At 66.1% G+C, this 167,956-nt stretch carries 141 protein-coding genes, 4 tRNA genes, 2 pseudogenes and 2 riboswitches; of the genes and pseudogenes, 74 read left to right on the plus strand and 73 right to left on the minus strand.

Annotated features, from left to right (window positions below; translation table 11 throughout):
- Nucleotides 1-1,035: 1,035 nt before the first annotated feature.
- Nucleotides 1,036-4,572, minus strand: coding sequence for an Ig-like domain-containing protein (locus tag ACFW3F_RS05380; protein WP_388055069.1), 3,537 nt, complete (start codon nt 4,570-4,572; stop codon nt 1,036-1,038).
- 351 nt (nt 4,573-4,923) lie between these two features.
- On the opposite strand from ACFW3F_RS05380, the gene ACFW3F_RS05385 reads away from it, so the two are divergent.
- Entirely contained in the window at nt 4,924-5,454 is a 531-nt protein-coding gene (locus ACFW3F_RS05385) for a hypothetical protein (RefSeq protein WP_388055071.1), read from the plus strand.
- A gap of 177 nt (nt 5,455-5,631) precedes the next feature.
- On the opposite strand, the gene ACFW3F_RS05390 is transcribed toward ACFW3F_RS05385, so the two are convergent.
- The gene (locus ACFW3F_RS05390) at nt 5,632-6,387 is read right to left on the minus strand and encodes a DUF4839 domain-containing protein (protein WP_388055073.1); all 756 of its coding nucleotides are present in this window, start codon (nt 6,385-6,387) and stop codon (nt 5,632-5,634) included.
- Nucleotides 6,388-7,163: 776 nt separating this feature from the next.
- Here ACFW3F_RS05390 and ACFW3F_RS05395 point away from each other — a divergent pair.
- Nucleotides 7,164-8,567 (plus strand): lipase family protein, encoded by a 1,404-nt coding sequence (locus tag ACFW3F_RS05395; RefSeq protein ID WP_388055075.1) that lies wholly within the window; start codon nt 7,164-7,166, stop codon nt 8,565-8,567.
- A gap of 68 nt (nt 8,568-8,635) precedes the next feature.
- On the opposite strand, the gene ACFW3F_RS05400 is transcribed toward ACFW3F_RS05395, so the two are convergent.
- From ACFW3F_RS05400 to ACFW3F_RS05420, 5 genes are all read right to left on the minus strand, one after another.
- Nucleotides 8,636-9,499 carry an SGNH/GDSL hydrolase family protein gene (locus tag ACFW3F_RS05400; RefSeq protein WP_388055077.1) on the minus strand — a complete coding sequence of 288 codons (864 nt, stop codon included), beginning with the start codon at nt 9,497-9,499 and terminating at the stop codon, nt 8,636-8,638.
- Nucleotides 9,500-9,548: 49 nt separating this feature from the next.
- Entirely contained in the window at nt 9,549-11,183 is a 1,635-nt protein-coding gene (locus ACFW3F_RS05405) for a VWA domain-containing protein (RefSeq protein WP_388055079.1), read from the minus strand.
- A 195-nt stretch (nt 11,184-11,378) separates the two neighbouring features.
- The gene (locus tag ACFW3F_RS05410; protein ID WP_388055081.1) at nt 11,379-11,981 is read right to left on the minus strand and encodes a PadR family transcriptional regulator; all 603 of its coding nucleotides are present in this window, start codon (nt 11,979-11,981) and stop codon (nt 11,379-11,381) included.
- A gap of 30 nt (nt 11,982-12,011) precedes the next feature.
- Nucleotides 12,012-13,469 carry a hypothetical protein gene (locus tag ACFW3F_RS05415; protein WP_388055083.1) on the minus strand — a complete coding sequence of 486 codons (1,458 nt, stop codon included), beginning with the start codon at nt 13,467-13,469 and terminating at the stop codon, nt 12,012-12,014.
- A 482-nt stretch (nt 13,470-13,951) separates the two neighbouring features.
- Nucleotides 13,952-14,027, minus strand: a tRNA-Lys gene (locus tag ACFW3F_RS05420).
- A gap of 181 nt (nt 14,028-14,208) precedes the next feature.
- Here ACFW3F_RS05420 and ACFW3F_RS05425 point away from each other — a divergent pair.
- The 3 genes from ACFW3F_RS05425 (at nt 14,209) to ACFW3F_RS05435 (ending at nt 14,515) form a co-directional block, all read left to right on the plus strand.
- Nucleotides 14,209-14,281 (plus strand) — tRNA-Glu (locus tag ACFW3F_RS05425).
- A gap of 47 nt (nt 14,282-14,328) precedes the next feature.
- Nucleotides 14,329-14,405 (plus strand) — tRNA-Asp (locus tag ACFW3F_RS05430).
- Between the two features lie 33 nt (nt 14,406-14,438).
- A tRNA-Phe gene (locus ACFW3F_RS05435) sits at nt 14,439-14,515 on the plus strand.
- A 594-nt stretch (nt 14,516-15,109) separates the two neighbouring features.
- Here the strand turns inward: ACFW3F_RS05435 and ACFW3F_RS05440 are convergent.
- Nucleotides 15,110-16,594, minus strand: coding sequence for a PE-PPE domain-containing protein (locus ACFW3F_RS05440; RefSeq protein WP_388055085.1), 1,485 nt, complete (start codon nt 16,592-16,594; stop codon nt 15,110-15,112).
- Between the two features lie 183 nt (nt 16,595-16,777).
- On the minus strand, nt 16,778-18,451 hold the full coding sequence (locus tag ACFW3F_RS05445) for a DUF222 domain-containing protein (RefSeq protein ID WP_388055322.1): 1,674 nt from the start codon (nt 18,449-18,451) through the stop codon (nt 16,778-16,780).
- A gap of 584 nt (nt 18,452-19,035) precedes the next feature.
- Between ACFW3F_RS05445 and ACFW3F_RS05450 the strand changes: the two genes are divergently transcribed.
- Nucleotides 19,036-19,734: an enoyl-CoA hydratase/isomerase family protein gene (locus ACFW3F_RS05450; RefSeq protein ID WP_388055087.1), complete on the plus strand. Its 699-nt coding sequence runs from the start codon at nt 19,036-19,038 to the stop codon at nt 19,732-19,734.
- A 369-nt stretch (nt 19,735-20,103) separates the two neighbouring features.
- On the opposite strand, the gene ACFW3F_RS05455 is transcribed toward ACFW3F_RS05450, so the two are convergent.
- Both ACFW3F_RS05455 and ACFW3F_RS05460 read right to left on the minus strand, forming a co-directional pair.
- Nucleotides 20,104-21,042 (minus strand): alpha/beta hydrolase, encoded by a 939-nt coding sequence (locus tag ACFW3F_RS05455; RefSeq protein ID WP_388055089.1) that lies wholly within the window; start codon nt 21,040-21,042, stop codon nt 20,104-20,106.
- Nucleotides 21,043-21,105: 63 nt separating this feature from the next.
- Nucleotides 21,106-22,257 (minus strand): acyl-CoA dehydrogenase family protein, encoded by a 1,152-nt coding sequence (locus ACFW3F_RS05460; RefSeq protein WP_388055091.1) that lies wholly within the window; start codon nt 22,255-22,257, stop codon nt 21,106-21,108.
- 35 nt (nt 22,258-22,292) lie between these two features.
- Between ACFW3F_RS05460 and ACFW3F_RS05465 the strand changes: the two genes are divergently transcribed.
- The 4 genes from ACFW3F_RS05465 (at nt 22,293) to ACFW3F_RS05480 (ending at nt 27,550) form a co-directional block, all read left to right on the plus strand.
- Nucleotides 22,293-23,582, plus strand: coding sequence for an acyl-CoA dehydrogenase family protein (locus ACFW3F_RS05465; RefSeq protein WP_388055093.1), 1,290 nt, complete (start codon nt 22,293-22,295; stop codon nt 23,580-23,582).
- On the plus strand, nt 23,579-24,778 hold the full coding sequence (locus ACFW3F_RS05470; protein WP_388055095.1) for an acyl-CoA dehydrogenase family protein: 1,200 nt from the start codon (nt 23,579-23,581) through the stop codon (nt 24,776-24,778). Before ACFW3F_RS05465 ends, ACFW3F_RS05470 begins: the two co-directional genes overlap by 4 nt.
- A complete protein-coding gene (locus tag ACFW3F_RS05475) occupies nt 24,775-25,599 on the plus strand; it encodes an enoyl-CoA hydratase/isomerase family protein (protein WP_388055097.1) in 825 nt (274 codons plus the stop codon). The genes ACFW3F_RS05470 and ACFW3F_RS05475 overlap by 4 nt, the downstream gene beginning before the upstream one ends.
- 421 nt (nt 25,600-26,020) lie before the next feature.
- A complete protein-coding gene (locus ACFW3F_RS05480; protein ID WP_388055099.1) occupies nt 26,021-27,550 on the plus strand; it encodes a carotenoid oxygenase family protein in 1,530 nt (509 codons plus the stop codon).
- Between the two features lie 69 nt (nt 27,551-27,619).
- Here ACFW3F_RS05480 and ACFW3F_RS05485 read toward each other — a convergent pair whose 3' ends face one another.
- The gene (locus ACFW3F_RS05485) at nt 27,620-28,231 is read right to left on the minus strand and encodes a TetR/AcrR family transcriptional regulator (RefSeq protein ID WP_388055101.1); all 612 of its coding nucleotides are present in this window, start codon (nt 28,229-28,231) and stop codon (nt 27,620-27,622) included.
- 243 nt (nt 28,232-28,474) lie between these two features.
- Here ACFW3F_RS05485 and ACFW3F_RS05490 point away from each other — a divergent pair, with 243 nt between their 5' ends.
- From ACFW3F_RS05490 to ACFW3F_RS05515, 6 genes are all read left to right on the plus strand, one after another.
- Nucleotides 28,475-29,236 (plus strand): SDR family NAD(P)-dependent oxidoreductase, encoded by a 762-nt coding sequence (locus ACFW3F_RS05490; RefSeq protein WP_388055103.1) that lies wholly within the window; start codon nt 28,475-28,477, stop codon nt 29,234-29,236.
- Nucleotides 29,229-30,383 (plus strand): acyl-CoA dehydrogenase family protein, encoded by a 1,155-nt coding sequence (locus ACFW3F_RS05495; protein WP_388055105.1) that lies wholly within the window; start codon nt 29,229-29,231, stop codon nt 30,381-30,383. The genes ACFW3F_RS05490 and ACFW3F_RS05495 overlap by 8 nt, the downstream gene beginning before the upstream one ends.
- 673 nt (nt 30,384-31,056) lie before the next feature.
- Nucleotides 31,057-31,923: an enoyl-CoA hydratase/isomerase family protein gene (locus ACFW3F_RS05500; RefSeq protein ID WP_388055107.1), complete on the plus strand. Its 867-nt coding sequence runs from the start codon at nt 31,057-31,059 to the stop codon at nt 31,921-31,923.
- Nucleotides 31,924-31,960: 37 nt separating this feature from the next.
- A complete protein-coding gene (locus ACFW3F_RS05505) occupies nt 31,961-33,553 on the plus strand; it encodes an AMP-binding protein (RefSeq protein WP_388055109.1) in 1,593 nt (530 codons plus the stop codon).
- Nucleotides 33,554-33,768: 215 nt separating this feature from the next.
- On the plus strand, nt 33,769-34,317 hold the full coding sequence (locus tag ACFW3F_RS05510) for a PaaI family thioesterase (RefSeq protein WP_388055111.1): 549 nt from the start codon (nt 33,769-33,771) through the stop codon (nt 34,315-34,317).
- A 365-nt stretch (nt 34,318-34,682) separates the two neighbouring features.
- Entirely contained in the window at nt 34,683-35,891 is a 1,209-nt protein-coding gene (locus ACFW3F_RS05515) for an acetyl-CoA C-acetyltransferase (protein WP_388055324.1), read from the plus strand.
- A gap of 39 nt (nt 35,892-35,930) precedes the next feature.
- On the opposite strand, the gene ACFW3F_RS05520 is transcribed toward ACFW3F_RS05515, so the two are convergent.
- From ACFW3F_RS05520 to ACFW3F_RS05545, 6 genes are all read right to left on the minus strand, one after another.
- A complete protein-coding gene (locus tag ACFW3F_RS05520) occupies nt 35,931-36,710 on the minus strand; it encodes an SDR family NAD(P)-dependent oxidoreductase (protein WP_388055113.1) in 780 nt (259 codons plus the stop codon).
- A 208-nt stretch (nt 36,711-36,918) separates the two neighbouring features.
- Entirely contained in the window at nt 36,919-37,929 is a 1,011-nt protein-coding gene (moaA, locus tag ACFW3F_RS05525; protein ID WP_388055115.1) for a GTP 3',8-cyclase MoaA, read from the minus strand.
- Nucleotides 37,930-37,931: 2 nt separating this feature from the next.
- Nucleotides 37,932-38,174, minus strand: a complete 243-nt coding sequence (locus ACFW3F_RS05530) for a MoaD/ThiS family protein (protein ID WP_388055117.1) — start codon at nt 38,172-38,174, stop codon at nt 37,932-37,934.
- On the minus strand, nt 38,171-38,698 hold the full coding sequence (locus ACFW3F_RS05535; protein WP_388055119.1) for a molybdenum cofactor biosynthesis protein MoaE: 528 nt from the start codon (nt 38,696-38,698) through the stop codon (nt 38,171-38,173). The genes ACFW3F_RS05530 and ACFW3F_RS05535 overlap by 4 nt, the downstream gene beginning before the upstream one ends.
- 86 nt (nt 38,699-38,784) lie before the next feature.
- Nucleotides 38,785-39,831, minus strand: coding sequence for an amidohydrolase family protein (locus ACFW3F_RS05540; protein WP_388055121.1), 1,047 nt, complete (start codon nt 39,829-39,831; stop codon nt 38,785-38,787).
- 527 nt (nt 39,832-40,358) lie between these two features.
- Nucleotides 40,359-40,805, minus strand: coding sequence for a nuclear transport factor 2 family protein (locus tag ACFW3F_RS05545; RefSeq protein ID WP_388055123.1), 447 nt, complete (start codon nt 40,803-40,805; stop codon nt 40,359-40,361).
- Nucleotides 40,806-41,036: 231 nt separating this feature from the next.
- Here ACFW3F_RS05545 and ACFW3F_RS05550 point away from each other — a divergent pair, with 231 nt between their 5' ends.
- The 10 genes from ACFW3F_RS05550 to fdxA all read left to right on the plus strand — a co-directional run bounded on the left by ACFW3F_RS05550 (nt 41,037) and on the right by fdxA (nt 56,788).
- Nucleotides 41,037-42,119 carry a CaiB/BaiF CoA transferase family protein gene (locus tag ACFW3F_RS05550; RefSeq protein ID WP_388055326.1) on the plus strand — a complete coding sequence of 361 codons (1,083 nt, stop codon included), beginning with the start codon at nt 41,037-41,039 and terminating at the stop codon, nt 42,117-42,119.
- A gap of 934 nt (nt 42,120-43,053) precedes the next feature.
- The gene (locus ACFW3F_RS05555; protein ID WP_388055125.1) at nt 43,054-44,235 is read left to right on the plus strand and encodes an ABC transporter substrate-binding protein; all 1,182 of its coding nucleotides are present in this window, start codon (nt 43,054-43,056) and stop codon (nt 44,233-44,235) included.
- Between the two features lie 85 nt (nt 44,236-44,320).
- Nucleotides 44,321-46,993 carry an ATP-binding cassette domain-containing protein gene (locus ACFW3F_RS05560; RefSeq protein WP_388055127.1) on the plus strand — a complete coding sequence of 891 codons (2,673 nt, stop codon included), beginning with the start codon at nt 44,321-44,323 and terminating at the stop codon, nt 46,991-46,993.
- A gap of 47 nt (nt 46,994-47,040) precedes the next feature.
- Nucleotides 47,041-47,796 (plus strand): ABC transporter ATP-binding protein, encoded by a 756-nt coding sequence (locus tag ACFW3F_RS05565; RefSeq protein ID WP_388055129.1) that lies wholly within the window; start codon nt 47,041-47,043, stop codon nt 47,794-47,796.
- An 86-nt stretch (nt 47,797-47,882) separates the two neighbouring features.
- Nucleotides 47,883-49,448 (plus strand): AMP-binding protein, encoded by a 1,566-nt coding sequence (locus ACFW3F_RS05570; RefSeq protein WP_388055131.1) that lies wholly within the window; start codon nt 47,883-47,885, stop codon nt 49,446-49,448.
- A 221-nt stretch (nt 49,449-49,669) separates the two neighbouring features.
- Nucleotides 49,670-51,886 carry a molybdopterin-dependent oxidoreductase gene (locus ACFW3F_RS05575; RefSeq protein ID WP_388055133.1) on the plus strand — a complete coding sequence of 739 codons (2,217 nt, stop codon included), beginning with the start codon at nt 49,670-49,672 and terminating at the stop codon, nt 51,884-51,886.
- A 69-nt stretch (nt 51,887-51,955) separates the two neighbouring features.
- Nucleotides 51,956-53,545, plus strand: coding sequence for an AMP-binding protein (locus tag ACFW3F_RS05580; protein ID WP_388055135.1), 1,590 nt, complete (start codon nt 51,956-51,958; stop codon nt 53,543-53,545).
- A gap of 200 nt (nt 53,546-53,745) precedes the next feature.
- Nucleotides 53,746-54,996 (plus strand): gephyrin-like molybdotransferase Glp, encoded by a 1,251-nt coding sequence (glp, locus tag ACFW3F_RS05585; protein WP_388055137.1) that lies wholly within the window; start codon nt 53,746-53,748, stop codon nt 54,994-54,996.
- Between the two features lie 92 nt (nt 54,997-55,088).
- The gene (locus ACFW3F_RS05590; protein WP_388055139.1) at nt 55,089-56,432 is read left to right on the plus strand and encodes an FAD-dependent oxidoreductase; all 1,344 of its coding nucleotides are present in this window, start codon (nt 55,089-55,091) and stop codon (nt 56,430-56,432) included.
- A gap of 32 nt (nt 56,433-56,464) precedes the next feature.
- Complete coding sequence (gene fdxA / locus ACFW3F_RS05595; RefSeq protein ID WP_388055141.1) at nt 56,465-56,788, plus strand: ferredoxin; 324 nt, start codon at nt 56,465-56,467, stop codon at nt 56,786-56,788.
- Between the two features lie 320 nt (nt 56,789-57,108).
- Here fdxA and ACFW3F_RS05600 read toward each other — a convergent pair whose 3' ends face one another.
- The 4 genes from ACFW3F_RS05600 to ACFW3F_RS05615 form a co-directional block, all read right to left on the minus strand.
- The gene (locus ACFW3F_RS05600; protein WP_388055143.1) at nt 57,109-58,257 is read right to left on the minus strand and encodes a thiolase family protein; all 1,149 of its coding nucleotides are present in this window, start codon (nt 58,255-58,257) and stop codon (nt 57,109-57,111) included.
- A 314-nt stretch (nt 58,258-58,571) separates the two neighbouring features.
- Complete coding sequence (locus ACFW3F_RS05605; RefSeq protein WP_388055145.1) at nt 58,572-59,336, minus strand: SDR family NAD(P)-dependent oxidoreductase; 765 nt, start codon at nt 59,334-59,336, stop codon at nt 58,572-58,574.
- 56 nt (nt 59,337-59,392) lie between these two features.
- Nucleotides 59,393-60,148 (minus strand): 3-oxoacyl-ACP reductase FabG, encoded by a 756-nt coding sequence (gene fabG / locus ACFW3F_RS05610; protein ID WP_388055147.1) that lies wholly within the window; start codon nt 60,146-60,148, stop codon nt 59,393-59,395.
- A gap of 262 nt (nt 60,149-60,410) precedes the next feature.
- On the minus strand, nt 60,411-61,559 hold the full coding sequence (locus ACFW3F_RS05615; RefSeq protein WP_388055149.1) for an acyl-CoA dehydrogenase family protein: 1,149 nt from the start codon (nt 61,557-61,559) through the stop codon (nt 60,411-60,413).
- A gap of 774 nt (nt 61,560-62,333) precedes the next feature.
- Here ACFW3F_RS05615 and ACFW3F_RS05620 point away from each other — a divergent pair.
- The 4 genes from ACFW3F_RS05620 to ACFW3F_RS05635 all read left to right on the plus strand — a co-directional run bounded on the left by ACFW3F_RS05620 (nt 62,334) and on the right by ACFW3F_RS05635 (nt 66,156).
- Nucleotides 62,334-63,200: an enoyl-CoA hydratase-related protein gene (locus ACFW3F_RS05620; protein WP_388055151.1), complete on the plus strand. Its 867-nt coding sequence runs from the start codon at nt 62,334-62,336 to the stop codon at nt 63,198-63,200.
- A 108-nt stretch (nt 63,201-63,308) separates the two neighbouring features.
- Nucleotides 63,309-63,761, plus strand: a complete 453-nt coding sequence (locus ACFW3F_RS05625; RefSeq protein ID WP_388055328.1) for a MaoC family dehydratase — start codon at nt 63,309-63,311, stop codon at nt 63,759-63,761.
- A 752-nt stretch (nt 63,762-64,513) separates the two neighbouring features.
- The gene (locus tag ACFW3F_RS05630; RefSeq protein ID WP_388055330.1) at nt 64,514-65,557 is read left to right on the plus strand and encodes a hypothetical protein; all 1,044 of its coding nucleotides are present in this window, start codon (nt 64,514-64,516) and stop codon (nt 65,555-65,557) included.
- Entirely contained in the window at nt 65,554-66,156 is a 603-nt protein-coding gene (locus ACFW3F_RS05635) for an NUDIX hydrolase (RefSeq protein ID WP_388055153.1), read from the plus strand. Before ACFW3F_RS05630 ends, ACFW3F_RS05635 begins: the two co-directional genes overlap by 4 nt.
- Before the next feature lie 4 nt (nt 66,157-66,160).
- Here ACFW3F_RS05635 and ACFW3F_RS05640 read toward each other — a convergent pair whose 3' ends face one another.
- Nucleotides 66,161-69,328, minus strand: coding sequence for a BTAD domain-containing putative transcriptional regulator (locus ACFW3F_RS05640; RefSeq protein WP_388055155.1), 3,168 nt, complete (start codon nt 69,326-69,328; stop codon nt 66,161-66,163).
- Nucleotides 69,329-69,399: 71 nt separating this feature from the next.
- Here ACFW3F_RS05640 and ACFW3F_RS05645 point away from each other — a divergent pair, with 71 nt between their 5' ends.
- The 5 genes from ACFW3F_RS05645 (at nt 69,400) to ACFW3F_RS05665 (ending at nt 74,054) form a co-directional block, all read left to right on the plus strand.
- On the plus strand, nt 69,400-70,095 hold the full coding sequence (locus tag ACFW3F_RS05645; protein WP_388055157.1) for a hypothetical protein: 696 nt from the start codon (nt 69,400-69,402) through the stop codon (nt 70,093-70,095).
- Between the two features lie 124 nt (nt 70,096-70,219).
- Nucleotides 70,220-70,771, plus strand: coding sequence for a YceI family protein (locus tag ACFW3F_RS05650; protein ID WP_388055159.1), 552 nt, complete (start codon nt 70,220-70,222; stop codon nt 70,769-70,771).
- 128 nt (nt 70,772-70,899) lie between these two features.
- Nucleotides 70,900-72,615, plus strand: a complete 1,716-nt coding sequence (locus tag ACFW3F_RS05655; protein ID WP_388055161.1) for an adenylate/guanylate cyclase domain-containing protein — start codon at nt 70,900-70,902, stop codon at nt 72,613-72,615.
- Nucleotides 72,616-72,735: 120 nt separating this feature from the next.
- Nucleotides 72,736-73,626: an oxidoreductase gene (locus ACFW3F_RS05660; RefSeq protein ID WP_388055163.1), complete on the plus strand. Its 891-nt coding sequence runs from the start codon at nt 72,736-72,738 to the stop codon at nt 73,624-73,626.
- Between the two features lie 92 nt (nt 73,627-73,718).
- Complete coding sequence (locus ACFW3F_RS05665) at nt 73,719-74,054, plus strand: hypothetical protein (protein ID WP_388055165.1); 336 nt, start codon at nt 73,719-73,721, stop codon at nt 74,052-74,054.
- 5 nt (nt 74,055-74,059) lie between these two features.
- Here the strand turns inward: ACFW3F_RS05665 and ACFW3F_RS05670 are convergent, their stop codons facing one another.
- The 6 genes from ACFW3F_RS05670 to ACFW3F_RS05695 all read right to left on the minus strand — a co-directional run bounded on the left by ACFW3F_RS05670 (nt 74,060) and on the right by ACFW3F_RS05695 (nt 79,875).
- On the minus strand, nt 74,060-74,578 hold the full coding sequence (locus ACFW3F_RS05670) for a hypothetical protein (RefSeq protein ID WP_004020260.1): 519 nt from the start codon (nt 74,576-74,578) through the stop codon (nt 74,060-74,062).
- 237 nt (nt 74,579-74,815) lie between these two features.
- Nucleotides 74,816-75,445, minus strand: a complete 630-nt coding sequence (locus tag ACFW3F_RS05675; protein ID WP_388055167.1) for an alpha-ketoglutarate-dependent dioxygenase AlkB — start codon at nt 75,443-75,445, stop codon at nt 74,816-74,818.
- A 54-nt stretch (nt 75,446-75,499) separates the two neighbouring features.
- A complete protein-coding gene (locus ACFW3F_RS05680; RefSeq protein WP_388055169.1) occupies nt 75,500-75,790 on the minus strand; it encodes a GIY-YIG nuclease family protein in 291 nt (96 codons plus the stop codon).
- 200 nt (nt 75,791-75,990) lie between these two features.
- Nucleotides 75,991-77,715 (minus strand): GMC family oxidoreductase N-terminal domain-containing protein, encoded by a 1,725-nt coding sequence (locus ACFW3F_RS05685; protein ID WP_388055171.1) that lies wholly within the window; start codon nt 77,713-77,715, stop codon nt 75,991-75,993.
- Nucleotides 77,712-79,301, minus strand: a complete 1,590-nt coding sequence (locus ACFW3F_RS05690) for a flavin-containing monooxygenase (RefSeq protein ID WP_388055173.1) — start codon at nt 79,299-79,301, stop codon at nt 77,712-77,714. Before ACFW3F_RS05690 ends, ACFW3F_RS05685 begins: the two co-directional genes overlap by 4 nt.
- Entirely contained in the window at nt 79,282-79,875 is a 594-nt protein-coding gene (locus tag ACFW3F_RS05695) for a TetR/AcrR family transcriptional regulator (protein WP_388055175.1), read from the minus strand. The genes ACFW3F_RS05690 and ACFW3F_RS05695 overlap by 20 nt, the downstream gene beginning before the upstream one ends.
- A gap of 66 nt (nt 79,876-79,941) precedes the next feature.
- A riboswitch (cobalamin riboswitch) is annotated at nt 79,942-80,078 on the plus strand.
- Nucleotides 80,079-80,088: 10 nt separating this feature from the next.
- Here ACFW3F_RS05695 and ACFW3F_RS05700 point away from each other — a divergent pair.
- Genes ACFW3F_RS05700 through ACFW3F_RS05715 form a run of 4 tightly spaced genes read left to right on the plus strand, consistent with a single transcriptional unit; the run spans nt 80,089 to nt 85,898 of the window.
- Nucleotides 80,089-81,699: an ABC transporter substrate-binding protein gene (locus ACFW3F_RS05700; RefSeq protein WP_388055177.1), complete on the plus strand. Its 1,611-nt coding sequence runs from the start codon at nt 80,089-80,091 to the stop codon at nt 81,697-81,699.
- A gap of 7 nt (nt 81,700-81,706) precedes the next feature.
- A complete protein-coding gene (locus tag ACFW3F_RS05705; RefSeq protein ID WP_388055179.1) occupies nt 81,707-82,681 on the plus strand; it encodes an ABC transporter permease in 975 nt (324 codons plus the stop codon).
- Nucleotides 82,678-84,960 carry an ATP-binding cassette domain-containing protein gene (locus ACFW3F_RS05710; RefSeq protein WP_388055181.1) on the plus strand — a complete coding sequence of 761 codons (2,283 nt, stop codon included), beginning with the start codon at nt 82,678-82,680 and terminating at the stop codon, nt 84,958-84,960. Before ACFW3F_RS05705 ends, ACFW3F_RS05710 begins: the two co-directional genes overlap by 4 nt.
- Complete coding sequence (locus ACFW3F_RS05715; RefSeq protein WP_388055183.1) at nt 84,915-85,898, plus strand: LLM class F420-dependent oxidoreductase; 984 nt, start codon at nt 84,915-84,917, stop codon at nt 85,896-85,898. The genes ACFW3F_RS05710 and ACFW3F_RS05715 overlap by 46 nt, the downstream gene beginning before the upstream one ends.
- Before the next feature lie 184 nt (nt 85,899-86,082).
- On the opposite strand, the gene ACFW3F_RS05720 is transcribed toward ACFW3F_RS05715, so the two are convergent.
- The gene (locus ACFW3F_RS05720) at nt 86,083-87,249 is read right to left on the minus strand and encodes a pyridoxal phosphate-dependent aminotransferase (RefSeq protein ID WP_388055185.1); all 1,167 of its coding nucleotides are present in this window, start codon (nt 87,247-87,249) and stop codon (nt 86,083-86,085) included.
- A 94-nt stretch (nt 87,250-87,343) separates the two neighbouring features.
- On the opposite strand from ACFW3F_RS05720, the gene ACFW3F_RS05725 reads away from it, so the two are divergent.
- Together ACFW3F_RS05725 and ACFW3F_RS05730 are read left to right on the plus strand one after the other, a co-directional pair.
- A complete protein-coding gene (locus tag ACFW3F_RS05725) occupies nt 87,344-87,895 on the plus strand; it encodes a pyridine nucleotide-disulfide oxidoreductase (RefSeq protein ID WP_388055187.1) in 552 nt (183 codons plus the stop codon).
- A gap of 14 nt (nt 87,896-87,909) precedes the next feature.
- Nucleotides 87,910-89,583 (plus strand): protein kinase, encoded by a 1,674-nt coding sequence (locus ACFW3F_RS05730; protein WP_388055189.1) that lies wholly within the window; start codon nt 87,910-87,912, stop codon nt 89,581-89,583.
- A 172-nt stretch (nt 89,584-89,755) separates the two neighbouring features.
- On the opposite strand, the gene ACFW3F_RS05735 is transcribed toward ACFW3F_RS05730, so the two are convergent.
- The 4 genes from ACFW3F_RS05735 to allB all read right to left on the minus strand — a co-directional run bounded on the left by ACFW3F_RS05735 (nt 89,756) and on the right by allB (nt 96,260).
- Nucleotides 89,756-91,426 (minus strand): DNA repair helicase XPB, encoded by a 1,671-nt coding sequence (locus ACFW3F_RS05735; RefSeq protein ID WP_388055191.1) that lies wholly within the window; start codon nt 91,424-91,426, stop codon nt 89,756-89,758.
- A 75-nt stretch (nt 91,427-91,501) separates the two neighbouring features.
- Nucleotides 91,502-92,431, minus strand: a complete 930-nt coding sequence (locus tag ACFW3F_RS05740; protein ID WP_388055193.1) for an oxygenase MpaB family protein — start codon at nt 92,429-92,431, stop codon at nt 91,502-91,504.
- A gap of 55 nt (nt 92,432-92,486) precedes the next feature.
- Nucleotides 92,487-94,835, minus strand: a complete 2,349-nt coding sequence (locus ACFW3F_RS05745) for a helicase-associated domain-containing protein (protein ID WP_388055195.1) — start codon at nt 94,833-94,835, stop codon at nt 92,487-92,489.
- Nucleotides 94,836-94,886: 51 nt separating this feature from the next.
- Complete coding sequence (gene allB / locus ACFW3F_RS05750) at nt 94,887-96,260, minus strand: allantoinase AllB (RefSeq protein WP_388055197.1); 1,374 nt, start codon at nt 96,258-96,260, stop codon at nt 94,887-94,889.
- A gap of 243 nt (nt 96,261-96,503) precedes the next feature.
- Here allB and ACFW3F_RS05755 point away from each other — a divergent pair, with 243 nt between their 5' ends.
- The 3 genes from ACFW3F_RS05755 to ACFW3F_RS05765 all read left to right on the plus strand — a co-directional run bounded on the left by ACFW3F_RS05755 (nt 96,504) and on the right by ACFW3F_RS05765 (nt 99,417).
- Nucleotides 96,504-98,015, plus strand: a complete 1,512-nt coding sequence (locus tag ACFW3F_RS05755; protein ID WP_388055199.1) for an NCS1 family nucleobase:cation symporter-1 — start codon at nt 96,504-96,506, stop codon at nt 98,013-98,015.
- 18 nt (nt 98,016-98,033) lie between these two features.
- Nucleotides 98,034-98,756, plus strand: coding sequence for an aspartate/glutamate racemase family protein (locus ACFW3F_RS05760; protein ID WP_388055201.1), 723 nt, complete (start codon nt 98,034-98,036; stop codon nt 98,754-98,756).
- An 85-nt stretch (nt 98,757-98,841) separates the two neighbouring features.
- Nucleotides 98,842-99,417 (plus strand): class I SAM-dependent methyltransferase, encoded by a 576-nt coding sequence (locus tag ACFW3F_RS05765; protein ID WP_388055203.1) that lies wholly within the window; start codon nt 98,842-98,844, stop codon nt 99,415-99,417.
- A 62-nt stretch (nt 99,418-99,479) separates the two neighbouring features.
- Here ACFW3F_RS05765 and ACFW3F_RS05770 read toward each other — a convergent pair whose 3' ends face one another.
- Complete coding sequence (locus tag ACFW3F_RS05770; protein ID WP_388055205.1) at nt 99,480-100,079, minus strand: TIGR03086 family metal-binding protein; 600 nt, start codon at nt 100,077-100,079, stop codon at nt 99,480-99,482.
- 96 nt (nt 100,080-100,175) lie between these two features.
- Between ACFW3F_RS05770 and ACFW3F_RS05775 the strand changes: the two genes are divergently transcribed.
- Nucleotides 100,176-100,940 carry an alpha/beta fold hydrolase gene (locus ACFW3F_RS05775; protein ID WP_388055207.1) on the plus strand — a complete coding sequence of 255 codons (765 nt, stop codon included), beginning with the start codon at nt 100,176-100,178 and terminating at the stop codon, nt 100,938-100,940.
- A 6-nt stretch (nt 100,941-100,946) separates the two neighbouring features.
- Here the strand turns inward: ACFW3F_RS05775 and ACFW3F_RS05780 are convergent, their stop codons facing one another.
- A complete protein-coding gene (locus ACFW3F_RS05780; RefSeq protein WP_388055209.1) occupies nt 100,947-101,279 on the minus strand; it encodes an STAS domain-containing protein in 333 nt (110 codons plus the stop codon).
- A 269-nt stretch (nt 101,280-101,548) separates the two neighbouring features.
- Here ACFW3F_RS05780 and ACFW3F_RS05785 point away from each other — a divergent pair, with 269 nt between their 5' ends.
- Nucleotides 101,549-101,761 (plus strand): DUF1697 domain-containing protein, encoded by a 213-nt coding sequence (locus ACFW3F_RS05785; RefSeq protein ID WP_388055211.1) that lies wholly within the window; start codon nt 101,549-101,551, stop codon nt 101,759-101,761.
- Nucleotides 101,755-101,919, plus strand: coding sequence for a hypothetical protein (locus tag ACFW3F_RS05790; RefSeq protein WP_388055213.1), 165 nt, complete (start codon nt 101,755-101,757; stop codon nt 101,917-101,919). The genes ACFW3F_RS05785 and ACFW3F_RS05790 overlap by 7 nt, the downstream gene beginning before the upstream one ends.
- Here the strand turns inward: ACFW3F_RS05790 and ACFW3F_RS05795 are convergent.
- Nucleotides 101,888-102,325, minus strand: coding sequence for a hypothetical protein (locus ACFW3F_RS05795; RefSeq protein WP_388055215.1), 438 nt, complete (start codon nt 102,323-102,325; stop codon nt 101,888-101,890). The two genes, ACFW3F_RS05790 and ACFW3F_RS05795, sit on opposite strands and share 32 nt — an antisense overlap.
- Before the next feature lie 100 nt (nt 102,326-102,425).
- On the opposite strand from ACFW3F_RS05795, the gene ACFW3F_RS05800 reads away from it, so the two are divergent.
- Both ACFW3F_RS05800 and ACFW3F_RS05805 read left to right on the plus strand, forming a co-directional pair.
- Nucleotides 102,426-102,824: a winged helix-turn-helix transcriptional regulator gene (locus ACFW3F_RS05800; protein WP_388055217.1), complete on the plus strand. Its 399-nt coding sequence runs from the start codon at nt 102,426-102,428 to the stop codon at nt 102,822-102,824.
- 143 nt (nt 102,825-102,967) lie between these two features.
- On the plus strand, nt 102,968-104,374 hold the full coding sequence (locus ACFW3F_RS05805) for an HNH endonuclease (RefSeq protein ID WP_388055219.1): 1,407 nt from the start codon (nt 102,968-102,970) through the stop codon (nt 104,372-104,374).
- On the opposite strand, the gene ACFW3F_RS05810 is transcribed toward ACFW3F_RS05805, so the two are convergent.
- The 8 genes and pseudogenes from ACFW3F_RS05810 to ACFW3F_RS05845 form a co-directional block, all read right to left on the minus strand.
- Nucleotides 104,375-105,298 carry an alpha/beta hydrolase gene (locus ACFW3F_RS05810; RefSeq protein WP_388055221.1) on the minus strand — a complete coding sequence of 308 codons (924 nt, stop codon included), beginning with the start codon at nt 105,296-105,298 and terminating at the stop codon, nt 104,375-104,377.
- Nucleotides 105,299-105,360: 62 nt separating this feature from the next.
- A complete protein-coding gene (locus ACFW3F_RS05815; protein ID WP_388055223.1) occupies nt 105,361-106,011 on the minus strand; it encodes an LGFP repeat-containing protein in 651 nt (216 codons plus the stop codon).
- A 74-nt stretch (nt 106,012-106,085) separates the two neighbouring features.
- Nucleotides 106,086-107,024 (minus strand): annotated as a pseudogene (locus ACFW3F_RS05820) (TAXI family TRAP transporter solute-binding subunit).
- Nucleotides 107,025-107,033: 9 nt separating this feature from the next.
- The gene (locus ACFW3F_RS05825; protein WP_388055225.1) at nt 107,034-108,425 is read right to left on the minus strand and encodes an MFS transporter; all 1,392 of its coding nucleotides are present in this window, start codon (nt 108,423-108,425) and stop codon (nt 107,034-107,036) included.
- A 117-nt stretch (nt 108,426-108,542) separates the two neighbouring features.
- Complete coding sequence (locus ACFW3F_RS05830; protein ID WP_388055227.1) at nt 108,543-109,976, minus strand: sensor histidine kinase; 1,434 nt, start codon at nt 109,974-109,976, stop codon at nt 108,543-108,545.
- 3 nt (nt 109,977-109,979) lie between these two features.
- Nucleotides 109,980-110,642, minus strand: coding sequence for a response regulator transcription factor (locus tag ACFW3F_RS05835; RefSeq protein WP_388055229.1), 663 nt, complete (start codon nt 110,640-110,642; stop codon nt 109,980-109,982).
- A 36-nt stretch (nt 110,643-110,678) separates the two neighbouring features.
- Nucleotides 110,679-111,494, minus strand: a complete 816-nt coding sequence (locus ACFW3F_RS05840; RefSeq protein ID WP_388055231.1) for a bifunctional allantoicase/(S)-ureidoglycine aminohydrolase — start codon at nt 111,492-111,494, stop codon at nt 110,679-110,681.
- Complete coding sequence (locus ACFW3F_RS05845; protein ID WP_388055233.1) at nt 111,491-112,765, minus strand: DUF6986 family protein; 1,275 nt, start codon at nt 112,763-112,765, stop codon at nt 111,491-111,493. The genes ACFW3F_RS05840 and ACFW3F_RS05845 overlap by 4 nt, the downstream gene beginning before the upstream one ends.
- 157 nt (nt 112,766-112,922) lie before the next feature.
- On the opposite strand from ACFW3F_RS05845, the gene ACFW3F_RS05850 reads away from it, so the two are divergent.
- A complete protein-coding gene (locus ACFW3F_RS05850; protein WP_004020210.1) occupies nt 112,923-113,684 on the plus strand; it encodes an IclR family transcriptional regulator in 762 nt (253 codons plus the stop codon).
- A gap of 3 nt (nt 113,685-113,687) precedes the next feature.
- Here ACFW3F_RS05850 and ACFW3F_RS05855 read toward each other — a convergent pair whose 3' ends face one another.
- Nucleotides 113,688-116,030: a protein kinase gene (locus tag ACFW3F_RS05855; protein ID WP_388055235.1), complete on the minus strand. Its 2,343-nt coding sequence runs from the start codon at nt 116,028-116,030 to the stop codon at nt 113,688-113,690.
- Nucleotides 116,031-116,155: 125 nt separating this feature from the next.
- Nucleotides 116,156-118,267 carry a protein kinase gene (locus tag ACFW3F_RS05860; RefSeq protein WP_388055237.1) on the minus strand — a complete coding sequence of 704 codons (2,112 nt, stop codon included), beginning with the start codon at nt 118,265-118,267 and terminating at the stop codon, nt 116,156-116,158.
- A gap of 101 nt (nt 118,268-118,368) precedes the next feature.
- Between ACFW3F_RS05860 and ACFW3F_RS05865 the strand changes: the two genes are divergently transcribed.
- From ACFW3F_RS05865 to ACFW3F_RS05880, 4 genes are read left to right on the plus strand one after another with little or no spacing between them, the layout of a single operon-like run.
- Nucleotides 118,369-118,641 carry a hypothetical protein gene (locus ACFW3F_RS05865; protein ID WP_388055239.1) on the plus strand — a complete coding sequence of 91 codons (273 nt, stop codon included), beginning with the start codon at nt 118,369-118,371 and terminating at the stop codon, nt 118,639-118,641.
- Nucleotides 118,642-118,646: 5 nt separating this feature from the next.
- Entirely contained in the window at nt 118,647-119,189 is a 543-nt protein-coding gene (gene moaC / locus ACFW3F_RS05870; RefSeq protein WP_388055241.1) for a cyclic pyranopterin monophosphate synthase MoaC, read from the plus strand.
- The gene (locus ACFW3F_RS05875) at nt 119,182-119,673 is read left to right on the plus strand and encodes a molybdenum cofactor biosynthesis protein B (RefSeq protein WP_388055243.1); all 492 of its coding nucleotides are present in this window, start codon (nt 119,182-119,184) and stop codon (nt 119,671-119,673) included. The genes moaC and ACFW3F_RS05875 overlap by 8 nt, the downstream gene beginning before the upstream one ends.
- Nucleotides 119,670-120,116, plus strand: a complete 447-nt coding sequence (locus tag ACFW3F_RS05880) for a molybdenum cofactor biosynthesis protein MoaE (RefSeq protein ID WP_388055245.1) — start codon at nt 119,670-119,672, stop codon at nt 120,114-120,116. Before ACFW3F_RS05875 ends, ACFW3F_RS05880 begins: the two co-directional genes overlap by 4 nt.
- Here ACFW3F_RS05880 and ACFW3F_RS05885 read toward each other — a convergent pair.
- The 6 genes from ACFW3F_RS05885 to ACFW3F_RS05910 form a co-directional block, all read right to left on the minus strand.
- Nucleotides 120,103-121,116 (minus strand): FUSC family protein, encoded by a 1,014-nt coding sequence (locus tag ACFW3F_RS05885; RefSeq protein ID WP_388055247.1) that lies wholly within the window; start codon nt 121,114-121,116, stop codon nt 120,103-120,105. The two genes, ACFW3F_RS05880 and ACFW3F_RS05885, sit on opposite strands and share 14 nt — an antisense overlap.
- A 168-nt stretch (nt 121,117-121,284) precedes the next feature.
- Nucleotides 121,285-121,905: a transglycosylase family protein gene (locus ACFW3F_RS05890; RefSeq protein WP_388055249.1), complete on the minus strand. Its 621-nt coding sequence runs from the start codon at nt 121,903-121,905 to the stop codon at nt 121,285-121,287.
- A 6-nt stretch (nt 121,906-121,911) separates the two neighbouring features.
- Nucleotides 121,912-122,129: riboswitch (cyclic di-AMP (ydaO/yuaA leader) on the minus strand.
- 225 nt (nt 122,130-122,354) lie between these two features.
- The gene (locus ACFW3F_RS05895) at nt 122,355-122,603 is read right to left on the minus strand and encodes a MoaD/ThiS family protein (protein ID WP_388055251.1); all 249 of its coding nucleotides are present in this window, start codon (nt 122,601-122,603) and stop codon (nt 122,355-122,357) included.
- Nucleotides 122,604-122,614: 11 nt separating this feature from the next.
- Nucleotides 122,615-123,703 (minus strand): GTP 3',8-cyclase MoaA, encoded by a 1,089-nt coding sequence (gene moaA, locus ACFW3F_RS05900; RefSeq protein ID WP_388055253.1) that lies wholly within the window; start codon nt 123,701-123,703, stop codon nt 122,615-122,617.
- A gap of 13 nt (nt 123,704-123,716) precedes the next feature.
- Nucleotides 123,717-124,262: a flavin reductase family protein gene (locus ACFW3F_RS05905; RefSeq protein ID WP_388055255.1), complete on the minus strand. Its 546-nt coding sequence runs from the start codon at nt 124,260-124,262 to the stop codon at nt 123,717-123,719.
- 5 nt (nt 124,263-124,267) lie between these two features.
- Nucleotides 124,268-124,477, minus strand: coding sequence for a hypothetical protein (locus tag ACFW3F_RS05910; protein WP_388055257.1), 210 nt, complete (start codon nt 124,475-124,477; stop codon nt 124,268-124,270).
- Between the two features lie 229 nt (nt 124,478-124,706).
- On the opposite strand from ACFW3F_RS05910, the gene ACFW3F_RS05915 reads away from it, so the two are divergent.
- Entirely contained in the window at nt 124,707-125,120 is a 414-nt protein-coding gene (locus tag ACFW3F_RS05915; RefSeq protein ID WP_004020198.1) for a cold-shock protein, read from the plus strand.
- 4 nt (nt 125,121-125,124) lie between these two features.
- Here ACFW3F_RS05915 and ACFW3F_RS05920 read toward each other — a convergent pair whose 3' ends face one another.
- Entirely contained in the window at nt 125,125-125,637 is a 513-nt protein-coding gene (locus ACFW3F_RS05920) for a DUF2771 family protein (protein ID WP_388055258.1), read from the minus strand.
- A complete protein-coding gene (locus tag ACFW3F_RS05925; RefSeq protein ID WP_388055260.1) occupies nt 125,634-127,631 on the minus strand; it encodes an MFS transporter in 1,998 nt (665 codons plus the stop codon). Before ACFW3F_RS05925 ends, ACFW3F_RS05920 begins: the two co-directional genes overlap by 4 nt.
- An 87-nt stretch (nt 127,632-127,718) precedes the next feature.
- On the opposite strand from ACFW3F_RS05925, the gene ACFW3F_RS05930 reads away from it, so the two are divergent.
- Nucleotides 127,719-128,525: a DUF3027 domain-containing protein gene (locus ACFW3F_RS05930; protein ID WP_388055262.1), complete on the plus strand. Its 807-nt coding sequence runs from the start codon at nt 127,719-127,721 to the stop codon at nt 128,523-128,525.
- 17 nt (nt 128,526-128,542) lie between these two features.
- Nucleotides 128,543-131,329 carry a sacsin N-terminal ATP-binding-like domain-containing protein gene (locus ACFW3F_RS05935; RefSeq protein WP_388055264.1) on the plus strand — a complete coding sequence of 929 codons (2,787 nt, stop codon included), beginning with the start codon at nt 128,543-128,545 and terminating at the stop codon, nt 131,327-131,329.
- Here the strand turns inward: ACFW3F_RS05935 and ACFW3F_RS05940 are convergent.
- Nucleotides 131,298-131,882, minus strand: a complete 585-nt coding sequence (locus ACFW3F_RS05940; RefSeq protein ID WP_388055266.1) for a TetR/AcrR family transcriptional regulator — start codon at nt 131,880-131,882, stop codon at nt 131,298-131,300. The genes ACFW3F_RS05935 and ACFW3F_RS05940 overlap by 32 nt on opposite strands.
- Nucleotides 131,883-131,986: 104 nt before the next feature.
- Here ACFW3F_RS05940 and ACFW3F_RS05945 point away from each other — a divergent pair, with 104 nt between their 5' ends.
- Nucleotides 131,987-133,126 carry an acyl-CoA dehydrogenase family protein gene (locus ACFW3F_RS05945; RefSeq protein WP_388055268.1) on the plus strand — a complete coding sequence of 380 codons (1,140 nt, stop codon included), beginning with the start codon at nt 131,987-131,989 and terminating at the stop codon, nt 133,124-133,126.
- On the opposite strand, the gene ACFW3F_RS05950 is transcribed toward ACFW3F_RS05945, so the two are convergent.
- Nucleotides 133,090-133,869, minus strand: a complete 780-nt coding sequence (locus ACFW3F_RS05950; RefSeq protein WP_388055270.1) for a hemerythrin domain-containing protein — start codon at nt 133,867-133,869, stop codon at nt 133,090-133,092. The two genes, ACFW3F_RS05945 and ACFW3F_RS05950, sit on opposite strands and share 37 nt — an antisense overlap.
- 175 nt (nt 133,870-134,044) lie before the next feature.
- Here ACFW3F_RS05950 and ACFW3F_RS05955 point away from each other — a divergent pair, with 175 nt between their 5' ends.
- Nucleotides 134,045-134,626, plus strand: a complete 582-nt coding sequence (locus ACFW3F_RS05955) for a phosphatase PAP2 family protein (RefSeq protein ID WP_388055272.1) — start codon at nt 134,045-134,047, stop codon at nt 134,624-134,626.
- 119 nt (nt 134,627-134,745) lie between these two features.
- On the opposite strand, the pseudogene ACFW3F_RS05960 reads toward ACFW3F_RS05955, so the two are convergent.
- Nucleotides 134,746-135,539: pseudogene (locus ACFW3F_RS05960) on the minus strand (HNH endonuclease); the annotation flags it as partial.
- 286 nt (nt 135,540-135,825) lie between these two features.
- Between ACFW3F_RS05960 and ACFW3F_RS05965 the strand changes: the two are divergent.
- The 4 genes from ACFW3F_RS05965 to ACFW3F_RS05980 all read left to right on the plus strand — a co-directional run bounded on the left by ACFW3F_RS05965 (nt 135,826) and on the right by ACFW3F_RS05980 (nt 142,355).
- On the plus strand, nt 135,826-138,378 hold the full coding sequence (locus tag ACFW3F_RS05965) for a PQQ-binding-like beta-propeller repeat protein (RefSeq protein WP_388055274.1): 2,553 nt from the start codon (nt 135,826-135,828) through the stop codon (nt 138,376-138,378).
- Between the two features lie 83 nt (nt 138,379-138,461).
- Nucleotides 138,462-139,712, plus strand: a complete 1,251-nt coding sequence (locus ACFW3F_RS05970) for an acyl-CoA dehydrogenase family protein (protein ID WP_388055332.1) — start codon at nt 138,462-138,464, stop codon at nt 139,710-139,712.
- A gap of 13 nt (nt 139,713-139,725) precedes the next feature.
- Nucleotides 139,726-140,796, plus strand: a complete 1,071-nt coding sequence (locus tag ACFW3F_RS05975; RefSeq protein ID WP_388055276.1) for a phosphotransferase family protein — start codon at nt 139,726-139,728, stop codon at nt 140,794-140,796.
- Between the two features lie 23 nt (nt 140,797-140,819).
- Nucleotides 140,820-142,355, plus strand: a complete 1,536-nt coding sequence (locus ACFW3F_RS05980; RefSeq protein ID WP_388055277.1) for an APC family permease — start codon at nt 140,820-140,822, stop codon at nt 142,353-142,355.
- Here ACFW3F_RS05980 and ACFW3F_RS05985 read toward each other — a convergent pair.
- Nucleotides 142,352-142,600, minus strand: a complete 249-nt coding sequence (locus tag ACFW3F_RS05985) for a DUF2530 domain-containing protein (protein ID WP_388055279.1) — start codon at nt 142,598-142,600, stop codon at nt 142,352-142,354. The genes ACFW3F_RS05980 and ACFW3F_RS05985 overlap by 4 nt on opposite strands.
- A 24-nt stretch (nt 142,601-142,624) precedes the next feature.
- Here ACFW3F_RS05985 and ACFW3F_RS05990 point away from each other — a divergent pair, with 24 nt between their 5' ends.
- The gene (locus ACFW3F_RS05990; protein WP_388055281.1) at nt 142,625-144,193 is read left to right on the plus strand and encodes an NCS2 family permease; all 1,569 of its coding nucleotides are present in this window, start codon (nt 142,625-142,627) and stop codon (nt 144,191-144,193) included.
- A gap of 108 nt (nt 144,194-144,301) precedes the next feature.
- Nucleotides 144,302-144,766 carry a MarR family winged helix-turn-helix transcriptional regulator gene (locus tag ACFW3F_RS05995; RefSeq protein WP_388055283.1) on the plus strand — a complete coding sequence of 155 codons (465 nt, stop codon included), beginning with the start codon at nt 144,302-144,304 and terminating at the stop codon, nt 144,764-144,766.
- Nucleotides 144,767-144,935: 169 nt separating this feature from the next.
- Here the strand turns inward: ACFW3F_RS05995 and ACFW3F_RS06000 are convergent, their stop codons facing one another.
- The gene (locus ACFW3F_RS06000) at nt 144,936-146,159 is read right to left on the minus strand and encodes a GNAT family N-acetyltransferase (RefSeq protein WP_388055334.1); all 1,224 of its coding nucleotides are present in this window, start codon (nt 146,157-146,159) and stop codon (nt 144,936-144,938) included.
- Nucleotides 146,160-146,239: 80 nt separating this feature from the next.
- Here ACFW3F_RS06000 and ACFW3F_RS06005 point away from each other — a divergent pair, with 80 nt between their 5' ends.
- Both ACFW3F_RS06005 and ACFW3F_RS06010 read left to right on the plus strand, forming a co-directional pair.
- On the plus strand, nt 146,240-147,094 hold the full coding sequence (locus tag ACFW3F_RS06005; protein ID WP_388055285.1) for a TrmH family RNA methyltransferase: 855 nt from the start codon (nt 146,240-146,242) through the stop codon (nt 147,092-147,094).
- Complete coding sequence (locus tag ACFW3F_RS06010; RefSeq protein WP_388055287.1) at nt 147,091-147,393, plus strand: DUF2537 domain-containing protein; 303 nt, start codon at nt 147,091-147,093, stop codon at nt 147,391-147,393. The genes ACFW3F_RS06005 and ACFW3F_RS06010 overlap by 4 nt, the downstream gene beginning before the upstream one ends.
- A gap of 18 nt (nt 147,394-147,411) precedes the next feature.
- Here ACFW3F_RS06010 and ACFW3F_RS06015 read toward each other — a convergent pair whose 3' ends face one another.
- From ACFW3F_RS06015 to ACFW3F_RS06040, 6 genes are all read right to left on the minus strand, one after another.
- Nucleotides 147,412-148,179 (minus strand): DUF6928 family protein, encoded by a 768-nt coding sequence (locus ACFW3F_RS06015; protein WP_388055289.1) that lies wholly within the window; start codon nt 148,177-148,179, stop codon nt 147,412-147,414.
- Nucleotides 148,180-149,145, minus strand: coding sequence for a septation protein SepH (gene sepH / locus ACFW3F_RS06020; RefSeq protein ID WP_388055291.1), 966 nt, complete (start codon nt 149,143-149,145; stop codon nt 148,180-148,182).
- A 232-nt stretch (nt 149,146-149,377) separates the two neighbouring features.
- Nucleotides 149,378-150,523 (minus strand): phosphoserine transaminase, encoded by a 1,146-nt coding sequence (serC, locus tag ACFW3F_RS06025; protein WP_388055293.1) that lies wholly within the window; start codon nt 150,521-150,523, stop codon nt 149,378-149,380.
- 1,516 nt (nt 150,524-152,039) lie between these two features.
- Nucleotides 152,040-154,424, minus strand: a complete 2,385-nt coding sequence (locus tag ACFW3F_RS06030; protein WP_388055295.1) for a hypothetical protein — start codon at nt 154,422-154,424, stop codon at nt 152,040-152,042.
- The gene (locus ACFW3F_RS06035) at nt 154,421-154,744 is read right to left on the minus strand and encodes an invasin (protein WP_388055297.1); all 324 of its coding nucleotides are present in this window, start codon (nt 154,742-154,744) and stop codon (nt 154,421-154,423) included. Before ACFW3F_RS06035 ends, ACFW3F_RS06030 begins: the two co-directional genes overlap by 4 nt.
- Nucleotides 154,745-154,865: 121 nt before the next feature.
- Nucleotides 154,866-155,993 carry a citrate synthase 2 gene (locus tag ACFW3F_RS06040; RefSeq protein WP_388055299.1) on the minus strand — a complete coding sequence of 376 codons (1,128 nt, stop codon included), beginning with the start codon at nt 155,991-155,993 and terminating at the stop codon, nt 154,866-154,868.
- A 167-nt stretch (nt 155,994-156,160) separates the two neighbouring features.
- Between ACFW3F_RS06040 and pdxH the strand changes: the two genes are divergently transcribed.
- Complete coding sequence (gene pdxH / locus ACFW3F_RS06045) at nt 156,161-156,856, plus strand: pyridoxamine 5'-phosphate oxidase (protein WP_388055336.1); 696 nt, start codon at nt 156,161-156,163, stop codon at nt 156,854-156,856.
- 24 nt (nt 156,857-156,880) lie between these two features.
- On the opposite strand, the gene ACFW3F_RS06050 is transcribed toward pdxH, so the two are convergent.
- Nucleotides 156,881-157,339 carry a hypothetical protein gene (locus ACFW3F_RS06050; RefSeq protein ID WP_388055301.1) on the minus strand — a complete coding sequence of 153 codons (459 nt, stop codon included), beginning with the start codon at nt 157,337-157,339 and terminating at the stop codon, nt 156,881-156,883.
- Nucleotides 157,340-157,498: 159 nt separating this feature from the next.
- Between ACFW3F_RS06050 and ACFW3F_RS06055 the strand changes: the two genes are divergently transcribed.
- Nucleotides 157,499-158,767 (plus strand): MFS transporter, encoded by a 1,269-nt coding sequence (locus ACFW3F_RS06055; RefSeq protein ID WP_388055303.1) that lies wholly within the window; start codon nt 157,499-157,501, stop codon nt 158,765-158,767.
- Between the two features lie 44 nt (nt 158,768-158,811).
- Nucleotides 158,812-159,885 carry an isopenicillin N synthase family dioxygenase gene (locus ACFW3F_RS06060; RefSeq protein WP_388055305.1) on the plus strand — a complete coding sequence of 358 codons (1,074 nt, stop codon included), beginning with the start codon at nt 158,812-158,814 and terminating at the stop codon, nt 159,883-159,885.
- Between the two features lie 18 nt (nt 159,886-159,903).
- Here the strand turns inward: ACFW3F_RS06060 and ACFW3F_RS06065 are convergent, their stop codons facing one another.
- The 6 genes from ACFW3F_RS06065 to ACFW3F_RS06090 form a co-directional block, all read right to left on the minus strand.
- On the minus strand, nt 159,904-160,923 hold the full coding sequence (locus ACFW3F_RS06065) for an oxygenase MpaB family protein (protein ID WP_388055307.1): 1,020 nt from the start codon (nt 160,921-160,923) through the stop codon (nt 159,904-159,906).
- Between the two features lie 44 nt (nt 160,924-160,967).
- Nucleotides 160,968-161,237: a DUF4235 domain-containing protein gene (locus tag ACFW3F_RS06070; RefSeq protein WP_388055309.1), complete on the minus strand. Its 270-nt coding sequence runs from the start codon at nt 161,235-161,237 to the stop codon at nt 160,968-160,970.
- A gap of 59 nt (nt 161,238-161,296) precedes the next feature.
- Nucleotides 161,297-161,554, minus strand: a complete 258-nt coding sequence (locus ACFW3F_RS06075) for a DUF3618 domain-containing protein (protein WP_388055311.1) — start codon at nt 161,552-161,554, stop codon at nt 161,297-161,299.
- Entirely contained in the window at nt 161,555-161,950 is a 396-nt protein-coding gene (locus ACFW3F_RS06080) for a phage holin family protein (protein WP_388055313.1), read from the minus strand. It lies immediately after the preceding gene.
- A gap of 125 nt (nt 161,951-162,075) precedes the next feature.
- Nucleotides 162,076-162,948: a biotin-dependent carboxyltransferase family protein gene (locus ACFW3F_RS06085; protein ID WP_388055314.1), complete on the minus strand. Its 873-nt coding sequence runs from the start codon at nt 162,946-162,948 to the stop codon at nt 162,076-162,078.
- Complete coding sequence (locus ACFW3F_RS06090) at nt 162,945-163,610, minus strand: allophanate hydrolase subunit 1 (RefSeq protein WP_388055316.1); 666 nt, start codon at nt 163,608-163,610, stop codon at nt 162,945-162,947. The genes ACFW3F_RS06085 and ACFW3F_RS06090 overlap by 4 nt, the downstream gene beginning before the upstream one ends.
- Nucleotides 163,611-163,751: 141 nt before the next feature.
- On the opposite strand from ACFW3F_RS06090, the gene ACFW3F_RS06095 reads away from it, so the two are divergent.
- From ACFW3F_RS06095 to ACFW3F_RS06110, 4 genes are all read left to right on the plus strand, one after another.
- Nucleotides 163,752-164,702 carry a carbohydrate kinase gene (locus ACFW3F_RS06095; RefSeq protein ID WP_388055318.1) on the plus strand — a complete coding sequence of 317 codons (951 nt, stop codon included), beginning with the start codon at nt 163,752-163,754 and terminating at the stop codon, nt 164,700-164,702.
- 61 nt (nt 164,703-164,763) lie between these two features.
- Entirely contained in the window at nt 164,764-166,086 is a 1,323-nt protein-coding gene (locus tag ACFW3F_RS06100; RefSeq protein WP_388055320.1) for a citrate synthase, read from the plus strand.
- 57 nt (nt 166,087-166,143) lie between these two features.
- On the plus strand, nt 166,144-166,512 hold the full coding sequence (locus ACFW3F_RS06105; protein WP_086535246.1) for an FKBP-type peptidyl-prolyl cis-trans isomerase: 369 nt from the start codon (nt 166,144-166,146) through the stop codon (nt 166,510-166,512).
- Nucleotides 166,513-166,526: 14 nt separating this feature from the next.
- Nucleotides 166,527-167,831, plus strand: coding sequence for a cryptochrome/photolyase family protein (locus ACFW3F_RS06110; protein ID WP_388055337.1), 1,305 nt, complete (start codon nt 166,527-166,529; stop codon nt 167,829-167,831).
- Nucleotides 167,832-167,956: the final 125 nt, after the last annotated feature.

The raw sequence follows: 167,956 nt of genomic DNA on the forward strand, positions 1-167,956 counted from the left end.
GTACCCCAGGCTTGCGGAAAACTGCAGCGCAGCACCGTCAATTCGAGCGATTGGTATAAATATTGAGAATGCGAGTATTGACATGCAAATTGCGATCATTAAGAAGTTGAGAGGCCGCGCGCTGATTCCGGGCCTTGAGGACACGACGAGATGTCCGATGAGATGTTCGGACGAAGGCGCCTTGCGGGTAACTGGTTCGCCCGTAGGGCCTATCGCGCTAAACCTTGTGTTGGTTAACTGATGTAGCGCCCGCTCCAGGTCGGTGATGTATACGCCGAGTGTTGTCATTCGGACGACGGTAAGCAACACCACTATAGCGACGAGAAATCCTAGCATCGGCATAAACGCATACACGAAATTCCAGTCCGACGGAATGCAGGTCGCTGTCGGTCCCCGGAGTGCGTTTGATGCCCCGTCTACCGTAGTGCTCGAGTTTCCTGTCCAAGATCCATTGGATGTCCATGTGCCAGTGCTTCGGTGTGACAGCTGTAGCTGCTGATTCCCTGGCTGGCACGGCAAAGGGAGGTTAATCAGTGCTGCTACCAAGAGCCCTGAGCCGAGTACCGCCGATGTAAGCGCGGCTGTCAGGCTTGAAGATTGCTTTTGCGCGGCTACGGACAATTCAGCTTGAATAACGTTAAGGTCGCGCTCAAGACCTTTATCCGCGGTCACAGATCCTCACTTTGAAGTCGTCGGAGATTTTATCCTAGTCAGCTAGGGGGCGTGGAGCCGCGCGATTCATCGCAATGCTTGTAGCAGGTTGCGAAAAGTAGGGCGATGACGATCACCGTACGGCGTGTTCCTGTGCTCCGGTCCGTAGGTTCTAGCCTCGAGATTATCTTGCGGCCACGGTGTCTGGTTGAGGGGCTCGGACGTGGTGGTCTGAGGACGCGAGGCCGGACCGAGGCCGTCATCGGCACGCCGAGGCGTCGGTGGGCTTTCGTCAGGCGTGGTCCGAGGCTTCTACCGACTAGGGCCGGCGCAGTTGTCGGGCGTCGAGAGGCCATCGGTCGATGGTTGTCCTGCACCAACGTGCTACAGCGGCCACCAATCATCAGCTTTCGCGGGCTGCTCGAGCACCCCTTCGAACGCATCGCGGAAGTCGTCGTTCAGGCTGATTTCGGCACCTATCGACAGTCCGAGGCCGAGCGCGGTACCGACGACAGCGCCGATGTTCAGACCGACCAGTGCTGCGGCGGGACCCCCGACGACGCCCAACAAGACAGCGCCCGTCGCCGCGAACACCGCCGGAGTTGCGGCGCTGAGCAATTCGATCTGCGCGTGCAGCTCCTCGTTCGGTGTATCGGCATCAGTGAGCTGTGCGGTAGCGATTCCGAGGCTCAGGAGTGTCCCGATTGGACCGATCGACTTGAAGACATACTTCGAGTGCTTGAGGATCGGGGCGTCGTTGGACACTGTCTCGAGTTTGCCGAGCTGGTCGCTCAGCTTGTCGGCGAAATCCTCGAAATCGTCGTAGGCGAGCATCGTTGCCCAGACTTCACCCAGGTTGCGAACGAAATCCAGTGACCCGAGGAGCTCGAGCAAGAAGTTGTCCGCGTCCCCGATGGAGACCGGCTCGTCGTCGGCGTCGTAACCAGGGAGCTCGTACTCGCCGTCACCTGGAATCCACTGTCCGGGCTCACCCCAATCGGGCCCCTCAGGTTCGGGTTCGGGGGCGTTGAGGGCGTCTTCATAGTCTTGCAGCATCTGTCGGTAGTCGCCGAAATGCTCAGCCACCGAGGAGTCTTCGAGTTCATCGACAAAAGCGAGGGACTGCTCATAGTCGTAGTGGTAGTTGACCACCAGCCGCCCATGTCGTTCGAGAGGGGAGTCAGGATAGGAGATGCTGTACGCGGTGAACACCAGGATCTCGCCGCGTCCATCATCCACCCAGATCACGTCAGTGGTGTCCATGACGCGAACCACTGTCTCCGTTGTATGAGTTCCGCCGTGTCCGTCGTCGCCGATGACGGTGATCGTGTCGGCGTAGTAGTCGTACTCCACGTCGGGGTTCGGCGTGTAGTAGAGGACGCCGTCCACGATTGTGACCGTGCCGCCGAGCTGGGAGGTCGCGGAGACGATGGTGACCGTGTCGCCGTCCCTGTCGGTCACGTCCACGGCATAACGTCCGGTTCCCGATTCGACCGTGCCGGATGGAGCGTAGAGGTGCACGACCGGCGGCTGGTTGTAGTACGGCACATGTACGTTGATCGTCTCGGTGACCGTTCCGCCGTGGCCGTCGCTGAAGGTGACAGTGAACTGATCGTCGTAGGCGCTCTCGTGCGCGCGGACCAGGTCGGGCAGGTACACGACCGTGTAGGTGCCCGGGACCGGCACGGGTGAGCCGTGTATCGGTCCCGCTTCGAACACTTGCTCTACCCGGAGTTCGCCGTAGGTGGGGCGATCGAAGTCGCTGATTCCAATGGTGTCGCCGTCTGGGTCGGTCACCACCAGAAGCCATTCGCCCCGACCGATGTCGTCGAGGCGGCCGGTGACCGACTCGATGACGGGCAGCTCGTTGATGTTGTCGAAGCCGTAGGAGACGAATCCCGGCGCCAATCCGGTACCGCCATGCCCGTCGGAGATCTGAATCAGGAACTGATCGTCGACGAAGCCTTCGTGCAGGTCGTTGGGATCGGTCGGCGTGTAGGTGAAGGTGCCGTCGCCGTTGTCGACCAGCGTGCCGCGGGTCGGTGGCGTGTGGACACTGAATGTGAGTGCGTCGCCGTCGAAGTCGAATCCGCTGACCGTGTAGACGCGCTCGCGTTGGTCGGCCGGCTTCGGCAGCGCGACCACTTCGCCTGTCGGTGCATGGTTTTCCGGCAGGGGAGCATCTCGGAGCGGGATTGCCGGGTAGCCGTCGTATGGTGGGGTGCCGATGATGGTCCCGCCTACCGGAGACGACATCACTCCGCCGAGCAGCACCGGCTTCCCGTCGGCGCCGCGTTCGGCTTGGACCGAGACGACTGCGAGTCCGCCGGGGACGGTGCCGTACACCTTGGACTCGCCCGGTGCCAGGACGTCGAATCCGAGCAGTTGCCCACCCGGCGTACTCTGCGTGACCGCGATCGTGCCGGTGCCGTCATTGTGGACACGGATGTGGTCGTCATCGACGACGGAGTAGTTGACACCTGCGGTCTCGGGGTTGCCGTAGGACAGCTCGAAGTCGCTGCCGCCCGTCGCCAGATCGTCGCTGGGATCCAGGAAACGATCACCGGGGTCGAGGTCATCGACATCAAGGGGAGTGGTTCCCTGCAGCGGAAGCCATCGGCTCTGGTCGGGGTAACCCTCTGTCGCCGGTGCCACCAAGACCTGGCCGCCCGCGGTCATCACCTGTGCGATGATCACGCCCCGGCCGTCCTGTCGCTCCGCCTGGACCCAGTACGCATTGAAGCCCAACGGGTTGGTGGCGGTCTCGTCAATGGTGTGGCTCTGCCCGGGCCGGATCACGGCCAAACCCTGCTCGGACCACACCCCGTGGTACGGGCTGATGACCGCGATGTCGACGTCGCTGTCGTTGTGGATCGTGACCGATCCGTCCTCGCCGACGCTGTAACTCGTCCCCGGCGGAGGTGTGGCATCGACGTCCTCGGCCCACCCGCCGGCCCAATCTGAGTCGGAGGGGTCCAGGAAGCGGTTGTCAGGATCGACCTCGTCGGTACTGGACAGCGCGACCAGGGACCGGTCGAAGAACCGCTGGACTGTCGAGCTACTCAGACTCAGGATGCCGGCCTCGTCGTCCCACGCGTGTTTGGCCAGCGAACCTTCCGTGATGACTCGCGCCGGCAGGAAGCCGCTTTCGCCCGGTCCCAGCAGCGCCGCATAGTCCTGCCCATTGCCACGTCCGCGGCGGCTCAGGACCCCCAGCATCATGGCGCTCTGGTTGAAGAGGATGAGCCCCTCGGTGCCCGTCCCGTGCGTGAGTTGATAGAAGATCGACCCCTCGTCGTCGACTTCGACGATCGGTGCAGCCGCAGTGATGACCGGGTCGGACGCTGCGGTTGCCTCGCCGGCGTCGACTGTAATCTCGAACGCCGGCGGGGTGGTGTGGTCGACAAGCGGGTCGCGTAGGGGTGCGTGCGTGTCGGTGTCGACCGGTTCGGCGGAGATGTTGTCCGAAGGGGCTTCGTCGGTGGTGTCTTCGGCGGTGTCATCCGATGCAGCATCGTGATGCGGAGCGTTCGAGAACCACGGTGAACCAGTCGAGTCGGCAGGTTCGTCCGGAGCCGGTGACTCGGCGGGTGCAAACTCCGGCGTCACAGGCGTGTCGCTAGGAGACTCGGGCTCGGCTTCCGCACCCGCAGGGGTGGTGTCGTCGTCGGTGGCTGTGACGTCCGTGGAAGGGTCGACGCCATCAGGGCTTGACTCGTAGTCGCTGGTGCCGCTGTCCTCCGTGTCGACCGCTTCAGTCGAGACCTCGCCGATCGTCGAAGAGTCGGACGGTGTTGCGCTCGCCTCGTCGTCGGCGGCCGCGACCGCGACGGGACCGGCGACGAACAGCGCGGCGGCGATGCCCGACGACGCGACCACGCGACGTGTCAGGGTGAACCTCTTGATCGATGATGTGGACATGCAGTGGCTCTCCCCAGTCGTGGCCCGATGCAGGCGAGTCGGACACAACGAATCTATTTGGCGCACAACCAACATGCCAGTCACAAGCTGTCACCTGTTCAGGGGAACTTCCGGGCGCAGGCCGTCGGGAACATGCTTGGGTGGGAGACCGCGCCTGTGCAGCTCGCATTCTTGCCGATCTCGTGGGGCGCGCATTCGTACTAACAGATGAAAATAGTCAGAATTTCGGCCGCGGTATTGCTATGTATTCGCCGTGCTGCTCAAATGGGCGAGCATTCTGATTCGCTAATCTACTGGGAGACAGAGCCATTGAGAAATGAACGTCGAGTGCCGCGTCGAACGCAAGTCACCATGATCGCCGCAGCCGTCGGCGCATCAGCGATCTGCCTTGCCGCTGGGCCTGCCAGCGGGTGGGTCAATCATCCGGGGAGTTCAGCAAGTCAGGCGACGCTCAACAGCGCCGGAGCTGTGAGTGTGACCGTCAGCAACCCTACGCCGTACCCCGTTCGGTGCAGCATCAACTTCTATACCGCTGAAGCAGAGCCGGAACTCCGGGCAGCGACGGCGAGGATCAACCAGGTCGCGCCAGCCGTTCTCGCCGGCGGCGACGTCGATGCTCTGATCGAATACTCATCCGCGATTACCGCTTTGTCCCCACGGCAAGGGGCGTTTGTCGCCGGGAGAAATGACGGCCGCGTCGACGCCGTGGGTAGCCAAGTGTTCAACTTCCGGGTCGACGCCCCCGTCGCAGATAGATACGTCGGCTCAGTCCACTGCGACAATTACGCGGACGCCGCGACCAAGGACCTGGATGCGGCTGTCGTAGTCGCCACAAAGAGTGGCGGCACCGGTGGAGGTGGCAGCTGGAGCAGCCTCGGCTGAGCCTCCGTAACGCTCAATGGTTCGGGTGGCACGATCGGTGAGCTGCGTGGGATTGGCGAGCGGCTCCGTCTCTCGCCTGGAGTTCCAACGAGCCGTGGGCCATTGTCGTCGGTCAGCCGAAGCCGATCTGACCGCCTGCGTCGAACCAGTCCTTGCGATGCTGGTCATGTCGCGGAGCTAGCGGGCGGCGGTGGTAACCGGTTCGAGGAGGAACAGGCACGACCGCTCCTCATAGCGGTCAATCTCCGCGGTAAGGGTCAGGTTTGTTCCTACTCCGATCCTGTCCGGCACGGAGCCGACCCAGTGAAGGTCGTACGTGGTGTTCTCATCTCGGAACTGGAAAGCGGGCCCACGAGAGGACCCATCACCGTAGTCGCCCGCGTTGATGAGGATGTCGTATCGGGTTTTTGAGTCCCCGTGTCGAGCCATCTCGCCGACGCTGCCGCGAAACTTAATCGTTTGACCACTGTGCGCCTTAGCGAACGCTGCGATGGCGGGTGAGCAGTAGTTGGTCGATGCGAGGACGGCCGCGAACTCGGGGCTGTTCGTCGACGTGAGCACGACGTCATCGGTGTTCGACGACTGGGCCGGTGCCCTATCCGTCGCTTCAGGGGAAGGTGGCCGGCTTGGTGTTGCTGGCATTTCCCCTAAGGGATTCGTGGATTCTGCTGGCGCAGTGTCCTTCTCGCTCACGATCCCAACGGCGATACTGATCGCCAGCACGAGCACCGACACGGCACCGCCGGTCATCCACAGGAGCCGCCGAAACTTGGGTCGGGGGCGTCGGAAGGTGATTTCCGCCTGTACCTTTCCAGGCGACTGAGACACAAACTCCCAACCATCGGCTTCCCACTTCTTGATAGTCCGCGACTCCATGCCCCGGACCGCACGGACCGTCTTCGTCTCGTACGTGACTTCGCCGTCCGACGTCATACCCGCAACCCCTCAACTTCTGCCGGAAAGGCTACCGGCCGCGCTGAGCTTACCCACGGACACCGGGTCCTCGATGTGCTGGTCGTGCCATGACCTACTGCCGGCGGTGCTCGTCGCGCATCGGCGACTGAGCGACTCGCAGATCTCAGGGGCTTCGTCCCGGACAGGCAGGCTGGAAACAGGCCATCCTCGGTTGGCTGGCACTACCGATGGCCAGGCGAGATGTCTACCGCCGAAGAACTCGGATTTGGCCGCACAATCCGTGCAGCCCGGCACCGCCACCGCCATAGGAACCTCATCGGTTCGTGACCGAACACGTTCGCGATTTCCCACACTTTCGTGACTGGTCACGAAACACATTGGCGTGCAGCGTAAGTCGTCGATCCTCTAGCGTTGAGACGCGTAGCTGGTGAGCCGCTGTGCTGCCGCTTCGTCCTCAGAGGTAGCGCAGGGGGTCGACCGTTGGGTCGTCGTCGACGGTATCGATGCTCGAGTCGGCCAGGAGGTCAGTGATTGCCGCGGCGCTGGCGCCGGTGGCGGCGAAAGTTCGGTCAAACGTATGTGTCGACGCACCACGCACGATTGGCTGGCCGCGCGAACGCTGGGATCGGCCAGAACGGTCCGAACGGTGGTCCGGCGTCGGACAGTCAACAGGGCCGTTGCCGACCGTTAACGCCAACCCTTTACCATGACGGGGGTTCGATTTCGATGCGAGAAGTGGCTGACCAGCGGGGTGTTCCGGCCCGGGATCGCTTGTGTGACAAGGAGTGTCGACGATGCCGGCATGGTGGAACCTGCGGGGCTGGGCGCTGCGCGCAGCGATTTCTGCAGTGATTGCGACGGGGATGACGATCGGTGCGATCGGAGGAACTGCGGAGGTGTCGGCCGAGCCGCCGAATCTCGGTCCGGCGCCTTCCGCGGTTCCCGAGGCCATCGACGCCGCTGTGCCGGCACCGCCGGTGAAGAGGTTGCATCGCATACCTGCGCGCTCGGTGACCCCCGGCGCCTCCCACGAGCTGCAGGAACTTCGCGAGGCGGTCATGCCCTCGCCGAGCGGCGACCGGTTCTTCGATCAATGGCCGGCCGACCTCGCACGCCGTGCTGCCGGAGATGTGATCGCCACTCGCGATGTCATGCGCACGGCGCAGTTGCTGATGACGGTTCCGCTGCGGTCGGCTCGTCAGATCAAGTTCCGGAGCGTCGACGCCGGCGATCAGCCGATCTTCGGTACCGCGACCCTCCTCGTCCCCGCCAAGGCATGGAAGGGACCGCGGTCGCGTTCGGTGCTGGTTCACAATTCGCCGATCGTCGCGCTCGGGACGAAGTGCACGCCCGGCTACACGCTTGCTCACGGCTATCACGCCGACACCAACACCACCGACCTCATCCCGCCGTTCGCGCAGTTGGCCTTGGACCGCGGCTACGCGGTGATCATGCCCGACCACACCGGACCCCGGATGGCGTACGCCGAACCGTACGTCGCAGCGCACGTGATCATGGACTCGCTGCGGGCGGCAGGGCGGCTCGACCCCGACAACTTCGCCACCGGACCGATTGCCATGCACGGATACTCCGGTGGCGCGATTGCCACGAATGCCGCGGCGAAGCTTGCCGATTCCTACGCCCCGGAGCACGCCGGGCGGATCGTCGGCGCGGCGTATGGCGGCGTACCGGCCGACTACCGCTCCCTGGCCGGGGCCATGAACGCCAACCTCGGTTCCGGGGTGTTCCACGCCGCCATGCTCGGTGTCGCACGGGAACGTCCCGAAGTCCTCGCGATGGCGAACGACGCGGCACGCTGGTTGGCCACGTCTCCGATGCGGGACTTGTGTACCAGTGGGATGGGTGCCCTGGGTGTGTCGCACATACCCACCCAGGTTCTGTCGGCCGATCCCGATCCTTACCGTTCACCCGTCGCCGAGCGTCTTTTCGCGATCACCTCGATGAAAGATCACCAGGCGACGATGCCGCTGCGGATCTACCACGGAACCTACGAGTGGTGGATCCCGGCGAGCCAGGCTCGCGCCCTGTTCGCCGAGCAGTGCGCGCTCGGGGCATCAGCGTCGTACCGCGAGTACCCGGCCGAACACATGACCGGGATCTTCGCCGGCCTGCCCGACACGTTGACGTGGCTCGACGACCGTCTGCGCGGGAAACCCGCGCGGAGTGAGTGCCGCTGACAGGACGACCTGGGGTGGCTTCGACTCGGCGCCTCGCTCCGCTGGGGCCGGCGCAACCACGGGTCGGGTCAGAGCGCCGCGACGACCAGGTCTGCGATGGCCTTGCTGCCGAGCGGGGTGGGGTGGCGTACCTGGGTTGCCGACCGCGAGATGTTTCCCTCGAACCATCGAGCTGAACCTGCGCATGCGTCATGTCCGGCGGCAGGTCCGGCCACGTCGACGAAAACAACCGAGTGTGCTCGAGCGGAGTCTCGGAGCACTGCGTTGAAGCGCTCGAAGAACCGTAGGACGAATGCAGCGTCTGCGGTGCTGATGTTCGCCTGACCTGGGCAGCCGGTTTGACCGTAGTAGCCGCCGTGTCCGACGAGAACGACGCGTGCGTTGGGAGCGCGTTGTCCGATCCGGGTCAGCGTGGCGTCGATCTTGGGTGCGAGTGAGGCCAGACCGGAGTTGATTCGTCTTGTCACCGAGGCGTTGGCGCGGCAACGTGCGTCGGGGCCAAACGTCTTGGTGAAACAGGACGGCACCAGCGACCACCACTGCAGATCGATACCGCCGATCGACAGAGTGACCAGCCGCGTCGACCGCGACAGCGCGTGTGTTTGAACGAGGCGCGGACCGTACAGCGTCAGCTGTGGTGTCGTCGTGACATTTGCGGTGGTGGCGTTGACGCAGGCGACAGACCTCATGATGAGTCCGAGTCGCGAGGCCACGTGTACCGGGTAGCCGTTGGGTGTGCGCCCGCAACCGTCTGGGCGCAGGCTGGAACCGTTCGTTGGCGCGGCAGCGCGCGAGTCGCCCAACGTGACGTACGCGGGACCACCCGGGGACGCCGTCGCCGGCACCGCCAGGAGGGTGCTGAGCAGACAGACGAGGGTTGCGAGAGTCGCGGCTCGGACGCGGGACATCAGGGAGCTGTGGCCGTCGATCATGTTGGTATTCCGGTTCTTCTGTGGGCTGGTCTGGGAGTGGCGCAGTACCTCAGGCCCGGCAAAAGGCCTTAAGGTTCTGCTGCGAGGTGAAGGCGGAGATACTCACCGATCCGTTGCCCGCGAGCTCCGCCAGGTATGTGCCCTCGTACTGAACGGCTTCGTCCGGGTACCTCGTGGCGAGGTCGCCAAGTTCGGCAACAGCTTCGAGGCCACCTGCAGGACCACGGGAGTTGATCAGAGTCCTGGTTCGGTACAGGTCCGAGACTTTCTGCCATGCATCGCAGACGTCCTGCTTCGTCGGGGCCGTGTTCTCCGTCGAAGCGCCTCTGGGTTCCTCGACCGTGACCTGTGCGCCGTCGGGTCGGGTGCACCGGATGACCGGCTCGCCCGCCTCGGTTTCCGCGGCGCCGAGGATGTTGCATCCCCACGAATCGAGTTGCGCGCCGCGATCACCGCGTTGGGTGCGGGGATCGTCGACGTAGCGTTCGACGAGACCGAGGGCGCTCTGGCAATCAACACCCCTGGCGACGACCCGAAGCTTTGGGAAATCGGCTGTGGGCCCGCAGGTGTCGGCCTCGTCCTGTGAAGCCGGTTTCGGCAGGCACGTGCACAGGGTGAGAGTCTTGACGGTACCGCTGGCGACATCGCCGTCGTAGGAAACCTTGAGCGCGATACCGCGGGGTTCATCTGCTGCGAAATATGCAGTGGACATGGCCTTGTCGTCACGAACCGGCTTGCCGAACAGTTCGACGACGCGACTCATCGGAGTGCCGACCGTCACCCCGTCGACTGTCGTGACCGCCGATCCGAGCGGGCGGATCTCGACCAGTACGCCCTCGGCGAATACCCACTCGCAGTCGTGCCAGCGCACGACCACGCGGTCGCCGTCCACCGTTCCCGTGGACAGTTCCGGGAAGCCTGGCGTCGTGGCTCTGATCTCATCGGCCCGAGACCCCAGGTTCACCCCGGCCAGTCCGGTGTTGGTCAGCTTCGTCGACGCCGAGTCGGCGTCACGGGCGGCGGCGATCCGTGCGGCGAGCTGTTGCGAGTTGTCTGCCGTGATGTACACACCGCCGCCCTCGCGGGCGATGCATTCCAGCTGGGTGTTTGTCGCACGGAAGCCGATGGTGCTGATCGTGACGTCGGGGTAGCGAGCGCGCAGCTGCTGGGCCGTGTCGCAGGGATCGGGCGCACAGTTTGCCTCTCCATCGGAGACCAGAACGACGGACCCTTCGCTGCCCGCCAGCAGCTCGACACCTTGGGTGAGAGCCTTCGACAGCGGGGTCCATCCCTGGGCCTCGACACCGGCGATGGCCTCGGTCGCCGACCCCTTGTCTATGGGTGCCAGATCCATGATCGTCGTGACGTCCTGGCAGCCGGCCGCCTGGCGCGTCGTCTTCGCGTTGAGCGAGTTTCCGTAGGCTATGAGTCCGAACGGTGTGCCGTCGGGGAGGCCCGTCGCAAAATCCGTCACGGCGGCGCGTGCAGCGTCGATGCGGGGGCCGGGAGCGTCGGCAGTCAGCATCGACTCTGATCCGTCGAGCACGACGACCACCGGGGAAGAATCGGCAGACGCGGTCGTGCTCTCCGACGGGGAGCTCGGGCTGCCGTCGCCCGACGTGCTACATGCGGCCACAAGGAGACAGAGGATGGCCAGAGAGCCCAGCCGGGCGGATAGCGTCACCAGCGGATAGTAGGTAGCCGACGACCTCGCCGGAACCTTCACCGGCCGAGTTCACCCGATCGGGTGACACTCGGTTCTGTTGTGCCGCAGAGGATCATGTCCGTGCAGAATCACAAACTCGTTTCGTCATGGGTTTATTACGTACCGGGGCCTTGATGGTCACCCCCCGCGAAACGGGTCGCTTCGACCCGGTGCTTATTCGTCGACCTGTGCGACGGTGCGTCGACCCTCGGCGGTGAGGGCGAAGTACTTGCGGCGCCGATCTGAGCCCGGACCTGGCTGCGAAGGTGCCACAAGACCCTCATTGAAGAGGTCGCCCAAGGCACGCGATATCTCGTCAAGGCGAACGTCAGTGCCGTTGTCGGCGATCCGCTTCTTCAACTCTGAAGGTGAGAGAGTTTCATCGACGGCGACGTTGCTCAGAACGAGTGCCCTGATCTGGCCGCGACGAGTAAGGCCCCCCGAGATGAACGCGGTTCCGAGCTGTTCCAGCCGAACGGTCATGAGCTCGTTGATCGCCCACAAGGCCCCGGCGAGGTATGCCTGTCGTTCTTTTCCGAGCAGAGCTTTCTCCGGGGTATTGATGGCGTGATCGCCGACCTCGAGCTGCTCTCGCGCTCCCGCGACAGCGGCCTGGGCCAGCCGAATGTCGGCCTCCGCTCCAGCGGCGACAAGCCGCCCGAGGTCGTAGACCAAGCCGATCGCAGGCCGCAGGTCAGGTTCCTTGCTTTGGTCTCGAGTGCGTTCTGCGAGGTCGTTCAGAAGCGACACGAGTGAAGCAGCGGCGACTGACGGCATTGACACAACCTAGCACGGGCGCAACTATTGTCAATCATTGTCTTCGGTTCGGCGGACGAGTCGCTCATCGAAGGAGAAGGTCCACAAGCCCGGCTCTCGCCCGGGCGTGCTGTTGTTCTCCGACACGGCCCAGTAGCGATCTGGCTGTTCGGCGTACGGACCGGCGAAAACGGCTTCTGCCCTGCTGACTGCCGTCGCCTGCGATGCGTCGACCGGTGACTGGTCGTCAGCCCAGTGCGCAGGGCCGTTGGCGATAACGACGAAAGCTTGGCTTCGGCGACACAGTGAGGCGGCAGTGTCGGTCAGCGAGGCTGTTTTAGGGCTCATGGCGGGAACCAGGAGGAGATTCACTCCGATCGCCGCCAGCTGACTCAAAACTGCGTCGTCCATCCCGTCACGGCAGATCAACACACACAGCGTCCACCGTTCACTGGCGAAGACGCGAACCTCGGTGCCAGACCGTACTTGTTCGATTGCATCGCCGATGTATGCGGGATGCAGCTTGCGAGGCGTGGACACAGAGTGATCCCGGGCGAAATCGGGAGTATGCACTACGAGTCTGCCCTCGTTGGTCATGAACCCTTCGTCGTCAGGGCCGCTTCCGAGACCAGTGCACACCACTGTGGGCCGCGGCTCCCGCGGCTCCCGCGGCTCACGGGCGAGAAGAGCGGTGTGGACCGCCTCGGTGAGCGTGTACTCCGGCATGACAAGAATATCGGCACCACGTCCCGCTGCGCGCGAGCTCAATCGTGCGATTCGGTCAGCCTGGGCTGCAACATCTTTCGGGCCAAAGTTTGCGAAAGTGCGACGCGGAAGATCCTCGAACGCGATATCGAACTCGGTGAGGTCACTGTTGGGTTGACCAACCCCCACTGTCAATCGGCCTGATGCCCCCACGGGGCTCAGCCGATTCCAGCTGTCGAAATCGATGACGTAGGTGTATGGTGCCGCGCCGGCAATCCGTAGGCGCCGCGTTTGTGCCAGATCACGGTCGGGAAGACTGGCCGGCTTTGTGTTGGCGGCATGTGGTCCCAACCAGCGTCGGGGGTCATGCCGGCATACCGGGTATGGTTCGCCCGGCGACAGGACCACCTCACCACGTGCTCGAAACCAGTGGAGGTACGTATCGCCGGCAAACTCGTCAAGACACTCGGCCATCCCACGCGCGACCGCGAGCGCGTGCATGCGAGGCGTATTCGAGCTCTTTTGGCCGACCGCGTGTCTACCGAACTCACACAGAGCTTTTCGAGATGCGCGAGACATGAAGGACAATGGACGGACGTCACCCGAGTCCTGTGTGGCCAGCACTCGCAACGTGGGATCGGCGGCAAACATTGCGGCGAGGGCTCCCGCGTGGATCGAAGCGATTGTGTCGAAGGGTTCGCCCGGATCGAGGTTCGCCCACGTATCGGAGCCCGCCGTGTTCTCGCTGCAGTACTTCAACAGTTCGACGGCGACGTTGAGCCACGTCGCGTCGAGGTCGGGCATTGCGAGGATGCGAACGATCGTTGCATCAAACGAATCTGTGTCGTTCGGTGACATTCGTGCGGCCTCCGAATCGGAACCTGGCTGGAACGCTCCGCAATGCCATATCCGGCCATGTTTCCCGGCAGCGAGCTCTGCACAGTGTAGTCAGGTTCGGCGGGTCGGTGTCGCAATTCTGTTGCGCGGCTGTGTTCGTCCGAGCTTCTGGTGTTGCTTGCCAAGTTGCCCCGCCGAAAAGTCACTACAAGAGCCTGGGTGGTCTCAGGGGTCGACTCGATGACGGGCGCAGTGCCGCCCACCCGGTCTGCCGATTGGCCCGAGAAGATTCGTAGAAACCGGAGGAAGGTCCCGCGCTCAAGAGCTGATGCGGGCCGGTTCCACGACGACACTGTTTGACTCCGATGAACGCCTGGCTCGATCACCCGCCGTGTCGTCCGCGATGAGAGCGCGGGGAGTATGCAGCGACCCGCAGCGAACAATCGCGATGGTGCCCCCACCAGGGCTCGAACCTGGGACCTGCGGATTAAAAGTCCGTAGCTCTACCAACTGAGCTATAGGGGCAGGACCCCGGCGAGCGGGGCGTCGATGAGTTTACAACGTGACAGAGCGGGCGGAACGCGCCCCTCGGTGTGCGTGTCGCCGGATGCCTCAGCGGAGCGCATTAATGCCCTTGATCAGGCGATTTGTGGTTTGCGCGAAACCTGTCATAAGCTATGCGAGCTCCCAACGGAGAACACGACCGGCCCCCTTCGTCTAGCGGCCTAGGACGCCGCCCTTTCAAGGCGGTAGCGCGGGTTCGAATCCCGTAGGGGGTACGCCTGCGCGGAACTCGGCAACGGGATCCGTGCAGATAATTTAACAAGGCCCTGTGGCGCAGTTGGTTAGCGCGCCGCCCTGTCACGGCGGAGGTCGCGGGTTCGAGTCCCGTCAGGGTCGCCAAAGGTTTCGGTTCATCGATAACCGGTGCCTTCCGGCCAGGTAGCTCAGTTGGTACGAGCGTCCGCCTGAAAAGCGGAAGGTCGTCGGTTCGATCCCGACTCTGGCCACCACAATGATCCCCAGCAGTTTTCACTGCTGGGGATTCGTTGTTTCAGCCATCAGCCATCAGTCATGTGTCTCACATCAGGTCCGCTGCCAGGTTGTGGCCCAGATCGCAACGGCTACAACGGATTCACCCGATCGTACGACGCGTCCTCGGCTGCACAAACATGGTGTCGCAGGCATGATGGTTCGGTGAACGCGATACCGGGGGGTACGCCGCGTCGACCCTCACACAGTGAACTTCCGGAACAACTCGACAACGGTTCGTCACCGCGGGCCGGCAGCGCCAGTCCGCCTACGTACAGGTACGAGTACAAGGACCCGTATGCGCCTATGTCCACCGCCAAGCAGGTGGCCCTCGGGTGCGCGATCTCGTTGCTGCTCATCGCTTTTGCTGTCGCGGCATTTCTCATCGGACAGGGGTGAGTCCGGCGGGTAAAGCGGCGCGTCCTGGTTGAACCCGGCGGGGGCCGAGAGGGTGAAACTCGGCCCACGCCGGGACTCGTCGCCAGCTCTACCGTGGGGCGGGGGAGCCGAGGCGACCGCAATGTGGTTTTCTCTGGGGACGTTGAATACGTTGTCGTGGGGCTGGGTTTCAGCCGTCAGGCTGCTGCACCGGCCTCTCCGTCGCTCGAGTCGGACGAGGTGTCGTTATCGGCATCGGTGTCTGACATGTCTGAGGCGTCCTCACCAGGTGTGGATGTGTCGGAATCAATGCTTGTGTCTGCTGGTGCGGAGTCGGCCGGCTCGGACTCCGCGGAGTGTCGTCCGCTGCCGGTGAGGCGGTGCCGCCCGCCCTCAGACGGGGTCGATGCGGGATTCGGATCCGAGTCTGCGTTCTCGGGCGCGCGATGGCGTCCTCCGGATGAGGTCCCCACGACGGGGGTGGGGGCGTCGGGGCTCGCGGTCTCGGCTGGCGCGAGCGGCCCGGTCAGCGGTTCGTCGACATCCGCTGCATCAGCGAGACGGGCAATCCCCGATGCGTCGTCGTCGGACGACGAAGACTCGACCGGCACCGCCGCGTTCGACACGGTCGGCGTCACCAGCGGGTAGAAGGCGTTGTTGACGCGGTCCCACCGCTCGATGTCGGCGTTGCTGGGGTCGATGCCGATGGCGTCGTTGAGAATCATGGCGACCAACGTGAGCGGGCGGTGTTTAGGCTGATAGACGACATAGGTCGTGTTGCCGTCTCGGCTTCGCATCGTCGTCGGTGCGGCCGTGTAGTCGATCAGGTTGCCGTAGTTCTCTTCGCCGAGACCGGAGTGGATCGCGATGAAGCCGGCCGCGTTGACGAGCAGCGAACTCAACGGGCGGCTGTTCCTCCACTGAAAGTTGGCAACCGGATCGCCGACCACGATGACGGACACGACCGGGAGGTCCTCGCCTGTGGCGCCGGGATCGCGGGCGCCGTTGCTCTCGGCGCCGAACAGTTCGAAAACCGTGCGGACGACGGGGTTGTCGTCGGCCCAGGCCTTGAGGCCCCACGGGCTGCGGGGGTCGGAGATGAGCAGAATCAGGGAATTGCCGGCGTCGATTGTTCCCCCGGCGACAGCCTGCTCCGCCGCATCTCCGAGTGCGTCAGCGCCCTGGGAGTAGCCGGTGTAGACGATGTACGGCTGACCCGCGGTCTGCTGCGCGAACGCGCTCATGACTCGGAGGATGTTGTCGACAGCGACATCTCGAGAGGCGTCGTAAGTGGGGGCGAGGAACGGCAAGACCGCACCGGACCGGCCAGAGATCAACGGGCCGAGCGCTTCCGGATAGTTGATCACCAAGGTCTGACGACCCGCGCGAAGTCCTCGGATCCGCGGATACATGGTGCCGTCGTCGGTACCCGGGGTCACGATCACGATCGTGTCGCCGTTGACGTGAGGGAAGGTCGTTGAGAGCCAGTCCGGCCCGAGTCCGTCGTCGGGTTCGGCGGGGCGGAACACGCCGGCGTCGTTCAGCTGGTCGATGGTGTGACTGGTCTGGGCCGACAGAACTGGTGCAGCTCCGGCAGGAGGCAGCGCCATCGGTACGACCATTCCCAGGCACAGCGCGCAACCGACCGTGGAGGCACGAAGTGTCCGCCGAATACCACTCATCTCATTCCCCGCCCCAGCTAGCGCCGCCCTGATCAGCGGTCATCGGCATGCTTGATGTGATCTCAACGATCACGAATCTCGGTCAATTGTCTGTGGCCACGGGGCGACAGAACAACTTACCGACGGGTTTTCACCTGATCGGGGGAAAGCTGGGGCTAGTGCAGCGCCGCTGCCCACCGATCGTCAGAAGGGTGGCGGGTCCAGCCGGTCGGCGTTCTGTTCGGCCTCGCGCTGCTTCTTGTTGCGGGCGCGTTCGGCTCGCCGGCGGGCCAGTTTGGCGTCGAGTCGGCTGCGGGTGCGTTCGGGGTTGTCGCCCGGGGTGATGGCGTGGGGTGTGGGTGGTGCTTGGGCGGCTTGTTCGAAACGGATGCGCCGCAGGTTGGGGAAGGTGTCTTCCAGCGTTTCGGCGTCGCCGGGCAGGGTGACGCCCTCGGGGGTGAGGTATTCGGTGACCAGCCGACCATCGGAGTCGCGGTACTGCGCATCAACCCAGTCACCGTGGGTCTTCAGCAGGTGCCCGCCGCGGCATTTCGCGTTGAGGTTCTCACTCGACGTCGCCCCACCCTGGGTGGGGTTGGTGTGGTCGTACTCGGTGACGTGGTCGAGATCGCAGGCGAACGCCGAACGGGTACAACCGGGTTCGGTGCAGTACCCATCCCGCACCCGCACGAAAGCGGCACACGCGGTGGTGGGCCGATACCCGTTACCGGGATGGGTGGCCGGGTACACCACTGCCGCCGATGCGGTGGTGTCGCCGGACTCAACGTCAGCGTGCGTTGTGGCGGACAAGTTTCCGGCGTCGGCACGGGAGTCCTCGGCTGGTGCAGGGCGCTGGGAGGTCCGTCGTTCAGCCTCATTGTTGCTGGTGGCCACGTAGGTCGGTGCGGTGCGGGCCGGGGTGACCGGGGTGAGCGTGGCATCCGGGCGGGCGGCGAGATTACGCACATGCTCATCGGAGATGATGCCGTGCTCATCGAGGAACCCGACCCCGGGTGCTCCGGCGAGGGTCGCGGCGTCGGTGACCACATGGATCACGACCTCGGCGCGCACCGCGTCGCAAACGCTCTGCAGATCCGGGACGACCGCGGTGCATTCCTCAGGGCTGTCGCACTGGCAGTCGAAGCTGCTGCGGGTGAGCAGGGCGAACATCGCATCGGAGCGGCGTTGACCCCGCGTTCGCCCATCACGCTGACAGACAGCATCGGCGAGGACACCGACCGCTGTCGCCGCGATCCGCACATTCTCCGCAGACATGACCGCAATCAACTCTGCGGTGCCGTCGGGCAGCGTGTGGGTCCACACCCCACGCTGATCCACAGCGTCGCGGCGGCGTTGCCGCACCGCATCCGGATCATGCCGGAACACCAACCGGTCGACCATGTCCCGCAACCGGGCCCGATCCCACACACCCTTACGGCGGCGCAACGTCGCGGCGATCTCGGCATCCAGGACAGGGGTGATCGGGTCATCGGCGGGGATCAACTCGGTGCGGGAGATGATCACCCGGATCTGCCACTGCGCCACGATCCCGTCACGCAGGGCGTCAGCAACCTCGGGCAGCCGGTCCCGCAAGGCGATCGCCTCATCGATCAAGATCTCGGCGTGCCGGCGTGACACCCCGGCCTGGCGGGCGATACGGGCAGCACAGTCGGCGTGACCGTCCATCACAAACCCGGAGGCGTTGGTGGTGACCAGACGGTCGGCCATCACCGCGATCGTCTGATACTGATGCCACACCAGATACGAGGTACCGCGCCGGGTCGCGTCCAACCCGGCCATCAACAACACCATGTCGGTCTCACCCACCAGGGCAGGATCGACCCCGGCAACGAACTCGTCCGGCAGATCGGTCCACACCCTCACCCCACACCCCCCGACAGGTGACACGACCCGCCCCACCGCGGCGGAATCTGTTACCAACCAAGGTAAACCCCGCCACCGACAAACTCGGATGACCGTTCACAACGGACTCCGATGCGTTCCCAGAGACGGAGTAAGGCGGCGCGATCGACTCATCCACCCGGCTGCGGGAATGCGCGGCCCACTGGAGTCGCTGTGGCCGAAGCGAACACACGACAGACAGTGCCGGCCCAGATGTCCGCGGCATCCGACGCGCGTGATGGACATATGTTGTCAAGGCTGCTGCGTACCGGCCGTGAAAGGTGTGGCTTCGGCAGCACTCAGTGAGCACGCTTCCGTTGCTGCTGGCCCAGTTGTCCTGAATTTTGAATATTGCTTCGATTATGCTTGAGTGGTGTCTGGATGGCACCGCCCTTCGTGCCCTGTCGAATCGCACCGGTTATGGTCCGGACGGCAGCTCACGCGGCCAAATACTCACCCAGGAGGCCCCAGTGTCTGACGTCGTCACCGAACGTGATGGGCGAGTACTCATCGCCACCCTGAATCGATCAGCGCACCGCGGTTCGATCGGAGGCCACCTGATGGCGGAACTCCTCGAAGCGTCACGAACCGTCCAACAGGATGACTCCCTTGGAGCTCTGGTTGTCGCCGCCAATGGGCCCGTGTGGTCTTCGGGCGGCGACCCCAACGCCCTGCAGAGCGGGTTCGGGCCCGGTGCAGACGCCAGTTACCTCGTACACCGGGAGAAGATTGGTGGTGAGAACGGCCTGGGTGACCTGTCGGACCAAGCTATCGAGTTCGACGCTCTAGGAATCGGTGCCTGGCTGACGGCCTATTTGCAGTGCGAGAAGCCCCTCATCGCGGCGATCGACGGAGTTGCGGTCGGCGGGGGCTTCGCCCTCGCTCTGGCTCATGACGTGCGCGTGATCAGTGACCGCGCTCGATTCATGCCCGCATTCAATGGCCTCGGTGTCGGGCCTGAGCTGGGAGCCAGCTGGACTCTCGCACGCCTTGTCAATCCGAGCCGGGCTGCTTCGATAATCATGACGAACACGTGGGTCGACGCGGATGAGGCGCTCGCGTCTGGCCTGGCCAACCTGACTGTGACGTCGGCCGACCTACTGGCCACCGCCGTCGACTACGGGGCGAGGATCAGTGCGCGCCCTCTTCCGCAGGTCCTCGCGGCTGTCCGTGCGCTTCGTGAGGCTGCCGGTACGACGCTTGAACAACGGCTTGCCCTCGAGTGGGACGCTCGGCGAGCATCGGCCGGACCGGCCTGAAACTGCGCCGCGGTTGAGTTGAACGTCGTTTGGGCAGCGCCAGCTCTGCGGTCTGCCGGTCACAGTACGGCTGCACGGTCGCCCATGGCGGGTCGGCGAGTCCTGCGCCCACTCAAAGCCGGCGCGATCTAAGGCCTTGGTTGCGGTGGCGCTCGTGTGCTGCTCACTGTCGGTGATGACGGGCCAGTCCACTTACTGCGAGCCCTTAGGGCCTGCTGCTTTTCTTGTTGGGTTGGACGACACTCGAGCACACGACCGCCTTTGCCATGACTTCTCCGATGGCCAAAGTCGATATGGCCAAAGTCGATATGGCCCAAGGGATATGGCCCAAGGGATATGGCCCAAGGGATATGGCCTAGTGGATATTGCTCAGTCCATCCTGTCGAGGAACTGGACTACGTGGGAAGCGAAGACGCCGTTGTCGTCGCCTGCGATCATGTGTCCGGCATCTGCGGACTGCACCTCGGCATGGGGAATGAGAGCTTGCATCTCCTCCACGCCGGCATCGCTGACCACGTCTGAATGTCGACCACGGACCAGAAGAGTGGGAATGGTGATGGCGGCAGCAGCTCGGTTCAGGCGTTCGGTATGGGCAGGGCTCAGGCCCTCGTCCGACTGGCTGAGGACCTGAGGATCCCAATGCCAGTACCATCGATCGTCGGCGCGTAGCCGAACGTTCTTCTTGAGTCCATCGAGCGATGCGGGTCGGGGGCGGTGGGGGTTGTAGGCGTGAACAGCGTCCGAAACCTCACGCAGTGTTGAGAACCCCTCGAGATTGGCTTCCATGAATGCGCGGATCCGGGCGGCGCCGGCTTCTTCCATCCGGGGTGTGATGTCGACCAGGACGAGCGCGCGAGCGAAGCTGGTGTCCTCACCCACCGCGAGCATGGCAACGATGCCGCCCATCGACGCGCCAATCACGACCGGTCTGCCAGGCAGTAGTTCGCTTGCGATCCGCAGGTCGTCGACCATCGTGTCGAATCGATAGTCTCCGGTTTCCACCCAGCCGCTGTCGCCGTGTCCGCGCGCGTCGTAGGCCAAGACATGCCAGCCTGCCTGCGCGAACGACTCGCCGGCGGTGCGCCACGCATGGCGGGTCTGTCCGCCTCCGTGGAGCATCACGATAGATCCGCGCGGCGCCATGCCGGGGTGCGGTAGCCACGTATCTCCGACGAGGGTGACACCGTCACTCGCGTCAAACTTCACGATTTCGCGCAATGCTTTCTCCTTCCGCGGGTTCGCGCCCTGCTCGCCGGCGCAATCCTGCGGCCCCAATTCGGAAAGGGGGAGCGCGCCCGCCTCATCCAAACCTTAACCCAGATTCGAACAGCGCCCCGACGGGAGTCGGGCGACCGGACTCGGCTCGCACGATCACAGGTTCAGTGATTTCGCGATGATCGTCTTCATGATCTCGCTGGTTCCGCCGTAGATACGCGTGACACGAGCATCGGCGTACATGCGGGCAATGGGGTACTCGGCCATGTACCCGTATCCCCCGAACAGTTGCAAGCACTGGTCGACGACCCGACCCTGCAGCTCCGCGCAGAAGAGCTTGAGTTTGGCCGCGTCGACCGCCGTCAGCTCGCCACGATGGTGTGCCTCCAGGGCGCTGTCGATGAATGCCTGGCCGGCGGCGACGTCGGTGGCACACGAGGCGAGGACGAACTTGGTGTTCTGGAACGCGCTCAGGCTTCGGCCGAACGCCTTGCGCTCGCGTACGTGCTCGGCCGTGAGGTCGATGGCGGTACGGGCCGCCGTCAACGAGCTCAACGCGATCGAGAGGCGCTCCTGCGGGAGATTGTGTGACAGGTAGCCGAACGCCTGCCCCTCCTCTCCGAGGAGGCAGTCGAGGGGCACGCGGACATTGTCGAAGAACAGTTCGGCGGTGTCCTGCGACTTGAGACCGAGCTTCTCGAAGTTGGGCCCCACAGTGAGGCCCGAGATGCCCGCGTCAACGACGAAAAGGCTTAGCCCGCCCCGTCGATTGTCGGCTGTTGCGGGTGATGTCCTGGCGACGACGATGAAGGAATCGGCGTTCAGTGCGCCCGTGATGAAGGTCTTGCTGCCCCGCAGGACATAAACGTCATCCTCGCGCGTGGCCGACGTGCTGATCCCGGCCAGGTCCGAACCGGCGCCGGGCTCGGTCATGGCGATGGCCAGCATCATCTCGCCGGCTGCGACCTTCGGCAGCCAGCGACTCTTCTGCTCGTCGTTGCAGTATTCGAGGAGGTAGGGCGTGGCGATGTCCATGTGAACACGCAGGGCGCCCATGCTGACGCCGAGCCCGACCGACGTCTCGGTCAGGATCGCGCTGTACTTGTAGCTGCTCTGCCCGCCACCCCCGTACTGCTCGTCGATCGCCATGCCCAGGATTCCGAGTTCGGCCATCTGTCGATAGACGTGCTTTGGGATGCGGCCCTCCTTCTCCCACCCGTCGAAGTGGGGGACCACCTCGCGAGTCAGGAACGAGGCCACCATCTCGCGAAAATCCTCATGGTCCTCGTTGAACACTGTGCGACGCATTTTTCCTCCAACGGTTGCTGATCTCGGGGCGTGACGTGGATCCCCCTGCTCATGTAGTATCAAATTCGAATAAGATTTCAAAAGTTGCTCGAGTGTTCATGGAGCAGAGTCGAAGGGAGAACATTGTGGACTTCACCCTCAGTGCTGAGCAGTTGAAGCTGCAGGAGCGTGCGGCAGAAGCGGGTCGAGCTCTTCGGGGCCGGTCGGCCGAATGGGACCGATCGAACAAGGTGCCGTACCCCGAGGTGGTCGAGCACGTCAGGGAGCACGGGCTTCTCGCTCTGACGATGCCTACTGAGTACGGGGGCCAGGGCCTGACGGCAATGGACTACCTGATCACTGTCGAGGCGATGTTCAGGAACTCGCAGTTCTGGGCGATCGGGGAGCCTCTCTTCGCCACTGCAGGACCGGGTCCGAGCATGGTCATGATGGCTGAGTCGCAGGCAACCCGCGACAAGTTCCTGCCTGACCTGGTCGCCGGGACGAAACAATGCGCGATCGCGCTGACGGAGCCGGACTATGGCTCGGATCTGACCTCGCTCATCACGACTGCGGAGCGCAGCGGCGACGGGTACGTCCTCAACGGCAAGAAGACCTATGTGACCGGGGCGACGGTCAATCAGCTGTATGCGGTGTTCGTCCGTTTCGACGACATCCCCGGTCACCGGGGCATCGGCGCCATCATCATCGAGGAAGACATGCCCGGTGTGACGATCGAGGCCGGACCGGAGTTCATGGGCTGCCGGGGGATCCCGCACGGTGACCTGACTCTGTCGAATGTCCATGTTCCGGCGGAGAACCTCATCCGTGGCCCTGGCAGCTTCGGAGACCTGATGACGGCCTTCAACATGGAGCGCCTGCACAACTGCGCGTTCAATCTCGGGATGGCCGGCGCCGCATACGACGAGGCAGAGAAGTTTGTGCGCGAGAGGATCGCCTTCGGGCGTCCCGTGGCGGAGTTCCAGTCCGTTTATCACGCGCTGGTCGACATGTGGACAGACCTCGAAGCACTTCGCCTGATGGCACGCAACGCCGCGGCATCAGCGATCGACGGAAACTACCCGAAGGCACTCGAGACCACGGCGGCCAAGCTCTACGGCGCTCGGGTGGCCTCGCAAATCACCCTGAAGGCGCTCGAGCTGCACGGCGGGTACGGGGCAACGACCGACTACGCGATCGAGCGCATCCATCGAGATGTCGTGGCCACGATCGTGGCCGGTGGCACGCCGCCGGTCTTGCGGAACGCCATTGCCGCCTACATCCTTCCAGGGGTCAACGTCTCGCAGCGTTCCGGCCGCGACTCCAAGAAGGCTGCGACCGTATGAGCAGAGCGATCTACGAGGAGGTACACGAGCAGTACCGGGACTCCGTCAAGACCTTCATCAAGCGGGAGATCACTCCGCATTACGGCCGTTGGGAGGCGGAGGGGGGAATCGACATGTCCGCGTTCGCCGCGGCGATCGATGCCGGCATCTACGGACTCGAGATCCCGGAGAAGTTCGGCGGACCGGGCGAGACCGATGTGCGTTATCGGATGGTGGTCAACGAGGAGATGGCACTCGCGCGAGCGACAACCTTCTCGATCAGCGTGGCGAACCAGGACGACATGGTGCTGGTCTACCTACTGGATCTGGCCACGCCAGACCAGCTCGACCGGTGGATGCCGCGGCTCGCGGCCGGTGAGATGGTCGGTGCCGTTGCGATGACGGAGCCGGGCGCCGGCAGTGATCTTCGGGGTATCGCGACGATGGCTCGTCGCGATGGTGACGGTTGGGTGCTCTCGGGCCGCAAGACGTTCATCACCAACGGGACGATTGCCGGAATCGTCATCGTGGCGGCCCGCACCGAGAGGGACGACGGGTCGTTGGGCTTCAGCCTGTTCGTGGTCGAGGACGGCATGCCCGGGTTCGAACGGGGGCGGCCGTTGCAGAAGGTCGGTCTGCATTCGCAGGACACCGGAGAGCTGTTCTTCGACGAGGTCCGCCTTCCCCAAGAGAACATGCTGGGTGAGCTGGGCAGCGGACTTTCCCAGCTGAAGAAGCACCTGCCGCGCGAACGGCTCAGCACGACGCTCGGTGCCGTCGCGGACGCCCGTGCCATCTATGAGCTCACCGCGGCGTACTGCTTCGAGCGCAAGGCATTTGGTCAGGCGATCGGGGAGTTCCAGAACACCCGTTTCGCTCTGGCAGAGATGGCGACCGAGCTCGACATCGCGGAGGCATATCTCGACGCTCTTGCCCTGCGCCACAACGCGGGAACCCTGACGGCCACAGATGCAGCCAAGGGCAAGTGGTGGACGACGGAACTGCAGAAGAAGATCGTCGACCGCTGCCTGCAGCTGCACGGCGGTTACGGCTACATGATCGAGTATCCCGTCGCCCGTGCGTTTGTCGACTCACGCGTCCAGACGATTTACGGCGGTACGACCGAGATCATGAAGGAGATCGTCGGCCGCGACATCGCCGCGTCGTTCAACTCGGCCACGGTTGAGAAACGCGTTGGTGGACAGTCCTCCTCATGACCTCGACGACCTCCGGCCCTCTGCTGGTCGACCGTAAGGACGGCATCTGTCGGATCACCTTCAATCGTCCCGAGATCCTCAACGCTCAGAACCCAGAGATGCTGGAGCTGCTCGATGCAACGCTCGACGAGGTTGCGCGCGACAGATCCGTTCGCGTGGTCGTGCTCGCCGGTGCGGGCAGGAGCTTCTGCTCAGGTCACGACCTCCGGCAGATGCATGACAACCACGCCTACCGGACGAACGCGGAGTCAGTGGAGGGCCGCTTCCGACAGGAGATGCGGCTGTTCGTAGAGCCGGTTCGCAAGTTCCGCGAGCTGGCTGTGCCCACGGTCTGTCGGGTTCAGGGGCACTGCTTGGCGGCCGGCCTGATGTTTGCCGGAGCTGCGGACTTCGTGGTGGCCGACACGACGGCATCGTTCGGTTCGCCGATCGTGACGGCTATCGCGGTCAACGATGCCGAGGTCGCCAGCTTCGCCCTGCGTGTGGGCGAGATGTGGGCCAAGCGGGTCTTCTGGATGGACGAGCGACTCGCGGGGCAGGACGCAGTCGATGCCGGTCTCGTGACGTGGCTGGTCGACCCGAAGGAGCTGGATCCGATCGTGGACTCGGTCGCTGCGAAGCTCGCGGCTGGTCCTCCCGAGACGATCGCACTGTCCAAGCGGACGTTGCAGTTCATGGCCGACCAGCGAGGCGAGGCCGCGGTCAACCGCTTTCACTTCATGGCGCACCAGCTCAGCCACTGGACGAACGAGTCTCAGCGGGTTCTCGACGAGCGCATGGCCCGCCTCGCGGCCGGCAAGTCGCCCGTAAGCGACCGCTGACCCGGACGGATGCAAGGTCAGCATCGGGCATTCCACTCGAGCGCGAGGTGCCGCTGGGGGATCCCGGTCGGGGCCGACGGCAGGGAGGAACCGAGCACTCCGATCACGATTCGATAATCGTGTGCCAAAGCGAGGAAAGCCTCCGCGGACAACGGCCCCGTCGATGGCGGCGATGAGGCGTTTGACGCTGTCTGCACAGCTGGGGTCGAGGCGCGAGCCCGTCGTCGGTGTGAGGTCGACTTGTCGATTATCGGTGTCGCTCAACAGATCTCCTTCAAGTGACGGCCGATCGATCGCAGCGCACGCACGCGCATATGAACAGTCCGTGTGTTCGGCACCACCAACAGATCAGGGACTTCATGTTGACATCGGATGGTGTCAGAGAGAAGATATTCGAAACCAGATTAAAAACTAGGGAGTGATGAGAGTGCAGCAACGCGGAGTGTTCTGGCCTATGGCCTTCGAGGCGACGGTCCCGGAATGTCGAATCATCGAAGGTGCCATCCCGAAGGACATCTACGGCGGCCTGTATCACAACGGGCCGACGGTGCGGCGGCCCCAGCGTCAGGGTGTCGAGAGCGTGTTCACGACTGACGGCATGGTCCAGGGTCTAGTTCTGGAGAACGGGAAGGCGTCCTTCCGCAATCGTTGGGTGCGGACTCCGAAGTTCCTCGCCGAGGAGGCGGCCGGCGAGTCCCTCATCGAGTGGGAAGATCTCGCGATCAGCCAGGACTGGCGCGCCATGGGTCTGGGCGACATCATTCGTAACGAGCAGACCCGGTACCTCTCTCACAACACCGCCTTGGTGAACGTCTTCCCTTTCCAGGGCAGCATCTTCGCCTGCGGTGAGCAGGCCGGATCGCCGCTGAGGATGGATCCGATCACTCTGGAGACCTACGGATTTCCGACGTGGGGCAAAGAGCTCTCGCGCGGCATCCACGAACCGGTCGACGAGTACGACGGCAACATGGCGCCGCACCCCAAATTCGACCCCGATACGGGCATGCTCTACGCATGGGGATACAGCGACGTTCGGCCCTTTGTGACGTTGCACTGGATCAAGCCGGACGGCACGGTGCAGTCGCGTCCGATCAATGATGCGCCCTATAACACGGTGGCTCATGATGCTTGGCTGTCGGAGAACTACTTCATTCTGCCGTTCCAGCCCTTCACCATCTCCAGCGAGAAGGCCAACAAGGGTCTCGGAGGCTATGGATGGGAAGCCGAGAAGCCGATTCAGCTCGCGCTGATCAACCGCTTCGACATCAACTCGGAGATCATCTGGATCACGGCCGATCTGCCACCGCAGTACATGATGCACATGCTGTCGGCCAACGAGGTAGGCGACAAGATCCTGCTCGATGCGCCGTTGTTCGGGCGACCGCCGTTCCAGACGGACGAGATGTCGAAGCCCGGGGATCCGTTCATCCCGTTCTTCCAGCTGGCCCCGAGCAAGTTGGGCCGATGGACGATCGATTTGACGCGCAAAACGTTCACGAGCGAGGTGCTCGACGACGTGATGTGCGAGTTGCCCAAGATCGACGAGCGATTCTTCGGGCGTCCATACGACTGGGGTGTGATCGTCGGCGGCTCGCCGAGCGACAGCCGCCCGGGTGCGATGCGTATGGACACGCTGATCCGTCGAAACATGCGAACCGGCGAGGACAAGCGGGTCAAGTTGACGCAGGATCGGCACGAGTCGCCGTTCGAGCCGGCCTTCATCCCTCGAACGGTCGACGCGCCAGAGGGTGATGGGTACATCATCGTTCCCGTCTCGAAGTTCAAGGAGCACGTCGGGGAGTTCCAGATGTTCGACACAGACGACATCAGCGCCGGGCCCATCTGCCGGATCGAGCTCCCGTTCCACATGGGCTGGACACCGCATGGGCACTGGATGGACTTCCGAAGCGTCCCGTCGCCGCACATGCTCTCTGTCGAGCTGGACACCTGACGAGCCGACCACACGATTCGCGGAGGACCGGGAACCCCAGGCCACGGCCTGTGGATCCCGGTCCTCTTTCTACGTGACCGCCGTGCTGGTCGGTTCTTCCGGATCCTTCAGGAATCCACCGACGAGCATTCGCTTGGCGTTCGCCACCAACGTGGCGACCGACTCGCCGCGAGGCTGCCACCATTCGATCGACCAGTTGAGCGATCCGAGGATTAGCATGCGGGCGAGGCGCTCGTCAACCCCCGGCCGAAGCTGTCCAGCCTTCCGGAGATCGGAGAACAGCTGCCGCCACAGAACCGCGTACTTCTGCTGTTCGGCCAACTGCCTGTCACGCAGATCGATCGGCATCTGGGCGGCGTTGCGAATCGCCGCCATCGTGTAGTCGGACTCCTCGAGAATGAAACGCAGATGCTGTTCAACCGCGATGTTGAGGCGCTCGGTCGGCGACTTGTCGCTCGCCTCCTCGAGCGCCGCTCGCACGTGGGCAAGCAGACGCGCCATGCCCAACCAGATGACCTCTTCGATCAGGTCTTCGCGTGAGTCGAAGTAATAGTAGATCGCGGGTGCCTGGCACTCGGCGCGATCGGCGACGTCAGTCAGGCGGGTCCCGGAGAATCCTTTGCGGCACAGGATGTACGCAGTGGCGTCGAGGATGCGAGCCTTGGTCTTGGCCGACTTCAAAGTCGCACTTGCTGCACGGGCGGCCGTATTCGGCTCTGTACGAGGCACGCACATATCTTACCGACCGTCACGACGATATTCGGAACAGCCTGCGTGTTGACGAGCGTGCTCTTCCACTCCTAGACTAAACCTAGTATAGATTAAATTTGTTCTGATCGCGCACGGTGCGTCGATCTTGGTGGCCGGTGGCACCAGGCTTCGCAGGTCCTGCCCGCCGAAGAATGTCCAACAGGAGTGAAACGTATGGATGACCCGACCAGCTGGACCGTTGTCGGCGGGGGATCAGGTGGCCTGGGGCGCGCCATTGCGCGCAGCCTGGCCGACGACGGTCACGACATCGTCGTCGCTTACCGCGGGAATCAAGCGGGGGCGGAGGAGACGGCTGCGCAGGTCAGGTCGCATGGCCGTCAGGCAGTTGTCGAGCAGGTCGATCTCGCGGATCCCGATGAGGCCCGAGCCTTCGCCAGTCGCGTCGGCGACGCAGGTGAAGTGAGAGGCGTCGTCTACGCCGCCGGTCCCGTGATTCCGATGTCTTTCATAGCCAAGACGGAACTCGAGACGTTTGCGCGAGTGATCGACAACGACCTCAAGAGCTGCTTCAACCTGATCCAGCCGCTTCTGCCGAAGCTGCGGGCGACATCGGGAGTTGTCACAGCGATTGTCACACCGGTGATCCAGCGCTTCAGCAAGATGGACCTGATGTCATCCGCGCCGAAGGCCGGAGTGCAAGCACTTGTGCGCGGCATCGCCGCCGAAGAAGGGCGTTTCGGAGTCCGCGCGAACGCCGTCGGCGTTGGCGTCATCGAAGGTGAAGGAATGTTTGACAAGCTCGTCGCGTCCGGGGTCTTCACCGAAGAAGGTCTGGCGCTGGCGAAATCGGAAACCACTCTCGGTCGATTCGGTGATGTCACCGACGTCGCCGAGGCGGTGCGCTTCCTGATGTCATCCCGCGCGGGCTGGATCACCGGCCAGACGCTCAATGTAGATGGGGGTTTCAGTGTCTGAGAATGCACCGACGAACGACGCCGTGGCAGCCGTACGCCAGGCGACGCAGAGTTTGACCGCGAAGTACAACAGGAAGTACTGGACGGACTGCATCAAGGAGGCTCGATCCCCATCGGAGTACCTCCGGGCGCTGGGCGACAGCGGACTGCTGGGACTTGGCGTCGCCGAGGACCTGGGCGGTTCCGGCGGTGGCCTGCGTGAGCAGGTGGCTTTGATCGAGGAGATCGGTCGGGCAGGTATCCCTGCCTACTCGTTCCTTGTCGCCAACTTCGTCCGGCACACCCTGATCCACCACGGCTCCGCCGAACAGATCGCGGCGCACGTGCCGAGGACGATGACGGGCGAGACGTACACGGCGTTCGCGCTGACGGAACCCGACTCCGGGACCAACTCGTTCGGGCTCAAGACGGAGGCGATCCGCGATGGTGACGAGTGGGTGATCAACGGTCACAAGTGCTTCATCTCCTCGTTCGGCGAATCGTCGCAGGCGATGGTCGTCGCACGTACGTCGCCTCCGGAGGCCGCCCGCGCAGAGCTGTCCCTGTTCATGGTCGAGCTGCCCGCTGAGGGCATCACGTTCGCGCGACAGCCGATCACCGCAGGCGCCCCGGAGTATCAGTACAACGTGTTCTTGGACGATGTGCGGCTACCGCTCTCGGCGGTGGTCGGCGAGCCGGGGAAGGGCACGTCCTATCTGTTCAAGGCTCTGAACTCCGAGCGTATCCTCGGGGCCGCGATGGCTATCGGGCTCGGTAACTTCGCACTTCACAAGGGCGTCGATTACGCCAACGCCCGGGCACCCTTCGGCAAACCGTTGGGGGCCTACCAGGCCGTCGCGCACCCGCTCGCTCGCGCGAAGGTCCAACTTGACGCTGCCCAGGCACTGTTGGAAAGCGCTCTCGGGCAGATCGAGCGCGGCGAGGCCGGCGACTACGTCGCCAGCGCGTGCAAGCTGATTGCATCAGAGAGTGCGAATCTGGCTCTGGATGCCACGATCCAGGTCCACGGTGGCTGGGCGTTCGACCACGAGCTGGACATCATGGGTTTGACTGAGATCTTCCGGTTGCTCAGGGTCGCGCCGATCAACAATGAGTCGGTTCTCAATCTGGTCGCCACCGCCGCGCTGGGTCTCCCGCGCAGCCACTAGTTGTGACGACCAGGCACGTTGGTCGACATCATGTGTCGACACCGTGTGATGTCGTAGATGAGTGAAGCATCCGGCGTGGAGTGGAGCTGTGTCCAAAGTCCGCTCCACGCTCCGGAGGCCTTCGTGTCGCCCGCTACCTGACCCTGCTCGGATCCTCCGTGCGCGCCTCGGCCGGCGCGCACGCGCTCTTGCTCCGGTGTTGGAGCCGTTGTCGCACCCATCTGGACGCACCACACATCCCGATCGCCGTCTACCTCTAGTACACCCGGCACAGCGATGTCCCGTCACACGAAAGTGCCTGGACGGCAGAGCAACTCATCGCCGATGTGTCCGAATGCCACGGCACCTCACAACCCAGCGCGCACGCCGACCGACGCCCGTCAAAGGCCTCTGGTCTTGTGTCGTAGCTGCTCGCCTGCCAGTTCGCGAGCGATACCACCGGCTCTCAACACCTCGCTGATGCAGCCTAGGAAACAGTCGCGTTTCGCACCTGAGAGGCCGCGCGACGCAACATCTCCGAGCGCATGATCGCGTGTCAGAAGTGGACGGCTGATCCGTCGATTTGGTGGTTGCGTGCTACCGGTTCCTCCGACTAGGGTCAAAGTCTAACATAAAGTAAAAACAACACCGGAGCTCCGATCGAGTCGGAGGTGCGGGTGACGGAAGGTTGGCAATGTCGGAGGAACTACGCGTATCGGTGGACGGCCACGTCGCCCTTCTCACGGTCGACCGTCCGGCAGCTAACAACTCGTTGGGTGGCTCGCTGCTGAAGGAGCTTCTGCAGGTGTCGGCAGAGCTGGAGCGTGACGACAACGTCCGCGTGATCGTCACGGCCGCGAACGTCTCGGACGGGGCGACGGCGTGGAGCCCCGGTGTGGATTTTGCCCAGCTGGACGGCAAGCTCGGGCCCGGCGCGGTTGCCGATGCCATGTTTTACGAGGGGGTCATGCAGGGCGATCACGCTTCGCTCAACGTGTCGGTGCAGGGGCGCCGGTTCGACCCCTTGGGTCCCGGCCGATGGATCCTGCGAATGCTTGAGAACTTTCAGAAGCCGACCATCGCAGCTATCAATGGCGCGGTGGCCGGCGGGGGCGTGGGCTGGGCCGGGCTGCACACGTACCGCATCGCAGGAGAGTCGGTCAAATTCAAGGCCGCGTTCGGCACTCTCGGCTTCGGCCCAGACATGGGCGCCAGCTACTTCATCACCAAGCTCATGGGGCAGGCAGCCGCGACAGAGTTCCTCCTACGCGACAAGGCAATGACGGCGGCCGACGCGCTTCGTACCGGTTTCGTCAACCAGGTCGTGCCGGACGATGAGGTCATCGAGCGCTCTTTGGCCGTGGCGCAGGAGCTCGCCCAACTTCCGCCCCTCGGACTGCGGGCCACAGTGCGTTCCTTGCGCGGGGCCGAGACCAACTCGTTGTACGACCAGCTCGCACTCGAGTGGGACAACCAGCGGATCACCTTCGCCTCCGAGGACTCGGTGGCAGCCTTCGAGGCATTCAAGACCCGCACCAAGGCAACGTATTTCGGCCGCTGATCGGACGATCGCGGCTGACGAGACAAAGGACTCACATATGCGTACTGTCAACGACCTCGATGCCATCGTCCTGAGGACGATGCTCGAGCGCAGAGCGGAATCTGATCCTGATGAGTCGTTCCTGACGTTCGCGGACGGACGGTCGTGGACGCGTCGCGATGCGTTGACGGCGGCGTATCGGGCGGCGAACGTCATGCGTGACGCGGGCGTGCGACAGGGGGACCGGGTCTCCATCTTCTTGACGAACGGCCCGGGTTACCTCAAGGCCTGGTGGGGCGCGGTCACCCTGGGCGCGGTGATCGTGCCGCTCAACACCGGTTACAAGGGAACGCTACTCGCGCAGCAGGTCAATAGGACCAAGCCGGTAGCGATGATCACAGATTCTGATCTCGGCGCGCGGCTCGACCCCGACCTGATCGAGGTCGACTATCTGACGCTCGACGTTGCCGCACTCGATGGCGGAGAAGACACCCCACCACCCCTCGAGCGACCGTTGTTCTACGGCGACAACGAGTTGCTCGTGCTGACCTCAGGCACGACCGGTCCGTCGAAGCTCGTCGCCACCTCGTATCTACACAACTACTTGGGAGGTGAGCACTTTGTCGTCCAGAAGGGGCGCGGTGCAGAAGACGTCCTCCTGATCGACCTGCCGCTCTACCACAGCGCAGCTGTCTACATCATCACCGCGGCGCTCAGTAACGGTGCCAAGATCGTGGTGCGTGAATACCCTGCGATGACCAGCTACTGGGAGGTCGCCCGCGACACCGGAGCGACGATGGTTGTCCAGGTCAGCTCGATGATGTCGTTCCTCGAGTCGCAGGCGCCGCGCGCGGCCGACAAGGAGCACAACATCCGGGCAGTTCTCGTGGCGCCTCTGCCGAACGACCCGAAACGGTTCATGGAGCGATTCGCGATCCCCGAGATGTACACGGTGTACGGGTCGACCGAGACGTCCGGCGCGTTGGTCAGTCAGCTGGGCGACGCCTTCACGCCAGGATATTGCGGGCGTGTTCGTGACGGGTTCGAGGTGGCCGTGGTTGACGCGAACGACGTGCCAGTGCCGACCGGGGAGCCAGGAGAGTTGGTCGTGCGGACCGATCTCCCATGGGCGGTGATGTCCGAGTACGAAGGGAATCCGGAAGCCACCGCGAAGGCTTGGCGCAACGGATGGTTCCACACCGGCGACATGATGCGGAGCGACGAGGACGGCCGGTATTTCTTCGTCGATCGAATCAAGGACGCGCTGCGCCGTCGGGGCGAGAACATCTCCTCATTCGAGGTCGAGCAGCACGTGCAGTCCCATCCATCGGTGGCCGAGGTGGCGTGCGTCCCGTTCCGGGCGGAGGGCCAGACCGAGGACGAGATCAAGGTGTGGGTCGTCGTCGCCGAGGGTGAGACGTTCGACGCGGATGCTCTGTTCCACCACTCCTTCGAGCACCTGCCGTACTTCATGGTGCCGCGATACTTCGAGGCAATCGACAGCTTCCCGAGGACGCCGAACATGAAGATCCGCAAAGTCGAGTTGCGCGAGTCCGGCAACTCGAGCGCAACGTGGGATGCAGAGGCAGCTGGCTATCGGTGGGGTCGCAAGGGCCTCGACGTTCAGCTCCGAGTTGACGAGTTGGCATGATCGGGGAGGCGTCAACGGAGGTGCAAGACGAGGGAAGCCTTCGGGCCGACCACCTGGACCTCGACGGGATCGAGCCCGTACGGACGATCGCGTGGGCACCATTGTTGGGCAAAGTGTTGACCGGCGATCGGCCGGCCTCCGCCGAGCTACTCGGTCGGCGGCGCGCGGTTCGCGACCTGGGCCGCGCGATTCGTGGTCTCGGGCACGCATCTGTCATGACGGAGGTTCCGACGGCGGTGCTCGCCCGTGCGACAGAGATGGTGACCGAGGTCGCGTCGATCCTGCGCAAAGAGCAACGGGCGGCCAAAACGGTCGCGACGGTCGACGACCCGTTCAACGGCGTGCGGATGTTCTCGCCGATGTCGGGTGAAGGGAGCCCGTTCATCCCGCCGCTGACATTCGCGGACGTCGACGGCATGTCCTCAGCCACCTGCATACTCGGAGAAGCATTCGCCGGACCACCGAATCACACGCACGGCGGTGTGTCGGCGATGCTGATGGACCAGGCGCTGGGCCACGTCGTCGCTGCCTCGGGCCAGCCAGGTCTGACCCGCAAGCTGGTCGTCCAGTACCTGCGTCCGACGCCTTCCGACGTGGAACTCGTGGTGTGTGGTCGGGTGGTCGCGAGTGGCGACTGCGACGTCCTCGCCCAGGCCTGGATCTCCACGGCCAGTGAGCCGGATACGCGACTGGTGAAGGCTGAAGGGCACTTCCGCCTCCTGCGGGCGGAACAAGCGGCCACCTTCGTCGACGCGATCAGATAGTTCACGCGTCTCGCATGTGGATCCCTGAGCGGCCGCGGACCCAGTCAGATGCAGATCGGCGTAGTTGAGCCCTCCGGGTGTACTGGCCGGCGAGAAGTAGCCGACTGAGCGCGCGACGGGGTCGCGGTGGGTGGCTATGGGGCGACGAGTCCGCCGCACAACTCATCACGTCGACGATCCTGGCGCCAGTCGAAACGGCTCACATGGACTGCTGCGCCTCACGATGGATCTCTCAGCCGGTTTTCGATAGGCCGACGGTGGGTGTAACGAGTATTTCCGATCTCCACGTCAGGGGTGGGTGCCGGCGACATCACGTCAGTTGGCCGATATCGACTCGTGAACCAACAACAGCCCAGGAGGCAATCGTGAGACGTGTGGCCATCGTTAATCCGCTGCGAACCGGCGTAGGCACCTTCGGGGGTTCGCTACGTGACGTCCGTGCTGAACAGCTCGCCAGCACAGTGATCAAGGCGCTGGTCGCTCGGACGGGCATCGATCCCGGAAGGATAGAGGACGTGTCGTTCGCGCAGTCCTATGCGAACTCCGAGGCGCCGTGCATCGGTCGGTGGGCAGCGCTTGACGCCGGTCTTCCGGTGGAGGTGCCAGGCTTTCAGATCGACCGTCGCTGTGGTGGGGGTCTGCAGGCGGTCATCACAGCGGCGATGACGGTGCAGACGGGCGCTGCAGACGTCGTGATCGCGGGCGGCGTTGAGTCGATGAGCAACATCGAGCATTACACGACCACAGCCCGATGGGGTTCTCGATCGGGCAACCAGACGTTGTACGACAGACTTGATCGAGGTCGTGAGCGCTCGCAACCTGTGTGGCGGTTCGGTGAGATCAGCGGAATGATCGAGACGGCGGAGAATCTGGCGCGTGAGTACGGCATCGGCCGGGAGGAGTCCGACGCATATGCTGCGCGGAGCCACCAACGTGCTGCGGCTGCATGGAGTGCGGGTGCCTTTGCCGACGAGATCGTCACCATTGAGGTTCCGCAGCGCAAAGGTGAGCCACTGGCCTTCAGCAAGGATGAGGGCGTGCGGCCGGAGACCACGACGGAGACGTTGGGCAGGCTTCGTGTCCTGATGCCCGACGGGACGGTGACGGCGGGCAACGCCGCTCAGCAGAACGACGCGGCTGCGGCCTGCCTCGTGGTGGCGGAGGATCGCCTCGACGAGCTGGGCCTCGAGCCGCTGGCCTGGTTCGAGGGCTGGTCAGCCGTCGGGTGCGAGCCGGCAAAGATGGGCATCGGCCCGGTCGCCGCCGCGAAGAAGCTGCTGGATCGGGCGGGCTTGGGTCTCGACGATGTAGATCTGATCGAGATCAACGAAGCGTTCGCGGTACAAGTGCTGTCGGTACTGGCGGGGTGGGGCACGAGCCTCGCAGAGGTTGACGACCGACTGAACGTCAACGGCTCGGGAATCTCACTCGGACATCCCATCGGCGCGACGGGGGGTCGAATCCTCGCGACGATGCTTCACGAGCTGAAGCGCAGGCAAGGGACTTATGCCATGGAAACGATGTGCATCGGCGGAGGACAGGGGCTCGCTGCACTCTTCAAGGGTGTCGACTGAAGACTCCAGCCGCGAACCCTTGAAGGTGCGCGCTGCCTGTCAGCCGGCAGAGATGCCACCGTTCACGCTGATGACCTGGCCCGTGATCTTGGCCGCTCCGGGGCCCGACAGGAAGACGACGAGTTCGGCCACTTCCTCGGCGTTCGGGACCCCGAGCGCGGCCTTTTGGGCAATCTTGTCGAAAATCTTGGTGGCGAAGGACATTTGACCGATCCGAGCCGCGGTTCCGGTGTCGAGAACCAGTGACGGAGTGAGTACGTTGACGCGTACGCCGTACCGCTTCGCTTCGAGTGCAGCGGTGCGAGAGAACATGGTGATGGCAGCCATGCCGGCCCCCACTGCGGCCTCGCCAGGTGTCGGGACCTTGGCAGCGTCCGAAGCGATGTTGACGATCGAGCCGCCGCTCTCGCGCATGACGCTGATCGCTGCGGCGGTGATCAGCAATGGGGGTGCGGCCAGCGCCACCATCAGGTCCAGCAGGTCCTTGCCGGGCTGCTGATCGATCGGCGCGGCCGTCCCGACGGGGGCGACCGCGTTGATCACGATGTCAAGGCCTCCCATCGTGCCGGCGCAGCCATCCACGATCTGCGAGGCCTGCTCGGGGTGGCCGGCGTCTCCCGCCAGGAACTCGACGTCGGCGCCTTCAGCTGAGACCACCTGCTGAGCTCGTGCGCCGCGGTCCGCATTGCGGCCCACCAAGGTGATCTGGGAAACCCCTGCACGCGCGAGGCCGACGGCTGCCGCGAGACCGATTCCGGACGTACCGCCCACCACGAGCGCGTTCTTACCGTGCAGTGCGGGCTTGGGACTGTTGACCATGACTTGACCTGTTCTTCTTGGTGTAGGGCGAGCGGAATGCGGGTGGCCGGAAGGCTGGATCGCCGACATAATCTTAACCCAGATTAGAATCTATAGGTAGTTGGGCGGACCCGATTCTGAATGCGGTGGAGATACAACAGTCGACCTCACCGGCGGGCAGGCAAGAGGTCGATCCGGCGCACCATGTCGAGCGTGTGAGCCTGAGCGATCAGCCCCCGATGGCGGACATGGGTCGAGTGGGTTGTAGGAATCCAGGGTCGTCAATGCCGTGACCGGGAAGTTTTGTGAACATAGCCGAAGCCCACCGCTGCGCGATTTCTTCATCCGTTGCACCACCACGTAGGGCGGCCCGCAGATCAGATTCTTCGCGGGCGAAGAGGCAGTTGCGGATCTGGCCGTCGGCGGTGAGGCGCACTCGGTTGCAATCTGAACAGAATGGTCTGGTCACCGAACCGATTATGCCCACGATGTGCGGCCCACCATCGATTGTGAATTGTTCGGCCGGAGCAGAACCACGATCATCGCGCGGGGTGAGCTCGAAATGCTGACTGAGCAATTCGAGGGTCTCATCGGCTGTGATCATGGCTGAACGATCCCAACGATGCTGGGCGTCAAGCGGCATTTGCTCGATAAAACGCATCTGCAAGTCATTTTCCATTGCCCAACGAACCAGCTCGGGAGCTTCAGAGAGATTGTGTTGACGCAGAAGGACTGCATTGATCTTCACCGGGTCCAGCCCGGCCGCCTTGGCTGCGTCGATTCCGGCGAGCACATCGTGGAGTCGATCGCGTCGAGTGATCGCAGCGTAGGTGGCAGCGTCGAGCGTGTCGAGGCTGACATTGATGCGATCCAAGCCGGCCTCCGCCAAAGCCTTGGCTGTGTGCCGCAGTCCCAGACCGTTCGTGGTCAGTGAGATTTCGATCTTGCTCGAAATAGCCTTGGTTCCAGCGACAATTCCCGGAAGGCCCTTGCGCAGGAGTGGTTCCCCGCCGGTGAATCGCATTGAAGTGACGCCAAGCTGTTCGGCGGCGATACGAAGGAGGTGGATGAGTTCGGTGTCGCTGAGAACTTCATCGTTCGGCATCCATTCCAGCCCTTCGGCCGGCATGCAGTATTGGCAGCGAAGGTTACAACGGTCGGTTAGTGAGACCCGAAGATCGGTGGCGACTCGGCCATGACGATCGACGAGCGGGTAGGGTGCTGCCGTTGTGCTCATCATGTTCAACCGCCTGCGATGGGTGGAAGCAGAGCGACCTCGTCGCCGTGAGATAGCCGAACTTCTTGATTGGTCGGGGCTTGTTCGCCATTGACCCAGATCGCCGAGCAGGCCGAGATTTCCTGAAAGTCAGGACCGAATCGAGCTCGCGCCTGATCGAGTAGATTCGACAGAGTGACGGCGTCTAGTTCGACCGTTCCGGCACCAGCAGCTGAGCGCGCCTGACCGAAGAGCAGCAACGTGATCATGACGTCACGGGATGCGGCATGAGTCCAGAATTCTCGGCGAACCAAGCGGAGGCGGCTTCTGCGGTGGCGAGAATCGTGGATCCGTTGTCGGGCCAGGCACGGGCAACCCCAGCGAACTCGGTCTTCCAGATCGGGGCGCATTTCTTGAGTACGTCGATGCTGAAGGTCATTGCCGCGATGGCTTCGCGGCGGTGCGACGCCGAAACGCTGCACACTACGGCCGATTCGCCGACGGGGACGCGGCCGATGCGGTGAACGATGGCGATGCGGCCGACGTCGGGCCAGGTCGAGAACGCGATGTCGGCTACCTCGTTGAGCCTGCGTTCGGCGTACTCGGAGTAGGTCTCATAGTCGATATGAGTGACGCCTTCGCGGCCTTCGGAATGGTCGCGGATGATGCCGACGAACGTGGAAACTGCGCCACAGGATGGGGTTGCCACCCAGGCGGCCACCTCGTCAACGGCCAACGGAGCTTCTTGAATTCCAATCCAACGATCCTCAACGGAATCAGCAGCGTCCCTCATAGATCTCCATCGTAAGTACTCATATGTTTCCTTGAGTATGTTTCCTTGAGGCTCTGGCCTCGGAGGTGTGGCCGACGAAGGTTGATCTATCTGTCGAGCTGATAGACCGCGGTGGCGTTTCCTCGAAACAGAGCATCGCGTTCTGCGGCTGAATGATTCACAGTCAGCTTCTTGAAGCTGTTCCAGATCGCGGTCATGCTGCCGCCCGGTCGGTCCACGGGATAATTGCTTTCGAACATGCACCGTTCGACACCGAATATATCGATGGTCTCCCGAACGTAAGCCCCCCACCGGTCGACCAGCTCGTCTGAGGACATCGAGTGCCCAGGCGCGTTCATCGAGTTGGTCAAATCGGTCACCATGTCCATCCCGACGCCGCCGATCTTGGTAACGACATTGGGGTGGCGAGCGACGGCCCGCAGACCGTCCCTCCAGACGGCGATGCCCTCGTCCGGTTGTCCCAGTCGGGAACCGAAGCGCAGCGGAACGCCCATGTGATTGAGGACGATGGTGGTGTTCTCGCTGGCGTTCGCCAGATAGGCAAGATCGGGCAGTTGTTCATCGACAACAAAGACATCAAGACACAGACCCGCGTCGCCCACCCTGTTTGCGGCGTCGACCACACCCGAGTTGCGTAGCATGCCTCTGCGGTCCTCGACGGGCGGATGTCCGAAGAGCGGGAATTCGGCGAAGAAGGTCGACGTACGGATCCCCCTCAGGCGCCCTTGAGCTGCCTCCTTATGCGCCTCGAGAACCTCGGTAATGGCATTGCCCAGCCGCAGATCGGCGTTACTGATCATCCCCGCTCCGAAATGGACGCTCGCGTTGGTGTTGGCGAGAGCCGCAGCGGTGAACGCTTCGACCTCGCCCGTCGAGCGCAGTTCAAGCGGACCGTCTGTGCGGTAGTCCGTGCCGCATTCCACGACCACCGACTTCGTGATGTTGTGCCCGCTCGCCTCCACATCAGCTAGGTAGGTCGGCACCCAGTAGTCCGGGAGTCCTTGTTCGCCGTCGGCGCCGTCATCATCCGGACCCAGGGTGACGTCGGCGTCGAACTTCCGCCACACATGATGATGGCAGTCGACAATGGGAAGCTCCGGTTCAAGGGCAGCTTCGGTGCTGTGGTCGGACAAGTCCGCTTCCTCTCTGGGGACGACGGCACGCGAGCATCGGTCAGCCATATGGCTCGCGTGAGTCTGAGGGTGTGAATGCAGGGCGACAGCTGCCGGCCGATGCGCTGCCTGCGTCGTGTAATGTAACTCACATTAGATAAAGTGGTCAAGAGCGCGGCACCCAGAGAGCTGCGGCGGGGCGCAAGCAAATCGGGGGCTTCGCTGCACTTCATCCGCTACGCACACCCTCTGGATCACATCGTGACACGGGCGGTGGTTCGGGATCAGAAACAATCGAACATGAATTCAGGCGAGGAGAATAGCGCCGCAGATCCAAAAGTCCTTGCCGGGCTTAGCCGGCGACTGGGGGTTGGCGGGCGAACGTCAGCCCATCACGACGAGCGGGAACGACGTATCGCTCGGGGCAAACCCGGCGACATGGGTGTGAGATACACCGGGCTGCTCGTCGCCCTTGCGCTCAGCGGCCGCCGCGCCGGAGGAGTTCCGGGCGCGGCGACCGGCTGAACGCATCTACCGTGATCGGGCTGTCAAAGCTCCAGTGTCGGAATCGACTTCGGAACCTCGTCGATACCGGACTGCCTCAGAATGCTCGTGAGGTCATAGTAATCAGCGTTGTGAACTATGAGGCCGTCCTTGATGAGGCCGATGGAGACACCCCGGACTGCATAGGGAGTGCCAGTGGCCCGCAGGAAGGCCCAATCGCGGTCCAGGCGGTTTCGCTCGGTCCACTCGACGAAGTACTCACCAGTGGGCGTGAGGTGCAGCGAATGCACTTCGGACGAATGGTCATCGTTTGATGCAACTTCGAAATATCGGTTCCAGGCTCGGCGGAGGTAGGTCTTGTTGGTGGCCCGGAAACCCATTGCATGGTCGATGTAGACGACGTCGTCGGTCATGTACTCCAAAGACGCGTCGACGTCACCATGCTGGTAGGCGTGGAAATAGCCTCTGAGCTGGTCTTCGTTGCTGCTCACATCAAACCTTTCGTCGGATCGCCGATGCCTTGCTGGTTGCTCGTTCGTAGGTGCGAATGCTGCATGTGCGGCTCCTTCATGGTCATGTGGGCAACGTCGAGATCGCGGCCCGGCATGGTGTGACACAGGATCGTGCTACGTTGAATATATCTAACCAGGAATAAGAAATCCGGGAGTAGCGCGGTGGACAATGTGAATGAGCGAGCGGCGCGAGTCGGGCCGCTACGCGATGTGAAGGTCGTGGAGATCGGTGGCATCGGACCGGGGCCGTTTGCAACGATGACCCTGGCCGACATGGGCGCCGACGTCATCCGCATCGACCGACGCGACGGGCAGAGTGCGTTTCCCGGCGATCCCCGCGACGACCTGCTCAACCGAGGCAAGCGGTCCATCGAGCTGGATCTCAAGTCGCCGGACGATGTCGAGACTGCGCTTCGACTCATCGACGGGGCGGACGTGGTAGTCGAGGGGTTCCGGCCCGGCGTCGTTGAACGGCTGGGCCTCGGGCCCGAGACGTGCCTGGAGCGCAACCCGCGGCTCGTATACGGGCGCATGACAGGTTGGGGTCAGGACGGGCCGTGGGCCCAGCACGTCGGTCACGACATCAACTACATCGCTGTCACCGGTGCGCTCGACGCCATCGGTCGTGCTGGTGAAGCTCCCACGATTCCGCTGAACCTGGTGGGAGACTACGGCGGAGGAGGCATGTACCTCGTGACCGGTGTCCTCGCTGCCCTGCTGGAGGTTGCAGCAAGTGGAGTCGGACAGGTGGTTGACGCGGCGATAGCGGACGGGGCCGCACACCTGCTCACTGGTACTCACGCGATGATGGCCGCGGGGTCCTGGGTTCCAGAACGCGGTGAGAATGTCCTGGATGGCGCCGCGCCGCATTACAACGTCTACGCGACCGCGGATGGCAAGTACATGGCCGTGGGTGCGATCGAGCCGCAGTTCTATCGGGATCTGCTCGGTCGGCTAGAGCTGGATGTTGATCCGAAACTGCAGAACACCCGCGAGGAATGGCCGGCGCTCCGCGATCGCATCAGTGCGATCTTCGCGTCTCGAACACTCAAAGAGTGGGAGGACGTTTTCGACGGCTCGATGGCCTGCACGTCCTCGGTGCGGAGCCTGCTCGACGCCGAGCATCATCCGCAACTGGCCGCTCGCGGGACGCTGGTCAAACGGGACGGCCGCCTCCAGGCAGCCCCGGCCCCCAGATTTTCCCGGACGCCGACGGAGCTCAGTTCTCCGCCCCCGGCACCCGGACAGCATTCCGACGAAATCCTGGCTGAACTCCTAGACCAGGCTGAGTAGTCCTGGAGTCGGCCAACCGCCGGAACCGTCCGATCGCCCGTTGGTCGCTGTGCGTTGATGCGTCCCGGTGCCTCGTTGTACACCCTCGTTGATTCCCACGATCGTTCCTGCTGGTCGCCAGACACCTACATGAGGGGCCGTCCCGCCTCTCACATAGCCGAGGAGCTGGGGTTCGCCGCCACCGACTTCGAGTTGAGGCTTTCTCGTGGCCCCGGAGTGCTGCACCGGCCGAGCCACGTCATGTGAATTCTCGAGGCGATCCGGTCCCGCGTAGTCGGCGCGCCCCCAGCGGATGCGAAGAGCGCAGGAGCTTCGCGAGCACCCGTCCGCGCCGTGTCCTGCGCCGATGACGCTCTGACCGTGTCAACCTCGGCCTGTGGTCGCCCCGACCCGAACTCGCACGAGGGCGGCCGGAGCCAGTGGCTTCTAACCCACGTTAGGGTGACTGAGTTTGTCTCGCCCCGCGATGGCTCCAGAGACAACGTGATCAGGAGGGTCCGGCTCACGACTGTCACCCCTCGAGTCGGGCCTTCTTCGTCATCGACATCATTCGGGCCCATGGACCCCACACGGGTCAGTAGCCACGTCGAGCGCATCAGTCGCGAGATCCGGATAGCCCTCCACGGCAACAGATTCCTGCACCCGGACATCAGCCGGGGCCTTCTCGGCTGCTCTCGGATGACGAGACCGCCGGCCGCCGATGCCTCGTGTCTGACGTGCTCGGGCGTCGCCAGGTGTCGCGTCAAACGCGTCGGCGACGCGACCGGCGAGGTCTGGCCCGGGTGTTGACGCTCAATCGAATCCTTGTTAGATTTCGTCCGCGCCCGGAGGCGTGAGTTCGATCACATCTATTCGCGAGACGCTTGTCGAGCGACGAGGAGCACTGGTGGCTATTTTCAGTAGAGGTTCAAGAGTTCTCGCAGCAGTCCCGCTCGTGGCTCTTGCGTTGGGCGGCCTCACCGGGTGCGGCGGTGGTGATGGCGGGAGTGAGGGGTCCTCCTCCGGCGAAATTCTTCTCGGCACGATTCAGCCGCTCACGAGTGCGGTGTACAGCAACACGCGGCAGCGAGACGGCGTTGAGGCCGCGGTCGAGGCGATCAACGCCAAGGGTGGAGTCAACGGTCAGAAGCTGAAGCTCAAGACCTGCGATTCCGCCTTCGATGCCAACAAGGAACTCTCCTGCACCCGCGAACTGCTGGATGATGGCGTCGCTGCCATCGTCGCCCCCCTCTTGATGGTCGACCAGACGGGTCGGGCACACGCCTTGGCCGAGAAGGCCGGCGTGGCGATGATCGGTGGCCGCGGCATCGTCGCGGCCGACTTGCAGAGCAGCAACTCGTTTCCGTCGACCTCCGGTCAGGTTGGCTGGTCGTACGGAACGATCGCTGCGCTCGTGAATGCGGGATCGTCGAAGATCTCGATCCTTGTGGACGACAATCCTTCATCGCAGTATGCAGCCTCCGTGCTGCAGGAAGCGGTGGCTGCGGCCAGCCTGAAGACGGTGAACGTGGTGATTGTCGACCCGGCGGCCGACCCTACCTATGCGGCATCGGCCGCCAAGGCGACGGCTGGTGCTGATGGTCTCGCCATGGCCATCACGACCAACAACTATCCGAAGGCGCTGCAGGCTGTTCGGCGAACCGGCTACACCGGCTCGATCGCCCACCTGTCATCGACGCTGTCCCCGGAGAACCTCAAGGCATCCGGCAAGGATGTGGAAGGCGTGTTGCTGTCGTCGCACTTCGGCGCCGTGGATGACACCGAGGATCCCGAGACCGCGCGCTTCGTGGACGAATTGAAGAAGTCCAAGCCGGAGGCCGTTCCCGACGAGACCATTGTCGCTGGATGGGCCGCCGTCCAGCTGTTCGCCAAGGCAATGGCCGATGTCGAGGACATTGATGCGGAGAAGGTGCTCGACACGTTCACCAACCTCTCGACGCCTATCTACATGGGCGGAGTCATGCCCCCGTATGTGGTCCAGGGCAACACCTCGCCGCTCCCGGACTTCCCTCAGATGTTCAATCACGACATCAAGGCGTTGACCGTCAAAGACGGCACGATCACGTCCACAGGCGATTTCTTCGATCCGTTCGAGACGCTTTCCGGCCAGAAATAGATCGTGGTGTGGCGCTCGGCTCGCCGAGCGCTCTCCATGTGCTGCAACCGTCAGCCAGAACGACTTCTAGTAGGAGCAAGACCTGATGGAGATCCTTCGATTCACGATTTTCGGAATCGCCAGCGGAGGGCTGATCGCCCTTTTGTCGCAGGGCCTGGTCCTCGTGTACCGCGGGTCGGGGCTGCTGAACTTCGCGCAAGGGGCGATCGCACTCGCGGGTGGATTCGCCTACTATGAGGTGGCCGTAAGAGCCGAGCTTCCCAAGTACTTGGGTCTTGTTGTGGCCGTGGCTTTTTGCTCGCTTCTGAGTTTCTCGATCCACTACGGGATCATGCGGCCCATGCGGCACGCCTCAGCTCTCCAGCGTGTCATTGCCACATTGGGCGTGCTCATCGTCATTCAGAGCTTCGCTTATGTTCGCTACGGGTTCGACCCGCTCCGGGTGCCGTCGTTGTTTCCCACGCGCTCGGTGACCTTCTTCTCCGACGAGCTCGTGCTGAGTCTCGACCGGCTCATCATCATCGTCTTATGCCTCGTCGTGAGTGCTGCGTTGTACTTCGGTTATCGGAACTCGAGCTTCGGCCGGGTCACGACAGCAGTCGCGGAGAATCAATTGGCGGCGTCGAGCTTCGGTCACTCTCCCGACAAAGTGGCAGCGATCAATTGGGCTCTGAGCGGCGCGCTCGCGGGGCTGGTCGGCGTGTTGATCTCGCCTCTCATCTTCCTTGAACCGACTGCGCTGGTTCTTCTGATCATTCCTGCGATGTCCGCCGCCCTGATCGGACGCTTTGTCTCCTTCCCCGTCACGTTCGCTGCCGCGATCGCCCTCGGAATCGCGCAGTCCCTCATCCAGCGATACGTCGGCCAGCCGGGCTGGACGACGGCGGCGCCCTTCCTGGTCGTCGTCGCAGTCCTCGTGATCAGCGGTCGAGCACTACCGTTGCGGAGTTTTGTACTGGATCGTCCGCCGGCCGTAGGGTCGGGCCGGGTTCGTCCGCTGGTGGTCATCCCCTTGGTGGTGCTCGTGGGTTGGGTCGTCTTCACGATGAGTGCCGACTGGGCCACGGCGGCGATTCACACATTGGCGTTGGCGATCGTCTGCCTGTCCGTCGTCGTCATCACCGGCTTCACCGGGCAGCTCTCGTTGGCTCAGGCTTCGCTGGCAGGTGTGGGAGCGCTGATTGCGGCACGCCTGACGATTCATGGGGTCCCGTTCATCCTCGCCGTTCCGGGGGCGGCGATCGTCACGGCACTTGTCGGGCTCGTCATCAGCATTCCGGCACTGAGAATTCGGGGAATCACGCTGGCCGTCGTGACGCTTGGCCTCGGCGGCGTCATCACCGATCTACTGCTCCGCAACCAAGACCTTGCCGGGGGATTGGAAGGGCTATCGGTCCCGGTCCCCTCGCTCTTCGGGCTCGATATCGATCCCTTCTTCTATCCAGCGCGTTACGCGACAGTCGTTTTCGGAGTGCTTGTACTGGTGGCCCTGGCTGTGGTCAATCTCCGTCGCGGCCGCACCGGCCGACGGTTGCTGGCTGTGCGCTCGAACGAGCGCGCTGCCGCCTCGCTGGGGGTCAACGTCCCCGCAGTGAAGTCGTATGCCTTTGCGCTCAGCGCGGCCATCGCCTCGGTCGGTGGGACATTGCTCGCTTTCGGTCAGACGTCGGTCAACATGGTCGGGTTCACGTTGTTCCTCAGCATCAGCATCGTGGGCGTGGTCGTCGTGGGCGGTGTCGGCAACGTCCCCGGCGCCCTCCTGGGTTCACTGATGTTGTCCGGCGGGATCGTCGGAATGCTCTTCGAATCGTGGCCCAGCGTCAACACCTACCTGCCGTTGATCGGCGGCGTCATCCTGCTCGCCACCCTCATCGTGGCTCCTGACGGCCTGTTCGAGCTCAACCGCCAGTCGTTGACACACGTTCCGTGGAGGAAGCTTCTCCACCTGTCGCCCGCCAAGCCTCCGAAGAGGCAGGCGCCTCCAGATCCTGATCCGGTCCGTGTACCTGCACGAGCGCTCACCGTGGAAAATCTCTCCATTTCGTTCGGAGGTGTGCAGGCGGTGCGCAATGTGTCGCTGGACATCCGCCCGGGCGAGATCCACGGCCTCATCGGACCGAACGGTGCCGGCAAGACCACGCTGATCGACGGGATCACCGGCCTCGTCAGATCGACCTCGGACTCCGTACGGATCGGTGATGTCGAGGTGTCACGCATGTCGGCAAGGCGACGGAACCGCGAGGGAATCGCGCGGTCGTTCCAGAGCCTCGAGCTGTTCGTCGGTCTCACCATCAGGGAGAACTTGGCAGTCGCCTGCGAACGACCAAGCATATTGCGCTACCTAGGGGATCTGGTGCTGCCCGGCGACATTCGCCTCAGCCCCGCTGCGTGGGAAGCCGTGCGCCGCTTCCAGCTCATCGATCTCATCGACGAGCATCCCGAGAGCACGTCATTCGGACACCGCAAGGCGGTGGCGATTGCGCGATCGGTGGCAGGAACGCCGTCAGTTCTGTTGCTGGACGAACCAGCCGCCGGGCTGGGCGATGTCGAAGCGCAGGAGCTCGCCGAGCTCATCACCGTTCTCGCCAGGGAGTGGGGCATCGGAGTCCTGCTTGTCGAGCACAACGTCGACCTCGTCCTCCGGCTCTGCGATCGAGTGACCGTCCTTCAATCGGGCGCCGTGATCATGTCAGGGACTCCTGAAGAAGTTCGACGCGACCCCGCCGTCATCGATGCCTATCTGGGGGCACCGGCGTGACGCCCCCATCTGCTAGCGGCATCATCCCAACCCAAGGAGAACTTCGTATGACCGCACACGGCCTCGCACCGGAGACGAAGTCTTCCGCCGTCAGGACCGGGCCGTCTGGATCCCAGGAGGTCCTTCGGCTCGAGGGCCTGACGTCGGGCTACGGCGACCTCGCTGCCGTTCGAGACGTGTCGCTCGTGGTGAACGCCGGCGAAATGGTAGCGCTCTTCGGACCGAACGGCGCCGGCAAGTCCACGACGCTGCTGGCCAGTGTCGGCGAGCTCCCGCACATGGGCGGCAAGGTCTATTACAACGGGCAAACGACCTCGAAACCTCTACACAAGCTCGCCCGTGAGGGCATCGCGTTCGTACCCGAGCAACAGTCGGTGATCTCGGACCTCACGACCAAACAGAACCTCGAGCTCGGACGTGGAGGAGTCGCGCCGGCAGTCGAGGCGTTCCCGGAACTGGTGCCTCTGCTCAACCGCACGGGTGGTCTGCTGTCGGGTGGGGAGAAACAGATGGTCGCGCTCGCTCGTGCGTTCGCATCGAAGCCCTCGCTCATTCTCATCGACGAGCTCTCGCTCGGATTGGCTCCGCTCATCGTCGACAGGCTCCTCACTGCTTTACGCGACGCGACAACGTCGCGCGGCCTCGCGGTGCTCCTCGTCGAGCAGCAAGCGCGGCGCGCGCTCGAATACACCGACCGTTGGTACCTGTTGCGAAGCGGAACGGTGGTCAGCGAGGGGCAGTCGCGCGATGGGAGCGAGGCTCTCGAAGAGGCGTACCTGCACAGCGGCGACGCATCTACCTGACGTGCTCGTCCGGTGCGGGCGCCCACGCGTAAAGGGTTGGCGCACCAGGCCATTCCTGAAGTTCACACTCAACACGAAGGACGGTTATGCCCAGCAATATCGATGATGTGGTGGTCAGGGATCTTCTCCAGCGGAACGCTCGTGAAAGCCCTGACGAAGTATTCGTGATGTTCGAGGACGGGTCGGAGTGGACGCGCCAGGACGGCCTGGAGATCGCCTACGGCGCTGCTCAGGCATTCGCCGCCGCCGGAGTTCAGCAGGGGAGCAGAGTGGCCATCTTCCTGCCGAACGGCCCGGACTTTCTGAGGGCCTGGTGGGGCGCGGCGATGTTGGGAGCGACCGTCGTGCCTGTGAACCTGTCGTACCGCGGCTCAATCCTGGAACATCTGCTGGGCCTGAGTGCCCCGCAGCTGATCGTTGCGCGGGAGGAGTTCGATGACCAGATCGCAAGCTCGCCCCTCGGTGCCGGCACGGCGAAGCTCCGTCCTGAAGCACTCGAAGCAAGGGCGACCACGGCGCCTGAGTTGTCGCGTGAGATCGAACTGTGGGACCCTCACCTGCTTCTGCTCACCTCCGGTACGACCGGTCCGTCGAAACTGGCCGAGATCTCCTACCGGGCAAGTTTTGTCGGTGGTGCCTACTTCACCGAGACCTGGGGGGCCACCAGCGCGGATATCGTGCTGCTCGATCTCCCGCTGTTCCATGGAGCTGCGCTCTACCAGGCCACAGCTGGGCTCGCGACGCGGGTTCGATTCGCGATCAGATCGGCGCCCAACCTCAACGAGTACTGGGAGGTGGCTCGAGATGCCGGCGCCACGATGGGGTTCGTCGTGAGCTCGATGGTCCCCTACTTGTATTCACGCCCCCCGCGGCCAGCCGACACCCAGCACTCCTTGCGCGCGCTGATCACCTCACCCCTGCCCGCCGACGTCGCCGGGTTCCAGAAGCGGTTCAACATCCCGGAAATCGTCACCGCATGTGGATCAACCGAGGTGGGTGGATGGTTTCTCCGGACGCCCGGGCAGCCACTTGTTTCAGGTTACTGCGGGCGAGTCCGTGAGGGCTTCGAGGTGAGGCTCGTCGATGAGTGGGATCGTGAAGTGAGTCAAGGAGAGGTCGGTGAAGCCATTGTGCGCGCCGAGCATCCGTGGATGATGATGTCCGGGTACGTGAACAATCCGGCGGCCCAGGCATCGGCCAATCGCAATGGCTGGTTCCACACCGGTGACCTGTTCCGGTGTGACGAGGTCGGGAACTACTTCTTCATCGATCGCAGCAAAGACGCGCTCCGCCGACGCGGAGAGAACGTGAGCTCGTTCGAGGTAGAGACCGAGGTGCTTTCCTTCCCCGGTGTGGCGGAGGCCGCGTGCGTCGGTTTCCAGGAACCCGGCCTGGCTGACGATGAGGTCAAGGTCTGGTTGGTAGCCGAGGAGGGGCACACGGTCGACCTCGACGCTCTGTTTCTCCACTGTGTCGAGCGCATGGCGCACTTCATGGTGCCGACGTACCTCGAGTTGACCGACGCTCTCCCGAAGACCCCATCGCTGCGTGTCAAGAAGTATGAGCTCCGCAATCGTGGCAACAGCAGCCGCACGTGGAGCCGGGAGAAGGCCGGGTTCAAGCTCGGCCGCAGCGGTCTGGTCCGCGTCTGACGTCGATGGACGGCGTCCCCGTCCATCCGCCGCACAGAGGCTGATCATCAGCACCAGCCAATACGGCCACCGACCATCAGACAGGCACAGGCATATCGGAAGAAAGGTCGAGGCTGGGGCTTGCTTTCCCAGAAGCCGAGCACATATTCTATTTATGATTAATTTTTATATCGCGAGATCATCTGGCGGTGCCGCTATCGGTGAAAGGAGCTGAGGGTCGCGTGGAAGAAATTTCGTCGTTCTGCCGGACATGTGCGCACGGATGTGCCGTCAAGGTGCAAGTCGAGAGCGGAAAAGTGGTTGGCATCAAGGGGGACCCTGATGACCCTCTCTATGCCGGCTACTCATGCATCAAGGGGCGCGAGCACTGGACTGCGTACGATCACCCCGATCGGCTACTCCACTCGCTCAAGAAGCTCGAGGATGGAAGCTTCGCGCGAATCTCGACCGAAACCGCTTTGGATGAAGTCGCGGAGCGGCTGCGGGACATATTGGATCGGCACGAGCCAGAAGCTGTTGCGATGTTCTGGGGACAGGTGTTCGGTGTCGAGAGTGCCGTGAACCTGTCGATGTATGAGGCTTTCATGAAGGCCATCGAGTCACCCATGGCCTTCTCCTCCATCACGATCGATTCCCCAGGCAAGGCTGTAGCCAAGGGATTTCACGGCATGTGGGGCGCACCCGGGTTCGGACGCCACGAGCCGGACCTGGCCGTTCTGGTTGGCACCAACCCGCTTGTGAGTCACTACGGTGCGATCGGACATCCTCGGCACACCCTGAAGCACCTCTCCGCCCGCGGAGGGAAGCTGATCGTGCTCGACCCTCGGCGCACAGACACGGCGAAGCGGGCAACCATTCATCTCCAGCTGAAATCGGGGACGGATGCGCTCGTGCTCGGCGCTCTTTGTCACATCATTCTCGACGAAGGTCTGGAGGATTCGGACTTCCTCGCTGCGAACGTTGCAGGTGTCGATGTGCTGCGTGAGGCGGTGTCAGAGCTCACCCCAGAGAGAGTTGCCGGACTTGCCGGTGTCGAGGCGGAAGACCTCATCGCAGCCGCGCGGTTGGTCAGTAGTTCACGTCGCGCCTACGCGGCGGTAGGCACGGGGCCGAACATGGGTGGCCGTGGGACGTTGGTCGAGTACCTGGCTCTCTGTCTGACGACGATCTGCGGGCACTGGATGCGAGCCGGAGAGCAAATCAACAACTCGTTCACGCTGACACCGAAAAGGGTGCAGAGGACGCGAGCGCAAGCCATACCGCCATTCCGTCCCTACGATGTCGGTCATAGGATGCGTGTCCGCGGTCTGACTGAATCGCTGGCCGGCATGCCGACCGGAGCTCTGGCGGACGAGATTTTGTTGCCCGGAAAGGGCCAGATCCGCGGGCTGATCAGCCTCGGCGGCAACCCGGCGAGCAGCGTTCCTGATCAGATGAAGATGGTTGAGGCGCTTCGTTCACTCGAGCTTCTGGTCCACACCGACATCCAGATGACGCCGACGGCCCAGCTGGCCGATTACGTGATCGCGGCCAAACTCCCATACGAGATCTCGTCATCGAGCATCTTGGGCGACGCGCACGCCATGTTTGCCAACGGTTTCGGATACCAGAAGTCGTACGCGTCCTACGCGCCGGCCGTGGTAGAGCCTCCCGAAGGCTCTGATGTCCTGGCTGGTTGGCAAGTGCTCTATGGTCTTGCGCGTCGGCTCGGCGTGGGGTTGATGATCGCTCCCGGTCTGGGCGAACTGGTCTCCGGCGGCGAGAATGTTCCTCTCGACATGGAAAGAGAGCCCACAGAAGAAGAGCTCCTGGACATCGTCAACGGCGGAGGGCGTATCCCCTTCGACGTGGTCAAGAGCGTGGAGGGCGGGCGCCTGTACCCCGACACCGAAGTCTTCGTGAAGGAGAAGGCAGACGGTTGGGAGGGCCGGCTCAACGTGGGTGCGCCGGAGATGATGGCTGATCTGGCCGCAAATCTGACGGCGGTCTGCGCAATCGGCTCCGACTACCCGGACCCATATCCGTACCGACTCCTCAGTCGGCGGGTGATGCACGTGGTCAACACGCCGAGTTTTGTTATCCCGTCAGGAAGAAAGCCGTATAACCCGGCCTCGATGAATCCTGCTGACCTCGAAGACCTTGGTCTCGAATCGGGCGATCTCGCAATTCTGGAGTCGCCGAGATCGTCGATAGTGGCAGTGGTGGAAGCCGACGCGAGTCTGCGGCGAGGAATGATCTCGATGAGTCACGCCTTCGGCGGTTTGCCAGGTCTGGACGATGAGAACGTACGCGAGCATGGGTCCAACCCTGGGCGACTCATTGCAGATGACAAGGACTTCGACCGCTACACCGGGCAACCGCGCATGAGCGACATCCCCGTACGAGTGGTGCGAATGATCCCTCTTGAGCCCGCGGCTGACGGTTTGGCCTCCTCTTAGGAAAAATCAAGATGTGCGACAAGCTTTCGACCAACTACACCGTCGGAATGGACCGAGAGGCAAGAAACGATGACAGCATTGGACGACCCTGACTCGATCGTAGTTCGAACCATGCTCGAAAAGGGCGCGCAAACGAAGCCGGACGAGGAGTTCGTCTTCTTCGCCGATGAAGCTGCGTGGACGCGTCGCTATGCCGTGGAAGCTGCGTACGGGGCAGCGAATGTTTTGAGGCAGATCGGGGTACGGCAGGGCGACCGCGTGTCCATCTTCCTTCCCAATGGGTCGGATTTTCTTCGCGCATGGTGGGGCGCGGTTACCTTGGGTGCGGTGGTGGTGCCGATCAACACAGGCTTCAAGGGCAAACTTCTCGCCAACCAGATCGACCTCACCAGTCCTTCGGTCTTGATCACCGACGACAGTCTCGGCGCTCGGATCGACGATGCTGGGGTCACCGTCGACTACACGCAAGTGCACGTCCGGGTGCTCGGTACGGGCGCTGACGTGCACACGCCACCGCCGCTTGATCGCCCGATTTCTCACGCGGACACAGAGTTTCTCATTCTGACGTCCGGCACAACCGGTCCGTCGAAGCTGGTGCCCCAGAGTTACATGCATTGTTTTCTGGGGGGCGAGCCGTTCGTCGCCAAGCGAAACCGTGGATACGCCGACTGCTTCCTGGTCGATACGCCGATGTACCACAGCACGGCGATGTACATGTCCAGCGGTGCGCTCCACAGCGGGGCACGGATCGCTGTTCGGGAGTATCCCGCGATGTCGACCTACTGGGAAGTGGCGCGCGACACCGGAGCGACTCTGAGTGTGCTGATGAGCACGATGGTGAGTTTTCTCGAGGCACAGGATCCGCGACCGGCGGAAAAGGAACACAATCTTCAGTCGGTCTGTGCCGGCCCGGTGCCGAAAGACGCGAAGAGATTCATGGATAGGTTCAACATTCCTGAGATCGTGACCGGGTTCGGGATGAGCGAGTTCCCCGCCGCGACGGTGAGCGATCCGCGCGACGATCTGACGCCGGGCTACCTGGGACGCGTGCGAGAGGGATTCGAGATCAGGGTCGTGGACGAGCATGATAACGACGTGCCCGTGGGCCAAGCCGGCGAGATGGTTGTTCGCACAGACAGGTCTGGGGCGATGATGTTGGCCTATGAGAAGAACCCGGAGGCAACCGAGCGTGCCTGGCGCAATGGCTGGTTCCATTCGGGTGACATGGTTCGGGTGGATGAGGACGGACGATACTTCTACGTCGATCGCATCAAGGACGCCCTGCGGCGTCGCGGCGAGAACATCTCGTCTGCAGAGGTCGAAGAGCAGGTGAGGTCACATCCCGCCGTGAGCGAGGCAGTGTGCGTCCCGCACCGCGCCGACGGGCAGATCGAGGATGAGGTGAAGGTGTGGGTCGTCCTCCACCAGGGCGAGTCGTTCGATCCTGAGTCTCTGTTCCATCACTGCGTGGAGAGATTGCCGTACTTCATGGTTCCGCGATTCTTCGAGCAAATCGGTGAGCTACCGAGGACGGGCACTGGCAAGATCAGAAAAATGGAGTTGCGTCTGCCTGGCAACGGTGCAGCCACCTGGGATTCAGAGGAAGTGGGCTACCGGCTCACCCGGAAGGGCCTCGTAACCAGGGATTCGATCTCCTGAAGAGCTGAGTCAGCAGCAGCCAGACCTTGCCAGGTTTAGAATCTAGATTATATTTGAATGGCGGGGCTGCGCTTTGCCGACCAGATGGCCGATAGGGATGAGCCCGCTGAGAGGGAGGGGAAAATCATTGGAATTTCCCGCTGCTCCCATGCCGTGGCCGCGCTTGGGGGACCGAGAATGCGTTCGATGGGGCCCGGCAGATGACTGAACCACAGCGAGACGTGAATCCGACGCCTGTCGGCGAGTCGATATCCATCGATACTGCCCTTGCGTGTATCAAGGAGTACCCGCGGGCCGAAGGGTGTGAGATCCTGCGGCTTGCAGACTGTCTCGGTCGGGTGCTGGCCGATGATCTCGTAGCGTCCCAGCCGGTGCCGGCTCATCCGAGCTCAGCGATGGATGGCTTCGCTTTCCGTCATCGCGATGCAGTGGCGCAGCCTCGCCTGCCGCTCCAAGGGCACGTCGCCGCCGGACATCCTCTCGATGAACCGCTGCGCGACGGGCATGCAGTTCGAATCCTGACCGGTGGTGTCATTCCGGTCGGCGCCGACACTGTTGCAAAGCAAGAGGACTGCCAGATCGACGGCGATGGAGTCGTTCTCCCCGCACATCTCGCAGTCGGCGCCAACTGTCGGCAGATCGGCGATGACATCCGCCGGGGCGTTACGGTCGTGGGCGCCGGCACCCGTCTTCGGCCACAGGATATCGGCGTCGCGGCATCGATGGGACTAACCGCGTTGACAGTTCACCGCCGGCTGCGAGTCGGGGTGGTGGCGACTGGTGACGAGCTGAGGTCGGAGGGAGAGACCCTCCCCACCGGGTGTGTACGAAATTCCAACTCGCCCATGCTCACGGCTCTGTCCAGCTCTCTCGGAGCCGAGGTGACCGACTACGGCGTCGTCGTCGACAATCGCAGCGAGATTCGCTCCGTCCTCCTGCGAGCTGCCGGCGAGAACGACGTAGTTCTGTCGACCGGAGGTGTTTCCGTCGGCGACGAGGACCATGTCCGGCACGTGGTGAAGGAACTCGGTGAGCTGACATTCTGGAAGCTGCCGATCAAGCCCGGTCGTCCACTGGCCGTGGGACGGGTGGGTCACACACCGTTCGTGGGTTTGCCAGGGAACCCGGTGTCGGCGCTTGTTGCCTTCTGGTTGATCGGGCGTCCCATGCTCTTGCACCTCGGAGGAGCCACCCGGCTGGACACAGTCAGGTACTCGGTGATCGCAGATTTCGAGCACCGTCACTCGCGGGGCCGTCGCGAATTCCTCTGCGGCCATCTCCACGCCGACGGATCAGCCGAACTGCAATCGACGGTTCCCCGACCAGTCGGGTCCGGAATGCTCTCTGCCGTCGCATCTTCCGATGGCTTGATCGAGATCCTCGAGGATGACGGAGACGTCAGCAGGGGCGATCGAGTTCGGTTTCTTCCCTACACCAGCCTGTTGAACTGAGAGGTCACACCCATGCCCGACGCACCGAGCTCACACGTCGACCCGATGGGTGTGGCCACGCCGCGACCGGCTCATCTGAGGAACGGCGCGTCATGAGGGCGGTCGCAGTGGTGGGCGCCGGGCCGGCGGGGCTGTTCGCCTCTGATGCGCTCACCAAACGGGGTGTGCGGGTAGATGTCTTCGAACGGCTTCCATGTCCATATGGCTTGCTGCGCTACGGAGTCGCACCAGATCATCTCAAGATCAAGTCCGCAGTAGCGACGTTCCGCAAGATTCTGGCGCGCGAAGAGGCCCGCTTCTTCGGCAACGTCGAAATCGGTCGGGACATCACGCTCGAGGAGCTTCATCGTCATTACGACGCGGTGGTCGTCGCTGTGGGCACGGCGCAACATCGCTGGATGGGCATTCCTGGTGAGAAGTTGGCGGGAAGCTTTGCGGCGGGCCGTTTTGTGAGCTGGTACAACGGTCACCCGGATCTTGAGCCGGACGCTTTCGAGCTGTCCGCGCGTTCGGCAGTGGTGATCGGGATGGGCAATGTCGCGCTGGACGTTTCGAGGGTCCTCGCGAAGAACCCGGCGGAACTCCGCCACACCGACATGCCGCAGCACGTGCTCGATGTGCTGGCGAGGAGCCAGATTTCCGACATCCACTTGATTGGCCGCCGCGGCCCTGCGCAAGCCAAGTTCTCCTCGGTCGAGCTCAAGGAGCTAGGGGAGCTGGCCGACGCAGACGTGATCCTGGATCCCAGCGAACTGGATGTCGACGAGCCCACGCGCGCCTTGATTTCCGCTCAGCCCGGCCTGCAACGAAATTTCGACATCTTGCAGGAGTGGGCCGAGAGGAAACCCCAGGGGCGTCCTCGGCGCATCCATATGCACTTTCGGCTCAATCCTGGCGAAATCCTCGGCACCCACCGCGTCGAAGGGATTCGTCTGGAACGCATGGTGGTCGGCCCTGACGGGCGCGCCGCGGCCGCCGGGGATATGGTCCACATTCCCGCTCAGATCGTCTTCCGATCTGTCGGATACCTCGGAACACCTCTAGCAGGTCTGCCCTTCGACCCGTCGCGGGGGACCATCCCCAACACGGGCGGTCGCGTCGAATCAGATTCTGCGGGTAGAACTTACGTTGCAGGGTGGATCAAGCGAGGGCCGACGGGAATCATCGGTACCAACAAGTCCGATGCCAACGAAACCATCCAGACGTTGCTCGGAGATGCGGCCGACCGCACGTTCGACACCACATCGAGCGAACGCGACATCGTTGACCTTCTTCGAAAGAACTCTCGACGATACGTCACCGCTGACGACTGGCTCGCTGTGGATTCTGCTGAGGTCGCACTAGGTCAGTCCATGGGGCGCGCCCGCACCAAGCTGCACAGAGCCGAGGACATGCTTCGCGTGATCGGTGGCGAACACCGCGCACGACACGCCTGAATTGCCCAACCCTGAATGAGAGTGAGACCGAGATGACCTACGTCGTGACGAATGCCTGCGTGGATGTGAAAGACAAGTCGTGCATCGAGGAGTGCCCGGTTGATTGCATCTATGAGGGAGACCGGATGATGTACATACATCCGGACGAGTGCATCGATTGCGGGGCATGCGCGCCCGTGTGCCCGCAGGATGCCATCTTCTTCGATGCTGAGCTCGCTCCTGAGAGCGTGCAGTACATCGGCGTGAATGCGCAGTTCTTCGACACTTTGGGATCGCCTCAAGGTGCCGAGGATGTTGGACCGATCGCGTTCGATCACCCCACCGTGGCAGCTCTTCCCGCGCGGACGGCCGACTAGTCGCAGAGTTTCGTCCCGGGCCTATGGGTATGTAGGAGAGCCGAAGTGCGCGCTGCAGGCGCCCGCTGAGGGTGCGCAGCGGAGCACGACGACGCTCTCGTCGGACGTTGCCGACGCCTCTGCCCACATGGCGCGACCGACCCCATTTGCGCCGCCATCGAGTGTTCCTTCGAAGCACCGCGAACCGGGTCTGACAGCCCACCAGCAGTCCAAGCATCGGGTCGTCTTTCAGCCGCATGGCACCGCCCGGCGTCTGATCAGACGCCGGGCGGTGCGAACGAACTGTGAGTGGCCTCAGCCAGAGCCGGGCCGCGGAACTCTCAGAGCGCCTCGATGATTGTCGCGTTCGCCATGCCGCCGCCCTCGCACATCGTTTGCAGGCCGTACCGCAGGCCATTGTCGTGCAGGTGGTGCACCAGGGTAGTCATGAGCCGGCCACCTGAGGCGCCAAGTGGGTGTCCGAGCGCGATGGCGCCACCGAGAGGGTTGAGCTTGGCAGGATCGGCCCCTGTCTCTGCGAGCCAGGCCATCGACACACTGGCGAACGCTTCGTTGACCTCGAAGGCATCGATGTCATGGATGCTGAGTCCGGATTTCCGGAGAACCTTCTGCGTCACCGGGATCGGGCCCGTGAGCATGGTGACCGGGTCGACGCCGGCGAGGGCGAAGGAGTGCAGCCTTGCCAGCGGTGTCCACCCGTTCTGTGCCGCCACCTCGGATGTCGTGATGAGCAGTGCAGACGCGCCATCGGAGATCTGGGATGAGTTCGCCGCCGTGATCACGCCGTCGTCACTGAAGGCGGGCTTCAAGCCGCCGAGCTTGTCCAACGAGCCGCCCCGTCGGATACCTTCGTCGGTCGTGATGCGGTTGCCGTCGGTCTCGATCGGGTGAATCTGGCCCTCGAATGCCCCTCCGTCGACAGCCGCAGCAGCCTTCGAGTGAGAGTCGAGCGCGTGTTGATCGAGGGCTTCTCGGCTCAGGTTCCACTTCCTGGCGATGCTTTCCGCGCTGACGCCCTGATTGAAGCGGACGTTGTCGTAGCGCGCGCGGGTGAGCTCGCCGTAAGGCTTGCCCGGGCCGTTGCTCGACGGTGACCCCATCGGGACCCGTGACATCGACTCGACTCCGCCCGCAATGGCGATGTCGTACTGGCCCGAGACCACACCCGCAGCGGCGAAGTGGACTGCCTGCTGCGACGATCCGCACTGACGGTCCACGGTCGTGGCGGGAACCTCCTCGGGCCAACCAGCGCCCAGGACGGCGAAGCGACCGATGTTTCCGGCCTGCTCGCCGGTCTGCGATACGCAGCCCCAGATGACGTCATCGACCAGTGCCGGGTCGAGGTTGTTGCGTTCGCCGAGGCCGCGGAGAAGTTGTGCGGAGAGGTCGGCGGGATGAATCCCGGACAGACCTCCGTTTCGCTTGCCGACAGGTGTTCTCAGCGCGTCAACGATGACGGCGTCTCTCATGGTGGGTCCTTCGTTAGAGGGTTGGGGGTGGGTTTTGGGGATGAACGGTCATATGCCGGTCCACCCGGGTCTGCGTTTCTCTGCGAACGCGGTCACTGCTTCTCGTGCGTCACCAGTGGCTGACAAAGGACGGCTGATTTGGTGCTGCGGCTTGCCCGTCATCCACCAGCAGGCTCACCAGGTGCACCGCGTGTGCTTCCTCCGCAGGCAACTTGCGTTCTGTGAGTGCACGTTCCGTGTCTCGGGCCTGTCCATCGTGACGACCATGAACCTGTCGCGGACGTCAACGTCAACGCAACCGTTTACCTGCGAGGTCATCGCGGTGCCATGCGGATCGCTCCGTCGAGCCTGATCGTCTCGCCGTTGAGCATCGCATTTTCCACGATGTGCTGGGTCAGCGCCGCGTACTCAGCCGGGTCACCGAGCCGCGAGGGGTTGGGAACACTCTTGCCGAGGGAGTCCCGAACTGCGTCGGGAAGTCCGGCCAGCATCGGGGTGTCGAACAACCCGGGGGCGATGGTACAGACTCGGATCAACTTCGAAGCGAGGTCTCGGGCTGCTACGAGGGTCATCCCGTGGACCCCGGCCTTGGACGCGGAGTAGGGGAGCTGACCGATTTGACCCTCGAAGGCTGCAACCGAGGAGGTGAGCACGATGACGCCGCGCTCTCCATCAATCGGCTCCTGCTGACCCATGTGGACCGCAGCCAGTCGGAGGACGTTGAAGCTGCCGACGAGGTTGGTCTCGAGGACGGCTCGGAAGTGGTCTATCGACCCCGGCGAGCCGTCCTTCTCGATGATCCGGAGGGGCCCGCCCCTGCCGGCGCAGTGGACGACCGCACGTAACGGCGTTCGTTCGCCGGCAGCCTCGACGGCGGATCGGACCTGTTCGGTGTTTGTGATGTCGGCAGGTACGAAGCGCGCTGACGGCCCGATCGCGTCAGCGACAGCTGCACCATCGGACTTCGGCAGATCCGCGATCGTGACCAGTGCTCCTTGCGCCGCGAGTCGTTCAGCGGTCGCGCGTCCGAGACCTGAGCTGCCACCAGTGACCAAGACGCCGAGCTGCGGAATGTGCATGTGTCTCCTAATGAGTTGTTGAGGGTGGGCGAGGCGCCGGCGCTGGGCGACCGCCGTCACATCATTCGGCCGCCGGCGACTTCGATGACCCCGCCGGTCATGTAGCTCGAGAGGTCGGAGGCGAGGAAGAGCACCGCCCCGGCCACTTCGGTCGGGGTCCCCGCGCGTTCCAAGGGGATGCTCGCCTCCATGCGTTCGAAGACCTCCGGCGGCATCGCGCGAGTCATGTCCGTGAGGATCAGGCCAGGCTGTACAGCATTCACGCGAACGTTGCTGCGGGCGAGCTCCTTCGCCGCGGCCTTCGTGAGTCCGACAATGCCGGCCTTCGCTGCCGAGTAGTTCGTCTGGCCGAGGTTTCCGACCTTGCCCGATATCGAGGAGATGTTGACGATCGATCCAGCCTTACGTTCGCGCATCACCGCCGAGGCGGCTCGCACACCAAGCCAGGTGCCGGTGAGGTGGACGTCGACCACCAGGCGGAAGTCCTCGAGCGTCATCTTGCGCAGAGACGCGTCGCGGGTGATGCCGGCGTTGTTGACCCAGATGTCCAATGTGTCGAACTCACGCTGCGCCTTGTCTACGACAGCGTCTACCGCAGACTCATCAGTCACATCGCACTCGATGGGGACGGCCTGGATGCCGTCGGCTCGAAGCAGGGTTGCTGTCTCCTCGGCCTTCTGGCCGTTCATGTCTGCGAGGACGACCCGAGCGCCGTGCGAACCCAGAAGCCGGGCGATTTCAAGGCCGATGCCCTGAGCCGAACCGGTGATGACCGCGGTGCGATCACTGAGGGAGGTGGTCAATTCAGGCATCGAGGCTCTCAGCTTTCAGTAGTGGATGTCGGTTGGTCGATGGTGATCCGGCGCACTCACAGCAGCCGGCGGCCGAGCAACACTGCGAGGATCTCGACGTGCGGGCACGTCACCAGGGGCCGTCCGGCGCAGCGGATCGAACCCCAATCTATTCTAATCTCAATAAAAATAATAGGCGGTGGTCAATGGTTCTGCTCACTGCCCAGTCGTCCGTTGTGACTCGTCGGGATGCAGTGACGCGGCCCTTGGTTGCCTGTCGAATTCAGGCTCGACGCCCTGCTGCCAGCTGCTTGGCGATCACCACGCGCTGGACTTCGCTCGTTCCCTCGTAGATTCGGTACAGGCGGGCATCGCGGTAGAACCGCTCTGCCGGCACGCTGTGCATGTAGCCCATGCCCCCGTGCACCTGTACGGCACGGTCGGCCACCCGACCGACCATTTCGCTGCAGAACAGCTTCGCGCAGGACGGAGCCAAGCGGCGGTCGGTGCCGTCGTCGTATCGTGCGGCCGCCTCGATGACCATGGACCGGCCCGCGAAGAGCTCGGTCTGGCTTTCGGCCAGCATCGCCTGCACCTGCTGGAACTCGGCAATAATCGTGCCGCCCTGACGAGTGACAGATGCGTGGTTGAGGGTCTCGTCGAGCAGGCGTTCGGCCATCCCGACGCACAGGGCGGCGACGTGGAGGCGCCCCTTGGCCAAGGACGTCATGGCGGCTTTCAGGCCTTGGCCCTCCTGCTCTCCCACCAGGCGGTCGGCCGGCACGACCACGTCGTCGAAGAACACCTCCGACGTCGTCGAGCCGCGTTGCCCCATTTTCTTGTCCTTCGGCCCGACCGTCACGCCGGGCGTGGCTGTGTCGACGACGAATACCGAGATTCCGCCGTTCGAGTCGTCGTGCGGTGCAACTCGGGCGAACACCATGAGCAGGTCCGAGCGGTCCGCGTTGGTGATGTAACGCTTTTGGCCATTGATGACATAGCCCTCATCGACTCGTCGAGCCGACGTCTTCAGGCCGCTGGGGTCCGACCCAGCCTCCGCCTCGGTGAGCGCGAAAGACGCCACACTCTCGCCACTTGCGAGACCCGGGAGAAACTCGGCGCGCTGTGCTTCCGTGCCGAAATTGACCAGGATCTGTCCAGCGATGCCGTTGTTGGTGCCGAACATCGAGCGGAAGGCGGGCGCGGTGTAGCCGAACTCGAATGCGAGTCGGACGTCCTCGGACGCTGTGACGCCGAGCCCTCCGTACTGCTCTGGGAGCGCATAACCGAACAAACCCATCTCAGCGGCCTGCGACTTGAGACGAGGGGGGATGTCGTCGATGTCCTCGATCTCGTCTTCGGCCGGCACCACCTCATGGCGAACGAAGGTCCTCACAGCGTCGAGGATGTCGATGAAGTCCTGGTGATCCATGAAAGAGTCCTGCCCGGCCGATCGACCTGGCGTGTACCCGGCACTTCCGGGCGTCAGCACCGCGTGCAGGATCAGCCTAGTCTCGGTGGTTCGTGAATAATCAAATTGCGGTTCGAAAGTATCACGTCTGCGTGTACCGTTCGCCCGGCTGCTTCTCCCATGCCGCGCCGGATGAGGCTCCGGCCCGTCTCGAGAACCTCCCAATACGGTCCGCGCCGGGTGTTGAGCCGCTCGGGTCGAGTTGAGTGCGCCGACGATGGACATTCCCGCCGCCCGTGCCTCATTGACAAGGCCTGCTCAGAATCGTCCGTGGGGCCGAGTCTCGCTGTGATGGCGGCGCGGGATGCAGGTGGGCATCTGGGTGGCGTCCCGGACGGCAGTCATCGGGTAGTCGGACGCGTGGATGACCCCCTTGAACTGGATTCTCACTGCGGCGTAAAGCGATTCAACGGTGAAATGGGGCAGGCGATGCTCGCGACGACAGTCCTGGCCTTGGTGGAACCTCGTTCATGGCAATCCAGATGGCTTCAGCGATGAGTCCATCTCGCGTCGCCATCTCACTCATATGAGTCTCTGCGAATCAACTGCGGTCGAGAACATTGGCGGACGAATCGGGCAGGCGCTTGCGTTTGCGAATCCACTCCGCTCCGCAGACTTCGTCGCGTGGTGCGCTCGGGGTGGCGATGATGGCGAGCCATGGTGGCACTGGACAAGGCGCGCGGGTCGGATATGCTGTGTCTCAGTTTTTAACGGCAAATCAGAAAGAAGGTCGACATGGTCGCGGATCACCTGCTGTACGACGTCGAGGACGGCGTCGCGACCATCACCCTCAATCGGCCCGAGCAGTTCAACGCCGTGACGACTGAGATGATCGCGGATCTCGTCCGGCTTTTCGACCGGACAGACGAGGACGACGATGTGCGAGCCGTCATCGTGACCGGGAGTGGCCGCGCCTTCTGCGCCGGGGCTGACCTCGCAGGCGGCGAGGGGGCGTTCGACTTCGCCGGCGGCGAAACGCAGGGCTCCGAGGAGTACCTGCACCGCGACTCGGGTGGAATGTTCACCCTTCGCGTCCTCCGCTCGGTCAAGCCGGTGATCGCAGCGATCAATGGTCATGCCGTCGGGTTCGGAGCGTCAATGACACTCCCCATGGACTTTCGCGTTGTCGCAGATGATGCGAAGCTCGGGTTCGTTTTCGGGTCGCGAGGAATCGTGACGGACGGTGCAGCGAGCTGGTTTCTGCCCAAGATTGTTGGCCTGCCGCGTGCGCTGGATTGGTGTTTGACAGGTCGCGTCTTCGGGCCCAACGAGGCTCTCGAGGCCGGATTGGTCCGCAGCCTGCACCCCGCCGACCAAGTACTGGAGGCGGCCCGAGGCATCGCCCGCAGTATCGCCGAAGGAGTGGCCCCCATGTCGGCGGTGTTCATGCGCCAACTGCTCTGGCAGAACGCTGGTGCGGAGACGCCCATGTCGGCGCACCGTGTCGAGTCGAAGGCGCTCTCCGTGACCGGGCGCGGAACGGACGCGCGTGAGGGCGTGCGGGCCTTCATCGAGAAGCGGCCACCGCAGTGGTCGCAACGCTTCACCCAGGACGCTCCGTCCTGGTTCCCGTGGGTTGATGAAGAGCGGTTCGAGCAGTAGCTCCTCGAATCGAAGAGAGTCGCCCAGCGGGGCGGCTGTGGCGAGGCCGCCGCCGGGAGCAGAGCGAGCGCGATAGACGGAATGACGAAAGTGGAATGGAGAGGGATGATGAGGGTCTTCGAAGGGTTGGGTGAGCTCGGAGCCGCTGGAGGGACCGATCTCGGGGCGACAGCGTGGGTGACGGTCGAGCAGGATCGAATCGACGGCTTTGCCGACGTGACGGGCGATCGGCAGTGGATCCACGTCGACACGGAGCGCGCAGCGGACGGCCCCTTCGGATCCACGATCGCGCACGGGTTCCTCACGCTTTCCCTGCTGCCGGTGTTTCTGGGCTCGCTGTACCGCGTCGATGGGATACGGATGGCAGTCAATGTCGGGCTCAACAAGGTGCGTTTCCTTCAGCCGGTGCCGGTGGGCTCCCGCCTGCGGGGCGTTGCGTCCATCTCCAGCACAGTGGTGTTGGACGGTGCAGTGCAGGTGGTCTTCAACACGACCATCGAGATCGAGGGTTCGGAGAAGCCCGCTGCCGTGGCAGAGTCGATCATTCGGTACCTCAACTGAGGACACCTAGAGAGCAGCGCGCGATCCTGGCCCGACCGACATTTCGAGATGATCGGGTGGCCCCGACACGTTGATTTTTTCGACCAATCTTGCGCCTCGCGTGCTCGCCCCGGCCCGGGCGACTTTCAGCGTGCCGCTCGGCGGCGGCAGAGAGGCTCCCCAGGGTGATTGTTCATTGGGTGGTTCACTGCCATCTCACGAAAGGATTGGGCGCGATGAAATCATCTGAAGAACTCATCGATTTCGCATTGCGATGGCAGCCATATGGGGGTGGTGACGATGAGATATTCATAACTTTCGGCATCATGCCGTCGGCGTTCTATCTGCGTGTCATCGAGATTCTTCGCACTCAACCGGAGTTAGCCGGTAGTGACCTACCGCAGCTCGAAGACTTGTGTCGCCGGAAGGTGAGAGGGGCCAAGCGATTCGGGATTTGAGCTATCCTCGTACGCCCTCTGAAAGCTACTGCGAACGTCGCTACGCGACACGCATTTGATCTCATCTGGTTCCGACGAAGTCCTTGTACAGCCTCCGCACGGGGAAAAGGTTCCGCAATCGCCCTGGACGCCGCGGACATCGGAGGGCGCCTGCCCACTCGACGAAACAGGACGCCCAGTCAACGAGAAAGAACGCACAGTCGACGGAGCCGGGTTGCCTCGACCGATCAGCGGGATCGTGCCGCTTTGACTCGATTCAGTCTGCGCGACTGACGGACCGTCCATACTCGGTCAATGAGAACTCGCACGACCACGGTGGTCGTCCGCAGCGTGTACGGCACTGCCGCCGTCGAGTGGTTCCTGATCATCGCGATCGCGACGATCATCGTCACTCGGTTGTACCTGCAGCTCACCGGGTATCCGCAGATCGGTGGCGGAACGCTGCACATCGCGCACGCGCTGTGGGGCGGGGCACTGATGATGTTGGCGCTCATCACCGGATGGCTGTTCCTCGGGGCGACCCCGCGGATCGTCGCCATCGTGTTGGGCGGTGTGGGTTTCGGCCTGTTCCTCGACGAGGTCGGCAAATTCGTCACCCGCACCAACGACTACTTCTATGGCCCATCGGCGGAGATCATGTACGTGCTCGTCGTGATGATCCTGCTGATCAGCCGCGTCGTCCGAGATGTGAAGCGGCCCACCGGTGCCGAAGCGCTCGCCAATGCGGCCGTCATCGCGGCCGACGGTGTCGCGCACGGGCTTCCGGATCGACGCCGACGCCAGGCCGAGGAGTTCCTGGTGGTCGCCGCAGACAAGGGCCTCGACGCCGAGACGATAGGTCACATCCGGGCGCTTCTCGAGTCGAGCGAGGGCACCCCGGACCGGTTGATGCGGCTCCGGGACCGCGCGGTGGCATTGATCCCCGACTTCTTCCGAAGCCCTCGGTGGATCCCGATCGTCGGCTGGGGGCTGGTCGTGGCATCCGCGCTCACCATCGTCGTCGGCGTCCTGAGCTTCTACTTCACCGGCGACCGCGCCGAGGAACTCGACATCTACATCGAGCTCACGGGCAGTGCACCCGCCACGTGGATTCTGCTGGTCAGCGGCATCGTGACCCTGGGCCTGGCGTTCCCGGCGATGGTCGCGCGCCGACGCGGTGTCGAGCCGAGCGGGCCGCTGCGAGGCCTGCGCATAGCGGCGCTGGTGTTCATGCTGTCGAACGCTCTCGTCGACTTCGCGCTCGAAGGGTTCGGCGCCCTGTTCAACCTCGCGCTCGGGCTGTTCGCACTCAGCATCGTGAGCTATCACCTCACGCAGGCGGTCACGTTCGACGACGGACATGATCAACTGAGGGTGTGACTCATCTCGATCGGACTGTGGCCGCTGCGCGTGTGGAAGGCTTCGACCGTCGCACCGCAGACATCCCGGACGCCCGGGCCGCCTCGGTCGTCCTCGCGGTGGCCGAGAAAGACGGACGTCAGGGGATCTGGCTCTGTAAACGACCCCCGACTATGCGCCGCCACGCCGCCCAGTTCGCACTGCCGGGCGGTCGGCTCGACCCGGGCGAGGACCATGTCACCGCCGGCCTGCGGGAACTCGACGAGGAGCTCGGCATCCAACTGCCCACGAGTTCGGTGCTCGGGGCGCTCGACGACTATCCGACGCGATCGGGTTTCGTCATCACCCCGATCGTCTGCTGGGCCGAGGAGTACCAGGAACCGACGCCCAACCCCGACGAGGTGGCGCTGCTGTTCTTCGTGACCTTCGAGGAGCTGCTCGTCGAACCGCGGTTCCTCACGATCCCGCAGTCGGATCTGCCGGTCATCCAGCTGCCCATCGTCGGGTCCCTCGTCCACGCACCCACGGCCGCGGTGATCTATCAGTTCGCCGAGGTGGTCCTGCGAGATCGGCCGACGCGGGTCGACGGCTTCGAGCAGCCGGTGTTCGCCTGGAAGTGAGGGGTCAGCCGGCGGCGAGCCGCTGCTCGGCTCGACGCAGATAGGGGCGGGCCCCGGTGTCGCGAGCCACTCGGACGGCATCGAGGAGATCGGCGGTGCCATCCATCCCGACGACCTGCCGGGCGGTTCCCCGATAGAGGGTCGCCGGTCCCAGGCACACGAGCCCGGGCCACTGCACCACCAGGCCGGATGACCAGTCGGCGGTGAACGGCTCGACTCGTCTACAGATCTCACCCGCCGCGTCGCGGCGACCGGGATCGCGGGAGATCGCGTACAGCGTCTCGATGAGCAGCGGAACACGCGCGACCACTCGCGAACCCGTCCATCGGTCGGCGTCCGCGGTGAGCTCGGTCGCGAGATCGAGGGCACGGTCGAGGTCGCCGCTCTCCGCGGCGCCGAGCGCGATCACCAGGGCGAAGTCCTCGTCGACCTCTTCCACCAGTGCGTCGAAGGGCGGCAGGGCCGAAGCGAGGTCACCCCGATGCCACGCTGCGATCGAGGCACTGGTCGCCATCGACGATTCGGCGAGAAGTCGTGCACGGTCGGACAGTTCGCCGACCGTCGCCGCGAACCGCTCGGTCAGGGTGGTGCTGGTTTCATGATCGCCGCGCAGCAGCGCGATCATCACCTGCCACCACAACTGCATCGTCTCCGCATCCGTGCCGCCGTCGCGTCCGGCGAGCCGGGTGAACTCGGTGGACACGCGTCGAGCCAGACGGAGGTCCCCTGCTTCCAGCGCGCACACACGCTGCAGATGAAGTGCGGTGAAACGCTTCTGCGCGTCACCCGCCGACAGTTCGTACAGTTCTCGCGCGATCTTGCGTCGATCTGCGAGACGGTCGGGGACCCACCGGAGGAGAAAGTCGGCGAGCGCGATCTCGAAATCCGCGGCGCCGCCGTCGTGGACGACCCGCGCGGCCCCGAGGTGATCGTCACCGCCCGGTAACCCGAGGACCGTCAACCGTGCCGCCTCCGACGCGTGCAGGCGGGCAAGCACTTCCGGAGTCAACACATCGCCGTGGGTCAGTGCCTCTCGAGCCAGCGCCGCGTCGTCGGTCTGCACGACGCCGTATCCGGACCAGTAACCAGCGACCCCTCGGGGTGTCGACAGCAGTGCGGTCTCGGCAAGCGCGGGCCAGTCCCGCGCCGCCCGGCTCACCGCGGCCGCCGATTCGAAAGATATCGCCGCCGAATCGAAGTCGCCCATGCGCAGCGCGGAGCCACCCGCGATCCGGTGCAGCGCGACGGTCGACGACGAGTCCAACCCCTGGAGGCCGAGTCCTCGTCGTGCCAGATCGAGCGCACGATGGTCAGCCGACGCCGCGAGTGCGCGGGCGGCGGCTCTCGAGCACGCATGGGCGGCGGCGGCCGTCGACTTCTCGTCGACCGCGCACTCGACACGGTGCACCGCCACCGACTCGAGGTCATCGGGACGCGCCGCCTCGAAGGCGGCCGCGAGCCGGGCGTGCGCCTCGATCCTCAGGGGGCTGGTGACGCTCGCAAGCTCGCTCCTCAGGGGGTGGAGAGGGTCGGCCAGCAGGCCGCTGCGACGTGCCTCGTCGATCGCGCCCCGGCCGAGAGCGTAGGCAACCTCGGTGAACACCTCGTCGGGCAGTTCGCCGCCTGCGACGGCCAGGGTGACGACGAGGGCACGGGCATCGGCCGAGAGGTCGTCGAACCGTGCCGAGTACATCGCCCGGGCCGGATGGTCCCGATCCCACGCATCACCTGTCATCGCGGCGGCGCACAACTGTTGCGCCACTGCGGGATTGCCGAGCGACGCAGCGACCAGCGCGTCAGCATCGACGCGTGCGATCCCGCCGACGTCGTCGAGGCGCCGATCGATCAGGGCACGGATGTCGTCGGTGCCGAGTTCGGTGAGACGCAGTTCGGCGACCGGACAGTGCCGGTCCAGTGTCGACCGAAGAATGCGAACCGGCTCGGCATCGGTATCGCGACAGGTGACCAGGACCGTCATCGGCGCCTGCCCGATACCTGCCAGTACCCGTCCTAATACGCGCACGGAGTCGGCGTCGAGCCACTGGGCGTCGTCGAGGAGCAACACCGATCGTCCGTGCTCGGCGACGTCGGACCAGATCCGGGCGGTGAGGTCGGCGACGATCCGCGTCGTCGGAACGGAAACGGGGGATTCGCCGAACAGTTCCTCCAGTCCGCCGAACGTCGGTCCGGGCGGACCGGGGCGGCCGATGAATCGTCGGACCCTCGCACCGTGTCGGTCGACGAGGTGTTCGACAAGCGCTGTCTTCCCGATTCCCGACGGCCCGGCTATGACGACACCGGCGGGGTGGCTCGCACTCGCTCGCCACACCTGTTCGAGGACAACGCGTTCGGGCATCCGCCCGATGAGTTCTCGTGCGGGACGCGGCGGCGATGCGACGGCGGGAGGCGCGACAGCGGGGGAGGGGTCGAGCAACTGACCTTCCAGCGCGATGGTGTCGGGATGTGGATCGAGACCCAGGTCGTCGCGAAGCCCCTGACGGAGCAGCCGCAGTACGTCCAGAGCGTCGACAGTGCGTCCGTCGTCGTGCAGCGCGCGGGCGAGAGTTCGTGCGGCACCCTCTCGGTACGGATGCCGCCGACACAGCGGTGTCAGCAACGCGACCGAACGACGCTGCTCGCCGACTGTGCGCAATGCCTCGGCGGCGGTCTCGGTCAGTTCGGCCCGCATCTCCTCGAGGCGAACGAGTTCAGGAGCGATGTCGGCAATGTCGGCGATCTCCGGCAACGGGTCGCCGCGCCAGAGATCCAGTGCGCGGCACAGCACCTCCGCGCCGGCACGGGGATCGGTCCGGACGAGCTGCAGGCCCTCCTGGCCGAGCTTGTCCAACAGATCGAGGTCGGTGGCCGGCCCGTCGCAGTGCAGCACATACCCCGCCGGCGTGGTGTCGATGCGCACCATTCCGGCCGGACTGAGCGACCGACGAAGACGAGACACGTACCCGTGCAGTGTGCTCACCGCCGACGCCGGCGGACGACCGCGCCACAGGAGTTCCGTCACGCGCTCGGGGGAGCATGCCGTGCGTTCCGCGGTGAGGATGGCCAGCAACTCGGCGTGTTTGCGGGCCGTCATCGTGATCGGCGACCCGTCGGCAGCAGTCACCGACAGCGGACCCAGGACCCGGATCGCCAGATGTGGATCGAAAGCCAACACACGCGCCGTTCGTCGGGCCGCACCAGTCGCGCACAAGGCTAACACCAGCGGCGGGCGTCAGCGTTGCGGTCATGACAATCACCGCACACACCCAAGACCAGAACAACAACGCTGCCGATGTCGATGCGCCCGGGCCGTTCCGCAGCCCGAGTTGGCACGTCCTGCGTCGACTCAGCGGCAGCGCGCTGACGCTCGGCGGGCTCGCCTGCATCGCCGGCGGCACCCTGCATCCCATCGTCGACGGCGAAGCCCACTCGGTCGAGGCGCTGCAGGGGGCGGGTGCGCCGTGGGCGCAGATCCTGCTCGCCATCGGCACGACGCTGCTTCTGCTCGGCCTGCCCGGGATGTATGCCTGGCTGGCGCCACGAATCGGGATCGCCGGACTGATCGGACTCGTCGCCTACGCGATCGGCAATCTCGTGACCGCAACCGGCCACCTCACGGTCGAGCTGTTCGTCGCATACCCGTTCGCGCACGACCCGGAGCGCGCCGCACTCATCGCCACCGACGACTCCATGCTCGGTACCCCGGCCTTCGAGCTCCTCAACACGGTCGGCGGGCTCGTGATGCTGGCCGGGATGGGGATCTTCGGCGCCAGCCTCATCCGCAACCGGGCAGTTCCGCTCTGGATCGGTGTCCTCACCGTCGTCGGCATGGTGGGCTTCATGCTGCCGATCCCCGCGGTCGCCGGCATCTCGGGTTTCATCTACGAGGCGCCGCGCGGCATCGCCATCGCCGCGATCGGAATCCTGATGATTCGTCGGTGATGTAGATCACAGTAGGCGCCGGGATGAAATCGGACCGTGGTCCGGTTAGTGTCTGGTGATGGGTCACGAAGGCCCACGGCCACCATTCGAGACCCGAACCGAAATCCTCTGGAAGGACCACGACATGACCTCCGCAACCACCGTCAAGGCACCCATCCCCGCCGGCACCTGGACCATCGACGCCGTGCACTCGGCAGTCAACTTCTCCGTCAAGCACCTCATGGTCAGCAAGGTTCGCGGCAGCTTCGACACGTTCTCGGGCACCATCACCGTCGACGAGAACGGCACCCCGGCAGTGCAGGCCGAGATCGACGTCACCTCGATCAACACCCGCAACGAGCAGCGCGACGGTCACATCAAGTCCGCCGACTTCTTCGATGCCGAGAAGTTCCCGAAGGCCACCTTCGTGTCCACCGGCGTCCGCCAGAACGGCGACGACTACCTGCTCGACGGTGACTTCAGCCTCAAGGGTGTCACCAAGCCCGTCACGCTCGAGCTCGAGTTCGAGGGCACCAACCCCGGCATGGGCCAGGGCGCCGTCGCCGGCTTCGAGGCGAAGGTCGTCATCAACCGCAAGGACTTCGGCATCGACATCGAGATGCCGCTCGAGGGCGGTGGCGTCGTCGTCGGCGACAAGATCACGATCACGCTCGAAATCGAGGCCCTGCAGGCCTGATCCGCACGATCTCCGAATGGACCGGCACCGGTATGGTGCCGGTCCATCGTCGTCTCGGCGGCTCAACCAGCGTCTGTTCGACCCTCCCTTCGGTAGGCTGCGGAGAACTCCGTCAGCAGGAGAGGCCGATGGAACGACCACGCCGGACCCGTCGTGGTGCGCCGTGGACACGTCTGCGCCGACGCACCGCGGGTTTGCTGTGGGGCGTGTCGACGGTCCCGAGTCCGCGCGGATGGGCCCGGATCGGCCCGCCCATGCGCAGCAAGATCGCCATTCACGCCACTCTCACCGCGATGACGGCAGTCATCGCCAGCAATGCGGTGATCGGCGCCGAGACGTTCCTGCTCGTCCAACTCGCCTTCAACGGCGGCCAACTCACCTTCGACGAGACGCTGGGCGCGCCGAATTTCCCGGTGGTCGTCGGCGCGATCGTGGTCGGCATCCTCACGAATCTGCTGTTGGGGATGCTCGCCGTCCGGCCTCAACTGCGTTGGTTCATCAGCTGCCGACCCGCCGATCATGCCCGGCGGCGCGCAGTGCAGCGCATCCCGATCGTCCAGCTCGGCGTCACGGTCGTCTCCTGGAGCGCGGCCGTGCTGTTCTACGTCCTCATCGCCGAGGAGCTGACGACCGCGACCGTCGCAGGCGTCGCCGTGGCGTTCGCGCTCGCCGGGATGTCGAGTGCTTGTCTCACATATCTGTTCGCCGAGCGCGCCGCGCGGCCCCTGGCGGTCGTCGTCCTCGAGGACTTCCCCACGAACAACGTCATGAACGGTGTGCGCGTGCGGATGCTGGCCGTGTGGGCGGTGAGTTCGGCGGTACCGATGGTCGGTCTGCTGACCGTCAATGCCGGCCGGTGGACCGGTTGGCTGCCCGACGTCCACGGTGCCGTCGACTGGACGACGGTGCTCCTGACCCTTGTCGGGCTTGCCTCCGGAGCCCGGGTCATCGCGCTTGTGGGACAGGCGATCACCGATCCGCTGACCGAGATGCGTCGCGCGGTGCACCGCGTCGACCACGGCGACTACAAGGCACGCGTGCCCGTCTACGACTCGTCGGAACTCGGTGTGCTGCAACACGGTTTCAACCAGATGGTCGAGGGCCTCGCCGAACGTGACCGCATGCGTGAGATCTTCGCGCGACACGTCGGCGATACGGTGGCCGACCTCGCGATCTCCGACGGGATCGGCATGCACGGCACCAACACCCGCGTCGGTGTCCTCTTCGTCGACATCGTCGGCTCGACCGCACTGGCGCAGCAACGCAGTCCCGACGACACCGCCGCACTGCTCAACGCCTTCTTCAGCATCGTCGCCGACGTGGTCGATCAGCACGCCGGTTTTGTGAACAAGTTCGAGGGCGACGCCGCGCTGGCCGTATTCGGCGCACCCGTCGAGATCGACGACCCGGCCGGCGCCGCGCTCGGCGCTGCCCGCGACCTCGCCGACCGCCTTGCCAGCAGCCTCGACATACGCTGGGGGATCGGTGTTTCCTACGGTGAGGCGTTCGCCGGCAACATCGGCGCCGAACGGCGCTACGAGTACACCGTCATCGGCGACCCGGTCAACGAGTGTGCACGGCTGTCCGACATGGCCAAGACCGGGCGCATCCCGGCCCTTGCCAGCGGTGCGGCCATCGAGGCGGCCGGAGACGAAGCCGAGGAATGGAAGCTCCTCGGCACCCGGATCATGCGCGGCAGGTCCGAGCCGACCGCCTTCCATGCGCCGATCCAACTCGTCGAGCGGCTCGGGACGTCGAACAACCTGATCGCGGAGTTGCTGCGGCCCGCCCGCCGCATCGTCGGCGCAAATCCGTTGCGACTGACCACATTCTTCGGTGGATGACGGCGTTCCTGCCCCATCGGGAAGAGATGGATCGTTGACGCCGTCCCAGTGCGTCAATAGCGTGGGCCGCACGGTCCCGGCGACACTGCCGGGCGAGACGACGCATCCCAGGGGGTCGCGATGAGCGGTTGGACTACAGCAGACATGACGGACCAGACAGGCCGGACGTTCGTGGTGACCGGTGCCAACAGCGGTCTGGGGTACCAGACCGCCAAGGCGCTCACGCGCGCCGGCGCAGACGTGGTGCTCGCCTGTCGGAACACGGCGAAAGCCGATGCCGTGGCGTCGGAGCTGGGGCCCAAGGCGACGGTCGCCAAGCTGGATCTCGCCGATCTCGAATCGGTGCGCGCCTTCGCCGCCGGAATCACCGGCGCCGATGTCCTGATCAACAACGCAGGCCTGATGGCGGTGCCGTTCCAACGCACCACCGACGGTTTCGAGATGCAGATCGGCACCAACCATCTCGGGCACTTCGCCCTCACGGCGCTACTGCTGCCGAAGATCAGCGAACGGGTCGTGACCGTGTCGTCGACAGTGCATCAGATCGGCGACATCCAGCTCGACGACCTGAACTGGGAACAGCGCCGCTACCGTCGCTGGCGCGCCTACGGCGACTCCAAGATGGCCAACCTCATGTTCGGCAAGGAACTCGCCGCACGACTGGATGCGGCCGGGTCGTCGAAGAAGTCGCTCATCGCCCATCCCGGTTACGCCTCAACAGAATTGCAGGGTAGAAGCGAGAACTTCACCGACTTCTTCGCGAAGCTGGGCAACAAGCTGCCGATCGCCCAGCCCGCCGCCGACGGCGCCCTGCCGCAGCTCTATGCCGCGACCGTGCCGGATGTGGAGTCCGGAACCTTCTTCGGGCCGACGCAGCTCTTCGGCATGCGGGGTGCACCCGGACGCAGCAGCTACAAGAAGGCCGCCGACGACGCACAGTTCCGGGCGGCGCTGTGGGAGGAATCCGAGCGGCTCACCGGGGAGAAGTTCGACGTCGCAGGCGTCGGCTGACGGTCGGAGTCACCGCGTCGCTCGGTCCCATGATCGGACGAATCACGTTCGAGACAGAGAACTTCGGACGCTGCATGCCCTAGATTTTCGGCATGACTCTCTCGAAACGTTCGTTGCGAATCGTCCTCGCCGGGGCGGCATGTGTAGCCGGCGCGTCTCTCTCCACGATCTCGGCCCCGGCGGCGTCGGCTGAACCCACCGGCTGCGTCGCGGGGGCGGCATTCGTGGTTGCCGCGTCGTACTGCAGTGGCGGCACGGGCGAGCATCGAGTGCACGCCTCATGCCTGGACTCGACCTTGGTCGCAACATTCACCAACGCCCGCGGGCCCTGGCGCGCGCCCGGACAGCTGTCGGTCGTGACGATCGGCGCGCCGACGAATGCCGGTAGTTGCGTACTCCCGGTCTACGCCCTTCCTGAAAAGCGCTGACGCGACTACTGGACGCTGAACGCGATGCTGTTCGACGCGCCCGAGATGGTGTCCGTGACGCGGATGGTGAAGTCGCCTGCGCCCTTGAAGAAGTAGGACTTCACCGCGGTGCAGTCCTGGGTCTTGAACAGTGAGGCCTGCTTGGGGACCTTGGGTCCGGACAGGCGGACCTCCATGCGGCACTCGTTGCCGTCGACGATCGGCCCGGCGTCGATGATCGAGTTCCAGCGCACGCCGAGTCGCGAGTTCTTCGGGTAGGTGTTGGGCACGATCGCCTGGGTCTTGTCGGGCGTGTAGACCCACACATTGATCGACTTGATGCCGTTCGGCGCGCCGGGACGACCGAGCTTGCCGTAATGCGTCACCTTGTCGCCGCCTGACGAACCGAGCGCGGCGCTGCCGGAGTCGAGGCTGCCGCTCGCGCTTCCGAACAGTGTGTCGAGCGGGCTCGCGGTCGCCGGCGCGACCGGCAGGGCCAGGGCGGCGGTGGCGAGCAGGGCGGCGGCGATACGGGTGCGCTTCATGACTTCTCTCGGTCCTCGCGGTTTATAACGAAATGATTAAAGCACGAGGAGCCCCACCGCTGGTTGAGCCGGCACCACCCCCGCTGGTTGAGCCGGCACCACCCCCGCTGGTTGGGCCGTACCACCCCGCTGGTGGGGCCGCACCACCCCCGCTGGTTGGGCCGTACCACCCCGCTGGTTGAGCCGGCACCGAGCGTAGCGAGGAGCCGTGTCGAAGCCACCTGGTGACTGCCCAGATCACCACACCCCGGGTGGCCTCAGCTGAATGCTGATTCGCGCGCCGACGCCACGCGCCTTGGGCACCGCGTGTTCCCAGGTGCGCTGGCAGCTCCCGCCCATGACGAGGAGGTCACCTGACGACAGGGTGAACTTGAGCGACCGCCCGCCACCGCGCGGTCGGAGCATCAGAGGCCGAGGCGCCCCGAGCGAGATGATGGCGACCATCGTGTCATGTGTCGACGCCCGGCCGATTCGGTCACCGTGCCAGGCGACCGAATCATCTCCGTTGCGATAAAGGCTGATCCCGGCTGTCGCGAACCCCTCCGGCAGTTCATCGCGGTAGTGCTCGGTCAGTGCCGCACGTGCCTCGGTGACGATCGGATCGGGGAATCGTTGATCGGCCTGATATATCGAGACGAGTCGCGGTACCTCGACGATCCGTTCGTACATACGACGACGCTCGGCGCGCCAAGGGACTGATTCGTGGAGCCGGTCGAAGAGTACGTCGGCCCCGCCGATCCAACCCGGACACAGATCGACCCACGCCCCCTCTGTCAGTGGACGACGCGTGACCGAGTCCGACAGATCTCCGAGTATCGGCTCCGCAACCTGCTCGGAGAACAAGGAGCCCTGGGTGCCGAGAGACATAGCTGCAGAGTACACCTGAGTAGCACGTGTGTTCGAGTGGTTGAGTGGTTGAGGCTACTGTTGTTGCGGGTCCGAACGCGACAGTTCGGGAAGTAGGTCGAACTTTCCCTTCACGAGTGCGATGCGTTTGGCGCGAGACCAACCGTGTAGTCGGCGTTCGGCCGCGTAGGCCTCGCCGACATGCGGAAACTCCTGCTGGTACACGAGGCGAACCGGTCGTCGAGGACGCGTGTAGCGGGACCCGTTCCCCGACTGATGCTGGTCGAGCCGATGCTCGACGTTGCGGGTGCTGCCGACGTACAGCGTGCCGTCCGAGCATTCGAGGATGTAGAGGTATCCGGGCATGGCGCGACTGTCGCCGATTCCGTCGTTGAGTGGACCGCGGTGTCCACAGGCGACAACCTCACACGCATCACTGCACAGGCGGGTCCGACAGGTCGGGTTCGCCGGCGAGTCCCAAGTGGCTTCGACTCGGCTCCTCGCTGCGCTCGGTGCCGGCTCAACCAGCGGGGGTTGGGTGCCGGCTCAACCAGCGGGGGGTCGTCTCAACCAGCGCGAGTGGCGTTGGAGACCGGCGTGATCGGGAGCCGCAGCGCGCCGGGGGCGTGAGCGGGGACCGTCGGACGGACCGGCTCCACCGGCTCGACCGGGCGGTACGACGCACCGAGCTCGGGACGCGGGTCGGCCTGACCGGCATTCGGCCACATCGCGAGTGCGCGTTCGGCCTGCGCGGTGATGGTCAGCGACGGATTGACGCCGAGATTGGCCGAGACGGTCGCACCGTCGACGATGTGCAGGCCCGGATGGTTGAACACGCGGTGATACGGATCCACCACGCCATCCTGAGCCGACCGGCCGATCGAGCAGCCACCCAGGAAGTGTGCGGTCATCGGGATGTTCAGCAGGTCGACGACGGAGCCGCCTGCATCGCCGTCGATCTCGCGTGCGACGGCGCGCACGGCCTCGTGTCCCTCCGGGATCCAGGTCGGCGGGGGATCGCCCTCGCCCTGCTTGCTGCGCAGCATCGGACCGAAGCGGCCCCGGCGGGAGAACAATTCGAGCGAGTTGTCGGCGGTCTGCATGACCAATGCGATGATCGTGCGCTCCGACCAACGGCGTACCGACAGGCCGCGCAGCGTGATCACCGGATGTCGAACCATCTCGATCAGCGCCTGCAGCAGGCGTGGCAGTGGACCGCCGCCGTCGACGAGGATGGCCTGCAAGAGGCCGATCAAGTTGCTGCCCTTGCCATATCGCACCGGTTCGATGTGGGTGTGCGCGTTGGGGTGGAACGACGACGTGATCGCCACGCCTTCGGTGTAGTCGATGTCGAGATCGCGGGCAGTGGCGGCCAGAACCGCCTCGGAGTTGGTGCGGACCACCTTGCCCAGGCGCGACGACAGCCCGGGCAGGTGGCCGCCCTGCTGCATGTCCAGCAGCAGCTTGTTGGTGCCGTACGTGCCGGCGGCGAACACGACGTGATCCGCGGTGACGGTGCTGCGCCCGCGGCGCGACCAGCGACGACCGGACCGGTGTGAGCCGACGACGTACCCGCCCTCCGGTCGCGGGCGGACGGAGTCCACCGTGGTCATCGGAATGACCTCGGCGCCCGCCTGTTCGGCCAGGTAGAGGTAGTTCTTGACGAGCGTGTTCTTCGCGCCCACCGGGCAGCCGGTCATACACGCGCCGCAGTCGGTGCAACCGGTGCGCGCGGGTCCCGCACCACCGAAGAAGGGGTCGTCGACGGTCTTGCCCGCCTCGCCGAAGAACACGCCGACGGGGGTGTGGACGAAGGTGCCCCCGGCGCCCATCTCCTCGGCGACCTTGCGGAACACCCGGTCGGCCGGCGTCACCTTCGGATATGTGGTCACGCCCAGCATGCGCGAGGCCTGGTCGTAATACGGGTCGAGCTCGGATGCCCAATCGGTGATCGATCCCCAGTGCGGGTCGTCGAAAAAGGCCGGGAGCGGGCGGTACAGCGTGTTCGCGTAGTTGAGCGAACCACCACCGACTCCGGCACCGGCCATGACGAGGACGTCACGGAGCAGATGCATGCGCTGTACGCCGAAGAGGCCGAGCGCGGGCGCCCAGACGTAGTCCTTGAGGCGCCAGCTCGTCTTGGGTAGATCGCTGTCGGCGAAACGCCGTCCGGATTCGATGACCGCGACGCGGTAGCCCTTCTCGGTGAGTCGCAGGGCCGCGACCGAACCGCCGAAACCGGAGCCGATGACGACGGCATCGTAGTGTTCGGGGACAGGGTTGGAACTCACGGTGCGACGGTCCTCTCGGTGTCGGATTCGGTGTCGGATTCAGTTGCGCTGGAAGTGGTGTCGGATCGGTCGAGGGGTGCGGCCGCGACGGGGATCGCGTCGTCGAAACGGTGGTCGGTGGGGTCGAACGACGACATCATCCGGCGGAAGTCGCTTGTGAACTTCGGCCACATGACCGAGTTGCGCCCGGTGGAATCGAGATACCAGCTCGAGCATCCGCCGGAATTCCACACGGTCCGTTCCAGTTCGGGGTCCAGGTCCGCGTTGTAGCTCTCCTGCGCGGACTCGGTGACCTCGAAGGCCGAATGACCGTTGCGCGACAGCTCGGAGATGGCCTTGCTCATGTAGTAGGCCTGGGGCTCCAGCATGAGCACGATCGAACTGTGCCCGAGGTTGGTGTTGGGCCCGTACAGGAAGAACAGGTTCGGGAAGCCGTGCACCTCGACCCCGCGGTAGGCGCGCGGCGACCCCGCCCATGCCTGCGCGAGGGTTCGGCCGTCGCGGCCGGTGATGGCGTGTGCGATGGGAGGCTGTGTCGGCGTGAAACCGGTCGCGAAGACAACCGTGTCGAGTTCGTGTTCCCGACCCGCGTCGTCGACGGCGCCGCGCGCGGTGAGGCGGGTGATGGCCCCGGTGACGGTGGCGTTTTCCCGTTGCAACGCCGGGAACCACTTGTTGGTCAACAGCATTCGCTTGCACCCGATGGTGTAGTCGGGGGTGAGCCGGCGACGCAGCGCGCGGTCACGCACCTGGATCCGCAGCTGTGCCAGCGCGATGGTCTTGGCGATCGGGAGCAGCTTGGGATTGCGGGCCATCATGAGGACGTAGGCCTCGCGATAGGTCCACACCATCCGCCGCACGAGTCGGTGGACACCGGGCACGCGGCGATAGAGCGCGCGTTCGAGCGTGCCGATGTTGCGGTCCATACGCGGTACGACCCAGGCGGGTGTGCGCTGGAAGACCGTGAGATGTCCGACCTCGTCGACGATCTCGGGCACGATCTGAATCGCCGACGCGCCGGTGCCGACGATCGCGACACGGCGACCGCGGAGATCGTGCGAGTGATCCCACTGGGCGGAATGGAACACGGTGCCGGTGAACTCGTCGGCACCGGCGACCGGCGGCAGCCCCGGCTCCGACAGTGCGCCCGGTGCTGCGACCAGATAGCGGCAGCGGATCTCGCCATTCGTCGTGGCCACGACCCATTGCTGCGTCGTACCGTCCCAGCGCGCCGAGGTCAGGGCGCAGTTGTACCGGATCTGGTCGGCGAAATCGGCTGCGACCGAACGTAGATAGTGGTGGATCTCGTGGCGCCGACCGTAGGTGTTGGACCAGTCCGGGTTGGGCGCGAACGACAGGGAGTACAGCGACGTCGGAACGTCGCAGGCCGCACCCGGGTAGTCGTTCTCACGCCAGACGCCGCCGGCGCCGTCCGCGCGTTCGATGGCGAGGGTCTGCAGCTGTGGATGGTCGGTACGCAGCCGATGGAGTGCGGCGAGTCCGCCGAAGCCGACGCCGACGACGAGGACATCGACGCGCTGCGGCAACGTGCTTGGACGCAGGGGATCAGGACTGAGTTCGGTCATGGGTCAGCAGTTCCTTCCAGACGGGCAGGAGATGGTCGAGTAGAGCGCGGTCGGCGTCTGGCGATCGCAGGATGCGCGAGACCGCGAGACCGCGGGCGAGTTCGATGGAGAGCTCGAGTTCGGCAGTGGTGTATCGGTCGCCGAACAACTCGGCGCAACCCACGGCGAGCGCGTCGGACACCTGCTGTTCGAGCGGGATGATCGCGGTCCGCAGGCCGACATCGCACCGGGCGGCGACCCACAATTCGAGTGCGGCGTCGAACAGCGGGCCGCTGAACGCCTCGATGAGGATCTCCAATCCCTCGTCACCGGTGCGCGGACGGGACAGGATCTCGGCGAGACGACGCTCGACGAGGTGCCCAACCGCCGCAACCACCAGGGACTCCCGGGTGGGGAAGTGGTGCAGGAGCGCGCCCCGCGAGATGCCCGCGCGGCGGTTCACCTCCTGCGTCGTGGTGGCTGCGTAACCGACGTCGACGAGGGCATCGACCGCGGCGTCGAGAATGAGCGCACGCGTGGTCGCGGTGCGTTCGGCCTGCGTGCGTCGGCGCGGGGCTCGGGTGGGCTCGGTCACATCGGCGACGATAGCACAAACAGTCCGGACTGCTTGTAAGTTTTCGTATAAGTCGCCGACCTGGCAGGCAAGTGCGATGTCGTGATTGTCCACTCCGTACGATGTCCGAGACGCAAGGGAACCCGGTGAGAATCCGGGGCTGTCCCGCAACTGTGACCCGACCTCGATCGGGAAGCCAGATCGCTTGCGTCTTCGCGACCCACGAGGATGGACATGAAAAATTCAAGATCGACAGCTGCGCACGCAGCTCCCGTATTCACCCGGCGCGGGCTGCTGCGCGGAGCCGGCGGGATCGCCGGCCTGGCCGGACTCGGTGCGGTGGGGCTTCTCACCGGTTGTGCCGACCGGCCGAGCCCGGCAGGCGCCCCGAGCGGGGGCACCCCGGTCCCGGGCGGCACGCTCCGCGTGGTCTTCGCGGGGACCTCGGCGACCGCCGATGTGCTCGACCCGCACGTCGTCGGCCACTCGGCCGGCGGAGCGCTCTCCAAAGCGGTGTGGGATCACCTCGTCGACTACAACAACGATCTCACCCTCGACTATCGGCTCGCCGAGTCCCTGGAACCGAACGCTGACGGCTCCCAGTGGCGGATGGGGTTGCGCCGCGGCGTCGAATTCAGTGACGGTTCACCGTTCACGTCCCGCGACGTGATGTGGAGTCTCGAGCGCATGCTCGACGAGGAGAAACCGTCGGCCGGCGACCTGGACATCATCGACTTCTCCCGCACCCGCCCCGACGGTGACCACGCCGTCGTGGTGTCGATGAAAGAGCCTGTCGCGGACTTCGGTTCGGTCCTCGCCGGCTGGTACGTCTACGTGATCAAGTACGGTACAACCGAATTCACGCCGTCCTCGCTTCCGGTGGGGACCGGCCCGTTCGTCCTGCAGTCGTGGTCGCCGGGTGACCGGTCGGTGCTGACCCGTAACGACAAGCACTGGGATCGGCGGCCGCACCTCGAGGGGCTGGAGATCCTCCAGGTCGCCGAAGCCGACGCCAGGTTCAACGCGTTCGGCTCGCAGGAGGCCGACGTCGTCTACGAACTGTCCCCGGCGCAGGGCAACATCTTGCGATCGCAGTCCGACGTCTACCTCGTCACGCCGCCGGTGGGCACGATGAGCTCGTTCACGATGCGCACCGACCTCGCGCCGTTCGACGATCCGCGAGTGCGGGAGGCGCTCAAACTGGCGGTGGACCGGCAGGCGATGGTCGACAAGGTGTACTACGGTTTCGCCGAGGTCGGCAACGACCTGTACGGCAAGGGTGCGCCGTTCTACGCCGACATGCCGCAACGGTCGTACGACCCGGAACGGGCTCGACGCCTGCTTCGGGAGGCGGGCAAGGAGAACCTCGTCGTCACCCTGCACACCGCGGACGTCAGTCCCGGCCAGTTGGAGTCGGCGACCCTGTTCGCCGAGCAGGCCAAGGCCGCCGGGATCACCGTGAACCTGGCCGTCGAGCCGGGCGACACCTACTTCTCCCAGGTCGTCGGGTCCAAGCCGCTGACCCAATCCGGTTGGTGGAACTACAGTCTCGACTACTTCTACGGGCAGACTCTCACCTCGGATGCGCCGGCCAACGCGACCGGATGGCGCCGTCCCCAGTGGGACGCGACCTTCGCCCAGGCTCGCGCCGAGATGGATCCGGCTCGTCGCGGGGAGCTGTACCAGGAACTGCAGGACGAACTCTGGAACGACAGCGGCTACCTCGTCCACAGTTTCGCCTTGCAACCGACGGGCGTTCGCAACACCGTGCAAGGCATCACCGACGGGGTCCCCGGCACCGGACAGTGGGCCTCCTTCACGGGCACCTGGCTCCAGCAGCGCTAGGCGAGCCGTGTTGCGGTATGTCGCGGGCCGACTCGCCGGGGCGCTGGCCGTGCTTGTCGTGGTGGCGGTGTCGATCTTCGTGCTGTTCGAACTGCTGCCGGGTGATGCGGCCACGACCCGGATGTCGAGAGGTGCCGCGGGCCAGGCGGATCCGGCGCAGGTGGCCGCGCTGCGGGCCGAGTTGGGACTGGACCGTCCGGCGTTCGTGCGGTTCGTCGAGTGGGCGGGTGGCTTCCTCTCCGGCGACCTGGGGGTCTCGCAGCTCTCAGGCCGCCCGGTCGCCGAGATCCTGGACGGGCGCCTGGCGAATTCGGCCGTGCTCGCTGTCGTCACCGTCGTCGTCCTCGTGCCGGTGGCGTTGGCGATCGGCGTGGCCGCCGGCGCGCGGCCGGGTTCGCGATGGGACAGGTTGCTCAGTACCGCGGCGCTCGCGGCGGAATCCGTTCCGGCGTTCGTGGTCGGGGTCGTACTCATCGCCTGGGTGGCGATCGGGATGGGTGTGCTGCCCGCGGTCTCGCTCGTACCGGCAGGCACCTCGGCGCTCGACCGTCCGGAAGTGCTGGTACTGCCGGTGATGTGCCTGCTCATCGGGCTCGCGCCGCATCCCGTGCGACTCGTCCGTGCGCAGATGGCGGAAACGATGCGCACGCCGTACATCTCGGCGGCACGCGCGAACGGGGTCGGCGAGTTCCGTCTCGTCGTGCGCCATGCGGCACCCAACGCGATCTCGGCGTCGGTCCAACCGCTGGCCGGAGCTGTCGTCGGGCTCGTCGGCGGCATCGCGGTCATCGAGATCGTGTTCGCGTATCCGGGTGTGGCGCATGAACTCCTGCGGGCCATCTCCGGACGCGATCTGATCTTCGTGCAGTCGGTGGCCGTGCTGCTGGCCGCGTACGGACTCCTCGTCTACCTTCTCGCCGACCTCGTGGCGCTCGGATCGTCGCCGGCTGCGCGTGCCGTCATCGGACGGAGGCGTTCATGACTGACCGATCCCGCCGGCTCGTCGGCCCCGCGGTGGTGTTGGCCGTCCTCGTGATCGTCATCGTGCTCGGGCCCTTCGTCGCACCGTTCTCGCCGACCGCGACCGCATCGGTGCCGTTCGAGCTACCGTCGTCGACTCATTGGCTCGGTACCGATTTCGTCGGACGCGACGTGATGTCGCGGATTCTGCACGGCGGCTACCGGCTGGTGCTGATGACCGCGGTCGCGCTGTCGGTGTCGTACCTGCTCGGCGTGTTGCTCGGTGTCACCGCGGGGATCTCGCGGGGGCTCGACGGTTGGGTGATGCGCCCGGTGGATGCCATCACCGTCCTGCCCTGGTTTCTCCTGCTCGTCGTCATCGCGACGACGATGGGGAAGGGGCCGGTCGCGGTGTGCCTCACCGTGGGAGTAGCCACGATCCCGTGGGTGGCGAAGGTCGTGCGGACGGCGACGATCGAACTGATGGACGCGGGGTTCGTGGAGGCCGCGATCTCCCGGGGCGAGACCCTGCGGTGGATCGCGATCGCCCAGGTGCTGCCGAATCTGCGACCGGTGTTGCTGGCCGACGCCGGAATTCGGGTCTCGGGAACCATCGCGCTGGTCACCGCCGGCAGCTTCCTCGGCCTCGGAGTGACTCAGCCGCAACCGGACTGGGCGTTGATGGTCACCGAGAACAAGGGTGGCATGGCGCTGACCCCCTGGCCGGTCGTCCTGCCTGCCGCCTGCATCGCAGCGCTGGTGGTGTCGGTGAACCTGCTCGTCGACCGGATGGTCGAGCCGGCGCCGGGTGGTCCGCGGAAGCGTTCCCGGCGGCCGGCACGCGGCGCGCCGGATCATTCGGATGCCACAGTCGGCAACCCGATCTCGGTCTCAGGTCTCACGGTGGCGGCGCCGGACGGGACGACGCTCGTCGAGATCGATGCCCTCGAGGTCAGGCGGGGGGAGACCCTGGCCCTCGTCGGACCCTCCGGTGCCGGGAAGACCACAACGGCTTTGGCGCTCGTCGGCGCGCTGCCGCCTGGTCTCGTCGTCACCGGGGGCGTCGGCGTGAACGCATCGCCCGGCAGCGGCCGGCGGCTCGGATACGTACCGCAGGACCCCGGGACCTCGCTCAACCCGTCCATGCGGATCGGTTCCGCGCTGCGAGAGGTTCGACGCGCCCATCGGCTTCCTCGTGACCGGAGCACCGAGATCCTGCTCGCCGAACTGGGATTGCCGACGGACCGAGAGTTCCTCCGTCGGTATCCGGCTCAGCTGTCCGGGGGTCAGCAGCAACGAGTTCTCCTCGCGATCGCCCTGCTCGGCTCGCCCGGAGTGCTCGTACTCGACGAACCGACGTCCGGTTTGGACGCGACCACCGCCGACGACCTCGTCGGAGTACTGGACCGCGTCCGCACCGGGCGCACCGTCGTCATCATCACCCATGACCTGCAACGCATCTCGCGTGTCGTGGATCGGGTGGTGATCCTCGACCGCGGGCGGATCACCGGCGAGCGCCCGGTGAGTGAGCTGCCCGCGCCACCCGACCCGACGCGGACGTCGGCGCCCCGGTTGGTCGACGCGGGTCCGCGCGTGACGGTGCGCGACCTCAGCGCGGCTCATGGTCGCGACACCGCCCTCCGCGACGTCTCATTCGACATCGGCCGGGGAGAATGTGTGGCGGTCGTCGGGCGTTCCGGTGCGGGGAAGTCGACCCTGGCGCGGTGTCTGGCGGGCTTGCACCCTCCGACCGGAGGTGAAGTGGTACTCGACGGCACGCGCCTGGCATCGACCGCCCGTCGTCGCCGCCTCGATCATCGGCGTTCGATCAGCATGGTGTACCAGAATCCTCGACGGAGCCTCGACCCTCGGCGGACGGTGGGTCAAGAGCTGCGCCGGGTCCTGCTGGTACTACGAGGTCTCGACGGCGACGCCGCGGACCGCGAGATGGCATCTCTGCTGGCGGCGGTCCACCTGGGCCCGGAGATGCTCGATCGCCGTCCCGGCGAACTGTCCGGCGGTCAGATCCAGCGGGTGGCGATCGCACGGGCACTCGCGGGTGACCCGGACGTGCTGATCTGCGACGAGGTCACCTCGTCGCTGGACGCGGCCTCCACCGACGCCGTCCTGACGATCCTCGAGGAGTTGCGTGCCGCCGAAACGTCGGTGTTGCTGATCTCGCACGACGCGCGGACCGTACGCCGGATGGCAGATCGAGTCCTGACGATGGTCGACGGCCGCGTAAGTTGGACGGCATGCGATTCGGACTCTTCATTCCGCAGGGCTGGCGTCTCGATCTAGTGGGTGTGGAACCCGCGGACCAGTGGGGGGTGATGTCGTCGGTCGCCGACCGCGCCGAATCGGGTGGCTGGGACTCGGTCTGGGTCTACGACCACTTCCACACCGTCCCACTGCCTACCGATGAGGCGACTCACGAGGCGTGGACTCTCGTGGCTGCGCTCGCAGCCACCACCAGCCGGGTCGAGATCGGGCAGATGTGCACCGCGATGAGTTATCGCAACCCGATGTACCTGGCCAAGGTGGCCGCCACCGCAGACCTCATCTCCGGTGGTCGCGTGCAGATGGGCATCGGCGGGGGTTGGTACGAACATGAGTGGCGCGCATACGGTTACGGGTTCCCGTCGGCGGGGGAGCGACTGGGGCGGCTCGACGAGGGCGTGCAGATCATGAAGCAGGCCTGGGAGACCGGACGGGCGACCCTCGACGGCAAGTACTACACCGTCGACGACGCCATCTGCGCCCCGCAGCCCACCGCCGGACGGTTGCCGCTGTGGATCGCCGGCGGTGGGGAGAAGAAGACCCTGCGGATCGCGGCGAAGTACGCCGACTACACCAACTTCGACGGCACGCTGGACGGCTTTGCGCACAAATCGACAGTGCTGCAGCAACATTGTGCCGACCTCGGACGCGACTTCGAGTCGATCACCCGGTCGGCCAATTACAACGTCATGCTCGGGGAGACCGAGGCCGACGTGGAGCGCAAGCTCGCCGACCTCGAAGCACGGTTGAGCACAACCGTCGGCCCCGAGGCCGCCGCAGGCAGCCTCGGAGCATTCCGGGGCATGCCCGCCGTCGGTACTCCGGAACAGGTCGCGGAGAACCTGCGCGGCCTCGCCGACGCCGGTCTGGCATACGGGATCTGCTACTTCCCGAACATCGCCGTCGACCGCGAAGACCTCGAACTGTTCGAGGAGCGGGTGATCCCGGCGTTGCGCTGAGCAGGGCTGCCCCACCCGCTCGCCGAGTCTGTCGAGGTCACCAAGTGGTTTCGACTCGGCTCCTCGCTTCGGTCGGTGCCGGCTCAACCAGCGGGGGGAGGCCTGTTTCAACCAGCGGGGGATGCCTGGCTCAACCAGCGGGTGGTTCAGCGGGGGAGGCCTGGCTCAACCGGCCGGGCATGAGTCACAGCCTGCGGAGTCGCTCGGCGGCCTCGGCGATCACCTCGTCGCGCTTGGCGAAAGCGAAGCGCAGCAGGTGGTGCCAGGGTTCGCGCTCGTCGGTGAACACACTCACCGGCACCGCGGCGACACCGATGCGTTCGGGTAGGGACCGGCAGAATTCGACACCGTCGTCGACCCCGAGCGGCCGCGGGTCGGCGCAGACGAAATATGTTGCTTCGCTTCGGTGTACAGCGAAACCCGCATCGGTCAGGGCGGTCGAGATCAGGTCGCGCTTGGCCTGCAGCGCTGCTGCCGACTCGCGGACCCAGGTCATCTCGTGATCCAGGGCGTGCGCGACCGCGGGCTGGAACGGTCCGGAGCCGACATAGGACATGTACTGCTTCGCCGTGCGGGCTGCGGCGATGAGATCGGGCGGTCCGCTGACCCAGCCGACCTTCCAGCCGGTGCAGTTGAAGGTCTTCGCGGCACTCGAGATCCGTAGCGTCCGTTCCCGCATGCCCTGCAGCGTCGCGAGCGGGGTGTGGGTCCGTCCGTCGAAGACGAGGTGTTCATAGACCTCGTCGGTGACGGCGACGACGTCGTGCTCGACGCACAGCCGCGCGATCTCGGCGAGATCGCCGGGCGAGAGGACCGTTCCCGTCGGATTGTGCGGACTGTTCACCACCACCATCGACGTCTTCGGACCGAAGGCGGCTGCGAGCCGGTCGCGATCCAGGCGGAAGCCGTCTCCGTCGGGGATCAGCGGCACGACGCGCCGCACACCACCCGCCATCGCGACGGTGGCCGCGTAGGCGTCGTAGTAGGGCTCGATCATGATGACCTCGTCACCCGGTTCCACCAGGCCGACGACGGCACCCGCGATCGCCTCGGTCGCACCGACCGTGATCAGCACCTCGCGGTCCGGGTCGTAGTCCAGTCCGTAGAGGTCGCGCTGTTGCCGTGCAACCGCGTGCCGCAACTCCGGCACTCCGATGCCCGGTGGGTACTGGTTGCGGCCGTCGGTGATGGCTCTGCGAGCCGCATCGAGCATCGACGCGGGCCCGTCGGTGTCGGGGAAGCCCTGTCCGAGGTTCACCGCATCGTGTTCGACGGCCAGCGCCGACATCTCGGCGAAGATCGTCGTGACGAACGGACGAAGGCGGGTGGTTGTCCTGTCCTCGAATGACATGGATCCCACAGTGGCACAGGTGCACTCTGCGAGGACACCCGACCTGTCGGTGAATGGCGGGTTCACCGACCCCGTCCCGGCGTACGATCCGTGCATGAAAGACCCAGCAAAGGTGAAGAAGCCCGCCGGACGGGTTCGTGTGTCGGCAGCGATCATGGGGTGCGCTGCGCTGTTTGTCGTGACGGCCTGCTCGTCGGTGGAACGCGTCACCAACAATGTCTCCGAGCCCTCCGACGTCGCGATCGGGGAGTGTGTCGAGGTGCGCGAAGCCGACGGCAGCTCCACTGTGGAGGCGACGAAGACCGACTGCGACGGGGAGGGGATGACGTTCGTCGCCACACAGGTGATCTCCGGTGAATGCGGCGAGTTCGAGAACTATCTGACGTTCCCGGAGACCCCCGACAAGCTGTGTCTCATGCCGAACTTCGCCGACGGGCAGTGCTACCAGATCCCGCAGTCGGCGGGCGGATCGCTCGTCGACTTCGCGAAGATCGACTGCGCGGGCAGCGCGGAATCCGGATCGGCGATCTATCGCGTCGACGCCAGCGGCGACGGCTCGCTCGAATGCAACGAGGAACAACTCAAGGCCACCTATGACGAACCGGAAGCGCGCGCGTTCTGCATGACGTCGGTAGGCGACGCCTGACGCGAGGAGGAGCGATGCCCCGCAACCCCGGCGAGCACTTCGCCGGCTACACCATCATCCGACTCGTCGGTCGAGGCGGTATGGGTGAGATCTATCTTGCGAGGCACCCACACCTGCCGCGGAACGAAGCGCTGAAGGTTCTGCCCGCCGATCTCAGTCGCGACCCGATGTACCGGCAGCGCTTCGTCAAGGAGGCCGAGCACGCCTCGAGCGTCGTCCATCCGTCGATCGTGACGATCTTCAACTCCGGCGAATACGACGGTCACCTGTGGATCGCGATGGAGTACATCGACGGCATCGATGCACTGAAGCTGCTCCGTCAGAACCCGCGCGGCCTCGACACCGCGACGGTCATCGCCATCGTGCGTGCGGTCGGTGCTGCGCTGGACCGGGCGCACGCGACGGGGCTCCTGCATCGGGACGTCAAACCGGCCAACATCCTGCTCCAGGGCGTGGGCGGTCCCGAGCCGCGAGTGTTGCTCGCGGACTTCGGGATCGCCAAGTCCGAACAGGACGTCAGTCACCTCACCTCGACCAACGTCTTCCTCGGCACCGTGGCGTACGCCGCACCCGAGCAGCTGCTCGGCGATCCGGTCGGTCCGCGCGCCGACCAGTACGCGCTCGCGGCCACCGTCTTCGAACTCCTCACCGGTCGGCCGCCGTTCCAGGGCGCCGGCACCGCGTCGATCATCGCCCACCACCTGCAGTCGATGCCGCCGCGCCCATCGACCCTCCGACCGGGTATCTCGGCCGCCGTCGATCCGGTGTTCGGTCGCGCACTCGCGAAGGAGCCCGACCGCCGGTACGGTTCGTGCCGCGAGTTCGCGGCCGACCTCGAACGTGCGCTGAGCGCCCCGCAGTTCTCCAAGGAGCCGACGGTGCGCGCCCCGTCACCCGTGCCGCAGCCCGTGTCACCTCCGGTTCCGGCGCCGCCGCCGAATCATCCGCTTGGGCCGCAACCGTATTCGCCGTACCAGTCGCATCCCGGTACGCATCCCGGTGGGTATCCCTCGCAGGGTGGCTTCACGCCGCCACCGCCGAAGAGCCGGTCCGGTCTCCTGATCGCGCTGGGCTCGCTCGCCGTGATCCTCGTTCTCGCGATTGCCGCCGGCGTCGTGTACGTCGCGACGCAGGTGTCGAGCGCACCGACCGCGGGCGGTGACTCGACATCGAGATCCACCGCGGCCGCCGGCCCGGAGACCACCACCTCCGGCGCCGGGACCTCCGTGCCACGTACCACCGACAGCACGACGTCGGCGGTGAACGGGCCGGGAGACGTGCAGGTCGGCGAATGTATCGGCATTGCCACCGAATCCGGCTCGTCGACGAGTGTGAACGCGTCGAAGGTCGACTGTGACTCGGCCGGTCTCAACTTCTACACCGCGTCGAAGATCGCTTCCGCGACGTCGTGTGCGAGCCCGCAGAATTCGACGCTCACCTTCCCGGGCAGCACCGACAAGCTTTGTCTCACACCGAATTTCTACGAGAACCTGTGCTACCTCGTGCCACTCTCGGGTGGTTCGCTCGCGGACTACCGCGAAGCCCCGTGCGCGAGTTCCGCGACGGCGCAGACCGTCCTTGCTCGCGTCACGACGCGGTCGGACGCGTCGGTGAGCTGCTCCGGCGACGAGACGAAGTGGTTCTTCTACGAACCGGAGTCGATCGGGTACTGCCTCGTCGAGACCTGAGCTGACCCTTCGTGGCTCGTCGCTTACGCTCCTCGCACCTCAGGGAGCGGTGGGGCGTCGCTTACGCTCCTCGCACCTCAGGGAGCGGTGGGGCGTCGCTATCGCTCCTCGCACCTCAGGGAGCGGTGGGGCGTCGCTTACGCTCCTCGCACCTCAGGGAGCGGTGGGGCGCTCAGTCCGCGGAGGTGGCGTCACCGATCGTCGGGCCGAGGAGGTCGTCGGCGTCGGTGATGCGGTAGGCGTAACCCTGCTCGGCGAGGAACCGCTGGCGGTGCGCCGCGTAGTCGGCGTCGAGGGTGTCGCGGGACACCACCGAGTAGAAGTGTGCTTGTCCGCCATCGCGTTTCGGGCGCAGCAGCCGCCCGAGTCGCTGTGCCTCTTCCTGGCGTGAGCCGAAGGTCCCCGACACCTGTACCGCGACCGAGGCCTCGGGGAGGTCGATGGAGAAGTTGGCCACCTTCGACACCACGAGGGTCTGCAGTTCGCCCGTACGGAACCGGTCGAAGAGCACCTCGCGCTCCTTGTTCTTGGTGGAGCCCTGGATCACCGGGCAGTCGAGTTCACGCCCGAGTTCCTCGAGCTGATCGATGTAGGCGCCGATGACCAGGGTCTGCTGGCCGCGGTGCTTGTCGAGGATCGCCTTGACCACGTTGACCTTGGTGTGTGCCGTCGAGCAGAGCTTGTACTTCTCCTCGGGTTCGGCGACGGCGTACTGCAGACGTTCCTCATCGGTCAGCGTCACGCGGACCTCGATGCAGTCGGCCGGAGCGATCCAGCCCTGCGCCTCGATGTCTTTCCACGGGGCGTCGTACCGCTTGGGTCCGATGAGGCTGAAGACGTCACCCTCGCGACCGTCCTCGCGGACCAGGGTCGCGGTGAGGCCGAGTCGACGACGCGACTGCAGGTCGGCGGTCATCCGGAAGACGGGCGCGGGGAGTAGGTGGACCTCGTCGTAGATGATCAGGCCCCAGTCGCGGGAATCGAACAGGTCGAGATTGCGGTACTCGCCCTTCGACTTGCGGGTCATCACCTGATACGTCGCGATGGTGACGGGACGGATCTCCTTGCGCTCACCCGAGTACTCGCCGATCTCCTCCTCGGTGAGAGAGGTGCGCGCGATGAGTTCACGTTTCCACTGGCGCCCGGCGACCGTGTTGGTGACCAGGATCAGCGTCGTCGCGCCGGCCTTGGCCATCGCCGCCGCGCCGACCATCGTCTTGCCGGCACCACAGGGGAGGACCACCACGCCCGAGCCACCGGCCCAGAACGAGTCGGCCGCCATCTCCTGGTAGTCACGCAGCTGCCAGTCGTCCTGGGCGAGCTCGATGGCGTGGGCCTCGCCGTCGACGTACCCGGCGAGATCCTCGGCGGGCCAGCCGACCTTCAGCAGCACCTGCTTGAGCCGGCCGCGCTCGGACGGATGCACGATGACCGTGTCGTCGTCGATACGCGCGCCCAGCATCGGCGCGATCTTCTTGTTGCGCATCACCTCGATCAGGACCGCCTGGTCGAGGCTGACGAGGGTCAGCCCGTGTGCCGGATGCTTGACCAGCTGCAGTCGACCGAACCGGCCCATGGTGTCGACGACGTCCATCAGCAGCGGCTGGGGGACCGCGTAGCGCGAGAACGTCACGAGCGCGTCGACGACCTGTTCGGCGTCGTGACCTGCGGCTCGGGCGTTCCACAGCGCGAGCGGGGTGACCCGGTAGGTGTGGACGTGCTCGGGGGCACGTTCGAGTTCGGCGAAGGGTGCGATCGCCGCGCGCGCCGCCGCGGCGTCGGGGTGATCCACCTCGAGCAGCAGCGTCTTGTCGGATTGCACGATCAGGGGTCCGTCGGTCACCCGATCCATTGTCCAGAAAGCCCCGACGGTTGTCAGCGTCGGGCCTGCTCTGTGACGCGCGAGACCCTGCGAGAGTCAGAAGACGGGGATGCCGAGCTTGCGGCGAAGACGCAGATCGAGCAGGTTCAGCCGGAAGATGCCCCGCAGGACCGGGGCGACGACCGGGTCGACGAGACGGAACCCGGCGAGCGCGCGCTGGTACCGACGCTCGTCGCGTTCGGTCCAGCGCCAATTCATCAGCTCGCGGAACTCCGGCGGCAGCCCGGCCTTGATCGCGTACGCAAGCGACGGTCCGAGCGTGACGTGCGCGAGAGTTCCGAGCGGGCCCACCCGGTACTCGAGGAAAGACAGGTCGGCGAGGCTGCGGAGCTCGTCGCGGACCGGGTCGTCGATGCGCAGCGCGGCCAGTTCGGCGTTCCAGTAGACGAGCAGATCGTCGTAGGTCGACGGCCATTTGTCCCGGGGCACGTTGAGCGCGGTACCCAGCGGGTGCGCTTCGGTGAGCACCATCTGCTTCTCCCCGGCGCTCAAGGGGCCGTAGAGCAGTTCGTACTGGTCGATGAAGTATTTGAGCAGGCACACCGCGACCCACAGCTGCAGACGCGAGTCGTTCGCGCTGTAGCGGACGGGACTCGTCGCGGTCGAGTACACCTGGTCGTGGACGTGACCGACGGCCTCGTGGACGTAGGCCTTGTCGTCGTCGGTGCCCATCAGCGCGACGGCGAGGAACGTCCCGGTGGTCCGCCCGCGTTTGATGGGGCGCTTGATCGCGTTGCCTGACGGCACCCGGCTCTCGTGGACGCCGTAACCGACCTTCGGGTTCGCCAGCTGCATGATCACGTTGGCGACCGAGAGGGACGGCCCGATGGCGGTCACGAGATCAACCGGCCGCTTCACCCGGCGGCGGCGCGGCGCCGGTTTCATCCGCGTGACGAGGTCGTGCTGATAGGTGTCAACGGGCCCACCGGATTGCCCTCGTACAGGGAGTTCGCGCGCCGCGGTCATACTCGAGCGTACCAAGGATGAGACGTCCATCACAGGATGTCTCTACCGCGGGGATTCAGGCGTCGAGGAGCTCGACGCTGGTGAGCCGATGCAGCGAGAAGCGCTGCTCGTCGTCGCTGCCCTCCTCGACGGCGACGAGTTGGCCCGCGCCGAGGATCTTCGGCGTCACCACGTGCCGGCTCGCCGAACCCTGTGCGTTGACATATCCGACGCGCAGCCTGCGGTTGGCGCGGAGGGCGAGCTGGATGAGCGCGGTCGCGGATTCGCCCCCACCGGTCGCCCGGACCGGGGTCGTCGTGGCGGTGCCGCGAACCGGTGTCGCCGCGGCTGCCCGGTCGGTGGAGCGGATGCGGGTGACCACCGATCGCAGTTGCGCCTCCGACGGCGCGTTGCGGCGCGGCTGGCTCTGCCGCCGGGCCCGCGACACCGTGACCCGGCTGCCCCGGTCGCGCAGATCGACCAGGGCCCCCGACGAATCCTCGCCCGCCGGAGCGAATCCCGCGGCCCGCAGCCGATCGATGACGTCGCGGACCTCCGACGGTGACACCGCGACCGTGGGGGCCAGCGCGCGGAGCGCGAGCGGTTCGGCGGCCGCACTGCGCAGCACCGCGGCCAGCACCGTCGGGTCCTCGCACCGGATGAACGCCGACGCCACACCCACCCGCAACTGGCCGTGCTTCCGTGCCACGTCTTCGATGAGGTACGTGAGTGATTGCGGCACCGGGGTTCTCGAGTGTGTCGTGAACATCGAGAGCAACTCGTTGCTGCTGCGGCCCGCATCGAGTGCCCGACGCACGCTCTCCGGCGAGACCCGATAGACCGACGCCGCGCCGCCCGACTCGAGATCGGCGACGAGCTCCACCTGTTCGGCGAGTTCCGATGTCATCGGGCCGGGGACGGTCAGCGTCAGATCGGCTTGCGTCAGGAAGTGGTCCACCGGTTCGGGCAGGGCCTTGCGCATCGCGGCGAGCACGGCGGCGTCGACGTCCGCGGGGTCGGAGTCAGGTGATTCCTCGACGGTGTACGCGCGACCGACGGTGGTCAACGCGTCGTGCGCGACGAGCCCCAACTCTCTTGCCTCACGGAGTGTTTCGGTGACGACGCGGCGACTGAAACGGCGGATCTGGCGGGGGCGGTGCCAATGGAGGTTGGCGAGGACAGTGTCGGCAGGCACGCCCACCGCGGCGCCGGCGTCGGCGAGCGTGGACAGGATCAGCTGACGTTGCACCGGGGCGTACGCGTCGTGCAGGTCGGCGGCCAGGGTGGCCAGTGCGTTGCCGTCCCGATCGGGTTCGCCGACCTGCCAAGCGCGGCGCGGCATGTGCATCCACGCATCGGCCAGTGCGAGCCACTGGCGCTCCCGCGGTTGGTGCAGCCACGTGTCGGCGGTGGACGTGGGGGCGAAGAACTGCTCGCCGGAGTCGTTGGGCGGCGCGGGTTCCGGGAAACCGGCGTCGATGAGCCGCAGGTAGGCGGCGAGCTCGATCAGGAACGCGACCCGTTGCGTCTCGAGACCGGTCAGCTTCGCCAGACGACGGAGCTCGCGCACGCCGAGCGCGCCGGAACGGAGCACGGCCGCCGGTGTCGCCCCGAGTACCGTGATCAGCTGGGTGAGGTGCCGGATCAGCTCGAGCGCCTCGCCGCCGGCAGCAGCGTCGACCGCCTTGGCGCCGAAACGTGGTTTGGCGCGCGGGTCGTGCAGCGGAGGCGGCGTGAGAACGTCTGTGTGCCAGTGTGGTTCGTCTCGAAGCGCGGCGCCCACCATCGGTGGGAGTTCGACGGTCAGATTGTCGATGCGGGCGAGCAAACCCGACGAGATCAGTTGCGCGACGGGGGAAGACGGATCGGCGTCGGGATCCGCATCGCGACTTCGGCCGAGGGCGGGGCCGCGCGCCAGGGTCTGCAGCAGCCCGAGGGAACGTTCGTCGAGATCGGCGATCATCGCGGCGATCTCCTCGCCCGAACGGCCGACAAGCGGTCCGGTGAGGTGCTTGGCCTTCCACGGCATCGCGGCATCGACGTGCTCACCCGTGCACAGCGAGGCATCCTCACCCCACAGGATGGCGCGGCGCCTGAGGAGATCGATGCGGGTACGGACGGCCTCGGCGTCGGCTCGTCCGGACAAGGCCTTGACGATCGTCGCGACCGACGGGCGCCTGGTCTTCTTCGGACTGCGGGCGTGGCGGGCGACGACCTCCTCGAGCACCGCTACCGCGAGGACGTCGAGATCGTCGCCCGCCAGGGACAGCGACGCCGCTGACAGCGCACGCTGCGCCAGCACGCGGGTACCCGACGGTGTCGGTGAGGCGAGATCGGGGCGCTCGAGGAGGAGCTCGGTCAGCGCATCGTCGGAACGCGCGGCCAACTCATCGGCCAGGCCGGTGTGCTGGTCATCCGAACTCATTCGATCGAGCTTACCGGGGCCTTCGACGGGGCTCAGGCGGCAGGAGGAGGGTCAGACGTCGCCGCGGCGAAGCATCCGGCCGCGGGCGGTCTCGAAGTCCACCTTCTGACCGCGAACCCAGGTCCCCTTGACCACGCCGGCGAGCGCGCGACCGTCGTACGGACTCACCGGGTTCTTGTGGTGCAGGCGGTTGACGTCGACGATCTGCGCGGACTCCGGCTCGAAGATCGCGAAATCGGCATCGCAACCGAGGGCGATGCGGCCCTTGGTCGGCAGGCCGGCGAGGTCGGCGGGTTTCGACGCCATCCACTCGATGACCTGCGGCAGGTCGATGCCGCGCTTCTTGGCCTCCGACCAGATGAGGGACAGACCCAGCTGCAGCGAGGCGACGCCACCCCAGGCGACCCCGAAGTCGCCGTTCTCGGGGTCCTTGAGGTCGACGGTGGAGGGGGAGTGATCGGAGACGATGCAGTCGATCGTGCCGGCCAGCAATCCCTCCCACAGCAGTTCACGGTTACCGGCCTCGCGGATGGGCGGACAGCACTTGAAGGCCGTCGCGCCGTTCGGTACCTCCTCGGCCAGCAGGGTGAGGTAGTGCGGACACGTCTCGACCGTGATCTTCACGCCGTCGCGCTTCGCGCTGGCCAGCATCGGCAGTGCATCCGATGACGAGAGGTGCAGTACGTGGGCGCGGACGCCGGTCCAGCGTGCCCGCTCGATGACCTCGGCGATCGCCAGGTTCTCGGCGCCGCGCGGGCGCGACGCGAGGAAGCGGGTGTACTCGTCCCCTTCGGGCGACGGGGCCTTGTCGATGGCGCGGGAGTCCTCGGCGTGGACGATCATCAGCGAGTCGAACTCGGCGAGCTTGGCCATGTCGGCTTCCATCTCGTCGGCCGTGAGGTGGGGGAACTCATCGACCCCGGAGTGCAGCAGGAAGCACTTGAAGCCGAACACGCCCGCATCGTGCAACCCGCGCAGGTCGTCCTCGTTGCCCGGGATGGCGCCGCCCCAGAAACCGACGTCGATGTGGGTCTTGCCCTGCGCTGCAGCACGCTTCTCGGCCAGAGCGTCGACGTTGACGGTCGGCGGGATCGAGTTGAGCGGCATGTCGATCAGGGTGGTGACGCCGCCTGCTGCGGCCGCGCGGGTGGCCGAGTCGAAGCCCTCCCACTCGGTGCGGCCGGGCTCGTTGACGTGGACGTGGGTGTCCACCAGCCCGGGGATCATCACCTGATCGTCGGCGAGTTCGATGACCTCGGTTCCGACCAGGCCACTGCCGAGCGGTTCGATGGCGACCACCCGGCCGTCCCGGATACCGATCTCACGCGCCACGATGCCGGCCGTGGTCAGCGTCTGTTCACCCCGGACGACCAGGTCGAACGGTGTGTCCGAGGAGGGGGCCGGGGCATCGGGTGCTGCGGTCATGGGGCGGGACTCCTTGCTTCGCCGTGTCCTGGGTCGATCCAGAGACTAACCCAGGTTATTCCTCATCATGGAATGTTGCGCTGTCATTTCGGAACTCAACTCGCGAGTAGGGCGGTGCCATGCTATTGACAACGGCCCGGATCGTGAGGCTAACTATCACGAACGCGGAAACTTGATTCCACATCACGGAACTTTCGCGAGTGTAGGAGCGCGGTCCTCGACCGTCCGATCGAAAGTGCAGAGATGAGCACTGAGCAGCACACGATCCCCGTCGGTGAGAGCGACTCCGGTGTCACCGGAACCGTCCCGGCCGGGCTGAGCCCGAAGCTGTACAACAACGACCTGGCCCCGACACGTCGCGTCGGGCGACGCTGGAACACGTACAACATCTTCACGTTGTGGGCCAACGACGTCCACAGCCTGGGCAACTACGCCTTCGCGATCGGCCTCTTCGCCCTCGGGCTCGGCGGATGGCAGATCCTCACCGCCCTCGTGCTGGGTGGGGTGTTCCTCTTCCTGCTGCTGAACCTCTCCGGCTTCATGGGAGAGAAGACAGGTGTGCCGTTCCCCGTCATGAGCCGGATCTCGTTCGGCATCCGCGGTGCGCAGATCCCCGCCCTCATCCGTGGTGGTGTGGCCATCGCGTGGTTCGGCATCCAGACCTATCTCGCCTCTGTCGTGCTCCGGATCATGCTCATCGCTCTGTTCCCGGGCGCCGCAGATCTGGACACCAACCGCTTCCTCGGGCTCTCGACCCTGGGCTGGATCTCGTTCGTGTCGCTGTGGGTGATCCAGGTGATCATCGTCAGCTACGGCATGGAGATGATCCGCCGCTACGAGGCCTTCGCCGGTCCGGTCATCCTGATCACGATGGTGGCGCTGGCCATCTGGATGCTCAGCAACGCCGACTGGACCATCGCGTGGTCGACTCCCGACTCGCTGACCGGCGTGGACATGTGGCTCCAGATCATCGGCGGCGCCAGCCTGTGGGTCGCGATCTACGGCACCTTCGTCCTCAACTTCTGCGACTTCACGCGTAACGCGGAATCGCGAAAAGCCATCGTGCGCGGCAACTTCTGGGGCATCCCGCTCAACATGCTGCTGTTCGGCGGCATCGTCATCGTCCTCGCAGGTGCCCAGTTCCGGATCAACGGCACGGTCATCGAGTCGCCGGCGGACATCGTGCAGACCGTCCCCAACACCTTCCTGCTGGTGCTGGCCTGCCTGGCGCTTCTGATCCTCACCGTCGCGGTGAACCTCATGGCCAACTTCGTCGCGCCGATCTACGCGCTCTCCAACCTGTTCCCGCGCCATCTCGACTTCCGGCGCGCAGCGCTCGTCGCCGCGGTCATCGGACTGGTCATCCTGCCGTGGAACCTCTACAACTCACCCGCGGTGATCAACTACTTCCTCGGCGGACTCGGCGCGCTCCTCGGACCGCTGTTCGGGATCGTGATGGCCGACTACTGGCTCGTCCGCCGCTCGCGTATCGACGTGCCGGCGCTGTTCACCGAAGCGCCGGACGGCGCTTATCACTACCGGAACGGCGTGAACATGCGGGCGATCGCCGCCTTGGTCCCGACCGCCGCGATCGCCCTGGTGATGGCCTTCGTCCCGGCCTTCGAGGTGATCTCGGAGTTCTCGTGGTTCATCGGTGCCGGACTCGGAGCGATCGTCTACCTCGCGGTCGCCGACCGCCGGGGACCGTTCGCCGAGGTGTCGGGCGAGTCGATCTCCGTCGCCAGCACCCACTGATCCAGAAGGAAAAGCATCGTGCGCATCCTCGTCGCCAACGTCAACACGACCGTGTCGATGACCGAGGCCATCGCCGACTCGGCGCGCTCGGTCGCCTCACCGGGGACCGAGATCGTGGGTGTCACACCTCGTTTCGGCGCCGACTCGTGCGAAGGGAACTTCGAGTCCTACCTCGCCGCCATCGCCGTGATGGACGCGGTTCTCGCCTATCCCGAGCCGTATGACGCCGTGATCCAGGCCGGTTACGGCGAACACGGCCGGGAGGGACTGCAGGAACTCCTCGAGGTCCCCGTCGTCGACATCACCGAAGCTGCGGCGTCGACGGCGATGTATCTGGGACACCGGTACTCGGTGGTGACGACGTTGGACCGAACGGTCCCGCTCATCGAGGATCGACTCAAGCTCGCCGGCCTCGACCAGCGTTGCGCGTCGGTCCGGGCGTCGGGACTCGGTGTACTGGAACTGGAGTCGGACCCGCAGCGGGCGGTCAAGGCGATCGTGGAACAGTCCACCCGTGCCGTGGCCGACGACCACGCCGAGGTGATCTGCCTGGGCTGCGGCGGGATGGCCGAGCTCGAGGAGCAGGTCCGCGAGGCGACCGGGGTCCCGATCGTCGACGGCGTCCGCGCGGCGGTCACGATCGCCGAAGGTCTTGTCCGGATGGGACTCTCGACGTCAAAGGTCCGGACCTACGCTCCGCCGCGGGAGAAGAAGATCACCGGCTGGCCGTTTCGGGTGTGACCGATGCGTTCTGGTGCTCGGACACCAGAGTTGTCGACCCAGAATGCGTCGTGGTTGTGACTGTACTGTGGGTACCCTGATCTTCATGGCCATGAATGTGCTGCACCGCTGGTGTTGTCGTTCGCATGCCTGGTCGATCGTCAGCGGACGCGTGCTGCTTCCCTGGGCACTCGATGGCGCAGACCTAGGAGGCTCGGTGCTCGAGATCGGCCCGGGTTACGGCGCCAACACCTCGTTTCTCGCATCGCGCGCGGAGGCGGTGACCGCCGTCGAGATCGACCCGGGATACGTCGAGCATCTGCGGCAACGCCACGCCGCCGACCAGCGGGTTCGGATCATCGAGGGTGATGCCACCGATACCGGACTGGCAGCGGGTGACTACTCCTCCGTGGTCTCGATGGCGATGCTTCACCACGTCCCGACGGAGGGTTTGCAAGACGCCTTGTTCGCAGAGGCGCGTCGGCTCCTGTCGCCGGGCGGGGTATTCGTCGGCGGGGATGGCACTCCGACACCGCCATTCGCTCTGGTGCACGTCGGGGATACCTACAATCCCGTTCGGCCGGCGACACTACCCGGTCGTCTCGAACACGCGGGGTTCGTCGATGTACGAGTGGACACGACGCCGGGAGCACTTCGGTTCAGCGCCCGGGCGCCGCGCTAGGAGTCCTGAGAGCGAGAAGGAAAGTCGCCTGGGGCGCTGGTTGATACGCCCACACCCCGGCGTCACATACCTTGCGGCCACCGCGGGTCGCGGCCGGCCAGTCCCGCGAGTCGATCGACGAGAGGTGCGTCGTCGGGCACCTCGACGACCGGTCCGAACATGCCGTCGCGTTCCTCCTGCGGTTGGGGCGGATGGTGGAAGTCGAAGACGACCTGCAGGATCTCGTCGGGGATGTCGAAGGTGATGTCCGCGGCACGCGCGACATCCCAGCCGTGAAGGACCAGTTCCGACAGCGCCACCATCCCCATGACCTCGGCGGGCAACTCGACGCCGCCTGCCTGGGTCATACCGTCCCAGGCGGCTGGGTCGTTCCACGAGTCCGAGAGGTCGCGCACGTGACGGCGCAGCTCGTCTCGCCACGCCGGTGACAGTCGGCTCTGGGTCGGGTCCGGCGGCGTCGAGGTCAATGGGCCGAAGTCCTTGCGTGCCGCGGCCGCGAACGCCTGGGACAGCCCGTCGACATGGGCCAGCAACGCGGCGACGTTCATGTCGGGACACGGGGTCGGGCGGTCCAGTTCCGTATCGGTGATCGCGGCAGTGAAAGTGAGCATGTGATCGGCGGCCTCGGACATCAAACTCGCCGGGGTGGTGTCGGTGGGCATGCGAATCCTCTCGTCGTCTCTGAGCACTCACCGGGACTGACTTGCTCGACGCCCGTTTCTCATCGGTCGTGCACTACCTCCCCGTACTGTGGTCACGTGGCATCTCCGATACGCGAGTACACGACCATCAGTCATCCGGAACCGAACACCCGTGTGTGGCATGAGATCCAGGGTGAGGGACAACCGGTCGTACTGCTACACGGCGCTCTCTCCGGTGCGTCGTCGTGGGGCGGTCAGGTGCCGGCGCTCGTGGATGCTGGATGGAAGGTGTTCTCTCCGGAGCGTCACGGCCATGGTCACAGTCCAGACGTGACCGACGAGTTCCATTACGCGGATATGGCCGAGGAAACGATCGCCTATCTCGACGAGGTGGTCGGTGGTCCCGCCGAGATCGTCGGGTGGAGTGACGGCGCGGTGGTGGGTGTGCTGGTCGCGCTGCGCCGTCCTGATCTGGTCCGTCATCTGGTACTGATCGGGCAGTACTACAACAGTTCGGGGCGTGCCGCCGGCGGCATGCTCGATGCGCTCGACACCGCCGACGACGAGCTGATGGGCTTCTTCGCTGAGGATTACGCCTCCGAATCCCCGGACGGGGCAGAGCATTTCCCGGTCATCTTCGCCAAGACGATGGCCATGATCAACACCGAGCCCGAGATCGATCTCGGCGACCTGTCGGCGATCACCGCACCGACACTGGTCATGCAGGGCGATCAGGACGAGGTGACACTCGATCACAGTCGCGACGTCGTCGGGGCCATCGACGGCGCGCGGCTGGCGGTCATCCCGGGGACACACCTCATCCCCATCGAGGCGCCGCAGGCCGTGAACGCGGTGATCGTTCAATTTCTCAGCGCGGAGTGAGCCTACTCAAGCCTGGGGCATGGCGGTGAAGGCGTCCGCGAGTGTGGGGTAGAGGCCGAGTGTGCGATCGAAACCCGTCAGTTGCAGTGGTCGCGTGATCGCGGGATGCTCGGCAACCACTCCGAACCGGCCGGCCGGTGTGATGGCCGCGTGTGCGGCGAGGAGCGTAGCGATGCCGGTGGACGCGAGGAAGTCGGTGCTGGTGAGGTCGATGATCAGGCCGCGGGGCTGCTCGCTCACCGCCTCCAGAACCGCTGCGCCCAGTCGCGGAACGGCGAGTAGATCGATGCTGCCGTGCACGGTCAAAATGATGAGGTGATCGCGCTGTGTCGAGATCACTGCCAGGGCGCGACCTGCTGGGGACGCGTCATGGTCTTCTACGACTGTCGGTTCGAAGCTGACTGCCTGCATAGAGTGCTGCCTTCCTGCCCGCTCGAGTTCGCCACCCGTGAGATGGCGCCGCATCGAGATACGCCCGCGGCGTCGGCAGTTGGCTGCGCCGGTGCCTTGCTGTGTCTCTCGGTATGACGTTCGGCGCGGTAGACGACACCGATGGCTGAGCCGTCCGCGCATTGCCTCTGGAGGAGATCGGCGGCTAGTTTCACACGGTGCGTTCCCACGTCGCGTTGCTCGGCGGAGTAAACCTGGGTGCTCGCAACAGGATCGCGATGTCGGACCTACGTGGAATCGCCGGGTCGATGGGACTGACCGACGTGGTCACCTACATCACCGCGACGACGTCGGACCTGACACCGCAGCGATCGTCGGCGATGCCGAACGGCGGGCGCGAGCGAAGGGTAGCGAGGACTCGGGTGTGGTGATCGGGCGGCGGGTGTACCTGCACACACCGAACGGACTCGGTCGCAGCGTGTTGGCTGCGGAACTCAACCGCCGGCCGGTCCCGACGACACCCGAGAGCGTCAGCACCATGCGCAACTGGGCCACCGTCACCAAGGTGCTGGACCTGCTCGGCGGCTGACCGGTCTAGTCGAGCCCTCACCGACGGCGAAGGCGTACGCGGCCACCGACACCGCGCTGATGAGCAGCAGGTACCACCCCGCGGCGTGGTGGAAGGCCAACAGGTAGAGCGCAGTCAGCGTCGCGGCGCAGATGGCGGCGGCCAGCACTGCCGGCAGCCATCGGCCATCCCGCAAGAGGAGTATCGCTGCCTGACATTGCATGCCGATATGAGAGACGGTCATGAGCGCCCCGGCGCACACCATCGCACAGACCCCTGGCACGGTGTCGGCGCTGTGCAGGGCTGCTGTCGCGATCGTTGCGAGAATTGCGATCGCGCCCAGCCCCACTCCCACTGTCGCGGAGGTGATGCGCGCGAAGTCCTGATCCGCGGAGTCGTTGTCGCGTTCTGTGATCGTACTGTCCATGACCACTTGTCTAATGCAATGTGCGCCGTCGCAGTAGTATGCACAATATCGTCCATATGGACGAGAATGTCCACAGTCAGACGGAGACGGGAGCCCGCCGATGGAGAGCAACGACGAGTTCGGTCTGCGAGACCCGGTGCGACGCGCCTACGAGGTGTGCCCGGTGGAGGTGAGCGTCGCCGTACTCGGTGGCTCCTGGAAGATGACCATCGTCAAGAACCTCCTCGAGGGCCCGATGCGATATGGCGCGCTGGGACGCGCGGTCGGCCCGGTGACGCCGCGAGTGCTGACCCGCCAGCTTCGTGAATTGGAGAGTGACGGCATCGTGCAGCGCACAGCCTTTCCCGAAGTCCCACCCAGGGTCGAGTACTCGCTCACCGAACAGGGGCAGGCTCTGAGTCCGTTCGTGTCGGCACTGAATCAGTGGGGGAAGAACTACGCTGCCGAAGTCATCGAACCGAGAGTCGCTCAGCATGGAAGCGAGGCGCCGACCCCTTAGTGTTCCGCGGAACACTCGTGACCTCGGGGTAAGGCCCGAAGAAATGTCGGTGCCGGGCGATACATTTCTTCTGTTCCTTTCCTTCGGTTCAGGGGGTTGCGTTGGGGGTCAGTGCTTTTCGTAGCGGTGGGGATGTGTCGTTGATGTTCGACGATGTGGATCCGGTGTCGTTGTCTGATGAGGTGCTCGAGGCGCGGGTGTTGGGGTACGCCGCGCAGATCACGGCGCTGACAGCGGCTTTCCTCGACTTGGTGGGGGAATTGGACGAGCGGGAGTCGTGGCGGGGGCCGGGGATTCACTCGCTGGCGCACTGGTTGTCGTGGAAGGCCGGCATCGCACCGCGAACCGCGCATGAGCATGTGCGGGTCGCCAAGGCGATCCGAGAACTGCCGGTGATCCGCACGGCCTTTGGCGAAGGAAGGTTGTCGTATTCGAAGGTTCGGGCGTTGACGCGGGTGGCGACGCCGGAGCGTGAGCAGGAGTTGGTGAATTTGGCGTCGTCGTGCACGGCGAGTCAGTTGGATCGGGCGGTGCGGGCGATGGGCCAGATCGACCGTGACCGTGGCGTCGAGGAGGACAGCCGGCCGCCGGTGGAGTCGACGGGCCGGTGGACGTGGAACGCCGATGGGTCGTTGTCGGTGTCGTTGCGGTTGACTCCGCTCGATGGGGCGCGGTTTCTGGCTGGGTCGGTGCGCGCGGAGTATGAACGCACCCGGACCTGCGACGATCCGGATCTGCCTACCGTGGACAGTGTTCCGCGGAACACCGAACCGGGTTCGGTCGCATCGGATTCGGAACTGGTTTCGGAGGTGGTGCCGTCGCGGCGTCGGGATCTGTGGCGGCAGGTGCCGTCGAATGTGGCGCCGGCGGTGGTGGCGATGGCCGACATGGTGCATGACGGGATCGCGATGCCCGATCTCGCACCCGGGGCGGAGATCCTTGTTCATGCCGGTGAGGGGGTGGAGTCCGCTCATCTCGATGACGGTCCCGGGTTGTCGGAGGTCGAGGTGGCTGAAGCCTGGTGCGGGGCGTCGAGGCGGGAGGTGGTGAGCCGCAGGGTGCCCGGTCAACCGGGGAAGCTGGCGTTGTTGGGTCTGGGGCGTCGCAAGCGGTCACCGAACAAGGCGTTGGTGCGGGCGTTGTTGGTGCGGGATCGGTGTTGTCAGATGCCGGGGTGTGGCCGGACGCGGCATCTGCATGCCCATCACGTGCAGTTCTGGTCGACGGGTGGGCGCACGGATCCGGACAATCTGATCTTGTTGTGCGGTTCGTGTCACCGGGCGTTGCATCGGGGCGAGTTTGCGATCACCGCGCATGGGTTGCAGCGGTTCACGTTTCATCGGCCTGACGGTGCCGAGATCGAGGTGGCGCCGCCGACCGCGGTACCCGGCGGGTGGAAGCCTGACGGCCGGATCAGCGTGGAGGCGACGGTTCCGGTCGGAGGCGGCCGGATGGATCTGGGGTACACCACCGAGGTGCTTTACGCGGTATGGGAATGGAAGGAACGCAACGCAACTCGATCGGAGCCAGCCGTCCGCGCGGCCGCCTAGCTATTCGTCGCGCAGCTCGTCGATGTCGGCTCGGGCGATCTCGTTGAGCCGATCGAGGATTCGGGTGTAGGCGGGCGACTTGCGATGGACGAGTGATGTGTGCGTTTCGCCGTCGAACAAGTGCAGGTCGGTCGAGCCGCCGGCGGCGTCGAGGGCCCGCGTGTAGCGGCGGGAGTTGTTCGGATCGACATCGTTGTCGGCCAATCCGTGGAACAGGGTGACCGGTAGCGCGGGGTCGAGATTGCGGATGGGGTCGACAGAGTCGTAGCGATCCGGGACCTGTTGCGGTGTGCCGCCGAGGATGTGGGTGATCACGCGGTTGTTGCCGTGGTCGACGGCGTAGTGCATGTCCAGCGGCCCGGAGATGGACACCACCCGGGATGGGACGAAGGCCGGACGCGAACCCACCTCGTCATCGGTGAGGCGATGGCGCGTGCCGCCCCACACGGCCAACTGTGCACCGGCGCTGTGACCGATCACCAACTCGTCGTCGATGCGCAACTGGGGGTAGGTATCGGCAATCGCGGGCACGTGGTCGAGTGCGCGGGCCACGTCGTGGAAAGTGGTTGGCCATCCTCCGCCGGTGCCGAGACGTCGGTACTCCACGTTGTAGACAGCCAACCCCCGGTCGGCGAGGTCCCTGGCCATCTCGTCGAATTGTTCTGCGCCCGCCCGACTTTCCCAACCGCCGCCGTGGATGATCGTCACCAGCGGCAGCGAATCGTCGGCGCGTGCCCCAGTGGGTAGGTACAGGTTGGCCCAGTTCTCGGCGGGGTCGGCATCGTCGGAGTCGAGATACTCGACCCGGACGACATCGATCGATTCGTTCCCGCCGGGACAGGGGGAGCGGTTGCCGGACCGGTCGCCGCCGATGGTGTGCCGCCCGTCGGTGGCGACGACGACTGCTCGGGTTGTGTCGAGCATCCGCCGCAGGCGAGCACGACCACCATCCCGACAGCGACCGTGAGAACCCGGCGTCTCATCGACTACTCCAGACCGGAGGGGACGGTCTTGCCGTTGACCGTCACGGTCACCTCGCCTGTCCTCGTGTTCTCCGCGATCTCACCGTGTTCGAAGGTCACCACCTCGAGGTCGCCGTCGACGGTCACGTCGCTGGTGGGAACTCCCAGCGGTCCGGCCGAGCCGTTGGTGCCGAGAAGTAACGGCGTGCCGTCCGGTGCTCGTTCTGTGTTCCATGCATCCCGGATCTTGCCGGAGGTGATGATGTACCCGGGCGTTGCGGAGTCGCTGTTCTTCGCGATGATCACGCCCCCGCGGAACTGTTGGTACACAACGCCACTCTCGCGGGTCCCCGCGTTGCGATCCCCGGTGAGCGGCTTGCCCAGGGCGGCCCGTTGTGCGTCGGTCGCCGAGGCGTACTTGATCGCGATCGGGCCGGTGAGTGTGACCTCCACATCGTCCTCGCCCATGACCGTTGTTTCGGTGGGAGCCGCATTGTCCGCGACAGGAACGGGGGCCGTCGTGTCGCCGGGTTCTGCGGTCGTCGTTGACGACCAGGTCGGCGATGCTCCCAGGGACGAGTCGTCGGCGTCTGACGTGCCGCAACCGGCAGCGATCAGCGTGACCACGAACAATCCGGCAACGAACTCGGCGCGGCGGGAAGCCACCAGTTTCATGTAATCCTCTCGACCCTCGACTCGTCGGCCAAGGTGTATCACGGACCACGTCCCGTCGCTGCGTACCCGCAGGCTTACCCGTGCCGACGGCGGTATTCGCGTGCGGCACCCGGATGCAGGGGGATGGGGCCGGTGAGGATCTAGGACTGCGCGTCGAGGAACTGGCTGCCGATCGCCTGCGACGGCACGAGGTGTGCGGACTCGTCGAGGAGCAGATCGACGACGGCCGCCGCGGTCGCGTCGGGGACGTCCCGGCGGGCGAGCAGCAGATTCGCGACGCCGACGGTGGTGACCGCCGGATGTCGGCCGTAGATGTCGGCCGGGATGCGCACGGGCTCATACGCCGGGCCGTACTGCCGTCGTAAGGCCGACACGACACCGCCGAGATCGAGAAGGGCGATCGGCACCCGCGGGTCGGTGAACGCCGGGGTCGGCAGACCACCTGCCCACATGACGGCATCGACCGCTCCCGCGGCGAGCGCCGCGCCGGCGTCCCGCATCGTCTGGCGAACCGGTCGGATGTCGCGGGCGGGTGCGAGGCCGGCGGCGGCGAGCACCCGCTCGGAGAGTCCCGCGGCGCCGGATCCCGGTGCGCCGACACTCACCACCCGTCCGCGCAGATCGGCGATTGTCGCGATGCCGGAGCCGGCGCGGACCGCCACCTGGAAGTAGTTCTCGTACACGCACCCGAGCGCGGTCAGCTGAGGATTCGCACGCTCGGTGGCCGTGTCGCTGAGGCTGAGGGCGAGCTCCGCGGAACCGTTCGCCAGGGCATCGAGGTTCTCGGCCGAACCGCCCGACTGACGAGGGCGGATCGGCGGCGCGCCCACCCGGTCGGCCGCCGCGGCGAGGAGACCGGCAAATTCCCAGAAGAATCCGCCGGACTCTCCGGCCGCCAGGTGGACCGGTGCGCCTCGCTCGGTTCCGCACGCGGACAGCAGAAGCAACGCTCCCACGCCGCAGCCCCCGCGGAGCACGGTCCGCCGGTCGACCGACCCGCGCGCGTACGACATGGTGTCACCTTAGGCCCGCTGGGCATCGGCCCCTGCGTCGACGAAGGCCCGCCCCTGCTCGCGATCGAGTGGCGTCTCCGCCTTGTTGCGCAGGACGAAGATGTAGACCAGCAGCGACACCGCGATCACGACGGTGACGTAGGCGATGAACCACGGGACATGACCGCCGTTCTTCGCGGCCTGATAGATCAGCGGCGCGGTGCCACCGAACGCGGAGTTCGCGAGGGCGTAACCGAGACCGACTCCCAGGGCCCGGACATGTGAGGGGAACAGTTCCGCCTTCACGATCGCGTTGATGGAGGTGTAACCGGTGAGGATCACATAACCGATACCGAGCAGGGTCAACGACGCAGCGACCGAAGTGGTCTGGGGCAGGTAGGTGATCAGGAAGTAGGTGTACAGGACACCGCCGACACCGAAGAAGATGAGGACCGGTTTGCGTCCGACCTTGTCGCTGATCATTCCGCCGATCGGTTGCAGCGCCATCAGGAACACCAGGCCGATGAGATTGATCCAGGTACCGGTGCGGCCGTGGTCCTCGTAGGCCGTCTTGACGATGGCCGGCGCGTTGACGCTGTAGGTGTAGAAGGCGATGGTGCCACCGATGGTGACCAGGAAGCAGACCAGCAGGGGACGCCAGTTGTTCAGCAGGAGTTCGCGAATCGATCCGGACTCGGAGTCGGCGCCGCTGCGCACGGCTTCCAGCTGCTCCGGGGTCAGCGACTCGTCCATGCTGCGGCGCAGCCAGAAGACGACGACCGCGGCCACACCACCGATGAGGAACGCGATGCGCCAGCCGAAGTCGGAGATCTGATCCTTGTCGAGGAAGCCCTGCATCACGAGCAGGGTGAGCTGTGCCAACACGTGTCCGCCGATCAGCGTGACGTATTGGAACGACGAGAAGAAGCCGCGACGCTCGCGAGTGGCGGCCTCGGACATGTAGGTGGCCGATGCGCCGTACTCGCCACCGGTGGCGAAACCCTGCACCAGACGGCAGAGCACCAGGATGACCGCTGCCCACACGCCGATCGACTCCCGACCCGGTGTCAGCGCGATCGCCAGCGAACATGCGGCCATCAACGACACACTGAAGGTCAGTGCCGCACGTCGGCCCCGACGGTCGGCGTAGCGCCCGAAGAACCAGGAGCCGACCGGCCGCATCAGGAAGGTGACGGCGAAGATGGCGTACACGTAGACGGTCGAGTTCTTGTCGGCAGGGTCGAAGAACTGACTCTCGAAGTACGTCGCGAACACCGTGTAGACGTAGACGTCGTACCACTCCACGAGGTTGCCCGAGGACCCGCGCAGGGTGTTGAGCACGGCGCGACGGGTCGCTGCGGGCGAGGAGCTCGTCGGTGCGCTCCGCGCGTCCGCGGGGTGCCGGGTGGGCGAGTCGGTCATCGGTGTCCTCCAGGTCGTCGAACGTGCACCCGACCCGGGGCCGGCGTCGGATGCCCCTAACACTGTGAACGCAGTCACAGGCCCAACGGAAGCCGATCGCGGTTTCCTAACACTCCCTTAGGACTGATCGCCCGCCACGGCGTCCGCCGCCGGGATCCAGAGGTCCACCCGCAGGCCCGCAGGTCGTCCGGCGCTCACCGTCAGCTCGCCCCCGGCCCCCTCGACGAGGGCCGCAGCGATGGACAGTCCGAGCCCGGAGCCCGGTCCACTGCCGGCCGAGGCGCGGAAGAACCGTTCCGTGACGCGGGGCAATTCGTCATCCGTCACACCGCGGCCGGTGTCGGCGACCCACATCCGGAGACGCGTTCCCTCGGAGCGGCAGCCCACTTCGACGGACGCGCCCGGCCCGGCGTGGTTGACCGCGTTGCTCAGCAGGATGTCCATCACCCGGATGAGGTCGTCCTCGTCGAGCGCGGCGATCGTCGAGGACGGTCGCCGCGATGGCAGTGCGATCGACGCCGACAGTCCGGCATCCGCGAGCGCACCCGCCCAGAAGTCGTGGCGCTCGGTCATCACCGCGGCGACATCGCAGACTCCGGTGACCGAGCCTGCCGCTCGCGACTCGGCGGTGGCCAGGACGAGCAGGTCCTCGACGATGCGGTCCAGCCGGTCTATCTCCACGAGCGTCTTCTGATGCGAGGCGAGCGATCTGCCGGTCAGGCCGAGACCGAGAGTGTCGAGACGAAACCGGACCGCGGCGAGCGGATTACGCAGGGCGTGGGCGGTGTCGGCGACCAGACGGCGCTGGGCCGCGGTGGCGTTCTCTACGTCGTCGGCCATCTCGTCGAAGATCCGGGCCAGCTCACGGACCTCCGGCGGGCCGCTGCGCCGGTGATCGCGGAGTCCGTTCTGCCTCCGTTCGTTCGTGCCCGGAACGCGGTCGATGATCGATGCGCGCAGCGAGCGCACCCGGGTGGTCAACGCGGTGAGCGGACGAACCGTCCACCGCGACAGGGCTACCGCGATCAGCGACCCCACCACGAGCATCGCGATGGCCCCACCGGCGATCACCGCCCAGGTCTCGGCGACGTCGCGTCTGGCCGCCGATGTCGACGCCTCGATGACCACCGCGCCGTCGACCTGGGTGCCGGTACCGATCGGCATGGCCACCAGCACCAATGTGGGCGACCAGGGCGTCAGTCCCGACGCGATCCGGGTGCGCTGGTTGCGCAGCGCCTCGGACACGGCCTCGGCGACTTCTGGTGACTGCGCGGTGAGGCCGGCCGAGGCCCGCGTCGTACCGGCTCGATCGACCACCACGACACCTTCGCCGTAGAGGTCGCGATAGCGCTCGACGGCCTGCTGCAGCTCGGTGCCCCGCATCTCCGGTTCCCGGTCGGCGAGGTCGGCGAAGTAGACCGCGGACGCGGTCCGGCTCTCGGTGAAACGTTGCAGCCGTTCGCGACTCACCGTCGTGGCGAGGGGGACCGCCAGCCCCAGGACCACGATCGCCGAGTAGGCGACGAGCACGAGCAGCACGCGCCGCCACATCGCTCAGGAGCCCCAGCGGTAGCCGTACCCGCGGATCGTCTCGATCACGCCGGGCCTGCCGAGCTTCGCCCGGAGCGCGGTCATGTGTACGTCGAGGCTCCGGGAGATCGCGACGTAGGCGTCGCCCCAGATCGCGTCCATCAATTGTTCGCGGCTCACTGCCTCACCACGGCGTGTGACGAGGTGCGCGAGGAGTTCGAACTCCTTGGGAGTCAGTGCCACGTCGGCACCGGCCACGGTGACCAGCCGCGCATCGAGGTCCACCACGATGTCGCCGGTCGTGACCCGTCGCCGGGCGGCCGGTGACTCGTCGACGGCGCGCCGGCGGGCGGCCACCTCCAGGCGCGCCATCAGCTCGCCCAGCCGCGCCGGCTTGACCACATAGTCGTCGGCGCCCCCGCGAAGTGCCCGCACCACCGACCGCTCGTCGTGCCGCGCGGTGAGCACCACCACCGGCATCTGGCTGACGGCCCGCAACCGGCGCAACACGGTCAGACCGTCCTCGTCGGGGAGCCCCAGGTCCAGCAGTACCAGGTCGAAATCTCGGTGACCGAGTAGGAGATCGGCACCGCGGCGCATCCGACGGGGTTCGTGGCCGACCTCGCTCAGGGCGTCGACGAGCGCATCACCGACCCCGTCGTCGTCCTCCACCACCGCGATACGCATCGGGTCCACGGTACGACAGCGGCGGGAAGGGGCCTGTCAGAGCACGATCTGCCGGTTGACGTCCTTGTAGAGCAGGTACCGGAAGTTCGACGGTCCGCCCGCGTAGCAGGCCTGGGGGCAGAAGGCGCGCAGGGACATGTAGTCGCCCTCCTGGACCTCCACCCAGTCTTCGTTGAGCCGATAGACGGCCTTGCCTTCCAGGACGTACAGGCCGTGCTCCATCACGTGGGTCTCGGCGAACGGGATCGACGCGCCCGGCTCGAAGGTCACGATGTTGACGTGCATGTCATAGGCGAGGTCCTGTGGGTCGAGCATTCGCGTTGTGCGCCAAGCGCCGTCGGTGTCGGGCATCGGGGTGGGCTCGATGTCACGTTCGTTGCCGAACTTCGGGGCCGGCTGGTGACCCGCGATCGGCTCGTAGCGTTTGCGGATCCAATGGAACGACACGGGGGCGTCACCGCGGTTGTGCGCCGACCAGGACGTGCCCGCGGGCAGATACCCGAACCCGCCGTCGGTGAGCGTGTGCTCGTCGCCGTCGACGGTCACGGTGAGCACGCCCGCGGTGACGAACAAGAAGCCCTCGACCTCCGACTGCGGTTCCGGCGCTTGCGATCCGCCGCCCGGGGCGACTTCCACGATCGTCTGGGCGAAGGTCTGCGCGCCACCGGGTACCGGACGGTTCAGTACCCACGCGCGGGTGTCGGTCCACTCCGGGAAGACCGACGTGACGATGTCGCGGAACACGCCACGGGGGATCACCGTGTACGCCTCGGTGACGACCGCGCGATCGGTGAGCAGATCGGTCTGCGGCGGGAGTCCTCCCGCGGGTGTGTAATACGGCGTCGTGTTCATCGGGCTGTCCTCTGTGAGTGGGGGAATGCGAGTTCGCGCACCTTCGCGATGGGCAGGTCGGTAGCGGTCTCGACCTCGTCGACGGTCAGCGCGCCGCACAGTTCGCCGCGTCGGATGAAACCGGCGAGCGCACGTGCCGTCGCAGGCTCGTCGAGCACCGACGACTCGATGCGGTGCGCGTAGTTCCGCAAACGTGCTGCGGCCGAGTCGAATCCGTCACGGTAGAAGGCGTACGTCGCCAAGAAGCGGGTGACGAGTTGAGCGGGATGCAGATCCCAGCCCTGGTAGAAGCCGCGCTCGAGGTGACGGCGGACGAGTCTCGCGTGCAAGGCCCAACCGGCGTGGACGGCCTCAGCGTCCCCGACCGGGAGGATGTTCGTCGATCCGTCCGACAGTCGCACTCCGGTGCCGGCCGCCGCGAGCTGCATCACGGCCTTCGCGTGGTCGGCGGCGGGATGCTCCATCGACTGATAGGCGGCGGCGATGCCGAGGGACGCCGAGTAGTCGTAGGTCCCGTAGTGCAGTGCGGTCACCCGGCCGTCGCCGGCATGGATCATCGACGCGACCGCCGCAGTGCCGTCGGCGCTCATCACCGCCTGTGGGGTTTCCACCTGGATCTCGAAGCCGATGCGTCCCTGCGGAAGTCCGTGAATGCGCTCGAGTTCGCGGGCGACGGCGACCATCGCGACCACCTGGTCGGTCGAGGTGACCTTCGGCAGCGTCAGCGTCAGCCCCGCCGGCAGATCTCCGGTGTCGGCGAGACCGGCGACGAACAGGTCGAGGGTGCGCAGGCCGCGTGCCCGCACGTCGGCCTCGAAGCACTTGAAGCGGATGCCGAGAAACGGCGGTGACGTGTCGCCGGCCGTACGGATCGCGGCGACGGCAGCCGCGACGGCCGCGTCCTCCTCGTCGTCGGAGCGGACGCCGTAACCGTCTTCGAAGTCTATGCGCAGATCCTCGATGGGCTCGGTGCGCAGTTTGCCCTCCACCAGGTCCGCGAGTGCGGTTGCTGTCGAGTCGGTGTGGGCGACGGTCGAGCGGGCGATCGCGGCGAGGCCGCCGTGGTCGGCAGCTGCATCCAGGGCAGCGCGTCCCCACTCCTGCGGCAGGTTCGCCGAGTACCGGTCGGCGGGGACGTAGACCGTGTGGACCGGCTGGCGACTCCCGTCGTCGCCCGGATACCGATCGGACAGGACCGCATCCGCCGGTGCCAGGGCGGCCTCGAGTTCGGCGAGGAAAGTCGCGTCGAGGCGACCGGGTTGCACGCTCACGAGGCGCCCCTTTCGTTCGGCCGGCTGTGGAAAAACAATTCCGCAGAGCGGAGTTTACTGCAGGGAGGGTGATCGCCACCAGCCCCGTGTGCCGACGGCGGCCGATTGTGGTTTCACATCATGGAACGTAGCGTGATGCCGGACTGTGGAGGTGGCGATGGCGGGGAACTCGGGCGGTGTGCAGTCCGTCGAGCGCGCGTTCGAGTTGCTCGAACTCATCGGACGCGCCGGCGGTGAATGCTCGCTGAGTCATCTGTCGGCGGAATCACCGCTGCCGCCCCCGACCATCCATCGACTGCTCCGGACGCTCGTGGGAATCGGATACGTCCGGCAGCTCCCGAACCGGTCATACGCCCTGGGTCCTCGGCTCATCCGGCTCGGCGAGGTGGCCAACCGGCAACTCGGTGCCGTGGCCGCGCCCGTCCTGGCCTCGCTGGTCGGCGAGCTCAGCGAGACCGCGAGTCTCGCAGTACTCGACGGCGACATGGTCATCTACGTGGCGCAGGTCCCGTCGCCGCACAGCATGCGCACCAACAACGAGGTCGGGCGCCGGGTGACCATGCACAACACCGCGGTGGGCAAGGCGGTCCTCGCCGAACTCGACGATGCGCGCATCCTCAAGCACGTCACGCAGGCCGGCCTGACCGCCGCCACCGAGTGGAGTGTCACGTCGTTGTCCGGCGTGTTCGCCGCCGTCGAGCAGGTGCGCGCGGACGGTGTCGCCACCGACGAACAGGAACACGAGGTCGGGGTCTGCGGCATGGCGGTCGCGGTGCCCGGCGCCCCCACACCCATGGCGGTCGGCATCTCGGGACCGGTGGCCCGATTCGACGACGACCTCCGTGCCCGGGCGATCGGCGCCCTCCGCACCGCCGCCGGGACCGTGTCCGAAGCGCTGATCGGGTCCAGGGAGACGTAGGGACTAGATGGTGAGCTTCGTCGGCGTCGTGCGGTTCGCGCCGTCGCCGCTGGAACCGTCGCCGATCTGACCGTCGTTGTTGAATCCCCAGCAGTACACCGATGCCGCCGACATCGCGCACGACGTCCCGTTGCCGGTCGAGATCGACGTGACGTCGGTCAGGGTCGAGACCTCGCGGGGGATCTTCACCGATCCGCCGGAGGAGCCGAGCTGGCTGCGATCGTCGTCTCCCCAGCAGAAGGCCCGGTCGTCGGACACCGCGCAGGTGGTGCCCCAGTCGGTGGAGATGGCGGAGACGCCGCTCAGATTGCTGACCTGGACCGGTGCCTGCCGGGTCTCACCGGTTCCGTCGCCGATCTGACCGTAGGCGTTGGAACCCCAGCACCAGGCGTCGCCGCCGGCGACCGCGCAGGTCGTCTGGAAGTAGGTGCTGGTGTTGGTGTTCGGGTCGTCGTCATCGGCCGCCTCGTGATAGCCGCCGATGGCGATGTCGGTGACGTCGGTCAGCGAGCCGACCTTGACCGGTGCCGAGCGTGCCGTGGTGCTGCCGTCGCCGATCTGCCCGTTGTCGTTGGCCCCCCAGCAGAATGCCGAACCGTCCGACACCGCACAGGTGGTGCCGTAGGCGGTGGCGATGTCGGTGACGACGCCGAGTCCGGGAACCTTGACCGGGGCCGACACCGGGTCGGTGCCGCCGCCGGTGCCGAGCTGGCCGTACTCGTTGTTGCCCCAGCAGTAGGCGTCGGTGCCGGCGACAGCGCAGGTGGTGCCCCACCCGGTGGAAATCGCCTTGACGTCGGAGATGGTGCCGACCTTCGTCGCGGCGTCCACCGTCGAACCGCTGGTACCGTTGCCGACTTCGCCATAATGATTGTTGCCCCAACAGAATGCGTCGCCGGCGGCGATGGCGCAGGCCGTCGAGACATAGGCGTTCTCGCCGGTGAGGTAGCCGCCGGTGGTGACCGTGGTGGCGTTGGAGACACCGGTCACCGCGACCGGGCGGGTGTGCGACGTCGTGGTGCCGTCGCCGAGCTGCCCGGAGTCGTTGTCCCCCCAGCAGTGCACGCTCCCGTTGACCACGGCGCAGCTGCTCCCGAAGTTGGTGCTCACCACGGGCTGCGCGACGGTGGCCTTCTCCGGGTCGTCGACGGTGCTGCCGATGACGGCCAGTCCCACGACCGCCGCAACGACGAGCAGCAGCACGGCGCCGAGGACACCGGCGACGATCAGGCCGGTCCGCTTCTTCTTCGCCGGCGGAGTCGGTGGCATGCCCGGGTATCCGGGTTGGGGGTGACCCGGCTGGGCGTGCGGGCCCGAGAGATGGGGTGCCGACGAGTACAGCGGTTGCGGGCCCGACGGTCCGGTCATCGTCGGCTGGGGAGGAGGCGTGTACTGGCCGTGGGACGGGCCGAACTGCTGCTGGGGTCCCGACGGGTGCCCGGCCGACGGGCCCCCGGCGCCGCCGCCCACCAGCGTGGGTGGGGGCACCGAACCGGCGATCATCGTGTTGCCCTGCGCGGCAGGCGAATCGAGAGCAGCCTTCAGTGCGGCCGCAAAGCTGCGGCAGTCGGGGTACCGGGCCGCGGGGTTCTTCGACAACGCGCGCTGGAACACCGGGTCGAGATGGGCGAGGTCGCCGCGGAGCTGGCCGATGTGGGGGACCGGGCGCTGGATGTGACCCAGCATCACCGACGGCTCGGACTGGCCGACGAACGGCGGCTGACCCGCGAGCATCGCGTAGGCCGTGCAGGCCAGCGAGTACTGGTCGGACCGGGCCGTGGCGTCGGCGCCCTCCAGGGTCTCCGGAGCGGAGAAGGCGACCGTGCCGATGAACGAGTGGGTTCCGGTCAGGTTGGCCGAGCCGGCGAGTTTGGCGATGCCGAAGTCGAGCACCAGCGCGCGCTCGACGGCGTTCGTCGCCGGATCGCGCGTGACGAGGATGTTGGCGGGCTTGATGTCCCGGTGCACCACGTGGTGGCGGTGCGCGTAGTCGAGGGCATCGGCCACCTGCGAGACGACAGTCGACACCTCCGCCGGCGCCAGACGTTCCTCGGTGAGGTCCTTGCCCTCGACGTAGCTCATCGAGAACCACGGCGAGCCGTCGGAGATCCCGTACTGATGGATCGTGATGATGCTCCGATGGTCGAGCTTGGCGGTGGTGCGTGCCTCATTGGTGAAGCGTTGGTTGAACCCGGGCTGGGCACTGACCGCCGTCGAGATGACCTTCAGGGCCTCGCGCCGCTCCAACTGCAGGTTCTCGACGAGGTACACCTCGCCCATACCGCCCGCGCCGAGCTGAGAGACCACGCGATAACCGGCGATGTGGGTGCCGGGACTCAACGGCACGGCGTCACCTCTTCCTGAGCTTGGCGACTGAACGGCCCAAATGGCCGCTCTCGCAGACGTATGCAGGGACGATACCGAAACCGGAGGGGTCTGGGGCACCCTTCAACCGGATGACGGGGCTGTCGCTAGAACGTGACCTGCGTGGGGGTCGGACGGTCGTCGGTGCCGCCGACGCCGAGCTGGCCGGTGGCGTTGAAACCCCAGCACCAGAGGTACGACGACGCGAGCGCGCACGAGGTCCGTTCGCCGGTGGACACCGCACCGACATCGGACAATTCGCTCACCCGGGTGGGCGTCGGCCGGTCGGTCAGGGTGCCGTCGCCGACCGACCCCCAGGCGTTGGCGCCCCAGCAGTGGGCGACCCCGTCGGCGAGTGCGCACGTCGTGTTGGAGGTGCCGGTGCTGACGGTCTCGACGTCGACGAGACCCGAGACCGGGGTCGCCGTGCCCCGATTCTCGGTGGTGCCGTCGCCGAGTTGCCCGAATGCGTTGTTGCCCCAGCAATATGCGCTCGCCCCGGCGACTGCACAGGCGGTAGCGGCACCGGCCGAGACCGTGGTCGCCCCGTCCAGATCGGCGACCCGGGTCGGGCGCGCGCGGTTCGTGGTCGTGCCGTCGCCGACCTGCCCGTTGTCGTTGAGCCCCCAGCAGTAGGCGTCGCCGGCCGCGACGGCGCAGGTGAAGTTCACGCCGACGCTGATCGCCGTCACGTCGTCGAGTCCGGCGACGCGAACGGGTCGGTACTGGTTGGCGGTGGAGCCGTCGCCGACCTGGTCGAAGTCGTTGGTGCCCCAGCAGTACGCAGCGCCCGCCGCGATCGCGCAGGTCGCCCAGTTCGCGGTGGAGATGGCGGTGACGTCGGCGAGGTCGGCGACCCGGGTCGGCGTCAGGCGCGCGTCGGTGGTGCCGTCGCCGATCTGCCCGTAGTCGTTGTTGCCCCAGCAGTAGGCGAGGCCCTCGGCGACCGCGCAGCTGTTGGGGCCGCCGGTGCTGATCGCGGTGACACCACTGAGGTCGACGACCTGCGTAGGCGTCTCGCGCGTGTCGGTCGTGCCGTCGCCGAGCTGACCGGCGGCGTTGTCGCCCCAGCAATAGGCGGTCCCGTCGCGGATCGAACAGGTGGCACCAAGACCGGCGCTGAGCTGGGCTTGCGAACCCGCGGCCATCTGCGGCGTCGACGCCGGTCCGGCGTTTCCGTCGTCGCTGCCGCCGAGGGTGACGACCCCGATGGCGACCACGCCCGCGAGGATCGCGACCGCGAGGACCGCGGCGAGCGCGAGCGGCCATCGGCGCCTGCGCACCGGAGGGTTCGGCGGCGGAGGGTTCGCTCTTGGAGGGTTCGGCGGCGAGATGACCTGCGTCGGCGGAGTAACCTGCGTCGCTGCGATGGTGGCGCGCGGTCGGTCGACGGTGCCGACCCGTTCGAGGGCGGCGTGCAGGTCCGCGGCGAATGCCCGGCACGTCGGATAGCGATCGAGCGGACCCCGCGCGAGCGCACGGTCGAAGACGGGGTCGAGTGCGGCGAGCCCGGGGCGATGGGTGCTGATCGGGGCAGGACGCGTCGTGAGTTTCGCGACGATGTGGCGGGTCTGCGTGTCGGCGTCGAACGGGGTTGTGCCGGAAAGCAATTCGTACGCCGTGCAGGCCAGGGCATACTGATCCGAGGCGGGGCCCGCCGGTTTGCCGTCGAGGATCTCCGGCGCGGCATAGACGAGGGTCCCCACGAACGACGACGGGGCGGTCAGAGTGGTGGCGGTGGTGAGCTTCGCGATTCCGAAGTCGAGCACGACGACGCGGTCGAGGGCGTCGTCCATGGCTCGCCGCGTCACCATGATGTTGCCGGGCTTGATGTCGCGGTGGATCACGCCGTGGCCGTGGGCGTAGTCGAGCGCATCAGCGACCCGGGTGACGACACCCACCACCTCATCCGGACGAAGCGAGGCGCTGCGGAGGTCGCGCCCGTCGAGGTAGGTCATCGTGAACCAGGGGTCGCCGTCGGTGACGCCGTAGTGGTAGATCGTGACGATCGCGGGATGGTCCAGGGCCGCAGCGGTCTGCGCCTCTCGGCTGAACCGACGCGCGAACTCCTCGTCGACGGTCTCGGCGATCGAGATCACCTTGAGGGCCTCGCGCCGACGCAGTTGCGGATTCTCGACCAGATAGACAGTGCCCATCCCGCCACTGCCCAACCGCGTGATCACCCGGTAGCCGGCGACCTGGTCTGGCTGGGTAGCCATGGGCGCCTCCTGGTGGCGGGACCTGTGTTGCGACGACGATAGCGCCGGCACGCCCGTCCTGCCCTGGACACGGCACTTGTTCATTCGGACGACATGGCACAATGCTCGACGTGGCAAACAAATCTGGCGCTGAAACATCCACCCCCGGCGAAGCGGGTGCCGGCACCGGCAAGGTCGTCGAATCCGCCAAGGGCAAGAAGCACTACGTCGACAACGGCTGGCCGCAGGACGACAACGGCGACGCCGCCGAGCACGCCGTCTCCGAGCTCGCTACGCACATCTCCGGAGCCCTGTCGCCCTTCGGTGAGACCGAGTTCCCGCTTCCGGCCGACGACCTGCCCTTCGTGCAGTCGAAGACCGTCGTCAACCGCTGACGTCGATGCCGCCCACCGCGACTGACGATGGTGGGCCGGACTCCCGCGGGACCGGCGGCTCCCGGCTGAGCCACCTCGACGCCTCCGGGTCGGCCCACATGGTCGACGTCGGTGCCAAACCGACGACGAAGCGTCGCGCCGTCGCCGCGGGCACGTTCCACACCACCGCCGAGGTGATCGGCCTCCTCAGTGAGTCGAGGCTGCCCAAGGGCGATGTGCTCGCCACGGCGCGCATCGCCGGGATCATGGCGGCCAAGCGCACCGACGAACTGATCCCGCTGTGTCATCAGCTGGCGTTGTCCTCGGTGGAGGTCGACTTCGTGATCGGTGCCGAGACGATCGAGGTCACCGCGACCGTGGCCACCTCCGGTCAGACGGGCGTCGAGATGGAGGCGCTGACCGCGGTCGCCGTTGCCGGGCTGACTCTGCACGACATGGTCAAGGCCGTGGACCGGCGGGCGCAGATGGACGGCATCCGCCTGCTCGCCAAGACCGGCGGCAAGTCGGGCGACTGGTACCGCGACCGGTCTGACCCCGCCGATGACTGACCGACATCCCCCTCGTGTCGCGCGCGTCGTCGTCGCATCGAATCGCGCCAGCAGCGGTGTCTACGCCGACCGATCCGGCCCGATCATCGAGACCTGGCTGACCGAGCAGGGTTTCCTCGTCGACGAGTGCGACGTCGTCGCCGACGGCCCCCCGGTCGGTGATGCCGTCCGCGCCGCCATCTACGCCGGGGTCGATCTCGTGGTCACCACGGGCGGAACGGGTTTGAGTCCCACCGATCGGACTCCGGAGCAGACGCGTCCACTGCTCGACTTCGAGATCCCGGGCCTTGCCGACGCGATCCGGTCGGCCGGGCTGCCGAAGGTCCCCACCGCGGTCCTCTCCCGCGGGCTCGCCGGGGTGGCCGGGACGACGCTCGTCGTGAACCTGCCCGGTTCGACCGGCGGGGTCCGCGACGGACTGGGCGTGCTCGCGGGCGTCGTCCATCACGCACTCGACCAGATCCGCGGAGGCGATCACCGATGAGCGCAGATGCCGGCACCCGCGTGGTGCACACCGCGGTCGTCGACGCGCCGATCACGTTGGCCCGACACGAGGCGATGGTCGCCGACGCCGCAGACGGCAAGGCCGGCGCGGTGGTCGGATTCGTCGGTGCCGTCCGGGACCACGACGGTGGCCGCACCGTGACCGCCCTGCACTATTCGGGGCATCCGACGGCGCCGGCCGTGCTGACCGAGGTCGTCGAGCGGGTCTCCGCGGTCGACGGCGTGCGCGCAGTAGCCGTGTCCCACCGGATCGGCGACCTCGCGATCGGCGACATCGCCTTCGTGGTCGCCGTTGCCGCCGACCATCGTCGAGCAGCCTTCGAGACGTGCTCGCGCCTCGTCGACGAGGTCAAGGCTCGGCTGCCGGTCTGGAAACACCAGTTCTTCGACGACGGCACCGATGAGTGGGTCAACTCCGCCTAGGAGTCGCGTGTGGAGGCCGCCGCTGGCCGGGACGACCACGGAACCATCGCGCGGCCGCGGGTAGTGCGATCCCGATGATCAGCGCGACGAGCAACCCGAGCAGGGTTTCGCCGACCCGTTCGAAGAACCGGGACGTCGCTTGTGCCGGATCGGCGTAGCTCAGCAAGACGATGACGAAGAAGGTCGTGAAGAGCGGGAGGATGTAGAGCCGGCTACCGTGTGTGGCCGCCGCTGATGCGATCAAAATGGTGAAGACTCCCGCATAAATCGGTGCGGGCGGGTCGAGGTGGACGATCCCGCCTGCTGCCGCCGCTCCGATGAGCACCGATCCGAAGCGGCCTGCAGTGCGCGCCACCTGCACGTGGGGATCGGGTCGCATGACCATGAGTGCGGCCGCACAGGCCCAACCCACATGGTCGAGATCGAGCGCGAAACCGACAATCGCGGTCACCGCGGCGACCGCCGCCAGCAGGTATCCATAAGTCAGCGATGTCGGAACAGCCTGTGCGGGCTGCGGTCCGCTGACGCCGTCGGGCACGGCCAGCGACAGCAGCCACACGAGGACCGAGCCGGCGAAGAACAGGGTTGTGAGCGTCACCGCCGTAGAAGTATCGGGGTAACTGAGTCCGACTCCGACCATCGGGATCACGAGGGTGGACAGCAGCGCACCGATCCGCGTGTTCGCACCTCGGATCCACAGCGCCACCGCGGCGATGCAGAATGCCGCGATCCCGATGACGGCGGCTGCCGGGGTGGAGGAGACCGCGGAACCGAGGGCCATGGGGATGCCGAGCAGGAAACCGGAGGTCAGGAGGGCGATTCGGCGTCGGCGCGGCGCGGCGATGCCGAGAGCTGCGGCAGGGAGCAATCCGACTGCGAGAGCTGCGCCTTTCTGCACGTCGTACAGGGTGACAGCTGCGGCAGGTAGTGCGGCGACGAAGACGATGGCGGCCGGCCACCACTGCCAGTTGACGGCGGGTGGCGCGGTGGTCTCAGGCACTGGCACTGGCTGAGGCGGTTTCGGGCATGCGGTCCTGCATCACGACGTCGGGGACTCCGGTGGCAGCTTGTCGTCGAATGGGCCCCGACAATTGGAAAAGGGCCCCGCACGGATGAATCATCGTGCGGGGCCCTTCGTCTGTGTCCCGGATCAGGCGTTAGGCAGCGATCAGGGGTTGGGCAGCAGGTGCTTGTTGTCGTTGAACAGCTTGATCTGGTCCTGGTTCAGCGACACACCGCTGTCCTTGGCCGCCTGCCAGAGGTTCTTGACCTCGGGGCTGACGCCGGCCTCGGTGAGGGCGTCGGTGACCTGCTTGGCGACGTCCTCGGTCGTCTTGGCCAGGTCAACGCTGCCGTTACCGCCGGGGAGGACCGGGGCGATCTCACGCGGGGTGTCGGTCGGCGCGCTGCGCGGGGTCGAACCCGAGAGGCCGGTGCCGCAGGTGGGCCATGCGCCCTTGCCCTGCGAACCGAGCACACGCTCGGCGACGACGATCTGCTCCTCGCGGGAGGCCTGATCGGCGGTCGGGGCGAACTCGCCGCCACCGTGGCCGGACCAGGTGCTCGGCGCGAACTGGAGGCCGCCGTGGTAGCCGTTGCCGGTCGCGATGGCCCAGTTGCCACCGGATTCGCACTGCGCGACCTGGTTCCATTCGGCGTCGGTGGCCGCATTGGCGGTGCCGGTGCCCAGGAGGGCTGCTCCGCCGCCGAGGACTGCGCCGGTGAGGGCGACCTTTGTGATGGTCTTGGCGGCCGTGCTGGTCGTCTGCTTGCGATGACGTCCGGACATGTATGTGTTTCCTCTCTCCACGCGCCTACGAAGTCAGCTGTCGGGTTCGAGCGAGAGGTGCTCGGTCTCGGGTCGTCGTGGTGGTTGCCGCGACTTCCGGGACTTAACCCCGAGGACACCTGGTGTGGTGCCCGGTCTCAGGGGATGAGGTTTGGGTCCCCCGTCCTCGTTCCTAGATTGCTTGTCGTTCCCACCGGCGGAACGAGGCTCGGCGCGGCCGGTGGGACGTTATGTCTTGGTTGCTGTGTCGTGACCTCCGAGGAGGACGTCTCGAACAGTACGTCGTTCGTTGGACTGAATCACCTGCTTGCGCGCAAGCGATTTTCGGCCCGGATCCGGGTCTCTCGACCCACTTCGGCCGTCATCGCAGTTCAACGGGTTAGTGGCCGTCCCGTGCCCATCCTGTTACCCCGCCGTTATGTGACAAAGGTCACAAGCACTTTGTGGCGTCAGCCACCGGCGAACGGGGGGAGGACGTCGAGTGTCGTGCACGTACCGAGCGGGCGCGCCCGGTCGGAGAACGCGATCTCGTCACGCAAGTAGGAACAGCGTTCGAGAACCGTCGCGAGGGAAGGGTTTCCGGCGGCGAGGGTGTGCTCGAGGACGCCGAGGGTGGTCGACGGGTCGATCTCGACGACCCGCTCCTCGGCGCCGGCCGCGGCACGCGCGGCAGCGAAGAAACGAACGGTGAGCTGCATCGGACGCGAGCCTAGCCGCCGATCGCCGACATCGGTCGGTCCGGCTGGCGGAAGCCCGCGACGTTCACCTCGTGGCCGGCTGCCTTGGCCCAGGTGTTCGCGCGCCACAACCGGGCGATCGCGGCGTCGACGTCGGAGTCCGGCAGCGTGCGCAGGGCGGCCCGCACATCTGTCTCCGACGTCGCGAACAAGCAGTTGCGCAACGACCCGTCCGCGGTGAGCCGGGTGCGGTCGCAGTCCCCGCAGAACGGGCGGGTGACCGACGCGATGACTCCCACCCGCGCGGGACCGGTCGGCCCCTCGTGACCGTCCACGAGCCACGTGGCGGCCGGTGCGCTACCGCGCGGCGCCGGATCGGGCAGCAGCGTGAATCGCTCACGCAACGTCGCGAGGATCTCGTCGGCGGTCACCATCCGCGTGCGCTGCCACGCGTGATCGGCGTCGAGGGGCATCTGCTCGATGATCCGCAACTCGTAACCGTGCTCGAGGCAGTGGGCGAGGAGGTCGGGGACGCCGGGGAGATCGGCGCGCTCGGGCACGACCGCGTTGACCTTCACGGGGTCGAGGCCCGCGCGTCGTGCTGCCGCGAGGCCGTCGAGGACGTCGTGCAGCCGGTCGCGGCGGGTGATCTCGGCGAAGCGTGCCGGATCGATGGTGTCCAGCGAGACGTTGATGCGGTCCAGGCCGGCTTCGACCAGGCCCTCGACCCGCCTGGGCAAGCCGAGTCCGTTCGTTGTCATCGCGATCTCGGGGGCCTGCGGGAGGCCGGCCACGGCCGCGATGATGTCCTCCAGGTCGCGCCGCAGCAGTGGCTCCCCGCCGGTGAATCGGATGCGCTCGATACCCAGATCGCGGACCGCCACGGTGAGCACCCGGATCAGTTCGTCGGTGGAGAGCACCTGGTCGGTGGGCATCCAGTCGAGACCCTCGGCGGGCATGCAATACGAGCAGCGAAGATTGCAGCGGTCGGTGACAGAGACCCGGAGATCCTTCGCGACGCGGCCGAACGTGTCACGCAGCGGACCATCGGACGGCGCGTCGGAAGCCGCCGCGTTCCGCGGGGAATGCGGCAGAGGCAGTCCGAGACCGACCGTGTTCATGCTGCGGGGAGACTCACTTCCGGTTGGGGTCCTTGCGCGCCTCGAGGGCACGGAAGGTGCTGGCGTGGAAGACCAGGGGCTCCACGTCCGGTTCGGCGCGCAGGGTCTCGATCTCCAGGAGGACGACGGTGTGGTCGCCGGCCTGGATCTCGTTGTGGATCGTGCACGACAGGTGCGCGGCGGCGTCGGGTACGAAGACCGCCCCGCGATCGGTGCTCAACGGCGTGATCCCGTCGAAGCGGCGTTCCGACGGCCCCGCGAGCTGCTTGCAGAGGTCGATCTGGTCGCCGGCGAAGACGCTGACGCCGATCGCCGGTGCGGTGCGGATGCGCGGCCAGGTCGTCGAGGTGTTCTGGACGCAGACCGAGACGAGTGGTGGATCGAGCGAGACGGTGGTGAACGAGCTCGCCGCCATTCCGATCAGGGTGGTCGAATCCCCGTCGGACTGTTCGCAACACACGGCCACGACTCCGGACGGGAAGCAGCTGTAGGCATCCCGCAGTGCCCTCCCGTCTGAGGCGGGGGCGAGGTCGGGGGTGGTGTCGATGGTTGTGGTCACGGTCCTCACCTGGCTCGGCGTCCGGCACGGAGTGCGTACACCAGGCCCAGGACGAATCCCAGCGGTGCGCACATGGTCAGCAGGTAGACAGCGGTCGGCGCGGTGGCGCCGTCGGTCACCAACGGTGTCAGGAACAACGCCACGACCGCCAGAATTCCGATGACGAACACAATCCCGGCCGCCTGCAGCAATCGCGGGGACGACGTCTTCTGCATGGCCACCACGGTAGTCCAACGCCGTTCGGTGCGACGCCGCGCGATGTGCGCCCGCCGGGTAATGGTGTGACCCGGGATGGGGCGTTGGTTACGATGGACGCAGCAGGCGCCTTGCATCCGTCTGGGCTCGCACGGAATTCCGCCGTACGAACCGCCGAGATGGGTGACGGCGTCTTTTGTCGTGACGGGTCGATTTTCGACAGTTCTAGTACAGATGAGGGTGAGCACAGTGCCGACCGGCAAGGTGAAGTGGTACGACGCGGACAAGGGCTTCGGCTTCCTCTCCCAGGAGAGTGGCGAGGACGTCTACGTCCGTTCGGCAGCATTGCCCGACGGAGTCGAGGCTCTCAAGCCCGGCCAGCGCGTCGAGTTCGGCATGGCCGCAGGCCGACGCGGCCCGCAGGCGTTGAGCGTGAAAGTGCTCGAACCCGCACCCAGCGTGTCCAAGAACGTGCGCGAAGCCGCCCGCAAGGACGTCAAACGGCACACGCCTGACGAGCTGCACGGCATGGTCGCCGACCTCATCACCCTGCTCGAAGGCAAGGTCCAGCCGGACCTGCGCAAGGGGCGATACCCCGACCGCAAGACCGCGCAGCGGATCTCCGAAGTCGTGCGCGCCGTCGCGCGGGAGCTCGATTCCTGAGGCCCTACTCGGTGGGCGCCGTCTGAACCGCCAGCTCGCCGCGCGGCAGGATGTCGTCGGCGGGGGTGAGCCGCGCTGACGCCGCGATGACGGTGAAGCCGATCAGCACCCGGTCCGGCGCCGATCGGAGCGTCACCGTGAAGGTGTTCTCTGCTGCCTGCTGCTGCTCGTCTTCGACGAGCCCGCGCGGGGTCTCGTAGACGGCCGCGAGGTTCCACGGACCCTGCGCGATCTCGCTCGAGACCGTCAGCATGATCGTCGAACCCACCGGCACCGGGACCGAGGCGGTCTCGCGCGGCGCGGTGATCTCGGGATCGCACGCGGTCAGCATCAGATCGCACCACCAGCGCGGCTCGACTGTGTGCAACTCGTCGCCGACCGCGACGTGCAGGTAGGGCTGGTCGTCGTGGGTGGCGTTGCGGGTCAGCAGGAAGACCGACGTTCCCACCACCGCCACGAACAGCACGACGACGATCGCGATGATCGACAGAGCCTTCTTCTCACCACTGCTGATCACTGACGACGTTGTCCTGTCTGGTTGTGCGGCGGGTGGTCGCCGGGGCGGTACGGGCGCTCGCCCCGATTCTCGAAGGGGGCGGTCGACGGTGCCCTGGTGGGCATGCGCGCGGTCGAGGGCCGCTGGGCGTGCGGCTTCGTGTCGGCGTCGGCCGGACCGGTCCGACCCGCCGACCGGGCATCCGCTGCGCGGAAGGCGACGGTCGGTGCGGCGTGGTCGGGGCGTCGGCCGCCGAGACCGGGGACCAGCGACTTGCCGCGGGTGGTCATCACGGTCTGCAGCAGCCCGAGGCCGAGCAGCACGGCCACGACCGTGAACCCGATCCACAGGGTCGGTGGCAGCAGCACCCCGAGAGAGGCGCCGAACACCCACGACAACTGCAGCACCGTCTCCGACCGGCCGAACGCCGAGGCGCGCGACTCGTCGGGGAGATCGTCCTGGATCGAGGAGTCGAGGCACACCTTGCCGATCGCGCTGGTGCCCGAGGCGACCAGGGCGGCGACGGCGGCCGCGGCGATGTTGCCGAAGATGGCGGCCAGGACCGCGACGACGAAGCAGGCCGCGGTCGCACCGACGACGATGCTCGGCGGGTTCTTCAGTTCCAGGCGGGTGCCGACGCCGTTGCCGATCAGGTTGCCCACACCGGCGGCAGCGCCGACCGCGCCGAGTAGCAGGAGCTGGGTCCAGTCCGATGCATCCCCCTGCTGCGCTTTGGTATAGAACGCCACGAACAATGTCAGGAAGCCGGTCAGGATGCGGATCGTGCCGTTGCCCCACAGACCCGCGACGACCTTGCGTCCGAGTGGCTGGCGCATCTTGGCCGCGATCATCTTCGCGCCGTCCCGGGCGCTGGTCGGCTGATCGGAATCGGCGGGGGCCGAGCGCGCGGGTTCGCCGTGGTAAGTGAGTGTCGTCGGGATCTCACCCTCGGTGGACTCGACCCACGACGGGATGCGCATACACAGGTAGGCGCCCGCGGCCGCGACGACGGCCAGCCACACCATGGCGCCCGGCAGATGCAGCGGGAGCGCCTGGCCGAGCAGGAACTCGATGGCCGCGGCGACCGCGCCACCCACGATGGTGCCGCCGATGAGGCCGAAGGTGGTCAGACGGGAGTTCACCCGCGGCAGGTCGATGGTCGGCGGCACCACGCGGGGCGTGACGGCCGACTTGAGGACGCCGAAAGACTTGGACAGCACCAGCAGACCGAGCGCACAGGGATAGAGCACCCACGGGTCGTATTCCAGCTGTTGGGTCACGTCGTTCCACTGAACATTGGCCATGATGAGCAGGGCCAGGACGACGCGCAGACCGAAAGTCGTGGCCATGGCGATCCGGCGACCGCGCTGCAGGCGGTCGAGGAGGGGGCCGATCAGGGGAGCGATCAGCGCGAAAGGCGCGATCGTCAGGGCCAGGTACAGCGCCACGTTGGTCTTCGACTCGCCCGTCGCGGCGGCGAAGAACAATGTGTTGGCGAGCGCGACGGCCATCGCGGCGTCGGCGGCGAAGTTGGCGATCACCGGCAGCGTCAGCGCGGTGAGGCCCGACTGGTCGGCGCCATCGGCGGTGGCCGCCCGATGGATCTTGCCGATTCCCTTGCCGGTCAGCTCGCGACTGCGCATCGCGGCGACCCGCATCACCGTCAGCTTCTTCGGCGTTCGGCCTCCACTGTTCTGGGGGCCGTGATCGGCCGGCATCGCGCGGGTCTGGTCGTCGGCCGACGGCTGACCGCGATCGTCGAGCGGCGGGAGATGCGGGTTGTGGGTCGGCGGGGGGAGATAGGCATTGCGGCCGGGACCCGGGCCGGCAGGCGGCTCCCCCCATCCCGGTGCCGGCCGGCGGGTACGCATCTGTCGCGTCTCGTCGACGGGGTAGTTCGTCGAACCGGGGTGCTGCGCGGCCCGTCGCGCGCGACCGTCGGGTGGCGGCTGCTGGTTCGCGGGACCCCTGGGGGCCCCGCGCCCCTCGTCGTGTCGGGAACTCCGTGGGATCACGCAGACGATTGTTCCTCATCTCCGGCTGTGGTCGCTTGAAGCGGGTCGGTTGTGTGGCACACGTCGGCGATATTGCACACTGGAGCGGTGACTCAAGTTGGTGACGGCGAACGGCACGGTGACGGCGAACGGCTTCTGGCAGCCGTCGACTACGCACGCGCCGCGCTGCTCGACGAGGGCCAGCGTCCCGGTGCGCATCGGCGCAGTGTCGCCGAGGGCGAATGGGCGGCCGCGCACTACTTCGACGCCGAGCTCGCGGGCTACCGGGGCTGGCAGTGGTGCGTCGTGCTCGCAGGTTCTCCGGGCAGTGACGAGATCACGCTCAGCGAGGTCGTGCTGCTGCCCGGCGACGGATCGTTGCTCGCGCCCCCCTGGGTGCCGTGGGCCGAGCGCGTCGCGTCCGGTGACCTCACGCCGGGCGACCTGCTCGCCGCCGAACCCGACGATCCGCGTCTGGTGCCGAACCAGATCGACACCGGTGACGAGTTCCGCTTCGAGTCCGACTCCGCCGAACCCGACGACATCGGTCAGGTCGCAGGCGAACTGGGACTCGGCCGCAAGCGGCTCCTGAGCCCGGAAGGCCGCGCCGACGCTGCGCAGCGCTGGTACGACGGCGATTTCGGTCCCGGTTCGGAGATGGCCCAGGCCGCGCCGTACGCATGCTGCACATGCGGCTTCTACGTGCCTCTCGCGGGTGCTCTGCGCGCCGGATTCGGCGCCTGTACCAACGAACTGGCTGCCGACGGCCGCGTGGTGTCCGCCGAGTACGGCTGCGGTGCGCACTCGGACGTGCAGGGTCCCAAGGGTGGCGGTTCGCCCGCGTATGACGCCTACGACGACGGCGCGATCGAGGTGGTCGCGATCTCCCGGGACGCGGAACCGGCCCGGACCTGATCCGGCGCACCCCGACCGTGAGCGACGATCCCTTCGGCACCGCGGTCCTGCGGTCGTCGATGCTGGATGCGTGGGCATCCTCGCCCACCCGACTCGCCGAGGACGCGGCCGCCGAGTCGGATCTGGTGACCGTCGGATACCGGGATCGGCTGTTGACCGAACTGGCCGCGAATGCCGCCGACGCGGCGTCGGCGGCCGGCATCGACGGGCGGCTCGCGGTCTGGACGGACGGCCCGGAGCTGCATGTCGCGAACACCGGCGCCCCGCTGACTGACGCGGGCGTGCGTTCCCTTGCCGCACTGCGGGTGTCGGCGAAGACATCGGGCGACCCGGGTGACCGGCAGATCGGACGGTTCGGCGTGGGCTTCACCGCGACCGCGACGGTCGCCGATCGCATCGAGATACGTTCGCGCACCGGATCGGTGATCTTCGATCGGGCCGACACGCTGGCCGCCGTACGCGCGGCCGGCATCACGCGGGCAACCGATGCCGACGTGCCGGTGCTCCGGCTGGTGTGGCCGACGGACCGGACCCCGGCAACCGGTTTCGACACCGAGGTGGTGCTGCACCTCCGCGAGGAACCGGGTCCGCTTCTCGACACGATGCTGGTCCAGGCGCCGGATCTGGTCGTCGAACTGACCGCGTTGCAACGGATCACGGTCGGCGATGTCGAGGTGTCGGCCGAACGCTCGGCCGGGCCGGACGTCGACGACGATGCCGCCCGGTCGGTGGTGACCACGGTGTCGGTCAGCGGGGGGCACGCGTCGGCCGACGTGCCGTCGACGCGCCGATGGCTCGAGGTCGTACGCGGCGGCACGCGCTGGCTCGTCGACGCCGACGGTGAGCCCACGCCGGACGGAGATGTCCTGCGTGCACCGACTCCCACCGACATCGAACTCAGTCTGCCGTGCCGGTGCATCACCGATCTCGCACTCACCCCGGACCGGCGACATCTCCACCCACGCGCCGAGATCGGCAATGCGGCAGCGGGTTACGTCGATCTCGTCCGACTCGTCGAACCGGTCCGCAGGGTGCAGCTGGTGCCGGAGCTGCATCTGGCGCGAAATCCCGATGACGCGCGCCTGATCGAGGCGGTCCGGCGCGAACTCCGCGACGCCGCGTGGCTTCCGGCGGCGGACGGCGCCGACCTGGTGCCGCCGCGCGCGGTGATGCTCGTCGGGTTGACCGATCAGCTCGCGGAGACGCTCGGTGAGCTCTTCGGCGACCTGATCCACCCGGATCTGTCGCTGACACAGCATCTCCCGGCGCTGGGCCGGCTGGGTGTGTCCGAGCTCGGGCTCGCGGAGCTGGCCGAACGGCTCGTCGGCGTCGAACGCGAACCGTCATGGTGGCACGACCTGTACGACGCACTCGCCCCGCTGGTGTCGACCGGGCGCGAGGTCGAGGAACTGGGTGCCCTGCCCATCCCGCGGTCGGACGGGCGTATGGCGATCGGGGTCCGCGGACTCTTCGTCAGCGACCGGATCTCGACGCCCATGCGGTGGATTCCCACCGTGCATCCCGAGGCCCGGCACGAACTGCTCACGCGACTCGGCATCGCGGACCTGACGGTGGCCGAGGCGGTGGGGGACCCGGCGTTGCGCGGTCTCGTCGAGGATGCCGACTTCGATGCGGCCGACTCCGGCGACGACGGACTCGCCGCCGAGGTGTGCGCGGTCCTGCGAGCTGATCCGGACGCGCCGGTGCCGTCGTGGCTGTCGGCTCTCGCCCTGCCCGATGCCGACGGTGCGCCGCGGCCGGCGGACGAACTCCTGCTGCCCGGCAGCCCGCTGCTCGAGGTCCTGGTCGACGACCACCCGTTCGGCGTCGTCGCCGCCGAGGTGGTCGCCGAGTGCGGCGCCGAGCAATTGCGCAGGATCGGCGTCGGGTGGGGTTTCGTCACCGTCGACGACGACCTGCCCGTCGCTCCCGAGCACGACCTGCCCGACGAGGAGGACTGGTGGGAGACCCTCGCCGACGCTCCCGAGAAGCTCAGCGCTGTGCGCGATCTCGATCTGATCGACGAGGAGCGCTGGCCACAGGCGCTAACGATGATGGCCACCGATGAACGGATCAGGCCCTTGCTCGCCGACCGGACCGGTTACACCGCCTGGTGGTTACGACGCCACGCGGAGATCGACGGTCTGCTGCTGGGGGAGTATCGATCGCCGTCGGATGACGTCCTCGAGAACATCATCGACCCACTCGACCACCCGCACGCCGACGAACTCACCGGCGCTCTCGCGCGGCTGGAACCCGACTCCGCCGACGACGCGACGCTGTTGTTGACCCGACTTGCAGACCGTGGGCGTGTGATCAGTTCGGGCGCAGCAGTTTCGGTTCATGAAGCCATCGTTGCCGCGTGCCGGCGCGGTGTCGTCGACCCACACGACGTCGAGGTGCCGGAGCGGGTGCGCACCGTCGCCGGAGTCGTCGACGATCGTGCGGTGGTCGTCGACCGGCCGTGGTTCCTGCAGGCGCTCGCCGACGACGAAGCCGTTCTCGCCGGGCCGACGGTGACCTCGGCCGACGCCGAGACCCTCGCGACCCTGCTCGACCTGCCGCTCGCGACCGAGGAGTACTCGGCAACGGTGTCCACGCGCGGTGACGCGGTGAGCTGGGCACATCCCGACGTCGTGCGCTTCGGCGCCCTTCGTGGTGTCGAGGTACCGCGCGCGGAGGTTCGGCTACACGATGAACTGTGGATCGCGCTGCGCGGCAATGGTGTCGAACGTGAGGTCCGGGTCGAGTGGTGGGTCGATGCAGCGGGAGTCACGCACCTCGAGCGTCGATCCCGGCGGTGAGGATCGACGCGAGCTGGCGGTAGGCGGCCGCGTCGTCGAGTCCGGTGGCCGCCCACACCTCGCGCCGCTGTATCCGGCTCATCATCGAGGACGCGAGGTCGGCGGCGAACGCGGCGTCGACGTTGCGGAACTCGCCGGCCGATACCCCGTCGGCTATCAGTGCCTGGACCCGTGACGACGCCGCCGCGGTGTTGCGTTCGTAGAGCGCGCGAGCGGGTTCGAATGCGTCGAGATCACGCATGAACGCCTCGGATGCCGGTGCGAGTGCCTCGCCGACCGCGACCAGGTAGGCGATGACCCTTTCCCGCGGGCTCGGCGACGCCGCGACCTGCGACTCCACCTGCTCGGTCGCGGTACGGAAGAAGTGGGTCACGGTGGCGGTGACCAGTTGCTCTTTGCTGGCGGCGAGGGTGTAGAGCGTCGACTTCGAACATCGGAGTTCGGCGGCGATGGAACCGATCGACAGGTGGGCGAAGCCCTCGCGCAGGATCAGTTCGAGCAGGGCGTCGAACAGCGCAGCTCGACGTCGGGTCGCGAAGCCCTGAGTCGGCATCCCGGCCTCCTTTCGCTCGTTCCGGCCCGTCGCTGTACGGGACGCTCCCTGAATAGTACTGTGTGAAGGACTTGAGTACTATTTTCGTTACCTGGAGGTCTGGAATGCCGGTCGATCGTCTGCTCCCCAACGACGAGGCGCGCGACCTGATCGCGCTCGTCCGCGACATCGCCGACAAGCGCATGGCGCCCATCGTCGACCAGCACGAGAAGGACCGTCAGTATCCCGATGGGCTGTTCGCCGAACTGGGTGAAGCGGGCCTTCTCGGCCTGCCGTATCCGACGGAGTGGGACGGTGGAGGCCAGCCGTACGAGGTCTACCTCCAGGTGCTCGAGGAACTCGGCGCACGCTGGGCCGCGGTCGCCGTCGCGGTGAGCGTCCACGGCCTCGCCTGCCATCCGCTGTTCAACTTCGGTACCGACGAGCAGAAGCAGCAGTGGCTGCCGGACCTGTTGAACGGCAAGTTGATCGGTGCCTACAGCCTGAGCGAACCCCAGGCCGGGTCTGACGCCGCGGCGCTCGCATGTCGCGCGGTGCCCACCGACGGCGGCTATTCGATGACCGGTTCGAAGGCATGGATCACGCACGGCGGTATCGCCGATGTGTACAACGTCTTCGCCCGCACGGGTGAGGGTTCCAAGGGCGTGTCCTGCTTCTTCGTCGCGCGGGACACCGACGGGCTCACCTTCGGCAAACCCGAGGACAAGATGGGTCTGCATGCGGTCCCGACGACGGGCGCCTCCTACGACGGCGCGCTCATCGAGGAGGGTCGCCGGCTGGGGTCGGAGGGGCAGGGACTGCAGATCGCCTTCTCCGCTCTCGATTCGGGGCGTCTGGGCATCGCGGCGGTGGCCACCGGCCTGGCGCAGGCCGCACTCGACGCCGCTGTCGACTACGCGCAGGAACGAGCCGCGTTCGGTCGCAAGATCATCGATCACCAGGGCCTGTCCTTCGTGCTGGCCGACATGGCCGCCGCGGTCGATTCGGCCCGCGCGACGTACCTCGACGCCGCTCGCCGTCGTGACGCCGGCATCGACTACACGCGGGCCGCCGCGACCGCCAAGCTCATCGCCACCGACGCCGCGATGAAGGTCACGACCGACGCGGTGCAGGTGTTCGGTGGGTACGGTTACACCCGCGACTTCCCGGTCGAGCGATACATGCGCGAGGCCAAGATCACCCAGATCTTCGAGGGCACCAACCAGATTCAGCGACTGGTCATCGGACGTTCGCTGGCGCGGTGAGCGCCGGGAGGTCGATGGTCAGCGCGGGTTGTATAGTAGAACGCCCGGCCGTCGAGCCGACGGAACCTCGGTCCGCCGAGTCTGATCATCAATCGTAGAGGCGCGGGGAGACGCGCGTACACCGCGTCACGGTCGGGTCCCTGCAGGCCCTTCGCCATCAGGGGGCATGTCCGCAGGGTCTCGGCCAGGCCGGCCCGTTTGGCCATCTTCTCCTCGAAGGCGTTCCAATCCTGCAGTGTCATCCGGCGCTGCACGATCGCGATCGCGTCGGTCTCCTCGTGGGCGAGATGCCGGCCGAGGACCTCCTCGGCGCGTCGCAACGCGTCCGCGAGTGCGGTACGCGTCGCGGCGTCGGCGTGGTCGGTCATTCGAGCGAAACCGGCCGCACACTCCTCGAGTAGCGGATCGATCTCGTCGTGCTCGGCCTCCATGGCCTCGAGAACCGCTTGTTCGGTGCTGTCGCACCGCTCGAGGAGCAGCGGCCACAGTTCGAGGTCCTCGCCGGTGTGATGATGGTGCAGCGCATGCCCGAACATCGTCCATCGTTGGGCGAGCGCACGCCACGTCCCTGCGTCGTCGATGGGGGTGACCGGCACGGAGGCGGCGAAGTCGGCGAGATCGCGCCGGAAGCCGTGGTGCAGGACGTACATCATGAACGGGTCGATCGGTCCGTCCGGGGCGGCGGCCTGGCCGGGGAGCATGAGTTGGATCGGGTGAGCGGTGCGGGCGGGGTGGGTGGTCATCGTCGGTGTCCTCGATGTCTCAGGTGTCGGGGGTCGGGCTGGATCGATGACAACTGTCGGCGGTGACGCTTGTGACGTACTTGAGGGCGGCTTGGGTCACGCGCGATTCGGGCCTGTGTTCCGTGGCGCGTGTCCGTCGAACGGACGATTGATGGCCCCCGGATAGGGTGGCGGAATGTTCATCTCTCCGACGACGATCGACGAGAACATTCTGAACTGGGTCGTCGAGAACCGCTCGGAGCCGTGGATCTCCATCGCCGAGGTGTTGACGGTCCTCGGCAACACCGTGACGATGGTGGCGCTGACCTGTGCGGTCGTCATCGCGCTCGCCGTCACCCGGCATCGGGTGGACGCTGTCTTCGTCGGCGTCGGAGTGCTTTTCGGCTATGCGCTCATGCAAGCGCTCAAGTACTCGTTCGCGCGGGATCGGCCGCCTGTCGAAGACCGCCTGCTCAACATCGACACCTTCTCCTACCCCTCCGGGCACGCGATGATGACGATGGTCGTGTTCGGGCTGTTCGCCGTCGCGGCGTATCGCTGCTCGCCCTGGGTCCGGGCGCATCGCTGGATCCTGGTGATCGCTCCCGTGCTGTCGATCCTCGTGGGCCTCACCCGGATACAACTCGCGGTGCACTGGGCGACCGACGTGGTCTCGGGATGGTTGTTCGGCGCGATCTGGGTCTTGTTCTGTACCTGGATACTTCACCGATACGACGCACGGCGTGGTGCCGACGGCTTCGCCGCGGTTCGACACTAGGTCACGCTCCGCGGTACCTACTGCGGAACATGAGTCGGCGGCACTACGGAGTTGTCAAAGATCAGATGCGATCCCGAGGGGCATCGGGTGCGGAAGGTGCTGCGCGAAGTGTGTTGTGGTCAGGCGGCGTTGTCGAGTCGCATGGTGCGTCGGTTGTAGGCCGGTAGGGGTCGGCGCCGTGGGTCGATGGTGGCGGGCGGGACGAGCCAGGGGTGTCGGTCGAAACCCATCACGACCTCCCACCCGTGATGGTGCACCTGGGTATGTGACGGCGGTGCTCCGCATTTGATGCAACACCTGTCGCGGACGATCGCCGCTGTGCGCAGATGCGCCGGGAAGAGTCGGTGGGTGTGCCCCATCTGTAGTGGTACGCCTTCGCCGTCGAGGACGATCTCGGTGAAGGTCGCGTCGCACGATAGTTGTTGCGCGGTTGCCTGGCTGACCGATCCGGTCCACGGCAGGCTTGCTGGGTCGGTGCCGGTGGCGGGGATGGTCAGCAGGAGTTGCGTGCGTGGGCAGGAGCGTTCGTCGAGCATGGTCAGGAACTTCTCGCCGACGGTTTGGGTGAGGTCGGCGCGGACCTCGACGCGTCCGTCGTCGGTGGCCTCGGCGAGGGTGTTGGCGATGGTGCGGGCGTGGGCGAGTAGTTGCGTCGGCGTGGCGCCGGACAGTGCTTGGCAGCGGAGTTCGATCTCGTGCGCGCATGTCCTACTCGGAAAGTGCTTCGGAACACCGTTTCTCGATGTGGTTCATTCCTCGGATGATGGCGTCGACGACTTCCGCGGACAGGCGTCCGTCCGGCGGCATGCCGGGCCAGTGCGGGCAGCGCGGGTAGATTGTCGACGCTTCGCATGACGCGGAGGGCCGCTGCGGGGGCGTGGCCCATCTCGATCAGCATGTTCTTGGTAGCGGAGATCCGCGAAAATGTCGACTGTGCAGGAGATTTCGTCGACTGTGCGTCGACTTCTGTTGACTGTGCATTCGTCGTCGACAGTCGTGAACTCCAGCCACACCCGTTGCAGATTTCGCTCGAGAAGGGGGGTGGGTCTGCGTCGTGACATTCCAGCGAATCGGCGGAAGGTTGCCGGCGAAGGGGTCGCGGCCACGACGAGAATCCTCCAGGTGGGGGACAGCCGGGGGTTGCGTATCTGGGCTTAACTGGACGGATGTCGAATCCGGGCCCACCCGAGGATGATCCGATGATGCCCGGGTCGCCCGATGAATCGCCGACGACGATCGAACCTGCGCGCCCGACGGTGGTCCCCGGGGTGTCGCTCGACAAGAACCCGGCGCCGGATCCCTTTGCAGCCACACAGGCGGGCCCCACACCTCACCGCCCGCCGCCGCTCCAGCAGCCACCGAGCGGCTACCCGCCGCCTGGTTACCCGCCGCCCGGGTATCCCCAGACCGGGTACCCGGCGGCCGGGTATCCGCAGCCCGGTTATCCCCAGTTTGGATTTCCACCGCCCCAGCGTCGGTCCAATCGGGTCGCGTACCTCGTCACGGGCATCGCGCTGGTCTGTGTGCTCGCGCTGGTGGTCGGGGGAGTCGTGTGGTGGAAGTCGTCGGCGTCGGGCGGCGGGTCCGCCGCCGAGCCGGACCTCGTCGCAGGCCAACTCACCGGCTCGTACCCGACCGTGCCGAGTCCCGCCTGGAGCATTGGTGTTGGTGAGTTGGGCGGCACGGGGTACGTGTCCGGGCTGCCGCTCGAAGCGACATACATGACGCAGGGTGCGGTACATGACAGCCGGACGCTGGTGACGCTCGTGAATGCCGGTGCATCAGCGGACGGTCCGGCACTACGACTGGTCGGTGTCGACGCCGAGTCCGGTCAGAAGTGGTCGTTCGTCGAACCGGTGTCGGGGTGCTCGGATTCCATCGTGGACAGCACCTTCGCCTGCCTCGGCAGAGGCGTCGTGTACTTCATCGACACCCGGACCGGACGAGAAATCGGACGGGCCCCGGCTCCGCCGCAGGCCTTCGGGATCGCGTTCAACGGGGAGGCGGCGTTCGTCCGCGATTTCAGTGGTGCCGAGCAGCGCCAGGTCGTGATTCACAAAGTGACACCACGTGGCACGGAGTGGCAGCGCACGGTCGATTTGCCGGAGGCCTTGCCGAGCGGCGACGCCTCGCAGTTCATCGCCACCGACGACCTCGTCGCGACTGCCGACGGTGTGGTCGCCGTCATCTCGTCCGACGATGGACGGGAGCTCTTCACCAGCCCAGGACGGACCGGAATGGTGCCACGCCCGGACGGATCGGTGTTCGTGGTGACGGGCAGCGTTTCCAACGGCACCCCGACGAACGGTCCTGTCGTGCAGGTCCGGCCAGACGGCACGACCAGCGATTTCGCCGGCATGAGCGTTGAATCGGCGGCTGTCACGACTCCAGCGCAGAGTGGGCGTGTGGTCATCGACGGTACGTACACCGACGTGGCGGACGGCACCCGGATCTGGACGTCGACGGATATTCCTGCTCAGACCCGGCCGACCGTCGTCCTGGCCGACGACCGCGAGGTCGTGTGGACGACGCACGACGCCGTCACGGCTGTCGACGTCACCTCGGGTCGGATTCTGTGGACGAATCCGACCGGGTCGGTCTACGGTTCGACCGGCCACGCTGTCACCGACGGCGAGCGACTCGTCACCCCGACGACCGACGGCGGTGTGACGGCCCTCGATCTCGTCGGCGGCACGCCGGTGTGGTCGCTGCCGGCGAATGCGATCGGCAACGTCCCGGCTGCGGGCGCCACCGAGCCGCGTCCGGCGCTCACATTCGCAGTCGGCGAACGCCTGATCACCATGACCGCCACCACGATCACCGGGTTCGCGCCCACCGGTCCGTCGGCCATCGTCCCGGGAACGACCCGCGGTGGCTACACCGCGGATGATGGCGGCGACGGCGGGACCGAGTACGTCACGCCGTGCGGGGCGCCGCCGGTCTTCACGCCGCAGTCGTTCCGGACGTCTGCGGGCGGGCTGGGCGTCACCATGAAGGTGACCGCGAAGTGCCCCGGTGGCGACGTGCTGTACGGGCCGCAGACCCGGATCACCATCACCGACGGCAACGGGATCGTCGCGTCGGGCAACTTCGACTTCCAGCGCTCACCGGTCGCGGTGCCGTCGCTCGACGGCGCGGGCCAGGCACTGACGATGGAACTCACCTATCCGCCCGGGAGCTTCTTCCGGCTGCCGGACACTCTCGGTGCGCAGGGGAGTGCCACGCCGGATGACGCCGGCCGGTACGTCGTCGACTGCGACAAGGGTCCGACCTCCGGTTCCGCGCCGAAGCTCGCGGCACCGCAAACGGGGACCACGGCGTCGTCGACCGCCACCGGTCCCTCGTTCCCGGCCGGTGCCGACGTGACCGCGAGCAGCGTCAGCGCCCTGCGACTGCAGGCCGACGCAGACCGTGCGTTCATCCTGGCGAATCTCGACAACCGGTGGGTCGCGCAGCTCAGCTCCAAGCAACCGGGCCTCGTCGCCGAGGGACGCACCTGGACCGATCAGGCGATCCTCGACGAGTTTCTGGCACTCCGGCTGCGGTTCAACGACGTTCGGCTTCTCTGGAGTGACGAGTGGCCGGTGTTCTCCTACCGCGGCTGGTGGGTGACGGTTGCCGCGGCGACCTTCCCGGGTCCGGCGGAGGCCAACAACTGGTGTCGCGCTCAGGGATTCGGTCCCGACAACTGCTTCGCGAAACTGGTGAGCACGACGGCCGGTCCGGAGCGGACCACCCTGTACTGGAAGTGATGCGTCGGGAGGTGGTCGGGGGCGAGCGCGCCGGTTTGCACGGAACGATGACGAGTAATCGGTTCATCGCGATACGGTCGGGTATGGATTTCTCCCCGTCAGCGCGGTCGGCCGAACTCACCGAACGCGTGCGCAACTTCGTGACCACCGAGATCGAGCCGGTCGAGCCCGAGATCCATCGGGACATCAAGGCCCGCCGCGAGGGGGACGGCGATCCGTGGACGCCGTCGCCGATCATCGCCGACCTGCAGAACAAGGCCCGTTCGCAGGGGCTGTGGAACCTCTTCCTGCCGGCTGAGCACGCCGGTCGCTATGCCGCGGACTTCGGCACCGACGGTGGAGCCGGACTGTCCAACGCCGATTACGCGCCGATCGCAGAGGCGATGGGTTCGTCGGGGCTGGCGCCGGTCATCTTCAACTGCAACGCACCCGACACCGGCAACATGGAGGTGCTGCTGCGCTACGGCACCGAGGAGCAGCGCAAGCAGTGGCTCGAGCCGCTGCTGACCGCCGAGATCCGCAGTGCCTTCTGCATGACCGAACCCGCCGTCGCGTCGTCGGACGCCACCAACATGGCCGCGACAGCCGTGCTCGACGGGGACGACGTCGTCATCAACGGGACCAAGTGGTTCTCCACCGGCGTGGGCCATCCCGACTGCAAGGTCCTCATCTTCATGGGTGTCACCGATGCCGAGGCCGACCGGAAGTCGCGCCACACCATGGTGCTGATCCCGATCGACGCTCCCGGTGTCACCGTCGACCGCATGCTCACGACCATGGGCTACTTCGACGAACCGTTCGGCCACGGCGAGGTCAGCTTCGACAATGTGCGCGTCCCGGCGTCGAACATCCTGCTCGGGCCCGGCCGGGCATTCGAGATCGCGCAGGGAAGGCTCGGCCCGGGGCGGGTGCACCACTGCATGCGCGCGATCGGGCTGGCCGAGAAATCGCTGGAACTCGGAGTGCGTCGCGCACTCTCGCGGGAGGCCTTCGGCAAGCAACTCGCCCGCCTCGGCGGCAACAGTGAGCGGATCGCCGACGCCCGTATCGCGATCAACCGGTCACGGCTCCTCGTCCACCATGCCGCCTGGCTGCTGGACCAGGGCATGTCCCGGGAGGCGGTCTCGGCGGTCAGCGAGATCAAGGTCGAGGTGCCCAACATGGCCCTCGGCGTCATCGACCTCGCGATCCAGCTGCACGGCGGCGCCGGGATGACTGATGACTTCCCGCTGGCGCAGGCCTGGGTGGGCGCACGATCGCTCCGTCTGGCTGACGGCCCGGATGAGGTGCACCGCAACGTCGTTGCGCGCATCGAGTTCGGTCAGTACCGCTGATCGGGGGACGAGAATGACCGACGAAGTCGCGGGTGCCGGCGAGGTCCGCACCGAAGATGCATTCGACGTCGAGGCGATGGCAAAGTGGCTCGAGGCGAATGCCTCGGACCCGGCCGGTCTCGACGCCATCCCGGAGGTCCGCCAATTCGGTGGCGGCGCATCGAATCTCACGTTCCTGCTGCGTTATCCGACCAGGGATCTGATCCTGCGCCGGGCGCCGCGGGGAACCAAGGCGCGAGGCGCGCACGACATGGCACGCGAATACCGGATTCAGTCCGAACTCGCGACCGCGATCCGCTACATCGCGCCCATGATCGCGTTCTGCGACGACGAATCCGTCCTCGGCGCAGACTTCTATGTGATGGGTCGCATCGACGGCGTCATCCCGCGCACCGAATGGCCCGCCGACGTCCCGCTCGACGCCGAGCAGGCGCGCCGGCTCTGCCTGAACTTCATCGACACCCTGGTCGAGGTCCACTCGGTCGATCCGAGCAACACCGGACTGGCCGACCTCGGCAAGGGGCGGGGCTACGTACGCCGCCAGGTCGAGGGATGGACCGCACGTTTCCGCAACGCACACACCGACGATGTCCCCGACTTCGAGTCCACGATGGTCTGGCTGGCCGAGAACCAGCCCGAGGATGTCGCGAACTGCGTCATCCACAACGACTTCAAGCTCGACAACGTCGTCCTCGCCCACGACGATCCCACCCGCGTCATCGGCATCCTGGACTGGGAGATGGCAACCCTGGGTGACCCGCTCATGGACGTCGCGGGGTCGATGGCCTACTGGATCCAGGCCGACGACCCGGACGCCATGCAACTCATGCGGCGCGTCCCGACGCACCTGCCCGGCATGCTCAGTCGCGCCGAGTTCGTCGAGAAGTACTGCGAGCGGATGGGATTCGACATGACTCCCGAACAGTGGCGCTGGTACGAGGTGTTCGGACTCTTTCGGGCAGGTGCCATCGCCCAGCAGATCTACTACCGCTACTACCACGGTCAGACCACCAACAAGGCCTTCGAACGCCTCGGGTATGCGGTCGGGATCATCGCGCAACGGCTGGACGACCTGCTCGTGTAACCGCTCGACGAAAGGGCCTGCCCATGGCCGAGGACGTTGTCACCCCGTCGAGCGCCGGCAGTGACTCTCCCCCCGACGAAATCCGCACCGGCGGTTATCGTCCGGAGTTACGGCGAACACTCGGGGGCTTCGCGGTGTTCGCGATCTCCTTCGCGTTCATCTCGGTCGCGGTGGGGATCTTCGCCACCTACGACACCGTGCTCACCACGGCGGGGCCGGTCGGGATCTGGCTGTGGATCGTCGCGGCGATCGGGCAGACCCTGGTCGCCCTGGTCGTCGCCCAGTTCGCCGCCCGGATCGCGCTCAGCGGATCGTCGTATCAGTGGGCGTCGAGGCTGGCGAACCCGAAGGTCGGCTGGCTATTCGGCTGGCTGAGCTTCTGGTATCTGGCCATCGCCGTTGTCGCCATGGACAATGCGCTGGCCAGCCAGGCGCTCATGCCGTTGGCGGGGATGGCCGAGGACGAGACGGTCGCCCGTGTGCTCACCCTCGTCGTACTCGTCCTCCAAGCCGTGCTGGTGATCGCCTCGACCCGGTTGCTCGGCATCTTCACGTCCGGAGCCGTCGCGGTCGAGTTGGCGATCGTGGCGATCCTGGTGGTCGCGCTCGCGGCCGTGATGGTGTTCACCGGTAGCGGTCACCTCGACAATCTGGGGTCCGCAGGGGTCGCGGCCGGTGCGCCGGACTACTGGGCCATCGGCGGCGGCGTGATGGCCGCGATGGTCATGGGACTCACCACCCTGGTGGGTTTCGATTCCGCGGCGAACCTCGCCGAGGAGGCCAGGGACCCGTTCCGCAGCGTGCCGAGGGCGATCGTCGGTTCGGTGGTCGCCGCCGCGGTGGTCGGCCTGGTGTTCCTCATCGTGCTGACCACCGCGATCGAGGATGTTCCGGCGGTGACCGCGGACGGTTCGCCGGTCGCCGCTGTCATCCGCGAACAGCTCGGACCGGTCGCCGAGCGAGTCCTGCTGGCCTGCATCACTTTCGCGATGTTCGGTGCGGGCATGGTGGTGATGGCCGCCTGCGCCCGCCAGGTGTTCGCCATGGCCCGTGATCGGCGCTTTCCGGCACATCGGCTCATGCGGAGGGTCAATCCCCGCACCCAGACCCCGGTTCCGGCGACCCTGCTGATCCTCGCGGTCGGAGTGGTGTTGATGGTCGCGCTGCCCGGCGCTGCGCTGATCGAGTTGATCATCGCCTCGACGATCCTGCCCGCCCTGATCTACGGCGGCATCGTCGTGCTCTACCTGGTTGTCCGTAAGCGCCTGGAGCGCAAGACCGGAGGTTTCAGTCTCGGCCGGTTCGAACTACCCGTCGCGGTCGCCGCACTGATCTGGGTGGGGTTCGCATTGTTCGTGCTCGTCACGCCCGACGACGCCGAGGTGCCGACCCTCATCGTGCTGGGTCTGATCGCGGCCGGTGGCCTCTACTTCGTGACCATGATGTTCGGGCCCGGGCGCGTCCTGGAGCACGAACCCGGCGTCGACGAGTTCGCCGAACCGAGCGGGGCCGAACCGAACAGGTCCGAACCGAACAGGTCCGAACCGGGCAGGGACTAGTCGAGTCCCTCCTGGGCGCCCCGGTCACCGCGTCGGACACCGGCGCGCTGAACGAGGACGATCGTCGTCCCGAGCAGCCCGACCGCCAGGCCCACCAGGCAGATCTGCAAGGTGCGGTCGCCGCCGAGATCGGTGACGGCGACGACGATGGTCGCCACCACCCAGGCGACCATCCCGACCACGATCACCGGTTCCGGCGCTCGCAGCGCGCGGGGTAGTTCGGGGATCTCAGGTGTCGTGGACATGGACAACAGGGTAGCTTTCGGGAGGTGCCACACGATGAGCCCCGCGAGTCCCGCGATCTGAGGCCCTCCGACACTCCGAGTGATGCTGACACGTCGAGCACCTCGCACACCCAACCCGACTTCCCCGCGACCACACCGGGACCGGACTCCGCCGTTCCCCATGGTCCGCTCGACCGGTTCTTCAAGATCTCCCAACGCGGTTCGACGATCAACCGCGAGTTCCGCGGTGGCCTGGTCACGTTCTTCACGATGGCCTACATCGTGGTGCTCAACCCGATCATCATCGGCGGGATCCCGGGCGGCGACAAGAACACCGACGTCCTGGGCAACGTCCTCCCGCTGGCGCAGGTCGCCGCGGTCACCGCACTCGTCGCGGGTGTGATGTCGATCCTGTTCGGCCTCGTCGCCAACTACCCGTTCGCGATCGCCGCGGGCCTCGGTATCAACAGTCTGCTGGCGGTGTCCATCGCACCTCAGGTCACCTGGCCCGAGGCGATGGGTCTGGTGGTCGTCGACGGCATCATCATCGTGCTGCTCGCCGTGACCGGATTCCGCACCGCGGTGTTCAACGCGGTCCCAGCCGAACTGAAGGCCGCGATCGCGGCCGGCATCGGTCTGTTCATCGCCTTCATCGGTTTCGTCGACGCCGGATTCGTCAAGCGCATCCCCGATGCCGCAGGTACCACCGTCCCGGTGCAGTTGGGCAGCGACAACTCGATCTCGACGATCCCCACCCTCGTCTTCGCTGTCGGGGTGCTGCTGATGGGTGTCCTGGTGGTGCGCCGGGTCCCCGGCGGTCTGCTGATCGGAATCGCCGTCACGACCGTGCTGTCGATCGTGTTGGAGCAGATCTTCGACTACGGGTCGAGCGTCGACAATCCCTCGGGCTGGGGCTTGAGCGTGCCCGACATCCCCAACGCCCTCGGCGGTCTGCCCGACCTCAGTCTGGTCGGCGACGTCGACCTGTTCGGCGCATTCACGCGTATCGGTGTGCTGGCGGCCTCGGTGCTGGTGTTCGCGCTGGTGCTCTCCAACTTCTTCGACGCGATGGGCACGATGACCGGTCTCGGCAAGGAAGCCGGACTGGCCGACGAGAAGGGCAATTTGCCCGGGATCGGGCGCGCGCTGGTGGTCGAGGGAACCGGCGCCATCGCCGGTGGTGCCGCCTCGGCGTCGTCGAACACCGTGTTCGTCGAGTCCGCGTCGGGTATCGCCGAAGGTGCGCGCACCGGCCTCGCCAATGTCGTGACCGGTGTGCTGTTCCTGGTGGCGATGTTCCTGACACCGCTCTACGAGGTGATCCCGCTCGAGGCGGTCGCTCCCGCGCTGGTGGTTGTCGGCGCGCTGATGATCGGCCAGCTCACGACCGTCGACTTCAAGCGGCTCGACTACGCGCTGCCGGCCTTCCTGACCGTGGTCACGATGCCTTTCACCTACTCGATCGCCAACGGGATCGGCATCGGCTTCATCAGCTGGGTCGTGATGGCGACCGCTGCGGGCAAGGCACGCACCGTGCACCCGCTGCTCTGGTTCGTCGCCGCGGTCTTCGTCGCCTACTTCGCGCGCGGACCCATCTCGGACCTCATCGGCTGACGGACCACCCGCGGCGGTCGTCCGGGTTTGTCCGTTTCGTGTCGTCCACCCGATGCAATTTCGTCGCGGACGGGTGGTGACGCCGTCTCACTGGCCTACCCTTTGTGAATGCATTCACCATATGGTGACGGAAGTCTGTCCGGCGACCTGTCCCTAGCCGTGGTGCGCCTCGCGCGCCGACTTCGGGGTCGGCGTGAGAACAAGCTGGTCTCGCTCACTCAACTGTCCGCCCTCAACACACTCCACCACGAAGGCCCGATGACGCCGGGCGCGCTCGCAGCGGCCGAACGGGTCCGGCCGCCGTCGATGACCCGGGTCATCGCCTCGCTGTCCGATCTGGGAATGATCAAGCGAGAGCCTCATCCGACCGACGGCCGTCAGGCCATCGTGACGTTGTCGCCCGAAGGCGTCGACGTCGTGATCGACGAACTCGCCGCCCGCAAGGCGTGGTTGAGCGACCGACTCGCGGAACTGTCCGTCGACGAGCGGCAGATCCTGGGCGAGGCCGTACAGATCGTCAACAAGATCCTCGGACAGGCCGACACCGACCTCCCACGCTCACGCGCGATCTGATCCCGCCCCACGGCTCCCTGAGGAGTCCCGGAGCTTGCGGAGGGACGTCTCCCCGCTCCCTGAGGAGTCCCGGAGCTTGCGGAGGGACGTCTCGAAGGGTCTGCCACACACCTCACCAGGACCCTTCGTGACGCTCGCAAGCTCGCTCCTCAGGGGGCGGGGGTGAGGGTCAGAAGAACGTTCCGGAGAACGGTGCCCGGTCGGTCATGAACGCGTGGTCGAGGGCGCGCAGCGTCGTCGGGGAGTCGACGTGTAGGCGTCCCGCCGCCGCGAAGGCCGACGGTCGGATCCCGCCCAGGTAGATGCTCGACAGCACCGAGATGTCCAACCGGACAGTGGGCGTCGCACCCGACTTCGCGGGCGCGACGATCGCCCCGCCCTCGCGCACCGAGATGTCGAAAACGCCTCCGTGCCCGCGGAATTCGTCGGTCACCTCGATCACGGCATCCAGATCTGCGGCGTAGTGGCGGGCGCCGAGTGCGGCCGGGACGTCGAGGATGCGCAGCCACATCGTGTCGGCGGTGCCGGTCACCGACACCGACCGCGGATTGACGAGCTTCTGCGGGAGCGGGTCGTCGGCCGGGATGGTCGCGGTGATCGAGGGGATCAGGTCGAGGTTGATCAGGACGCGCCACAGGTCGGTGTGGGCGTCGTCGGTGACCGCGAAGACCTCGTTGACCTCGCCGCGCACCGCGCCGGTCTCGTCCTTGTAGATGCGATAGCTCGCGTAGCCGTCGGCGTGCAGCAGATAGTGCAATCCGCTCGCCGACAGCGGTCGCTCCGACGCGCGGTCGGCCAGGATGGGATTCCACCAGGCTGGTGTGCGGGTGAGCGCGCCCGGGGTGGTGAGCGTCCAGCGTGCATGCAGGTCGGGGATCGCGGCAGCCACCGCATCGGCGTCGGCGTAGCGGACGGTCGCGTCGTCGGGCTGGGCGGCCCGCATCGACGCTCCCGGGGTCAGCGACACCGAGGTCGCGAAACAGGCCGGGCCGAAGCCGAAGCGCTCGTAGATGGTGCCCTCACTGGCGGTGAGGATCCCGAAGGTGTACTTCTCCGACTCCCACTGCTCGACGAGTTCGGTCAGCATCCGGCGGAGGATTCCGCGGCGCCGGTGGGTCGAGGCGACCGAGACCCACGACAAGCCGGCCGCATCGGATACGCCGCCACCGGGCAGCGACATCGACATCCGGTAGAACATCGCCACCCCGACCAGGGGCAGGGCGTCCAATCCGGTGTCGCGCACGAGTACGACGTCGTCGTCGGCGACCTTGCCGCGCAGATCGGCGACCTCGTCGTCGGGCAACGGATTGCGCATGGCGAATGCGCGGGCGTCGGTGGTGATGATGTCGGTCCAGTCCGCGTCGGTCGCGCGTGCGAGGGACAGACGTGACATCGGAGTCGAGTCGCTGGTCACGGCTTCCACAGTTTCACACCCGTGCGCTGCCGGTTTCCTCCGGGTGGCAGACTGTTGCGGTGCCCGGGCTCGCAGTGAACGTGATCGACATCGACGACCCGCACGACCCACGCGTCGACGACTTTCGTGACCTCAACTCCGTCGACCGCCGGCCCGACCTCCCGGTTCTGCCCGGCGGACGCCCCGGCCGCGGTCTCGTCATCGCCGAAGGTGTTCTCGTCGCCCAGCGGATGATCGCGTCGCGGTTCCAGACCCACGCATTCCTCGGTGTCGCCAAACGCCTCGACGAACTCGACGCCGATCTCCGGGAGCCATCACTGACCGGTGTGCCGTTCTTCCGTGCCACCGCCGAGGTGATGGCCGAGATCGTCGGCTTCCACCTCAACCGCGGTGTGCTCGCGGTGTCACGCCGACCGGCCGCTCTCGCGGTGCCCGAGATCCTCGAGAGCGCACGGACCGTCGCGATCCTCGAAGGCGTCAACGACCACGAGAACATCGGCTCGATCTTTCGCAACGCCGCCGGGCTGGGTGTCGATGCGGTGCTCTTCGGCCAAGGATGTGCCGACCCGCTGTATCGCCGCTGCGTGCGCGTGTCGATGGGTCACGCGCTGCTCGTACCGTTCGCGCGGTTCGACGATTGGCCCCGCGGCCTGGACCTGCTGCGCGAGCGTGATTTCCAGCTGGTCTCACTGACCCCCGACCCCGACGCCGTGACACTGGCCGAAGCGGTCACCGCCGAGAAGGTCGGCTTCCTCGTCGGCGCCGAGGGTCCCGGACTCACGGCTTCGGCGATGGCGGCCACCGATGTGAAGGCTCGCATCCCGATGAGCCGGGGCACCGACTCGCTGAACGTGGCCACCGCTGCGGCCGTTGCCTTCTACGAGCGCGCACGGTCGGGCACGATGGGAGCGTGACCGTCGAGCGCGAAGGTGTCGAACCGACGCCGTGGGCCCTGGGAATGATCGTCGGTGTCGCCTGCGCCTTGTTCGCAGCGTTCGTGCTGGTCGGGGTGTACCTGCTCATCGGCGAGATACTGCGGTTCCTCGGTATCGCCGCGGTGCTGGTCGTCGCAGGCGGACTCGGCTGGACCCTGTGGGAGTTCCGGACCCGGCCCGTGTGGCGATGGGTCGTGTGGGGGCTGTTGCTCGGCTTCCTCGCCGGCGTCGCGTCGTCGATCGCGCTGCTGGTGCTGGGGCGGCCCCTCGCTGCCTGAGGAGCGAGCCGGCGACCTTCAGAACCCGAAGTACTCGCGGATGCGGCCCCGCCTGCGGGTGTGCTGATCCGGCGATGCCGTCCGTTCCTGTGCGCGCGAAGCCGTTGCCGCCCGGTAGTTCTCGTAGTCGGCAGGAGTCGGTTCGTACTCGGCCGGGTGCAGGGCGAAGCAGGTGACGGTGATCCGCGCCGGATCGAGATCCGACTCCGCGAGCGGGTGGGTGTAGCGGAACCCGAGCCACTCACGATTCGACTCTTCGGCCAGGTGCGCGGGGTGGAAGGGCAGCGACATCGGTGCGGTGGGCACGCCCTCGGCGTGGCTCAACGGGTATTCGCCGCCCCAGAACGGTTTTTCGAACGTGAACGGCAGACCGTGGTCTTCGTGGATGGTCACCGGGTCGGCGGCGAAAGAGCGCCGGAGCGTCCCCGACTCCCACCGAGCGAACACGCCGAGCGAGGTGTCCGGCTCGGTGTAGAGGAGGGTCGTCGTCGCGCTGGGGCGGATGCGCTCGAGCGCGCGGGTCAGCGTCGACGGTGTCGTGGTCTCGAACAGCGAGCACGACACCACGGCCAGTGGGCCGTAGAAGCCCGCGTAGACATGGGTGTCGCGAGACGCGGCGGCGGTCGCGAGGTCGGTGTCGACGCGGGGGACCAGGACGCTGTCGCCGAAGACGGCGGTGGCCACCTGCTGGGCGTGCTGGGAGTCGTTGTGCCCCTCGGTGCGGAGGATCGAGACCGGATCGTCTGTGTCGACGAACCACACCGTGGCCGCGCGCGCCGAGGACACTCAGCTGTTCCCGTTGCTGCGCACGCCGAGCAGGACATCCTCCCACGCCGGGACAGCAGGTTTGCGAGGCTTCTTCCGCCGCGGGCGGTCGGCGCCGGCCGGCTGGGCGGGCGACGACGAGTCGGTGTCGGTGTCCGCGGCGTCGACGGTCGGCGCGGCCGAGGATTCGTCGGACGACGACCCCTCGGCTGTATCGGGGGCCCGCTCGACGTCGAATCCGAAGTCGAGCGGCACGGCGCCGTCGTCCTCGCCCCGCCGGTCGTGGCGGGCACGCTGCGCGCCGATGATCGAGTTGGCGTCGATCGTGACCTCTTCGCGTCCGTCCGGGGTCGTCTCGACGGCGACCTCGGGGGTGGCCACGGGGGTCAGCCGACGGCGCGGGGCGATGGTCTCGGGGTGGGTGAGTTCGTCGGCAAGGTCGTCGAGCGGGTCGACGCTGCCGCCGTGCGAACCCGGCTGGTAGCGCCAGTGGGCCAGGTTGTCGGTGCGCCCGACGCTCCACGCGACCTGGACCACCCAGTAGCCGTCGTCGCCCTTCCAGGCGTCCCAGTCGGCGTCGTTCGGGTTCTGGCCGTAGGCCACCAACCCCTCGGCGACCGACTCGACGAGCGTCGCGACGGCCGGACCGTCGTGGCGGATGGGATGCGCGGCGCCGGCGAGTTCGGTGGCGCGGCTGCGTTCGAGGAGGACCGGGTGGGCGAAGCGTTCGATCTTGTCGACACCCACCCCTGCTGCGGCCGCCACCTCGGCGACGGTTGCACCCGCTCGGATTCGTGCCTGGATCTCGCGTGGCCGCAATGAACTCTCCATCTCGATCTCGATCTGTCCCAGTCGTGAGATGTCGCCGCGGGCTGCGGCGCGGAGGCGTTCGTCGGAGGCGATCCGGAATTTCTCACCGGATTGCGGGTCTTGGCAGATGATCTTGGAGCCGTCGGATTCCACTTCGACGACGCGGAGCTCACGCATCTGCTCCTCCTCCGGTGGGTGCACGCATTGGGGTCACATTAACTCACCGATCTGCCGGTTCACTGTGGGACACGCGGCAAAACCGCAGTTCAGCACGCGTGGGGCTCAAGCGACGCCAGCGATCGTTGCGTCGGATGTGGTCTGTGGGAACCAGGCTACCGGTTCTCCGAAGCACCACCGGCGCGCCGCAACGGTCTGTGCGGCGCGCCGGTGAGGTGTGGTCGACGAGGAGTCAGAGGCGCTCGACGATGTAGTCGATGCACTGGGTGAGCTTGCTGACATCCTCGGGCTCGATGGCCGGGAACATGCCGATGCGCAGCTGGTTCCGGCCCAGCTTGCGGTACGGCTCGGTGTCGACGACCCCGTGCGCACGGAGGATCTTGGCGACGGCCGCGGCGTCGACGTCGTCGTTGAAATCGATCGTGCCGACGACCTGGCTGCGATTGGCGGCCTCGGTGACGAACGGCGTCGCGAACTGGCTGGCCTCAGCCCACTGGTAGAGGCGCGAGCTGGAATCGGCAGTCCGCGAGACGCACCAGTCCAGGCCGCCGTTGTTGTTCATCCACTCGATCTGATCGGCGAACAGCAGCAGCGATCCGACGGCCGGGGTGTTGTACGTCTGGTTCTTGCTGCTGTTGTCGACCGCAGTCGGCAGCGACAGGAACTCGGGGCACCAGCGGTCGGTCTCGGCGATCTCCGCGATCCGGGCGAGAGCGCGCGGGCTCATCAGCGCGACCCACAGTCCGCCGTCGGACGCGAAGCACTTCTGCGGTGCGAAGTAATAGACGTCGGCGTCGGCGATGTCCACGGGCAGGCCGCCCGCACCCGAGGTGGCGTCGATGGCGATGAGCGCGTCGTCAGAACCGGCGGGACGGACGACGGGGACCGCGACACCCGTCGACGTCTCGTTGTGGGCCCAGCCGATGAGGTCGACGCCGCCGAAGTCGTCCACGGTCAGCGCGGACGGATCGGGCGCGGTGCCGGGATCGGTCGTGATGACCGCGGGGGAGTCGAGGAACGGCGCCTTCTTCGCGACCGTCGCGAACTTCGACGAGAACTCGCCGTAGGTGAGGTGCAGCGAACGCTGCTTGATCAGGCCGAACGCCGCGGCATCCCAGAATGCGGTGGTGCCACCGTTGGAGATCACGACCTCGTAGCCCTCAGGCAGGGAGAACAGGTTCGACAGACCCTCGCGGATCGAACCCACGACGTTCTTCACCGGTGCCTGACGATGACTGGTGCCGAACACCGACGCGCCGGTGTCGACGAGGGACTGCAACTGTTCGGGGCGCACCTTCGACGGTCCGCAACCGAAGCGGCCGTCCGACGGCAGCAGGTCGGCGGGCAGGGTGATCGGGGCGGTGGCGGCTTCGCTCATGTCGGCAATTCTAGGGAGTGGCCCCCGCCACCTCGGGTTCGGTCCCTGCAAACCCGGTGACAGCGCCGTCTCCGGCGCCGGTGACCGCCGAGCGGGGAACAGTGGTTCGCCCGTCAGGCGGGTCCCGCGGCGTGGAGGGCGCCGGGAATCGGACAGGTCGTAGCGGGACGAACACTCACGTCCTTCGCGACGACCCGCCCGTGTACGTGCTGCGGCGGACCGTGGTTGACCACAAGTCCGGTTTGCGTCGACGGGAACGGGTCATCCGATGGTGACGCCACCCGGTCTGGTACGGGTATCCTTGCGCTGCCGTGGAATTCGCGAGACTGTGGATGAGTCAGCGGTCAGGCGGACGGACTGGCGGTCGACGATCCTGTCCAGGTGGGCGTGTCACGGTGAGACTCAGCCTGTTGCTACCGACCAAGCTGTGCTTGGCACTGGGCTGTCCGCTCCTTGTTTCCAACGGTTCTGTTCGGCCAGATGGTCCCGCGCCTGGACGTACGCCGAGATGTCTTCTGCGACCTAGACGCGCGAAGGATTTGCATCGACCCAGCGGTGGGATACTGCACCGTCGTACGGCAATCCAACTCTCGCGTCGTCATGGAGGGCCAAGCCCCAGACCGTAGGGACTGGAAACCGTCTGGCTGCTGTCCGGTCAGGACTCGGGCCACGCGGGTGATTGGGGCAGAGTCGGGAACCCTTTTTCGCCGAACAGTTTCGGCACCAACTCCGCAGGGGATCCGTCAGGCGCGAAAGGGCTCTGGCCGGAGTACGCCGGAATCTGATCGAGCACCCCGGCTGCCCATCGAGTACAGGGTCGCTCGTTGAAGGGCGGTTGCGGAGGGGGGCGGATGCCCCATGGCACCGCGTCGAACTTCCATGGATAGAAAACATCAAACTGCGGCGCTCGTGTTCCTGCTCCCGGTGCCGCCGTTCGCGGAGTATCCGATCGCGGATCCAGCGCGTTCGGCGGGAGTTTGGCTGTGAAGCTGAACTCGTATGCACTCAGATAGGCGCTTTCTGGTTCTCCCGTGCGCACCTCAGCTCGACCGCTGCGCAGGTAGCAACCCCGTGCAGATAGCTCACGTTCTGAAGCTTGAATCTCTGCGATATGGGCGTACATCGTTCCGAAGAGGGCCGGGAACGAGCCCTCAGGCCGCTTCGGTGCGAAAAGGCAGCCGACCCTGTTCTCCACACTGGGCTCCGGGGCTGCTGCGACCGCGCCAGGATAGGCGGCCTGTCTCCCGTATACCGACAATTGGCAGGATTCGACGTACGCACGTGCAAGCTCGGCCGGCCTGCTGTGAAGATCGATTCCCTCGGCGGCCGACCAGACGACGTTGTATGGACCCGCGGTCTTGGAGGGGTAGCGGTAATCCTGCGGTGCGACGGTGGATGATGCCGACTGTGAGCTGATAGCGGGTGATTGTCCGGCCGGGACATCCGAGGTTGCACAACCGGTCCCGGCAAACCCCATGATGATGAGTATGGCGGCAGTGCCGCGTCGTGTTCTCATCTAGTCCGAACCGTTCAGGATCATGTCGTCATAATTGTCGGGGTCGGTGGGATCGAAGTTCATTCGTCCCTGTTGGTTGCCGGTGCTGGTACCGGCACGCAACGATTCCACCAACTGTGGGTTATCTAACGCGCCTTCCATCGCGCTCAGGAGCTCACCTTGGTCTCCCTTGTGCTCTGAGAGGATGTCTGCGAGCGGCTTGAGTTGCCCGTCCGCGCTGTACCATTCGCCGGGTGCACCGGCGTCTGGTGCCGCGTCGACCCCCCGAAGGGCGCCGTAAACGAGGCGAATCTCGTCTTCGGCTGCCGTGCCACCGGACCCAACACCGGTAGGAGGACGGAATTCTATGTCGCCTGCAGATTCTGCGGGCAGGAGCCAGGGCGATGCCGCCGTGCCGGCGGCTCCTACAGCAATCACAGCCGGATGAGGGACACCGGTCAATCCAGCGGATGCGGAAGTGACTATGTTCCGAATCTTTGTGTCCGCAGCGTTTTCAGCTTCCGTTCGGCCGTGCTCGTCAAGCTGGAGGTCGTACTCGGCTCCATAGAGCCCGGACTGCCCTAAGGCGCGGAGACTCGCGCTTAGCTCAGCCAATGATCGCGCTTGGTGCGGTTCTGTGGACGCCAGTTCGCCTGCGATTGTGCCGTTTCGAATTGTCTGGTCGAGAATGTCGCGATAAAGGTCTGCGCCCGCCCCTGTGCCGTCGGGATTCTCATCAGTCGCCGCGCCGTAGGTGTTATCGCTCGCGATAAGGGTGAAGAGGCGCGCTGCACGGCGCTGCATCTCGTCGGGCGCAACTTCGGGATCGAATCCTGGGTGGCCATGGACGCCTGACTCGCCGCCCGCAAGGATGTTGAGATATGGCAGGGATGCCTCTCGGAGGGCACCCGCCAGATGCGGATTGATTTTTCCGATTGCATCTCCAGCGGTGTTCGCGTTCATCAAGTTTGAGAAGTTGTTGGAGTCGGCCGTAGATGTGGTGAAATCGAATAGTCCGCTGAATGCCCGGTCCGCTAGGGCAACTCTGGTCGGGTCACCGCTACCGCCACTGTCCCTGATCCAATCGATGAGACCACCCGCAGCGTCACCGCCGTCGTCCCAATCGTGCTTGAGGGCGTGCCCGACCATGTCGTCCCTGTTGTAGTCAGCGAGCTCCTCGCCGCTGGAGTACTCACCAGTGAGGATGGCGGCCGACGCCTCGTGGTTTCTGGTGCCCACGTCCATAAAGGTTCGGATCGTTTCCTCGTAGGTACGTGTGAGTGTCTCGTGGCCGTCGTGTGGTCCGCCGTAGTTGGTCTCGGGTGCAATCAAACCGCTGTCATCGGCGCTCCGGCTTGCACCTCCGGCAGCTTTACGGATGAGCTCGGTACCGAATCTCTCTCCCGGCGACACGTTTCCGGAGTTTGCGAGGAGACCGGCGAGTGGAACATCGAAGTTTCGGATGCGCGCTCCGTCATTGGAGTTGTGGTTACTCGCCCAGTCCTGCACCCAACCGGGCAGGTACTGATACCCGGAATTGGCGCCGACGTTCTCGTTCGACAGCGTGACGAGACCTTGGCCGAGCGCCTTGGACCAGGAGTCCCCGGCGGGGGTGTGCATCCCGTCGAACTTGGATTTCAGGTCGAACAGTCCGTCGGACCCGACCGAACCGTAGAACGTGTGCAGGTACTCCTGGACACCACGCGGGACGTCGTCCAGCTTCTCGCCGTTCATCAGCCGCGCGATCTGCTCGTCGCTCAGGCCCGCCGCTCTCAGGCTGCGCCCGACCGCAGCAGCCTCTTCGTTGGTCCAGCCATCGGCGGCCAGCTGGCCGTGGCGGCGCCCGTCCTGCGCGCTGAGGGTGAGTGCCGGCGGTGCGATGGTGTTCAGGTTTCCGACTGCGGTCTGGATCAGAGCGGCGTGATCGGAGGCTGTGGTGGAGAGCTCGTCAGCTTTCCCTTTCACGAAGCTGGTCATCTCACGTTCCTTGTCGGCGATCTGACCAGGAGTCAGCTCGTCGTCCTCCTTCGGGATGTACCGCATCTTCCACGACGGATCAGACTCGCTGACCAGGAGGAAGCGCTGCATCGAGGCGCCGAGGAGAGCGCCGTTGACCGCGGTCTTCGACGAGTCGATTGCCGCAGCGGCGTTGTTGAGCGCTGTCTGAAGGTCGTCGACCTTGGCCGCTACCTTCTTGGCCCACCCGTTCTGGTCACTCGCCCGCGCATTGGCCGCCGACCGGGCGCCGCCGGCCCACGACGTGTTGGGCACCTGGTCGACCGTTCGCTCGGCGGCCTCGGAGTTCTCTCGAATGGCATTCGCCAGGCCCGTCAGCTTGGCCTCGGCCAGCTCCCAGGGCCGCCACGAGTCCATGATCACCTTGGTCAGGGGCGGGTGCCCGCTCATCGGGGTGGCTCGTTCTCGGGGAGAGCGGAAAGGGTACGGAACTTGGTCGCGTTCTCGTCGTCGGCGTCGACTGCGATCGTGCGCGCTGCGCGCACGGCAGAGGCGAACGTCTCCCACTGCCCGGATACGGCTGTCTGCGCCTGCGTCAGTTTCGCTGTGGCGTCGGCACCCGCGCCGACGAGAGGTGAGTTCGGCATCGCCGTGTTGATGGTGGCGGTGACGTCTGGCCTAGACGCGGACTCGATGAAGTAGCCCATGCCCTCGAGCGCACCTGCGACGCCGTCCATGGCACCTGGATTGACGACAAAATCCCCGCTCATCGTTCCCCCGACAGTCGTTGTGAGCACGTGACTTGGGGAACACATTACGTTGCGGGCGGTGAACCGACGAGCGGGTGTCCACAAGCGATCTGTCCTGGCTGGACCTTGTGTGGGGCAGGACCTACAGCCCCGGCTTCACGACGTCACCCCAGCCTTCGACGTCCTCGGGGCGACGGGGGCTCGGGCCGGTGTAGATCGCGGCTGGGCGCACGAGCTTGCCGAGGCGCTTCTGCTCGAGGATGTGCGCACACCAGCCGGCGGTCCGGCCGCAGGTGAACATCGCCGGCATCATGTGCGTCGGTACCTCGGCGAAGTCGAGAATGACCGCGGCCCAGAACTCCACGTTGGTCTCGATGGCGCGGTCGGGGCGTCGTTCCCGGAGTTCGGTGAGCGCGGCCTGCTCGAGCGCGGCGGCGACCTCGAAGCGCGGTACGCCCAATTCCTGTGCGGTGCGTCGGAGCACGCGGGCGCGCGGGTCCTCCGCGCGGTACACGCGGTGCCCGAAGCCCATCAGCTTCTCCTTGCGGTCGAGGACCCCCTTCACGAGTCCGCGTGCGTCGCCGGTGTTCTCGACCTCTTCGATCATCGGCAGCACGCGTGCGGGGGCGCCGCCGTGCAGGGGGCCGGACATGGCGCCGATCGCGCCGGACAGGGAGGCCGCGACATCGGCTCCGGTGGAGGCGATGACCCGCGCGGTGAACGTCGATGCGTTCATGCCGTGCTCGGCGGCGCTCACCCAGTAGGCGTCGATCGCGGCGATGTGTCGGGGATCGGGGTCGCCCTTCCAGCGCGTCATGAAACGTGCTGTGACCGTGTCGCATTCGTCGATCACGTGCTGGGGGACCGCGGGCTGGTGGATACCGCGCGCCGACTGCGCCACATACGACAGTGCCATCACCGACGCCCGGGCGAGATTCTCGCGGGCCGTCTCGTCGTCGATGTCGAGGAGCGGCTGATAGCCCCAGATCGGGGCGAGCATGGCGAGTGCGGCCTGCACGTCGACGCGCACGTCGCCGGTGTGGATCGGCAAGGGGAACGGTTCGGCCGGCGGGAGGCCGTCACCGAATTTGCCGTCGACCAGGAGGGCCCACACATCGGCGAAGGTCACCTTGTTCTCGACCAAGTCCTCGATGTCGACGCCGCGGTACCGGAGGTTGCCGCCGTTCTTGTCCGGTTCGGCGATGTCGGTGGTGAAGGCCACCACACCCTCGAGCCCGGCGACGAAATCCTCAGGAACAGTGTTGGCCATGGCAAACCACCTCACTCGACGTCTGTGTCGTGCATCCACGAGGATGCGATCCACGAGGAACTGTAGATCAGCACGACGCCCCGCGTGTACCCCGGAGTAACGAGCGAGGTCGGAGTAGCGTCAGCACGGTGTTGGACGAGTCGCGTGACCCCATCGACCTGCCGAACATGCGTGTCGGATACGGCGGCGGTATTCCACCCAACATCGGCGAGGGCGACCGTGCCGCAGGTGCCGACGGAATCCGCGAGAATCTCGATCCGAGTTGGCTGCGTGGCGACCCGCCGTGGCTGGATCTGTTCCACGTGTGGTTGCGCGAAGCGCTCGACGCCCGGATCGCCGAACCGAACGCGATGGTCCTCGGGACCGCCGACGCCGAGGGCAGACCGTCGACCCGGACGGTGCTGTGCAAGGGTGCCGACGCCGCCGGCGTCGTCTTCTTCACCGGGTACGACTCGGACAAAGGCCGACACCTCGCCGTCAATCCCTATGCGTCGGTGACGTTCCCGTGGATCGCGCTCGAACGTCAGGTGCATTTCCGCGGTCCCGTCGACCACGTGAGTGCCGAAGAGACGCAGGCGTATTGGGAGTTGCGACCCCGCGGGTCGCAACTGTCGGCCGCGGCGTCGGAGCAGTCACGACCCATCGGCAGCCGCGTCGAACTCGAGCAGAAGGCGGCCGGACTCGCCGATCGTCTCGGTGGCGTCGACGCCGGTGTCGACGTGCCCGTCCCGCCCAGCTGGGGCGGATACCGGATCACCCCCGTCGAGGTCGAATTCTGGCAGGGTCGGGCCAATCGCCTGCACAACCGCGTCCGGCTGACACACGTCGACCACACCTGGCACGTCGAACGGCTGCAGCCGTGAGTGGCGACGCCGCCCAGGGGCCCGTCAGCGGTAGTCGATGCGGTTCGGATCGAATGTGGTGATACCGCACTGCGCCTGGGCGAGGATCGGCGCCCGATAGACGTGATGGTGGACGCGCACGCCGTTGACCCAGATGGTGCAACGGGCGTAGCCGCCCCACGACGTGATGTTCGCGGCCGTCTGTTGCCGCTTCTGGTGCGAGGTGAAGGTGGTCGTGGTCGACCACAGCCCGGTCTTCGGGTTGTAGTTCCGAAGATTCATACCCACGCGAGGGGCGCGAGGCGACATCCGATGGTGGCCGTCGACCCACCAGTACCCGTAGGTGCTCTGCTGATCCGAGGCGACCTGAACGGTGATCCGGTCACCGGCGGTCGGGTACCGAGGGCTGGCCTGCGCCGTCCCCGGGATCGCAAGTCCCAACACGACGGCCATCGCGACCGCCACCGCGACCGCCACCATCGTCATCCGGCGTCGAACACCCATCTGCGTCCCCTTCTCGAAGCCCCGACCAAGGTGCGAGCGCGCCTCGGGCGGAAATGACCATAGCCGACGACGGCGACCCCTCCGGCGGCACTCTCCACAGGTGACCAGTGCCGGTGCCTGCGCGGCGGAACGGCGGCGGGCAGTCCTAACATCGTCGAAATGGCCCGTCTTCTCGCCGACACCGCGCCGTTGCGGAACCAGTACTTCCGGCGGTTGTGGCTGGCGAACATCGTCACCGTGATCGGCGCGCAGCTGAGCGTCGTGGCGGTGCCGGCCCAGATCTACGAGGTCACGGGTAGTTCGGCATACGTCGGACTGACCGGTGTGTTCGGCCTGGTCCCGCTCGTCGTCTTCGGGCTGTGGGGCGGGGCGCTGGCCGACGTCGTCGACCGACGGACCCTGCTGATCATCACGACCATCGGCCTCATCGTCTGCAGCGCCTTGTTCTGGGCGCAGGCCGCGATGGGAGGACAGAACGTCTGGATCGTGTTGGTGCTTTTCGCTGTTCAGCAGGCGTTCTTCGCCGTGAACCAGCCCACGCGGACCGCGGTGCTACCACGGCTGCTCGATACCAAGGACCTGCCCGCCGCGCTGTCGTTGAACATGACGGTCATGCAGGCGGGCGCGATCGCCGGGCCGCTCGTCGGTGGCTCGCTGATCCCGGTGCTCGGCTACTCGCTGCTGTACTTCGTGGACACGCTGTTCCTGGTGCCGACGCTCATCGCCGTCATCATGTTGCCGTCCCTGCGGCCGGAGAGCGACGCCGCACCGAAGGTGGCGGGACTGCGCTCGGTCCTCGACGGCCTCCGGTACCTGGCCGGGCACAAGATCCTCCTCGCGTCCTTCCTCGTCGACCTCATCGCCATGATCTTCGGTATGCCGCGGGCGCTGTTTCCACAGATGGCCCACGAGAACTTCGGTGGTCCCGAGGGTGGTGGTATTGCTTTCGCCTTGCTGTTCACGGCAATCGCCGCGGGAGCCGTCGTCGGCGGGATCTTCTCGGGTTGGGTGGCCCGTGTGCAGCGGCAGGGTCTCGCGGTCATCGTGTGCATCATCATCTGGGGTCTGGCGATCACCGGGACCGGGATCGCGGTGTCGTTCGCCGACGGGGCGGCCATGCCGATGCTCGTCGTCGCGGTTGTGCTGCTGATGATCGGTGGTGCGGCGGACATGGCGTCGGCGGCGTTCCGGCAGACGATCCTGCTGGCCGCCGCGACCGATGAGGTACGCGGCCGGTTGCAGGGAGTGTTCATCGTGGTGGTCGCCGGCGGCCCGCGAATCGCGGATGTCGCGCATGGCGCCGCAGCCGCCTCGATCGGTGTCGCCGCCGCCACCGCGTTCGGCGGCATCGCGGTCGTGATCGCGACTGTCGTGGCCGCCCTGATGATCCCGGCGTTCGTGCACTACCGCGCCGGTCAGCGCACCTGAGCGCGGCATCTGCCGATCAGCGCGGCCCGACGATCGGTGCCACCATGGACGCCATGACCGCCGCCGCCACCGGATTCGACGTGCCGCTCATCGACATCTCGCCCTACACGCGCAACGGCGACCCCGCCGACCGGGCCGTGGTGGCGGCCAGGTTCGACGACGCGGCGAGTTCGGTCGGCTTCATCCAGGTCGTCGGGCACGAGATCCCGGCGGCGGTCATCGACGAGTTCACCGCCGTCATGGACGACTTCTTCGCCCTCCCGCTCGAGCTGAAGAAGACCTACCGCACACCACCGGAGATCAATCGGGGCTACGCGCCGCCGAAGTCGGAATCCCTGTCGCTCTCGCTCGGCGTCGAGTCGGCCGGACGCATGAACGACTACTTCGAGGCCTACAACGTGGGCGTGGAGGCAACCCAGTACCCCGAACTCGACCTGCCCGCCGACCAGTACGCCACGAACACCTGGCCGGCCGTCGATCATTTCCGGGCGGCGGTGTCGGCGTACTTCGGCGAAGCCCGACGCGTCGCACACACGTTGACCCGGATCTTCGCCGACGCCCTCGACCTGCCCGCGGACTTCTTCGAGGGCTTCACCGACCATTCCCTCGACGTGCTCCGGATGAACAACTACGCGCTCCCGCCCGGCGAGATCGAACTGGACGGCGAGCTCACCGGAATGGGAGAGCACACCGACTACGGCATCGTGACGGTGTTGTGGGCCGACCAGGTCAGGGGGCTGCAGGTCCTCGACCATCACGGCGAATGGCAGGACGTGAGCCCCGCCGACGGCGCGCTGCTGATCAATCTCGGCGACCTGATGGCGCGCTGGACCAACGAGCGGTGGACGTCCACCCTGCATCGGGTGAAGCCGCCGATCGTCGACGGCACGGTGGAGCGGCGGCGATCCGCTGCCTACTTCCACGACGGCAACCTCGACGCGATGATCGCGACGCTGCCGTCGTGCGTCGGGGCGGGCAGTCGCTATTCGCCGATCACCGTGGGCGAGCACATCGGTGCGAAGCTCGCCGGCTCGCGAGCCGGACGTCCGAATCCACACGCCACCCGTGAGGCCGGCCGGGTTCGTCAGGCGATGCGGCGAAGTCTGGGGCAGCAGTAGCCGGCGGTGCGGTGAGTCTCAGTCCGCGGTGAGCACGCCCGGGTACGAGGCCCGCCGTGCGGCGCTCATCGGGCAGTAGTGCATCGGGTTGTCGCGCTCGCGCTCCGGTGGGAGGTTGCGCTTGGGCGTGTGCACGATCGGCGCGTCCTCGGCAACCCTGCCGTTCACGCGGTCCCATGCGTCGCGCGGTCGCGGATGGCGGAGAGCCCGTTTGGGTAGGAGCTTGTGCATCACGAGATTGATGCCCTTGCCCAACAATCGAAATCGGCGTTCGTCCGTGTCGGTCCACTCGAGTCCGAGGATCTCGCGGATCGGCTCGTCGTAGAAGCCCGTGGTCAGCCACATGAACAACTTCTGGTTCTGCGGCACCAGGTATCGGTCCCACAGCCTCGTCGGGATGAAGCTCAGGAAGGGCGGGGGCGGCAACTGGGTGATGTCGAGGACCGTGCGTACGGAGACGTGATCGCGAAGAACATTGCGGCACATGTAGTCCCAGTACTCCAGGAAGTCCTCGTAGGTCTCCGGGACGGGGCGCATGGACACGCCGTACTGGGCGTACCAGGCCTTGGATTCCTCGAACAACTGACGCTTCTGGTCTTCGGTGAGGAAGGGTCCGAACCGTTCGCAGAGTCGGACGTTTCCGTACCAGAACGTGGCGTGTGCCCAGTAGAAGACATCGGGATCCAGTGCGTGGTAGCGGGACCCGTCCTCCATGGTGCCCTTCACGGTGCGGTGATAGTCGCGCACTTCCAGCCCCGTCTGCGCGCCGGGGACCACGGAATCGAAGACGACGCCGCTGATCGGATACAGGGAACGCATCAGGCGCTGCCATCGCTCGCCGAAGAAATCCGAGTGGTCCCACACCGCGGCGCCCAGTTTGGGATGCATGTTCTGGATCGACCCGGCCCAGAGGCCCTGGAACATTCCCGTCCAGGTTCCCCAGATCTGCCAGGTCAGCGAGTCCGGTCCCAGCGGTGCGTACTCATGGGCCGGGCTGACGGGACAGGTGTCCTGTGGATCGTTCAGAACCTCGGTCATGAGACGAAACGATAGGTTCGTCTCACCGGGGTGTCAACCGTGTGTCACTCCGGGTTCTCGTGCGTCACCGCCCGATAGCCGCGCGCCCCGGCGCGGTCCACCGCGGCGCGAACCAGGCCGAACACCAGGCCCTGCAGCGCGGCGGCGACGAGAACCTCCGTATTGCTGCGCTCGAGATCCTTCGGATCGGGCGTCGACTCGTCGTCGGAGATCCGCTTCCAGATCTGGCCGAACACGGCACCCGCGGCTATACCGCCGAGCACGCTGGTCGCGAGGGACATCGGTTTGTACATCGCCTTCGATACGGCACTCATTGCGAGCTCCTTGCTCCTTGGCTGTGACTACGGACCGGCAGTGGGCGGGCGCTGCTGCGTCAGCTGCGTCGCCGCCGGATGATGACGAACGCGCCGACGGCCAGGACCGCCGCGACCGCGGCTCCGATCAGGACCGTCGAGTTCTCCTGGGCCTTCACCTGCGCGGTGTGCGCGGTCTTCGACGCCGCGTCGTTCACCCGTGCCGGGACGTCGAGCTTCGCGGCCAGCGCGTCAACGGTCTCGGCCAGCTCCTGGCGTTGCTGTTCGACGGGCGGCGGGTTGTCGGACGGGGTGTTGTTCTCGGGTGTCTCACTCATCTAGAGGTGCTCCTTCACAGTCGCCACATCGCGCTGGATACTTTCGACGGTGCGCTCCGGCGCCGGCGGCACCGCCGACTTGGCGCGTTTGGCGCCGATCGCGGCGGCAGCCCCGCCGATGACCAGCAACACCACACCGACGATCACCGCAGCCAGCCAGGCCGGCACCGCATTCGCCAGACCGAGCACCGCTGCCGCCACGAGGGTGGCCAGCCCGAACAACACGAGCAAGGTGCCCGCGCCGGAAATCCCCGCACCCACGCCGATGCGGGTGGCCTTGCCCTTCATCTCCGCGACGGCGTGCTGCAGTTCAGTCTTCACCAGGGTCGTCGTCTGCTGTTGCAGACGTTCGACGAGTTGCACGGTGGACAAGTCGTTCACAGACGGATCACTCACGCTCGTACCTCCTTGTAGGACGCTTGACTACTCGTTCCCGTGGCCGGTGAATCCGAAACGTCAAACGGCACTCAGCGCTGTCGGAATCGGATCTCCGATCAGCGCTGTCGGAATCGGATCTCCGATCAGCGCCTTCGGAATCGGATCTCCGATCCGGGCACGAGCTGCGCGGCGAGATCGACCGCAGTCGCGGTCAGGACCGCGGCCACCGGATAGCCGCCGGTGACCGGATGATCGGCGAGGAAGATGACCGGGCGTCCACTCGGCGGGACCTGGACCGACCCATGGGCGATCCCCTCCGAACGGAGTTCGGTGGCGCCGTCGCGGTGAGTGAGGAGCGGCTGCGTCGATCCCTCGGCCCGGTCGATGCGCACACCGACACGGTTGCTCTCGGACCCGACCAGCCACGTACCGACGCCCAGGTCCGCCGACGAGGCGAGATGGTCGGCACGCGGACCGGCATGGCACTCCAACACGACGACACGGGGATGCTCGCGGTCGGCGGGGGCGGACGAAGCGGTGGGCCAGTCGCCCGATGCGCGACCCACGGGCAATCGGTGCCCGGTGTCGAGCGGGGCCGGTCCGAGGCCGGACAGGGTGTCGGTCGACCGGGAGCCCAGAACCGGATCGACGTCGATCCCGCCCCGCACGGCGACGTAGTTGCGCAACCCCCACGACGGCGCGTCGAGTGCCAGCTCATCACCGGCTCGTAGCACGATTGCTGCCGCGAGCCCCGCGGGGATTCCGTTGCGGCGCACCACGGTGTCCGCCCCGGTCACCGCGACCAGCAGGTCGGCGTCGACGCGAAACCGCAACCCGCCCAACGTCGTCTCGACAGTCGCCGCCGACTCCTCGTTGCCCACGAGCCGATTGGCCAGCGCGAGGGCAGCACGATCGGCGCCCCCCGAACACGGAACGCCGAGATCCGCGTAGCCGGGACGCCCGGCGTCCTGGATGGTGGCGAGGGGGCCCGTCGTGAGCACGGTCAGCGACGTCATGTGCCGCCATGCCCGGCGTCGACGAAGCGGACCACCCGACCGGTGGCGAACAGGGCCGGGGGTTCGGCGTTCTCGTCCCACAGCCCGACGTCGGTGTGACCCAACAACTGCCAGCCGCCGGGGCTCGGCTTCGGGTACACCGCGCTGTAACCCGCTGCGATCGCGACCGACCCCTGCGGTACGTGTGTGCGGGACTCCCGGCGTCGGCCGACCGCCTCGAACGGGTGCGACGCCCCGTCGTCGGGGACGAGATATCCGAAACCCGGTGCGAAACCCATGAACTGGACGCGCCATCGGGTCCGGCAGTGCAGCCTGATCACCTCGTCGGCCGTCATCTCCACTGTCGCAGCGACATCCGCGAGGTCCACGCCGTCGTAGACGACCGGGACGATGATCTCCTCGGACACCCTTGCGTCGGCATCCCTGTGAGATCGACGGCGCCGCAGTGCCCGGCGGACACCGAGCTCGTCGAGACCGCGGCCCGGTCCGGCCTGGACCAGCAGGGTGTGCGCGCTGGGCACGAGGTCGGTGACCTCGGGCAGTTCGCCCTGCTCGATCGACTCGCGCAACGCCTCGGTCGCGGCCAGTACTGCGGCCGACGGGGAGTCATCGGCCGAGAAGTCGAGGACCACCGCGTCCGGGCCCGCCGGCAGCTCGTGCATGGATCGAATCTACCCCGCGTGACAGGGTGTTCCATCGGGTGAACTCCGACTCTGGAACTGAGCGCCGATGGCAGACTCGACAGAAGGCCGGGCGTGTAGTGCCCGATGTGGAATGCCCGACGCGAAGTGCGAGGAGAGACAGTGAGAGAGATCGTCGTCTGCGGCGAGGCGCTGGTCGACGTCGTGCAGCAGGGTGGGGGCGGGCAGGACGCGACCCCTTCAGGTCTGGCGCCGCTGCAACCAGCCCTGGGGGGTGGACCCTTCAACGTGGCAATCACCCTGGGACGGTTGGGAAGTGCTGTCTCGTTGCTCTCCGCCGTGTCCACCGACACCTACGGTGACGCGATCCTCGACGCCCTCCGCGCGGCAGGGGTGGGCACCACGTTGATCCAGCGTCGCGGCGAGCCCACCTCGCTGGCCCTGGCGACCATCGCCGACGACGGTTCGGCCCGGTATTCCTTCTACGTGGAGGGCACCGCCGATCGCGCGATCGGTGATCCCGGCGCACTGCCGCCGACCGTCGCGGCGGTGACCTTCGGGACTCTGTCGCTGGTGTTGCAACCCGGTGCCGCGGTGTACGAGAACGTGATGCGCAGATGCCGTGCCGAGGGTCGAGTCGTGGTGCTGGACCCGAACATCCGGTCCGCGGTCATCGACGACCCCGACGGCTACCGACGCCGTTTCCGCGGCTGGATGGCGTCGGTGGACCTGGTCAAGCTCTCCGATGAGGATGCGGCCTGGCTCGGCGAGGGGCCTGCGGGTAGTGCGGAGGCGGACTGGCTGGCTGACGGTGTCGCCGCCGTCGTGACCACCGCCGGCGCATCGGGGATCACCGTTCGCACCGCGCTCGGTGAGGTGAGCGCACCGGCGCCGCCTGTCGATGTCGTCGACACGATCGGTGCGGGGGACAGCGTGCTCGGAGGCCTTGTCCACCACCTGGACCGGCACGGTCGGCTCTCGCCGGACGCGGTACGTTCGCTGACCCTCGAGCAGTGGCGAGAAGCGGCCGAATTCGCAGCTCACGTGGCTGCGATGACGGTGTCGAGGCCCGGCGCCGACCCTCCGTGGGCAGGCGAGCTGAGAAGCGACTAGGTTGTACCTGTGTGTCCTACCCGGACACTGTAAAAATCTCTGATCTGAATAAGGGGTTCGTGTGTCTGCTGAAACAGTCCCAGCCGACCAGGCGTCCGACACGGCCTCAGCGACCTTCACCTACCCCGGTGGACAGCTGGAGCTCCCGATCCTGAAGGCCACCGAGGGCACCGACTCGGTCGCACTCGGCAAATTCCTGGCCGAGACCAACCTGACCACCTTCGACGGTGGTTTCGTGAACACCGCGTCGACCAAGTCGGCCATCACCTACATCGACGGTGACGCGGGCATCCTGCGCTACCGCGGAATCCCTATCGACCAGCTGGCCGAGAAGTCGACCTTCATCGAGGTGAGCTACCTGCTCATCTACGGTGAGCTCCCGACTCCGTCGCAGCTCGAGGATTTCACCACCAAGATCCAGCGCCACACGCTGTTGCACGAGGATCTCAAGCGCTTCTTCGACGGCTTCCCCCGCAACGCGCACCCGATGCCGGTGCTGTCGAGCGCGGTCAATGCGTTGTCGGCCTACTACCAGGACTCGCTCGACCCGAAGGACGACGAGCAGGTCGAGTTGTCGACGATCCGCCTCCTGGCGAAGCTGCCGACCATCGCGGCCTACGCGTACAAGAAGTCGGCCGGACAGCCGTTCCTGTACCCCGACAACTCGCTGAGCCTGGTGGAGAACTTCCTGCGCATGACCTTCGGGTTCCCGGCCGAGCCCTACGAGGTCAACCCCGAGGTCGCCAAGGCGCTCGACATGCTGTTCATCCTGCATGCCGATCACGAGCAGAACTGTTCGACCTCGACCGTCCGCCTCGTGGGCTCCTCGCAGGCCAACCTGTTCACCTCGATCTCCGGCGGTATCAACGCGCTCTGGGGCCCGCTGCACGGCGGCGCCAACCAGGCCGTGCTCGAGATGCTCGACGCCATCAAGGCCGACGGTGGCGACACCAAGGACTTCATGAAGCGGGTGAAGAACAAGGAAGCCGGCGTCAAGCTCATGGGCTTCGGTCACCGCGTCTACAAGAACTACGATCCGCGCGCCGCGATCGTGAAGAAGACCGCCGACACGATCCTGGAATCGCTTGGCGTGCAGGACGATCTGCTCGACATCGCGAAGGGTCTCGAAGAGGTCGCCCTCAACGACGACTACTTCATCGAGCGCAAGCTGTACCCGAACGTCGATTTCTACACCGGTGTCATCTACCGTGCGATGGGCTTCCCGACGCGCATGTTCACCGTGCTGTTCGCGCTGGGACGCCTGCCGGGTTGGATCGCCCACTGGCGCGAGATGCACGAGGACCCGACCACCAAGATCGGCCGTCCGCGTCAGCTCTACACCGGCTACACCGAACGCGATTACGTCCAGATGGGCGATCGCTGAGCGATCGGCCCGCCGGACACGCCTGACCGCCGAACACCCGACTCAAAGGAGAGTCCAGTGACCAGCACCGAGAAGCCCACGGTCGAGTTCCAGGCGGGACCCCCGCCGGCCGACCTGACCATCTCCGACCTCATCGTCGGCGAGGGCGCCGAAGCCGCTCGCGGTGGCGTCGTCGACGTCCACTACGTCGGGGTCGACTACGAGACCGGCGAGGAGTTCGATTCGTCGTGGGACCGCGGCCAGTCGGCCAACTTCCCGCTGGACCGGTTGATCCCGGGCTGGCAGGAGGGCATCCCGGGCATGAAGGTCGGCGGGCGCCGCCAGCTGACGGTCCCGCCGGAGCTCGCCTACGGCTCGGCCGGGGCCGGGCATCGGCTCTCGGGACGGACTCTCGTGTTCGTCATCGATCTGCTCGGAGTGGGCTGACGTCCGCGACCTCACTGGTCTGGCTCAGGCGCGATCTGCGCCTGAGTGACCTCCCGCCGCTCGCCGCGGCTGCCTCGGGGACCGATTCGTCGGTCCTCGTGTGCTTTGTGGTGGACCCGAGGCTGGAGAAGTCGTCGGGTGAACGTCGGCTGGCGTTCCTGTTCGACTCGCTGCGTGAACTCGACGACAAGCTCGACGGCAAGCTGCTCGTCGTGCGAGGTAGGCCCGAGGTCGAGATCCCGAAGCTGGCCCGGAACGTGGATGCGGACTGCGTCCACATCTCCGAGGACTTCGCGCCGTTCGGTCGGCGCCGAGACGAGTCGGTCGCCGACGAACTCGGCGACATCGCGCTCGAGGCCACGGGGTCGCCCTACCTCGTCTCTCCGGGGCGGGTGACCAAGGACGACGGCGAGCCCTACAAGGTCTTCACGCCCTACTACAAGCGCTGGCGCGATCACGGCTGGCGTGAGCCCGCGGACTCGTCGGTTTCCCTGAAGAGGATCCTCGATCCGTCGGACGTGACCAAGTCGGGTCGGATCGAGATCCCGGCCGCCCCGGTGGAGCTGGACCTCCCCGCGGGCGAGGATGCCGCGACGTCGCGCTGGGCGGAATTCATCGATGCCGATCTCGCCGACTACGACTCCGGTCGCAACGACCCCGCGGGCGACAGCACCAGCCGGATGTCGGCGTATCTCAAGTACGGCAACATCCATCCTCGGACCCTGGCCGCCGACCTGAGTCGATCTGCGGCCCGGGGCTCGAAGGGAGCGCAGGCCTTCCTCCGCGAACTCGCGTTTCGCGACTTCTATGCCGACGTGCTCTACCACTGGCCACACAGCTTGTGGCACAACTGGAATCGGCAGTTCGACGACATCGACCTCGACACCGACAAGAAGGCGTACGAGCGTTTCGACGCCTGGAAGGCCGGACGTACCGGCTTCCCGCTCGTCGACGCCGGGATGCGTCAGCTCGCCGAGACCGGATACATGCACAACCGGGTGCGCATGCTCACCGCGTCGTTCCTCGTGAAGGACCTGCACCTGCCGTGGTGGTGGGGAGCGGAGTGGTTCCTCGAACAGCTCATCGACGGCGACATGGCGTCGAACAACCACGGCTGGCAGTGGGCCGCCGGAACGGGAACCGATGCGGCCCCGTACTTCCGGGTGTTCAACCCGGAGACGCAGGCCAAGAAGTTCGATCCCGACGGCGAGTACGTCCGGCGCTGGGTCGGCGACGTCGATGCCGACGACTATCCGGAGCCGATGGTCGATCACAAGGCCGAGCGGGAGGAAGCGCTCCGCCGGTTCGGCCAGATCTGATTCCCGTCTCCGCTCTCTGAGGAGCGTCCGGAGCAGAGGCGGAAGCTCAGCTCGCTCCTCAGTATCTGCGGCCTGGCGGCCGTCGTGGACCACGAAAGAACACTCGTGAGTGTCCGAAATCCATG

Origin of the sequence: Gordonia sp. NPDC058843, from assembly GCF_042743165.1 — a bacterium.
Lineage (GTDB): Bacteria > Actinomycetota > Actinomycetes > Mycobacteriales > Mycobacteriaceae > Gordonia.

Bases quoted from the DNA above. Each gene is read 5' to 3' on its own strand.
- ACFW3F_RS05380 (WP_388055069.1), bottom strand. From the start codon at position 4,572: ATGTCCACATCATCGATCAAGAGGTTCACCCTGACACGTCGCGTGGTC.
- ACFW3F_RS05385 (WP_388055071.1), top strand. From the start codon at position 4,924: ATGATCGCCGCAGCCGTCGGCGCATCAGCGATCTGCCTTGCCGCTGGG.
- ACFW3F_RS05390 (WP_388055073.1), bottom strand. From the start codon at position 6,387: ATGACGTCGGACGGCGAAGTCACGTACGAGACGAAGACGGTCCGTGCG.
- ACFW3F_RS05395 (WP_388055075.1), top strand. From the start codon at position 7,164: ATGCCGGCATGGTGGAACCTGCGGGGCTGGGCGCTGCGCGCAGCGATT.
- ACFW3F_RS05400 (WP_388055077.1), bottom strand. From the start codon at position 9,499: ATGATCGACGGCCACAGCTCCCTGATGTCCCGCGTCCGAGCCGCGACT.
- ACFW3F_RS05410 (WP_388055081.1), bottom strand. From the start codon at position 11,981: ATGCCGTCAGTCGCCGCTGCTTCACTCGTGTCGCTTCTGAACGACCTC.
- ACFW3F_RS05415 (WP_388055083.1), bottom strand. From the start codon at position 13,469: ATGCCCGACCTCGACGCGACGTGGCTCAACGTCGCCGTCGAACTGTTG.
- ACFW3F_RS05440 (WP_388055085.1), bottom strand. From the start codon at position 16,594: ATGAGTGGTATTCGGCGGACACTTCGTGCCTCCACGGTCGGTTGCGCG.
- ACFW3F_RS05450 (WP_388055087.1), top strand. From the start codon at position 19,036: ATGGCGGAACTCCTCGAAGCGTCACGAACCGTCCAACAGGATGACTCC.
- ACFW3F_RS05460 (WP_388055091.1), bottom strand. From the start codon at position 22,257: ATGCGTCGCACAGTGTTCAACGAGGACCATGAGGATTTTCGCGAGATG.
- ACFW3F_RS05470 (WP_388055095.1), top strand. From the start codon at position 23,579: ATGAGCAGAGCGATCTACGAGGAGGTACACGAGCAGTACCGGGACTCC.
- ACFW3F_RS05475 (WP_388055097.1), top strand. From the start codon at position 24,775: ATGACCTCGACGACCTCCGGCCCTCTGCTGGTCGACCGTAAGGACGGC.
- ACFW3F_RS05480 (WP_388055099.1), top strand. From the start codon at position 26,021: ATGAGAGTGCAGCAACGCGGAGTGTTCTGGCCTATGGCCTTCGAGGCG.
- ACFW3F_RS05490 (WP_388055103.1), top strand. From the start codon at position 28,475: ATGGATGACCCGACCAGCTGGACCGTTGTCGGCGGGGGATCAGGTGGC.
- ACFW3F_RS05500 (WP_388055107.1), top strand. From the start codon at position 31,057: ATGTCGGAGGAACTACGCGTATCGGTGGACGGCCACGTCGCCCTTCTC.
- ACFW3F_RS05505 (WP_388055109.1), top strand. From the start codon at position 31,961: ATGCGTACTGTCAACGACCTCGATGCCATCGTCCTGAGGACGATGCTC.
- ACFW3F_RS05510 (WP_388055111.1), top strand. From the start codon at position 33,769: ATGACGGAGGTTCCGACGGCGGTGCTCGCCCGTGCGACAGAGATGGTG.
- ACFW3F_RS05520 (WP_388055113.1), bottom strand. From the start codon at position 36,710: ATGGTCAACAGTCCCAAGCCCGCACTGCACGGTAAGAACGCGCTCGTG.
- moaA (WP_388055115.1), bottom strand. From the start codon at position 37,929: ATGATGAGCACAACGGCAGCACCCTACCCGCTCGTCGATCGTCATGGC.
- ACFW3F_RS05530 (WP_388055117.1), bottom strand. From the start codon at position 38,174: ATGATCACGTTGCTGCTCTTCGGTCAGGCGCGCTCAGCTGCTGGTGCC.
- ACFW3F_RS05535 (WP_388055119.1), bottom strand. From the start codon at position 38,698: ATGAGGGACGCTGCTGATTCCGTTGAGGATCGTTGGATTGGAATTCAA.
- ACFW3F_RS05560 (WP_388055127.1), top strand. From the start codon at position 44,321: ATGGAGATCCTTCGATTCACGATTTTCGGAATCGCCAGCGGAGGGCTG.
- ACFW3F_RS05565 (WP_388055129.1), top strand. From the start codon at position 47,041: ATGACCGCACACGGCCTCGCACCGGAGACGAAGTCTTCCGCCGTCAGG.
- ACFW3F_RS05570 (WP_388055131.1), top strand. From the start codon at position 47,883: ATGCCCAGCAATATCGATGATGTGGTGGTCAGGGATCTTCTCCAGCGG.
- ACFW3F_RS05580 (WP_388055135.1), top strand. From the start codon at position 51,956: ATGACAGCATTGGACGACCCTGACTCGATCGTAGTTCGAACCATGCTC.
- glp (WP_388055137.1), top strand. From the start codon at position 53,746: ATGACTGAACCACAGCGAGACGTGAATCCGACGCCTGTCGGCGAGTCG.
- ACFW3F_RS05590 (WP_388055139.1), top strand. From the start codon at position 55,089: ATGAGGGCGGTCGCAGTGGTGGGCGCCGGGCCGGCGGGGCTGTTCGCC.
- fdxA (WP_388055141.1), top strand. From the start codon at position 56,465: ATGACCTACGTCGTGACGAATGCCTGCGTGGATGTGAAAGACAAGTCG.
- ACFW3F_RS05600 (WP_388055143.1), bottom strand. From the start codon at position 58,257: ATGAGAGACGCCGTCATCGTTGACGCGCTGAGAACACCTGTCGGCAAG.
- ACFW3F_RS05605 (WP_388055145.1), bottom strand. From the start codon at position 59,336: ATGCACATTCCGCAGCTCGGCGTCTTGGTCACTGGTGGCAGCTCAGGT.
- fabG (WP_388055147.1), bottom strand. From the start codon at position 60,148: ATGCCTGAATTGACCACCTCCCTCAGTGATCGCACCGCGGTCATCACC.
- ACFW3F_RS05615 (WP_388055149.1), bottom strand. From the start codon at position 61,559: ATGGATCACCAGGACTTCATCGACATCCTCGACGCTGTGAGGACCTTC.
- ACFW3F_RS05620 (WP_388055151.1), top strand. From the start codon at position 62,334: ATGGTCGCGGATCACCTGCTGTACGACGTCGAGGACGGCGTCGCGACC.
- ACFW3F_RS05625 (WP_388055328.1), top strand. From the start codon at position 63,309: ATGAGGGTCTTCGAAGGGTTGGGTGAGCTCGGAGCCGCTGGAGGGACC.
- ACFW3F_RS05645 (WP_388055157.1), top strand. From the start codon at position 69,400: ATGACAATCACCGCACACACCCAAGACCAGAACAACAACGCTGCCGAT.
- ACFW3F_RS05650 (WP_388055159.1), top strand. From the start codon at position 70,220: ATGACCTCCGCAACCACCGTCAAGGCACCCATCCCCGCCGGCACCTGG.
- ACFW3F_RS05655 (WP_388055161.1), top strand. From the start codon at position 70,900: ATGGAACGACCACGCCGGACCCGTCGTGGTGCGCCGTGGACACGTCTG.
- ACFW3F_RS05660 (WP_388055163.1), top strand. From the start codon at position 72,736: ATGAGCGGTTGGACTACAGCAGACATGACGGACCAGACAGGCCGGACG.
- ACFW3F_RS05665 (WP_388055165.1), top strand. From the start codon at position 73,719: ATGACTCTCTCGAAACGTTCGTTGCGAATCGTCCTCGCCGGGGCGGCA.
- ACFW3F_RS05670 (WP_004020260.1), bottom strand. From the start codon at position 74,578: ATGAAGCGCACCCGTATCGCCGCCGCCCTGCTCGCCACCGCCGCCCTG.
- ACFW3F_RS05675 (WP_388055167.1), bottom strand. From the start codon at position 75,445: ATGTCTCTCGGCACCCAGGGCTCCTTGTTCTCCGAGCAGGTTGCGGAG.
- ACFW3F_RS05680 (WP_388055169.1), bottom strand. From the start codon at position 75,790: ATGCCCGGATACCTCTACATCCTCGAATGCTCGGACGGCACGCTGTAC.
- ACFW3F_RS05690 (WP_388055173.1), bottom strand. From the start codon at position 79,301: ATGACCGAACTCAGTCCTGATCCCCTGCGTCCAAGCACGTTGCCGCAG.
- ACFW3F_RS05700 (WP_388055177.1), top strand. From the start codon at position 80,089: ATGAAAAATTCAAGATCGACAGCTGCGCACGCAGCTCCCGTATTCACC.
- ACFW3F_RS05710 (WP_388055181.1), top strand. From the start codon at position 82,678: ATGACTGACCGATCCCGCCGGCTCGTCGGCCCCGCGGTGGTGTTGGCC.
- ACFW3F_RS05715 (WP_388055183.1), top strand. From the start codon at position 84,915: ATGCGATTCGGACTCTTCATTCCGCAGGGCTGGCGTCTCGATCTAGTG.
- ACFW3F_RS05720 (WP_388055185.1), bottom strand. From the start codon at position 87,249: ATGTCATTCGAGGACAGGACAACCACCCGCCTTCGTCCGTTCGTCACG.
- ACFW3F_RS05725 (WP_388055187.1), top strand. From the start codon at position 87,344: ATGAAAGACCCAGCAAAGGTGAAGAAGCCCGCCGGACGGGTTCGTGTG.
- ACFW3F_RS05730 (WP_388055189.1), top strand. From the start codon at position 87,910: ATGCCCCGCAACCCCGGCGAGCACTTCGCCGGCTACACCATCATCCGA.
- ACFW3F_RS05740 (WP_388055193.1), bottom strand. From the start codon at position 92,431: ATGACCGCGGCGCGCGAACTCCCTGTACGAGGGCAATCCGGTGGGCCC.
- ACFW3F_RS05745 (WP_388055195.1), bottom strand. From the start codon at position 94,835: ATGAGTTCGGATGACCAGCACACCGGCCTGGCCGATGAGTTGGCCGCG.
- allB (WP_388055197.1), bottom strand. From the start codon at position 96,260: ATGACCGCAGCACCCGATGCCCCGGCCCCCTCCTCGGACACACCGTTC.
- ACFW3F_RS05755 (WP_388055199.1), top strand. From the start codon at position 96,504: ATGAGCACTGAGCAGCACACGATCCCCGTCGGTGAGAGCGACTCCGGT.
- ACFW3F_RS05765 (WP_388055203.1), top strand. From the start codon at position 98,842: ATGGCCATGAATGTGCTGCACCGCTGGTGTTGTCGTTCGCATGCCTGG.
- ACFW3F_RS05770 (WP_388055205.1), bottom strand. From the start codon at position 100,079: ATGCCCACCGACACCACCCCGGCGAGTTTGATGTCCGAGGCCGCCGAT.
- ACFW3F_RS05795 (WP_388055215.1), bottom strand. From the start codon at position 102,325: ATGGACAGTACGATCACAGAACGCGACAACGACTCCGCGGATCAGGAC.
- ACFW3F_RS05800 (WP_388055217.1), top strand. From the start codon at position 102,426: ATGGAGAGCAACGACGAGTTCGGTCTGCGAGACCCGGTGCGACGCGCC.
- ACFW3F_RS05805 (WP_388055219.1), top strand. From the start codon at position 102,968: ATGTTCGACGATGTGGATCCGGTGTCGTTGTCTGATGAGGTGCTCGAG.
- ACFW3F_RS05810 (WP_388055221.1), bottom strand. From the start codon at position 105,298: ATGCTCGACACAACCCGAGCAGTCGTCGTCGCCACCGACGGGCGGCAC.
- ACFW3F_RS05815 (WP_388055223.1), bottom strand. From the start codon at position 106,011: ATGAAACTGGTGGCTTCCCGCCGCGCCGAGTTCGTTGCCGGATTGTTC.
- ACFW3F_RS05825 (WP_388055225.1), bottom strand. From the start codon at position 108,425: ATGACCGACTCGCCCACCCGGCACCCCGCGGACGCGCGGAGCGCACCG.
- ACFW3F_RS05830 (WP_388055227.1), bottom strand. From the start codon at position 109,976: ATGTGGCGGCGCGTGCTGCTCGTGCTCGTCGCCTACTCGGCGATCGTG.
- ACFW3F_RS05835 (WP_388055229.1), bottom strand. From the start codon at position 110,642: ATGCGTATCGCGGTGGTGGAGGACGACGACGGGGTCGGTGATGCGCTC.
- ACFW3F_RS05840 (WP_388055231.1), bottom strand. From the start codon at position 111,494: ATGAACACGACGCCGTATTACACACCCGCGGGAGGACTCCCGCCGCAG.
- ACFW3F_RS05850 (WP_004020210.1), top strand. From the start codon at position 112,923: ATGGCGGGGAACTCGGGCGGTGTGCAGTCCGTCGAGCGCGCGTTCGAG.
- ACFW3F_RS05860 (WP_388055237.1), bottom strand. From the start codon at position 118,267: ATGGCTACCCAGCCAGACCAGGTCGCCGGCTACCGGGTGATCACGCGG.
- ACFW3F_RS05865 (WP_388055239.1), top strand. From the start codon at position 118,369: ATGCTCGACGTGGCAAACAAATCTGGCGCTGAAACATCCACCCCCGGC.
- moaC (WP_388055241.1), top strand. From the start codon at position 118,647: ATGCCGCCCACCGCGACTGACGATGGTGGGCCGGACTCCCGCGGGACC.
- ACFW3F_RS05875 (WP_388055243.1), top strand. From the start codon at position 119,182: ATGACTGACCGACATCCCCCTCGTGTCGCGCGCGTCGTCGTCGCATCG.
- ACFW3F_RS05880 (WP_388055245.1), top strand. From the start codon at position 119,670: ATGAGCGCAGATGCCGGCACCCGCGTGGTGCACACCGCGGTCGTCGAC.
- ACFW3F_RS05890 (WP_388055249.1), bottom strand. From the start codon at position 121,905: ATGTCCGGACGTCATCGCAAGCAGACGACCAGCACGGCCGCCAAGACC.
- ACFW3F_RS05895 (WP_388055251.1), bottom strand. From the start codon at position 122,603: ATGCAGCTCACCGTTCGTTTCTTCGCTGCCGCGCGTGCCGCGGCCGGC.
- moaA (WP_388055253.1), bottom strand. From the start codon at position 123,703: ATGAACACGGTCGGTCTCGGACTGCCTCTGCCGCATTCCCCGCGGAAC.
- ACFW3F_RS05910 (WP_388055257.1), bottom strand. From the start codon at position 124,477: ATGCAGAAGACGTCGTCCCCGCGATTGCTGCAGGCGGCCGGGATTGTG.
- ACFW3F_RS05940 (WP_388055266.1), bottom strand. From the start codon at position 131,882: ATGCCGACTCAGGGCTTCGCGACCCGACGTCGAGCTGCGCTGTTCGAC.
- ACFW3F_RS05945 (WP_388055268.1), top strand. From the start codon at position 131,987: ATGCCGGTCGATCGTCTGCTCCCCAACGACGAGGCGCGCGACCTGATC.
- ACFW3F_RS05950 (WP_388055270.1), bottom strand. From the start codon at position 133,869: ATGACCACCCACCCCGCCCGCACCGCTCACCCGATCCAACTCATGCTC.
- ACFW3F_RS05955 (WP_388055272.1), top strand. From the start codon at position 134,045: ATGTTCATCTCTCCGACGACGATCGACGAGAACATTCTGAACTGGGTC.
- ACFW3F_RS05965 (WP_388055274.1), top strand. From the start codon at position 135,826: ATGATGCCCGGGTCGCCCGATGAATCGCCGACGACGATCGAACCTGCG.
- ACFW3F_RS05970 (WP_388055332.1), top strand. From the start codon at position 138,462: ATGGATTTCTCCCCGTCAGCGCGGTCGGCCGAACTCACCGAACGCGTG.
- ACFW3F_RS05975 (WP_388055276.1), top strand. From the start codon at position 139,726: ATGACCGACGAAGTCGCGGGTGCCGGCGAGGTCCGCACCGAAGATGCA.
- ACFW3F_RS05980 (WP_388055277.1), top strand. From the start codon at position 140,820: ATGGCCGAGGACGTTGTCACCCCGTCGAGCGCCGGCAGTGACTCTCCC.
- ACFW3F_RS05985 (WP_388055279.1), bottom strand. From the start codon at position 142,600: ATGTCCACGACACCTGAGATCCCCGAACTACCCCGCGCGCTGCGAGCG.
- ACFW3F_RS05995 (WP_388055283.1), top strand. From the start codon at position 144,302: ATGCATTCACCATATGGTGACGGAAGTCTGTCCGGCGACCTGTCCCTA.
- ACFW3F_RS06000 (WP_388055334.1), bottom strand. From the start codon at position 146,159: ATGTCACGTCTGTCCCTCGCACGCGCGACCGACGCGGACTGGACCGAC.
- sepH (WP_388055291.1), bottom strand. From the start codon at position 149,145: ATGCGTGAGCTCCGCGTCGTCGAAGTGGAATCCGACGGCTCCAAGATC.
- serC (WP_388055293.1), bottom strand. From the start codon at position 150,523: ATGAGCGAAGCCGCCACCGCCCCGATCACCCTGCCCGCCGACCTGCTG.
- ACFW3F_RS06030 (WP_388055295.1), bottom strand. From the start codon at position 154,424: ATGAGCGGGCACCCGCCCCTGACCAAGGTGATCATGGACTCGTGGCGG.
- ACFW3F_RS06035 (WP_388055297.1), bottom strand. From the start codon at position 154,744: ATGAGCGGGGATTTTGTCGTCAATCCAGGTGCCATGGACGGCGTCGCA.
- ACFW3F_RS06040 (WP_388055299.1), bottom strand. From the start codon at position 155,993: ATGGCCAACACTGTTCCTGAGGATTTCGTCGCCGGGCTCGAGGGTGTG.
- pdxH (WP_388055336.1), top strand. From the start codon at position 156,161: ATGCGTGTCGGATACGGCGGCGGTATTCCACCCAACATCGGCGAGGGC.
- ACFW3F_RS06050 (WP_388055301.1), bottom strand. From the start codon at position 157,339: ATGGGTGTTCGACGCCGGATGACGATGGTGGCGGTCGCGGTGGCGGTC.
- ACFW3F_RS06055 (WP_388055303.1), top strand. From the start codon at position 157,499: ATGGCCCGTCTTCTCGCCGACACCGCGCCGTTGCGGAACCAGTACTTC.
- ACFW3F_RS06060 (WP_388055305.1), top strand. From the start codon at position 158,812: ATGGACGCCATGACCGCCGCCGCCACCGGATTCGACGTGCCGCTCATC.
- ACFW3F_RS06065 (WP_388055307.1), bottom strand. From the start codon at position 160,923: ATGACCGAGGTTCTGAACGATCCACAGGACACCTGTCCCGTCAGCCCG.
- ACFW3F_RS06070 (WP_388055309.1), bottom strand. From the start codon at position 161,237: ATGAGTGCCGTATCGAAGGCGATGTACAAACCGATGTCCCTCGCGACC.
- ACFW3F_RS06075 (WP_388055311.1), bottom strand. From the start codon at position 161,554: ATGAGTGAGACACCCGAGAACAACACCCCGTCCGACAACCCGCCGCCC.
- ACFW3F_RS06085 (WP_388055314.1), bottom strand. From the start codon at position 162,948: ATGACGTCGCTGACCGTGCTCACGACGGGCCCCCTCGCCACCATCCAG.
- ACFW3F_RS06090 (WP_388055316.1), bottom strand. From the start codon at position 163,610: ATGCACGAGCTGCCGGCGGGCCCGGACGCGGTGGTCCTCGACTTCTCG.